Below are 229,971 nucleotides of genomic sequence, written 5' to 3' on the forward strand. Positions count from 1 at the left end.
CGCAGGCGGCTTTGCCCTAGCGTAACAGGTTTTATCCCTGCTTCATAGGCTGCCGCGATCTCCCCTGTTGAAAAGTCCCCTTCCGGACCGATCATGATCACGTGTGGCTGGCCGAAGGCATAGTAATCCTTGATGCTCTTCGTGGCATCCTCTTCCAGGTGGGCGATATACGTATGCTCCGGGATTGTCTTCTGTACAAAGCGGTGGAAAGGAGTCATTTCGTTCAGCAGGGGCAGGTACCCTTTCTGAGACTGCTTCATGGCGCTAACGGCAATCTTCTCCAGCCTGTCGAGCCTGAGTTGGCGGCGTTCGGAGTGCTCGCAGAGCAGAAACGTAATTTCACTCACGCCGATCTCGATGGCTTTCTCCACAAACCACTCCATACGGTCCATGTTCTTCGTCGGCGCCACCGCAATGTGCGAGGTGTGCGGCACCTTTCCAAACTCAATTTGTTTGTCAATGATCTGTAGCTGGCACTTTTTAGGGGTGGCTGACTGAATCACCGCCGTGTACCGGCCTCCCACACCATCTACAAGATATACGGTGTCTCCCTGCTGCAGGCGCAGTACGCGTGTACAGTGTTTTGACTCGTCTTCGCTTAATGTATAAAATTCGCCTTTTACGTCTGGAGTATAGAATAAATGCACTGCTTTTCCTTTTGTTCGTCTATCATTACCGGAGGTGGCACAAATACAGTCTTTGAGAAGCCACCCGCGAGAGCAGCAACATGCCCGCCGGTTTATTATACGAAAGTATGAAATTTGAGACAGGTGTGGAAGAAGGGAAAACAAAAGCCTCCCTGCACAAGGCAGAGAGGCTTGCGAGAGGTACCAGGAAGGCTTCTTAGGCTGTTTCTTCCACCAAAGGTGCCCCTGCCATTATTTCTTCGCTGGCATCATCGGCAAACTTCTGAAAGTTCTTCACGAATTTCGCGGCCAGGTCTGTGGCTTTGTTGTCGTAGTCTTCTTTGTTTTCCCAGGTATCGCGCGGATTCAGGATCTCGGAAGGCACGTTCGGGCAGGAGGCAGGAACCTCTACGCCAAACACCGGGTGCTTGGTATAGCGAACTTTATCCAAATCGCCCTTTAAGGCAGCTGTAATGGTAGCGCGCGTATAAGGCAGTTTCATGCGGGAGCCCACACCGTAAGGGCCACCTGTCCAGCCCGTGTTCACCAGCCACACATTTACCTGGTTTTCCTCCATCTTTCTGCCCAGCATTTCGGCGTACTTCGTGGGATGCAGGGGGAGAAAAGCCGCCCCAAAACAGGCAGAGAAAGTAGTCTGTGGCTCTGTTATCCCTACTTCGGTGCCGGCTACTTTGGCCGTATAGCCAGAGATGAAGTGGTACATGGCCTGGCTGGTGTTTAACCTGGAGATAGGAGGGAGCACCCCAAAGGCATCGGCTGTCAGGAAGAAGATGTTTTTCGGCACGCCCCCTCTGGAAGGGATAACGGCATTATCTATATGATAGATCGGGTAAGCAGTGCGCGTGTTTTGCGTAACCGAGCTGTTGGTGTAATCTACCGTACGTGTACCAGGGTAGAAGCGCGTGTTCTCCACAATAGACTCAAAGCGGATGGCATCCCAGATCTGCGGCTCTTTCTCACGCGTCAGGTCAATTACTTTGGCATAGCAGCCCCCCTCAAAGTTAAAGACACTGTCCTTTGTCCAGCCGTGCTCGTCGTCCCCGATCAACCCGCGGTCCGGATCAGCAGAGAGCGTTGTTTTACCGGTGCCCGACAGCCCGAAGAAAATCGCGGTGTCTCCATCTTGCCCGATGTTGGCCGAGCAATGCATCGACAGCGTATCCCGCTCCTGTGGCAACAGGTAGTTGAGAACGGAGAAAATTCCTTTCTTCATCTCCCCGGCGTACCCCGTGCCGCCGATGAGGATGATGCCCTTGCTTAAGTTAATGATAGCAAAGTTCTTCTGGCGGGTGCCGTCTTCCTCAGGGTTCGCCTCAAATTCCGGGGCGCAGAGGATGGTAAACTGGGGTTGATGCTGCTCAAGCTCTTCTTTTGTTAAACGCAGGAACATGTTATGGCAAAACAGATTATGCCAGGCCTGGGTATTTACGATGCGCAGGTCCAGGCGATAATCCGGATGAGCCCCCGCATAGGCATCGCGCACATACAACTTGCGGTCCTGCAGGAAGTGGACCATCTTATCATAGAGCCGGTCGAACTTTTCGGGGCTAAACGGAATGTTGATGTCGCCCCACCACACGGTGTCTGCTGTTTTAGCGTCCTTTACAATATACCGGTCCTTGGGTGAGCGACCAGTAAAGCTGCCTGTATCGCACATGAGCGCCCCGGTGTCTGCCAGGTAACCTTCCCCGTTCTTTACAGCCTCCTCCACCAGCTCGGCAGGGCTAAGGTTCCAAAGCACCTCTTGGGCAGGCCTTATGCCCAGGCCATGTAAATCTTGTGCACTTCGTTTAACTCCAGATTCTTTCATTAGGTTTATAGGTTTGTTTTTGGTCTACTGTTTGCTACGCTAAATAGCTTGACAAAGATAAGTACAATACACATTAAATGTGCTTGCTCACTCACTTTTATTCTAGAAGTCGTATAGGCAGGAAACAAATTGATTAAATTTGTCCGTATGGCTCTAAAAAGCTATATTTACCTACTTAAGTGTGCTCATTTAAAATTAAACAACCAATCTTCTAACATTTATGTCTTTAAAAGAACATACCATTGCCGACATGAACACGGAGCGAGACGTTCCGCTGGATGTGGACCCCACGGGTCCGGAAATGTTTGGGCATCCGAAGGGACTTTTCTACCTGTTCTTCGCAGAGCTTTGGGAGCGTTTCAGCTTTTATGGAATGCGTGCCCTGTTGGTTCTGTACATGGTGAATGACCTTTTATTTAGTGATTCTGTCGCTTTCGGTATTTACGCAGCATACGGTGCCCTAGTTTATGCCACGCCTGTGATTGGCGGGATGCTGGCTGACCGCCTGCTGGGCTATCGGAAGTCCATTATGCTGGGCGCTGTGCTGATGTCCATCGGTCACTTTGCACTGGCAGTAGAGGAACCTATTTTCTTCTACGGTGCCCTGGCCCTGCTGATCGTCGGAAACGGGTTCTTTAAGCCTAACATCTCTACCCTGGTAGGCACGCTGTACAAGCAGGGGGATGCCCGAAGGGATGCCGGTTTCACCATCTTTTACATGGGTATCAACATCGGAGCTATGCTTGCTCCATTGGTGTGTGGTTACCTGGGTGCTGAGTATGGCTGGCACTATGGCTTTGGAGCTGCCGGTGTCGGTATGCTGTTGGGCCTTTTGATGTTCTGGAACGGTACCAGAACGGGCGTTTTCGGTGAGAATGGTTATCCGCCAAACCCGGTTCGGCTAAGAGAAAAAGTAGCCGGTATTTCAAGAGGGGCCTGGGTCGTGGTCTGCTCTGTCCTTTCGCTTCCGGTGTTTGGCATCCTGCTTTACCACGGTATTCTGGAAGTGCCAGGCATTGGAGACACCGAACTGGACGGCCACCTGATCGACTATGCGATGTATTATGTGTTGCTTCCGGCCATCGCCATCGTGCTTTTCATCAACTTAGTTAAAGAAAGCAAGGTAGAGCGCCAGCGTTTGATCGTGGTGATCCTGCTCACATTCTTTATCACAGTGTTCTGGTCTTTCTTTGAGCAGGCAGGCTCTTCGCTGACGCTGTTTGCGGAGCGCAATGTAGACCTTGACCTGAACCTGGGCTTATTTGTGTGGGAGATGAATGCGGCCCAGACAAACGCCATTAACCCATTCTTTATCGTCCTGTTTGCCCTTCCGTTCTCTGCCCTTTGGCTGTCTTTGTCCAAGATGCACATGAACCCCTTTACGCCGGTTAAGTTTGCCCTGGGTATTGCCCAGCTAGGCTTAGGCTTCCTGATCTTTTCCTGGAGCGCCAACTTTGCTGACGCGAATGGCCAGGTATCGGTTTGGTTCCTGATTGCGGGTTACATGTTCATTACGACAGGTGAGTTATTTATCTCTCCTGTGGGGCTTTCAAAGGTAACAGAGCTTTCTCCGGCTAAAATCGTGTCCTTTATCATGGGTATCTGGTTCCTTTCCTCGTCATTCGCCCACCATATTGCCGGTATTATCGCGAAGTTCACTTCCGTGAGCGGTAGCGGAGATCAGGAAGTATCGGGGGCCGAGTCGCTGTTGGTGTATACCACGGTGTTTGAGCAAATAGCCTATGTAGCCTTTGGCTTCGCGGTGCTGGCTTTAATTCTGACGCCGCTAATGCGCAAGTGGATGCACGGTATTCACTAAATCGCTATTAATTGTATATTTTAAAGGCCTTTGCAAAAAAATGCAAAGGCCTTTTTGTTTGTATTTATAAATTTAGATATTGCTATATAGCTTTAGCAGATGCTTCTGTGAGGTTTAGGCAGCGCTACCGATAACTAGATTCTAAATACATACAAACTTATACAATTACCCAAATGGTACTTTTTTATCGCCGCCTCTGGCTGGCTCTGGCAGCAGGTGTTTGTTGCACGCTTAACTCGTGCCTTTTAGTAACAGAGGTTGTCCCCAACATTGCGGATGAGTTGAATCCCGCTCCGGCTCTGGTTACCTACACCCTTAAAAAAGGAGGGCACTATGCCGACTACAAGCCCATCCGCATCCTAAGTACTGCGCGCATGAAATTCCAGGTCACCTTCGACAGTACGGCCATCTATACGACCACGCTAAAAAAGAACCAGGGCGATATTAACAAGCTGTACGGCATGTCAGACTGCCGAACAGACCATCACACCAACAGCGCCCGTTTTGGCTGGAGATGGTACAAGGAGCAGCTAGAACTGCTTGCCTATACGTACAAGGACAAAGAGTTGTCTTATGAACTTATTGGGGCAGTACCGATCGGCGAACCGATTACCTGCGAACTGCGCATGGAGAAGCAACAGTATGTTTTCGAGGCCAATGGAAAAAGGATAACCATGCCAAGGGGGTGTTCCGGAGAGGCAGATGGGTTACAGCTCTACCCGTACTTCGGGGGGAATGAAGCAGCCCCGCATGACATCACCATAAAGATCCGGGAACTACTCTAAGCGAAACTGCCGAGTGGCGCTACTATAACGAACCAAGTTTGGTGTACAAGCGGTTTGGCTAAACGTAAAAAGCCTCTGAGCGTTAACTCAGAGGCTTTTTTTATTTATCAGACGTATGATCTTACATCATGCCGCCCATGCCACCCATGCCACCTGGCATAGCTGGAGCTGCTTTCTCTTCTTCTGGGTCCTCAGAAACAACGCACTCTGTCGTTAACAGCAGACCAGCGATAGAAGCGGCGTTCTCCAGGGCAAGGCGCGTTACCTTCGTTGGGTCGATGATACCGGCCGCGAAGAGGTTCTCATACTTGTCCTCACGGGCATTGTAACCAAAGTCACCTTTGCCTTCGCGAACAGCCTGTACCACGACAGAACCTTCACCACCAGCGTTGGCAATGATCGTTCTCAGTGGAGACTCTAGCGCAGACTTGATGATCTGTACGCCTGTTTTCTGATCAGCATTCGCTACCTCCAGGTTCTCAAGAGCCTCGATCGCACGAATCAGGGCAACACCACCACCGGCAACAATACCTTCTTCCACAGCAGCGCGTGTCGCGTGCAGGGCATCATCTACGCGGTCTTTCTTCTCTTTCATCTCTACTTCCGTAGAAGCACCGATGTATAGGATAGCCACACCACCGGAAAGCTTGGCCAAACGCTCCTGCAGTTTCTCTCTGTCGTAGTCAGAGGTGGTTGTTTCCATCTGCGCTTTGATCTGGTTCACGCGCGCTACGATGTCATCTTTCGTGCCAGCACCATTTACGATCGTGGTGTTGTCTTTGTCGATGATCACCTTCTCGGCCTGTCCTAAGTAGTCTAGTGTAGCGTTCTCCAGTTTGTAACCTCTTTCTTCAGAGATCACAGTACCGCCTGTCAGGATAGCGATATCCTCCAGCATGGCTTTTCTTCTGTCGCCGAAGCCTGGGGCTTTCACAGCAGCGATCTTCAGGGAGCCGCGCAGTTTGTTTACCACCAGGGTCGCCAGCGCCTCGCCATCTACATCTTCCGCCACAATGATTAGGCCTTTACCTGTCTGAACCACTTGCTCCAGTACTGGAAGCAGTTCTTTCATGGTAGAAACCTTCTTGTCGTAGATCAGGATATAAGGGTTGTCGAAGTCGGCTTCCATTTTCTCCGCGTTTGTCACGAAGTATGGAGACAGGTAACCGCGGTCGAACTGCATACCTTCCACAGTCTTCACCTCCGTTTCAGTACCTTTTGCCTCTTCTACGGTGATCACACCGTCTTTGCCAACCTTATCCATGGCATCGGCAATCATTTTACCGATCTCCGGGTCGTTGTTGGCAGAGATAGTACCTACCTGGGAGATCTCAGAAGAGTTCTCAATTTTCTTAGACTGGGTCTTCAGGTTAGCCACAACAGCGCCAACTGCCTTGTCGATACCGCGCTTCAGGTCCATTGGATTAGCACCGGCAGCTACGTTCTTGATACCGGCCGTGTAAATAGCCTGCGCCAGTACCGTAGCGGTAGTAGTACCGTCACCCGCCTGGTCAGCTGTTTTAGAGGCAACCTCTTTTACCAGCTGGGCACCCATGTTCTCGATTGGGTCTGTCAGGTCGATTTCTTTCGCTACTGATACACCGTCCTTCGTAATGGTAGGGGCACCGAATTTTTTATCAATGATTACGTTACGACCTTTCGGGCCGAGGGTAACTTTAACAGCATTTGCAAGTTTGTCAACACCTGTCTTGATCTTGTGACGTGCGTCGGCATCAAATGTGATGTTCTTAGCCATAGTTCTTATTCTTTTGGATTAAGTTTTACTTCTTGGGATTAAAGGATTGCCAGGATATCAGACTCGCGCATGATCAGGTAATCGTTACCTTCCACAGAGATCTCAGTACCGGCATACTTGCCATACAACACCTGGTCGCCCACTTGTACCTGTGGCTTCATCAGAGCGCCCTGCTCAGATAACTTGCCTTCGCCAATGGCTACTACCTCTCCGCGTTGAGGCTTTTCTTTAGCAGTGTCAGGGATGATGATACCAGACTTGGTTTTTTCTTCTGCTGCAGCAGGAGCTACAATTACTCTGTCTGCTAATGGTTTAATGCTGATTGACATAGTTTTTGTTATTAGGTTATATTGTTTTTAATGCGTTAATAACACCTCTGCACTATCATTTCCTGTGCCAAGTGCATTTTCCTGCCATTTTAAGCCAAAATTTCAGTCTTTAACGCCTTTTCACCTGTCAGGTTCGGGAAAATGTGGCAGATGAGGGAACTTTTTTCGCATCATCTGTCATGCCTGTCACTGACAAAAAACAAAAAAGCCGGTCACAGGGACCGGCTTTGCTATTGTAGCAGGAGGGAAGCTCCTTTTTATTCTGCGTCGTTTGCAGTATCGACCATCTCAGGGATGTCACCAGCATCCGGAATCGTCGCGTTCTCTTCCACAGCGCCTGGCAAAGCACCTGGTGCCGCAGGTAACTGCGACTGACGCGCACGCTCTTCGTTAATGCTTCTGATCTGACCTTCGCCAGCCGTATCCAGCATCATGTGTGTGCCAAGGGTCAGCACGACTAAGGTGATGGCAAAACCCCAGGTTAATTTCTCAAGAAGATCTCCTGTCCGCTTTACGCCCATTAACTGGCTGGTGCTACCGCCAAACTGGCTGGACAGGCCACCTCCCTTGGGATTCTGTGCAAGTACAACCAACACAAGCAGCACGCAAACAAAGATAATGATACTGATAAGGGCGATATACATGTTAATTCAGGTTTTGTAATTTTTCGATCTGTTCGGCAAAGTAACTCTTTTTTTCGGGATATTTCAAAATGAGTTGCTCATATATTTTAATGGCTTTCTTCTCCTTGCCTTGCTTTATAAAGATGTTGGCCAGGCTCTCGGAAGCGACCCCTTTCTTGATCTTTGTACTCTTCAGCGACAAATCCTCCTGCGGCTCCGGCTTCAACTTAATGTTGTTCATGGTCTTAAGCCGCGGGTTTAAGCGCAGAAACTGGTCGATGATGTTCAGCTGGTTATGCAGCGAAAGGGGAGCCTGCTCTACAGGCTTTTCCAGTTCATGGGTTTTACTGTACTCCAGGATCAACTCCGGATGGAAGCCCTGCGGTCGCTGCCGGGTTACTTCATCCTTTAACTGCAGGGATTCCCCCATGCGGCTGGAGGCCATCCAGTAGCCCAGCGAGTCCTCGGCATACATCCGGTCAATTTCGCCAAAGGCGTAATTGATTTCTGCCTCCTCGGGCGCCGTTACCTTTCCCTCACCTAAGTCAGCTGAACGCTCCGTTAGCCTTTCCTCCTCCAGGTCGTCCTGTTCCGCTGCAGGGGCAGAAGGGGAGTACTCCTCTATATAGGCGTAAGAAGCTTGTACGAATGCCCGGCTTTCCTCTTCTATCAACTGCGCCAGCGTATCTTCTGAACCCTCTTGCCTTGCCCTTAGTTCATCTGCTGCCAGCTGTAACGTTTCATCCGCCAAGTCCGCTGCGGCAGGCCTTGTTTCTTCTGTTTCTTCCTCATCCGCACGCTGCGCCAACAGGTCGGTAAAGGAGGGGCTGAGGCTGTTAATTGTCAGGAGCAAGGCCAGTTCTGAATTCAGCTTTTCCATGGGCTGCTCCAGAATATCCTCTGTGGCGGCAAACTCTTCTAAGCTCTCATCCACAAAAAGTGCTTCATCTTCTTCCGCCTCTTCCGCTGTTTCTTGCTCGTAGCGCAAGGCTGTTTCAGGGATAGCTGTGGGCGCTTCCTCTTCCAGGACCTCCTCTTCATCAGGAACCACTTCAGCTGCTTCCGCATGAAAAGTTACGTTTTCTTCCTGCTCTTCCTCCTCTACAAAGACAAGCGTGTCTTCCTGTACTGGTATGACTGCTTCTTCCGCAGGCTGAACTTCCTCAATGGCCTGCTCGTCAAAAACAGGCTCCGGTGCTGGGGCGGTATAAATAATGCGCTTGAGCAGCTGACGATTGGTGGCATAGGCAGAGGCCCGCCGTAAGCGTTGCGTGGAGAGCATACTCCCTTTGTCGTAGGCCGACTTCGCTAAAAGCAGGTGTGCTGTCTGACAATAGGGGAAAGTAGCGGCCACCTTCTCCAGTTCTTCTGTTTGCTGGTCCGAGATGTTCGATACTTGCTGTATCAGTTTCAGGAAAGCTGATTTATTCATGCTAGCTTGGCTAATTGTTACAGCTGTTGGCTACCAGTCTGCCACGGTTTTATTGAACACGTCCGCAACAAGGCGTTCTGTCAGCTGCTCTATCTGTGCCGTGGACAACTGCGTGATGTCCAGGTCCTGCGGAAAATCCTGGGAGATAGAGAAGAGCCTGTCGAAGTCCTTTTCCGGCTGCTTGGCATTAGCAAAACGGATCTGCACGCCCAGTGTCAGGCGGTTCAGGCCGGCAATGTCTTGCTGCCCCTCGCGCTGTATTGCGGCAGGGGTATAGGTAAAGCTAACAATCTGCCCCTCTAATTGCAAGTCTCCTTCTCCCTGCGCCAGGATCAGGTTCGTGTTGCGGCGGTAGTACTCCTTAAAGTTATTTGTCACGATCAGCGACAGGTTAGAGGGGCCCTCACCGGTGCTGTTCTCGAACGTCTGGATGGTGATGCTCTTGATATCCGGGGATATGGTAGTACCTGTAAAAGAATAAATGCCACAGCTATTGCAGACTAGCAGCAGTAGCACCAAGGCAACGTTTAATAAGAGGGTTCTAGTCTTCAATGTCATACTGCTTTAACTTGCGGTACAGGGTACGCTCAGAGATGCCCAGGTCCTGCGCCGCGTACTTCCGTTTGTTATGATGCTTTTTCAGTGCCTTCAGGATAAGTTCCCGCTCTTTGTCTTCGAGCGAAAGGCTTTCTTCCTCTGTCTCGTGCGAGATGTCCTCTACCTTATGCTCCTCGTAGTCTCTTGCCGGAGTCTGTTTGATCGGTAAGTAATAAGGCTCCTTGTGTACCGGCTCCTGCTGATAGCTGCGCCCGTTAAACTGCTCGATATTTTCAAACAGGTGGCCGTGCTCTTTCAGCAGCTCTTCGTCGTTTGGTTGATGTGCCAGCATATCAAAGACAAGCTTCTTAAGCTCGGAGACATCCCGGCGCATGTCGAACAGTACCTTATACAGCAAATCCCGCTCCGAAAAAGACTGGTCGCCTCCCTGCTCCCTTGCCAGTACGGCAGGAAGGCTGCTAACCTGATCATGCGGCAGGTAAGCGCGCAATTTAGGGGCATCTACCTCCCGGTCATACTCCAGCACCGATATCTGTTCTACAATGTTCTTTAGCTGGCGTATGTTCCCCGGAAAGCGGAAATTAAGCAATTCCTGCACGGCATCTGGGGTTAAAGTGATAGGGGCTACCTTATACTTTTCAGAGAAATCAGAGGCAAACTTTCTGAACAGCAGGTGAATATCTTCCCCACGTTCACGTAGTGGTGGAACCGTGATGGGCACGGTGTTGAGGCGGTAGTACAGGTCCTCGCGGAACAGGCCTTTTTCCACAGCACTGATCAGGTTCACATTCGTGGCGGCAACCACACGCACGTCGGTCTTCTGTACCTTAGAGGAGCCCACTTTGATGAACTCTCCGTTCTCCAACACGCGCAACAGGCGTGCCTGCGTACCCAGTGGCATTTCCCCGATCTCATCCAGGAAAATAGTGCCCCCGTCTGTTACCTCAAAATAACCTTTGCGTGCTTCCTGCGCACCCGTAAAGGAGCCTTTTTCGTGGCCGAACAATTCGGAGTCTATGGTGCCTTCCGGTATAGCGCCACAGTTAATGGCGATAAACTGCCCATGCTTGCGCGGGCTAAGCTGGTGAATGATCTTTGAGAAGGATTCTTTTCCGCTACCACTCTCACCGGTGATCAGCACCGTCATGTCTGTAGGAGCCACCTGCACGGCTACCTGTATGGCATGGTTTAGCAAAGGAGAGTTTCCAATAATACCAAACCGTTGTTTTATGCTTTGTATATCGATGTTGCGCATTTCTTGATTTGTAAATTTGAAGATGTGCAGATTTGAAAATGAATTTGAAAACGTTCTGTTGAGTACAATTTTCAAATCTTCAAATTTTCTAATCTCCAAATCTAGCCTACCGCTTCCCCGAAGAGGGTCCCCACGCTGCAATCGTGCACAAACACGTTTACATAGTCCCCTTTCTTATAATGCTTTTTGTCGAAGATGACCACTTTGTTCTGGTCGTTGCGGCCACTCAATTGCTCATCAGACTTTTTAGAGAAGCCCTCCACCAACACGCGGTGCACTTTCCCGACATCGCGCTTGTTGCGGTTCAGGGATGTTTCCCGCTGCTTCTCGATGATCTCTGCCAAACGGCGCTTCTTTACTTCCAGCGGAATGTCATCCTCCAGCTTACGGGCCGCCAAAGTGCCAGGGCGCTCAGAGTAAAAGAACATGTAGGAATAGTCGTACTGCACGTAGTCCATCAACGAAAGCGTGTCCTGGTGTTCTTCCTCGGTTTCAGTGCAGAAACCGGCGATCATATCCGAAGAGATACCGCAGTCTTCGCCCAGGATAGCGCGGATCGCGTCTACCCGGTTCAGGTACCACTCACGGTCGTAGGTACGGTTCATGAGTTCCAGCACGCGTGAGTTGCCACTCTGCGCTGGCAGGTGAATGTATTTACAGATGTTGTCGTACTTCTTCATGGTGTGCAACACTTCGTCTGTAATGTCTTTCGGGTGAGAAGTAGAGAAGCGCACACGCAGATCCGGACTTACCAGGGCTACTTTCTCCAGTAGCTGGGCAAAGTTGACGCTCTCTGTTCCATCTTCGGACGCCCACTTATAAGAGTCCACGTTCTGACCAAGCAGCGTAACCTCTTTGTAGCCGTTCTCTACGAGTTGCTGTGCCTCGCGCACGATGGAATAGGCATCCCGGCTGCGCTCCCGGCCCCGGGTAAACGGCACCACGCAGAAAGAACACATGTTATCACAGCCACGCATGATGGAGATAAAGGCGCTGACGCCATTGCTGTTCAGGCGGATGGGGTTGATGTCTGCATAGGTTTCCTCGCGCGAAAGCAACACATTCACGGCTTTCTGGCCGCCGTCTACCTCATTGATCAAATTCGGCAGGTCGCGGTAGGCATCCGGGCCTACGACCAGGTCCACAATCTTTTCTTCTTCCAGCAGTGACTTTTTCAGGCGCTCCGCCATACACCCCAGGATGCCTATCATCATCTCGGGCTTCTTTTTCTTGTAATAGTTGATCTGGCCCAGGCGGTTACGCACCGTCTGCTCGGCTTTCTCCCGAATGGAGCAGGTATTGAGAAACACCAGGTCTGCCTGCTCGATGTTGGAAGTGGTATCGAAGCCCTGCTCAAACATGATGGACGACACAATCTCACTGTCAGAGAAGTTCATCTGGCAGCCGTAGCTTTCTATATATAATTTCCGCGCCTTTCCTGTGTTGGTTTCTTCACTAACCTTCGTTTCGCAGGCAGCGGCCTGCTCAGGTGTGCGGTTGTCGATAAAATCTAAATCTACTATTGGATCCATATTTTTACTGTTACAGCTACAAATATACTATAATGTTCTCAAAGGTGTGACAGAATGGCAGACGCAATTAAAGAATTATGGTCGATGAGTAAAAACCGCCAAAACAGGCAAACGACAAGAGGCTTATCCCTAAGCTTTTAAAAAAGGTGCTTCAGCCAACCTACCCCTGAAAGACACCGCTACCAAGCCTGGTTCAGTACTTTCAGCATGGCCTGCGCCTTCAGCAAACACTCTTCGTACTCCTTTTCGGGATCCGCATCATAGGTAATGGCGCTGCCTACCATAAATGACAGGTAGCCCTCACTGGCATTGTACTGAATGCTCCGTATCACCACATTAAAGTCGCAGTCGCCATTAGGCTTTATGTAGCCGATGGTGCCGGAGTAGAGGCCTCGTTTCGTAGACTCCAGTTCTTCAATAAGCTGCATCGCGCTGATCTTGGGTGCCCCCGTCATGCTGCCCATGGGGAAAGCCCCCTGCAAGGCGTCCACCAGGTCCATCTCCGGCCGTAGCTTACCGCTTATGGTAGAGATCATTTGCCACACTTGCCTAAAGCCATAGATTCCGAACATTTCCTCGACCTGCACGGTTCCGATGGCACAGGAACGACTGAGATCGTTGCGCACCAGGTCCACGATCATCATGTTCTCGGCCAGTTCCTTTTCATCATGCCGCAGCTGTTGGCGTAGCCGTTCATCTTCTTCCGGCGTTACCCCCCGTCGGATGGTTCCCTTGATAGGCTGTGAGATTAGCTTGTTCCCTTCCTTTTTCAGGAAACGCTCTGGCGATGCGCACAGCAAGTATTTGTCGTGCAGCTTAAAGTAACCGGAAAAAGGAGTAGGGGAAGCTTGGTGCAGGGCCAGGTAGAGCGGGAGAGGCGCCACTTGTACATTGTCCGCATAAAACTCAATACAGTAGTTTAACTCATACACGTCTCCTTCCCGGATCCGCTTCCGCATCTGCGCTACGTCATGCAGGTACTTTTCTTTGGAAACGCGTTGCCTGATCTGTACTTTTTTAGGACTAGCTGGCTGTGGCGTCGGAACAGCTAGTATGGCCGCCAAAGCGTCTTTCGCGTGAGCAGCAGGCGTACAGATGCTTATGCTATTCTCTTTAAAGTAAAAGAAGACTTCTGGCGAAAAGAAATGAACAGAAGGGAAGCCCAACTTATCCGGGTGCTGACTACTTAACCGCTCAACTTGGTTCTTCAGATCATAGGTTAAAAACCCACACAGCAAGCCCTGCCTCTGCTGTAGCAGGTGCCGTAGACTATCAAAAGCATGGGCTTCATCTAAGGGAATGCTGCCGGAAGAAACGGCGAGCAAATGCGCAAAGCCACCGTGCGGGTAAGTTGCGTGCCCCGGGCTATAGTAGGCTACATGAGGGTACTGGTTTGCCCAGGCCAGCGCCTTTAACCGGAACTCATCCAATGGGATGGGCAGCTCTTTAGCCGTGATGGTATGCGTAAACATGTTATGCAAAAGATATGGTGCAGCGCACCTGTGTCTCTTCTCTACGTTTTGTTAAAGGAGGAACCTGTTGCGCAGGCCTGCCTTGGGGCAATAAAAAAAGGATGGGCGAAGCCATCCTTTTTTCTGTATCCATAAAGATTCTTTAGCTACTCTGCGAGCTTAGTAAACGCGCTGCTCTACACCAGCCAAAATACGACCGCAGTGCTCGCACACGATCACCTTTTTCTGGGCGGCAATGTCTGCTTGGCGCTGCGGAGGAACTGTGTTGAAGCAGCCACCACAGGCATCGCGCTTCACGGTTACAACAGCCAGGCCATTGCGTACGTTTCTGCGGATACGGGTATAGGCACTTAACAGACGCTCCTCAATATCCTGTGCTGCGCTTTCTCTTTCCTGCTCCAGACCCTTTTCTTCGCCTTCGCTTTCAGAAACGATCTGCTCTAGTTCTTTCTTCTTATTGTCAAGGTCCTTGCGGCGCTCTTCCAGGCGGTTCTTGGTGCCTTCGATCTCGTTGATCTTCTGCTCAATCTGGTAGTGTGCCTCCTTGATCTTCTTCTCGCTGATCTGGATCTCCAGTTTCTGCAGTTCTATTTCTTTGGTGATGGCATCGTATTCGCGGTTGTTGCGAACATTCTGCTGCTGCTCTTCATATTTGCGAATCAGGCCTTCAGCGTCTTTGATGGCCTGCTTGCGCTGTGCAATGCTCTCATTCAGTCCGGCAACCTCATCATCAAACTTACGAACCCTTACCTCATAGCCTTCAATCTCATCCTCAAGGTCACGAACCTCTTCAGGGAGGTCTCCTCTAACTCTTCTAATTTCATCAAGTTGTGAATCGATGCTCTGAAGCCTCATAAGAGCTTCCAGTTTGCTGGCTACAGTACTTTCCATGTATTAAAAAGTGTATCTGACAGGGTTTGTGTTTACTTCTGATATTAAGACTGCAAAATTAGTAAAGTTTTTCGAAATTGTGGCATAAAAAATTTCCTTTGTAAACACCTCACTCTCATAGTGCCCGATGTCCGCGATCATCAGTTGCCCCTCTGCGTCGAAAAACTCATGGTACTTCACATCGCCGGTAACCAACGCATCGGCCCCTTGCCGGATGGCATCCTTGATGAGGAAGCTTCCGGCTCCCCCGCACACGGCCACCCGTTTTACGGTTTTGTTTCCTATGGTCGTGTAGCGTAGCCCTTTGAGCTGCATTTTCTCTTTCAGGTAAGCCAGAAAAGCCTCCTCAGCGAGCGGTTCCTCCAGTTCGCCCAGCATCCCAATGCCTACTTCCTGGTTCTTGTTTTCCAGGTTATACAAATAGTGCGCGACCTCCTCGTAGGGGTGTGCTTCTTGTAGAGCCGCCATCACTTTGCCTTGCAGGTAAGCCGGAAAGAGGACCTCGACGCGGTTTTCCCGCACTTGCTCTGGCTTCCCGGCTTCCCCAATCGTCGGCTTCGCCTGAGCAGAGGGCTTGAATTTGCCGGTCCCCTCTACGGCAAAGCTACAGTTGCTGTACTCCCCGATGTTACCCGCTCCAGCCTTGTGCAGGGCCTGCAGGACTTCCTCCGTATTTTCCACGGGCACAAAGAAGACGAGCTGCATCAGGGTCTGGGGTTTGTTTACCAGAATCCGCTGGTTCTGTAAAGCAAGTTTGTCTGCGATCTTAGTATTTACACCATGCAGCACATTGTCTAAATTGGTGTGGCTGGCGTAGATAGCAATATGATGCTGTATCGCCTTTATGATCGTGCGCTCTACATAGTTACGTCCTGTCAGCTGTTTTAAGCCTTTAAATATGACGGGATGGTGGGCTACGACCAGGTTACAACCTTTCGCTACTGCTTCGTCGATTACATCTTCCGTACAGTCCAGCGTTACGAGCACCCCTGTTACCGCTGCTTCGGCGTCACCGGTCTGTAGGCCGGCATTGTCGTAGCTTTCCTGGTAGCGGAGCGGCGCCAGGCGTTCCAGCGCCTGGACGATGTCCTTTATTTTTGTCATTTGTCTCTTTCGTTTCGGTTTTAGCGGCTGCCTTTAAAATTACTCTTAAATTTGCCAGAGCAACAAGCCCATGGTTAAATATCTGCAAAAGCTGCTTTGGCCCTTCTCCCTGCTATACGGAGGAGTAACTACTGCCCGTAATTTTCTTTACGATAAAGGAATTGCCTCCTCTCAGCAGTTTGAGCTTCCCGTTCTTGCTGTAGGGAACCTCACGGTAGGGGGCACTGGCAAAACACCGCACGTCGAGTACCTGTTGCGGCTGCTTCGCTCTTACAGGCTTGCTACGCTGAGCAGAGGCTATAAGCGTAAGAGTAAAGGTTTTATACTGGCTGATGAGCGGAGCACCGCAAGCTTGCTCGGCGACGAGCCCTTTCAGTACCACCGCGATTTTCCGGGGGTAGCGGTGGCCGTAGCCGAAAGCCGGGTAGAGGGAATTCAACAGATACGGCAACGGGTACCGGGCGTAGAGGTGGTCGTGCTGGATGACGCCATGCAGCACCGCCCGGTTAAGCCTTCGCTACTCCTGATGCTAACCGACTTTAACAGACCTTTTTACGAAGACCTCGTGTTGCCTGCCGGCCTATTACGCGAAACAAGGCAGGGGGCCTCGCGGGCCGACCTGGTCATCGTCACAAAGTGCCCGCCTGCTTTAGGGCAAGACCAGCAGGAAAAAATAAGCAAGCGCGTCAAGACCTATTCCAAGCCTGGCACGCCTGTTTTCTTTTCTGCCTTCGCCTATGGTGCTCCTGTAAGCTTTGGTGCTGAAGCACAGCTAAGCAAGCGCATTGTACTGGTTACCGGCATTGCGAATGCCAGTTCTTTGTTCCAGTACCTGCATTCTCAAGGGTATGACATCCTGCAGCACCTTGCTTTTCCGGATCATCACGACTATAGCCAGGAAGACTTGCTGCAGTTAATGCAACTGTTAACTACTTCCCGCTTTTCGGGGGCCGCCCTGATGACGACACGAAAGGACGCGGTGAAACTGGCCGGCGAGGCGCTAAAGGACCTGACGCAGGAACTCCCTTTTTTCTACGTTCCAATTGAAGTGCAACTTCTGTCCGGGCAGCATGCCTTTGACGAGCTGATCCTCCAACATGTCCGGTCTTTTTATAAGAAAGGACCCTCCGCTACCGTTTAAAAGTAGTCCTATCCGAAATAATATATTATTCACTAATTTTGGCGTGTGAAAAGAAAGACATACACCTATATACTTCTAGTATTTGGTTTGCTGTTAGTAGGGCAACACTCCTTTGCTCAGATCATTGACGACTCCACCAAGCTGTTTTATAACCCGAAAACAACCCTTCAACTGTTCGAGATGGACGTATTGGAGGGGCGCTACAAGGAAATCCCCATTGATACCACACTGAACAACTACCATAACGAGCGTTTCTGGTACAACGACACTTCTTTTTACCAGCACCTGGGGAACATCGGCACAGCTGCACAGCCCCTGCTGTTTGAGATGCCTTATAAAATAGGGGTGAGGCTGGGCAAGAACGTGTTCGACCGTTATGCCTATGATCCTTACCGGGTGAATTATTTTAATACGCGCTCGCCCTACACCCACTTGTATTACATACAGGGAGGAAGGGGTGAGCAAGTGTTTGAGGCACTCCATACCCGGAACATTACCCCCCGCCTGAACGTGGGCGTGGCCTATCAGATTATATCTGCCGAGCAACAAATTGGGGCCGGCGCCACCACCCGCAGGCAAAACGGATTGCTCAATAACAAGGCTGTAAAGCTCTTTTCGCATTACCGCTCAAAGAACGACAAATACGACCTGTTCGCCAACTACAGCTACATGAAAGTGGAGCAGATAGAAACAGGGGGGATACGTCCGGGTGTAAACGACACCCTTCCCGAACTGCTGTTCCGCTATGAGGGGGAAGACGTCTGGTTATCACAGGCAGTTAACCGCGAGGCCCGCCATAGTTTTCACGCCTTGCAGATCTATAAGTTGGCCAAAGAAGACCTGAAAGTGTATCATGCCCTGGATTGGCGCAGACAAAACAACGAGTACGTGGATGACGCCCTGCCTTGGGCAACTCCGGGCACTGACGCCACTTACCAAAGGCTGTTGTTTTACCCCCAGGCACTCTTTAGCAGGACCAGGACAAGTGACGTTACAACCTACAACGAAATAGAGAACACCTGGGGCATGACAGGCAATAACAAGTTGTCGTCTTACAGGGCCTATGTGAGGCTCCGCAATGCCAGCATGGACTATGGCGTGCTACAGCAGGTAAGGCAGGACTCAGCCGTGTTCCAGAACTTACGCGTGGATGAGGCATACAACCAGGTATTTGTGGGAGGCAAGATCCGCCTGTTTTACAAGAACCTGGCAGAACTCATAGGGGAAGGGGAATACCAACTGGCAGGCGACTACAGGGTAGTTGGTACTGCCCGCATCGGTGGTGCTTATGCGAACCTGGCACGGGTGCTCCGCTCTCCCTCCCTGGTCGAGCGCTTTATGCTGAGCAACCACTTTATCTGGGACAATGACTTTGATAACTCCGTAACAGACCGTATCGGCGCGGGTTATGTGGGTAAGATAGGCGAGCGACAGTTTCTCCGGCTGAATGGCTACTACACCAACATCAAGCGGTACATTTATTTTGGAGAGGAGTTTCAGCCCTACCAGCTAAGTGGCAACCAACGGTTTTGGGGGGCGAACCTGCAGCACCACATTCGTTTTGGCGCCCTGCACTTCGAGAACTTTGCCGCCTATACCAACACCGAGGAAGCCGATAAGGTACGGATACCGGAGTGGTTGCTGGAGTCCAAGCTCTACGTAGAGACAAGTATCTTTAAAGACGCGCTTTTCAGCCAGCTGGGGATGCAGCTAACAATGGCAAGCCGCTACTATGCCGATGGGTACATGCCGGTTACGCAGCAATTCTTCGTACAGGACGCGTTCCCGGTACAGGGTTACCCGGTGTTTGATGTGTTCCTGAATGGCGATATCAAGTCTGTGAACTTCTTTTTAAAAATGAGCCACGTTAACTACGACCTGCAAGAGCCGGTGTACTTTGTAACACCGTACTACCCGGGCATGCGCCGAAGCTTTACCTTTGGCCTGAAGTGGTTCTTCTTTGACTAACGGAGCTTTGTAAGCTTTTGTAGAGCTACATCTTTAACTGTAACCAAACCACCATGTCTACGACGCAACCTACCAAAACCATTCTGCGCCTGGAGCTGCCCACCGATCCACGCTGGGTGAACATTGCCGAGAAGAACATAGAAGATATTCTCGTTGACCATGCCTACTGCGAACAAAAAGCGGCAACCTCAGGAATTTCCTTAATTGTGAAGTATCCGGACAAAACCCGGCTGGTAGAGGAGATGACAGACCTGGTAGCCGAGGAGTGGAGTCACTTTGAGCGGGTATTGGCAGAATTAAAGAAGCGGGGCTACAGCCTGGGCCGTAACAGACCGGATGAGTATGTGGTACAGCTAACCAAGCACATCCGCAAAGGAGACAAGCGGGAACGTCAACTCATGGACCACCTCTTGGTAAACGCCCTGATTGAGGCCCGCAGCTGCGAGCGCTTTAAATTACTCTGGAAAAACATACAGGACGAAGGACTCCAGAAGTTTTACTACGAGCTCATGGTTTCTGAGGCGGGGCATTACGTGAGTTTCGTAAAGCTGGCCAAAGAGTACATGCCCGTAGAAGAAGTGGATGCCCGCTTAAAAGAGCTGCTCGCCATAGAAGCAGAAATTATCCGGAACCTGGAGCCACGCCCGGACAGAATGCATTAAGTAGATCTGGAAACTTGAAGATGGTGTAGTTGGAAAGCTATAAAGCTAAAAGAAAGCTCCTCGGTGCTAGTCACCGAGGAGCTTTCTTTTTTTATTTAGTGTCTTGGTCATCTTAAAATTTCCAGATCCCCACATCTACAGGACTTATCAGGTTTTCTGCTTTTTCTTTTTGGCTGCCGGGAACAAGATGTTGTTTAAGATCAACCGGTAGCCCGGCGAGTTGGGGTGCATTGCCAGATCCGTAGGGTCTTCGCCAACCAGGTGCTGGTAGTCCTCCGGGTCATGGCCGCTGTAAAAGGTCCAGGTGCCCCGGGCATAGGTGCCGTGCATGTAGCGTATTTCGCCCAGCTCCTTGTTTTCCCCCATCACGATCACCTCCGGCTTCACCAGTTGCTTCCGAAAGGCTGTTGTCTGGCCCATGAACCCTTTGATGGTTTTTGCATGGTTCTGTGTGAGCATAGTAGGGATCGGGTCCCACTTGGCAGAGAAGGTAAACAACTGGAAATAGTCGTTGGCTTCGGTGACAGGGCGCTCCTGCGGCTGTACGTCAATGTTGGAGTACTCATACTCCAGGGGGTTGCGGGAGATCTTAAAATCCTGAAAGGCAAAAGTCTTGCCGTAGTCCAGTTTCTCCTGTGCTGTAGGGTCGGCCGCATCGCCATCAAACATGGCCTCTATCATATCCACCCCTTCACCGGCCAGGGCAATGTCATAGGTATCGGTGGCGGAGCACATGGCAAAAAGGAAGCCACCACCTGCGGTAAACTCCTTGATCTTGTTTACCACCGCCAGCTTTAGCTGCGACACCTTGTCAAAGCCATACTTTGCGGCAGACTCCTCGGCTTCTGCTTGTTGCTCCTGGTACCAGGGATAGTGTCGGTAACTGGCATAGAACTTACCGTACTGGCCGGTAAAGTCCTCGTGGTGCAGGTGCAGCCAGTCATACTTCGGCAGCTCACCGTTCATGATCTCCTCGTCATAGATCACATCATAGGGGATCTCGGCATAGGTCAGCACGAGAGTAACCGCATCATCCCAGGGCATTTTGGACTTTGGGGAGTAAACGGCCACTTTCGGCACCTTCTCCAGCTTCATCACATCCATGTTTGCCTCAGGTTGGCTGATCTCGCTCAGGATACTGTTGTACTGGGCGTCCGAGATAACCTTGTAGCTGATGCCCCGCACGATCAGTTCATTCTCCAGTTGCGGGGCGTGCTGAAAGGCAAAGCTCCCCCCACGGTAATTCAGGAGCCAGTCTACCGGCACGTTCTTCCCCAGTACCCAATAGGCGGCACCGTAAGACTTCAGGTGGTTTTTCTGCGCCTCATCCATCGGAACCAGAACCGTACTGGCCATAACCCTTAGTTGTATCAGCAGGAAGCAAAGAAAGAGAGCAGTCGTACGAAAAAACATGGGGTTCGTCTTTAGAATAGGTTGAATAGTATAAAGTTGGTTCTTTTCTCGGAAAATGCGGCTAACTTAGGAGCAAAGCTGCATTTTTATTCTAACGTAAAAAAAATCAAAAGCGCACATTTTTTAACGGATGAACCTGATAGAAAATATACTCGAAGGGCTGCGGGCCATCCAGGGGAACCTGCTTCGCACGGTGTTAACAGGGCTGATCATCTCCATTGGCATCATGTCGTTGGTCGGCATACTGACAGCGGTGGACAGCATGAAGTACTCCTTAACGCAGACCTTTTCGAACCTGGGCGCGAACTCTTTCGACATTCGCCGCAAAGGCAATGATAACAGGGGCAGCCGTGGCGGAAGGGTTGAGAAGGTGTATCCGCAGATTGACTACCGGCAGGCAACGCAGTACAAGGAAAGGATGTCGGAAAAGGCCTTGGTAAGCCTCTCCGCCTATATCTCCGGGGCCACCGTGGTGAAAAGTGAGACGGAGAAGACAAACCCGAACATCAACATCGTGGCCGGGGATGCGAATTACCTGGCGAACAACAACCTGAACCTGGCAAAGGGGAGAGACTTCTCTAACTTTGAGCAGGAAATGGGGGTAAACGTAGCCATCATAGGCGACGAGCTGGCCACGAACCTCTTCAAGAACAGAGATCCGCTGGGGCAGTACATTACTTTTTTGGGGCGGCGCTTTAAAATCGTAGGGCAACTGGAAAAGGAAGGGAGCAGCATGGGGGGCAGTGGCGACCGCCGCATTATCATTCCGCTGGAGACAGGGCGCCAGATCCCGCAGACAAACAACGCTGTGTTAAACTACGACATCAAGACAGCTATCCCCCGGCCGGAAGAACTGAATTATGTGATGGGGGAGGCAACCGGTATCATGCGCAGTGTACGGCAGGACCCACTGGGGCAGGAAGCCTCTTTTGAGATAAGACGCAGCGATTCCATGGTCCAACGGCTGGATGAAATCTCCGGCTACCTCAAAGTGGGGGGCTTTGTGATCGGCTTTATCACCCTGCTGGGCGCCTCGGTAGGTTTGATGAACATCATGATGGTATCAGTTAACGAGCGAACACGTGAGATCGGGGTGCGGAAGGCCCTGGGAGCTACTTCCCATCAGATCCGGCAACAGTTCCTGATCGAAGCAGTGGTGATCTGCCTGTTAGGCGGCCTGGTCGGCATCATCCTGGGTATCCTGATGGGGAATGGCATCGCCTCCCTGATAGGAGAGGGTGGCTTTATAGTGCCCTGGCTGTGGGTGGTGGTGGGCCTGAGCATTTGCGTGCTGGTGGGCGTTGTGTCGGGTTACTACCCGGCTTTCAGGGCTTCCAAGCTAGACCCCATTGAATCCCTCCGGTACGAATAAGAAAACGAGCCGCAAGTAAAACAGAAAGCCCTCCGCTTTATCCGCGGAGGGCTTTCTGTTTATGTAAGGGCTGAATGTTTCCTTATTTCTTCTCTGCAGCAGCTTTTTCAGCTTCCCCTTTCTCCGTGGCATAAGCCTCGTTCAGGGCATTCACCACCGTTTCCGTGATATCACGGGAAGGGTCGCTGTAAAGGATGGCACTGTTGCCGCGCGAGTATGTCAGCACCATTTTGTAGCCTTTTTCCTCGCTCAGTTGCTTCAGGTACTCTTCTACGCGGTCGTAGATCTTCTTCATTTCCTCTGACTCCTCGCCAGCCAGCTCATTGCCCGCATTCTGGCTCAGGGCCTGCAGTTGCTGCTGCTTTTGGGCAAGGCGCTCCTCTGTCGCGGCCCGCTCAGACTGGCTCATGCTAGCGCCTGTCTGCTGATATTTTGCCACTTCTTTCTGGAAAGCTTCGGCTTTTGCACGAAGGTCCTGCTCTGATCTTGTTGCTTTTCCCTGCAGACGGTCACGAACATCTGTAAAGTATTCGTAATTAGCCAGAAGCGAATCAGAGTTTACATAAACAATCTCAGGAGCACCTAGCTCGCCGGCTGTTTCTGTACCAGTAACTACGGTGTCTGGTTTTGAGTTATTGCAGGCAGCCAAGAATGATGTAGCAACTGCTAACCCAAGTGTAATCTTTAAAGCTTTCACTATTTCTTTATTTTGTTTGGTTGGTAGATATCACCTTAAATATAGCACCTTAATTTGCCAATTACCTAATGCTTGAGCACTTCGTGGTAAGTTTCTTCGGCTTCCATGAGCCCGTTGGCATTGACATGCGTCAAGCGCACGTGTTTCGTCTCGTTCACCAGCACGGGGTCGTACTTGGCCGCCACCCGCACATAGTTTTCGGTCCAGCCTTCCATCACGCCGTCTTTCACGTCATCCTCAAAAAGCACGGTGAACTCGCGCCCTATGTTTTGCTCATAGAAATGACGCTTTTTCTTCTCAGATAAAATGCGGAGCATGTCTGCCCGGCGGTTACGGTCTTTGATGCTCACCTTGCCCGGCATCGTAGGGGCCAGCGTATTTTCCCGCTCCGAATAGGGGAAAACGTGGAGGTAGCTCACATCCAGTTCGTTCAGGAAGTTATACGTTTCCAGAAAGTCCTCTTCCGTCTCACCGGGGAAGCCTACAATTACATCCACACCAATGCAGCAATGGGGCATGAGGCTCTTTATCTTGTCCACGCGGTCAGCATAAAGTTCCCGCAGGTAGCGGCGACGCATCAGTTTAAGCAGCTTGTTGGAGCCAGACTGTAGGGGAACATGGAAGTGGGGCATAAAGCGGTTGCTCTGCGCTACAAACGCAATGATCTCGTCTTTCAGCAAGTTGGGCTCGATCGAAGAGATGCGGAAACGGTCGATGCCTTCCACCTGATCCAGGGCCTGTACCAATTCATAGAAAGACGTGACGCGCTGCCCGTCCTGTATCCCGAAGTCACCCGTGTTCACGCCTGTGAGCACAATCTCTTTTACGCCGGAGGCAGCAATTTCTCCGGCAGCCCGGACCACGTTTTCAACCGTATCAGAACGGCTGTTGCCCCGGGCCAGGGGAATTGTACAGAAGGTACAGGAGTAATCGCAGCCGTCCTGCACTTTCAGGAACGTGCGGGTACGGTCACCAAAAGAGTAGGAGTTATGGAAGGTATTGGCTTCTTCAATAGGGCTGGCATATACCTGCGCCTTGTCTTTTTTCTCGAAGGTTTCCAGTATATCCACTAACTGAAACTTCTCCGCGGCCCCCAGCACTGCGTCTACGCCTGGTATTTCGGAAATTTCCTTTGGCTTTAACTGGGCATAGCACCCAACAATCGTGACGAAGGCATTGGGAGAATGCTTCAGTGCTTCCTTCACGATCTTACGGCACTTCTTGTCAGCATTATCCGTCACCGAACAGGTATTGATCACGTAAATGTCCGGGGTATCTGTAAACTCCACTTTCTCAAACCCGCGCTCCTGGAAAATACGCCCAATGGTGCTGGTTTCTGAGTAGTTCAGCTTACATCCTAAGGTATAAAAAGCTACTTTTTTCATAATCAGACTGCAAAGATACGAAAACAAATTTTGAATGGGAGCATGAGGGCTTTACGTTTAAAAATTTAACTATCAGCGGGTTCTATCGCTACACGGATTGATGAAGTGCCCTTTCCTAACCCAATCGTATTGAAGCAGATGGAAAGCTCCACAGCTTATTTCTGCACAAAATCCTCGAACGAGTATTGCATGTAGGCTTTCCCAATCTCTACCTGCTCGTCTGTCACACCAGGGGCTCTTGTGATCGGCTTCTGGGCGACATTGTCGTAAGTCAAAACACCGGCTGGACTTACAAAACCAAAGCCATCGTTAAAAACATAGAACGCAAAAGGATAAGGCGTTGCAGCAAGCAGGTCACGGCTCCATTTAAAGTCATCGTGTGGCAAGTTCAGTTGTGCCAGCAGGGTGGCTGCAATGTCCGTTTGTGCCCCAACGGTGTTTACCTGCCTGCCTTTCCCTGTCAGAGCGCCTCCTGATAAAATAAAGGGTATCCTGAATTTAGAGGGCACGTGATTCGCGTCATGGCCCGGCAGGGGGTGCCCGTGGTCTGCCGCGATCACCACCAAGGTATTGTCCCACCAGGCTTGCTTTTTCGCCGCTGCGATAAACCTGCCCAAAGCCCAATCGGTATAATACACGCTGTTCCGGAACTTGGCCTCCTCATCGGTGCCCGGGAATTTGGCCGGAATCGGGATCTCAAAGGGCTCATGGCTGCTGAGGGTATACACCGTCGTAAAAAACGGCTCTTGTTCCTGCTCTAGGTCTTGCAGCACCCGCTCGAACAGCACATGGTCGTGTGCGCCCCACTTCGAGTTATAGGTAGAAGGGTCAAAATCATATTTGTCTATCAGCCGCTCATAACCTCCGCTGCGCAGGTAGGATTTGATGTTGGCGAATTCCAGTTCGCCGCCATAATAATAGCCCGTACGGTAGCCCTGCTGCTCAAATACTTTGCTTAACTGCGGCAGTTTCTCTGTTTTGCGTGGCGTTTTAATGATGGAGGTGGTTGTTTGCACGGGATAACCGCTGAGTAAAGCCACCATCCCTTTCTCACTGCGATCTCCTCCCGAGTAAATATTGGTAAAAGAAACGCCTGCAGCGGCCAGGCTGTCCAGATTCGGGGTTACGCCCCGTTCTCCACCCAGGCTGCCCATGAACTTAGCCGTGTAGCTTTCGAGGATGATAAATAACACGTTCGGCTTGCCCTCCTGCACCAGGCGCACTGTTGAGTCAGACACAGCATCATAAAGTCCCTCCACGCGAGCCTGTGCTTCCTCGGCTGGCATATACTGGTAAGGGTTTTGGCTGGTCTTGTTATACTTCAGCAGGGCGTGCATCACATTCCAGGGCATGTTCAGGCCAGCATGATTGGCATAAGGCTTATCCGAAAAATACACCACACTCTGGTTTATCGGGATCTGCTGCCATCCGCCCCGCATGGGCAATACCAGCAAGGCCAGCATTGCCAAAATATAACTGCTAGCTACCCAGCGATTTGAATAAATATAAAAGAACTTCAGATCAAAGTATCGCTTGTAAAGCAGGATAAAACAAAGGCTGAGAACAAGTGTTAGAAAGCCCAGGAAAAAGACAGGTGCCGTAGCAGCAGAGGCCGCCATTTCGCCGGGGGTTTGGAGGTACTGCAGGGGAGTGGCATCGAGCCGGAAACCCCAGTGGGTATACAATTCCAGGTCTGCAGCGAGCAAAACCGTTAGTAGTACAAGCAGGAAGTATGTGTAGACACGTACGGCCCGGGCTACCTGGAGACGGGGCCATGCGGTAGCAAGCAGCACAAGAAAAAAGGGGATGGCGGACACATAAGCGGCAAAGGAGGAATCCAGGCGCAGGCCATACAGAAACGTATTGCCCACCTCCTCCAAACTAAGCTGCTCTGTCTGATCCAGGTGGTAGATTAAAAAAGCAGCCCTTGCTATAAAAAAGTAAAAGACCCAGAACAGAAAATAAAGGATCGGAAAGTACATGCGTTTTTTCACGGCGCAAATATAAAACAAAGCCAGGCCTTCCTTAACAAGAGCCTGACAAAGATAATTCCTGCGCCCAAAAAGGCACCTGTGCTCTAAAGGGGGGATATTTTTTAAAACAGGTTATGTTATGGCAAAACCCCTTTACCAGAGCAGGGTTTTACGGCGTATTCTACCCTTTTATTTATCATTACCCCTAAAATATCCCCCCTTTTTGCTTGCAGATTAGGTTTTATGCCTATATTTGGTTTATCAAGTTAACCCAAACCCACATTAAACTACATGGCAGTAATTCGTTTCAAAGCGCTGGAAATCGTTAGCCAGCGGAAACCAAGTGAAAAAGTATTCCCTTCCAGTAAGATTTCCGAGTATTTCGGAGAGAACGTGTTTAACATGGAGGCTATGCGCTCCTCTATCTCTTCTGACAGCTTTAAGCGCCTGCGTAAAGCCATTAACCAGGGAGATAAGGTAGACCGGGAACTTGCCGATGCAGTAGCAGCCGGTATGCGTTCCTGGGCTATGAGCAAAGGAGCAACACACTATACGCACTGGTTCCAGCCCCTGACAGGTGCCACTGCTGAAAAGCACGACTCTTTCTTTGACCTGACCGGCGACGGAGAAGCGATAGAAAACTTTAAAGGCAGTGCCCTCGTGCAGCAGGAGCCGGACGCCTCTTCGTTCCCGAACGGTGGTATTCGCAATACTTTCGAAGCCCGTGGTTATAGTGCCTGGGACCCCTCTTCGCCTGCTTTTATCATTGAAGGCACTAACTCCAAGACTCTTTGTATCCCCACCATATTTGTGGCCTATACCGGAGAAGCGCTGGACTATAAGACCCCGCTGTTAAAGTCACTGAAACTGTTAAACGACGCTGCGGTGCCCGTTTGCCAGTATTTTGACAAAGACGTAACCAAAGTAAGCACGACCCTGGGCATCGAGCAGGAGTACTTCCTGGTGGATAAGGCCCTTTACGAGGCGCGCCCGGACCTGGTGATGAGCGGCCGTACGGTGTTTGGCCATTCGCCTGCCAAAGGACAGCAGCTGGAAGACCACTACTTCGGTAGCATCCCTAGCCGCGTGCATGCCTACATGGTTGACTTTGAGCGTGCTGCCTTACGCTTGGGTATTCCGTTGAGAACCCGACACAATGAGGTGGCACCGAATCAGTTTGAGTGCGCGCCGACCTTTGAAGACGCTAACCTTGCAATAGACCACAACCAGCTGTTGATGGATGTGATGAGCAACGTAGCAGAACGCCATGGTTTTAAAGTATTGCTGCATGAAAAACCATTTGCCGGTGTAAACGGCAGCGGCAAGCACAACAACTGGGCCATGAGCACGAACACAGGCGTGAACCTGTTGGGCCCGGGCAAAAAGCCAAAAGAGAACCTGCAGTTCCTGACCTTCTTCATTAACACGATCACAGCGGTAAACAAGCACGCGGACCTGCTGCGCGCCAGTATTGCCTCTGCCAGCAACGATCACCGCCTGGGAGCCAATGAAGCACCTCCGGCCATTATGTCTGTGTTCATCGGACAGCAGCTAACGGCCGTGCTGGATGAGTTTGAGCGTACCTCGAAGGTGCCGATGGAGAAAGGGGACAACATGTACCTGAAACTGGGCATCGACAGAATACCAGAATTGCTACTGGACAACACCGACCGTAACAGAACCTCACCTTTCGCCTTTACAGGAAATAAGTTTGAGTTCCGTGCCGTAGGCTCTTCTGCTAATGCATCTGCCCCTATGACGGTGTTGAACACCATCGTGGCAGACCAACTCGTGCAGTTCCGCCAGACAGTAGACCAGTTGATCGAAGAGAGCGGCATGAAGAAAGAACATGCTATCCTGCAGGTACTGCGGGAGTATGTAGTAGAATCCAAGGCCGTTCGGTTCGAAGGAAATGGTTACTCGCAGGAGTGGGAAGAGGAAGCGGCTCAGCGCGGCTTGTCTAACATTAAGAACACCCCGCTTGCCCTGGACGTGTATGGCCGCGAAGAGGTGAAAGAACTTTTCACAAGATTAGGCATCTTCACGGAGGTGGAGCTGGAAGCGCGCCATGAGATCCTTTTGGAGGAGTACATCAAGAAAATCCAGATCGAGTCGCGTGTGATGGGTGACCTGGCGGTGAACCACGTAATTCCTACGGCGATCGCCTACCAGAACAAGCTGATTCAAAACATCCGAGGCCTGAAAGAGCTGGGATTGGAGGACGAGTACACAGAGAGCACGTTAGAGGCGATCAAGAAAATGTCGCGTCACATCACAACGATCCAGAAGAACGTAAATGAGATGATCGAGGCCCGCAAGGTTGCCAACAAGATAGAGGATGCGCGTGAGCGGGCAATCAGCTATAACGAGAAGGTGCTGAGCTACTTTGAGCCTATCCGCTACAGCGTAGACAAGCTGGAGCTGATGGTGGACGACGAGGATTGGCCACTGGTTAAGTACCGCGAACTGTTGTTCCGTCACTAAGCCCCTATAACTTGATTCATCAGCAAAGGCACCCTTCCGGGTGCCTTTGCTGATTTAAAACCAACAGTGCCTGCAGCAATAAGATAGGCGCTATTGGTTTCTTTGCTCTTGTCTTGGTTAAGCCTCTGCCTCCCGCTTGCGCAACTTAAACAGTAGTTCGCCGCTAAGCCTGGCCAGGAGCAAGGGTAGGAGCACCAGGGCGATGCCGACGGCAATAAACTTACGAAGGCCTAGTCGTAGGATGAGCTTACTCACAACAGAGTCCCGCAGTTCCTCTACAAGAAAGCTTCCCGCTTCCGTCATCGGCTTCCCTTTCAGTATCTCCTGCACTTCCTGCCAGTTCCCTTGCTCTACCTGCCGCTTCAGAAAACTGATAATGGAGTCTTTTGTAATGAAAATGGCTTTGCTTAGTTGCTCCTGCTTAAGCTTTGTCTTCAAAAGCAAGGGTTGTAACTTTTGGTATGCTTCCTGCTGTATGTTTGTGCTGCTGTTTTTCATGTGCTGTAAAGAGGGTTTTTCTTGGTTCTGCTAAAATAAACGCGTGCCTGCCCTACAGGTGTCAATTTTCAAAGGCAATGCAAAGTAAGCTGCTCCATTTTCAAGCGTCTGCTTTTAATAAGTGCAGGACTTGATAGCCTCTTGCCAAGCCTACTATCGGATAAAAAGCCATTTTTTACGTACTTTGCCTCTTGAACAAAGCAGGCCACAGTTTAGTTAAAGAAACGAGCTGACGGATCAATTATATATGAACAAGAACTATTGCCCGAGCCTTACAGCATATAAACGGAGAAAAACCCGTGTGGTAAACATTGGAGGTGTTCCGATGGGCGGTGACTACCCGATCCGGGTGCAGTCCATGACAACCGTTGACACCATGGATACCGAGGGGTCTGTGGAGCAGTGTATCCGTATGATCGAGGCGGGCTGTGAATACATCCGAATAACGGCACCTAGCATTAAGGAGGCCGAGAACCTGAAGCATATACGCGCAGAACTACACGAGCGCGGCTACCAGGTACCCCTCATCGCCGACATACACTTTACGCCCAATGCCGCAGAAGTGGCGGCCCGCCTGGTAGAGAAGGTACGCGTGAACCCGGGCAACTATGCTGATAAAAAAAAGTTTCAGGTAATTGCGTACGACGATGCTTCTTACCAGGCCGAGCTGGATCGTATACGGGAACGCTTTGTGCCCCTGGTGCGCATCTGCAAGGAGCATGGCACGGCCATGCGTATCGGCACAAACCATGGCTCTTTATCTGATCGTATTCTGAGTCGCTACGGCGATACGCCGCTGGGTATGGTGGAGAGTGCCCTGGAGTTTCTGCGAATCTGCGAGGATGAGGGATACTACGACATTGTGATCTCCATGAAGGCCTCTAACACGCAGGTAATGGTGCAGGCCTACCGCCTGCTCGTGCAAAAGCTAGAAGAGGAAGGATTACAGCCCTACCCGCTACACCTAGGCGTGACAGAAGCCGGGGAGGCCGAAGATGGTCGTATCAAGTCAGCTGTTGGTATCGGCACCTTGTTGGAGGATGGCCTGGGAGATACCGTGCGCGTGTCTCTCACGGAAGCGCCCGAGGCTGAGGCGCCCGTTGCCAAAGCCTTGATAGACCGTTATACCGACCGGGCAGAGAAGGCAACGCCCTTGAAGCCCATCTGCAAGGTACCCATCAACCCTTTCCAATACCACCGCCGCGAAACGCAGGAGGTGGAGAACCTGGGCGGGCAGAACCTTCCCCGTGTGGTAGCTGACCTGAGTCGCCTGGAAGACATAAAGTATGCGGACCTGAAAGCCATTGGACATTTGTATTCTATGCTGCTGGACAAGTTCAACATGAACGATCTGGGGGCAGACTACATCTACACAGGCGATACCCCGATCAGCTTCATGCTCCCGAACGGCCTGAAGGAGATTGTAAACTATGACGCCTGGCTCCTGGCACCGCAACGGGAAGACCGCCATCCTTTGCTAAGCGAGGCGCAGTACAAAGCCGCAACAGAACGCCACCCAAAGCTCAACTTTGTGTTGCTCACCCTCAATGACCTGAACGATGAACTGCTGGAGCGCCTGAAGCAGGATAAGACAGCCGTGCTCATTTTGCAAACGCAAAATGCCCACGCCATGCCTGAACTACGCAAATGTTTCTTCCGGTTGATGAACCAGGGTGTCGCGACCCCTTGTATCATAAAACGCGAATACGGAGAGCTAAGCCAGGATGAGACGCAGCTGTATGCCGCCACAGATGTAGGAGGGCTTCTGATCGATGGACTGGGAGATGGCGTGTTGTTAAGCACGGAGCTGCTGCCGGAGCAAGCCAGGCCGGAGCTGCTGCAGACGGTCGAAAGGCTGAATAACCTGAGCTTTGGCATACTGCAGGCAGCCCGTACGCGTATGAGCAAGACAGAGTATATCAGTTGCCCAAGCTGTGGCCGCACCCTGTTCGACTTACAGGAAACCACTGCCATGATTCGCAAGCGCACCGATCATTTAAAAGGGGTTAAGATCGGTATCATGGGCTGTATCGTGAACGGCCCAGGCGAGATGGCTGATGCGGATTATGGTTACGTAGGGGTAGGCAAAGATAAGATTGCGCTTTACCGCGGGCAAAACGTCATCAAGAAGTCTGTGCCTGCAGACCGGGCCGTAGACGAGCTGATAGAGCTGATACGGGAAGACAATAAGTGGATCGAGCCTGTGAGGTTGGAGGAGTAGCGCATTTCTCATACACAGCTAAATCTGGGCTTTGTTCACGCGCTTACCGGCAGGTAGGTACCCTGCAAAGGTAAAAGCCCCGTCAAACTATTTGAAGCAATTTAAATTATTTCTGCGCGGTGGTTGTTTTAATTACAAGTAGGGCAGAAGCTACTCATAGCCTTTTCCTGATCACTTTAACGGGTAAAAAATTTAGAAATACATGAAAGGATTGTTTGATTTCTCTGAGGTAGCTACCTACTTCTTCCGTAAAAAAGATCCGAACCGCAAGACTAACTTCAACTTGCGGACAATGCACACGATCAATAAGATTTCTATCCTGATGTTCCTGGCGGGTATTATTTACTTTGTCATCAAGCATTGGTAAGGATGAATATCGAGGAGTTCAGGGAGTACTGCCTGGCTAAACCAGCAACAACCGAGGAGCTTCCTTTTGATGACGATACCCTGGTGTTTAAGGTCTGCGGCAAAATGTTCGCTTTGTGTAGCCTCGCTGCCTATGCAAACGGGATAGCCTTAAAATGCGACCCCGACCAGGCGGTGTACCTTCGCGAGGCATACCCTCAGGTAAAGCCAGGCTATCACATGAACAAGAAGCATTGGAACACCGTGCTTCCGGAAGCGGGAGTACCGGAGAATTTACTCCGCCAATGGATAGAAGACTCCTATCAGCTAGTAGTTGCCAAGCTTCCGAAAGCACAGCAACGCGAGCTAAAAGTTACTTTATAAGACGTACAAGAGCCACTTAAGAAGTGGCTCTTTTGCTTTAGGTGCTTGCTCCAACCTAAACATTGTGCTATTTTATTTTACCCGCTTCTGTAAATATAATAGCCTCTCCAGGCAGCGGGTTTCCTAATTGCAATGCCTTTCCGTACAGGGCATTAGCTCCTCCGACAGATGCCCTGCCCTATAACATAGAACGTAGCAACCCTAGTTGTTTAAACTTTTGCAGCGCCTGATATTAAAAAATATGGGTGAAATCTTCTGATTTATGGATTTAATTAATTATTATTGAGTACTCACCTTAAAAACAAACTATGATTATCGAAAATGAAGTAGGTATTGCCTCATTTAGAAATGAATGGCAGAAAGCCAGTATTAGCATCGTCTACACGTATGGTTTCTTGAGCAACGGATACGAGAGTTTCTTTAAGAAACACGGCTTAACCACCCAACAGTACAATGCACTGCGTGTACTGCGGGATCAGTTTCCTAAGCCTGTGTCCACCTCTTTTTTAAGAGAGAAGATGCTGGATAAAATGTCGGATGCGTCCCGTTTAGTAAGCCGCCTGAGTGCGAAAGGGCTTGTGTCGGTTACCCAGAACCCGTCAGACAAACGCTTGGTTAACATCCTCATTACCGAGGAAGGGTCGCAGATCATCAGTAACATAGACCAGGACTTGCCGCATCTGGATGCCATGCTGCAAGGCCTTACGGAAAAAGAGGCACAAACCCTTGTGGAATTGCTTTACAAAGTAAGAGAGTCTATTAAAACGGTAGACGAGCGTATTGCCGCGAATGAGGAGGTAAGAGCCTAGGGAAAAACTTTACGCTAAGAAAACAGAAAGGGTGTTCAGAATAGCGGAAGCTTTCGAACACCCTTTCTGTTTTTAGATGTTTAGAGACCCTTTCCGTTTTGTATCAGGGTGGCCATAAAACACAAAGCCGCTTCATTTGGGGTGAGCGGCTCTGTGAAGTGTAGTTGGTAAATCGTGCTCTTTATACCACCACGTTTATAATTTTGTTAGGCACAATAATTATTTTCTTTGGTGCTTTCCCGTCAAAGAACTTGGTTACCTGTTCGTTGCTTAACACGGCCTTCTCAATTTCCTCACGCGGAGTATCCAGGGCAAAGCTGGTTTTGGTGCGTACCTTGCCATTTACAGAAACTGGGTACTCGAAGGTATTCTCTACCAGGTATTCCTCTTTCCATTCCGGGAAGGCAGCATAACTAATGCTCTCTTTGTGTCCCAGTTTCTCCCAGATCTCTTCTGCAATATGCGGGGCATAAGGCGCCAGGATAATGGTTAAGGGCTCCAGTACGGCCCGCTTGTTACTCTTTTGCTGTGTCAGTTCGTTCACGCAGATCATAAAGGTAGAAACAGAGGTATTGAACGAGAAACGCTCTACGTCTTCCTCCACTTTCTTGATCGTCTTGTGCAGCGTTTTCAGTTCTGCCGCAGTAGGGGCCTCATCTGATACGGCAAAGTTACCCTCGTTGTCATAAAAGAGCTTCCAGTACTTGCGCAGGAACTTGTTTACCCCGTCCATGCCGTTGGTATTCCAGGGCTTGAACTGCTCGAGTGGGCCCAGGAACATCTCGTACATGCGTAGTGTATCCGCCCCGTAGCGCTCCACAATGTCATCCGGGTTCACCACATTGTACTTCGACTTCGACATCTTCTCGATCTCCACGCCGCAGATGTACTTACCGTCCTCCAGGATGAATTCTGCGTTAGCGTTCTCTGGTCTCCACCTTTTAAAAGCCTCCAGGTCCAGCACGTCATTGTCCACGATGTTCACGTCCACGTGCAGGGGAGTGGCGTCATACTGGTCTTTCAAACCAAAGGAAACATAGGTATTGCTGTCCTTGATGCGGTACACGAAGTTAGAGCGGCCCTGGATCATGCCCTGGTTAATGAGCTTCTTGAAAGGCTCTGCTGCCACTACCAAATCCATGTCGTACAGGAACTTGTTCCAGAAGCGGGAGTACAACAAGTGGCCGGTTGCGTGCTCCGACCCGCCGATGTACAGGTCTACATTCTGCCAGTAAGCAATTACGTCTTTGTCAGCAAAGGCCTTGTCGTTCTGAGGGTCCATGTAGCGGTACCAGTACCAGCTCGAACCAGCCCAGCCCGGCATGGTGCTCAGTTCGTAGGAGTACTCGCCCTTATACTTCCATTCCTGGGCACGGCCAAGCGGCGGCTCACCTGTTTCTGTTGGCAGGTAGGCATCGATCTTTGGCAGCTCCAAAGGCAGGTCGCTCTCTTCCAGCAGGTGTGGGATTCCGTCTTTAAAGTACACAGGTACCGGCTCGCCCCAATAGCGCTGGCGACTGAACACGGCATCACGCATACGGTAATTGATCTTAGCTTTACCGATCCCGTTTTCTTCCAGGAACTTTACCAGTATAGGCAGTGCTTCCTGGTAGGTCAGGCCGTTTACCAACTCCGAGTTAATGTACCGCCCCTCTTTCGTCGGGTCAGCCTGCTTGTCCATGTCTTTCTGCGCATCGGAGATCGGTACGATCGGCAAGTCAAAGTGACGGGCAAAGTTCCAGTCGCGCTGGTCACCGGAAGGCACGGCCATGACAGCACCTGTACCATAACCAGCGAGCACGTAATCGGCAATGTAGATTGGTAACTTCTCGTTATTAAAAGGGTTGATGGCATACGAACCGGTAAAAGCACCTGATACGGTCTTCACATCGGCCATGCGCTCCCGCTCAGAGCGGTTCTTCGCGACCCGCGCATATTCTTCTACCGTGGCGCGCTGTTCATCTGTCGTGATTTGCTCCACCAGGTCGTGCTCGGGTGCCAGTACCAGGAAAGTAACACCGTAAACCGTATCCAGGCGAGTCGTAAACACCTTGATCCTCTCCTCTGTATTTTCAACTGCGAAGGACATCTCGGCCCCTATGGATTTCCCGATCCAGTTGCGTTGCATTTCTTTCACCGGCTCCGGCCAGTCTATGTCTTCCAAACCTTGCAGCAAGCGCTCCGCATAAGCCGTGATGCGCATCATCCACTGGCGCATGCGCTTCCGCTCCACCGGGTAGCCACCGCGCTCAGATACGCCGCCAACTACTTCGTCATTTGCCAGCACCGTGCCTAGGGCCGGGCACCAGTTTACCACGGCTTCGGCTAAATAGGTCAGCCTGTACTTGAGCAGCATTTCGGACTGTTCCTGCTCGTTCATTCCCTTCCACTCATCTGCGGTAAAGGCAGGAGTATCCTCATCGCAGGCAGCATTTACCCGGCTGTTGCCATGCTGTTCGAATTCTTTTACCAGGTTTTCGATCGGGGCTGCTTTGTCCTGGCTGTAGTCATAGTAGCTCTTAAACAGCTGCATAAAGATCCACTGCGTCCACTTATAGTAGCTCGGGTCGGAGGTGCGGATCTCGTGCTCCCAGTCATAGGAAAAACCGAGGTTCTTTAACTGCTCCACATAACGCTGTATGTTCTGCTCGGTGGTGATGGCCGGGTGCTGCCCGGTTTGGATAGCATATTGCTCGGCTGGCAGGCCAAAGGAGTCGAAGCCCATGGGGTGCAGCACGTTAAAGCCTTTCTGGCGCTTGTAGCGGCTCACAATGTCAGAGGCAATATAACCGAGCGGGTGCCCCACGTGCAGCCCCGCCCCGGAGGGGTAAGGGAACATGTCCATGGCATAGTACTTCGGTTTATCACTCGTGGCAGTGGCTTTGAAGGTATGATGCTCTTCCCAATAGCGCTGCCATTTTTTCTCAATCTGGTTGAAATTATACTCTGACATTGGTTGTATCTGTATTCGCTTATGCTTAGTTGAACTGCTAAGATAATTGTTTAATTGCTTATTTGTTGAATGGCTGTAGGGTTAAATGTTCAACAGCATGTTCTCCAGCAGTATATACAGTTCCCTTTTAACGCAACTAGCCCTGCAGCGCCTTTGCTATCTGTTCGACCATTTAAACGTTTAACAATTAAGCATACCTTTGCAAAAACCTGAAGAGATGACGAAAAAACACGATTTACTGGATATCATACATCTGATTTACGTGATGGACCCGATGTGCTCGTGGTGCTATGGCTTTGCCCCGGTTATAAAACAGCTGGTAGCGGAGCAGGAGGGTCAGATGCAGTTTAAACTGGTGATGGGAGGCCTGCGCCCCGGCACGGAAAGACCTCTGGAAGAACAGATGAAGGACAGCATAAAACACCACTGGCAGGACGTGGAGAAAATAACAGAGCAGCCGTTTGACTATACTTTTTTTGACCGGGGGGATTTTGTGTATGACACCGAGCCAGGTTGCCGGGCGGTTGTGACGATGCGCTATCTGAAACCGGAGCAGGAACTGGAAATGGCGGAGGCCGTGCAGAGCGCCTTCTATGCCCGCAACAACGATGTCACCAAGCCGGCAGTGCTGGCCAGCATTGCAAGGACCTTTGGCGTGGAAGAGGACACCTTCCTGGAGAAGTTCCACTCCCAGGAAATGCAGGAGAAAACGCAGCAGGACTTTACCATTGCCCGTCACCTACAGGCAACCGCTTTCCCGAGCCTCTACTTGTTAAATGGAACCAACATCCACCTGGTCAGCCGCGGCTACCGACCCTATGATGGCCTGAAAGCGCACCTGCAGCGGGTACTACAGCAGGTCGCTCCGGATCAAAACCCTCTGAAAGAGTAGGCAGGCACCCAAATGAAACCCGCTAGCGCAGTTGCTGGGCCAGCACTTGTTGCAAGGGATCACGGCCGCCCCAGGTGCCCTGGCTATTGAGGGGCTTAAAGCGGGCAAAGAGCTCTTCCTTGTACCAGTTCTCTGCCCGGGTGCGGCGCATTACTTCCTGGTGGTGTTCGTTTTGGTAAGCATAGGCTTTCATGGCGTCCTCCGTCTCCCACACGCTGAACGTAGCCTGCCGCACCAAAGGAAGCTCTCCCACGCCTATGGAGCACAGCAAGCCTTTTGCCTGCTCCAAGGAACGGCTGGTTTGGGGCACGAAACGCCAGAAGCTCGGCAATGCCCGCCAGTTGATGCTGGCCCGGGTTAACACGGCTACCGGTCCTGGCAAGTGTTTCTCTGCCAGGGCCGGGCTAAAGGGCTCCTTGCCGTCCCATTGCCCGTGGGATTGATAGGGGTGGAGTTTAACTGTCCATATCTCGTGCGTGTGCTGCCGGTACTCCTCCAGCAGGTCCCCGTGACGGAAGAAGTTGTCTGCCGCTTCTTCCGTTTCCCAGGTACACAAAAGACCATAGCGGCGGAAGTTGGGTTTTAGGCTAAAGCCTTTCCCATGTCCGCTACCCAGTAATTTAAAGAACTGCAGGCCGGGTAGCTGGCTTAGCTTAGGTACGGAGGTTCCCATCTGGGCTAAGCCCCAGCGTAAATGGCCGCTGCGAATGCCAAAGAGAGTGAAGGTGGTCAGGCGGGCTGTAAGGGGGCTGGCAGGAACTTGCAATGGGTTGTTCTTTATGTTTTATGCTGAGACAGGGGTTCTGTTAAGATACGCAACAAAGGCTTTTACATGCAAAACCACCTGCCAGGCGAAGTGTTTGGCAGGTGGTTTAAAATATCTTTAGGCAAAGGCCTACTTCAGGTTAATTTTCTGGTTATCGCCTGTTTTTGCGCTCTCGCCGGTTAACGTTGCCTTGGCCATGCCATACAACTGTATCATCGTACTGTTAGGGGCGTCCCAGTACTCCGCTTTCTCGACCTCTACCCGGATGAGCCCAATGTTAGGATCGTCTTTCCCTTGCGGGAACCAGGCCTTTTGAGTGGGCGACCATAATTCGTCGATCTTGGCTTTGTCTTTTGACAGATATGCCCTTCCGGAAATAGAAACATACACCTCGTCGCTAGGTTTGGCGTAGCTCAGGTTAACGTGGGAATCGTGCTGTATCTCGTGCGACTTGCCCGACTCATATCCCGTGAAGAACCAGATCTCCCCGTTGGGGTTTGTCTGCACGGCACGCATCGGGCGGCTGCGCATGCACCCGTCATCTTCGATGGTCGTCATCATGGCCACTTCTACATCCTTAATTATATCTACCAGTTTCTGGAGTTTCTCCGTTTTGTTTGGTTTGTTTTGCATAGTTTTATAGGTTGTGTTCCTTGTTTGATTACGGGGCACAAGCCATTTGGTTAGTGAGCTGCAGTAGCCCCACAAGTAGCGGAGAGGCAGGTTAAACCAGGAGGGCACACCAGCTGTTTATACTTTTTACCTTTTATACCCATCTTTTGAATTACCTGGCTCACATATATTTATCAGGAGACGACGAGCAACTGTTGTTGGGCAATTTCATGGCTGACGCTGTGAAAGGCAAGCAGCTGGCGCTATATGCGCCGGAGGTGGCTAAGGGCATTAGACTACACCGCCTCATCGACCATTATACCGATACACACCCTGTGGTAGCGGAAACGAAGGCAAGGCTGCGCCCCAAGTACCGTAAGTTCGCCCCGGTGGTATCAGACATGTACTTCGACCACTTTCTGGCTGCTAATTTTGAGGTTTACGCCAAGGTACCGCTAGCGGATTTTGCACAGGAGGTGTATCACCTGATACAGAAACACTACCACGTATTACCCGCGCGCTTACAGCACATGTTTCCCTACATGCGCGAACAGAACTGGCTGGCCTCCTATGCCAGGCTGGAAGGGGTGGAACAAGCGCTGATCGGGATGAGCCGCCGTGCAAAGTTCGAGTCAGGCATGGAAACAGCGGCGGCAGAACTGGCAGAGAATTATGCTTTCTACCAAGCAGACTTTCAGGCCTTTTTTCCTGAACTGATAACCTACGTGGAAGAAGCAAAGCTCTTGCTGTAAAAATAAAGCGGCTTCTAGGGGCTACACGCCCACAGAAGCCGCTTTGGGTTTGGCTTTAGCCTACGAACTTTCTGGCTACACAGCCACCGGAGCTTTTATGCCCGCATGAGGCGTATAGTTCTCCAGTGTAAAGTCTTCGAAAGTAAAACTGAAAATATCCTTCACTCCCGGGTTTAAGCGCATGGTGGGCAACGCGTGCGGTTCCCGTGTAAGCTGTAACTGGGCCTGCTCCAAATGGTTCAGGTAAAGGTGCGTATCACCGCCTGTCCAGATAAACTCTCCCGGTTCCAGCCCCGTTACCTGCGCCATCATCAGCACCAGCAGGGCATAAGAGGCGATGTTAAAAGGAACGCCCAGGAACACATCGGCAGAGCGCTGGTACAACTGGCAGGAGAGTTTCCCTTCCGCTACATAAAACTGATAAAAGGCATGGCAAGGTGGCAGCTTCATGTTTTCGATTTCGGCCACGTTCCAGGCGCTTACAATGATACGGCGCGAATCCGGGTTATTTTTCAGCTGATTCACCACCTGGCTGATCTGGTCAATGTGACGACCATCCGGGGTAGGCCAGTTGCGCCACTGCGAACCGTATACCGGACCAAGGTTCCCGTTCTCATCGGCCCACTCGTCCCAGATCGAGACCCCGTTTTCTTTCAGGTAAGCAATGTTCGTGTCTCCTTTCAGGAACCACAGCAGCTCGTGGATAATAGAGCGCAGATGCACTTTTTTCGTCGTCACGAGCGGGAAGCCCTCGGCCAGGTTAAAGCGCATCTGGTAGCCAAACACGCTTAAGGTGCCTGTACCGGTTCTGTCCTCCTTTTTCACCCCCTTATCGAGGATGTGCTGCATCAGGTCTAGGTACTGCTTCATTCGGGTCTTGTCAGTTTTGTGCGGTAGTCAAACGCTAAAGATAAAGATTATCTTTGAAAAGCAAGAAACCCCTGCGGTACGCCCTGCGCCTCTTTGACTTCATCCACTTGCAGGAGAAAGGAACGAGCTTGACAATCAGTCCCAAGCAAAAAGGTCTCCTGCTGTGACAGGAGACCTTTTTGAAAGTTGAGAAGACCTTAGCGTTGTGCTTTCTTCTCTTTGCTTTCTTTCGAAGCTTCGGCTTTGGGAGCTTCGCCCTTCTTAGCACAGCAGGCCATGCCGGAGCCAGCCATTTCTTTGTGGCAGTTCTCAGTGGCAGCCTTCTTTGCTTTCTTATTTTTGTTTTTATCGGTTTGCTCCGTTTGTTGCTTACCTTTTGCAGCAACAGGAGCAGGACTTGCTGAAGCGGCACTAACCAAGCCAGCCATAGCGAGTACTAGAGCGAATTTTTTCATGAGGTGAGGCGTTTGATATTTAGCTTGAACAATAAAACTTAAAAGCAGTTATTTCTATCGTGAAATAACAAATAGCGGGCCACTTGCCCAATGACCTTCATCACTTCCGAATAAATCTTTTGAGCTTTAAGAAATTAAGTCTTCTGGTACTGCTGCTCGTGGCACTGCTCTCGGCCCTGAGCATTTACTATGCCGCACGGCTGCGCTTCGACTATAACTTCGATAACTTTTTCCCGAAGGGCGATCCTGACCTGGCTTACTATTTCAGCTACCGGGATAAGTTCGGCAATGACAATGACTACCTCCTGATCGGGCTGGACAACAAGGGCGCGAGTATTTTTGAGCGGCAGTTCCTGATTAAAGTTGACAGCTTAAGCAACGTATTGCAAAGGCTGCCAAACATAGAAGCCGTGCTTTCGCCTACCACCGTGAAGAGCCCGGTAATAGAGAGTTTCGGCTATTTTGAGATCCCTTACCTGCACCCTCATGAGCCAGAACGCTATGAGTTGGATTCCGTTAACATCTACAGCTCTCAGGAACTGGTTGGAACGCTTTTTTCGGAAGATGCCACGGCTGTGTCTCTGTTTGTGCAGACAAAGGATGACCTGAGCAAGGAAGAGGCCGACAGCCTGATAGCAGCTGTTAATGGGGCTATAGAAGCCCTTGAGTTACCGGAGTACCACATAGCAGGCAAGGCACTGGCGCAGGCCGTTTTTATTGATAAGATGAAGGTAGAGCTGGCTATTTTTATGTCAGCTTCGATTCTGCTGGTCATCCTTTTCCTGTGGATTACCTTCCGCACAGTCTGGGGTGTGCTGGTCCCGCTGGTGGTGGTGCTCCTGTCGGTGCTGTGGGCCATGGGGGTGATGGGCCTTTTTAATACGCCCATTGATATCATGACGGTGTTATTGCCCACCATCCTGTTTGTGGTGGGCATGTCGGATGTGATTCACATTCTGGCGCGCTACATGACGGAGATCAGCCACGGACAGGAAAAACTGCCAGCCTTAAAAGTGACGGTACGCGAAGTGGGGATGGCTACCTTCCTGACCTCTTTGACCACAGCCATCGGTTTCCTGACCCTACTGACCACGGCCATTGTTCCCATACGTAACTTTGGCCTCTATACGGCCATAGCCATTGGGCTGGCCTATGTGCTCGCCTTTACGGTGCTTCCGTCCATCCTGCTGCTACTCCCCAAGCCGGACACCACCAGGGCCAGGCGCGCAGATGTCTCCTGGCCTTTACTGCTGCGGCAACTACTGTCTTTCGTCTGGAAGCACCCGAAGGGTATCCTGACAGCAAGCGCGTTCATCGTGCTGCTTAGCCTTGTCGGTATATGGCAGATAAAGGTGGACACAACCATGCTGGAAGACCTGGGCGATGAGGACCCTATTGTGCAGGACTTCCGGTACTTTGAGCAAAACTTCTCGGGTGTGCGCCCCTTTGAGCTGCACCTCTTAGCCGGGGAAGGACACACCCTGTACGACCAGGAAGTGCTGCAGGAAGTTGCGGAACTGGAGGCATACCTCTACAGCGAATACGGCCTGCACTTTATCTCATCTCCTGCCACCATTGTGAAGACTTTAAACAAAGCGCAGAACGGAGGAATGCAGGAGTACTACAGGATACCCGAGCGCAAGCAGGAGTTGCTAAAAGTTAAACAGCGCTTGCAGGCTTTCCGGAACCGGAGCGAACTCCGGGGCGTGGTTACACCGGATGCCCGGGAAGGCCGCCTGACAGGCAAGATGAAAGACATTGGCAGTGCCCAGGCCAGTGTCTTAAACGACTCTCTCCGCCACTTTATCAGCCAGAACATCAATCCGGCATACCTGAAAACGCGCCTGACGGGAAGTGCACTGCTGCTGGATAAAAACAACGAGTACGTAACCACTAACATGATGCAGGGCCTGTTGATCGCATTTGGGGTAATTGCCCTGATTGTCGGGCTTATTTTCAGGTCCCTCCGGATGGTGCTCATCTCCCTTATCCCGAACATCATTCCGCTGCTAATGATTGGTGGGCTGATGGGCTTTATGGGGGTAAACCTGACAGTATCCATCTCCATTATTTTCACTATTGCCTTTGGAATCGCTGTGGACGATACCATACATTTCCTGAGCAAGCTGAAGCTGGAGCTGGTGAAGGGGAAGTCATTGCCTCATGCCCTTAAGGGGACTTTCCTGTCTGCCGGAAAAGCCATTATCATCACGACTTGTATCCTGGTAGCGGGATTCCTGACACTGGTGCTCTCTACCTTTGATGCCACCTTCTACGTAGGCTTGTACGTGAGCCTGACCCTGCTCTTCGCGGTAGTGGCCGACCTGGTCCTGCTGCCGGTACTTATCCTGCTTTTTTATAAACCGAAGTAAAATTAATTAGGCCTATTTGGATAAGGTTGACCATATTTGTGGGTATTTGGGACATTAAGATCAGGAGAGATGATGAAAAGACTATTGGCCATGGCCATGCTTTGCCTGTGGATAGGAGGAGCGCAGGCCCAGAACGACAAGTTAGCCGAACTCATGAGCGAACGCGAGCAGCTCGTGCTGGAGTATCAGTTTTACAACCAGCAGAACAGTAATTTCTGGGGTAAAAAGTCGAAGAATGACCTGCTCAACATCATCGAAACCCTCAAGAAGATCATCAATACCGATTCGGAGTTGATCGGGGCCATCAAAGAAGCCAGTATCAAGAAGATCGCCCAAAGCACAGTCGAGAATCAGCGGGAAGGCAAAATTACAGTAGAGGACCAGCGCATCATCAATGCCCGGATTGCCGACCTGCAAAGCCAGATCAAGACGCTGCAGGTGGAGGTTAAGAAGCGGGAGCGAAGCATCAAGGACCTGGAGGCCCAGTTAGTGGCAGGAGAGGAGCTGCGCTATGGCAAAGACAAAGTGATCGCCATTCTGGCAGTGGCCGCCTTTGTGCTCTTGCTTTATGCCATCTTCCTGCAGGTACGGCTAAATAACAAAGCAACCCCTAAACCACGTAAGAAGAAAGTGCAGTAAGCTGTTTTTTGCCAGGTGATATCAGGTTGTAAATCACTGATTATTTGCAGTATAAGGAATCTAGCAGCAGTCATTATTGTTATATCCTGAATGCGAAAAGCAAGGATCTGGCATCTTTATTTTAAAGAAAAATCATAAAAGGCTGGAGCTATCAAACCCCAGCCTTTCTTTTTTTGACGTACATGAGCGAAATACTATATGAACTGAAGCAGGTAGAAGAACTGCTTAAAATTGAACAGGAAGAAGACCGGCAGCAATACAAAATCAAGAGCTTGAAAAGCACCATTGCCGAACGCAAGGAAATGGGCTTTTGCTGGTATCCTGTCACCATCACAAAAGAGGAACTGGGCTTTGGCAACAAGGTGGTGGTAGAACTGGAGCGGACGAAAGACCGAGACCAGCTGCACCTGTTCCAGGTTGGCAAAACGGCGGCACTCTTCAGCAATAATGGGGAGCGTCAGAGCCTGAATGGCGTGATCGTGGGCCTGAAGCGCAACAAAGTGCAGCTGGCTACAAACAAGGAGGACCTGCCGGACTGGATAGACGACGGGCGCCTGGGCATAGACCTCACTTTCGATGAAATGAGCTATCGCGAAATGGAGATAGCCATGAAAAAGGTAACCGAGGCCTATAAGTCGAGGTTGGCGGAATTGCGGGACATTATCCTGGGCGACATGAAGCCCCGCTTTACGGATGCCCAGCTGGAGGACATCCCCTCGCTGAACCCTTCTCAGAATGAGGCGGTGCGCAAAATTGTGCAGGCAAAGGATGTAGCGATCATACACGGCCCTCCGGGTACAGGTAAAACAACCACCCTGGTACAGGCGATCCTCAGGACACTGGAAACACAGCGGCGCCTTTTGGTAACAGCCCCGTCAAATACGGCAGTAGACCTGCTGACAGAGAAACTGGCAAATGTGGGGGTGAATGTTATTCGTATCGGGAATCCATCCCGCGTGTCGGATGTACTTTTGGAGCATACGCTGGATGCGCAGATCATGGAGCATCGCTCGTACAAGAACCTGAAAGACTACCGCAAAACAGCCGAGGAGTATAAGCGTCTGGCCTTTCAGTACAAGCGAAAGTTCGGGCCGGAAGAGCGGGCCCAACGGCAACTGTTTAAGGCAGAGAGCAAGCGCTTGCTCGACGAAGCGGACCGCATCGAGGAGTACATCACCGAGGACCTGCTGAACAATGTGCAGGTAATTACCTGTACCCTGGTGGGGGCCGCTAACAAAGCGATCCGCCATCTGGAGTACGACACGGCGTTTATCGACGAGGCTGCTCAGGCCCTGGAGCCTGCCTGCTGGATTCCGATTACCCGTGCCAAGCGTGTCGTTTTAGCGGGAGACCACTGCCAGTTGCCCCCGACCGTGAAGTCTTTCGAGGCGGAGAAAGGCGGCCTGAGCAGGACCTTGTTCGAAAAGTGCATTGAGCGACAGCCAGAGGTAGCGGTGATGCTGAAAACGCAGTACCGTATGCACCACGAGATCATGGAGTTCTCGAACCAGCAGTTTTACAAGGGCGAGCTGCATGCGCATGAAAGCGTGCACAGCAGCGACCTGTACAGCTATAAGGACATTTTTGCCCCCGGCCTGGCTGTAGAGTTTGTGGATACGGCAGGATGTGGCTATAACGAGGTAGAAACCCCCGAGAGCCAAAGCTCCGCGAACCCGGACGAGGCAAACCTGCTGCTCAACCACCTGACGCAGCTGCTGAAGGACTATAGCCACGAAGAGGAGGGAACAGAGCCGTTGCGGATTGGTGTGATTGCGCCCTACCGGGCGCAGATCAATTACCTGCAGGATCGCGTTGAGCACCTGCCCTTGTTGCACGAGCTAAAGCAGAAGCGCCATTTGTCGGTGGGTACCGTAGACAGCTTTCAGGGGCAGGAGCGGGACATTATCTACATCAGCATGACCCGTAGCAACGAAAGTGGTGAGATTGGCTTTTTGGCTGACATACGCCGTATGAACGTGGCAATGACGCGGGCAAAGAAAAAGCTGGTGATTGTGGGGGATAGCGCCACCTTAAGTCAAAACCCATTCTATGCTGCTTTTCTTACGTACGTAGAAAGTATAGGTGCTTACCGCAGTGCCTGGGAGCTGACCGAATGCATGCCCTAGCTTGAGAGAATTGGCCTGGTAGAATCAGTAAGGAGGGAACTTCGTCCTGCTTCGGTTTAGAATTGGCAATTGAATTTCTTAACTTACTGATTCTTCATAAAAAGATAAAATTATGAAAATCGAAAAAAACAGAGTGGTCACACTCACCTACGAGCTTCGAATCCTGGACGAAAACGGGGAACCAAGCCTTGTTGAAACAGCTAACGAGGAGCAGCCCATGGTGTTCATTCATGGCATGAGCGGCTTGCCAGAGCAGTTTGAAGACAAGCTGGAAGGCCTGAACACCGGCGACGACTTCGACTTTAAGCTGGATACGGAAGACGGCTATGGCGACGTAAACGAGGAGGCCGTGGTAGACCTGCCCAAGAACGTCTTCGAGGTGGAAGGCAGCATCCCGGACAACATGCTGGAGAAAGGCAACTACATCCCGATGACCGACAGCGAGGGAAACCAGTTACAGGGCCGTGTGGTAGAGGTGAAAGACGACGCTGTGACGATGGACTTTAACCACCCGCTTGCCGGGAAAGAGCTTTTCTTTAAAGGCAAGGTAAAGGAAGTGCGCGAAGCAACACCGGAAGAACTGGACCACGGACACGTGCACGGCGAAGGAGGCCATCACCATTAAGAAGTTAATTGCTGGACATAAGAAAAGGAGCAGCCTGTTCAGGCTGCTCCTTTTCGCTTTAAAAGAGGTGTGACTTTACACTAGGCTTGCTTTACCAGCTGCACTTCGCCCTGAATCTTTAATTCTTCTCCTAACATCACGCCGCCGGTTTCAAGGGCAGCGTTGTAGTTAATGCCCCAGTCTTTGCGGTTGATCTTGCCGCTGATAGAAAAACCGGCCTTCACGTTTCCCCAAGGGTCTGTCGCAACACCGTTGTCTTCTACTGTAAGCTTTACAGGTTTTGTCGTGTCTTTAATCGTTAAGTCTCCGTAGAGGGTAAAGGTATCTTCGTCTACTCTTTCTACTTTAGTAGATACAAACGTCATGTTCGGGTGTGCCTCTGTACCGAAGAAGTCTGCATTACGCAAGTGCTCGTCCCGCTGCTCGTTATTTGTGTTGATGGAAGTTACGTCGATGTTTGCTACCACTTTCGCATTTGAAAAGTCATCACCCTCTGTCTCCGCTTGTACATCAAACTGTGTGAACTTACCAGTTACATTGGAAATCATCATGTGCTTGATCTTAAAGCCAAGTTCACTGTGCGAGAGGTCTAATGACCATTTTGTTGTTGCCATAATTGCTTAAAAGAAAATTATTGAATTGTAAGAATTGAAATAACTATTAAATAGTGTTATTAAACCTAACAGTGTTAGGTGATAAGACAAAAAAATTATGCTTTTATTCCCGTAACAAAGCCACGGATAAAATCCTGTAATACCATTTGGTTTAGCTCTTCTTTGCCTTCTCCACTCCCCATCATGTTAATGGATATCAAACCGTGCAGCATAGACCAGAAAGTGTGCAACTTCAGGAAAGGGTCCGTTTCCGGATTGCTACCCGCAGCTATCAAGTCTTTGATGGGCGCTAAGATCAAGCCACTGAAAGTGCTCAGTTCGCTTATCTGGTTTACTGTCTCGCAGGAAGGAATCCCCAGGCCGTACATGACCTGATAATAGGCTTTGTTCTCAAAGGCGAACTTCCAGTAAGCATAGGCCATGGCCGCTATCTTTTCCTCTGTACTGCCTGCTCCTTCCTGCGCTTTTATTAGCTGCGCGTTTAGTTTCTGAAATCCCTGCTTTGTCAGTTCCAGCAGAATAGCCTCTTTATTGGCAAAATGGTCGTAAATCACAGGAACACTATACTCAATAGCCTCCGCGATTTTACGAATAGAAAGGGCCTGCCATCCCTCCTGTAGCACTAGCTGCCAGGCAGCTTCCAGGATGGAGGTACGCACTTCCGCTTTATGCCTTTTCTTTCTTTCCGCTATTCCCATAGTAGGTGTGTTATTTTACCTAACACCGTTAGCAAAATTAAAAGTTCCAACGCTAAGTTCAAAATCGGGCTAAATCTTCTTTAAAACTTTGGCAAGTCTTGCTGGCTTGCCCACCTTGTTGCGCCGTACTTTTACTAGATCAACACGCGTTTACCGGTACGGGCAGCTTCATAAATAGCCATCAGGATACGGACATCCCGCATTCCCATCTCGCCGGGCACCCGGGACTCCCTGTTTTCGAGCACACATTCCGCAAAGGCATCCATCTGCCGGGCCTGCTGATTTACCTGCGGATAGTTCATCGGTCCTTTACTGGTGCGCCCCTCTATGCCCGAATAGCTGTAAGCAGGCTGTAAACGCCACCAGCCCTCTTCAGCCTCCCCGTACAAGAAGTTCTTGTTTTCGTTGTAACTAGAGCTTCCGTTGGCGACCGCCCCGCCAGGGAATTCCAGTTGCCAGCTAACAGACTGCTCTACCTCGTCAAAATACACAGGGCGGGTTACCTCTCCGAATTTGGCAGTTACGGCAACAGGTGTTTCACCTGTCGTATAGCATGCCGCTTGTACGCAGTAAATCCCGACATCCATCAAAGGGCCTCCGCCGGAAAGCTTTTTGTTCAGGCGCCACCTGTCCGGGTCGTTGCTGACCACAAAGCTGTGTGCCCCGTCAATTTTCTTCACCTTACCAAATACCTGCTGCTGCCCCAGTTCCATCACCCGCTGGTTGTGTGGCTCAAAGTGCAGGCGATACCCAACAGAAAGTTTCCTGTTGTTGCGCTTACAAGCCTCGATCATGCGTGCGCAGTCTTCCTCAGAGGTAGCCATGGGCTTTTCACAGATCACATGCTTTCCCGCCTCGGCAGCCCGGATGGTGTACTCTGCGTGCATGGCATTGGGCAACACCACGTAGATGATGTCTATGTCCGGGTTGTCCTTTATCTGATCGTAAGTGTCGTAGCTGTAGATGTTCCTCCCGGGGATACTGTATTTCTTTTTCCACTCTTCGGCTTTTGGGGGCGAGCCGGTTACAACACCAGCCAGGTAGCACTTTTCTGTTTCCTGCAGGGCAGGGGCAAGCTGGTTGGTGCTGTAGTTACCAAGCCCGACCAGGGCTATGCCCAGCTTTTTGTTTTGTGGTTTTCTGGTGCCTGCCAATGATTCACCGTACGACAGGAGGGGAGCGCCCAGGGCGGCAGTGCCTAAGGCACAGGTAATGCCCTTTATAAATCGGCGGCGGTTTCTCGATTGCGGTAATTCTTTTTCTTTCATGGGGCTGCCTCCTCTGTTTATACTTTTACTTTATATTGCTTATAAGTATGCTGCTATAAAAGGTTGGCTGCCTCTTGTTAAGGAAGGATACAGAGCACTTGCCTTTTCATACTTCCATAAAATTTTTAGCTTTAGTAGAATTTGAGAGAGAACAAGCCACGCAGGAGGGCTGCTTGCTGCTAAGAGCGGAAGCAACTTTTGAACTGAATGCCCAACGGGGCAGAGCGCTATTCTGCCCCAATACAGTTAGAATTTTACGAGTACCTTGCTATAACCTATCTAAACTCAGACCGAACCTTATGATTAAAAAGCCCTTTTTAGCAACGGTTTACTGTTTGCTTTTCCTTTACAGCGTCGCCTGCGCTCAGCTTGGCGCTAACCGCATAGCTCCCCAGAACTTAGACCTGACCTGGAAGGTGTTAGCGGAGAACTATCAGAATAAATCACAAACCCTGTCAGCTCTTACCCTGCAGAATACGGGCGAGGCACCTTTACCCGCCACCGGTTGGACCCTGTACTTTAACGCATCCCCCTCCTTCAGGGCACAGGGGGATAATGCCCCGGTTAAAGTAGAGCATGTGAACGGAGACCTGCTGCGCATGGTGCCTACCGATAAGTTTAAACCAGTACCGCCAGGGGGCTCCCAGCGCATCGAACTGGTCTCGGCGGGCCAAATGATCAACCAGTCCAGAGCACCACAGGGCTTTTACCTTGTTTGGGACGACAACAGTGCCAAAGGCTACAACATTGGCAGCCAAACAAACAAAAGGCCCGAGAAGAACTGGGTAGGATGGATACAGCCAGAGGACGTTTATCGCCAGAACGAGGTGATAAAAGACATCCCCATGGAAAAGCTGACAAAGGTGTTTCCAACGCCGGCACAGTACGCCGAAACAGCTCAGCCCTTCACCTTAACCTCCTCCGTTCCTGTGATAGCCGATAAGGCCTTCACGAAGGAGGCCACGTTACTGGCAGACCATTTAGCAACCGTTTTCGGACAAAAGCCAGCCGTGAAAACGTCGGGCACCGGAAAAGCTATCCGCCTGCAACAAAAGCAAGGACTAGGTGAGGAAGGATATGAGCTGGAGGTAAGCCCGCAGGGCGCGGTCATCAGCGCATCCACACCGGCCGGTGCCTTCTATGGCACCCAGTCCCTTAAGACCCTGATTCCTCCAACTGCACTTGCAAAACCGCAAAATGCAGTTATCCTTACAGGCGTGAAGGTAAAGGATGCCCCTCGTTTTGGGCACCGGGCCTACATGATGGATGTTGCCCGCAATTTCCAGCAGAAAGAAGAAGTGTTGAAGGTGCTGGACCTGATGGCCTTGTATAAGCTGAACGTGCTGCATTTCCATTTTAACGATGACGAGGGCTGGCGTCTGGAAATACCCGGCTTACCGGAGCTGACTGCGGTAGGAAGCCAACGCGGACACACGGTTGATAACAAGAAACACCTGCAGCCTACTCTTGGCTCTGGCCCGGAGCCAGGGAAGACCAGCGGCAGTGGCTACTTCAGCAGAGAGGATTTCATAGACATCCTGAAGTATGCCCGGGACCGCCATATCACAGTCATTCCAGAGATTGAAACGCCAGGCCATGCCCGTGCCGCCATCAAATCGATGGATGCGCGCTATGAGCGGCTGATGCGGGAAGGCAAGCCGGAAGAGGCAAAGCGCTACCTGCTACGCGATCTGAACGATAAGTCGGTGTACCGCTCTGTGCAGAACTGGGACGACAACGTCATAGACGTGGCCCTGCCTTCCACCTATGCCTTTCTGGAAAAGGTGACAGATGAGCTACTCACTATGTACAAAGAGGCGGGAGCACCGATCCAAACGATACACTTTGGCGGAGACGAAGTACCGCGCGGCGTGTGGGAGCAGTCGCCTGCTGTACAGTCGCTTATTGCTAAAAACCCAGCGGTTAAAAACACAGACGACCTGTGGTTTTACTTTTTCGGCAACATAAACGACATGCTGAAGGAAAGGAACCTGTACCTCTCTGGTTGGGAAGAGATCGGCCTGAAAAAAGTGAAACAGAACGGGCGTACCGTCTATGTGCCGAACCCCGAGTTTGCCGACGATAATTTTCACGTAGACGTTTGGAATAACCTGGCAGGGGCAGAAGACCTGGCTTACAAAATGGCGAATGCCGGCTATAAGGTTGTGCTGACCAACGTAACAAACCTGTACATGGACCTGGCCTACCAGAAAGCGTACGAGGAGGAAGGCCTGTACTGGGGCGGCTTTCTGGACGTGGACAAGCCTTTCTACTTCATCCCTTACGATTACATGAAAAATCAGAAAGTGGACATGTACAACAACCCGGTAGACAAAGCCACCTTTGCCGGCAAGGAGCAACTGACTGAGAAGGGGAAAGCAAACATTGTAGGCATACAGGCTCCGCTGTGGAGCGAGACGATTAAAACGCCTGAGCGCCTGGAGTACATGTTGCTCCCGAAGGTATTAGGGGTAGCCGAAAGAGCCTGGGCACCAGACCCGGCTTGGGCTACGGAAACGGATGAAAGAAAGAGTGAAGCGGCTTACAACCAGGCATGGTCCGAGTTTGTGAATATACTTGGCAAACGGGAACTACCGCGTCTGAACTACTATGCCGGCGGCTACAACTACCGTATCCCGACGGCTGGGGCCATGATAAAAGACGGGGCTGTTTTGGCCAACACCCAATTGCCTGGCTTGGTTATCCGCTACACTACCAACGGAGCAGAGCCTACGGCTAACAGTAAGGTTTATACCGGGCCCATTAAAGAAAAAGGAACGGTAAAGCTAAAGGTTTTCGACCCATCCGGCCGCAGCGGTCGTGTTGTTAGCGTAGAAAACAGATAAGCTCTACCAAACTACTATTGAATGACACCACGCGTAGAAATAAACTACTGTACCCAATGCCGCTGGCTCTTGCGGGCCGCCTGGATGGCCCAGGAGCTCCTCACAACCTTCGAAACAGAGCTAGGGGAGGTTGCCCTTGTGCCGGGGACAGGAGGGGTGTTTGACGTGCGGCTGGACGGGGAGTTGATCTATTCGCGCAAGGAGGCAGGTCGCTTCCCGGAGTCAAAAGAGTTGAAGCAGTTGGTCCGCGACCGGATTGCCCCGGAGAGGGACTTAGGCCATAGCGACCGCAAGCCATAACAATCCGTCAGCTTATAAAAGAACAGGTCCGGAAGTTTTTTCCGGACCTGTTTTAGTTAAGGGTTCGTAGACCAAATGCCAGCTTCTTTCACAAATACCCGGCGGTTCAGTTTCAGTTGGGCAATGATCAACTCGGCGAAGTCCTCGGGGTGCATCACACGCTCCGGGTCTCCCGTGATCAGGTTCTGTCCATAGGCCATGTCGGTGACAATGGTGCTGGGGGTAAGGGCCGTTACGCGGATGTTATGCTTGCGCACTTCCTGCATCAGCGATTCCGTTAAGCCTAATACAGCAAATTTAGAGGCGCTGTAGGCACTGGTTACCGCAGCGCCTCTCTGTCCGGCTGTAGAGGAGATGTTGATGATGTCCCCGCTTTGGCGCTTGATCATACCCGGTAAAACAGCACGGGTCGCGTAGTAAACACCCAGCAAGTTAATCCGCACAATTTCTTCCCACTTCTCTGGCTCCAGCTCCAGGAACTTCCCGAAAGCAGCAACACCAGCACTGTTTATTAAGATGTTGATGCTTCCTAACGCGTTCTTCGCTTTTTCTACGGCTGCGTTTACAGCGTTCAGATCAGCCACGTCTGCCGCCACTACAACAGCTTTAACTCCGTGGCCCTCTACCTCAGCGGCTACTTCCTTTAACTGGGCCTCGGTGCGTGATAAAAGGGCCACATTCGCCCCCTCTTTAGCGAGAGCAAGGGCTACGGCACGTCCTACGCCTTTGCCTGCTCCGGTAATCAGTGCATTCTTTCCTGCTAATGATTCCATGTGTCTTTGTGTTTCGTTTGATGTTTGTACCTACAAATGTAAGCTAAGGTTGTCGCTATTTCCAAAAACACAGACAGGAAGGGGAAAGGCGAGGGTTATCCCAGAATGCGACGGATCTCGTTTGCCTTGGCCATCAGTTCTTTTGCCTCTTGCTGCTGATCCTTGTCGATGGTGGCTTTGAACTCCTGTAACTGCCTGATATAGCTTTCGAGGGCCTCCGATACATTCTTTTTATTCTGGGCAAAGATGGGGCCCCACATAGCAGGAGAGCTTTTAGCCAGACGCACGGTAGAGGAGAAACCGCTGCCTGCCATATCAAAAATATTCTTTTCGTCTTGCTCTTTGTCCAGCACGGTTAAGCCAAGCGCAAAAGAGCTGATGTGGCTCAGGTGGGAGACGTAAGCCAGGTGCAGGTCATGCTCCTTAGCCCCCATGTAGCGCAATGGCATCTGTAAGTCGCGGCAAAGCTCCTCCACAAGAGCGAGCGAGGCAGGGCCAGACTTCTCTCTTTCGCAGATGATCATGGTTTTGTGCTCCAGCAGGCTCGCAAAGGCCGCGTCTGGTCCGGAATACTCTGTACCGGCAATGGGGTGTGCCGCCACAAACTGCCCACGCTTCGGGTGCTGTGCAACCACCTGGCACAAGAGGTCTTTGGTGGAGCCTAAATCCACAACGGTGGCCTGATCGGGTATAAGGTCGAGCACTTCGGGTAAAAGGGTATAGATCACATCCACCGGCGTGGCAAGTACGACCAGGTCGCTTTGCTTTAAGGCTTCTGGTAAAGGTAATACCTCATCAGCTATACCCCGCTCCAGGGCACGCTGACCGTGGGCAGGATTAGCGTCCACGCCGAGCACAAAGGTATTTTTATGGATTGCCTTTACAGCAAGCGCGAAAGATCCCCCTAAAAGGCCGAGGCCAATAACGCACAGTTTCATGCTTAAGAAAATTGCAGGTCTTAAAGACCGGTAAGAAAGGTAAAATTACTTCAGTTGCCTGGCTTAAATTCGTTAGAAGGGTAGCGTTCTTTGCTCTTCACTGCTTTGCATCGCCAGCTCGATCACCCGGATCACCTCCCGCACCTGCTCTGGTTTTACATTCAGCTCCGCCTGACCCAGGATAGCTTTGCGCACGTTCTCATAAAGGCCCCGATAATCGCCGGCCTCGCTTTTGATCTTTCCTTTCAGGTGTAAGCCCTGATAAGTTGTGTTCAGGGTTCCCCACAGCTCCTCCGGCTCCACACCCCAGTCCGTTTGGTTTTGGGGTAATTCGCCGGCTTTTAGGGCCGCTTCCTGCACGTCCATGCCATATTTCACAAAGGCACCTTCGTTGCCCAAAAGAATGAAGTGAGGCCCCGGCTCTTTTACCAGCATCCCGGCCTTTAGCGTTACCTTCAGGTGCTCGTAGTGCAGCACTACTTCAAAATTGTCTGCGATGCCGGAATTTTGTCGCTGCGCCCGTATATCGCCGTAAACGGCCCTGGGCTTCCCGAAAAGGTACAGGGCCTGGTCAATGAGGTGGGAGCCCAGGTCATATAAAATACCGGAACCGGGCAGGCTCTCCTCTTTCCAGGTATTGGGCTTGATCTCGTTGCGGAAACGGTCGAAATGCGCCTCATACTCTGCCAGCTCTCCGAGCAAATTGCTCGCAATAATTTTCTTTACCGTTTTAAAGTCACTGTCCCAGCGCCTGTTATGGTATACCGTTAAGACTTTGTTTTTTTCCTTTGCCAGCGCGATCAACGCATCTGCCTCAGCAGCGGTAACGGTAAAGGGCTTTTCCACCAATACATGCTTTCCTGCCTGCAGCGCCTCCTTTGCCAATGCGTAATGGCTCGCATTAGCCGTGGCCACAACCACCAGGTCTATTTTCTCATCCGATAAAATTGCCTGCACTTCCGCTACCACTTCTGCCTGCGGATAATGCGCCTGTGCAAAGGAAATACTTTCTTGCCGGGTGGCTTTTATCTTTGCCAGATGCAGGCCTTCCACACTGCAGATAAACGGCGCATGAAAAATACGGCCGGCCATACCGAAACCGATCAGGCCAACATGTAAGATGGTGTTTGGTGCTGTCATGGTAATTATCGCATAAGGTGGCTAAGGTAAAAACAATGGGCCATCCATGCTAGTCTTTCCTTCAACTTATGGTGTCGGCTGCGTACATTAGCGCGCTTGATCACCTGAACGAGACTTTATACCTTCATCATGCATAACCCTTCCACTGCCTTGGCCACACCTGTCCTTACCCGTTTGCACCTATGGGTGATGGCCATCTCTACGGGTATGGTGGTGGCCAACCTTTATTACAACCAGCCCTTACTGGGTAAGATCGCCGCAGACTTCGGGATTACCGAGGCAAAAGCAGGCTCTATTTCCATGCTCACGCAGGTAGGCTATGCGGTCGGGATGTTCTTTATTATTCCGCTGGGTGACATGTTCCGGCGCAAAAGGCTCATCATGGCCGACTTTATACTCATCGTGATTGCCTTGGTGCTGGCTGCTTTTGCCGGCAACATAGAGGCATTGATGCTCGCCAGCTTTTTTATCGGGGCCACCTCCGTGGTGCCCCAGTTGCTGATACCCATGGCGGCGCACCTGTCCAAACCCGAGGAAAGGGGACGCACGGTGGGTTTTGTCATGAGCGGCCTGCTGATCGGTATCCTGCTCTCCAGAACACTGAGTGGCTTTGTGGGAGAGCACCTGGGCTGGCGGGCCATGTTCCTGATTGGCGCCGGTTTGATGGTGGCCCTCTGGCTTGCCCTTTACTTCCTGCTTCCGGAGGTGCACCCTTCCTACAAGGGCACTTACAAAGAGTTGATGGGCTCGCTGGCGCACCTGGCGAAAGAAGAACCTTTGCTGCGCTTGGCCGCTATCCGTGGCGCTTTGTGCTATGCCTGCTTTAGTGCCTTCTGGACCACGCTGGTTTTCCTGCTCGAGGAGCCGCCTTTTAATGCCGGTAGCGACGTAGCCGGATCCTTCGGCCTGATCGGCGCCTTCGGGGCCCTCGCCGCCTCCGGCATGGGGCGGCTCACAGACAAAGGAAACGCCTTCCGTATCACCACCCTTACCATCCTGCTGATCGTTGTCTCTTTTGTTATCTTCGGTGTGTTCAGCGGTAGCATCATAGGCTTGGTCGTAGGGGTGATTCTAATGGACCTGGGGGTACAGGCGACCCATATTGCGAATCAGACGCTTATCTTTTCACTGCGCCCGGAAGCGCGAAACCGGTTGAACACGGTGTACATGGTTACCTATTTTACCGGTGGTGCCCTCGGGACTTACCTGGCCAGCCAGGCCTGGCATTTCTGGCAATGGAACGGGGTGGTGGCGACCGGGCTGTTATGTTCTGCCCTTGCGCTGTCCGTACACGTCTCGTTCCTGCGGCGCAACCGGGTTAAAAGTTAAATCCTATAAAACCAGCATACCGCTTCTTGTCGTACGCAGGAGCATGAGCGCAGCAGAAAACAACAAGAGTAAGTTCCTGGACTTTTTGAAAACCAACCCGCGCAGCGTTAAGCCTAGAACCGGGGAACTTACCGAGATCCGGGGTCCCTATTATACGGTGATGGGGAAGCGCTACTTACAGGACGTACTGGAAACAATGGGTCCCTACATCGACTCTCTTAAATTTGCAGGGGGCGCTTTTACCCTTTTGCCGCCCCAGGCCCTGCAAGAGATCATCGACCTGGCCCACCAGCATAAGGTGCTGGTATCGACTGGCGGCTTCATGGAATATGTGCTGACGCAGGGGAAGGAAGCCGTGACGCAATACATTGCCGAGTGTAAGCGCCTGGGCTTCGATATCATCGAGCTCTCCGCGGGTTTCATCACCCTGCCTACCGATGACTGGTTGCGCTTGATCGAGATGGTGCAGCAGGCAGGGTTAAAGGCAAAACCGGAAATAGGAATACAGTTTGGCGCCGGTGGGGATACGGCAGCAGCAGAACTGAAAGCCGCGGGTACACGCGATACCGGACAAGCCATTAAGCAGGCGAAACGCTTTTTGGAGGCTGGTGCTTACCTGATCATGATCGAGTCCGAGGGTATCACAGAGAATGCCGATCCCTGGCGCACAGACGTGGTCGCACAGTTTATAGAAGAACTGGGGGCCGACAAGCTGATGTTTGAGGCCGCAGACCCTCAGGTGTTTGAATGGTATATCCGGAACTATGGTTACAAAATGAATCTCTTTATAGACCATAGCCAGATCGTACAACTGGAATGCCTGCGGCGCGGAATCTGGGGCACCCAAAGCACCTGGGGCCGTATCCAGGGGGTTCATTAACCCAACAAGTCGGCTTTCATGTCGTCTAGCAAGGTGTTATGCAGGTTCACTTCTGTACCCTCAATAGAGGCGATGCTGCGGAGCCCTGTCACGTTGGCCGCGAAAACTGCATCGGCTCTCAGCAAACGCTCCACGCCGAAATACGCTTGCCGCACCTTTACCCCCTTAAACCCGCACCACTGCAGGATGTTTCGCCGCATCACGCCATTGATGCAGCCTGTATCCAGGGCAGGCGTGTAAAGCACTCCCTGGTCGACCCAACAAAGGTTCGCAACAGACAACTCAGCAGCCACTTGCTGGGGGTTTAACAGGATCAGGTCATCCAATTTACGTTCCTGTTTCTCGATAGAAGCCAACACGTATAGGGGGGCGTTGGGTCCTTTAAAGAAGGAGAGGGGAGAGTAAGAAGTGCGAACGCTGTGGCAGACCCCTGCCTGTATGGGAGTAAGCGGGGCAGCGGACACAGGCTGCACCGTCGCCAGCCAGTCTGCGGCGTTGCTTTGTGGCGTATAAAGCCCTGCCCCAGCCCGCCAGACTTTTAGCTTCAGCCTTCCCCTTTCCAATGCATGCTGCTTTTCTGCCAGCTGTAAAAGTCCATCTTCAAAGTCAGGAGTGTAAAAGTATTGGGGTAGTGCTAAGCGCAAGGCGGCCGCTGCCTCCTGTATTCTTTCCAGGTGCGAAGCCCAAAAACGCAAACGGCCCTCCTGCACGATAACAGTTTCAAAAAAGCCATCATTGTACTGAAAGGCCCTGTTGGAGAGCCCTACACTCAGTTCTTCTTCGCTTATTTTCTGGTTGTTGTATAGCAGCATGGGAATAAGGTTAAGGTCGTGCACTCAAAGATATAGGGAAGATAACAGATGATTCTCAAAAGCTGCCGTCTTTTGTTTGGCGTGAGCGGCTACTTGTTCAGGCTGGGCATCAGAACCGATAGGGTACAAGAAGTGCCTTTTGCAAACCTGCCGGCTAGCTAATGACGTAGAATAAAGTTAAGGCACAACACATCGACAAATTCGAAGCTATGATACTAAACAAACTATATTTTATATTACCGTTAATTTTACTTGTCAATTCCTGTACCGAGGGCAACACCAGTAGCGCCGTGGTAGATGGCGATGTGGAGACGCTGGCGGCAGTAGATACAACCGGGCTGGCACAGGCCACTTTCGCAAGCGGGTGTTTCTGGTGCACAGAGGCTTATTTTGAGCGCGTGGAGGGGGTTAAGGCGGTTATTTCCGGCTATGCAGGAGGGGAAAAGCCAAACCCTACTTACGAGGAGGTGAGCGCGGGTGCCACGGATTATGCCGAAGTGGTGCAGGTTTATTACGACCCGGAAGAGGTGAGTTACCAGGAACTGGTGGAAGTGTTCTTTGCCACCCATGACCCGACCACCCTGAACCGACAGGGACCTGACATCGGGGCACAGTACCGCAGTATTGCTTTCTACCGAAACCCAGAGCAGGAAGCTATTATCAGAACTTATATCCAGCAACTCGAGGAGTCCGGCGCCTACAAGAACGACATTGTGACAGAGGTGCAACCCTTTGAAAGGTTCTGGGAGGCCGAAGCGTACCACCAGGATTATTACCGCCGTAACCCCAACGATCCTTATGTAGTGTCGGTGGCAAGGCCAAAGGTGCAGAAGTTCGAGGCAAACTATCAGGACAAGCTAAAGCCGGAATACGTGCAGTAAAAAGACATTTTCAATCAATTTTAGCGCAGCCAACGTAGTACAGGCTGTGAAATTAAACGAACTAGGAAATGGACTTTATTGTAAATTTACTCGTAAGTGCCGGTGTTATTCTACTCCTGGCCAATGCGATGTCGAGCGTGCATGTGAAAAGCTTCTGGACAGCTCTCTGGGTAGCTTTCCTGATCGGTATTTTTAATGCCACCATTGGCTGGCTGCTAAGTGGTGTCTTAAACCTTGTCTCTTTCTTCCTTCTAGAAGCCATTGTCAGCCTGATTGTTACGGCTTTGATGATAAAGCTGGTGGATGTACTGGTTGGTAACTTTAAAGTGGACGGCTTCTGGCCCGCCCTTGTAATTGCTATCGCCACAGCCATTGCGGTTGCTATTGCTGGCTGGATAGGCGGCGATGACGAGGAAAGCTTTGCGCAACTGCAAGAAACAAGACAACCTAAAACGGAAGTAGTGCTTGCTGGCAGATAAGGAGGACGGGCCTGTCTTAAGCTTGCAAGTACCTGCTAAACATACTAATATAAAATAAGGGCCTACACGTGATTTGTGCAGGCCCTTATTTTAGCAAGTTACACTGCTCAAAGGAAGGCTCGTGTTGTAGCTGAAGCCCGGTACTTTTAGAATAGCCCCGTGCTTCCTATCTTTACGCATTTAAGTATTTTTATGCATCAATTAGTATACGTCAGTTCAGCCGTAGAACTCGTGAACGAAGACGTCCTGAAAGCGCTGTTGGTCAAATCCAGGGCGAATAATGAGGCAATTCATTTAACCGGCATGCTCTTGTACCACGATGGTAATTTTATACAGGTGCTGGAAGGGGAGAAAGAGCAGGTACTGAAGCTCTTCCATAAAATTGAGAAAGACGCCCGCCATAGGGGAATCATCAAATTGATTAGCGTATCCATCCAAAGCCGCGACTTCCCCGATTGGTCTATGGGCTTCAAAAGCCTGTCGGCCCAAGATTACAAGCAGGTAATGGGCTACTTTGACCCTACCGTTAACAAGCAACTAAAAGTACCGGGTGCCAGTGACGATCGTGTTGCCCTCTCGCTGCTGAAAACCTTTACCGCAAACAACATCTACTGAAAGTTAAAGCTGCGGAAGCTGCGCCATTTCCTGCTCCGTGAATACCCTGGACCGGATGTGGAAGCGTAGCCCAAGGGGGATTTCTAGGGAGAAACTGGCTCCACGGCCTGGCGTTACATCGAGGGTTAGCTGAGTATGTTTCCAGTACTCGTACTGATCGCGAGCCATGTAGAACTTGCAGCCATACACCTCACCCAGCAGTACATCACTCTCACCTACTCTAAACTCCCCCTCTTCAAAACACATGGGCTGGGAGCCATCGCAGCAGCCTCCGCTTTGATGGAACATCAGGGGGCCATGCTTTTCCCGCAACTGGTCTATCACTTCCTTTGCTTTGTCTGTTACCAGTACGCGTTTAACGTTTTCTTCCATAATCTTTAAGTAAGATGCCTGCCCCGAAGTAAGGTGGCAGGCATCTGTTAAAAAAGATAGTCTCTGTTAAAAGAAGCCCAGCTTGTTCTTATCGTACGAGATCAGCATGTTCTTCGTCTGGCGATAGTGGTTTAGCATCATCTTGTGCGTCTCACGTCCGAAGCCAGACTTTTTGTATCCACCGAAAGGAGCATGGGCCGGGTAGGCATGGTAGCAATTAACCCATACACGCCCAGCCTGTATGGCGCGTGGAATCTGGTAGATTTCATGTGCGTCTCGTGTCCATAGGCCGGCACCTAAGCCATACAAAGTATCGTTGGCCATATCAATCGCTTCTTCTGCCGTTTTGAAAGTAGCCACAGAAACAACCGGACCAAAGATCTCTTCCTGAAACACCCGCATCTTGTTGTTGCCTTTAAAGATGGTCGGCTTTATGTAGTAGCCATTTTCCAGGCCACTGTTCAACTTAGCGGCACCGCCGCCAGCCAATACCTCGGCGCCTTCCTGCTTGCCAACGTCCATATAGGAGAGGATCTTCTCAAATTGGTCGTTTGAGGCTTGTGCGCCCATCATGGTGTCTTCGGAGAGGGGATGACCTACTTTGATAGCTTCTGTGCGCGCTATAACGCGCTCCATAAAGCGATCGTAAACACTTTCATGTACCAGAATACGGGACGGGCAGGTACAAACTTCCCCCTGGTTCAGGGCAAACATCACAGCTCCTTCCACACACTTATCAAAGAAAGCATCATCGGCATCGGCAATGCTCGGCATAAAGATGTTTGGAGACTTTCCACCAAGCTCCATCGTTACGGGTACCAGGTTCTCAGAAGCGTATTGCATAATCAGGCGGCCAGTGGTGGTCTCGCCGGTGAAAGCAACTTTAGCCACGCGAGGGGAGGAGGCAAGCGGCTTACCGGCTTCGGGTCCGAAACCAGTGACAACGTTGAGCACACCTGCCGGCAGTACATCCTGTATCAGTTCCATAAGCAGCATGATGCTGGTAGGGGTCTGCTCAGCTGGCTTCATTACCACGCAACAGCCGGCCGCGAGGGCAGGGGCCATTTTCCAGGTGGCCATTAACAAGGGGAAGTTCCATGGAATGATCTGGCCCACTACGCCGATTGGCTCCTGCAGGTTAATGCTAATGGTAAACGTATCATGCTCCGACATCGTGCTTTCGTCGGCACGGATCACACCTGCAAAGTAGCGGAAATGATCGATGCATAGGGGGATGTCCGCAGCACGGGTTTCGCGGATAGCTTTGCCGTTGTCTACTGTTTCGGCGCGCGCCAGCAGCTCGGCGTTCTGCTCCATAATGTTGGCAATATCCAGCAGTACCTTGCTACGGGCGGCCGCAGAGGTCTTAGACCAGGACTTAAAAGCCTTGTGCGCGGCGTCCAGCGCCTTGTCTATGTCTTCTTTGTTGCCCCGTGCGGCTTTGGTAAAAGGCTTGCCGTCAATAGGCGAGATGTTGTCGAAGTACTCGCCGCTTGCCGGGGCAACCCACTCGCCCCCGATAAAGTGGTCATACTTTTCTTTAAACTTAGGCCGCTCCAGAACCGCGGACTTTTCCTGAGGCATTGCTACTGCATCCATAGTATAATCGTTTAGGTGATTAGTTCGATAGAAGCAAGGTCCGCATAAGGTCTGTCTTAAACTTTTCCTATTATATCAAAAACTATTCTTATCGTATCAAGTTGATATTGATACGGTAGGTTTTTATATTGAGCAATCACTCATAGTACATATGGCACCCAGACATATCCTGCAAGCAATACCTGTGCGCGATGAGCGGTCCTTATTCACGCTAGTGGAGAACAGGTCGGCCTACACATTGGATGCCTGTGAGCTGAACGTGTTTGAAACGCACCAGGAGGCCAGGGGAGTAAACCTTTCGTTTGGCGATTGGGTGCTGACCAGCATGCTCCGGGGCAAAAAAGTGATGCACCTTTACGACAAGCCCGGCTTCGACTACCTCCCGGGTGAGTCGGTGATCGTACCACCAAACGAGTTAATGAAGATTGACTTCCCGGAAGCAGAAAAGCATAATCCCACGCAATGCATAGCCCTGGCTATTTCGGCAGAGCAAATCAACAGCACCCTACAGTTGCTAAACGAGCAGTACCCTAAGGTTGAGCAGGATGCACAGTGGCGTATTAACCAGGAGTACTTTCACCTGGCTAACAACGCAGAACTGGCCGATATCATTAACCGCCTGATTCGCATCAGCTTGAGTGAACATACCAGGGAAAAAGATATTCTGGCGGGGCTCGCCCTAAAAGAACTTTTGATCCGGCTGATGCAGACACAGGCCCGTCACCTGTTCGAGGCTAACTGCACGCAGCTTTCGGCTACACACCGCTTTGCCCATGTCCTCCAGTATATCAAAGAGAACATTACTTCCCGCATCGATGTTAACAGGCTAAGCGACAAGGCCTGTATGAGCCGGGCAAGCTTTTTCAGAAAGTTTAAAGAAGAGTTCGGACACACACCTGCTGACTTTATCCTGCGCGAGCGCCTGCGGCTTGCTAAGAAGTACCTCCAGAATCCAGCTAACTCTGTTACCCAAGCCTGTTACATGGCCGGCTTCCAAAACCTCAGTTATTTTATCAGAGCCTTTAAAAACGAGGTAGGTGCCACGCCTAAAGTTTTTCAGCAACAAGCCGATAAAACGCTAGCGGTCCGTTAAGCCGCTGTGGTCTTTTATATTCTCCGGTAAGAAGTACGACTGTGACTGTAGTAGCATCTAAAACCGCTATATAGAACTCAGCTAACGACCGTTAGCAGTTTGACACAAAGCACCGTTTTTAGTTGCAACTTAGATAATTATTTTTCCTTTTTGTTTACATTATTAAAAACATCTCCTTAACTTAAGCACTCAATCACCAGCCTAAAGAGCAACACTTAGCTCCAGGAACAGTAATTTATCACCTTAAAACATGTGTAATGAGTGTAACAGAGTTTGCAGCTAACGCAACAGAAGAGCAGGTAAAGGCAATTTTTGTAGAAGAGGATCAGATTCCGGAAGAATTTAAGTTGAAACAGGAGATTCATCAGCGTGAATACCTGTCTAACGGGGAAATGAAACAGTGGGAGGGAGACATGCATACCGTGTACTCTCCAGTGGCTGTTAAAACTGCCGAGGGTTATAAACGCAAAGTTATTGGCACTTACCCTGTTTGTACTGAGATAGAGGCAATGGAGTCCTTAGCTGCTGCCGTGGCAGCCTATGATAATGGACGCGGGCAGTGGCCTACCATGAGCGTACAAGACAGAATTCGTTGTGTAGAGCAGTTTACCCATAAAATGATAGAGCAGAAGGACCTGGTCGTGAAGCTCATCATGTGGGAGATAGGCAAGTCTGTAGCTGACTCTGTAAAGGAGTTTGACAGAACCGTAGAGTATATTTATGCGACAATTGACGCACTGAAAGATATTGACCGTGATTCGTCCCGCTTTGTGATAGAGCAGGGGATAGTGGCCCAGATCCGTCGTTCCCCGTTGGGTGTTGTATTGTGCATGGGGCCATTCAACTACCCCCTGAACGAAACCTTTACCACGCTGATCCCGGCACTGATCATGGGGAACACCTTGTTGTTTAAACCGCCGAAGCACGGAACACTACTGCACTATCCCTTATTAGAGGCGTTTAAAGAGTGCTTCCCGAAAGGGGTGGTGAATACGATTTATGGCCGTGGACATGCCATTGTGCCAGCCCTGATGCAATCCGGCAAAATAAACGTGCTGACCCTGATCGGATCCAGTAAAGTGGCCGACGAGCTGAAGAAACTGCACCCGAAGGTAAACCGCCTGCGGGCCATCCTTGGCTTAGACGCGAAGAATGCCGCTATCGTAACCGAGAATGCCGACATAGATTTAGCGGTATCCGAGACGGTACTGGGCGCACTCTCTTTTAACGGACAGCGCTGCACAGCCCTGAAGATCATATTCGTGCATCGTTCCAAGGTAGACCAGTTCCTGCAGCAGTTAAGTGAGGCTGTGGGCAAACTGAAAATAGGCATGCCATGGGAAAAAGGAGTAGCCCTGACGCCGCTGCCAGAGCCTCAAAAACCAGCTTACCTGAAAGACCTGATCGATGATGCCGTGGCTAATGGAGCGAGGGTGGTGAATGAAGGCGGTGGAACGGCTTTCGAATCATTTGTATACCCGGCAGTGCTTTACCCGGTAAACAAGGACATGAAAGTGTATCGGGAAGAGCAGTTCGGGCCAATTATTCCAGTGATCGCTTTTGATGACCTGGAAGAGCCGATCGAGTACCTGATCGAATCCACGCATGGCCAGCAGGTAAGCATTTTCAGCAGCGATCCAACCGAAACCGCTTCGTTAATAGATCCACTGGTGAACCAGGTAAGCCGCGTGAACATCAACTGCCAGTGCCAGCGGGGCCCGGACGTATTTCCGTTCACAGGTCGTAAAGACAGCGCCGAAGGCACATTGTCTGTGGTAGATGCTTTGCGTTCGTTTTCCATCCGTTCTTTGGTAGCTACCAAGTTGAATGAGAACAACAAACACCTGATAAATGAAATCGTGAAGGAAGAGAACTCCAACTTCCTGAGCACGAAGTATATTTTTTAGTAAGAAGAGTTTAAGAGTGAGTGATAGTTTAGTTTAGTGAAAAAAGTCGCTGTCCTGTACGGCGACTTTTTTTCATTTAAAAGCACACCTATTCGTACTTAACATAAAGTACATTATAAGTGACACTTAAAATAGAGGACTTACCTCGTACATTATAAGTCTTATAATTTATATTATGTTAAGTAACATATGAAATATGGAGTAAAGCGCTGTTGTTTCTCTTTATCTCATGCTGTTTTCAACTTGAATTAGTAACTCTCCTTGTAAAGAATTGCCTGTCTCACCTACTACAATGTTTCGCTGGTTTCTTATTCTCTGTCCTTTTACGGACTTCACGTCTTCCCTTTAGCAAGCTCATGCGTCTATTCTCCTTGGCATTCCTCAGCTTTCTGCGTTTGAATTAGAGCCATGCGTATAATTTATAATCAGGGCAACTTATACCACTTCATATCACTCTGCTTAAGATCTATACTGCTCCAGATCCTTTTTCGGGTATTGCCCCCAACTTACCTGCGCACGTCCTCTTACACAAGCCATTTCCTGCTTCTTATGATGCTAATCCTCCATGTGGCGGCTACTACCTATTAAGCCTTATTCTCAAGATGCCGTAGCCTACCCTATTTAACATAAAAAAGGGGAAGCATTTGCTTCCCCTTTTAGTATTTATTGTAACGCTAATAGCTACTACTCGTTGCTGCTCAGCATTTTGTTGATTCTGTCAGCGTCCGCTTTACGGTTCAGGCGCGTATAAACTTTAAGCAAGTTCTGCATAGTAGCCTGATCTTTTGGCTGGATTTCCAGGGCCTTCTCGAAGTAAGGAAGAGACTCCTCGTAATATTTCTTCGCCTCAGCTTCCAGGGCTTTACCTTTCTTCTGATAGGTAGCGTAGTCCATCTTGGCCGCCTTGTTGTTTACTTCCGTGCCTTCGTTGTACTTCATTACGCCCAGGTTATAGTACGCATCAAAGTTGTTCGGATCTGCTTCGATAGCCTTCTTATAAGCCTCTGTAGCACCTTTCAGGTCATTCTTACGCTCTAACAGGTTACCTTTTACAGCATAAAGGCTGGCATTCTTTGGATCAGCGGCAATCGCATTGTCCAGCTTTGCCATGGCCTCATCGGCACGGTCGTTTTTCAGGTAGTACTTCAGTTCTTCCTGCATCAGGTACACACTGTTCGGATGCTCCTTCAGGCCAGCAGAAAGCGTCTTCATCACTTCTTCGTCAGTAGCTTCAGAAGCTTGCATCAGCTGAACTTTCGCCTTGTATACATCCTCTGTTTTGTGGCCCATGTCCAGCAGTGTATCGTAGAATTTGATAGCCTGCGGATAGTTCTGGTCGGCTGTAGACGCATAAGCAGCGTACAGCACGGCAGTTGTATCAGTTGGGCTTACTTTGTGCGCCAGCTCATACTTCTCGATCGCATTGTCCCAGTCCTGCTGGTTGTGGAACTCTACTGCCTGGTTCAGTACCTGGCCATAAAGCATTTGCTTACGCTCTGGCACCTGCTTGCCAAACTCTCCGTCTTTGCCGTCCAGTTCGACAGCTTTGTCAAAAGACTCCAGCACAACAAGTGGCGTCTGATCATTTGTCAGCTTACCATAGATCGGGTTGCCGATCATATCCTGGTAAATAACGCCGCGGTAAAACCACGTCTTTGCTTTTTCTTTTGTCTTTTTATGTTCGATCGCCTGATCGATATCAGCCTGTGCTTTGTCCAGTGTTCCATTCTTGTGGTTCAGGATGGCACTGTTCACGGCTGAGTTCTGTGCACTCGCAACCGTGATACTGGCGGCTGCCAAAGCTGTCAAAAGTACTTTCTTCATATTGATAATGAATGGTTTGTGATTGTTTGCTTAACGTTTATACTGTGATAATAAGTTCGATGCCTTTGATTTTTAAACTTCTTCCTCTTTCTCAGGGTCCACCATCACGTCTGGTTGAAGGGTGTCTTCCGGCCTTGGCTCAGACTGCTCCAGCACGGCCTCTACCACTTCATCCTCGTTTTCCATTTCCACTTTCGCAACAGAGGAGATCTGATCGCCCTCATTCAGTTTGATCAAACGCACCCCTTGTGTGGCTCGTCCGATTACCCGCAGGTCATTTACCCGCAGCCTGATGGTGATGCCCGAGCGGTTGATAATCATCAGATCGTCGGTGTCGATCACGCCTTTTATTGCGATCAGCTTACCGGTTTTATCTGTTATGTTCATGGCTTTCACACCTTTACCACCACGGTTCGTGATGCGGTACTCCTCTAAAAGGGAGCGTTTCCCGAAGCCATTTTCAGATACCACCAAAAGGTCCGTGCTATCATCTTCAACACAAACCATACCAATCACCTTGTCTTCCGGTCCGGCTAAGGTTACGGCACGCACACCGGCTGCGTTACGTCCCATCGAGCGTACTTGCTCTTCGTTGAAACGAATGGCTCTGCCAGACTCCAGGGCAATAACAATCTCACTGCTACCATTGGTTAACTGCACATCCAGCAAGCGGTCGCCATCATTAATGGAGATCGCATTGATACCATTTGTTCTCGGACGGGAGTAAGCCTCCAGCACCGTCTTCTTGATGGTACCCTGCTCTGTGATAAACACCAGGTTGTGGTTCAGTACGTAATCCTGGTTCTTTAGGTCATGCACGTTCAACACGGCTCGCACCTTGTCTTCCTTCTCAATCTGGATCAGGTTCTGAATGGCGCGTCCTTTGGCGGTCTTCCCTCCTTCCGGCAACTCATACACCTTCAGCCAAAACACACGACCAAACTCTGTGAAGAACAGCATGTGGTGGTGCGTGTTGGCAATGAACAGGTGCTCCGTAAAGTCATTTTCCTTTGAAGCAGCTACCCCACGGGAACCAACCCCACCACGGCTCTGGCTACGGTACTCGGTAAGCGGTGTACGTTTGATATAGCCTTCGTGCGAGATGGTAATCACCATGTTCTCTTCCGGGATCATGTCTTCGTAAGAGATGTCGCCGCTGCTGGCCTCTATGCTCGTACGGCGTACATCGCCGTAACGGTCTTTGATTTCGGTCAGCTCATCTTTAATAATCTGCATGCGCAGCCCCTCGTCGTTCAGGATAGAAGTCAGATGATCGATCAGCTGCATGATCTCCTGGTACTCCTGCTGGATTTTATCACGCTCCAGGCCGGTAAGGCGCTGCAGACGCATGTCCAGAATGGCGCGGGCCTGAATTTCTGACAAACCAAAGCGCTCCATTAAGCCATTGCGGGCAATTTCCGGGTCGCGGGATGAACGGATCAGGTTGATTACCTCGTCCAGGTTATCCAGCGCGATCAGCAAGCCTTCCAGGATATGCGCGCGTTTCTTCGCCTCATCCAGTTCGTACTGCGTTCTGCGCACGACCACTTCGTGGCGATGCTCCACAAAGTACTGGATCAGCTCCTTCAGGTTCAGCGTCATCGGGCGTCCCTTCACCAGGGCCACGTTGTTCACACCAAACGAAGACTGCAGCTGCGTGTACTTGTAGAGGTTGTTCAGCACCACGTTCGGGATGGCGTCACGCTTCAGGTCATACACAATGCGCAGGCCATCACGGTCCGACTCGTCGCGCAGGTCAGCGATACCTTCGATTTTCTTCTCGTTTATCAGGGCAGCCGTTTTCTCGATCAGGGAGGCCTTGTTCACCATGTAAGGGATCTCCGTCACGATGATCTGCTCTTTGCCGGTTGGGCTAGTCTCGAAATCAGCGCGGGCACGCATCAGCACGCGACCACGACCTGTCTCGAAAGCCGAGCGCACGCCATCGTACCCGTGAATGATACCGCCTGTCGGAAAGTCCGGAGCTGTAATGTGCTCCATCAGTTCCGCAATGGTGATGTCCCTGTTGTCGATATAAGCGACAATGCCATTCACCACTTCCGTCAGGTTATGCGGTGCCATATTGGTAGCCATACCTACCGCAATGCCGGAAGTACCGTTTACCAGCAGGTTAGGCAGCTTGGCGGGCATTACGCTTGGCTCCTTCAACGAGTCGTCGAAGTTGGGCACAAAGTCCACCGTGTTCTTGTCCAGGTCTGCCAGCAGTTCGTCGGCAATACGCTTCAGGCGCGCCTCGGTATAACGCATGGCCGCCGGCGAGTCGCCGTCGATGGAGCCGTAATTTCCTTGTCCGTCTACCAAAGGGTAACGTAAAGACCACTCCTGGGCCATACGCACCATGGTTTCGTATACAGAAGAGTCACCGTGCGGGTGATACTTACCCAGCACCTCTCCTACAATTCTAGCCGATTTTTTATAGGCTTTGTTATAAGATACCCCCAGTTCGGACATACCGTACAGTACACGGCGGTGTACTGGCTTCAGGCCGTCTCGCACATCGGGTAAGGCTCTTGAAATGATAACAGACATTGAGTAGTCGATATACGCACCGCGCATCTCGTCTTCAATGTTGATCGGTATTATTCGTTCGCCTTCTATCATGATTAAGGTCTAAATAAAATAAAAAAGGGTCTTTATGTAATTAAAAGGCAAGTTACTCAAAATTGCCTTAAGGCTATATAGCTTAATTCTTATTTTTACTCTTATCGTTGGTCTTCGGAGAGGTCTCTTTCGACACCTTCGGAAGCTTCTCTCCCATCTTCGGGTTTTGCTTCTTCCAGAACGGTTGTCCCCGGAACTCCTGCCCACCGCCGTGCGGATGCACCATGCGCACCTGGCAGGAAGCAATCGGGCAAGCGGGTTTACAGGAAATAATGGAAACAGAAAGAAGTGCGAAAACGAGTAAAAAAAGCAGTCGGTTTGTAGCCATGTTCAAAGGTTTAAGAAAGCGCGATTTTGTTCTCGGCTCTCAAATCCATATCATACAAAAGTAAGCATTTTTTGCAAAAAAAACCAGTATTCCCCCCTGTTCTTACTAATCAATTTAGTTCAGAAAAGCAAATTAAAGGGGATGAAAACCATTGATGGTAAAACCACCGTCCACGGCCAGGGTTTGCCCGGTAACATACGCGGCGGCGGGCATGCACAAAAAGGCTACTGCGCCTGCCACGTCCTCCGGCTTTCCTACCTGCCGCATGGGGGTTCTGCTAACCACATTGTCATAAAACTCCTGACTCTGCAGGACTGTCTGAGCCAGCGGGGTGCTGATGTACCAGGGAGCTACTGCGTTTACCCGAATCCCGTCCTGCGCCCACTCTGCGGCCAGGTTGCGGGTAAGCTGCGTTAGGGCAGCCTTGGTCATGCCGTAGATACTACCGGTACGCACATGCGTCAGGCCGGCCACCGAGGTCACGTGCACCACGTTTCCTTGCGCTGACTGCTGCAGCAGGGGGTAAAGGGCCTTGTTTAAGTCGAAAGCGGAGCGAAGGTTAGTGCTCATGATAAAGTCGTACTCCTCGTCGCTGTACTGAGCCGTAGGCTTGCGTATGTTGGTACCCGCGTTATTCACCAAGATATCCAGCGCTCCCCAGGTATCGCTTACCCTGGCTGCGATGGCCTCCCTCCCGGCAACCGTGCTCACATCTGCTGACAGGGTGTGCAAGCCGTCCGGATACTGCTCTGCCAGGCGCTGCAAATCTTCCTCTTTCCGTGCCACTGCCAGCACCTCGGCCCCCAGCCCGATAAATTCTTGTACAATAGCTTCTCCTATTCCTTTGGACCCTCCTGTCACCACGGCTTTTTTACCCGCCAGCGACCATCTTTTTTGTGACATATAGCTCTATGTTTATGTTTGGCACATGAAGAAAAACAAAAACAACCAATAATCCTGCCCCAGTAGCCTGCTATTAGAAATTTGCTTCTTTACCTGTGGATTTATAGCTGATATTTTTAAATTGCACTAAGAGGGCTTTCTGGACAAGCTCTTTCATTTCCTTTTAAACCCTCACTAGCCATGAAAAAGCTGTTGCTGCTATTCCCCCTTGCTTTAACCACCCAAATCATCCTGGCCCAAAGTGTGCCGATTCCGACCGGTGCAGACGCTGAACAAAACCTGCGTGACCTGGGTAGCGGCAACAAGGCCTCTCCGGTGCGCGTGTTCGACACCAGGTATGCCGGCGTAAAGGGTAGCCCCTACTTTAAGAAAGAATGGGGTAAAGCGTCCGTCACCATGAATAACATGGTATACAAAGACGTGGAGGTGAAGTACAATGTCTATGACAACATGGTGCTCTACAAGAACCAGAAGGGAGAGCCTTACGAACTCAGTGCGGCGCTGATCGAGCGCCTGGAGTTACAAGACAGCCTGACGCACCAGAACTACCTTTTTAAGCGCTACCACGCCCTGGGCACCGAGGACAGGAACCTGGGCCTGAAGCTGGTGCTGGCCCTTTACGATGGACCCAAAGTGCAGTTGGTGAAGGTGCCGGAAAAGAGGTTTGTGAAGGCCGACTTTAAAGGAGGCTATTCCTCTAACCGCCGGTTCGACGAGTTCCAGGACAGGGAGGAGATTTACCTTTTAGGGCCGGGGACTGGTATCGAAAAAGTACGGCTAAATAAAAAGAACCTGCTAAAAGCACTGCCGGATAAGAAAAAGCAATTGGAAGCCTTTATGGATAGCGAAAACATAGATGCTGGCACGGCAGAAGGGTGGGCAAAGGTGCTGGCCTATTACGAAAGCTTATAAGCCCCCAAACTGTAAAGGCGCCGTCTGGCGCCTTTTTTACTTTAGGCCTCTTATTCGGTCCCAATAATCCAGCAGGTAAGCCTGGTCTACCTTAGGCCGGTTATTTATTTCTTCTACCTCCAACTCTCCCTGCTCGTTCTGCCACACGTGGTACACAAATACGTACTGCCCCCCCTCCTCGCGCCACCCATCGTACATGCCAAAGCGCAGGTCGTTGACCAGCACGCCTCCTTCCGCTGCCTCACGCACCGCATAGTACCCCTTGCTGATCTCCAGCAGGCGCTCCAGCTTTTCACTGCCCCGGTACGGGGCTAACAAGTACGCCTGCTGTGGCTCAAAGGTATAGCTTATCTGCTCGTCAGCGTCCAGCAAAGAATAAAAGCCATGGTAAAAGCCTTCTTCGCTTTTCACGGTAATCGCCCAGAAAAGGGTGTTAAGCGGCGTAGGCTTGCTGATATAGGAGCTGTAGCTAATGTCCTGTTCCTGTAGTGCTTTCTCAAAGACCTCATTAGCGGAAGCCTTCGCAATAAAAGAGAAAAGCAGGTAAGCAGAGCTGATGCCCAGGCCCGCATAGTTCAGGTACCGCCGGATGGGCTTGTGCCGTGGGTAAAAAGCGGCGGCTGTCACGAAAACCAGGAAAGGGACCGTGTACAGTGGGTCTACTACAAAAATATTGTAGAAAGCAATGCCGTAATCGGTGAAGGGCCAGAGCAACTGTGTTCCCCAGGTTGTGCAGCTATCGAGGAGGGCATGCGTAGTAAAGCCCAGGAAAAAGAGCAAGGTCCAGTCCCGGAAAGTAGCTTGTTCTCTTTTGTAAAAGCGACGCAGCAGCCAGGCCAGTAAGGGAGACACTAGCAGGGCAAACAAAAACGAGTGGGTAACAGACCGATGAAAGGAAAGCTCCTGCACCGTGTCCAGCCAGGGACTCAGCAGCACATCCAGGTCCGGAACAGTACCCGCGATGGCTCCCCATAGCAAAGCTTTATTTCCTAATTTCTTTCCTGCAACAGCCTCCCCAACAGAGGCGCCCAGCACTATTTGAGTCAACGAATCCATGTAAGCAAATGTAAACCTGCTATAGGCCGGCAACCCCTAGCAGAAAGCATAAGTATAAAATTACAGCGTTCAAATCCAGCCTAATAAAGCACCCAATCATAAATGGATGAGTTATTATACCTGATTGGAGGAATCCTGCTAGTGCTTGTTTCCTCCTTTGATCTTATTTACACCACTTTTGCCCCCCGTGGCGCTGGTCCAATAAGCGGCACTGTAACTGCAACGGTGTGGAATATCCTGTTTAGCATCTGCAAGCTCGTAAACAACCGGAGAGTATTAGGCGCTTCGGGTATCCTGATTGTTTTAAGCATCCTGGTCACCTGGGTAATGTTACTATGGGCCGGGAACACCCTTATTTTTTTATCGGATAAAGAGGCCGTGGTAAGTTCAGAAACAGGTTTACCGGCCAATGTGTATGAACGCATTTACTTTGCCGGTTATAACCTCTCTACCATGGGTAACGGGGACTTTAAAGCGGGCACTAATGCCTTTTTAATTTATACCGCTTTTATTTCCTTCTCCGGCCTGATCGCCATTACCATAGCTATCTCGTACATGGTACCGGTTCTTTCGGCTGTAACACAGCGCAGAGCCCTTAGCATACGTATTGCCTCTATTGGCCACAGCCCGCAGGCCATGCTGCTGAATAACTGGAACGGCGAGGACTTTAAAATGCTGGAGACACAGTTCAGTAATCTGGCAGAAACAATTGCCCTGCAGGGGCAAATGCATTACGCTTACCCGGTGCTGCACTACTTTCACAACAACGACAAGGAAACGGCCTTACTCCCCAACCTGGCCATACTGGACGAGGCAGTCAGCCTCCTGCTATTGTACATCCCCGAGGAACAAAGACCGGGGGCACAGTATCTGTTTCCACTGCGCATGGCGCTAACCTCTTTCCTGAGCTCCCTTACGTCTACGTTTATCGATCCGGATGACATAGACTCAGTACCACCTATGAAGGTGGACGAACTGCAGGAAAAGCAAGGCCTCTATTTGCTCGACCCGGACATGAACCAGATAAAGCAGCTCAATTACCGGCGGAAGACCCTAAAGGCCATGATTGAAAACAACGGGTGGTATTGGGATGAAATATCGGCTCCTGTTCTGGAAAAGAACTTTTACCTTCCGAATGCCTTTGCTAACGAATGATCGGCATGCGCTTAAACTCCTTGGTCCTGTCGAACAGGTAACGGTAAGTGGCATGCGTCTTATAAATGCGGGAGCCGATCTGCTCTGCCACCTTCATCATCTTTGGGTTAAAGTCCCCGATCCAGTTCATCTGTATGTCATAGTAAGGGATTTTCGGGTTTCCGATGATAAAATCCCCTGCTGCTGAGATCATGGCGGCCTCTACTCCTTTGGCCTGATGTTCTGGCGTGATGCCAAACACGATCCCGTACATAGAAGAGCCCGCACCGCGCCAGCGATGGTACACAAACTTCAGCTTGCCCCACACGTCCATCTTTCCGTTCACATACTTGAAGAGTTTATTTAGCTCCGGAATGGCAATGAAAAAGCCTACAGGTTCCTCCTCAAAATACGCGAACCACATGATGCGCTCGTCCAGTATCGGTTTCAGGGTTTTCATGATGCCGGCAGCCTGTGCCTCGCTCATTTCCTTTACCCCTTCATGCTTCGCCCATCCTTTGTTGTACACCTGCCGGAAGTCTTCGGTATACTTGCCCAGGTTGCTTTTATCCAGGTGCCTGAAACTGTAGCGGGGGTCACCCAGCACGCGTTGTGCCTTTTCCTGTATCGAAGGAGGCAGCGAATCGTGTACAGTACGGTAATAGGTATACTGATAAAAGTAAACCTGAAAGCCGTAGTTCTCCAGAAGTTCGCTGTAATAAGGGTAATTATAGTTCATGCAGTAGGTGGGTTGGTGAAACCCGTCCACTAACAGCCCCCACCACCGGTCCCGCTCTCCCAGGTTAACCGGGCCGTCCATGGCCTCCATGCCCCGCTCCTTCAACCAGTCGCGGCAGGCATCTAACAGCAGGTTCGCCGCCTGCTGATCGTTGACACAGTCAAAAAAGCCCATGCCGCCGGTAGGCTGCTCGTAAGTGTTCGCTGTCTTTTTATTGATAAAGGCCGCCACACGTCCGATCAGATTACCCTTGTCATCTTTTACAATCCAGCGGATCGCCTCGCCATTGCGCAGCAGCTTGTTCTTCTTCGGGTCAAATACATTATCGATGTCTTTGTCTAAAGGGCGGATATAATTCGGGTCTTTTTTATACAGCCTGACTTGCACCATTAAAAAGTCCTGGGCCAGTTCGGGTGTGTTTACCTCTATCAGTTGCATAGTTGTGGGTTAGCTAATCGTGCCGCAATTACGCGATTATCTTAAAAATATGGAAAAATAACACGGCTCTTGCTTATCTGCACTGTCTTTCTAAAGCCATTTAAGACCAAAAGCATATATGGTGTATAGGAGATCGCTTCTGCCTGTTAAGCTAAGCGGAGCCTTGTTGTAAAGGATCTAAAAGCAAAAAACCACTTACGCCTTTTATCGGTGTAAGTGGTTTTCCAGGAAGAGCCCCCTGCCGGGATCGAACCAGCGACCTACTGATTACAAGTCAGTTGCTCTACCAGCTGAGCTAAGGAGGCTTGTACTTTATGTTTAAGAAAGAAGCAGTTGAAGTACAAACAGCTGCTTCTTTTGTGTTGAGCCCCCTGCCGGGATCGAACCAGCGACCTACTGATTACAAGTCAGTTGCTCTACCAGCTGAGCTAAGGAGGCTTAACCTTTCTTTTTGTGCTGCTTTATTGTTCTAAAGCGTTGCAAAAGTAGGCCCAAGAACTCTTCCATGCAAATGCTGCCAAAACTTTTTTCTGCACTTTTTGATAAGCATTTGACGATCAGCGGGAAAAATTTACGCTCTGAATGCTTGGAGTTGGTGGTTTAGCTGGTCGATACGCTTTTGTGCCTCTGCAATGCGTCCCTCGTACTCCTCGCGCAGCTTGTCTGCGTTCTTGGATCGGCCAAAAAACTCGATGTTTGTGCGCAGGGTCTGAATGTCGTTCTGCAACTGGGCAATTTCACGGCGGATGCCCTGCTCGCGCTGGTGCAACTTGTGTCCGGCATCAGGGCTGTGCTTGATACGGTCTACCTGCAGTTTCACAAGCATTTCGCTGCGTTCCTCAGGACCTAGCTCCGGTATGCGTTCCAGGTACCGCTCCATCAGGGCAATGAACTTGTCTTCTGCTTTAGGGCTGGTACGTTTCCCTTTGTCCGTGGCTCCCCACTGGGTGACAAACGTATGGTATTCATCCACTGTGGTAAGTGCCTTTGGGTCCGAGAGCTTATCTGCTATCTTATCGCACAAAGCCAGTTTCTCTGCCGAAAGCCTTTCGAGCTCTGCGCTGCGGTTCTGCTCATTTTCCTGTTTACGGTCAAAGAAAGCATTACAGGCTGCCCGGAAGCGCTGCCAGATCTTGTCGGAATGCTTGTCGGGCACGCGGCCAATGGTCTTCCACTTTTTCTGGAGCTGTATCAGCTTCTCCTTCGTTGCGTTCCAGTCGGTGCTGTCTTTCAGGCTTTCGGCTTCTTCACACAACTCCGTCTTCAGGCGCAGGTTCTGCATTTTCTGCTCGTCCAGTGCTTTAAAGAACTGGTTTTTATGCTGGAAAAAGGCCTTGTAGTTGCTCCAGAAGGTCTTGTTCACTTCTTCAGCAAACTCCTTCGGCACTAAGCCGGCAGCATCCCACTCTTCCTTCAGTTTCTGGATCTCGTCGGTCTTGTCGCGCCACTCGTTAATCCGGTCGGTATTAAAAGTGGCATAGGGCTGTAGTTGTTCCAGCAAAGCCCGCTTTTTAGTCAGGTTCTCTGTTTCACGGGTATTGCGCTCCTGGTGGTACGCACGGCGGCGCTCATGCACTTTCTCGGAGGCCTGGATAAACCGCTCCCAAATCGGGTCGCGCTGCTCGTTGGGTACCGGGCCAATGTTCTTCCACTCTTCGTGAAGGTGGCGCAGCTCCTGCAATGCCTTGTTAATGCTTTCTTCCTGCTGCAGGGCCTCCGCACGGTCTATCAGTTGCAACTTGGCATCCAGGTTCCGCTTGCGGTCTAGTTCCTTCATTTCGAAGAACATGCTGCGGTTGTTGTAGAAGATGTCCAGCAGGGCATGGTAAGAGTCCCACAGTTCCTGCGCTTCTCCTGCCGGCACCGGCCCAATGGCCTTCCACTCTGCCTGCAGTTTCTTCACTTCATCGCCACTGTTTTTTGTTTCGGCAGACTCTACCAGTTGGCGCAGCTGGTCCAGCAACTGTTGCTTGCGCTCCAGGTTGCGCTGGCGCTGCTCCTCTACGTTCTGGCGCTGTTGGTGGCGTGCATCGCGGTAGGCAGTCAGTAACTTCTCCAGGTCCTGGTGCTCCTGACTGGTATGGTAGTCGAAGTCTTCCTCCGTGCCTCCCTCCTGCTTAAACCTGTCTAAGGCCTCTGAGCGCTCCGCCTGGAACTTGACATCATACTGGCGGTACAGTTCGTTGATGGTGCGGTGCTTCTTAATAGCATCAGCCCCTTTCAGCGTGCTGCTCAGGTGCTGACGCAGTTCTGCCATCGACAACTGGCTGTAATCAGTGGTGTCCTCGTCCTCTTCTTCGTCCTCATGCTCCTGGCTAGCTGTGGGGCTTCCAGCGCTTTGCGTGGCTGGGGGCACAGGAGTATCCTGTCTCTGGTCAGAAGGGGCAGCTGTCTCTAGTCCTTCCCCCGGATCTGTTACATTCGTATTTGCTTCTACAAAAGCCTCTGTGATGCCCTCTGTCCTGGCACTCTCTTCCTCTGTGGTCAGATTCGGCTGTACTTCTGGTTGTTCTTCTTTGGGAACCCCTGCCTGTTCTTCTTCAGGTGTACGTGTTCCTGTTTCAGCCGCATTGGGTTCATTCATACTCTGCGGCGCGGCTGCCTGCTCCTTTTCCTGATCAGCAGCCTTGTTCTCTGGTTTGTTAGCCTCAGCTCCGGTAGTGTCCATACGTTCGTTGTCGTTTGTTATATCCACGATTTATTGCTTCGCGTGTTCTTTACGCTAGTTCAGGCGCGGATCTACGGGGTAGTTCGATAGCACCTTGAACTTTCCACCCATTTCGCGCAAAACGCTGCGCCAGAGGGTATCTGCGTCTAAATTAAATAATTTATTTGCAGCTTCATTATTAACTATCCAAACATTTTTATCAATTTCCTCCTGTAGCTGGCCGGCAGTCCAACCAGAGTAGCCCAGGAAGAACTTAATGTCCCCTGCTTCCACCAGCCCTGCCCCTATCATGGTGCGGAGTAACTCAAAGTCGCCGCCCCAGTAAAGCCCTTCTCCCAACTGCACCGCCTCTGGCAAATCCGCCAGGCGGTGTACATAATGCAGGGTATTATACTGCACAGGGCCTCCTACCCCCAACTCCACGTCAAAAGACTCGTTGTACACGTCTACCACGTCGGAGAGCTTTAAGTTAGAGGGCTTATTCAGTACCAGCCCAAAGGAACCCTCCTCCTCATTATGACTGCAAAGCAGCACGACGCTGCGTTCAAAGTTTGCATCTCCCATAAACGGCTCGGATATCAGCAGGCTTCCGTTCTGCGGTTTAATCACCTTGTTTTCTTCCATCAATCTTCCTTCACTTAAAATGTAAGGCAAACAGCTTGTGGACGCAATTACCCCTGTTTCCCTTAATTTAATTGTTTTATACTTCTTACGCAAAGCAAAGCCACTTGTAGCACAGAGTGGCTCTTCTAAATCTATAGAGGCTATCGCTTCAGGTTGTTTTGCCCTCTGTCTACTGTGTTCGTCCAAAGAGGTTGGGTCGTAAATAAATTTATCTGCAGCTGATAATTTTATAATTTTGACCAAACCCTCAGAATATGGCGCTGACACATAATATTGCGGATATACGCAAATCGTACTCAAAACAAGAGCTAACAGAAGACTCTGTGGCCAATGCACCTGTGGAGCAGTTTAAAGTGTGGCTACAGGAAGCCATTACAGCAGAAGTAGAGGAACCCACTGCCTTGGTGCTATCTACTGTTAACGCGGCAGGGAGGCCTTCGGCCCGCGTGGTGCTACTAAAAGACGTGTCCAAGGACGGCTTTACCTTTTTTACGAACTACCAAAGCCGTAAAGGCCGGGAGCTTTCTCAAAACCCTTTCGCCTCGATCACGTTTTTTTGGCCAGCCCTGGAGCGGCAGGTGCGGATAGAGGGAACAGTGGTGAAAGTAGCCCCGGAAGTATCGGACAGCTACTTCCACAGCCGGCCTAAAGGCAACCAGATCGGGGCCTGGGCTTCCCCTCAAAGCCAGGTGATCCCTGGCCGACAGGTGCTGGAAGAGGCAGACAGGGCCTTCACTCAGAAGTTTGCCGAAATGCCCGAAGTGCCGCGCCCGGACCACTGGGGAGGTTTCCAGCTACAGCCTGAACGGGTGGAGTTCTGGCAGGGCCGCCCTAACCGGCTGCACGACCGGATTGTCTATGAGTTGGAAGGCAGCAACTGGGAAATCAAGCGGCTGGCACCCTAAGTACAGCAAAAAGGCGAGCAACGGAACCACGTTCTATACAAACACACACGAATGGCAGAGATACTACCCTTACGGGCCTGGCGTTACAACCACACCCTCGACCAGAACATCGAAAACCTTACGAGTCCCCTTTTTGATGTGGTCACCACCAAACAGCGGGAAGCTTTATACCGCAACCCGGTAAACAGCATTCACCTCTCCGTGCCCCTGGGGGAATATCCGGCAGAGACGGCGGCCCGCTTGCTGGAGACCTGGAAAGAGGAAGGAGTTATTGCGCAGGACCCGTTGCCTGGTATCTATGTTTATTATCAGTACTTCCGCCTTTCCGGCAGCGATAAGGAGTATTGCCGGAAAGGGTTTATCTGCAATATCAAGGCCTACGACTGGAAGGAAGGAGTGCTGTTGCGCCACGAGAACACCATCCCCAGTGCCGTGAATGATCGCATTGAGTTGTTGGAGCAGACCCAACTAAACGCCAGTCCGACACACGGCCTGTATACCGATACCGCCTTTCGGCTGGAGCCCTACATGGATGAGAGCATCAAAACGCCTATCTACGAGACGGAGGACTACCAGGGCGTGCGCGATGTGCTGGCCGTGATACACGACCACGAGGTGATCAAACTCTTCCTGGACACCCTGCAGGATAAGCAGGTACTGCTGGCTGACGGTCACCACCGCTACGAGGGCTCCCTGGCTTACCGAAAAAAAATGAGGGCCCGGAACCCGGAGCACACCGGTTACGAGCCCTACAATTACCACCTCATGTACCTCACCAACACCGAGCACGACGACCTGCGCATTCTGCCGACGCACCGCCTCCTGGCTGACATCCCGATGACGGATGAGGAGTTTCTGGACAGGCTGCGGGAGTATTTTGTGGTAACGCCAAAGGAAGACCCATACGAGCTGAATGAGGTGATTGTCGGGAAACAGTGGGCCTTTGGCCTCTACCTGGACGGAAACGCCTACAAACTGCGGTTAAAGCCTGAGGTGCACCAGCAGATCGACTGGAACTTCCCGAAGGAGGTAAAAGAGCTCGACCTGACGGTGATGCACTATTTTATCTTTGAGAAGATACTCGGTATTTACCGGCAGGCACAGCGCTCTCACCCGGGCCTGACGTATGAAAGGAATTTCACGGCCTGCATCAGTAAAGTAGACGCCGGCAAAGCACGGCTGGCGCTCATTACGAATGATGTATCGATGGAACAGGTGAAGAAAGTATGTTACAGTGGAGCCATTATGCCTCAGAAGTCAACTTTCTTTTACCCGAAAGTAATTTGTGGTTTTCTATTTAGCTCTATTAAAGAAGATGAATTTATCACGGCCGCTGCTGCTTGCCTCTAACTCCCCGCGCCGCAAAGAACTGCTGGCCGGACTCGGGCTCTCCTTCGACATAAAAGTGAAAGAGGTGCACGAGGAGTTTCCGCCGCACCTGCGAAAAGCCGAAGTGGCGGAATTCTTGGCGTCCCATAAAGCAGACGCTTACCAAGAGGACCTGCAGGAAGAAGCGCTGATAACTGCCGACACAATTGTGTGCCTGGATGACTTTGTGCTCAACAAGCCGGCCGATTACACGGAAGCTAGCCACATGCTGCAGTCTCTCTCTGGCAGGGCGCATGAAGTCATTACCGGGGTCTGCGTGCTAACGAAAGAGCAAAAAACTGTTTTTCACGATGTCACTAAAGTCTATTTCAGGAAGCTGGCTCCCGCCGAAACAGACTACTACATCACCCACTACCAACCTTTCGATAAAGCCGGGGCCTATGGGATACAGGAGTGGATCGGCATGGTGGGGATCGAGCGCATAGAGGGCTCCTACTTTAACGTTGTGGGGCTGCCGGTACAAAAGCTTTATGCTAAATTGGTGGACTTAGGCATCGTACAGGTATAAAGCCGCGCTGTTAAAAGTTTTCCCTGTGTTCCTATACGCTCCTAAATACGTACCTTTGTTGTTGCACAGGGTCTTGTTTGACTCTGACAACAAACAAGCGAACATCTAGTAACAGCAATGTCTTACATCAAATTATACTTAGCCCCTGGCAAAGAGCACTCTCTACAACGCCAGCACCCTTGGGTTTTCTCTGGTGCAATCCGTAAAGCAGACGGAGAGCCGGAAGAGGGAGAGATCGTAGAAGTGTATTCGAGCAAGCGCGAGTTTCTGGGCATGGGGCATTTCGCACCCGGCTCTATCGCGGTTCGTATTTTCTCGTTCGAGCAGGTGGAGCCGGATTACGCTTTCTGGAAAAGCAAAGTGGAAAAAGCTTACGCTTACCGTCAGCGCCTGGGCTTGATTGAGAACCCGCATACGGATGTCTACCGCCTGGTTTATGCGGAAGGTGATGGTGTGCCGGGCCTCATAGTGGATGTATACAAAGACACTGCTGTTGTACAAACACACTCCGTCGGCATGTATCTCATTCGGGAGCACATCGCCCGCGCCCTGCAAGAAATATACGGCAAAAGGCTGAAGGCTGTCTACGACAAGAGCGCAGAGTCGCTCCCGCTCAAGCGCCCTATCGAGGTGGAGAATGGCTATCTCTACGGCGCTTCGTCTGGGGGTGTGGTGGTGACTGAAAATGAGAACCAGTTCTTTGTGGACTGGGAGAGCGGCCAGAAAACGGGCTTCTTCATCGATCAGCGCGAAAACCGGGAACTCCTGGCTCGCTACGTAAAAGGCAAATCTGTTCTGAATACCTTCTGTTATACAGGGGGCTTCTCCGTGTATGCCCTAAATGCAGGGGCAAAAGAAGTGCACTCTGTGGATGTGTCGAAAAAGGCAATCGAGCTAACCGTCAAGAACGGGGAACTGAGCCAGGCGCCGGAGCGGCATGAAGCTTTTGCCGTGGATACCTTTGATTTCCTGAAAGGCAAAGAGGATATCTATGACGTGATTATCCTGGACCCTCCTGCTTTTGCGAAGAGCCAGAAGGTGCGCCATAACGCGTTGATGGGCTACAAGCGCCTGAATGCAGAGGCCATGAAAAAGATCAAGCCCGGAGGCATCCTGTTTACCTTCTCCTGCTCGCAGGTAGTGGACCGTTACCTGTTCAACAGCACTGTGATGGCCGCAGCCATAGATGCGGGTCGTAACATCAAGATCATGCATCAACTCTCCCAACCGGCCGATCACCCCGTCTCTATCTTCCATCCGGAAGGAGAGTACTTAAAAGGGCTGGTACTGTTCGTAGAGTAGTCGCCCGGGCGATAAGCAATAGAAAAAGGTCAGGGCCGATGCTGTTTTTATCACTGCATTGGTCCTGACCTTCTTATTTGCTCTTTCATACGGCGAACGCTACAAAAGTAGCGGCTCAGGTAAGTCCTGCGGAAGTTCCATCCGGATACGCCACTCTTTCGGGTAATAGTTATTCAGGCGGTTGCCGACTTGCTTGGCCCAGCCAAGCGCTAAGTCCTGGTAAGTTAGCAACAGCCAGTTACTGCCCTGCCCCCCTACGCTGATGTCCTCCTTCCGGAGGTAACGCAAGGCCTGCTCCAAAGACAGCTCTTCTTTCGCAAAGGCCTCCCGATGGAGGTGCTGCGATAAAGCCAGTCCTTGCAAAGGCTTGAGCTTTTTCCCCTTTACTTCGGCTACTTCTATACCGGCATATACCACGTACAGCTGTTGGTAAACTTCGTCGGCCGCTTCGAAAAGATGAGCGGGTAAAGCGGAGATCACGTCCCCATGCTGCACCCATTCGAACCGGTCCGGTTCCAACAGCCAGTCCTGGACCAGCGCCTGCTCCTTTTTCCCTGCTCTGTTCAGTTTGTATTTCTTTTTTCTGGACTTTCCTGTGAGGGTATCCCCTGACGCACCTGCCTTTCGCACAACTGCCATAAAGAAACCTTCGCCCTGTACCCGATGCGGGTAAAAGCGGTAGCCTTCTACCCCGTTCAACTCCGTTGGCACAGCTCCCCACGCAGGTTCCAGGTTCAGCCGGATGCTTTCTGCCTGTTCCTGATCCGCCAACCAGGCGATGTTCTGCTCGTTCTCCTGCTCGTTCCAGGTACAGGTGCTGTACACCAGCACGCCGCCCGGCTTCAGGGCCTCCCACACGTCCATCAGGATACGCTGCTGGCGCTGGGCACACAGGTTCACGTTTTCGTCTGACCACTCGCTTATCGCCTGAACGTCTTTCCGGAACATCCCCTCGCCACTACAGGGCGCATCCACCACCATCACGTCAAAGAAGTTGGGAAGCTTTCCGAAATCCCGCGGATCGTTGCTGGTCACCAGCACATTCCCTGCCCCCCACTTCATGATGTTCTCAGCCAGGATGCTAGCACGGCTACGGATCACCTCATTCGAGACCAGGAGGGATTCTTTAGAAATAAGGCTGGCAATATGCGTGGACTTCCCTCCAGGGGCGCCGCACAGATCGAGTACCTGTAAAGGCTGCCCGAGGTCTACCGCCTGCCGCAGGGCTTGTTCCAGAAACATAGAGCTGGCCTCCTGCACGTAATAGGCACCGGCGTGTAAAAGGGGATCCAGGGTAAAAGAAGGGCGCTCGGGCAGGTAATAGCCATGGCTAGCCCAGGGAACTCGAACAAGGGCAGGCTGCCCCGCGAACTTTGCCTTGTTTAGGCGAATACTCACCGGTGAGGGCTGCTGCAGGGCCGCCAGAAAGTCCTTGTATTCGGGGCCCAGCAACCGCTGCATGCGGTCTGTAAAGGAGATAGGAAGTTCCATACCTGGCAAAGGTACGGCAAATTAAGAAGAGGTAAAAGGATCAACCAGGCGCTGGCCTTACTCCAACTGCTTTAAGTTCAGGTACTCTTCCACAATGGGGACATCCGGGGCACACCAATCGTAGCCACGCAACTCCCGAAGCTCTGCCCACTGATAGGCCCGATGCTCTGTAAGTGCCACAATTCCGCCTTCGTACTTGCAAATAAAAGGGATTAGCTCAATCGACTGATGCGAAGCGTGGTGCACGACAGGGGTCAGACGCGTGACCGGCAGTATCTTCAGCCCCAGCTCTTCTTCGACTTCCCGTTGGAGGCACTCCTGCTCACTTTCGCCGGGTTCTAGCTTACCACCAGGAAACTCCCAGAGCAGGGGTTCCCGCATGGCCTCACTCCGCTGTGTAATGAGCACCCGGCCATGTTGCTCTAAAATAGCACATGTTACTCTGATCATGGATGATAGCAAGTGGTTTGGGGGATGATTTTTTACAGCCGTTAGATGGCTGCATGCTTGTGTGAATTTATATTTTTTTTCGGTTCTTCAAAAAGAAAAGCTGTCAGAGTTGAACAGCGGAACGCGCCTCACTTCTGTTTTAGTCTTAAAAACAGGCAGCCTCTTAGCAGGCACTCGGCAAGGCATTGTACTGCTTTAATGCGCTTTGGCACTAAGAAGACATAACATGACTGAGTCGGTAACCCTGCGCCCTCTAACGGGAGTACATGTACATAGTGACACTACAAAGATTCTCATGCCTGTTAGCCTTAACTATAAGTTTCTGATGAGCATTGGTGCTGCCCTGGCCTTAGTTACAGGAGTACTGGGCGCCTCGTTGGTCTCGCTGTTGTGGGGTGAGGCAGAGCTTGTTCCGCTGTGGGGGCAGCAAAGCATTGCCTCACACCTGGTCTCTTTTAGTGTAATTGTGGGTTTTGTGTTGGGATGGATCGCAACCAAAGCAACACGCAAAGCGCTCCTTTCCAAAAAGGTATTACCGCTGCACTGGCACCTTAAAAGCCAGACAGTCATCGACCAACTTCCCGCCCGCACCTGGCACCGCTCCCTGATGTTAGGTTTATCAGGTGCCCTACTGGCAAGCCTAACCCTGATCCTGTTTGAGGCAAAGCGCCTGAGCCACTTGCCCTACGATAAATTTGTCCTTCTTTTTTCGGTTTATGCCGTTACCCTGTCTGTCGCCATCACCGTAATGGCCGTTTACCGAGCCATGGGAGATAAAACAGTACAACAGGTAAAGCCCTAAAAGCAAAGAGCACCTCTTGTCGGTGCTCTTTGCTTTTAGGGGGCAAGTGTTATATAAACTTTTCCTGCAATATAGAGAACTCTACCGCTGGCGAAATGCGCTCATACAGGATCATGTAAACCGCCTGGGTGATCGGCATGTCTACTTTTAGTTCTTTGTTCAGCTCATAAATGCTTTGCACGGCGTAGTAGCCCTCTGCCACCATGTTCATCTCTACCTGCGCCGACTTTACCGTATAGCCCCGACCAATCATGTTGCCAAAGGTGCGATTGCGGCTAAACTGCGAGTAAGCGGTAACCAGCAAGTCGCCCAGGTAGGCCGAGCCGCTCAGGTCGCGGTGTATCGGCATAATGGCATCCAGGAACCGTTCTATCTCGAACATGGCATTCGAGACGAGCACAGCCTGAAAGTTATCTCCGTAGTTCAGGCCCCGGGCAATACCGCATGCCAGGGCGATCACGTTCTTCATCACGGCACAGTACTCGATTCCGTCCAGGTCATCCAGCGGGTTGGCTTTCACATAGCGGTTCCGTAGCAGGGCACAAAAGACCTCGGCCGTCTGCATGTTATGCGAACCAATGGTCAGGTACGACTGCTTCTCCAAAGCCACCTCCTCTGCATGGCAGGGACCTGCCACCACCAGTTGGTGGGAGGCCGGCACATGATAATGCCGCTCCATGTAATCCGTGATCAGGATGTTTTCCTTCGGGATCATGCCTTTGATGGCAGATACCATTACCTTGCCTTTAAAAGCATCTGGGGGTAAATCAGCAAGTGCCAGCTGCACGAATGCGGCTGGCACTACCAGGATTACCCAATCAGAAGCAGCAACTACGGCCTTGATGTCCGTAGAAGGCTTCACGTATTCTAAATCAAAGGAAACCTGGCTAAGGTAGCGCGGGTTATGCCTGTATTCGATCAGGTGCTGCACATCACTTTGGTTGCGCATCCACCAATGTACTTCCGACTTATTCTCTGAGAGAATCTTGACAAGGGCTGTGGCCCAGCTGCCTCCTCCCAGTACAGCTACTTTTTCCAAAAGGGCTTGCTTCGTTAATCTTCACTTGTTTCTGCGGCAATGGCCTGCTTGTTCAGCGACGCTTCGTCCTTCACGGCTACTTTCGCGCCGCTTTTCAGCGTCTTAGAAACAGCACTGAAAGGCCCTGCCACCACTTTCTGTCCGGGCTCTAACCCGCTGATGATTTCGATATGCTCAAAATCGCTGATGCCTGTTTTCACCTTTACCGACTCCACCGTGTTTGTCGTGTTGTTGTACAGGAAAACCACCTCTTCTACCTGATCCGGAAGCACTACAGCAGCTTCAGCCTGAGGTGCCTCTTCCTCTTCTTCCTCCTCCTCATTCGGATCGGGTATTACGGTAGAGCGGGTGGTAACGGCAGACAAAGGTACAGATAAAACATCAGACTTCCTGTCTGTAATAATGTCGACAGAGGCTGTCATGCCTGGGCGAAAAGGGCGCGCGTTCTCTGCCGCCAGGTGCTTGTAGGAATCGTTCAGCAAGCGGATACGCACCTCAAACTCTGTCACGGCCTCCAGGGTAGCCGCGTCTTTGGCCGTGTTGGCGATCGCCGTTACCACACCCATGAACTTCTCATCGCGGCTGGCATAAGAATCCACCTCCACGATCACAGAGTCACCAAGGGCCACCCGGATGATATCGTTCTCGTTCACGTTTACCCGCACTTCCATGTTGTTCAGGTTGGCAATGCGCATGATCTCAGTACCGGCCATCTGTGAGGTACCCACCACGCGCTCTCCGCGCTCCACGTTCAGCTTGGAAACCGTACCGCTCACAGGGGCATAAATGGTCGTTTTGTTCAGGTTCTCGCGGGCGTCTTTCAAAGAGGCAAGTGCATTCTGCACATTAAACTGAGCTGCTCTCACACTCTGCCGGAGCGATTCCACCTCCTGTGCGCTAGACTCGTAATTGGCTTTGATCTGCTGCCACTCCGACTCCGAGATCACTTTCTGCTCGTACAGCGGCTTGTTGCGCTCATAGTTCTGTTTTACCTGTGTAAAGTTAGCCTCGGCCTGTGCCAGTCTTGCCCGGGACTGGGCCAGGTTGGCCCGCTGCGTGTTCACAGCGGCCTGCTGCGCGTCTACCATCGACTGATAGTTATCGGGGCGGATGCGAAGCAGCAACTGTCCTTTCACCACTGAGTCGCCTTCTTCCACATGCAGCTCGATTATCTCACCGGATACGTCCGGGCTTATCTTCACCTCTGTTTCGGGCTGTACTTTGCCGGAGGCACTCACCTTTTCGACAATCTCAGTTCTGTCTACTGTCGCCAATATCACCTCCGTCCCTTCTTCCTTACCGATCCAACCCGCTTTTTTGGCTACCACAATACCGACCACCACGAACAGGAGCCCAGCGATGATTAAAGGGATAAGCTTTGATTTTCTCTTAGCCATGTTGTCTAGAATGTAATTTTATTGCCCTGGTAATAGTCCAGAACCTTTAGTTTGAAGAAATAATCGTACTTTGCCTGGATCAGATCCGTTTGCGCGCGGCGATAATCGTTCGCGATTACATTAAAGTCTGTAGAATTAATGACCCCGGCATTTAACCGTAGCTCTGCATTCCGGAAGCTGCGCTCCAGGGCCTCTACCTGTCTTTTAGAGGCCACATAAGCACGCAGTGCCGCACGGGCATCTGCCGCGGCCTGCTCTATGTTTTGCCGGAGCTGGTTACGCTCGAAATCCGCGTTAAGCTGGGCTGCCTGCTGGTTTAGCTTGGCGCGTGCTACCGCACTTCTGGCCTGCAGGCCGTTGAAGATGGGCACTGTGAGCGAAAACTGGATCTGCTTACCCAGGTTATCCTCTATCTGGTCAGAAAACAGGTACTCTTCTCTTACACTGGCGGGTGTGTACAGGTAAAAGGGCTGGGTGCCATCCGCATCCTGAAAGCCAACCAACTGCCTGTTAAAAACCCCTTCTATCGTCTCCGGAAAAGGGAACACACGCCCGCTGGAGTAGCCTGTAAAAATGGCCGCACTAAAGCTCAGGCGGGGATAATAAGCAGCCCGGGCAATTCCCACGCCTACCTCAGCGCTTTGCACCCGCAGGTCGGCCGCCTCGATTTCAGGCAGAACCTGTACGGCAACATCATATACCTGATCGGGCGCCACTATGGTCGCATCAAGGGCCGGCTCAGGGATCTCGGGTATCACTACGTCAAAATCTTCCGGGTTACCCAGGTTCAATAACTGTACCAGTGTCAGGCGCGCCACGTCGATCTGGTTCTGGGCGTTGATCAGGTTCAGCTCGTCGGAGGCTAACTGCGATTCCAGTTCCAGCACGTTGGTTTCCGCCACGCTGCCCGCTTTAAAAAGGATGCGGGTACGTTCCAGTTGCTGTTGGGTAGTGGCCTGCTGCAGTTCTGCTGCTTTGGCGACCTCATCTGCAAAAAGAATGTTCAGGTAAGCCGTCACAATCTGCAGCATGATGTCATTCTGGGTTGCCGCTACATCTTTGGTATTGGCCGCCAGGTCTAAGCGGTTTTGCTGTATCTGCTTCCGCAGCTGAAAACCCTGAAAAAGCGGTACTACCGACGAGGCTGAGATGTTGTTGGAGCGGATCTGCTCTGTCCGGAATTCACTGGTGAGGGGGTCTACAGAGGATCCATAATTGTAAGTATGTGAAGCGTTGGCAACGGCAGTAGGCAACAAGGCGTATTTAGACTGCCTCAGGTCTACCTCTGCCACTTCCTTCTGTACGAGCGACTGCCTTACCTGCAGGTTGTGCAAACGGGCATACTCCAGCGCCTCCTCCAGCGTCCAGGCCTCGTTTGCCGGCCTTTCCTGGGCATAGCCTCCCACTGTGCCTGCAACCGAAAGACCTAAGGCCAGCAACAAGCATTTAGGTAAATTTTTCATAGTTTCCTTTTTTTACAGATCGATGTTCGGTATGTAAATCACATTTTTCACCCAGCTTAACTGCTTCAGGTACTCCAGGGTAATGGGCTTAATGCCAGAATCCATCTCAATGAACTGGCGCGCCCGCTCGTTTCGTCCTTTCCTCGACACGCTCATGGTGGCAATGTTACACTCGTCATGCGCCAGCACAGAAGCGATAAAGGCAATACTTCCCTTCTGGTCGGCTGCATCAATGATCAGAGTGTGTTGGGTGGCAGAAAAGTTGGCAGAGAAACCGTCTACCTCTGAGATATTGATAACGCCCCCCCCACGGCTCTGCCCCACTACCTCCACTTCCCGGTCGCCCGCTTTCAAGTTTAGCTTGATGGTGTTGGGGTGCATGGTAGAAGCGTTGCCCACTGACTTAAAGGTATACTTCAGCCCATGCTCCTTGGCGTGCGCAAAAGCCTCCTTTATCCGCCGGTCGTCGGTTTTGAAGTCTAGCAAACCAGCTACAATAGCCCGGTCGCTGCCGTGCCCCTCATAAGTGCGGGCAAAAGAATTATAAAAAGTAACCACTGCCTCCTCGGGGGCAGCACCAAGCACGCGGATGGCGGCACGGGCGATACGCACCACACCTGCCGTATGGGAACTGGAAGGTCCAATCATCACAGGCCCTATCATGTCAAAAACACTGCTCTTCTCAGCCATATATAGTAAATAAGGCGCTTTAATATCGTAAAAACCAAATTTAGCAAAATGAGGGCAGTTTTTCTTTTCTTTACTGTTTATTTGGGCTTATTTCTACCAAAGCCGGCTTTCCCTCTACTAACCCAAAGGCCGCATCCACAAAGTAAAATCCTCTGTCCCATGCTTTTTCCCAAAACGCACCGAAACGATGCTGCTTTTACCCGGAGATTACCCTGTCACGGGTAAAAGCACAGCAACAGGCATTTTATTTGCCCTAACATGCCTCGGCAAGGACAGATTTAGTTATTTTGCAAACACACCACACCATAAGAATGGCTGCTATGGAGCATCACTTTAAACCTGAAGTACTGGAGCAACTGAAACGGCTGGAGGAAAAGTATGTGCCCCTGGGGCAGGATTTGGCTGCGTACCTGGAGGGCTTGTACCACACGGATTTCCTTAACTACTGGGATTATATCCACCTCGACACCTTGCTGAGCCTGCAAAACCCACGCACCAACATTCCGGATGAGAAGATCTTTATCATGTACCACCAGATCACAGAGCTTTACTTTAAGCTTTGCCTGGAGGAGTACAGGCAAATTGGTGAAGAAAAGGATATTAAACTTGATCAGCTCCTGTTAAGATTGAAGCGCATAAACCGCTATTTCGATAATCTGATCAACTCCTTCGATGTGATGGTGGAAGGCATGGACCCGCAGCAGTTCCTGCACTTCCGAATGGCCCTGATGCCCGCCAGTGGCTTTCAGTCGGTACAGTACCGGATGATAGAAATTGCCTCAACGGACCTCCGCAACCTAGTAGACAAAGCCAAGCGGGCAGCCCTGGGGCTACAGAGTACGCAGGAGGAAATGATCGGCTGCATCTATTGGAAAGAAGGTGCCAAGGAAGTTGCCTCTGGGGCTAAGACCCTTACCCTGCTGCGCTTCGAGGAAAAGTACACGGCGCAACTGATACAGTTTGCCAAAGCGTACGCACACAAGAACCTGTGGGCTGTTTACAAAAGTTTACCCGAAGAGGAGCAGCAAAACCCGAAGCTGCTAAAGGCCATGCGTGCGCTGGACAGCAACGTGAACGTAAACTGGCCCCTGATGCACTACAAATCGGCCGTGCGGTACCTGCAGCGGGACCCGGAGGTAATCAAAGCCACGGGTGGCACCAACTGGCAGAAGTACCTGCCCCCGCGCTTTCAGAAGCGTGTTTTTTATCCCGAGCTATGGACCGAGCAGGAGCTTAATGAATGGGGCAAAGGCTGGGTGGATAAAGTACTGAAGGATGAGCTTTAACGAGAAATGAAGCTCCTGTGACACCCGAACTTACGGCCACTACATCGTGTTCTATCCCTAACAGAAGAAATTTGTATTCCCATACCTTAAAGGTTTAAGGCTAACTCCCTTACCCAACACACATGAAGAAGAAAGAACTGGAGCTTTTGCTCCCACCCGAAGTTGCCTTCGATGGAGAGCAACTGGAAAGAGAAATCCTGAAAAGCGCTAAGGTAAAGCCAGAGGACGTAAAACACGTGCACCGGGTAAAGCGCTCGATCGATGCCCGTGGTCGCCAGGTACAGGTACGCGTGCGGGCCGATGTTTACCTGGAAAACCCTCCTGAGGACATCATTTCACCTACCTACACTTACCCGGATGTAACACAGGCAAAGCAGGTGGTGATTGTGGGGGCCGGACCTGCCGGGCTGTTTGCCGCTTTGCGTTGTATCGAGTTGGGCCTGAAGCCCCTTGTATTAGAGCGAGGCAAAGATGTGCGCAGCCGCAGGCGCGACCTGGCAGCCATCAATAAGGATCATACCGTAAATCCCGACTCGAATTACTGTTTCGGCGAAGGAGGTGCGGGCACTTACTCCGATGGCAAGCTGTATACCCGCTCCAAGAAAAGAGGGGATCTGCAGCGCATCCTTCAGATACTGGTACAGCATGGCGCTACCCAGGACATCCTGTTTGATGCCCACCCGCATATTGGCACGAATAAACTGCCCAAAATAATTGAGGCTATCCGGGAGACCATCCGGGAGGCCGGCGGTGAAGTGCTCTTCGAGCAGCGGGTCACGGACTTTCTCGTGGAGCAGGGTGAGATGCATGGTGTGGTAACGGCAGACGGACAGAAACGCCTTGGAGAAGCAGTGATACTAGCCACCGGTCACAGTGCCCGTGATATTTTTGAGCTGCTCCATGCAAAGGGCATCACCATTGAGGCAAAGCCTTTTGCCATGGGGGTGCGCGTAGAGCACCAGCAAAGCCTGATCGACCGCATACAGTATAAGTGTGAATCCAGGGGCGCCTGGCTACCTGCTTCCTCCTACTCTCTGGTGCACCAGACTTACTATAACAACAAACAGCGCGGTATCTTTTCGTTCTGTATGTGCCCGGGGGGCTTTATCGTGCCTTCAGCCACAGCCCCAGGTGAGGTGGTCGTGAATGGCATGTCGCCAAGCCGACGCGACTCTCGCTTCTCCAACTCGGGCATCGTGGTCGCCATTGAGCTGGAAGACATGGATCTGGATACGTACGGCCCGCTGGCGGGCCTGCGCATGCAACAGGCGCTGGAGCAAAAAGCCTGCGCCATGGCAGGAGGCACCCAGGCGGCGCCGGCCCAGCTGTTACAGGATTTTATCCAGCGCAAGAAAAGCAAGCAGCTCCTGGATACTTCATACCAGCCCGGCTTGGTATCTGTTGACATGAACGAACTGTTTTCGGAGGAAATGGCTTACCGCCTGCGCGAAGGCTTTCAAGCCTTTGGCCAAAAAATGCGCGGTTACCTGACCAACGACGCGCAGATCGTCGGCGTGGAGAGCCGCACGTCCTCCCCTGTTCGTGTTCCCCGCGACCGGGAAAGCCTGGAGCACGTGCAGGTGAAGCGCCTGTTCCCCTGTGGCGAAGGAGCCGGCTATGCGGGAGGCATTGTATCGGCAGCCATGGATGGTGAGCGCTGCGCCGAAATGGCAGCATTGAAAGCGGGCGTAGCGGTAAACAGGTAAACAGGTAAACCCCTGTACGCTTCTTTTTTACCCTTTGTTTCCAGGCATAGGGAATCCAACTTTTTAAGCAGGGATAGGGTAAAAATAAGTATATTGTTTGTTGAACTCGTAAGCATAAAGATAGATGAAAAAGACAGTTGTATTGGGTGCCACTGATAACCCGACCCGCTACGCCTACAAGGCGGTGCATCGCTTACAGCAACACGGACATGAGGTGGTACCTGTTGGGATAAAAAAGGGAGAAGTAGGTGGCAAGCCGATCATCTATGATAAGACAGAGCCGGTAGAAGACGTGGATACCGTGACGCTTTACGTGGGGCCGCAGAACCAGCCCTCCTGGTATGACTATATTTTAAACCTAAAGCCGAAGCGCATCATTTTTAACCCGGGAACCGAGAACCGCGAACTAGAGCAGTTAGCAGAAAACGCGAACATCGAAACGCTGCACCACTGCACGCTGGTCATGCTGGCGACAGACAGTTATTAAGGGAAAAAGACTAAAAATATTTTATGGTGAGAGGCTAACTTCCGAAAAAGCCAACCGTATATAAAACCAAGAAGCAGATGGCATTTGTTGTCTATGCGAATAAGAGGAGATCTTACGGATAGAGGTCTCCTCTTTGTTTTTAATAGTCTAATACCGAAACCTCGGAATAGAATTTAAATAAGTTATAACAGAAAGCCCGTGATCGGAACATCACGGGCTTTCTGTTATACAAGCGGCAAGTTCATGATCCCAAGCAAGCGAGCCCTTCCTCAGGCTGCTTCCCTGCGTAGCACTTCCAACGGCGGTCTGCTCAACACTCCTCTGCTGTTCAGCATGCCGATCAGCACCGTTAGGGCGGTGATTCCCAGGAAAACGGGTAACAAGGGGGCTAAGTCCGGCACAAACTCTACTTCAAAGCTATAAACAGCCAGGGCCCAGCTAGCGCCTATTGAAATAAGCACACCCGTGCCGGCGGCTAGCATACCCAGCAAAAGGTATTCAAAGGCATTGATCGACAGGATCTGCTTTTTATTCGCCCCAAGCGTCCGCAGCAGTACGCTTTCCTGTACCCGCTGAAACTTGCTGATGTTAATAGAACCAATCAGTACGAGTAAGCCGGTTGTGATACTGAAAAGAGCCATAAAGCGGATCACAAAGGAGATTTTACCCAGGATGTCGTCCAGGGTCTGCAGGATCAGGCCAAGGTCGATGGCCGAGACGTTGGGAAACAACTGCACCAACTCCCGCTGAAACTGAGCCGACTGTGCATCCGTCTGGGTGCGTGTCATGAGCACATGAAACTGCGGTGCTTCCTCCAGCACGCCTTTAGGGAACAGAACCCGGAAATTGCTCTGTACCCTGTTCCACTCTACTTCCCGAAGGTGGGCTACCACTGTTGGCACCAAGGCGCCCTGCACGTTAAAGATCAAGGTGTCTCCTAGCTCCGCCTTTAGTCGTTCGGCATAGCGGTCTTCCACCGAAATCGGAATAGGGCTATCCGCCGGACCAGCCATACCTCCCCAGGTACCACCGACGCCCGTTTCAGAGGCTATCAAGGTATCCCGGTAGGTCACGCGGTATTCCCGGGTAAAAGCCCAATCCGGTATGCCAAGGGTGGTATCGCTGCGCACATCGGCTGCGGTTAGCCCATTAATTTCCTCCAGGCGCATTGTCACGACAGGCACGTATTGTAATACAGGCAAGCCCTGTGCCTCTGCGAAGGCCGCCACTTCTTCTTTCTGCGCGTTCTGGATGTCGAACAGCACCAGGTTCGGCTGGTTCTCGCTTCCGGCAAAAGCGACCTCGCTCAGGAGAAGGCGCTGCATCAGGAACAACGTCGCGATCAGAGCGGTCCCAAGCCCTATCGACACGGTCAGCAGCAGGGTCTGGTTATTGGGGCGGTACAGGTTTGCCAGGCTTTGGCGCCACACATAGCCCCAATTAACCGGGAAGAAGCGCTTTACCAGCCACATCATCAGGCGGGCCAGCAGGGCCAGCACCAGGAAGGAGGCTAGCACACCGCCCGTAAAGGAAAGCGCCCGCAGCCAGGTGCCCAGCTGCAGGTAAGCAAACAGAAAGATAAAGCCAAGGATCAGCGCATATACCCCCCAACGAAGTGTATCCCGCTGTGAAGTCAGGTGCTCGATGCCCGCCCGTAAGGTGATTAGCGGCGACACGTTGCGGATAGTGAGCAAAGGCAGCAGGGCGAAGAGCACCGCAACAACAACCCCAATGCCAATGCCTACTGCGATAGCAGACCAGGACACAGAGAGCGTTACCTCTACAGGTAAGAACGCCTGGAAGAGCTGCGGCAGGTACAACTGAATAAGGCTCCCCAAAACAGCGCCAACAACAGAGCCGATAAAGCCCATGGCCATGATCTGGAAAAGGTAGATCAGGAAAGCCTGCTTCCCACTAACACCCAGGCAGCGCAGCACACCTATGGTGGCCAGTTTTTCCCGGATGTATACGTGCACCGCACTGGCAACCCCCACACAACCGAGCAACAGGGCCACAAAGCCGACTAAGGCCAGGAAGCGCGCCAGGTTATCATAGGCTTCCCCCGTGCTTTCCTTACGGCTCTTCACGGTATCGTAGCCGAAGCCTGCTTCCTCCAACCGCGGCTCCAGTTTCTTGACTAAGGCATCCGCATCGGTAGTGACAGGCAAGTTGTAATAGAAATAATAACTAATGCGGCTCCCCTTCTGCAGCAAGCCTGTTTCCTCGGCGTAGCGCTTCGGGATGTAGACAGCTGGCGCAATGGTCGCTGTTACAGCCGTCTGTCCAGGTATTTTCTTCAGGGCCCCGGCAATCTCAAAGGTCAGGTTGCCGACCTTGATAGAATCTCCTGGTTTGGTATTGAATTGCAGGAGGAGCGTTTCGTCAACCAGCGCTTTGCGCCCCCCGTGGCGGAAAGCGCGGCTGGCCTCCACGGGTTCGGTTTCAATAGTCCCGTAGTAGGGAAACCCGGCGTCCTCCAAAGCACGCACCTGTACGAGCCTGGTACCCTGCGAGGCCTGGAAAAAAACCATCGAGACAAAGCGTATCTCATCGGAGCGCTCCCCTCCTATGGCAATGGAATCCACCAGGTGTTGCATGTCCGGCTCGAGTACCCGGTTGCTGGCAATGACCAGGTCGGCCCCGATCAGGGACTTCGCCTGCCGGTCTATGTCGGTCCTCAGGTTATCTGCAAATGAGTTGATGGCCACCAGGGCTGCGATGCCCAGCACAATGGAAGAGATGAACAGCGCCAGACGGCCCCTGTTTCTCCGGCTATCGCGCCAGGCCATTTTTAGCAGCCAGGGTAAGTTCAGGCTGTTTTTAGAATTCGTATCAGGCACAGGTAGTAGGGTTCAAAATGGTTGTTGATAAGAAGTAACAGGTACTCCTTTAATTCCAGCAAGGGGGCAGTAACTTTTACAAATTGGCAGTCACTTCATCCGAAACAACAGTTCCGCCCTTGATCCGGATGATGCGGTCTGTTTTCTCTGCCAGCTCCAGGTCATGCGTTACCAGCACAAGGGTAGTGCCGGCCTCCTGGTTCAGGTCAAACAAAAGCTTCTCTACGCGCGCGCCCGTTTCCTCGTCCAGGTTTCCGGTAGGTTCATCGGCAAACAGGATGGTGGGCCTGTTCGAAAAAGCCCTGGCCAGGGACACCCGCTGCTGCTCTCCCCCGGAAAGCTGCGTGGGGTAATGGTCGTGGCGTTCGGCCAGGCCCACGCGGCCCAGCAGTTCCATGGCCTGTTTCTGCACATTGCGTTCTCCCCTTAACTCGAGGGGTACCATCACGTTCTCCAGCGCTGTAAGGGTTGGTATCAGCTGAAAGTTCTGGAAGATGAAACCCACGTACTGGTTACGGACCTGCGCCCGCTCATCCTCCGACAGGTTGTCCAGCTTAATGCCATTTAAAATAACGGAACCGGAGCTGGCACGGTCGAGGCCGGCGCAAAGGCCCAGCAGGGTGGTCTTGCCGCTACCGGAGGGGCCCACGATGGAGCAGGTGTCGCCTGCCTGAATCGAAAAATTTATACCTTGCAGCACCGTTAGGTGCCGATCACCGCTGTCGTAGGTTTTCTTGAGATCTTGTATGTCGAGTATCGTTGACACGCTTATTTTTCTTTTTTTGATGAATGCTTCAGAACATAGTATAACTGTATGGCAGCAGATTTGCTGTTTACAGTGGAGTCCTAAAACAAAATAACTGCTGCAGCACGTTATATGTTTTACGCAGGACAAGTATAAATTTAGGAAACAAAGTCCATTTACCGTGATAAAGAGAAAACTTTTGCCCCTGGGCTTCGCTGCCCTGACAGCCCTGTACAGTTGCAACGAGGTAGAGCAGGCCGAACAGGCAGAAGCCGCGCAAGAGGTCCGTACCGAAGCCTCGGCTGAAAAGGCAAGGGCCCAGAAGGAAGAAACAAAAACCATACTGTTTTTCGGAAACAGCCTGACTGCCGGGTATGGCCTGGAGCCGGATCAGGCTTTTCCGGCCCTGATACAGGAGCGTGTTGATTCGCTCGGCCTGCCCTACAAGGTGATTAACGCCGGGGTAAGCGGCGAAACGACAGCAGGCGGCAAAAGCCGGATCGACTGGCTTTTAAAGCAACCAATCGATGTTTTTGTGCTGGAACTGGGAGCAAACGATGGCTTAAGAGGGATAAACCTGGAGGAGAGCTACAGCAACCTGCAGACCATCATAGAAAAGGTCAGGTCGAAGTACCCGGATGTAGAGATTGTGCTGGCAGGTATGCAGATACCGCCTAACATGGGCCAGGACTACGCCAACGAATTCCGGGAGATGTATACCCGGCTGGCAGAAGAAGAAAACGTAGCCCTGATTCCCTTCCTGCTAGAGGATGTGGCTGGTATCCCCAAGTTGAATCAGGACGACGGGATACACCCGACAGAGGAAGGACAAAAAATAGTGGCCGAAAATGTGTGGGAAGTACTGGGCCCTCTACTGACAGAACAGCAGGTCTAAAAAAAATTTGTATAAATTTTCATAAAACAATAACATCTTCTTTAGCTTCTTCGTATAATAGAACGGCTAAAAGTTGAAAACTAGGTTTTCAGAATAATTGCGGAGGCTCCTCATTTAGCAGGGGTCTCCGCTTTTTTTGTGCTTGCCTCGCCCTCCTGTCCCAAATTTCAGTACAATTTATCCTCCCATAGGAATTGTACTGTTGTACACGCCTTACATTTGTTGCTCCCTGTAACTGAACAGAGGATACCCACCATTAAGCCAAGTTATTTCAGCGTTTTACATACTCCCCTTCTATCATTACAGTCTTTTCCCTTAGTTATTTCCGACATAACTAGGCTTGTTGCTCGTGTAATTTTATAGTTGATAGCCAAATATTTATAGTAACAGAGTAGGTGCTTACGAAAATATATAAGATTTTTATACATCCTCAGGCAACCTCCTTATGCAGCCTTGCATCTAAGGGGTAAAGAGCAACAAGCAGCTCCTGAAAAGCCTAAACAGATAATTTGATAAACCTTTACGCAGCGTGACAGAAGCGGAACTGATAGCAGGATGCCAAAAGGCAGATAGTAAGGCGCAGAAGCACCTGTACGAGCGTTTCGCCTCGCAGATGTACGGCGTGTGCCTCCGCTATCTTAAAAACGAGATGGACGCGGAAGAAGCGCTGTTGAATGGGTTTATGAAGATCTACCAGTATATTGACCGGTTTGAGGCAAAGGGCAGTTTCGAAGGTTGGGTCCGTCGCATTATGGTGAACGAGGCCCTGGCCTTCCTGCGAAAGAAAGAACCTTTGCACCTGGCCATCGAAGACAGCAGCGTACAAATAGCTGGCTTAGGCGGTGCAGACCAGGACCTGGCTGAAGAAGAATTGCTGGAGCTGCTCAGAACTTTACCCGCCGGATACAGGGCGGTTTTTAACCTGTATGCCATAGAAGGATATTCACATAAGGAGATAGCCGACATGCTCGGAATTACCGAAGGAACCTCTAAATCGCAGTTGAGCAAGGCCCGCGCCATGCTGCAACGCCGATTAACGGGCCTGGAGGCTATCGCCAGCTAACAAGGAGGACACGATGAGACCAGAAGACATAGACAAACTGTTTAAGGAGCGCCTGGGTAACTCCACGCCCCCCCCTCCCGGGGACCTTTGGAACCGCCTGCAGCAACGCATGGAGGAAGAAAAGGAAGCTAAACCGCTCCTGCTCTTCCCGACCCAGGAGCAAGAGAAGAAAAGGAGCTTTATGTGGGTTTACTCCTCTGTGGCGGCGACGCTCTCCCTGCTGCTGACTGTTGGCGTTGTGTTTTATAACGTTAAAACAGGCACCCCGGAGATAAGCGAGACCCTCACAAAAGAAGAGCGTCTCCAGCTACAGGAAGCACCGGCTTTTAAAATTCCTGTGCCAGAAGAAACTGTGGCAGGTATTGAGGAGGCCAAAGAAAGCGCCCCGCCTGAAAAAAACTTTAACACCGAGGCAACCGCGGCAAAGTCTGTTGCATCTAAACAGGTAGCAGCGCTTGATAAGCCAAAAGCCGAAGCAGAGACTGGCACAAAAGTCTTACAAAATTCCAGACCAACAAAACAGGTTAAGCACTCTAGGACTAAGGCAATAACGCAGCCTGCCCTGGCGGTGAACAAACCTGAAGTGGCAAACAAAGCCACGGAGGCAGTACAGGAACCTGCTGCACAGCCAACTGCGACTGTCAGCCTTGCGGAAGCCAAAACAGCTAACGCCGACCTGAATGCCGCGCCGGTGGAGATCACCATCAAGCGCTCCGTTGCCTCTCCGGCCAGCGTGGCAGAAGCAGAGCAGCCATCCGGAATTGACAAGAAGGCGAAGCTGGCCAAGAATATCTTTAAACAGGTTCGCAACCTGGCAAACGGCGAAGGAGTGGAACTGTCAGAACTGGGCATCCGTGCCGACCGGATAGCCCTTGAAACACAGATCGGAAAGCAAAAGATCTCAAAAGTAATACAACTCTAATCCCTTAAAACCATGAAACGATTACTACTTTTAATGGCCATTTTCATGGCCACAGTGACCGGTGTGTCTGCCAAAGGCGGTCTTACCGTAGGGCATCCCCACGAAGGTGAGCAGGACACGATCATCGTAAAGATGGCCAACGGAGCCAAAATGATCCTTCACCTGGAAAACATACAGCAACTACAGGCTTTCGAGCACTACAGCCTCGACTCGCTCATGCGGGAGCTAAACAAGTACGTGGACCGTGTGAATGAAATGGAAAATACAACTGCGGGTTCAAAGGACATGACGGTGACGTTTAACACGGCTAAATCGCCAGACGGCAAATCCGACCAGGTAACCGTTACCGTGCAGGAGCAGGACGAACAGACAGGCGAAGTAAAGACCGAGCACCATGAGATCCGCATCAACAAGACCTTTAAGATAGACGTGGAGGTAGAAGAGGATGGCGATAACACCAAAGTAAATGTGAACGTGCCGACAAAGGCAGAGCGCGACAGCATCCGGATAGCAAAAGAAGAGGAGAACTATAAGCCCGTAAACTTCGGCTTTGACATGGACCTGGGCTTTAACGCCTTCGTGGACGGGGAGAACCTGCCGGACCTGAAGCCCTGGGGATCCCGTTACGTAAGCTTAAACTGGCGGTTCGATGCGCAGGTAGGTGGCAGAAGAAGCCCTTTCCACATACTGTCTGGCCTCCAGTTCGCCTTTAACAACTACATGTTTGAAGACGACATCATCGTGGAGGAAGTTGACGGCATCACGCACTTCGTGGAGCTGGAGGAAGTTGACTTTGAGAAGACCAAGCTAACCCACTCCTCTATTAATGTTCCCCTGTTGGCTTTGCTGGAGTTCGAGCGCAAAAACGGGAAGGATGGCTTTACCATTGGTGCCGGACCGTTTGTAGGCTACCGCCTGGGAAGCCACGCCAAGTACAAGTTCAACGACGACAAGGAAAAAGACCGGGACAACTTTAACCTATCGGACTTTCATTATGGTGTGGAGGGAGTGATAGGGTACGGATGCCTGAACCTCTTTGCGAAGTATAACATGAACGAACTGTTCGAAGAAGGCAAAGGCCCGCAAACAAACGTTGTTAGCTTTGGCTTCCGTCTGTTTCTTTAAGAATAAAGTATCGGTGAGAAAAAAGGAGCTTCAGGGCTCCTTTTTTGTTTTAACTGTTACGTCTGAAATTATCCATGATGATGGCGGTGGCTGTCGCCACGTTTAAAGACTCTGCCTGGCCAAAAGCAGGAATCTTGATCAGCTGATTTACCTGCGCCGCTACCTCCGGTCGGATACCGTTTGCCTCATTGCCTAACACCACAATGCCCTCCGGCTTCAGTTGCATTTGGTGCAGGTTCTCGCCTGCCAGAGAGGCCCCATAGATCTTGGTGTCCTTTGTATGCTGCTGCAACCAGGCAGACAGGTCGAGGTAATGTACCTGCACCCGGGTAAAGGAGCCCATGGTAGCGGAAATCACTTTGGCGTTATAGAAGTCGGCACACGTTTCTGAGCAAACAACCGTTTGTATGCCATACCAGTCTGCAATGCGGATAATGGTGCCCAGGTTGCCGGGGTCACGCACATCGTCGAGGGCAATGACCAGATCCGAAGGTTTTACTTCTAAGGTCGGTAATTGCCGCATTTTGGCCACGGCCAGTGCTGCGTTGTTACTGGAGAAAGTGCCGGCTTTCACCAGTTCCTCTTCCGTCACCACGTCAAAAGCTAACCCTTTGGGGAAAGAACTGGTATGCTCGCGGTAAAAGGGCTCCGTTATAAAAAGGTGCTCCAACCCAAAATCAGAGCGAAGCAGCTCCAGCACGCTCTTGCCTCCTTCCACCACAAAGGCCTGGTGTTGGTAACGGTATTTTTTTATTTGGAGCGATTTGATATACTTTACGACAGCTTTCGACAACATAAGTTAAGATTGAGATTACGATTATACATAACTGCCCTCGCTTTTACAATGCTGTGCCTGCAGGCCTGCGTACCCACCCGAAACCTGGGGGAGGACGAAAGGCTGTTGGTAAGCATAGCCCCTACTGGCCTTGAAACAGTAGACCCCACTGCCATTCAGGCACTTTACCAGCAAAAGCCAAACCGCATGGTGCTGGGCTCTACCCCTTACCTGTCCCTTTACAACTTCGGTAAAAAGTTTTACGACCCAGAGAAAATACAGGCCCGCATCGAGAAGCAGCAGGCCCGGTTGCGGCGCCGGATCGAGGAAGCGGGAACGGACTCCGCCAAAGTGCAGAAGGTCCGCGCCCGGATCGGGAACCGCATCGACAGACTGAAGGAAAAGAAGAAAGAGGGAAACTTTGTGATGCAGTTGGGGGAACCACCTGCCATTTACGACTCCACCCTGATGGAGGAAACGCTGGAACAGATTCAGATATACCTCAACTCTAGGGGTTACTTTAACAACGAAGTCAGCTACACGGTAGACGATAAGGACGACAAGCTCGTGCATGTGACGCTCAACATCGATGAAAACATTCCCTATCGCTATACCGAGTTTACCTACGGCATACAGGATTCTGCTGTCCGCCACCTGGTGCAGTCTACTGCTAGCCAGTCTTTACTGCAATTAGGGGAGAAGTACAATGAAGAGGAGCTCACCAAGGAGCGTGACCGCCTGTACAACCTGCTGCGCAATAGCGGGTACTACGACTTCGCCCGGGCTTACATTGAATTTGAGGTAGACACAAGCTTTGCTGACAGAGCGGCTCAGATCAAAACCATTATCCAGAACCCGGAACAGGGAAACGGCCACAGGGCCTATCGCCTGAATAACGTTTACTTTAAAACTGACCAGGACAGATTCGGCATCCCCAGGGACACCATTAGGTTCAACGGCATTAATTACCTGGCCTATGACCACAAAATAACGCCCCTGATCCTGGACCAGAAGGTGGACCTTTATCCCGGGCAGCCCTACAGCCAACTGCGTACGGCTACCACACAGCGCAAACTCGCTGACCTGGACGTGTTCCAGTTTAACAACGTGGTGTACTCCCGGGTAGACGGCAATGATTCGACCTACTTGCTTAATGCCTACATCAATGCCGTGCCGGCAAAGAAGTTCCAGGAAACGGCAGAGGTGGGTCTGAACTTTACGGAGCGTACCCCTGGCCCCTTCTCCAGTGTCCGGTTGCGGATTCGCAACGTATTTGGAGGAGCCGAAAACCTGGATATTGGCCTTAGAGGCGGTATAGAGGGGCAGGTAAGCATCGCCGACCCGGATGAAACGGTTATTATTAGGGAGTATGGTGGCGAGGTGGCCTTATCCTTCCCGGTGATTCTGCTACCTTTCACCGAGAAAAGGCTCTTATCGGATTTTGGACCCCGTACCCGTATCTTTACCGGCTACCTGAACACTGACCGGCAGGAATATACCCGCGAGACCTACGAACTGGGCCTGGAGTATATCTGGCAGCGCTACAGGGCTCCCCTGCAGCCCCCTATCATGCAGTTCATCCTGTCGCCCATCAATTTTAACGTAGTGCAGGGCGAGATAAAGGACCCTGTGTTTGAGGAAAGCCTGCAGAACACCATAGGAGGCCGGTCTTTGCTGGAAAGCTTCCGGGATGGTATCATCTCTTTTGTCGGCTTCAACTTTATTTACAACACCAACGACTTCACGCAGACCAAAGACGCAACCTTTTTCCGTACCCTGGCCGAAGTGGGTGGGCTTACAAAAGAACTCGGACTGGACCTGAACATAGGAAACCTGACCACCTTCCAATATGCCCGGCTTAACCCGGACTACAGAAGGTATATTCCGCTAGGGGGACGACGTTACTTTGCCTATCGTTTTAATGCTGGCGTCGCTTCTTCTTTGTTTAATTCTGGTATTATCCCGTACGACAAACACTTTTTTGCCGGAGGCGCCTCCAGTGTGCGGGCGTGGCAGTACCGGCGTCTGGGCCTTGGCTCCTATACACCTACTGTCATGCTGGAGAATGGAGAGGTGATCGCGGATACTGTTTCTTATGTAGAGCAGCCCGGGAACGTACTCTTTGAAACAAGCGCCGAGTACCGCTTTAACATGTTCAGCTTTATCAACGGAGCCGTATTTGTTGATGCCGGCAACGTATGGCTGCTAGAGGAGGATCCTGCACGCCCAGGAGCTGAGTTCGATATAAGCAGGTTCTACAAAGAATTGGCCGTCGGCACCGGCTTCGGTATCCGCTTCGACCTATCAGTGCTCATCCTTCGCTTTGACTTTGCCACTAAGGTGTACGACCCTACGGCGCTGGAAGGAGAGAAATTCAGGCTGGGACAGTTTAAGTTTTCTGACTTCTTTACCCGCAACAATCAAAGCACCTTACAGATCGGCATCGGCTATCCCTTCTAAGTAGCACCAGCGGAACACCACGTTATCTTATTTCACATGTCGCTCCGCTGATGCTTTAAATCTATAAGCAGGTTGCCTTTGGGACCTGAGGTGCCTTTTAATTGCGGCGCCTCAAGCCGTACGTAAAAGAGCAGCGACTAGTAGTTTAACAGCTCCTCTATTTGTGCGGCTACTTTTTCGGGGTTCGGCAACATCATTTTCTCCAGTTCCACATTTAGCGGAATGGCTGGCAAATTGGCAGCGCCTAAGGTAAAGACAGGGGCATCCAACTTTTGAAAGCAGTCTTTGGATATGCGGCCAGCCAGCGACTCGGCAAAGGAATTCAGCAAAGGCTCTTCCGTCAGTACCAAAGCTTTGCCATGACGTTCTACAGAGGCTTTTACCGTCTCATAGTCCAGCGGGTTTAAGGTGCGGAGGTCGACAACTTCAACGCTTCCCGGAAATTGTTTCGAAGCGGTTTTAGCCCAATGTACACCCATTCCATAGGTAATCACCGTCATGCTGTTCCCCCTCTGCAACTCCTTCTCGTCGGCCTGCTGCACGATGTTCGCTTTTCCCAATGGCAGGACATAGTGCTCATCGGGCTCTACCATTTTGGCATCCTCGGTACCCGGCACCTTGGACCAGTAAATTCCTTTGTGTTCGAGCATCACGACGGGATTCGGGTCCAGGAAAGCCGCTTTCATCAAGCCTTTCATGTCTGCGGCATTGCTGGGGAACACCACTTTAATCCCTCGGATGTTAAGCAAGGTCGACTCAATGCTACCGGAATGGTAAGGGCCACCGCCACCGTAAGCACCAATCGGCACACGAATTACTGACTGCACGGGAAACTTGCCCATAGACAGATAACAGCTCTTCGAGAGTTCTTCTACCAGTTGGTTAATGCCCGGCCAGATATAATCGGCAAACTGTATCTCGACGATAGCCTTGGCGCCCACCGCCGACATACCGGCCGTAGAACCAATGATATACGCCTCCTGGATGGGGGTATTGAATACCCGGGCATCTCCGTACTTCTTGGCAAGCAGGGCCGCCTCGCGGAAAACGCCCCCCAACTCGCCTCCTACATCCTGCCCATAAAACAAAGCTTCGGGAGTGGTCTTTAAAATATCGTCCACAGCATGCAGCGCGGCATCCACCATGGTCACCTTTTCGGCTCCGGCCGGGTGGCGGTCGCCTTTTTCCTCGGTAACAGGGGTAGGCGCAAATTCATGGGTGTTAAAGGTCTTAGGGTCGGGATAAGGAGCGTCCAGTGCCCGCTGGTAATCCTGCGCCACCGTGTTCATGGCTTCCTGCTCCAGCAACTTTACTTCGTCCACCCCTAGTCCGGCATCCAGCAGTACCTCGCGCAGCTTCGGTATTGGATCGTCCAGACTGTGCTTTTGCAGGTTGTCCCCACGGTACCATTCGCGGCGAACGCCAGAGGTGTGGTGGCCCAAGAGCGGTACTTTTGCGTGCACCAGAATAGGCCGACGCACCTTGCGGGCATATTCAACGGCAACCCGCATGCCTTCATACGACTCCTCAAAATCAGATCCATTCACCCGCAGGCGCTCCATGCCCTTGAAGCCGGCGGCAAACTCAAAGGCATCCATGGCACGCATCTCTCTCCCGGTGGCAGAAATGCCCCAGTCATTGTCCTGCACCAGGTACACGATGGGCAAGCCTTTCAACACGGCCATCTGAAAAGCCTCGGAAACCTCTCCTTCCGTCACAGAGCCATCTCCCAGGGAACACAGCACGACAGGTTTCTCCTCGCCTTGCAACAAACCCTGCCCTTCCAGGTAAGCCAGTCCGTGTGCCATGCCTGTGGCCGGAATGGCCTGCATACCCGTGGCAGAGCTTTGGTGTGGTATGGTCGGAAAGCCCTCGCGCTTAAGAGAAGGGTGACTGTAATAAGTACGGCCACCACTGAAAGGGTCATCTGCCTTTGCCATGAGCTGCAGCATGAGCTCGTATGGCTCCAGACCTAAACCCAGCAGGATAGAGTCGTCGCGGTAGTAAAGTGAGGCATAGTCATAAGGCTGTAGCTGCAGGGCGGCTGCCAGCTGAATGGCTTCGTGCCCACGCGAAGTACTGTGCACATATTTGCTGCAAACAGCTTTGTTTTCTTCGTAGGTGTCTGCCATGGTTTTGGCAGTGAGCATCAGGCGGTAAGCCTTCTTCAGCAGGTCCAGATCCAGCTTTACGGCTTCCAGAGAGTCTTTCGGCATAGTTTTTTTGTTTGCCCGAATTTACGAATTTCGGCTTGCTAAGTAAAATACATGTCGTGGCAAGGTTCTCCGCCCATTATTCGGTAATTTTGCGCCATGTCAGGTTTATGTTACACCCGGATATAGGCATGGCAGCGGATTTTCTACGTCTCCTAATTCAGGGGAGTCGAAACAACAGAGAACCTTGGTGAATGTCCAATCCCATACGTGAATAAAATGTTCAGAGATAAAGTTGAGGCGTTTATGCGCCAGTTCCAGTCCGATCTTTGCCATGCCCTGGAAACCTGCGACGGTGGTGCCACCTTTAGCACCGACACCTGGCAGCATGAAGGAGGCGGTGGCGGCATTTCCCGGGTAATTGAAGGAGGAGACGTTCTGGAGAAAGGCGGAGTAAACTTCTCTGCGGTGCAGGGTGAGTTGTCGCCCCAGTTTCTGAAGATGCTACAAATGCCTGACCCGAATTATTTTGCCACAGGCGTTTCGGTGGTGTTGCACCCACACAGCCCTATGGTGCCCATCACCCACATGAACGTGCGCTACTTTGAGGCGGGCAATGGGCAGGCTTGGTTTGGCGGAGGGATTGACCTTACACCCATTTACGTAGACCTGAAGCAGGCCCGTGAATTTCATGCGCAAATGAAGGCTGTATGTGACAAGCACCATCCAAGCTACTACCCTGAATTCAAGAAGTGGGCCGACGATTACTTTTACAACGAGCACCGGGAGGAAACACGCGGCGTGGGCGGGATTTTCTTCGACAGGCTGATGGCGACAGCGGAGATAAGCCTGGAGGAGCGTTTTGCTTTTGTGCGCGATGTGGCTTATGCCTTTGCTCCTTTTTACACGGCCATCATGAACCAGAACCGCAACTTACCTTACGGAGAACAGGAGAAGCAGTGGCAGCTTATGCGCCGCGGCCGTTACGTGGAATTTAACCTGGTATATGACCGGGGCACTAAATTCGGTTTGCTCACCAAGGGCCGTATCGAGTCCATCCTGATGAGTTTGCCTACCCACGCCTCCTGGATCTATAACTTTACACCGGAGCCGGGCAGTGCTGAAGCAATGACGCAAGATTACCTCAAAAAAGACGTCGACTGGCTAAACGTGCAGTAGAGAGGAAATGGAGACGCTGGAACAACTGGACAAAGAGGTCTTCCTGTACCTGAACGATTTGCAGAGCCCTTTTTGGGATGCTGTGATGATCTTTCTTTCGGAGAAGTTGGTCTGGATCCCTTTTTACCTGGCCCTGATCGGCTACCTGGTATACCGCTACCGCAAACAAAGCATACTGATGATCCTGATGGTTGTGGTGGCCATAGGGCTCTCTGATTTTGTTGCCTCCGGCCTTTTTAAACCCTACTTTGCCCGCCTTCGCCCTTGCCACGACCCGACGTTGGCGGAGGCGATCAACATTGTGCAGGGCTGCGGGGGGAGGTTTGGCTTTATGTCCTCGCATGCAGCCAATACCTTTGCCCTGGCCGTCTTCTTTAACCTGGTCTTGTCTGACCGTTATCTTATCTTTAAGATTGTACTGGTAACCTGGGCCGTGCTTGTCACTTATAGCCGGGTGTACCTGGGTGTTCATTTCCCGGGAGATGTTATCGCAGGCGCCCTGTTAGGCTCCTTCTGGGCTTATGTCTGTTCCCTGGGTTACACCATCTTATTGAACAAATATCCCTCCTTTCAACGTTAAACCTTTGCCATAAACGGCTGTTCTTACACAGACCCTAAACAGCAAGAGGTTTGCGATACTTTCTTTTTATTTTCCTGCTCCTTCAGGTGCTGGCCCTGGTTTGCCCGTCTGTCTACGCACAATCCCTTTATACTTTAAGCGGCCAGGTCCGGGATGCCTTGACGGGGGATGCCCTGGTAGGGGCATCGCTCTATTTGAAAGAGAAGCCAGGCATTGGGGCCATAACAGGGCCCCAGGGAGCATTCAACTTATCCGCCCCGGCCGGGTCCTACACTTTGGTTAGCCAGTACATCGGCTATGATGCCCTGGAGCAGCCCTTGGAACTCAGCAGCAACAAAACGCTTACCATACAGTTAAGTCCAACGGCCTATGGCGTGCAGGAAGTGGAAGTGACTGCCAAGCGAACGCCCCTCCTTACAGAAACAGCCGCCCTGGGGCAACTGGAACTTCCCCTGGAAACGATCAAGTCACTTCCTGTCCTTTTTGGCGAGGTAGATATCTTAAAAACAGTACAGCTTCTGCCTGGGGTACAGTCTGGCGGAGAGGGTAACACCGGTTTCTATGTTCGGGGAGGTGGTGCAGACCAAAACCTGGTGTTGCTGGACCGCGCAACCATTTATAACCCCGGCCACTTGTTCAACTTTTTCTCGGTGTTTAACAGCGATGCCCTTGAGCATACCACGCTTTTAAAAGGGAGTGTACCTGCCCGTTATGGGGGCCGCCTGTCCTCTGTGCTTGATATAGGCATGAAAGAAGGAAGTCTGGAAGATTTTCGTGCAGAAGGAGGCATAGGCTTAATCTCTTCCAGGCTAACCGTACAGGGGCCCATAGTGCCTGAAAAAGCTTCTTTTCTTCTCTCCGGGCGTAGGACGTACATCGATGTGCTCGCCAATCCCTTTCTAAAGAATACAGAACAGGGAGGGGTTCCCTACCACTTCTATGACCTGAATGGTAAAGTAGCCTACACCCTGTCTGGCAACGACCGCTTGTATCTCAGCGGTTATTATGGGAAGGATGTGGGTAACTTAAAACTATCGGATGGCCGTTTTTCATCAGATTTCTTCTGGGGAAATGCCAGTGCCACAGCCCGCTGGAACCATCGCTTTACCGACAAGCTGTTTATGGATGTGTCAGGTATACTCAGCCAATATAATTTCCAGTTTTCGTGGGATTACGGGGGGTACGAGGCCATTTTGCAAACAGGCATCCGTGACTATAGCCTGTATGCCGACTTTGATTATACTCCCAATGTTCGGCACCACCTGCAGTACGGCGTGCAGCACACCTACCACATCCTTCGCCCCAGAACAGGAGAGGCCGAAGGCCAGGAGGGAGAAAGCTTTGCCACCGACAGGGTACGCACAAAGTATGCCCATGAAACAGCCCTCTACCTCTCCGATGACTGGCATGTGACGGATAAATTATTGGTGAATGTGGGTTTGCGAAGCAGTCATTTCCGGCAAGTAGGACCCTTCAGCCTTTACCGCTTTAACGAGAGCCAAACAGTGGTTGATTCTACCCTTTACAGCAGTGGCGAGAACGTTAAGTCTTACCATGTACTGGAGCCCAGGGCCTCGCTGCGGTATGAGCTTAGCAAGCAGGCCTCGATAAAAGCCGGCTTTACCAGGTCTGCCCAATACCTGCATCTGGTATCAAATGCCTATACCACGCTGCCGCTCGACGTGTGGGTGCCGAGCTCTGCCCTGGTAGAGCCACAGAAAGCCACACAGTTCGCACTGGGCTACTTTAAAAGCATTAAGAAGAACCAGTACGAGGGCTCAATGGAAATTTATTATAAGGACCTGGAAAATCAACTGGAGTACCGGGAGGGTTTTGCTCCAGGCCCTTCGAACCGGGACCTGGAGTACGAGTTTGTGAAAGGGCATGGCGAGTCGTACGGGGCAGAGCTGTTCCTGCGCAAAAACTACGGTGCCCTGCAGGGTTGGATCGGCTACACCCTCTCTTACACTACCCGGCAGTTCCCTGATCTGAACCAGGGAAGGGTATTCCCGGCGCGCTTCGACCGACGTCACGACCTCTCCTTGGTAGCTAGTTATAAATGGAATGACCGCTGGACCTTTGGCGGCACCTTTGTCTACGGCACCGGACAGGCCACGACCATGCCCGAAAGGCGCTATTACATAGAGGGAACAGTAAACTACCAGTACGGGGACCGCAATAGTTTTCGGATGGAGCCGACACACCGCCTGGACCTTTCTGCCACCCTGAAGGGGAAGGCCTGGAAAGACGTTACCTCGAGTTGGACCTTCTCGGTGTACAACGTGTACGGCCGCAGCAACCCCCTGCTGTACTACATCGACAATGAGGGGGATGCTTTCAGCAGGGGGATAAGTTTACAGGCTAAAAAGGTCTCCCTTATCCCCTTCCCTTTACCCTCCGTTACCTGGAACTTTACTTGGAAATAGCATGAAGCTTAACTATATAATTCCTCTTTTCCTGTTGCTACTCTTTCTTGCTGCCTGTGAAAAGGACCTCTCCATAGACCTGCCGACAGGGAAAGAACAGTTGGTGGTGGAGGGGCATATTGAACAAGGGGCTCCGCCCATTGTCGTACTGACACGCTCAGTACCTGTTTTCTCAGAGATCTCACAGGAAGCCTTGCAGGAGGCTTTTGTACATGGGGCACAGGTAAGGGTTTCTATCGCAGGGGAAAGCTACACCTTAGAAGAAAGACCTGTTAGCTCGTTGCCAGCCGAACAAAGACAGTTGGCAGCGCTGCAGTTTGGTATACCCTTGGAAATATTGAACGGCTGTTGTGGCTTTACTTTCTATGTATACACCACGGATAAACTCCTGGGAGAAACGGGTGGCAGCTACCAACTCTATATCAATCACGAAGAGCACCAGTTGAGCGCCACTACCACTATTCCGCAACTCAATCCCATTGATTCGCTCTGGACTATGCCGCACCCTGATCCTGCGCAAGATAGCCTTGTATCGCTTTGGTATCGCTATACTGACCCGGACACCCTGGGCAACAGCATCCGTTACTTTACAAAACGAAACAGTGAGCCCTTTTACCCAGGTCTCTTTTCCTCTGTTTTTAATGATGAGCTGGTCAACGGAGGGACAGTCCGGTTTCCCTTAGACAGAGGGGAACCGAAAGGCCAGGAGGAAATAGACGAGGAGCTGTACAGTTATTTTGGCAAAAGCGACACCGTAACCGTACGCTGGGCTGCCATCGACCTTCCCCACTTCCGCTTCTGGAGTAGCATTGAGAATGAGCAGAACAGCAATGGCAGCCCTATCAGCTCCCCCAATATCACACAGTCCAATATCAAGGGGGGCTTAGGCATCTGGGGGGGCTATGGTGTGACGTACCACCAAATTGTCATTGAATGACCGATTGGATGAACCCATAGCCCCTTATCCATTGCGTAGGTTGTACCCGACTCTCTTATGCAACCGGATGCTACTTCCCCAGTAGCCGGGCTACATACTTCCCGATGATATCGAACTCCAGGTTTACGGAATCACCAGGCTTCACCTGCTGCAGGTTTGTGTGCTCGTAGGTGTAAGGGATAATGGCCACAGAGAAACTGTCTTCTTTGGAGTTAAAAACGGTTAAGCTGATGCCGTTGACACAAATAGACCCTTTCTCTACCGTTACGTTGCCCTTGCTGGCATCGTAGCGGAAAGAGAAAACCCAACTTCCGTGTTCGTCCACGACGGACGTACATACGGCTGTCTGATCTACGTGCCCCTGCACGACGTGCCCATCAAACCGGCCGTTGGCCAGCATGCAACGCTCCAGGTTCACCAGGTCCCCTTCCTTCAGCTCATTCAGGTTCGTTTTCTTTAAGGTTTCATCAATGGCTGTTACCGTGTACTCGGCCCCTTTAGTCCCCACGACCGTCAGGCACACGCCATTATGCGCCACGCTCTGGTCTATCTTGAGTTCATTTGTAAAGGGCGAGGTAAGGGTAAAATGCTTGTTGGTGTTCTCCTCATGTATGGCTGTTACCCGGCCAAGGCCCTCTATAATTCCTGTAAACATCTGTCTTTAGCTTTGTTTAGGCGATCTTATTAACCCTATTAACCTTTCTTTGTTCAAAGAAAGTCTCTAAACCAAAGGTAACAGGATTAGCTGGTTAAAGCGCCGTAACTAAAATTCAGGATTTAAAATAAATAGAAGCAGGGTATTTATAAGTTGGGTTGCTTATTTTCGCAAACAAGCGAAACGCCGTATAGATAAGGAAAGAAGTAAAACCTTTATAGAAGCATAAATGCAGACAGACTCGTACAGACACAAAGGCATGCGCCGGGCTTTAGTAAACACTCTCCGTGAAAAGGGTATTCGGGATGAACGGGTACTTGCTGCCATAGAAACTGTACCACGCCATTATTTCTTTGAGAAGGCTTTTCTAGAGCAGGCCTACCAGGACAAAGCTTTCCCCATCGGTGAAGGGCAGACCATCTCGCAGCCCTATACAGTAGCTTACCAAACGGAACTACTTCGTTTAAAACCAACGGATAAAGTACTGGAGATAGGAACCGGATCGGGTTACCAGTGTACCGTACTGCTACAGATCACCCCGCACGTGTATACCATCGAGTATAACCGAGCTCTCTACGAGAAGGCTCTCTTGTTCTTCCATAAGTATGGCTTAAAGCCCCATACTTTCCATGGAGACGGCTCAGAAGGACTGCCTGCCTACGCGCCCTACGATAAAATTATTGTGACCGCTGGTGCTCCGGGCGTTCCCAAAAGCTTGGTGCGGCAGTTAAGCATTGGTGGTTGCCTGGTAATTCCGGTTGGTAACGAGAAGAGCCAGAAGATGATGCGCATTACCCGCGTGGAGGAAAACGAATTTACGAAAGAGGAGTTTTCTAATTTCAAGTTCGTGCCCCTGTTGGGGAAATCGGGCTGGGACGCGGAAATGTAGGCCGCCGGCTGCTTTTCTTGTGCTTTAAGCGTATCTTTGCGCCATCATCATTGCTAACACAATGCGTAAACAAAAAAAGGTACAAGACTCTTACGTCATCATGACGGAACTGGTGTTACCAAACGACACCAACACCCTGCACAATTTAATGGGCGGCCGCATGATGCACTGGATGGATATTGTCTCTGCCATCGCGGCGCAAAAGCACTCGAACCGGATCGTGGTAACGGCTTCTGTTGATAATGTCTCCTTCTCTGAAAGTATAAAACTTGGGAACGTGGTAACCCTGGAAGCAAAGGTTACCCGTGCGTTCAACTCCTCCATGGAGGTCCATATCGTGGTATACTCCGAGGACATCCCAAGCGGCAAGAAAGTAAAATCAAACCAGGCCTTCTTCACTTTTGTGGCGGTAGACCAACTGGGTAACCCCATCGACGTACCGGAAGCGGTACCGGAAACAGAGGAAGAAATAAAGCTTTACGAGGGAGCATTGCGCCGTCGGCAACTACGCCTGGTATTAGCGGGCCGCATGAAGCCAAGCGAGGCGAACGAGTTACGATCTATTTTTGACATAAAGGAAGGCGCTCAGGGAGCAGAGTAAGCACATCATGGCAGGACTACAGGCAGAGGAAATGAACAACGAGTTCCTGAAGAACTTTATGCCGGAAACACTTTATTGGGTGGATGGCGACCTGCCTGTGCCGCAACAAGAACCTGCGCCCGCTCCTCTATTAAAGTCGGAAGCGGAGCCAGCTGCCGCTCTCCTCCCACCTGCAACGGTTACACCGGCTGAAAGGCAGCAAACAGAGCCGGAAGCAAAGAAAGCAACGCCGGCGATACCGAAGGTTCCTAAAGCGCCTGTTCCGGTCGCTTCCCCTGCCAAGTACAAGGTGCAAGGCGAAAACGGGAAAGGCGTAATTGTACTCGTTACTGTTTCAGAAGAAGAGTTCCTGAAGTTGCCGCAGCTGGGCTTCCTGCAGAAGATTCTTTTTGCTATCGGACTTCAGACGACAGATGTCGCTTACGTGAACAACATATCCGGAGCAATAGCCCAATTCGAAGAGTTACAACAGGTGGCCACTACAAATTACATTATCAGTTTTGCCAGCCGCCTGCACACCGACTTACCGCATGAGAAATTCACGCTCTATCAACCTGTAGAGGTGGGCAACGTTCCGGTAGTGTTTTCACAGGCTTTGTCTATGTTAGAGCATGACGTGGAGCATAAAAAAATGCTGTGGGGCGCTTTGCAAAAAGTGTTTCTATAGGTAACAGAAAAAAATAGCATCTTAAAAAAAAGGTAGAAGCGTTTTCCTCTTCTACCTTTTTTGCTTTATAGACAACCTGTTGTCTCTCTTCTGTGCTTTGGCTTATTTATTTCAGTAGCGTTGCCAGCTTTTCTTCCAAATCATCTCCCCGCAGTCCCTTCGCAATTATCTTACCTTCCGGATCGATCAATACTGTTTGAGGGATTGCTGTCACATTATACAGTTGCGCAGCACTGCTCTCCCAACCTTTCAGGTCAGACACATGTGGCCAGGATAACTGGTCTTTCTCAATAGCAGCCAGCCATTTGTCTTTCGACTGGTCCAGCGACACACCGAAGATCTCGAAGCCTTTGTCTTTGTATTGGTTGTACATGGCTACCACGTTCGGGTTCTCCTTACGGCATGGCCCGCACCAGCTGGCCCAAAAGTCAACCAACACGTACTTCCCGCGCAAAGATGACAGTGACTTGGAGCCCCCATCCGGGGTAGGCAGGGTGATATCCGGCGCTACCTGCCCGACAGCTGTGCTGCGGTAAGGCTTTAGCCGCTCCACCAACATCGCCGTGTACTTCGAGTTTGGGATGTTCTTGCTGAAAAGCGTGGCCATGCTGTCTGCAAAGGCAAAGTCATTCAGCGGGTCTATCAAGGTGGCCGTACCAAAGGCCGATACTACAGAACTAGGGTGCTTCGCCAGCAAATCCCTCACCCCTCTCTGCAACACCAGGTACTCCTGCCGTATAGCCTCCGCCTCCTCTGTGTTACCCTTGGATACAGCTTCCTGAAAGCGCTGTTCCAACGCCATCTGCTTCTGGCGCGACTCATTCACGAGTTTGTTCAGGTCCAGGAACAACTGTGTCTCCGCAGAGCCCTCTACTTTGGCCGTTCCGTTGATGTCACTGGCATCAGCTTCCACCATGATTTTTCCGGTGTCCAGTACGAGCATCAGCCCGTTCTGCTGGTCCATGGTAAGCCGGTACAGCGAAGGCTCTTCCACGACTCCCTCAAATCTAAAGGTGCCGTCCTTGCCAATTTCTGCCGTATCGCGCGGAACAAACTGCTGCTCTCCTAACTCGTACAGATAGACCTGCCCGGTCGTGGCGTTGTTTAGCTTACCCTGTACCACATACTGATCGTCCTCATTGGAGGCTGTTTGGTTTCCCTGGCAGCTACTAAAAGCAATACCAGCAGAGGCTATAATAAAGAAGTTCCTTAGTTTCATATTGATCCTTGATTAAGCATTCAAACTTTCGCGGAGCAGCTTATTGGCTACTTTCGGGTCTGCCTTGCCTTTGGTCTTTTTCATGATCTCTCCCATAAACATGCCAATCAGCGCCTGCTTGCCTGCTTTATACTCCGCCACCTTCGCAGGGTTATCGGAAAGCACACCCTGAATGATGTCGGTTAACTCATCGGCATTCGATTCCTGCAACAGATTTTGCTCCTCAGCTACCTGTTGTGCCGTTGTCTTCGGGTGCTCCAGCATGTACGGGAAAATTTTCTTGGATGCGACCGAGTGGCTCACCTTGTTCTCGTCTACCAACGCAATGATCTGTGCAATTTGCACTGGTGCCAACGGGAAATCGTGCATGTGCAATTGCAGTTCATTCAAGTACGACTTCACAGCGCCCATCATCCAGTTAGATGCAGCCTTGTAGTTGGTCGTGTGCTTACAGAGCTCCTCAAAGTAAAGGGCAATCTCTTTTGCATCGGTCAATACGGCTGCATCATACTCTGGCAGGCCATACTCTTCTACAAAGCGCTTGTACAGTTCCTGTGGCAGGCTTGGCATATTCGCTTTAATTCCTTCCAGCCACTCGTGCTCGATGATCAATGGTGGCAGGTCCGGCTCCGGGAAGTAGCGGTAATCGTTCAACGTCTCTTTCGAGCGCTGTGAGGTTGTAGTACCGGTGTTGGCATCAAAGCCCCGTGTTTCGCCCTCTACTTTTCCGCCATTCTCCAGTACCATGATCTGACGCTCGATCTCGTGCTCAATGGCCCGCTGCACGTTACGGAAGGAGTTCATGTTCTTCACCTCTACTTTGGTTCCGTAGAGGGGAGCGCCTTTCAACATCACCGACACGTTGGCATCGCAACGCAGGGAGCCTTCCTCCATGTTGCCGTCACAGATCTCCAGGTAACGCACCAAGCGGCGAATTTCCGTCAGGTAATTATAAGCCTCTACCGAGTCTCGAATGTCGGGCTCCGACACGATCTCGATCAAAGGCACCCCTGCCCGGTTCAGGTCCACCAAGGTCTCTACCTCACCGGGTAAGTGCATGGACTTACCGGCGTCTTCCTCCATGTGAATACGGGTTATGCCAATACGCTTGTCATTCCCCTCCGTATCCTTTACCATCAAGTGGCCATTGGTGCACACAGGGGTTTTATCCTGTGTGATCTGGTAGCCCTTCGGAAGGTCGGGGTAAAAGTAATTCTTACGGGCATACACGTTATAGCGTGTGATATCGGAATGCGTCGCAATGCCCATCTTAACAGCCATTTCTACCACTTTCTTGTTGACGCGTGGTAGTGTGCCGGGGTGCGCCAGGGTAATGACGCTCAGGTTTGTGTTTGGCAGCATGCCATATTCTGTTGAGTCCGAAGAATAGGCCTTGCTTTCTGTCAGAAGCTGCGCATGAACTTCTAAGCCAATGACAGCTTGATATTTATCTCTAATCGCTTTGTCCATCTGTTTAACTACAGATTATCGGTTTAATGAGTTCTTTACTAATTCAATTGCTTTACCAGGTACTGCATGCAAGCCGGCAGCATCTTTACCACCCGCCGTAGCATAGAACGGCTGGCCACCGCCACCTCCTTTGATCTCCTTGGCAAGCTCACGCACCATCTGGCTGGCGTTCAGGTTCTTCTCAGCCACGAGGTTGTCCGACAGCATGACCGCAATTTGTGGCTTCCCGTCAATTTCAGCGGCTAGGACCAGCACCAGGTTGTCTACTACCTGCCGCATATCAAATGCCAACTTTTTGAGGTGATCAGCATTGCTCACTTCCACTTGCTCGGCAACCAGGTTAAGGCCATCCACTGCCTGTGCTTTTTGCGCCAGGCTTTCTTTCAGGCTACCCAGTTGCTTTAATTCATGCTGCTCCAGTTGCTTCTGCAAGGCTCTGTACTCCTCCTGTAGCTTCTGCACAGCTCCGGACAGGTTGCTTTGCGTACCCACTACCTCACGCACAGCGTTCAGCTCGTTTAGTTGTTGCTGCACATAGTCTTCGGCCACCTCAGCCGTCACAGCCTCTATTCTTCTAACACCTGCCGCTACAGAGCTTTCGGACACAATCTTGAAATAGCCTATGTTACCGGTGTTCCAGACGTGCGTTCCCCCGCATAATTCCACAGAGTGCTGCCGGTCAAAGGCGATGACACGAACAAACTCGCCATACTTCTCACCAAAAAGGGCCATGGCCCCCATGTTTCTTGCTTCATCGATTGGTACGTTACGCTGCTCTTCCAGCGGAATTGCTTCACGGATCCGCGCATTTACAATATGCTCTACCTCGCGCAACTGGGCATCTTCTACTTTGGCGAAGTGGGAGAAGTCAAAGCGCAACAACTTCTCGCTTACCAGGGATCCGCGTTGCTGTACGTGTTCGCCTAAAACTTTGCGTAGTGCAGCATGCAGCAAGTGGGTCGCAGAGTGGTTCTTTCGAATGAAGTTGCGGCGCTCCGCGTTTATCTCTGCTTTAAAGCCAGCCGCTGCATTTTGTGGCAGCTTGGATGTGATGTGCAGGATCAGGTCATTCTCCTTTTTGGTGTCCAGCACCTCTACCTGTTCGGTATCCGATATCAAGTACCCCGTGTCTCCAACCTGTCCGCCACTCTCGGCATAAAAAGGTGTTTTGTCCAGCACAATATGGTACTCGTTCTTATTCTTGGCTTTCACCTGCCGGTAACGCACAATATGCGCATCTGTTATATCGCAGTCGTAGCCAATAAACTCTGTCGTTACATCCGGTTGCAATACCACCCAGTCGCTTTGTTCTGTAGCGGAAGCATTACGGGAACGGCTCTTCTGCTGCTCCATTTCCACGCCAAAGCCTGCCTCGTCCACTTTTAGTCCCTTCTCACGGGCAATCAACGCCGTCAGGTCCAGTGGGAAGCCAAAGGTGTCATACAGTTCGAAGGCTGTCTTGCCATCGATGGTATTGTTGTTTTCCTTAAACTTATCCTCCAGAGCATCCAGACGCTTCAGTCCGTTCTCCAGCGTACGAAGGAAAGCATGCTCCTCTTCCTCAATTACCCGCTGTACAAAGCTCAGTTGTTGCTTTAACTCCGGGAACACATGGGCCAACTGGTCTGCCAGCACAGCAGCCAATTTATACAGGAAAGGCTTCTTGAAGTCGAGGAAAGTAAAGCCGTAGCGCACGGCCCGGCGCAGGATACGACGGATCACATAGCCTGCCTTGTTGTTAGAGGGTAGTTGTCCGTCGGCAATAGTAAAGGCAATAGCGCGGATATGGTCTGCCATTACGCGTATGGCCACATCTGTTTTCTCATCAGCGCCGTAAGTTACTCCCGCCTCATTCGCGATGAACTGAATCAGGGGTTGGAACACATCTGTGTCGTAGTTAGAGCGCTTGCCTTGTATGGCCATACACAAACGCTCAAAGCCCATGCCTGTATCTACGTGCTGGGCAGGAAGTTTTACCAGCGAGCCGTCAGCCAAACGGTTAAACTCCATGAACACGTTGTTCCAGATCTCCACTACCTGCGGGTGGTCGTTATTCACTAAGTCCTTTCCTGGCACCTGGGCAATTTCCTCCGCTGTGCGCAGGTCAATATGAATTTCTGAGCAGGGTCCACATGGGCCGGTGTCCCCCATCTCCCAGAAGTTATCCTTTTTGGAACCGAACAGAATGCGATCTTCTGAGATCATGGTTTTCCAGAGATCAAAAGCTTCCTGGTCCATTGGCAGGTTCTCTGAATCGTCGCCCTGGAAAACGGAAACATACAGTCTGTCTTTCGGCAATTTGTATACTTCTGTCAGCAACTCCCATGACCAAGCTAAGGCCTCTTTCTTGAAATAATCACCAAAAGACCAGTTGCCCAGCATTTCGAACATGGTGTGGTGGTAGGTATCATACCCCACTTCCTCCAGGTCGTTATGCTTGCCGCTCACACGAAGACACTTTTGTGTGTCGGCTATACGCTTGGAGGGCGCCGGTTTATTGCCCAAAAAGTAGTCTTTGAATGGAGCCATGCCCGAGTTGATAAACATCAACGTTGGGTCGTCTTTCACCACAATAGGCGCAGAGGGTACCACCTGGTGCTGTTTGGAAGCAAAGAAGTCCAGAAACTTTTGTCTAATCTCAGCTGAGTTCATGTATGAGTATTAAGCCATTAGATACTAAATGCTATACTTGTTGTTTAAGAACAAAAAATATAGAATTTTTGCCTTACAGAGACACGGATTATCGCGCAACCTGGTAAGTTCATTAAAGACAAAAGTAGCATATTTTAGCTGCAAACAGTAGCATCTGCGCGATTTTTAGTCCTGACAGCCATATTATATAGAATAATAACTATGCCTTATAAAGAAAAAGAAATCGAGAAGCAGTACTATACCATTGGCGAAGTAGCCGCTATGTTTGAAGTGGCCCCTTCCCTGATCCGTTTCTGGGAAACAGAATTTGACCAGCTAAAGCCCCGGAAAAATAAAAAAGGCAACCGGCAGTACACCCCGAAAGACATAGAATCGCTGCGCACGGTTTATCATTTGGTAAAGGAGCGAGGCTACACCATACAGGGTGCCAAAGAGGTACTGAAGAACAAACCGGTACAGACAAAAGACAAAATCGAGATCATCGAGTCACTGGAAAAAGTAAAGGCCTTTTTACTCGGCATAAAAGAGCAACTGAACACTAAGGTATAGTGTTTCCGTATCTGAGGTAATGGTAGAAGAGCAGAACCTTTACGAAGTAGCCCTCACCAAATTACCGGGCGTGGGCCCACAGCTCACGCGCCTGCTCGTTAGCTACTGCGGCGCTCCCAAGGCTGTTTTTGACGCTCCCCCTGGAAAGCTGTTAAAGATACCCGGGGTCGGAAACGGGCTTGTCCGTAACATCCGGGATGGCGCCAGAGGGGCTCTGCTACAGGCAGAGGAAATCCTGAAACAGGCGGCAGCGCAGGAAGTCCAGATCCTCTTCTATACCTCGCCCAAGTATCCGGATCGACTAAAGCAACAAGTAGATGCGCCTACCCTGCTGTACTTCAGGGGCAACGGCAACCTGAACCAAAAGCGGATCATCAGTATTGTGGGGACCCGCCAGGTAACAAACTACGGCCAAACGGTTACCGAACGGATAGTAGAGGACCTGAAACCCTATCATGTAGTGGTAGTTAGTGGACTGGCTTATGGCGTGGACATTGTTGCGCACCGCGCCGCCTTGCAAGCGGGCCTGCCTACGATTGGCGTGATGGCCAGCGGCCCCGAAACGATTTACCCTGCCGTGCACCGCAAGTACGCGGAACGCATGCTGACACAAGGAGGGCTTCTGACAGAGAACTCCTTCGGCACCAAGCCCGATGCTCCCCGTTTCCCGGCGCGAAACCGTATTATTGCCGGCATGTCTGATTGCACCATCGTGGTAGAAGCAGCACTGAAGAGTGGAACTTTGATTACGGCTGACATAGCCCATAGCTATGATAAGGAGGTAATGGCCGTTCCGGGTAACATTACGTCCCCTGTGTCGGAAGGCACCAACTACCTGATCAGGTCGTTAAAAGCGGCAGCCTATACCTCGGGTAAGGACCTGGTCGAACTCTTGAACTGGGACCTGGAGGACGAGGCGGCAGCCAAAGCCAAGGCAAAGACCTCCGCTTATGATCCGGCAAACTTTGACCCGGACGAGCAGAAGGTCATGCAGGTATTACTCAAGTCGCGGGAGGAGCACATGGACAACCTCAGCTGGAAAGCCCAGGTTCCGGTAAGCCTCTTAGCCTCCGTGCTTTTAGGCCTGGAGTTTAAAGGGGTAGTCAAAGCCCTGCCCGGCAAACGCTTCGTATTAGTTTAGGATAGTCTTATACCTGACTTTCTCCTTAGTAACAGCACCAGCAGCGGCTATTCGTCCAGCCTATGCTTGCGGTCGGCAATCACTTTCTCAAACTCCCACTCCACGCGCGCCTTGTAAGGGTGCTGCCTGTGATTGCAATTCTCCTTGGTACAAATCGCACAGGAAGGTTCGATGCAGGGGTCGGTGTGAATGAAAAGCTCAATGCTGGGGTCAATCTTCTCCCGTACCACCTTACCAACCGCCTCTACCTCGTCGTGTGCCTCCAGCACGTTCAGATACCAGGGCACCGTTAGATGGCAGTCGATGTGCAAGGTAGAGCCGTACTTGATCACCCGCAGATTATGAATGTCGATCCAGTTAGGGCGGCGGTTCTCGTTGAGCACTTTCACGATGTCCTTCAACAGCTCATAGTCTGCCTCATCCATGATACCCGCCACTGAGCCCCGAAGAATACGAAATCCTGTAAAGCAAATAATGAGACCGAAGAGTATGGCAACAGCGCTATCCAGCCACACCTGCCCTGTCAAATAAATCAACAAGAGACCAACCAGAATACCAGCCGTTGAATAGGCATCCGACATAAGGTGCCTTCCGCCTGCTGTCAGGACCATGGACTTAGACTGCTTCCCCCTGACTACAGTCAGATAGCCTACGCCATAGTTAACAGCACCTGACACAGCAATCAGGATAATACCAAAATCGAGTTGGTTCAGTTCAACCGGCTCAATCAGGTTGTAGACAGACTTAAAGATGATGATGCCGCCGGCTATCAAGATAAGAGAACCTTCTAAGGTAGCCGCAATAAACTCTATTTTGCCATGCCCATAGGGATGGTTCTCGTCACGGGGCCGGGCAGAAAGAATCAGGCTGTACAAAGAAAAGGCACCAGCGACCACGTTAATGATCGACTCCAGGGCATCAGTGAGGATGGCGTTAGAGTTAGTGAGGAAAAAGGCCACAAACTTGCTCAGCAGCAGCAGTACCCCTACCGCTACCACCATAATCTGCAGCCTTACGTTTTCGTTTTGTCTTTTTATAAATCCAAACAGCATGCGATACCAATCAGAAAGAGAAGCCAGCACAAGCAGGTGCTCAGCTAAAATAAATGAGGGCTGCAAAGTTAACAGAACAGAAAGAGAATGCCTAAGCTCCACTTGGAACAAAGGCCGCTCGTGCCTCTGTTCTACGCTGTATGGGAGTTAAGGTGTTCAAAACCAACAGGACAAGCAGCAGGCATGGTTTTGAAAGAAAACAGGTCAGGAAACCCAAAAGGATAAACAGGAGTAGCATAAGCAGAAAACCTCAACACTCCTACAAGAAAAGCTATCCAGCAAGAGACCGGTAGATGTTGGCTATAAAGTATCGCTTAGGTCTAGCCAGTTCGGGTTCATGGAATCTATTAAGCGGTAAGCGGAGTCCTGCCCCCCCTCCTTTATCTGCCGTTCACGGTTGCGGGCTACTTCCTCCCTGTCATAATGCTCGTAGTAGACCAGCTTCTGATCCCGAGGGCCTACACCTGCATGAACAGCCCCGCTGCCGTCCACCAGAGCAGCGTGTTTTTCTTGTGTTAACTGCACCAGGTTTCCGGCCACTCCAACCTGAACGTCCCCGCTAGGCTTGTTTCCATAAATATATACGAAGTAATGGGCTTTGTTTCGTTCCATAACGCAGCGTTCTTTCGGGCTTATATACGTGTACCTGCTGACTCTGTTGGGTCATACAGCTGTAACTGTTTTGATATAAACGAGGGGTAAGCACCCTTATTGTCAGCCAGTACAGGCAGCCTTCAAGAGGCACGCCAGGGGAAACAGGGAGGGATTATGGGCAAAGGGGCTTGATGAACTGGCCTTTTCTAGTCGGTTTCACCAAGCACCATTTCGCTCTGTGCCTTTAGCCTCCGCCAGCGTTGTTCCGTAAACCCGGGTAAAGGGTCAGCGCTGTGGTAGCCCAGACAAGGTGTTTCGCAATTCTTGCGTACATGAGCCACAGCAGCGATGTAGCAAAAGAAACCACGAGCATTATGCCACTAAACGAAAAAATAGAGAAAGTTCTGAATAAAGTATACCAGCCGAAGGAGCGTTATGACACAACCCTTCTAAAAAAGGATGTCACCTATATTACAAACGAACTGGGCGAGCCAGTCACCCTCTTTATAGGAAAAAGAAACGAGGATGGCAGCATTGCGGGCGAGCGTTATGTGCGCACCATCGTGCGGGAGCCAAACAGCAACGTGATCAGGAAAAGTCACTGGGATTTGAAAGGAAAGGTTAGCCGGGGCTAAAGCGCTTATAGCTCCTCGAGGTCAAAGTCTTTCCCTTTGCCGTACCGAATGAGGTCGTGCAGGTGATAGACCTCCAGCGTGTTCAGGTCTTTTACCCTGTAAACGCCCTCCTCCGGCATTTCCATCACCTGAAACTCAAACTCTTCCCCGTAATTCTGTAAGCGGTACTTTTTGCCTTTTCGGAGGTTATCCATTGAAATTGCCATCGCTGCCTTCGTTCTAACGCCTGATCATGATTCTACTCCTGCAAATATACGAGAAGCTGTGGGTTTGTTGCCTTGCGGCGGATATACAGAAGCGGTAGGCGTTTAGGGATGAAGCTGTATCTTTGCAAAAAAGAATATAGCAGTGCTGGAGATAATTTACGAAGATGCGCATTACGTGGCCATTAATAAGCCGAACGGGTTGCTGGTGCACCGGACCCGGATAGCAGAAGAGAAAAAGGAATTTGCCCTGCAAATGCTGCGCGATCAACTGGGCTACCACTTGTTTACCGTACACCGCCTGGACCGGGGTACCTCCGGCGTGCTGCTCTTTGCCAAGTCGCCGGAAGCTGCCTCTCCTATTGTGAAAGCCTTTGAAGAACGGCAGCCTGATAAAACGTACGTTGCCATCGTGCGGGGGTATACGCCAGAGGCCGAAACAATAGATAACCCCATCCGGCCAGACAAGGATCACCAGCACAAAGCCGCGCAGGAAGCGGTAACGCACTATTGCCGCTTAGGGACAGTAGAACTGCCAATACCGGTAGGCCGTTATACTACCGCTCGCTATAGCCTGGTAAAGGTAGAGCCCGAAACAGGGCGCATGCACCAGATCCGGAAACACTTTGCCCATATCCGCCATTACATAGTGGGAGATAAACGGCACGGGGACTGGCGCCATAACAAGATGTTTCTAGAGGAGCTGCATAGCCCTTATCTCTTGCTGCACGCTGCGGAACTCGCGTTTGCGCATCCGTTTACAGGGAAAACGGTACGCATCAAAGCACAGCTACCAGACAACATGCGGCGCCTTTGCTGGCAGTTTGGATGGGAAGACGTGCTGGCGCAACAGGAAAGCCTGCCGCAGCCGGTACCCGCCCCTACTGCTGAAGTACCCGCTTCACCATCTCGACCTGCATGCGAGCCACCACGTCATTCTGAGAGTCGGAGTTAAGCACCATCAGCAGGTAAGCCATAGGTGATAAACGCCAGTCCTGCACTACTTCTCCGTTCTGAGAGCGGTACACCACTTTAAAGTTCTCCCGTAGCGGCAGGTGCATGCTATTACAGACTTCTGTGGCCCGCTTCACGGCTCTTCCCAGGTCCTCGATGCTGGCACAGCCCCGCTGCTGTAATAAATCTGTAGCATAGCAGGTTAAGTTCCGGTCAGCAAGGCTATCCAGGAAATCCTCTAAGGAGGTGTATGTTCTGGTCTCTTCTATAGTCATCAACATAGTTGGCTACAAGGGCTATGGGTTGAAGTATCGTTTCTCATACTGCCTTTGCCTGGTGCAAGGAACGGAGCTTTTCCAAGAGTTCCCGTTCCTCGTGACTTAGATGCGTAGGCAAGCTTACCTCTATTTTTACGTAAAGATCGCCGTGCTGATCACCCTTCCCGTAAACGGGCATGCCTTTTCCTTTCAGCCGGAGCGTTTTGCCGTTCTGCGTGCCTTCCGGAATCTTTAGCTTTAAAGCGCCGCTCATGGTGCTCACCTGGCTGCTTCCTCCTAAAATAGCGGTAAACATATCCAAGGGCAGGGTGGTATACAAATCATCGCCACGGCGTTCAAACTGCGGCTCGGGCTTCACCAGCACTTTGATGTATAGGTCTCCAGGTGTTCCTCCTCCCATGGCCGGAGCTCCTTTGCCTTTTATGCGCAGCACCTGCCCATCGGCCACGCCTGGCTTCGTGCTGATGCGTAACTGTTGGTTGTTAACGTTGAGCAAGCGGCTGGTGCCCTGGTAGGCTTCCTGCAAGGTGATTTCCATCTCCGCCTCGTAGTCCTGCCCTTTGACTGCCCGGCTACGACCGCCTGCTCTTTGGCCACCAAAACCTCCGCCTCCTCCGAAAAACTGCTGAAAGAAGTCCGAAAAGCCGGCGCCCCCCCCACCGAACATGTCGTTCAGGTCTCCCTCATAAAACCCGCCCTGGAAACCACCTCCCGGTTGTCCATAATACTGGCCTCCACCGGCTCCTGCGTTTTGAAACTGGCGCCAGTTAGCCCCTAGCTGGTCATACTGCTTGCGTTTTTCCTTGTCGCCCAGCACCTCGTAGGCTTCGCTGATGTCCTTAAACTTGTCTTCTGCGGCGGTGTCGCCTTTGTTTTTGTCAGGGTGATGTTTCTTGGCCAGTGCTCGGTAGGCCTTTTTTATGTCCGCCTGCGAGGCAGACTTTTCTACCCCCAGGATCTTGTAGTAGTCCTTGTAGTCCATTTTGATTTACCTTCGTGTTATCTAAACAAAGTAAAACAACGAAATTAGCCTGCATAGGTACAGGCTGGTTACACGCACATGAGCAACCTGGTAAATGTGTACGCTTTACGCTGCGTATTAAGTTGTCCTTGGCAAAAGCCCGTGAAAGGAAAACGAGCAAAGGGGCTATCCCTCGCTACCCGTTTTTTTAACCCGATTGCTACGTTTTCTGCTGGTTTTTATATCTTCATGCAGCAAGGCACAATCTTTGAGCAGCCTTGCCTGCATCACAAGTTAAAATATTTAATTTTTAGCATATACACTAACAGAATCGTGAACAAAAATAAGCTTATTGCAGCCCTACTGGCCTTTGGCCTGCTGACGGCCTGCAGTAACGAAAAACAGAATGAGGTTGCGGTGGCGCATGCTACAGAAAGTGCTCCTGCCACCATCAACTACGGTGTGGTGAACACCTACCCGCATGATATCACTGCTTTTACAGAAGGCTTTCTGTTTCGCAACGGGCAGCTTTATGAAAGTACCGGCTCTCCTTCTGATCTCCCCCAAACGAGATCTTTGGTGGGCGTGGTGGACCTGAGCACCGGTGAGCTGGAGGAGAAAGTAGAACTGGACCGTAACAAGTACTTCGGCGAGGGAATCGTTTTCCTGAACGATAAGCTGTATCAGCTCACGTACGTGAGCAAAAAAGGCTTTGTGTACGATGCGAATACGTTTGAAAAACTGGAGGAGTTCACCTTCCCTAGCAAAGAGGGCTGGGGCATGACAACAGACAGCACCTACCTGATCATGAGCGATGGGACCAACCAACTCACCTACCTCGACCCGAGTACTTTTGAAGCAGTAAGAACGGTGAGCGTAAAGGATCACAAAGGCGCTGTCAGAAACCTGAACGAGCTGGAGTACATTAACGGCTACATCTACGCTAACATATACACGACAAGCGATATCGTGAAGATAGACCCCGAGACCGGCAAGGTAGTAGGCCGTTTGGATCTTTCCTCCCTGGAGCATGATGCCCTTAGCAAGAACCCGAATGCCTTAGAGCTGAACGGAATCGCTTACAATCCGGAAAACAAGAATGTGTATGTAACCGGCAAGCTGTGGCCGAACATTTACGAGATAAAGTTCAATTATTGATTTCCTGTACACAGTAAAAACAAAAGCAGCACTGGCTTCCCGGTGCTGCTTTTGTTTTTATTAACGGGTTTCTTTAAATGGTGTCTGTTACAACAAGCAGGGCATAAATAATACCTGGTATGTAGAACAGCAGGGTCAGGATCACGCTGATCCAGAAAGAACTGCCGATACCCTCATGCAAGAAAACAGCGAGCGGCGGTAACAGGACCGCTAAAATGATCTCAACAATGGAAGTTCTGGAACCGCCCTGCCGCATGACTTCTTTCAGATCGCGCTTCAGCTCCTTTTTCTCGGCTTTTGTCATGTTTTTCAGCCTTTCCTTGGCCATGGCTAAGGCCTCTGCCTCCGCTACAGACATTTCTCTTTTCTCTACAGAAAGGTTTTCTTCCAGCACCGGCTCCTTTACAATCGCTGTCGTTTTGCGGGGTACTAGCGCCGGGGCAGCGCTTGCTTCCATAACTGGTTCAGCATGCTGCGTAGTGGCTTTGTTTTCTTCCGCTTCTACTATCGCCTTTGCCACCATGGGGGCAGGTTTTATTTCCGCTGTGGCAGGGGCAGCCTTCTTCTTGACTGTGTTATAGGCTTCCGGTTTATTAGGGGCAAACTCATAGTATTTAGCTGAGCTACAGGCAAACATCATCTGTCCCAACACCAGCACGGCAACTAAATGAAGTAAATTTTTAAGTTTCATAGTTTATAAGGTTAATTGATAGGAAAAACATCGTCGCTCTACCAAAGGCCTTTCCTTCCCACTTCACTCTGTCCTGCCTGAAGGTCTTTCGTAAACTTTTGTAAGAATACTTTATATGTTAGGTTTTTGTTATTTAAAGAGCATCCTTTTCGAGGTTAAAGGTATTAATTTTCTACTGTTCCCCGCTTTTAAAAGAAGCAAGGGTTTTGCTTAAGCTTTCTCTGATCGCCCCTCGCACCCTTGCCCATGCGCCCCTATCCCCTAAGGGGTACTTTTGGTTTACCTCCAACTCCACGCCCGCATACTGCCCTTCCGTAAACTTACGGCGCAGATAAGTCGGAAAACCATCGGCAATGCCTAAGTAAGGGTAGTTAAACCGTACCTGCAGGCTTGCCTCTTCTTGCTGTAGCTGTTTTTTCCATGCGCGGCAAAAAGACTGTTCGAGCGTTCGTTTAGGATCATACAACAAACCTATGTCGGTCTGCCGCTCCGCTCCCTCCAGCACCGGCGTGAAAGTATGAACCGAAAGATGCAGTACCTGCCTACCAGCCATCACAAAGTCATGGATCAGATGCTCAACCTGGTCCCGGTACGGAAAATAATAGGTCTGTACTATATGCTTTTGCTCGTTCTGAGGGAGCTCCCTGGTAACTGCAGAAAAAAGGTGCCTGTGGTGCGGCGAACGGTTTAATTCTACCAGCAGGCGGGTCGTCTCCGCGTAAAAGCTTTTGTTGCCCAAGGTTTTGAGGTCCTGAAAGAGCTCCAGTGCACCGATGTCATAGCCTCTATGCGAGCCAAGAAGGTCCTGACGGTCCTGGAACAAGCCGGCATAGGCGTCCGGCACCTGGTTCCCACCATGCTCGCACGTAATAATGACTCTCAGCATGGTCTCAATGAGATTTATTGGGGAGGAAAACATCACCGTTTTGCAGGCAAGTGGCCAGTTGCTGGTATACCTGCCTTATTTGCTCTGCAGAAGGTTGATCGCCCGTGGCCTGCCGTATGCGCCGTGATAAGTTGCCCCGGGAAAGGATGACGTTCAAGGCATAGGACACCTCATCCTCGTCCACTACTACTACCTCCTGCGTTAAGTGCTTCCATAGTTCCCCCACGGTGCAGCTCCCGGAAATATGGTAGCCAAAACATTGCAGATATTCCTTGTCTCTTATCATAGCCTCTTCCCCATTTCGTATCACCTCCAGTAACATATCAGCCAGCCGGTTTTCGTCCCATGCTTTGAGCTTGTCTAAGTTTACCCACCGCTCCCCTACCAGCGCCTCTATAGCCCCTAGCACGGCCTGCAATACAGCTATGTCTGCCACCGGGCTTTCCTGAATATCGATGAGCCGAATTTCTATGGTGTGGCGGCTAAAGCGCGCGATGGCCCCACGGGAATTTACAAACTCTTCCTGCAGCTCACCTTCCTTATCGTAGGGTGCCAGATCCGCGTATATTTTCTGCAGAATCATTTGTTCATAGTCCTGCTGCGTGAATACTGCCTCCGGAATTACCTTACCTGCTATAGAGGGTATTTTGTCTTGATTATGGCGGTATACCTCCAGCCGGGTATCATTCAGGCCGCTGACTTTCCCATCCAAAATAGGCGACGAGGCACTGAGTGCGGGGATAATCGGCAAGACCATGCGCACTGCGGCATGCAGCTTTCCAAACTCCTCGTCGTTTGCGAAAGGCAGGTTCAGGTGGTTGCTCTGCAGGTTCGCCCAGCCATGGCCACGGCAATCGAAAATACGGTTATAGGCTTCGTAAACGGTGTTGTACTCGTGCGGCCAAAGCCTGGTGTCGGTATAGGGGTTCATGAGCGGGTGCGCCCCGGAGGGCAGTAGCATGGCGTCATACTTCTTCAGCATCGCGTTTATCTTTTGCACGTGCTGCTGAAACTTCTGATGCAGCCCATCCAGGCGCTTTGCGGGTCCTTGTGTTTTCAGTTCGACCACATGCAGTACCAGTTCGTTGCTCCACGCGATGTCCCCGAATTCCACGTCCGATATGTACTTGCCTACCGCATCATAAATCAGCTTGTCGGTAATCGGCATCACCTGCAGGGTATCCCGCTGCACAATCATATACTCCAGCTCCACACCGAAGCCCTCAAAGAGATGCAGCACTTGTTTTTCGCTACTCATTTACTCTACCGTTCTTATGATTGTCTATACGCTGTTTGATTGATTTTATCACGGTGGCGTACAACTCCCTCTTGAGCACTTTGTCCTCACAGCCCGCCTCTATGCTGGGGTTGTCGTTTACCTCAATCACGTAGGCCTTCCCGTCTATCTCTTTCAGGTCCACTCCATACAGGCCATTCCCGATTAAGTTAGCTGCTTTCAGGGCGGTATGCAATACCGTAAACGGGACTTGCTCAAAAGGCACTGTTTCCACGTCCCCGGCCGTGTCCTGTTTCTTGCCCTCCCAGTTGTAGATCTGCCAGTGCCCCTTGGCCATGTAATATTTACAGGCATAGAGCGGCTGCTTGTCGAGCACCCCGATGCGCCAGTCAAAGTCTGTCGGGGAGAACTCCTGCCCAATGATAAGCTCTGAGTCCGCCAGCATCTTATCCAGTTCCTCTTTCAGGCTCTCGCGGCACTTCGCCTTCACCACCCCCTGCGAGAAAGAGCTATCTGGCTTCTTCAGCACGCATGGGAGCCCCAGCACTTCCTCCACTTCCTTCCGGTTGTCTTTATGGATGATCATCGTTTTCGGAATGGGTACTTTCGCTTTCGTCAGCAACTCGGCCAGGTATACTTTGTTTGTGCAGCGCAGGATAGAAACGGGGTCGTCGATCACGGCAAGCCCGTCTGCATGGGCTTTACGGGCAAAGCGATAAGTGTGGTGGTTGACCGAAGTCGTTTCGCGGATAAAAAGGGCGTCAAACTCCGGCAGGCGCCTGTAGTCCTCCTTGGTGATGAGCTCCGCATAAAAGCCCTGTGCCTCTGCCGCCTCCAGAAAGTACTGTATGGCCTTTCTGTCGGACGGTGGTTCTTTTTCGGCCGGGTCTACTAAGATCGCCAGGTCATAAATCTTCCGGTTTATGCGCGCGCCGGAAAAGCGGTGACGGGCAAAGTAGGCCTTGGCGAAGTCCACCATATACTTCCAATGGCTTTGGGGCACCTCATTTACCGGAATAGGAGAAATGCTCTGTAACACCCACTCCTCCTTCTGCACGAACTGCGCCCGCAGCAACGGAGCCTGAAACAGGTCATGCAGTTGCTTGCACAGCTTCTCATACTTCTGCGCCACATTTTGTCCAAAGTAGATGCTGAGCGTAAAGTTACTGGACCGAATATTGGCAAGGCTTTTCTGAATGAGGTCGTTGATCTCTACCGTAATCGCCCGCACGATGGTCGGGCTTTTCAGGTCCTGCATGGTGGTTACGCTTGGAATCGGCTTGTGCCCCCTCGCCTCCGCCAGCAAAGAGACATAGTAACCCGCACTTTGGTATTTATAAGAGCGACAAAGGTTAAAGATCCGGGCATTTCGGATATCAGTGTAAGCTGCATCCGTCAAGTAAGCCTGTGCCTCTACTACTTCTATGTCTTCTATGGCTAACCCCCAGTCTTTAGGGTAATCAACTACAACTATCTTGCGCATGGTTAAGCTTGTACAGGTTCCTGCATGGGTGGCCGAATGGCCAAAAGGTTGGCGTCATAAGTAGCCATGCCCAGCATGATTGAGTTAATCAGGTGGGAGGCTTTTACCTCGTAGTAGTTATTCTTAAAGTAAGGGTTCTCCGGGTAGGGGTCTGCCACCACGATGCATTTCGGGTCTTCCCCAAAACCACACAGCACGACAAAGTGCCCCATGGGGTATCCCTTTACGTCGTCATAGATAGAGTTATCTTTTTCATCAACCATCTCCCTGGCACTTTGGTAGAGGTAGGTGGCACTTAGCCCCGTTAGCAGCGGTATCCCTTTCTCGAAATACTCACTCAGCAAGCCCTTTGTCAGGTCCTTACATCGCAACTCCCCTCCCAGCGTCAGAAACTCGATGTAGGCCTGGGTAGCCCTGATGAACTTGCTTCCCTTCTTAAAGGTTAGTTGCTGCTCCAACTTACGCACAATGGCTTCGTTACTCAGCTTAAACCAGGTAGGATCGAAAATATGAAGGTTATACGTGTAAATGCGGGCCCTGTAGCCCCGTTGCAGGGCATGACAAGCCAACAGCACCTCCAGCGTTCCACCCTCGTCCAGGTAAGGCACTTCTTTGATGACCTCGTTTAAAGATATAGGGTCTTTGAAGTAACGGTAAACGGCATGCAAACTAGTAGGTCCACAGGTAGAGTCATCGGGTTGCGTATGTATTTTAATTGGGATCACGAATGGTGCACTTATTGATAGCTAAAACAACAACGTGCATTTATACGAGAAGATAATAATAAGTAATAGAAAGATTAAGGGATAGTACTTACACTTTGGCGATGCCAGATAATTGACAACCTGATATATAGCAAGAGTGAAGCAAAATGCTTATCTTCAGTAATAGCTAGCAACAAAACGATGAGCTGGAATTTCGCAATCGGACAACGCAACAAAGTAGCCCTGGCGCTGGGAGTAGTCTTTCTGATTATTGTGCTAGCTAACTGGTTTGTAAGCTACAGCATGCAACAGATAGGTACGCAGTTCCAGTCCGTGTATGAGGATCGCTTGGTACCTGCCCTGGACATATCTGCCATGCTGGAGCGCTATTACCAGAACCGCATGTTCTTAGAAGAGCATTTGCTCTCCGGTTCAGAAGAACAGACAAAGCTGGAGGAGCGAATAGCGAACAATCACCAGGAAGTAGACTCCCTGCTGGCCAAGTTCGAAACTACCTACCTGACGAATCAAGAAAGCATCGACCTCCGGGAGTTTAAAAAGGCCAGCAGCAACCTGGAAGAGGTACAACTGGAGATCATCTCCCTCAGCAAAAACGGCGACAAGGCAGCTGCCACCGGCCTGTTTAAGACAAAAGGATTGAAGGCATTTCAGGACTTACTGGATCCACTACACGACCTAAGTCTGCTACAGGAGCAAGTGGGCCACGAATTATACGCCTCTGCAGAAAGGAGGCTGAACAGCTTAAAAGTACTCTCCTACCTGGTGATCGGTCTTGCCATCGTGCTGGCCTTACTCGTAGGTACACTACTACAAACTTCCCGCAAGTTGAAAGGTACAGAGACGCAGCGCTTCCACCTGAACTAAGGCTATTCTTTCAGGAGAACCTTTGGCCCTCCGTCATTCCTACAGGACCGTTCCATGAAGGCCAAAGTTGTGCTGTGCACACACAAGTCCCTCGGGCATGACAAAAGGCTCGTCAATAGCTCTACTTCTGACTCTACTGTTCCTTCAACAAGTTTTTAAAAGCGGCCTCTGCACGCTCAAAGTTAAAGCCTTTTAAGGCTTGCTCCATCAGTAAAGCAATTTGTTCGTTACAAAGGTTGCCGATGCTGCCCTCATGCGTATGGGTAACGGCGGCAGGAGGTGCAAAGGTACCGGCTTCTATACTCTCTCCCACGACTTTATAGGCATCCCGGAAAGGCATTCCTTCCAATACCAGCGCATTCACGGCATCCACACTGAAGAGGTACTGGTACTTCTCGTCCTGCAGAATGTTCTCCCTTACCTGCAACTGCTCCATCATAAAGGCCATCATCTGCAGACAGTTTTGCAGTTCTTCAAAGGCAGGGAAAAGATTCTCTTTCAGCAGCTGCAGATCGCGGTGGTAACCGGAGGGCAAGTTGATGAGCAGCATGGAAATCTCTGTAGACAAGGCCTGTAATTTGTTGCACTTGCCCCGCAGCAGTTCAAACACGTCTGGGTTCTTTTTGTGCGGCATGATGCTGGAACCTGTCGTGAGGCTATCAGGCAGGGTTACAAAAGCAAAGTTCTGGTTCATGTACAGGCACAGGTCCATGGCCATTTTGGCCAGAGTCGCCGCTACGGAAGCCAGCGCCGTGGCCACTACGCGTTCTGTTTTGCCCCGCCCCATCTGCGCATACACTACATTATAACTCATCGCCTCAAAGCCCAGCAAATCGGTTGTCATCTGGCGGTTAAGCGGGAAAGAGGAACCATAACCGGCAGCGGAACCAAGGGGGTTCTTATCTGCAATTTTATACGCAGCCTGCAGCAGGTGCATGTCATCCACCAGGCTCTCGGCATAGGCACCAAACCAGAGCCCGAAAGAGGAAGGCATAGCCACCTGCAGGTGCGTATAACCTGGTAGCAGCACGTGCTTGTACTTCTCACTTTGTTGCTGCAGTACATCAAACAGCGCCTTTACCTCCTCTACCGTTTCTTGTAGCTGATGACGGAAAAAAAGCTTCAGGTCTACCAGCACCTGATCATTACGGGATCGGCCGCTGTGTATCTTTTTCCCCGCCTCCCCTACTTTACGGGTCAGCTCCAACTCCACCTGCGAATGAATGTCCTCTACCCCTGGCTCAATGGCAAAGTCACCTGCCGCTATGCGGTGGTAAATAACTTTTAGTTCTGCCTCCAGCACCTCCAGCTCTTCTTTGGTCAGCAGATCAATACTTTGTAGCATGCGGATATGGGCAAGGGAGCCCAGCACATCGAAGCGGGCCAGTTGCATGTCCAATTCAGGATCTTTCCCTACCGTAAATTTCTCTATCTCGGCGGCTACGCCAGTATTTTTCTGCCAGAGTTTCATTTGGTGTTCTCTAAGTGTTAAGGTAATCCCAACAGGGCTTTTTGCCCTCTACATTAAGCATCGTACCTGTTACAGTACCTGCTCTAACAATTCAATATAAAGCTTAATACCCTCCTCTATTTCATGCAGGTAAATGTACTCGTCTGCCATGTGCGAGCGACCGGAATAGCCGGGGCCCATTTTAAGGGAAGGGATAGGCAACAAGGCCTGATCTGATGTGGTGGGCGAACCATAGGTTTTGCGCCCCATCTTCAGGCCTGCCTGCACCAGGGGGTGCGCCATAGGGATAGAGGAAGGTTTCAGGCGGGTAGAACGGGGCGTTACCTCCGCTTTTACCTGCTGCTGGATGGTATCCAAGACCTCTCCCATCGTGTACGCATCCGTCAGGCGCACATCTACGGTGAACTGGCACCTGTCCGGCACCACGTTGTGTTGCGTGCCCGCCTGTACCATGGTCACACTCATTTTAACAGGCCCCAGGTGTTCCGACTCTTTGGGGAAGCGGTAGTTCTGAAACCATTGGATATCCGATAGCGCTTCGTAGATAGCGTTGACGCCCTCTTCCCGGGCCGCGTGCCCTGCTTTCCCCTTCGCCACACAGTCCAGCACGAGCAGTCCTTTTTCGGCTACGGCCAGGTGCATTTCGGTGGGTTCTCCTACAATGGCTGCCTCCAGTTGCCCTAGTTCTGGCAGTATCAATTCAATACCGTTTCTACCAGAGATCTCTTCTTCCGCCGTTGCTGCCAGTACCAGGTTATATTGGAGGTTTTTGCGCTCATAAAACCAAAGAAACGTACTGATGAGCGAGACAAGGCAGCCCCCGGCATCATTACTGCCCAAGCCAAACAGCTTCCCATCCTCAATTTTTGGTTCAAAAGGATCCCGGGTATAACTGGCATTTGGTTTTACCGTATCGTGGTGTGAGTTGAGTAACAGCGTCGGTAAAGCCGGGTTATAATGCTTGTTAAAGGCCCAGACGTTATTTTGCTGCTGCTGCACTTCCACCCCCTGCTCTTTTAGAAAGGCTGCGATGATCGCCGCTGTTTTATCTTCCTCTTTACTAAAAGAAGGCGTCGCGATCAGGTTCTTCAGCAGCGTAACAGCTTTTTGGTAAAGTTCCTGTGTGAGCATTATCGATAAAGGGTCCTGTTTACTTTTCGTTGTGGTATAGCTGCTCTGCTTTGATAGAGGAAGTCTTTATGCCTTTGATTAAAGCAGAACTGAAGCCATTGTGCTCCATCTCGTTCAGGCCGGCAATGGTACAGCCTTTGGGAGAGGTAACCTTGTCAATTTCATTTTCCGGGTGGCTCTGGAAGTGCAATAGTAAAGAAGCAGCTCCTTTGGCTGTCTGAGCCGCCATGCGCAAGGCATCTGCCGCATGAAAGCCGATCTCAGTCCCCCCTTGCGTGGCAGCACGGATAGATCGCAGGAAAAAGGCAATCCCGCAGGCGCAAAGGGCAGTCGCCGAGGTCATCAGTTCCTCTTCGATTTCCACTGTTTCTCCTACTGCTTCAAAAATCTCTTTCACCAGGGCCTGGTTGGCGGCAGATGCTTTGCTGCTACTTATACAGGTCATGGACTCCCGGATGGCAATGGCGGTGTTTGGCATCGCCCGGACAACCTCCAGGTCTTTTCCCACCCGCTTTTGGATGTCCACGACGGTCACCCCCGTTACAATAGAGATAAGCAAGTGTCGCTGTGGATTAATGCTTTCAGCTATGGTATCCAGCACGCTATTCAATTGCTGCGGCAAAATGCTCAGGATCAGGATATCGGCATTTTCCACCGCTTGCACGTTATCACTGGTAATAGTATAGCCTTCCCTGGCCATCCCTTCCAGCAGGCGTAGGTTACGCCTTGTAAGGGTAATGTCCGCTGCTTCGTGTTTCCCGGAAGCGACCATGCCCTTCGCCAAAGCAACACCCATGTTACCACCACCTAAAATGGCTACTTTCTTATTTTCTGAACCCATGTTTACCTGTTTTAAATCTTGTGAACAAGTGTTTGTACTAGGTTAAGTACTTAACCCACCCTTACAAGGTAATTAATGTTCCCGCTTTTCCCTCGGAAAGAATGGCACTAATTTCGGCTGCATCTCCAATCACAACGGCACTAACCCCTTGTTCCAGGGCAGCAAAGGCGTTGTCCAGTTTAGGGATCATGCCGGCTGAAACGACCTTTTCTTCCTTCAACTGCCTGTACTTCTCTTTATCTATAGCCGGAATAACAGAGTTATTGTCATTCGCGTCCTGTAGGACTCCCCGCTTCTCGAAACTGTACACCAGCTTTACCTGGTACTTTGTAGCGAGGGCGGTAGCTAAAACAGAAGCAATCGTATCGGCATTGGTATTGAGCATCGTTCCTTGCTGATCATGTGTCAGCGGGGCAAACACAGGCGTTAATCCTTGCTGCAACAGTGCCTCCAACACGTTTACATTGATGCTTTCTGGCCCTGCTACATCTCCGGCAAATCCGTAATCCACCGCGCGTACAGGTCGCTTCGTGGCAGGAATGCTGTTGGCATCTGCCCCTGTCAGGCCAATGGCATTACAGCCCTGTGCCTGCAACTGGGCTACTACCTGCTTGTTTACCAAACCGCCATAGACCATGGTAACTAATTCCAGCGTTTCCGCATCCGTTACCCGGCGCCCTTCTACCATCACCGGCGTAATACCAAGCTTTTGCCCGATGGCAGAGGCAATCTTTCCGCCCCCATGCACCAGTAGTTTGAGCCCTGGCAGGGCAGCAAAGTCCAATAAAAAGCTTTTCAGCCGCAGGGGATTGTCCAAGATATTTCCGCCGATCTTGACGATGTTCAGCTCTTGCATGTATATTGTAAAAGGGGATAAAGGATTACAGACAAAGGACAAAGGTAGAGAGCTGGCAAAGGAAGATAAAGCTCCCTTTCCCCTCTTCTCTCCTTAGCTTTTTACAGGCTTTCCAGCATTTGTTTCAGCACGGCCTGGGCAGCATAGGTACGGTTGTTTGCCTGCTCTAACACGAGCGAACAGGCACCGTCCAGGATCTCATCGCTTAGCTCCACATTGCGCCGTACCGGCAGGCAGTGCATGACCTTCGCGTTATGGGTTGCCTCTAGCTTCTCGTCGGTCAGCATCCAGCCTTTCCCGTCTGTCAACACTTTGCCGTAGTCCTGGTAGCTCGACCAGTTCTTTACATACACGAAATCTGCTCTTTCCAAGGCTTCCTGCTGGTCTGTCGTAACTGTCGCGCCGGCGGTAAACTCCTCAGATAATTCGTACCCTTCCGGATGGGTGATCACCAGGTCTACATCGGCCTGCCCCATCCATTCCGCAAAAGAGTTGGCCACGCACTGTGGAATAGCCTTTACATGCGGTGCCCAGGTTAGCACCACTTTAGGGCGCTTGCCCGCCGGACTGTTTTCATTGATGGTGAGCAGGTCAGCCAGGCTCTGTAGCGGGTGGCGCGTAGCGGACTCCAGGCTTACAATTGGTGCTTTGCTGTAGCTGATAAATTGCTGTAGCAAATCCTCACTGTAGTCTTCTTCGCGGTTCTGCAGCTTCGGGAAAGAACGGATGCCCAGGATATCACAGTACTGGCCCATCACTGCCGCAGCCTCTTTTATGTGCTCAACGGTCGTCCCGTTCATCACGGCGCCGTCCTGCGTTTCCAGCGCCCAGCCTTCCTTGTCCAAATTCATCACCATCACGTTCATGCCCAGGTTCAGGGCTGCTTTTTGCGTGCTGAGGCGGGTGCGCAGGCTGGGGTTTAAGAAAATGAGACCCAAAGTCTTGTTCTCGCCCAGTTTCTTGTACTGGTAGGGATTCTCTTTCAGGTGCAGTGCTTCCTTCACCAGACCATTCAGGTCGGCTACATCCTGCACCGAGGTAAACTTCTTCATTAAATGGACTGTAATTCTGATTTGTAAAGAACTGATTCGAACGCTTCGAGAAACTTCTGTACCTCCCGGGCACTAATGCAAAGTGGTGGCAACAGGCGTAGCGTATTTTTATTTGAGGAGGCCCCGGTAAAGATGCCATGCTCTTTCAAGAGCTCCTTGCGGATGCCGGCGCAGGCCTGTGTTAACTCTACTCCGATCATCAAGCCCTCCCCTCGTACTTCCTTCACGCCCGGCAAGGCACTGATCACCTCCATTAGTCGTTTGCCAATACGTGCCGCATTGTCAATCAGATTCTCCTGCTCCATCACTTCCAAAACAGCCAGAGCGGCTACACAGGCCAGATAGTTTCCTCCAAAGGTGGTACCCAACATACCATGCTTTGCCTCAATATCCGGATGGATCAGCACACCGGCCACTGGAAAACCGTTGCCCATGCCTTTGGCCATCGTGATCAGGTGCGGCTGTACCTCCGCGTGCTGGTGGGCAAAGAACTTCCCTGTGCGGCCGTAGCCCGACTGTACCTCATCCAGGATTAACAAAGCTCCCACGCGCTCACAACCTGCCTGCAGGGCCTGCAAAAAGGACTTGTCTGGTATCTGTACACCTCCCACACCCTGTATACCTTCTACAATCACAGCAGCCAGTTCCGGACCGTGCTCCTGCAAAGCAGCTTCAAAAGCGTTGGTGTCATTTAATGAAAGAAAGATGATGTTATCCGTCTCGTTGATGGGTGCCTGTATTTTAGGGTCATCTGTGGCAGCTACGGCGGCAGAGGTGCGGCCATGAAATGCTCCTTTAAACGCGATGACTTTTTTGCGGCCGGTGTGGAAAGACGCCAGCTTCAGGGCGTTCTCGTTTGCCTCGGCCCCGGAGTTGCACAGAAACAGGCTGTATGTATCATAACCACTCAGCACGCCCAGCTTATCGGCTAACTCCTGCTGCAAGGGCATTTGAACGGAGTTGGAATAGAAACCGATATCATATAGCTGGCGGGCAATACGCTTGACATAGTGCGGGTGGCTGTGCCCGATGGAAATTACGGCATGACCGCCGTACAGGTCCAGGTAACGCTTGCCTTTGTCGTCCCATACATAGGCGCCCTGCGCGCGCACTGGCGTGATATCAAAGAGAGGGTATACATCAAAAAGATTCATTGGATTGAAAATTTAGAGGTAAGAGGTTAAACAGTAAATGAAGTACTTGGTGTACATAATCTATCTGGTTGTTTGTAATTCCTTACAGGTTGTTCGATTGTACTAAAAGCCCGAAGCTTTCAGGCATAGTCCTGCCTTTTCGTCCAGACCAAACATGAGGTTCATATTTTGCACGGCCTGTCCGGAAGCTCCTTTCAGCAGGTTGTCGATCATACTGGTAATCACCAGGTAATCGCCCTGCTTCTCCAGGTGCACTAAACATTTGTTTGTGTTCACTACCTGCTTCAGGTCCGGGGTAGTCGTGCTCAGCCTTACAAACGGGGCTGTCTGGTAAAAGCCCTTGTAAAGCTGCTGCGCTGCCTCCTGGTTTAAGCTGCAATGCAGGTAGCTTGTGCAAAGGATACCGCGCGTAAACGGACCCCGGTAAGGCACAAAGTTGATATCGGGCACCGCCTGTTCCTGTATTCCCTGCAGGGTGCGGCGTATCTCGTGCAGGTGCTGGTGACTGAGCACTTTATAATTAGAGATATTCCCGCTGCGCCAGCTATAATGCGAGGTCGGGCTGAGGCTCTGCCCTGCTCCCGTGCTGCCGGTGATGCCGCTTACATGCACTTCAGAAATAAGGAGGCCCTGTGCTGCCAGTGGCAACAGGGCCAATTGAATGGCCGTGGCAAAGCATCCCGGATTGGCTATGTTTTTAGCTTCCGCTATCGCATTCTTTTGCAGTTCCGGGAGTCCGTACACAAAATCCCGCCCCTCCGCGCTAACTACCCTCGCGGTTGTGCTTTCATTCCAGCGGAAGTCCTGGCTCAGGTCAATCAGGCGGATGTGCTCCGCCAACGCTTGCCCTTCTACAAATTTCTTAGCCTCGCCATGCCCGGCACACAGAAACAGTACGTCCACCTCCGGATCGATTGCCTCACTAAAGTGCAGGTCGGTATCGCCCAATAGGTCCTGATGCACGGCATAAACAGGCTTGCCGGCCTGGCTCTTGCTTTGCACAAAAGTTACCTGCACCTGCGGGTGATTCAGCAGCAGGCGCAGTAATTCGCCTCCTGTATAACCTGCTCCGCCTACAATGCCTGCTTTTATGCTTACTCCGCTGCCCATGCCGATTCAGGGTTATTAATGCTGTGGTACATTTTCGTCTGATTGCCGAAGATCTTGGCAAAGCCTTTCACGTCATCAGATGTCCAGGCGCGGTTCATCTCACCATAGCTACCAAACTTATCACTCATCAGGTCATGAGCGCTCTCAATGCCCTCTATCTGGAAGCGATACGGAGCCAGCAGCACGTGCACTTTACCGGTCACGTTTTGCTGGGTGTTTTCCAGGAAAGCCTCGATGTCGCGCATGGTAGGGTCCAGCAGTTGGCCTTCGTGCAGCCAGTTGCCATACCAGGCCGAAAGCTGGTCTTTCCAATAGAGCTGCCATTTGGTGAGCACGTGTTTCTCCAGGGTGTGGTGTGCCTTGATGATCACCATGGGGGCTGCTGCCTCAAAGCCCACGCGTCCTTTAATACCAATGATCGTATCCCCCACATGTATGTCGCGGCCAATGGCAAAAGGAGCCGCCAGTTCCTGCAAGTGCTGTATCGCCTGCACCGGGTGCTCATACGTCTGCCCGTTCAGGCCCACCAGCTCGCCCTTTTCAAAGTGCAGGGTAACGCGCTCTGGCTGCTGCTTCGATAGTTGCGTAGGGTAAGCCTCTTCCGGCAGGGGCAGGTGTGAAGTCAGCGTTTCCTTGCCGCCTACAGAGGTACCCCAGATACCTTTGTTGATAGAATACTGGGCTTTCTGGAAGTCCATTTCCACGCCATGTTCCTTCAGATAGGCGATCTCCTGCTCACGCGACAGTTTTTTATCCCGGATCGGGGTCAGAATCTCTACCTCCGGGATGATCGCCTGGAAGACCATATCGAAACGCACCTGGTCGTTGCCAGCCCCTGTGCTGCCATGCGCTACATAGTCGGCCCCTACCTCCTTCGTGTGCTTGGCAATGGCAATGGCCTGCGTAATGCGCTCCGCGCTCACCGAAAGCGGATAAGTGTTATTCTTCAGTACGTTCCCGAAAACCAGGTAGCGGATACAGCTGTTGTAGAAGTTCTCTGTCTCATCCAGGTGCGTATGCTGCTTCACGCCCATGGCATAAGCACGGCGCTCTATCTCCTGCAACTCTTCTGCTGAGAAGCCGCCTGTATCGACAATAGCGGTGTGTACTTCCAGGCCCAGGTCCTGGGCAAGGTAAATGGCACAATAAGAGGTGTCCAGTCCGCCGCTAAAGGCCAAAACTACTTTCTTCATTTCTGTTGCTATTTTTCGGGTAATGGTTTGAATTAAATTTGAACGGCATTGAAGTCAGCCCCGCCAACGCTTGAAGACTGCCCCGGCCGTTGCCGGTGACGCAACCAGCGCTCATGCACGCTGTTAGTTTTCGGAGTCGTTTGCTTGTTTACTACGGGCAGCGCGATAAAGCTTTCCTCTTTAGCCGGATCATACAGCATGGCCGTACACAGGCAGTTGCTGCGGTTCTTGCTCTGCAGGATCTCAAAGTTGACACAGCTGCGGCAGCCTTTCCAGAACTCCTCGTCGTCCGACAGCTCAGAATAGGTAACCGGCTTATAGCCCAGGCTGGAGTTAATGCGCATCACCGCCAGTGCCGTTGTTAAACCAAAGATTTTGGCATCCGGGTACTTGGTGCGGGATAACTCAAATATCCTTTGCTTAATTTGGCGGGCAAGGCCGCTTTTACGCAGCTCCGGTGCCACGATTAGCCCTGAGTTGGCTACATACTTGCCATGGCTCCAGGTCTCGATGTAGCAGAAGCCAGCCCAGCTCCCGTCTGGGTGCAGCGCAATCACCGCTTTCCCTTCCAGCATCTTCTGTGTGATGTAATCGGGTGAGCGCTTGGCGATTCCCGTTCCTCTGGCCTTGGCAGAGGACTCCATCTCATTGCAAATTTGCAGCGCGTGGATAATATGTTGCTCGTTGGCAACTTGTACAATGAATGCAGGTTGATTCATGTTAAAGAGAAAAAATATATCCCCTGCTGTGTTTTTGCACAGCTAAAAACAATAATGCTAAATGAAAAAATGCATGCAGACGGAATAGCCAGCGCTACGCCTTATCTTGTGCAATTCAGGAAATGGTGGTGGATAGAGGACTACCGCATAGGCAGTCGAAAAGCATATCGGCCTAGGGCCTGTAGCGGACTGTAGACAAAAGGGTCCTAAAAACTACCCTCGGAGCAAAGGCAGAAAAAGTCGCACTCTCTGTTATGGGAGAGTGTTTTATCATGTCAGATGATAAAAACGCCTTTTTTTTCATTTTTACTGTTAAACTAAAATAAATGGGCACTTGCTTTTATACCCATTGTGTCGTGCAAAGTTTTCAGAATAGTTCTGATATTTCAAAGCCAACGCTCAAATTTATTTAAAAGTTTATATAAGCCAAATAAAAACAGCAATATTCTCCTCTGCCTGGCTTCTACCCTACCACCTTAAGCCGCTAATGGTACGGCCGCTGTCATTTCTGTTTTTAAACCTATAACTTGCATTCCAATGCCCGTCGCAAGTGGGCTGTGTTGCTTTTAGCGTCTTTTACATGAAAAACATTTCTGTTCGAATCCTGATCGGGATTATTTTTTCAGCCATAGGCCTCGTTTCTCTATTTGTAGCCCGCGAGCCACTTACAGCCGCTATTTGGCTCAGCTTCGGGAATGGCCTTATCCTTTCTGATTTAAGACTGACAGGAAAAGACGGGCACGGGAACGCCTACGTGAAGCCCGTGCCGAAAAGCAGGATGTATACCGCCCTTTTTCTGATCGTGCTGGCCGTACTCCTGCTGTTTCTCCAGATGTACCTCGACCTACAGCAAGGATAGGTGTGGCATTGCGCCGCTAAAGCAGGTTCATATTCTGCTTTCCAGCACCAGGTCCACGTCCAGTATCTCCGTTTCCCGTTTCAGGCGCAGGCGCAGCTTTTTACCCGCATCCCGGTCCATTAAGTTCAGGAGCTGCGGCAATTTCAGCTCACTACAGTCCTGTCCGTTGATAAACAGCAGTTCGTCACCTGGCTGCAAGCCCACCATTTTAGCCGGGGACCCCTCCACGACGTTCGTCACCACATAGTAATTGGTACCCGGAAAAGGCGTGCTTATCTCAAAGCCCGTCATGTTATAGTGGAAAGGCTCCCGTAGCTTTCGGTTAGGTTGTAGCAACATGCGCTGGTGCGGGTAGTCCAGCACAACCGTGAAACGCCGCAGGATGTCAGAACCAATGTTGCCATTCCGGTCCGACACATTCAGGGCAAGTTGGATGGCTTCTTCGTTGGGGTAAGAAGCAGGAATACTCTCCAGCTCATACTTCCCCAGCTGAAAAGCCTGCAGCCGACCTATTTTGCCATGAATGTCTCCGCCCAGGCCCCGGCCCAGGTAAGCTTCCACCACCTTGGGGGGCAAGCTTAGTCGATTATCCGAAGGGAGGTACAGCGACAAACTGTTGCTGGCTCCGGTGTCGATCACGAGCTTTACGTCCAGGGTATCCCCGGTGTGCTGCCGTATTTTTGCAAAAATGTAAGGTTTGCTGTCCTCGATATGAAGCGGGTACTCCTCTGCCTTTCGCTTCTTTTTCAGATAGATGTCCGGCCTGTATAGGGTAATAAGCTCCTTGCTGTAGTTTATTTTTACTACAAAGTTCTTAAAGATGTCATAGCCAATGATCCCATGCAGTGGCATGCCCATCCGAACGGACAGGTTGAAGACATCTTCCAGTAACACGAGCACCTCCTGCTGCTCTCCTTTTACGCCCGGCATAAGGATCTTATTGCCGACAGAGTACAAAGCCTCAATGGTGTGCCCCTTTCCTAAGCCCCTGATGGTGACTTTGTTTGTCTCAACTAAACTAAGAGAATCAGAATAGTAAAGCCGTGTAATAAGGGGCGTCTTTACCCCTGTATCCAAAATGAAGTTGAGGGGGTTGGAGTCATTCACACGGACCGGAATAACGATAAGGTTGTGCACCAGCTTAAACGGAAGGTGTACTTTCTTCCTGTTGGATGTAAAGAAGAGGGTGTCTTTTTCGAAGCTTAGCTGCTCTTGGGCCTGTACGACCACTGGCAGGGAAAACAGGAAAAGACAAAGCAGCTTTAGGAAACCCGTCTTTGTCATAACCTTCGCTTTAGGGTTTGGGTATAGTGTTACTTCATACAGTGCTATACGCAAAATCCCTCCTAAGCTTTACATTATCCTGCTCAAAAGCAAAAAATCACCAACTTTCCCTGTGCTTTCCCCTTGAAGGCTACAGCAGAAGTGCTCCTGCTTGTCGGAAACTCATCCAGGTCACTTTCTTTTTCTTTCTTCGGAGACAGTTGACAGGTACTTACCCTTATAGCGCCCATAGAACAAGTGCTTGGGTGATCCGATGATCTGAGAACCGTAAATACCGGAATGGCCGGAGAAGAGGTAAGCAACAACACAGGCCAGCGCCATGTATACGCTGCTTTCAACACCGAATAGCTCGATGGCCATAAGAGAACAGGTAAGAGGCGTATTGGTAGCCCCGGAGAAAACAGCTACAAAGCCCATGCCTGCCAGCAGTGCCAGAGGCAACAAGGGTACCAGTTGCCACAGGGCGTTACCCAGGGTGGCGCCGACAAAAAACAGCGGCGTTACCTCTCCCCCCTTAAAGCCAGCCCCAAGCGTAAAAGCCGTTAACAGGATCTTTACAAAAGCAGCGTACCAGGGCAGCGCCACCTCAAAGGAGGCAAGAATAGTTGGGATGCCTAGCCCTATATACCGGGTAGCCCCTGTCAGCCAGATCGCCAAAGCCAGAATCGCGCCTCCTATTAGAGGCCGGTAGGGTGCGTATGCCACCTGCTGTTTAAATTGCTGAATGAAGAAATGGGTGGACTTGGCAAAGAGCATCCCGGTTAAACCGAAAACGGCACCGGCAACCAGGGTGAAGGCCAAGCCCGAAAGGGTAAGATCAGGCACAAAAGGAATGGCGTATCCCGTATGCCCTACACCCCAGGTCAGGCAGGTATAGTCGGCTATCACGGCGGCCAGAAAGCTGGGCAACAAGGCCTCGTAGCGGAGACGGCCCACTACAAATACCTCCAGGCCAAAAATAGCCCCTGCCAGCGGGGTACCAAATAAAGAAGCAAAGCCGGCGCTAATACCAGTGATCAGTAAGATCTTACGATCGCGTGGGCGCAAGCGAAACAAACGGGTGAATTGGTCAGCAATTGCTCCGCCCATTTGTACAGCCGTTCCCTCCCGTCCGGCAGAACCACCAAGCAAATGGGTGACCAGGGTGCCAATCAAAACGAGCGGGGCCATCCGGAAGGGGATAATCTCACGAGGCCGGTGGATCTCCTCCAACAAGAGGTTGTTTCCTAAAGCGGAACGCTGCCCATAGTAATGGTAAAGCAGCCCAACTGAAAAGCCCCCTAAAGGCAGCAACCAGATTATCCAGGCATGCATTTCCCGGAAACCCGTTACCCAGTCCAGGGCCACCAGAAAAAAAGCAGAAGCACTCCCCACCAGCACCCCCACCAGGGTACAGATGACGAGCCATTTAAGCGTGAAAAGGAAGGCGGCAGCCTGCTCTCCGGCGGAAAGCACTTGGCTCAGAATCTTCTGGAAGAATGATCTTTGGGGCGGGGTGTTGTTTTTCATGTTCACTGATAACAAATATACAGCTTGGGCAATATTATCTTGCCTTCATGTAGGAGTCATCAGCCTTTGCTTTAGGCGGTTTCTGGTGGTACCCCATCACCATGTAATACAAAATTAGTGATACGCCTCTCAATACCAAAGCGCTGTTTCTTCTTATGTAAGTAAAAAATGAGATTTGCAAAAGGGTGCTGACACAGGTGCAAGGTAAACTTGCGAAAGCAGATGTGGGCGGACAAAATTGTACCATTTAGGGATAAACAGGAACAAAGGAAGGGATATTGCAAAAAACTGGATCTTTTTAAATCTTCTGGAGCAGCTTTAAGTATAAACATCGAACGCCCCTAAAATCAGTTTAAATTCGAAACATTATAAGATGAAGCGTGAAACCAAAGAACAGATAAAAGAGGAAGTAACAGCTATTCAACAGAAACTCGAAAACCTGCTCACCCTGTTAGACCAGGAGACGGATGAAGCGGCGCAGCCCGAGGATACAGAGGAGGAAATCAAAAACGAGGACATCCCTACCGTAACCATTACACCTCCAGAAGTGCCCGCACAAAATGTAAGCGGGGCGGGTGAAAAAAGGTAAAAAAAGGAGAAGAGGAGAGCCTGGTTTCTCCTCTTCTCCTTTTATCAAGTAACACAACAAGGTGCCTTCGCAGGATATCGTCTCCTGCTTAGAAGGCGAAGGTTTCCTACTGCCCAGTATCAGGGGCTTTTCCTAACGAAAGAAACCCCAAGCCGGTACACCTTCCTTTAAATCACGTTAAGCTTACTATACCCAGACAAAAAAGAAAAAACATGGCAGCAAACAACAATATCAGCTACGACAGCTATACCCCCTACCAGCAAGAGGGGCTGAATAAGGAAGAAGTGATTGACTTCCTGTACAACAGCCTCGATGAGTACGGGGATGCTCGGGAAGATATTGCCAAATGCATAGACTATGCCCTATCAAAGGCAGAGGGCAAAGGAGGCTCTGTGCTGGTGGCCCGGGAGCAAAACAGGGTGGTAGGTGCGCTTATTCTGAATAATACGGGTATGAGCGGCTATATCCCCGAAAACATTCTGGTTTACGTAGCCGTGCACAACAGCCAACGTGGAAAGGGCGTAGGAAAGAAGCTTGTGCAGCTGGCAGCCGGCCAAACGAGCGGCAGCATCGCCCTGCACGTGGAGCCCCATAATCCAGCCCGGCACCTGTACGAAAAACTCGGTTTCACAAACAAATACTTAGAGTACAGACTACAACGATAACATATGGCAGTTTTAAAGCTGTACCGCGATAAGCTAAAACATAATTACGAGCACCTGGACCGCACGCTGAAAGAGCATGGCATAGACTGGGGTGTTGTTACGAAGCTGCTTTGTGGAAATGAGCTGTTCTTGCAGGAGGTACTGGCACTTGGAGTGAAGGAGATCCACGACTCACGGGTAACGAACTTAAAGGCGATCAAAAAGGTAGCCCCTGCGGTGCAGACCGTTTACATCAAGCCGGCCCCCAAGGGCAGTATTCCGGAGATAGTCAGCTTTGCCGACGTGAGCTTCCAGACAGAATTAGACATCATCAGGCTGTTATCGGATGAAGCGGTGCGCCAGAAGAAAGTGCACAAGATCATCATTATGATCGAGATGGGCGACCTGCGCGAAGGCGTGATGGGGGATGAGTTGGTCGACTTTTATGAGAAGGTGTTCCAACTGCCGGGCATCTCTGTGATCGGCCTTGGCGCTAACTTTAATTGCCTGCATGGGGTAATGCCCACACAGGACAAGCTCATTCAGCTCTGCCTGTACAAGCAAGTGATCGAGGCGACGTTCAACAAGAAAATACCCTGGGTATCCGGGGGCACTTCCGTCACCATTCCGTTGCTGTTCAACCACCTGCTACCCAAAGGGGTGAATCACTTCCGGATAGGCGAGGCGCTTTTCTTTGGCCTGAACCTTTTCACAGGCGAGACTTTTGAAGGCATGCACAACGATGTGCTGGAGCTTTGCACGGAAATCATTGAGCTAACAGAAAAACCCAAGGTGCCCAGCGGGCAGTTGGCCGAAAACCCCAGCGGCGAGAGCTACGAAATAGATGAAAGCCTTTACGGCAAGACCTCCTACCGCGCCATTCTGGACCTCGGCCTGCTGGACGTCAACCCCAAGTTTCTGCTACCCAAAGACGAGGATTTGCAGGTGATCGGGGCAAGCTCCGACATGCTGGTGGTGGAACTGGGCCAGAACGGCCATAACTATAAAGTAGGCGATATGCTGCAGTTTAACCTGCGGTACATGGGCGCCCTGGGCATCATGAACTCCCGGTACATCGGGAAAGAGGTTAAATAAGCTTTTGCCCCTCCCATTTGTTTCTCGCCGCAGGCCTTCCACTGGTCTGCGGCTTTTTGCTCAAGAGTGCTAGGGGAGCAGCGTCAATAACTTTTATCTCCTGTCAGCGTCTTATTAGGCAACTTTAAAAAGCTGCTTATGACCAGACTTACCTTGGTGCGCCGCATTTTACACCCCCTGCAGGAATTTGTACAGGCAGAAGCTTTTAGCGGCGTACTGCTTATGCTGGTAACGCTGACGGCGCTTGCCTGGGCTAACTCCCCCTGGGCTGCCACCTACGAGGAATTCTGGAACAGCCCTTTAACGATCTCGGTAGGTGGCTTTGGCTTATCGAAAGCTGCCATCCTTTGGATCAACGATGGCCTTATGGCTGTTTTCTTTTTTGTGGTAGGCCTGGAAATAAAGCGGGAAATGCTAACTGGAGAGCTTTCCTCGTTCAGCAACGCCGCCTTCCCTGTGGTGGCTGCTGTGGGCGGGATGCTCGTACCCGCCGGGGTCTATGTCTGGTTCAACTATAACCAAGCGGGTATAGACGGCTGGGGCATTCCCATGGCAACCGATATTGCTTTTGCTTTGGGCGTGCTGACGCTGCTGGGAAACAGAGCACCCCTTACTCTCAAGCTCTTCCTGGTTGCCTTCGCAATAGTGGATGACATCGGGGCTGTACTCGTGATCGCCCTCTTTTATACCGCAGAGGTAAACTTCCTGAGCCTATGGGTTGGTTTCCTCATCTTTGGGATTTTGATCATCCTGATGGCGGTGCGGGTGCGGGCCATCTGGTTCTATGTGCTGCTCGGGCTTATCATGTGGGTGGCCTTTCTTAAGTCCGGCGTACATGCGACCATTGCGGGCATCCTGCTGGCCATTACCATTCCGGCGCGATCTAAGGTAACAGAGCAGGAGTTCATTTCGTCAACAGACACTTTGCTTGGCGAGTTGCATGCCCTTCATTTCGCGCAGCACAGCAAACAGGAGGAGGTGCTGCCGGAAGAAGAGAGTTTTCAGGCAGCCGTGCATACCATAGAGCAGAACTGTGAGGAGGTGCTATCGCCCCTGCAGCGCCTGGAACACGCCCTGCACCCCTGGGTTGCCTATGCCATCATGCCGGTTTTTGCCCTGGCCAACGCGGGCATCTTTATAGACGCCTCCCTGACCGATGGCTTCCTGAACCCGATCTCCTGGGGTATTATCCTCGGCTTAGTAGTTGGCAAACCGTTAGGCATCTTGCTTTTAACCTGGCTTGCCGCTGTCACCGGCCTGGTCCGGAAGCCCGACACTTTTAGCTGGGCGCAGCTTTTGGGGGCTGGCTTGTTAGGAGGCATCGGCTTTACTATGTCCATTTTCATTGCCAACCTGGCATTTGCGGGCTCCCCCTTTCTGGCGCAGGCCAAGCTGGCCATCCTCTGCGCCTCGCTGGTAGCAGGCCTGGGCGCTTACCTGCTCCTCCGCGTCAGTTCCCCTGCTAAAGCCTGACAGAAAGACCTAGGCTGATCAGGTGGTGCCGAGCAGGGCGTCTAGAAAGCCCACGTCTTCTTTTTTATTCTTAAAGACGAGTAAAGGAATATCCATGTCATAGCGCAGCACCTTTTCGGTTACGCTGCCCAGCACGAAGTGTGCCATGGCCGTCATCCCTTTAGCGCCAACGACCAGCATATCGGCCCTGGCACGTTTTGCCTCCATCACAATCAGCTCACCAATGTCGTCATTTCCCTCCTGGCGCACCAGTACGAGTTCTGCCCTATCGCGCAGCTCCGGGAAGTGGCTTGTCAGCTTCTTGTACTTATCCTCGGCAAACATCCGCATGCGGGTATCATACTCTTCGTAGCTCATGCCCATGGTGTGGTAACTGGATGGAACCTGGTACACGTTCAGGCAAATGACATGTACCTCAGGTCGGGCAAGGGCGGAGTGCAGCACCCGGTCCAGGGCCATCTCGCTGTACTCTGAAAAATCAACGCTCACCACGATGCGGCGCAACCTCGGCTCATACGACTCCGGCACAAAGAGGACGCCCAGATGGCCGGAACGAAGCAGTTTTTGCCCTAGCACACCGCTGCCCCGCAAGCGCAGCTTCCGCCCCACCAGCATCAGGTCTACTTCCTTGTCTTTTGACCAGCGCAGCAGTTCCTTTAATGGCGTTCCTTCTTCTACCAAAATCTCCACCTCTGTGCGTGGCACGTTTGCAAAGGCGGGTTGTACCTCAGAGTTGATCATCTGCCGTATTCCCTCGCCTGCCGACACTTCCTTTCGCCCTCCCTCCTGCGGAAAACCAGCAGGCAACTCCAGGCTTTTCTCTACATGGATAAAGTACACCTTCTCCACTTCTAAAGCAGCACTTAGAAAGGCAGCGTAGTCTATCAGGACTAAGTCTATTTGCGTTAAGTCCAGAGCCACCATCAATCGGTTTAGCGTGTTCATAATTTCGGGTCTCTTTTAAAGGTCAGACATGGAGTAAATTGCCGGCCTGGCTATCGGGCAAGCTTTGTAACTAAATGGGCGCAGGCAGGTAAACTTGGTAAATACATACGGTATAAATCCCAGAATATGTTTACTAAACAACGTAATTAGATGCTCTTTGCCCTCCTCGCCGGATTTATGTTGTCGTTTCTAGCACCAGTGTTGCACCGCCTGTTGGGGAAACTCCTGGTGGTGCCGATGGTGCTTTTCCCGCTGGCTCTTTTTGCCTACTTCTGCACCCAATTACCTGGTGTGTTGGCAGGGAATGTCCTGTTGCAAGGGTATGCCTGGGCCCCCTCCCTGGGCATTAACCTGCAGTTCCGGCTGGATGGCCTGGGCCTGCTCTTTGCCCTTCTGGTCTCCGGCTTCGGTGCGCTCGTGATGCTCTACACGAAAGGCTACCTGGGAGAAAGCCCTTTGCTGGGGCGCTTCTACCTGTACCTGACTCTTTTTATGACCGCGATGCTCGGTGTCGTCCTTTCTGACAACCTCTTCTGCCTGTTTATTTTCTGGGAGCTTACGAGCATCACTTCTTTTCTGCTCATTGGTTTTGATAGCGACAAAGAGGAGGCCCGCACTTCTGCCTGGCAGGCACTGCTGGTAACAGGCGCTGGCGGCTTAGCCTTGATGGGAGGACTGATCCTTCTGAACTTGGCGACAGGAAGCTACACGTTCAGCGCGCTTTTAAACGGCGAAAAGTTTATGGCAACGCACCCCCTCTACTTACCGGCCACCTTACTGCTGCTCTTAGCCTGCTTTACCAAATCGGCCCAGTTCCCCTTTCATTTCTGGCTGCCCAACGCCATGGCTGCCCCAACCCCTGTGAGTGCCTACCTGCACTCCGCTACCATGGTCAAAGCAGGCATCTACCTGTTAGCACGGCTTGGTCCGGTATTGGGGGGCACAGAAGTATGGCAAATGGTCTTGCTAATGGTAGGCACGGCTACGACTTTACTCGGTGCCCTGCTGGCCCTGCAGTACACAGACCTGAAAGCGGTGCTGGCTTATACCACCATCAGCGCTTTGGGGTTAATGGTTAGCCTGACCGGCATCGACACCCCTTTGGCCTTAAAAGCCCTCCTGGTCTTTCTGTTGGCGCATGCGCTCTACAAAGGAACCTTGTTTATGGTGGTAGGCGCCATCGACCACAGTACGGGCACCCGGGATGCTCAAATGCTACGGGGCCTGGGACCACACCTGAAGCTTTTGGCTGCCGCCGCCACCCTGGCTGGTCTGTCTATGGCGGGTATACTCCCATTTTTCGGTTTTGTAGGGAAAGAACTCTTGTACGAAGCAACGCTGCACAGCCCCCGTCTTACCTGGTGGGCCTTTGGCGGGGCCTTTGTATCGGGCCTTGCTTTTGTTGCTGTTGCCTCACTTCTAAGCTACGGTATTTTCTGGCATAAAGCTTCTGTGTCTACTCCTGTAAAACATGCCCCCTCTTTTAGTCTGTACCTGCCGCCCCTCTTGCTTGGCTTGCTTGGCCTGCTGTTGGGCTTATCCCCGTCCTCCCTGGCTGCTCCACTCTTAGAGCAGGCTTTCCAAGTTATTGCCAGCACTACTACTGAGCTGCACCTGGCCTTGTGGCACGGCTTTACGACCATTTTTGTCCTAAGCCTGGTGACGGTTTCGTTGGGGGTGCTGCTTTACTTCCTCTTGCCCCGCTTGCAGCAACTTCCTATCACGTACCAAAGGCTATACCAGAACGGACCCAACAAGCTGTACCATCTTACTTTTAAGGGGTTTTTGAAAGGAGCCAAGGCTTTTACCAGGCGGGTACAGGGAGGCTACCTCCGGAATTATATGGTGACCATTGTGCTCTTTTTCTGTTGCCTGCTGGTCTTCGTGCTCTGGCGCGATGCTCCTGCCATAGACCTAAGCCAACGGGTACATTTGCTGCAGGAAGTGCGGCTCTATGAGCTGGTACTCTGGGTACTGGTGATGGCGGCCCTGCTCTACCTGTTAAACACCCGCTCCCGGCTGACCTCCATTGTCGTGATGGGGCTGGTAGGGTATTCTGCGGCCCTCTTTTATATTCTGTTCGGCGCACCGGATGTCGCCGCTACCCAGCTGCTCATCGAGACGCTGACAGTCGTGATCTTTGTGCTGCTCCTACACAAGCTCCCCGCCTTCACTTATCTGTCGCACCAGTACAGGAAGTACAAGTTTGTCTTCGTATCCGTGCTGTTCGGCAGCCTCATGACCTATGTGCTCCTGCTGGTTCAGGAACACGCCGTTACCTCGGAGCTACAGCAGTTTTATGGCAAGGCCAGCTACCTGCAAGCACATGGGCGCAACATCGTAAACGTTATTTTGGTCGATTTCAGGGGCTTTGATACGCTGGGTGAAATCACGGTATTAGCTGTGGCTGCTTTGGGAATCTTTGCCCTCTTGCGGCTTAACCCGGAGAAAGGAGGTAAAAGATGAGAACGGTTATTTTTGCCACTGCCATTCGTATCCTCACCCCCCTGTTCCTCCTGTTCTCCCTGTACATTTTGTTTCGGGGGCACAACAACCCGGGGGGTGGCTTTATCGGGGGCTTAATCGGGTCCATCGCTTTTATTTTCCATACCCTAGCCCGCGGTCCCAAGGACACCGTTGATACTTTCTTAAGCCTTACCCTCCGTATAGCTGACCGCATGCCCGGCCAAAGCAGGCCTGCTTACCTTTCTCAAATGCTGAAGGCAAACCTGGTGGGCCGGAAAAAAGAACTTCCCGATCAGTGGCGCCAGCACAGCCTGCGCTTGCGTCCTCTTTTTCTGATCGCCCTGGGCCTGCTCATAGCCGTTAGCAGCGGCACATTTAGCTTTTTTAGGGGAGAACCGTATATGACGGCGTGGTGGCCAGACACCCATCTCCCTGTACTTGCCAGCCTCGGAACACCCCTGTTGTTTGATACGGGTATATACCTTCTGGTACTGGGAATGGTCCTTAAAATGGTTTTTACGATGTCCAGAGACTAAGAGATGGAAATACTGTTACCTTTCATGATCGGGATTCTGTTTGCCGTAGGGCTGTACTTTATGCTGCACCGGCACCTGTTCAAGCTGATCCTCGGCCTCATCCTCTTCGGGCTGGCCACCAATCTCTTTTTATTTGTCGTGGGAGGCATTACGCGCAGCAGCATTGCCATTATCCCGGAAACGGAGGAAGTGGCCACAGAGCCCTATGCCGATCCGGTGCCGCAGGCCCTGCTGCTCACTGCCATCGTGATCGGCTTCGGCATACAGGCATTCGCGATCGTGCTCGTCCGTAGGGTATACCAAACCCTTAAGTCCAACAACCTGGATGAACTGAACAGTACGGACAAGACCTAAACTTACTCTTTCCGCTCTCTTCTCCAGTCTTCCTCACCGTCAAACACGCCGTACATGCACCCGAACCTCTTGCTCCTGCTTCCCCTGCTGATTCCCCTTTATGGGGCCATAGCCTGTCTGCTATGCTGGCGGTGGATAAAGCTGCAAACCGCCGTCACCGCAGCCAGCCAGCTTGCCTGGACAGCAGCGGCAGGCATGCTGCTGTACCACGTACTTGGGCAAGGGGTTCTGGCCACACAAATCGGCAACTGGCCTGCCCCCTTTGGCATCACGCTGGTAGCCGATATCTTCGGCGCCCTGATGGTACTCACCGGGACTGTTACCGGTTTAGCCGTTTTCCTTTTCTCTCTTCCTGGCCTTGACAGGGCCCGTAAGCGCTACGGCTACTATCCCCTGCTGTTGTTTTTACAAATGGGCGTGAGCGGAGTCTGCCTGACGGGCGATATCTTCAACTTGTACGTGTGGTTTGAAGTGCTGCTGATCTGTTGCTTCGCCCTACTCTCGTTGGGTAGCACCCGAGGGCAACTGGAGGGAGCCATCAAATATGTCACGATCAACTTTCTGGCTTCCGGGCTTTTACTAACAGGCGTCGGGGTGCTGTACAGCTTGTTTGGCGCCTTAAACCTGGCTGCCCTGGCACAAATGGTGCAGGAAGCGAACCATCCCAACTTATCCCTGCTCCCTATTGCGGGGGTGTTTTTTATCGTGGGCTTCGGTATCAAAGCGGCTGTTTTCCCGATGTTCTTCTGGCTGCCTGCCTCCTACCACACCCCGCCTATTGCCGTCTCCGCCTTTATTGGCGGCCTGATTACTAAGGTGGGGATCTACACCCTGGTGCGCCTCTTTACCACCGTCTTTGTTGTGAGCTTGAGTTTTGCCCTGCCCCTGTTCCTGGTACTCGCTGGCCTTACGATGGTGATTGGGGTAATTGGGGCTGCCGCACAGATCGATTTCCGGAAAATTCTCTCCTTCCACATCATCAGTCAGATCGGGTATATGCTCATGGGGCTGGCCCTCTACACCCCCCTGGCGCTGGCAGGCACTATTTTCTTTACCCTGCATAACGTGCTTGTTAAAACGAACCTCTTCCTTATCAGCGGCGTGGTGGCACAGGCCGAGGGTACCTTTGCCCTAAAGAAGTTGGGTGGGCTTTACCTCCGGAGGCCTTTTCTGGCTCTGCTGTTTTTTCTGTCTGCCCTGTCGCTGGCTGGCATCCCACCACTTTCTGGCTTCTGGGGCAAGTTAATGCTGGCTAAAGCTGGTTTTGCGTCCGGGAACTACCTGATTGCCGGCACCTCGCTGGCGGTTAGCCTCGTCACGCTTTTCTCTATGACGAAGATCTGGAACGAGGTATTCTGGAAAAAGAAGAAGAAACCTGCGCCCCCTGTCAAAAAAACCAGCACCGACGTCCTCCGCCAGCGCCTGCTTTACCTGCCTGTTATTTTTCTGATGCTGTTTATTCTGTTAATGGGGCTTTATGCTGCGCCGGTCCTTATGTTGGCAGAAACCGCAGCAGCGCAACTGCTCCACAGCGAAACGTATATAAAAGCCGTATTAAAGTGAGAAGACCTTGCATCGCCAGTAAGTAAGCAAAACAGAAGACCACAAGTACATGAAAACTTTTCTCACACACTGTTTTATTGCCGCGCTCAGCACCCACGTACTCTATTACCTGGAGCTCTCCCCCTTGCCTTATAACGCGTTAGGCACTGTCGCCCTGTTCCTGCTCATCATGGCAGTTTTGTGGCTAAGCGCTTTCCTCTACAGCCGTTCTTATTTCCGAAAACTGCCGAAGGCACTCAATTTTGCCGGTTTCTTTTTGAAAGAGTTGCTGGTTGCAAACCTGAAGATTGCTTTTGATATCCTGACCCCCCACTACTACATGCGCCCTACCGTGCTGGCCCTGCCATTGGCTGTGAAGACTAATTTTGAGATTACTTTCCTGGCTAACATGATATCGCTTACGCCAGGCACCCTGAGCATAGACCTGAGTGAAGACAGAAAGCATTTGTACGTGCATGCGCTGTATGTGAAGCAGAACGATATAGAACGCCTGAAGCGGAACATCAAGCATGGTTTTGAACGAAGGCTGCTAGAACTGACAAAATGAGCCCTTTTTACCTGACTTTGACGACCGCCATGGTGGTCCTGAGCATTTGCCTGGTACTTACGGCAGTACGGTTTGCCGTGGGGCCCACCTTACCAGACCGGGTAGCTGCTTTCGACCTGATCGTGGCAAACGTGATCGGGATCATTGCCATCTATACAGAGTTTACCAATAACGAGGACTTCATAGATGTTGCCATTATCCTGTCTTTATTTGGTTTCCTGGGCTCTATCTCTTTTGCCTATTACCTGATGAAAATAAACAAGAGTTGATGTTAGAGAATATTGATTTTGTCCTGCTTCGCGAACTGATCAGCTGTGTGCTGATACTGGCAGGGGTGCTGTTTATGCTTATTGCCAACATCGGCCTACTCCGCTTCCCGGACTTTTATATCCGCATGTCGGCCATTACGAAGGGGGCTACCCTGGGCCTGGGCCTGATCCTGCTGGGGATAGGCGTTTACTTTAACCAGTCGGATATCCTGCTGAAGGTGTTTTTGGTGATCGGTTTCTCTTTTGTGACGGCCCCGGTGGCGGCCCATGTCATTGGTAGAACCGCTGTGCAGAACAAGATCCCTTTCTGGCAGAAAACCAACCTGAAAGAGTTTAAGGACTACCTGGCCAAAGAGCACCTGGAACAGGTCCAGAGCCAGGATAAATACCGGGAGCAGGCCCTTAAGAAGAAGAGTGATGATGCTGGTACGTGACAAAGGGCCGGAGGGGCTCAGCATAGGTCTCGAAAGAATCTACATAAGTTAGCGTTTGCTCCGGATAGCTTAAGGCGGTAAGGCTCCCCCCAAAAACACAACCGGTGTCGATGTTAATGGTGTTGTTACGCCACCTAGGCTCATGTACCGGTGTATGGCCATATACCACAATGGCCTTGCCACAGTAGGATGCTGCCCAATCCAGTCGCACAGGCAAGCCTCTCTCATCCAGGTCCCCTGTCGTGGGGCCATAGAGGCAAAGCTCACGGGTACCTCTTGTTTTGCGTCCGTGATAGCGTTCCTCCAGCCCCGCATGCGCGATGACTAACCTGCCGTCATCTAAAATAATGTGGTGTGGCAAGTCCTGCAGAAATTTCCACACCCGCCTATGGAAAGCTCGGTCATAGCGCTCCAACTGCGCCATGGTGATTTCCAGCCCATGGCGCACCTGTACGTTCCGCCCCTGCAGTTTACGATAGAGTTTATCGTCGTGATTGCCCATCACACAATAGGCTATCCCCTGCTCTACCATGTCCATTACCAGGCGCAGCACCTCCGGAGAGTTAGGCCCACGGTCCACCAGGTCTCCCACAAAAATCAGCTTGTAATCTTCCGGAGGTATGACCTCATAGCGCTGCTCCTGCTCTAGAAAGCTAACGGTGTAGCCTAGCCGCTGCAATAAAGTCTCCAGTTCCTGTAAGCACCCGTGTACGTCTCCTATGATATGAAAAGGACCGTGCTGGTCCAGAAGAATCAAATTATTATACTCTTGCGCATCCTGTCTCATCTTGCTCTTCTATATCGGTTAAGAAATAAACCAAAGCGCCATGCCGATAAACTGAGGGTAAGGGAGGATGTTTTTTAACTGAACTTAGGTTTGGCGTGTTATAAAATCTTACTACCCGGAAGAACAACAGCTCTTTTAGCCCAGATGGACTTGCTTCAGCTGCGCGGTTCACCTGTTCTTTCCTCTACTCCCGCTGTAGTTTTATGCGTAGATTTATAAACTATACTTGTTCAGTTTCCCTCAAACACATGTTCAGCCCCTTGGCTGCTCTCCATCGTAGTGGCGGTTCTCGTTTCCGACCTGTGGAAACACAATAAAAGCCCCTCCTCTCTTACAGGCCCACAACAAACCGCCTGCCATCTTACCCCCTGTCTCCGCTAACAATTTCCCCAGCAGTGGCTTTAGCCTTTAATGTAACAGGAAAAACAATGTTTTAGTTAGGGGAAGTGCACAATTTTAGTGTAAATAAAAATAAGAAGTATGTTCAGGAATGGTTGAGGTTAGCAAACGATCTTCCTAATTTTGTAAATCTCACTTAAAGCTCTTGATCCGGCTGACGCTAAGAATGCCATATTATAAAAAAACGAAGATACCCCTTCTCTGGCTGCGCCGCCACACCTCAGACCGAGAGTTTATGCTTATCTCGAGTGTGTTGGTAGGGCTCACAGCAGGCATGGCAGCAGTAGTGCTAAAAACCCTTGTACACTATATCCATGAACTGCTGGCATACGGCAACAGACTTTTAGACCAGCCCTATTGGCTCGTCATATTCCCCCTCATCGGTATCCTGCTCACCGTGTTTGTGGCCCGCACCCTGTTCCAGGGCAAGCCAAGCCGGGGTACGGCCTCTGTCCTGTTCAATATATCGCAGAAGTCGAGCATGGTGGAGCGCTACAACATGTACTTCCACGTCATCACCAGTGCCCTGACGGTAGGCTTTGGTGGCTCCGCCGGTCTGGAGTCCCCGATCGTGGTAACGGGCTCGGCCATTGGCTCTAATTATGGCAGGGAGTATCACCTGAATTACCGCGACCGTACCCTGTTGCTGGCTTCCGGTGCTGCTGCGGGTATTGCGGCCGTCTTCAACGCGCCTATTGCCGGGGTGCTGTTCGCGATAGAAGTGCTGCTCACCGACATCAGCATCTCCGCTTTTATTCCGCTCATTATTGCGGCGGTAGTAGGTACTCTCTGCTCTAAGATCATCCTGCAGGAAGAGATTCTGTTTTACATCGGGCAGCGCGAGTTTTTCGCTGCCGCGCATGTTCCCTTTTATGTGCTGTTGGGTATTCTCTGCGGCATGATGTCGGTCTACTATACGCGCATGGCCTTGCGGGTAGAGGAACTGTTTGAAGGCTACCATAACAAAGTGTATACCCGCGCTATGGTGGGGGGCGTCCTGCTGGGTTTGTTGATCATGCTCTTCCCGCCCCTGTTTGGGGAGGGCTACACCAGCGTGAGCCTCCTGGAAAGTAATAATGCCCAGATGCTGCTACAGGATAGCTGGCTGGCCTTTTTTGGCACGAATGAGTGGCTGGTGCTGGGTTTTGTAGGGGCACTGGCGCTGGTAAAAGTGTTTGCCACCACCATTACGATTGCCTCCGGCGGGAATGGCGGCAACTTTGCCCCTTCCATGTTTGTAGGGGCCACCACGGGCTTTTTCTTTTCACGCCTGGTAAATCTGCTCGAGATCAGCAGACTTCCCGTTAGCAGTTTTTCGATGGTCGGGATGGCTGGTATCTTAAGCGGTGTGATGCACGCTCCCCTCACTGCCGTCTTCCTGATTGCTGAAATTACTGGCGGCTATACCCTCATGATCCCGCTGATGATTGTCTCGGCCACCTCTTATGCACTGGTCAAGTACTTTGAGCCTTACTCGCTGGATACAAAGAAACTGGCACAGAAAGGGCAGCTGCTAACCCATAACAAAGACCGCACTATCCTGCGCATCATGAAGATCCGGCACCTGATCGAAACCGAGTTCCAGCCTGTGTCACCTGACGCCACCCTGGGGGAACTCGTGCAGGTTATCGCGCACTCCCGACGGAACCTGTTCCCGGTCGTAAATGCCGAGCAGAAATTAGAGGGGGTTATCCTACTCGAAAACGTGCGCGAGATCATGTTTAAGGCAGAGAAGTACGATACGGTAAAAGTAAAAGAGCTGATGGTAAGGCCGCCGGCCATGGTGCAGTATGACGACAGCATGGCCGATGTGATGAAGAAGTTTGACGAGTCAAACGCCTGGAACCTGCCCGTACTCCGTCAAGACCAGTATTTAGGTTTTGTCTCCAAATCTAGCATCTTCACCAAATACCGGAAGCTGCTTATAAAGACGACCAATGTCTAGGCCTTCCGAAAGAGTACAAATAGAGGGCACCTATGAATCTTTGACCTCAGGTGCCCTCTTTGTCTTAACAGCCTTTCAGCTTGTGCCCTTGCGTTTCATTAATGTTAAAGTGCTTTTGCCTGCTGTTTGAGCCCCATCGAGCTTAAAAACCCGTCAGCCAGGCAGTCTTTCCAGTAGCTTAGGGCAGAACTCTTGCGGTCTCTGCTTACCCTTACCTGCGCTACCCGTGGCTTTTCTCCCGGCTCATCCGGGTTCTCTTCTTTTATGGCGACCCAGTTAATGACTTCTGAGAGAATCTCTTTTCCAAGCGGTTGCCGTACACCTGCTCTTTTAGAAAGCAGTTCTATCTCCAGGTTGTCGTACAGCACGGTCATCGAACCTTCAGCGTCTTCTTCATCCAGTTTAAACTGAAAGTGCCCTTCCTGCACATGTCCGCTTTCTACGGTCACGAACATGGACGGCTCTAAGATCGGGTTGAGAATTGCCGGGTCAAAGGCTCCGATGTTCCCCTCTAGGTCATGGTAAAAATTCTCGCTTAAGAAGGGCAGGCGCATTGTACAGTTTAGAGGAGTTGAACCCATGACCCGCGTGCTCGCGCGTAGGACGGCTGGGGTTTTCCTGGACATCACCTCCGGTACATTGGTAAGATTTGTCATGGTTATGTTCGTGTTCTCAAAGGTAATGTAGCCCTTTTTGTCTGACTCCAGCTGCAGTTCCTCGTAGCGCACATTCAAGTTCTTGATTTCGACGGTGTCTACATCCAGCCTATGTTCTAAACGCTGTACCCACTGATGCGGTAGCTCTTTATCACTTTTCTTGGTAAAATGCTTCAGGTCCGTATAGGTATACAGGCGAGGGTTCTGTACCGTAACAGAGCGTGCCATAAAGCCGGACTTTTTGACATACGCACCAAAGTCTATATCCTGTAACTGAACGAGCGGTGCGGTCCCTTCCATCCAGCTCACCACTTCCCCCACACTTTTAGCCATTCCGGTGGGGCTAAAAAGCGGCACTAGCTGTACCTGCTTTGCCTCCAGGCTTCTCGTTTGAGTGTCCACAGCAATGGGTCCCGTTCTCAGCCGGTATAAGCCTTTTGGGAGCAGAAAATCAGTTGTATCAACATTTACTCTGATCCTTCTGGCATACAGCACTCTCTCCTCCGCGACAAAAGCGACACTATCCAAGGATAGGTCCTGCATGCGCAGGTTCAGCCCCTGCAAAGCCACATCGTTATAAGTGTTCTTGTAATCTGATCTAAAGAAAAAGCTCCCTGCATTGATCCTGAGAGAATCCAGTGTCAGGCGCTTTAGCCTTCCGGAAAGCTGCTCATACAAAGGCTTGTTTTTGTCGTCATCATTGCCTTTCATGCGGTAGGCTTGTACCGTCGGGGTCTCCATGAACAGCATGCGCACTCTGATGGGACTACTTATGATCAGGTCCCAAATGCTCAAACCTTCTATAGAGATTCTGTCAGCCTGTGCGCGATACAACATGGGCATTTGGGAACTATCGGGTAAGGCCTGCCAGCGCTGAAAATCGGGTTCCAACCGAACACCGGCTAAAGTTATTTCGCCCCCTCGTAAACCAACCCGCACGTCCTGTAGGCGAAGGGCATATACCCCCTTAGACTTTTGCCGGACCACGCTTCGCAGTGTATCCTCCAGCCAGTCATCGGCATAGAGCGCCACGGCAAAAATCAGCAGCACAAAGCACACCAGGGTATAGCCCATCCACGACCATCCTTTCAACTTTCCCCCTACACCTTTGTCCTTTACCATAAATACCGCCTGCGCACTTGCTTTATGATGCTTTACGTGCATCCTGAGTAAAACTTCCCCTAGGAAACAGCTATTGTCGTTTGTTAACGTAAAAAGCAAACCCCGGTGCAGTATGTGCCGCGAAGGATTTGGCACATGACAGGCAGAAGAGCTATCTTGCTCCAGACAAGCAGGCGCACAAGAAAAAGAGAAAATATAAATGAACACACCCAAATGGCTTGACCGCATCCTCTACCCTTTTGCTCCCCATTCACTCACGCTGGAGCAAGGCAACATGCACTATGTGGATGAGGGCGAGGGGGAGCCTCTTGTGTTTGTGCACGGAACCCCTACGTGGTCTTTTGTGTGGCGGCAACAGATTAAGTCGCTCAGCCGCCAATACCGCTGCATAGCGCCTGATCACCTTGGTTTTGGCCTTTCAGATAAGCCGGCTGATTTTAGCTATACCCCGGCAGCCCACGCTGATAACCTGGAAAAGTTGATTGAGCATCTCCAGTTAAAACAAGTTACCTTGGTCGTGCATGATTTTGGGGGACCCATCGGGCTGTCTTACGCCTTGCGGCACCCTGCCAACGTAAAAGCGCTGGTGATTCTGAACACCTGGATGTGGAGCCTGGCAGAGGAAAAGACAATCCGCAAGGCGAGTAAGTTTATGAGCGGTAGTATTGGTCGGTTTTTATACCTGCAGCTGGGCTTCTCCCCCCGGATACTGCTCCCTCAAGGATATGCACAGCGACGACACCTGACAAAAGACATCCACAGCCATTATCTCAAGCCCCTTCATACGTCGACTAAGCGACTTGGCACCTGGCATTTCGCCCGTGCCTTGCATGAGGCCAACCCCTATTTTGCCAATCTTTGGGAGCAGCGAGCGAAACTGAAGGGCATCCCCAAGCTGATCCTGTGGGGAGAGAAAGATAAGTTGCTTCCCCGCCATTTTTTAGATAAATGGCAGCAGGCTTTTCCGGAGGCACAGGTAGAGACATTTAAGACAGGGCACTTTCTGCAGGAAGAAAAAGGAGGCGAGGTAAGCGATGCGATCAAGCGGTTTCTGTAAGCTACTAATGCTTTATGGCAGATAAACGGAGAGGCCGCTGAAATTTTACCCTCAGCGGCCTCTTCGGTTACTTCTTATGCCGTTCCTGTAGTACTTCGACAACATCTTTCAACTCCAGGCCTGTGGCAGACAATAGTACCAAGAGGTGATACAACAGGTCAGCAGCCTCGCCTTTCATGGTGTCCAGCTTGCCGGCAACGGCGTCAATAACCGTCTCCACCGCCTCTTCTCCTACCTTCTGGGCGATTTTGTTTACCCCTTTCTCATAGAGGAAATTCGTATAAGAGCCTTCTACCGGGTTTACCTTCCGCTCCTGTACAACTTCCTCTAAAGCGGCAAGAAAACGAATTGCCGCGGTGCGGTTGCTTCCTTCCTCCTCCCCAAAACAGCTGGTAGTGCCTGTATGACAGGTAGGGCCAGCTGGTTTTACTTTAATCAGCAGGGAGTCGGCATCGCAATCGCGGGTAATGCTAATAACCAGTAGGGTGTTGCCGGAGGTTTCCCCTTTCGTCCAGAGACGGTTTTTAGAGCGGGAGAAGAAAGTCACCAGCCCCTCCTGCCTCGTTTTGTCCAGTGCCTCCTGGTTCATATAGCCCAGCATGAGCACCTGGCCCGTTACCTCATCTTGTATGATAGCCGGCACCAAACCGCCCGTTTTTTCAAAATCCAGTTCCACTCTTTCTTGCATTATAAGTTAAACTTAAGCGTATGTCGACCTTTAACAGTCTTTTGCTCTATCCTGCGTGTAAATTTAAATGCGCACGTCCACGCCCTCCTGCTTCAGAAAGGCTTTCAGCTCCGGCACTTCCAGTTCACGGAAGTGAAACAGGCTGGCAGCCAGGGCAGCATCAGCCTTGGCTTGATGGAAGACATCGGCAAAGTGCTGCATCGTACCTGCCCCTCCCGAAGCGACAACGGGTACCGAAACAGCTTCAGAAACGGCTCCGGTGATATCCAATGCAAAACCAGCCTTCGTCCCATCGTTGTTCATGCTCGTCAAGAGTATTTCCCCTGCTCCCAGGTCGGCTACCTGACGGCACCAGTCTACTGTGGCATGTGGGGTTTCTACTGTCCCGGCACGGGCAAACACTTTCCAGCCGGTCGCTTCGGTATGTTTGGTATCCACAGCCACGGTTACACACTGGCTGCCAAACCGCTTTGCCAGCTCTGCCACGAGATGGGGGTTACGAATGGCAGCCGAGTTGATCGAAACTTTATCGGCTCCTGCCATCAAAAGGACTTCTACATCCGCCACGGCTCCAATGCCTCCCCCAACGGTAAAAGGAATATCAATATGGCGGGCAATGTCGCGTACGAGCTCTGCGAACGTTTTGCGTTCTTCGTTGGTGGCGGTTATGTCCAGAAACACGAGTTCATCCGCCCCTTGTTGGGCATACCATTTAGCCAGTTCTACCGGGTCGCCTGCATCCCGTATGTTCTCGAACTGCACGCCTTTGACGCAGCGTCCGTTCTTAATATCCAGGCAGGGAATGATGCGTTTGGTTAGCATACAAATTCTTTTAAATCCTTCAGTTGAATGGTGCCCTCGTAAATAGCTTTTCCGATAATGGCCCCTTTTACCCCTATCTCCTGCAATACCTTCAGGTCCTCCACCGTCGTCACGCCACCACTGGCGATCAAACCAGCCTGCGGCAAGGCCTGCTGCAGTTGGCGGTAGGTTTCGGAGGACGGGCCTTGCAGCTTGCCATCTTTGCTCACATCGGTACAAATAAACAGCTGGGCACCCGCTTTCAGGTAATCGGCTATAAAATCCTGCAGGGCATAGTTGCTTTCTTCTGTCCAGGCGCTGATGGCAATATGTTTCCCCTTAAAGTCAGCTCCCACAATTATCTTGTCAGGCCCGTACTGCTGGAGCCAGTCCTTCACCGTCTCGGGCTCCCGCACCGCTATGCTTCCGGCCGTGATCTGGCTTGCCCCCGCCTCAAAAGCCTGTCGCACGGCCTCCTCCGACTGTAGCCCCCCTCCAAAATCGATTGTTAGTGCTGTGTTGGCAGCAATGTTTTCGAGTACTGCCAGGTTTACCGGCTTCTTTGCCCGCGCCCCGTCCAGGTCTACTAAGTGCAAGCGCTTGATACCATTGGCTTCAAAACGCTTGGCTACCTCCAAAGGGTTGCTGTCGTAGGTGGTCTGCTGGGCAAAGTCGCCTTCCGTAAGGCGCACGCACTGCCCGCCGATAATGTCTATGGCTGGGATAATCTCCATCATAAGGCTAAAAAGTTCTTTAAGATCTGGCTGCCGGCAGGTCCGCTTTTCTCAGGGTGGAACTGGACAGCATAAAAGTTTTTGTAGTGCAAGGCCGCCGAAAAAGGCTCGGGATAGGATGTTTGCGCGATGGTATAGTCGCTGAGCGGCACATAATAACTGTGTACGTAGTAAGCGTACTCTTTCTCCTGCAAGCCGGCAAAAAGCGGCGAAGCCAGGTGCTCCAGTTGGTTCCAGCCCATGTGGGGCACTTTCAAATCCGTTTGAAAGCGCTTTACCTCCAACGGAATAATGCCCAGCAAGGGCGTTTCTCCCTCCTCCGAGTGCTGGCACAGCAGCTGCATGCCCAGGCACACGCCAAAAAAAGGCTGCTCCAGCGTGGGCAGGAGTTTATCCAGGTTGCGGGCCTTGAGTTGCTCCATGGCCGAGGAGGCTTCCCCCACACCCGGAAAAATCACTTTGTCTGCGGCTTTGATGGTCTCAAAGTCACAGCTGAGGGTCGCCTGTATGTTGAGCCGCTCCAGCGCAAACATCACCGACTGCACGTTTCCCGCTTTGTAATCAACTATTACGAGGTTCATTTCTTCTTTTAAAACATAAGGTAAAAGGCAACAGACACGGAACGTTCATCAAAGCTATTCCCCTGCTCCTAGAGATACTTGTCTGGCAGCAGGAACAAAAAAGCCCGACTCTGCGGAGTCAGGCTTTTGGATATGTGTTTTAAACGTTTAGCAAATCCATAGGCAGGCAGCTCCGAAACGACGGTTTCGTGCGTGATGATGATGCCAATGAGCTTTTGTGCCTGTCATGATTACAAATATAGGACTTCCGACGATAAAAGTAGCTTTTGAAATAAAATCTTTGCCTCTGTTTTTATAAGAGGGTCCCGCTCAGCATACTGGCGGCGATGGTAAAGTAAATGATCAGCCCGGTAACATCCACCAGGGTGGCGACAAAAGGTGCTGAAGAGGTGGCTGGGTCTAAACCCAGCTTTTGAAGCAGAAAGGGAATCATGGAGCCAGAGAGGGTTCCCCACAGCACAATGCCGATTAAGGAAAATCCTACCGTTAGCCCTATCAGAAAGGCGTATTCGCCATAGTCATAAAACCCTGCCTGCTGCCATACAATTATGCGCAGGAATCCTACGGCACCCAATATTAGCCCCAGCATCACCCCGGACAACACCTCCTTGCGCATGACATACCACCAGTCCCGCAGTCCCAGTTCTTTAATAGCCATGGCACGCACGATCAGGGTGGCCGCCTGCGAGCCAGAGTTACCGCCACTGGAAATGATAAGCGGGATGAACAGGGCAAGCACCACTGCCGTTGCAATCTCTTCTTCAAAGTAACCCATGGCCGAGGCTGTGAGCATCTCGCCCAGGAAAAGGATCAGCAACACGCTGGCCCTTTTTCTAACGAGTGTGAGCAGGGGCGTTTCGGTATAGGACAGCTCAAGGGCTTCCAGACCACCGAACTTCTGGATATCTTCCGTGTCCCGACGCTCTATTTCATCGAAGATGTCATCAAAGGTCACAATCCCTACCAGCACCCCCTTTTCTGACACGACGGGCATAACGGCCCGATCGTACTTGTTAAACTGCTCGATGGCCTCGTCGCGGCTCATGGTCGTGGTCAGGCTAAGAAACTGGTAGTCCATCAAGGACTCGATGGTTTCATCCTCGTTGGCCATGAGCAGCTTCCCGATACGGATGTCGTCGATGAGCTTGTTCTCTTTGTCCACCACGTACACATGATTGAGCGTCTCCGCTTTTTTTCCATACCTTTTGATGTTTTCCAGCGCCTGCTTGATGGTCCAGCCCTTTTTGCACTGGATGTAGTAAGGAGTCATCAGACGGGCAATGCTTTTCTCGGGATAACCCAGCAGGTTCAGTGCCACGCTCTTCTCTTCTGGCGAGAGCAGGTTAATGGATTCTTTGATGAGCAGATCCGGGAAGTTTTCGAAGATCTCCGTTCTGTCGTCCGGTGCCATGTTCTCCAGCATTTCCGCCGTATCGGTAGATCCAAGCTTTTTCAGGAGCTCCTCCTGCGTGGAGTAGTTAAAGTAGGTGAACACCTCTGACTTCAGCTCGCCAGGCAGCAGCAGGAAAGCCAGTACCCGCTCTTTCTCGTTCAACTCGCTCAGCACCTCGGCAATGTCGCTGGGGTGGTTGTTTTTCAGGTCTTTTAAATCGAGATTCTCTAGTATTGGGCTCATGCGAATATTTAAAATCAAATCATGTCATTAATTCAGGTTAAGGCCAAAGGCTAGCCCCACCCACGGCTCATGCTGGTAGATCCAGTGCTCCCTGTTCTGGTCAAAGAGGTGGTCTATGCCTATGGCCAGGCCCAGCGTAAAGTTGTTCAGGCCTACAATGCCTGCTACCCCGTTTAGTAGCACCATCCCCTCATACTCGTAAGGCACCGCACCCCTTGTCACAAACTCATTCATGGTCGTGGCTCCTATACCCGTGAACCAACCCACGCTGTACCCAAAGTGGTTAAAGCTTTTATGGTAGTCGGGTACAGGAGTAGGCTTGTACTTAAGCAGGAAAATATCCTTGCGCCCGCCTACATACACTGCGCCCTGAAACGTAGTGGTCAACTGCTGCGGAAAGCCTTCTTCCCCGGGCCGAAACTTAAAAGGTATCGTCAGCACATCTATGTCAAAAGACCACTTGGAGAAGGTGTAGGCATACCGCTCTCCTTTTACCTGCTCCACTTCTTCCGTTGTGTGTAAGACCACACGATGGGCTGTATCCAACCTTTCGGTTAGGGCGTCGCGCTGCTTGTTGAAGGGATACACTACAACGCTGTCCTCTTTTACGTCAACATACGCCTGCACAGCAGTGGCACCGGGCGTGTTCACTCTATAATCCCCGGTGGCAAACTGATACTTCGGTGACTCACGAATGGATGCGCAACCAGCGCAAAGCCCTGCCAGGAACAGGATTAGACTATGCCTTCCCAAAGCCCAGCCATTTGGTCGCTTTTTGGTGCAATTTGTTTTGTATCGCTGCAGCATTTACTGTTTTTACTCCTTTGCTACGATAAAAACCGGTTAAGCTTTAAAAAATAAAAACGCCTGATTCCTATAGGGGAGTCAGGCGTTGTGGGTTTCAACTAAGAAAAGCAGGTACAAAGGCGCCGGCCCCGAGCGTTAACCCGGGCTACTACTACTTAAACCAGGAGAGGTAGCTGCCTTCATGCACGCGCAAGTTAGGAAATAAATACCAGGAACCTTTCCCTTAAAAGCTTTCGCGCAGCTCATAGGCTTGCCGCATGCGGCGGATCAAACGCTCCGACTCTTTAAAGTTAAGGGTTTGCTGCCCATCCGAGAAGGCTTCCTCCGGCTTTTGGTGCGTTTCGTAGATCACCCCATCGGCGCCGGCCATGACTGCAGCCAGGGCCATATCCGCTACATAGTCCCGCAAGCCAATGCCATGGGATGGGTCCACGATCACCGGCAGGTGCGTTTTCTCCTTCAGTACCGGCACTGCGTTCAGGTCCAGTATGTTACGGTAGGCTTTCTCGTAGCCACGGATGCCGCGCTCACACAGCATGATCTTTTCGTTGCCATTCGAGAAAATGTACTCCGAGGCCTGCAGCAACTCTTCCAGCGTACCGGAAATACCGCGCTTCAACAACACGGGCTTTTGCGCTTCACCCAGCGAATCGAGCAGGTTAAAGTTCTGGCTGTTACGGGCCCCTACCTGGAACACGTCCACATAGTCTATCATCTCCTCGATCTGCGATACCTGCATTACCTCCGTAATGATCTTGATGCCATTCTCGCGGCAAATACGGTAAAACATCTGCAGGCCCTCTATGCCCAGGCCACGGAAAGCGTAAGGGGAGCTACGCGGTTTAAACACGCCACCGCGCATGATCTTCACGTTGTTCTCTTTCAGGTGCTCGACCACCAGCTCTATCTGGCGCTCGTTTTCGATAGAGCACGGCCCCGCCATGATGCTGAACTGCCCCTCGCCTACGACTACGCCATCCCCTAGGTCGATCCGCGTTGGCTCTACCCTCCACTTGCGGGAGATTAGCTTGTACTCATCCGATACGCGGTAAATATCAGCCACGCCTTTCAGTTGGCCGATGGTGCGGATGTCGAACTCCTTCTTTCCGATAGCCACCAGGTAGTGCCCTTCCTGGGTCTTTACCTCTGTGGCCTTATACCCAACACCTTTTACCTTGCTCAGTATATTCTCCTTTGCGTCGTCAGGTATTCCCTGCTGTAATTGTATGATCATGCTGTTGTTCTAATGCTTTGAATAAATGAATGGATATTTTCCTGCAGGCTTCCTTCCTGTGCGACTGCTTTGATAAAGGCGCTACCGATAATGGCTCCTTTTGCATGCTGGCACGCCTGGCTGAACGTATCGTTGTTATGAATGCCGAAACCGATCATGGCAGGGTTCCGCAGTTCCATTTTCCCAACCCGCTGGAAGTAGTCCGTGTTTGCCACGGCTTTGCCATTGGTGCTGCCTGTTGTGGAGGCAGAAGATACCATGTACACGAAACCATTGGTATGTGTATCAATTTCGCGTATGCGCTGCTCGGGTGTCTGCGGCGTTATCAGGAACACTTTGCTCAGGTTATGCTCCTCGAATATGTGTTTGTACTCCCGCACGTAATCGGCTAAAGGCAAATCCGGCAGGATAATACCGTCTATGCCCACCTCCCGGCACTTCTGGCAGAAACGCTCTACCCCATACTGCATCACGGGGTTCAGATAGCCCATGAGCACGAGCGGAATTTGTGTATGTTGGCGAATGTCCTGGAGTTGCTCGAATAGCATGGGAATCGTCATTCCGTTCCGGATGGCAATCTCGCTGCTTTGCTGTATGGTAGGTCCATCCGCCAAGGGGTCAGAGAAAGGCATGCCTACCTCAATCAGGTCCACCCCGTTCTTCTCCAGCTCCAGGATAATGGGCACGGTATCATTCAGGTTCGGGTAACCCGCAGTAAAGTACACCGACAGCAGGCCTCCCTGCTTTTCTGCAAAAAGTCGCTTGATTCTATTCTCCATCGAAGTGAAATCTGTTTAAGTAAGTTGTCAGGTCTTTGTCTCCACGCCCGGAAAGGTTCACCACCACGACATCCTCAGGCTTCGCCCCGATTCTACCGAGAGCAGCCAGGGCATGTGCACTCTCCAGCGCGGGGATAATGCCCTCCAGCCTGGTTAGCTCCAGCACGGCCTGCAGGGCCTCCTCGTCTGTGATGCTTTCAAAAACCGCACGTTTGGATTGGTGCAGGTGCGCATGCAAGGGACCGACACCCGGATAGTCCAGGCCAGCTGAGATAGAATAGGGCTCTGTTACCTGCCCGTCTTCGGTCTGCATCAGCAAGGTGCGGCTTCCGTGAATGATCCCTTCCTTGCCCAGCACGGAGGTAGCGGCTGATTCGCCCGAATCTACGCCCAATCCAGCCGCCTCTACGGCCACCAGCTTTACTTCTGATCTATCCAGGTAATGGTAGAAAGCACCGGCGGCATTACTGCCACCCCCTACACAGGCCACCACATAATCCGGGTAATCACGCCCTTCCTTTTCCTGCAGTTGAGTCATCATTTCCTCCGATATCACAGCCTGGAAGCGGGCTACCATGTCCGGGTAAGGATGCGGTCCTACCACAGACCCGATGATGTAATAAGTATCCTCCGGGTTATTGATCCAGTCACGGATAGCCTCGTTCGTAGCGTCTTTCAGCGTGCGGCTGCCACTCGTAGCAGGCACCACGGTTGCTCCCAGCATTTTCATGCGAGCCACGTTCGGCGCCTGTCGTTCGATATCTACCTCACCCATGTACACAATGCACTCGAGGCCCATCAGGGCACATACGGTGGCAGTCGCCACACCATGTTGTCCTGCTCCTGTTTCCGCAATAATGCGCTTCTTGCCGAGGCGCTTCGCCAGCAGGATCTGGCCCATGGTGTTGTTGATCTTATGAGCACCTGTATGGTTCAGGTCTTCGCGCTTCAGGTAGATTTTGGTGTGGTACTTTTCTGAAAGACGCTTGGCATAGTAAAGCGGGGTTGGGCGCCCCACGTAATCCTTTAATAAGCCCTGCAGCTCTTCCTGAAAGTCGGGCTCCTGCATGATCTTCAGGTAATTCTGGCGCAGTTCCTCCACATTCGGATAAAGCATCTCGGGTACGTAGGCACCGCCAAACTTCCCGTAAAAGCCATTTTCGTCAACTGAGTATTTCATTCTTCTAGACTTAAATCTATGACAGCAGGTATTTATTACCTGTTGGTCTTTTTGTTATTTTTAGTTGCAGGCCGGAAACTTATGGCGCGCTGCTTAATTAAAGCTTAGCGCTTTCCTTTTATCCCTTCAATCAGTCGCTCTAGTTCCTCCACCTTCTTCAGACCTGGCTCCTGCTCAAAACCGCTGTTAACGTCCAGGGCAAAGGGTTTCGGCCTTAGAGCTTCAAACTCCTCTCCTGCCAGGTTCCCCAGGTTCAATCCGCCACTCAGAAAAAAAGGCTTGTCCGACAAGTTTCCTTTCAGCAGCTCCCAGTCGAAGACGACACCGTTTCCGCCGTAGCTTTTGCCTTTGGTATCGAAGAGGAAGTACTCGCAGGAACGCTCATACAGTAAGGTGCTTTGGAAAGAAAAGCTATCGCCTACCGAAAAGGCCTTGATCACTTTTATCCCGGCATCCTTTAGTTCCTGACACTGCCGGGGCGATTCGGTTCCGTGCAGTTGCACCAGGTCCAGCCCAAAGGCCCTCACCTTTTGCCCAATAAACTCACTCGTCTCATTCACAAACACCCCTACTTTCTGGACAGAAGGGGACAGCGAAGCCAGCAACTCGGGTGTAATGCTGTTGCCAGCAAAGCGTTTCGACTTCTCATAAAAGATGAAACCCATAAAATCAGGCCCCAAGGCTGCTACCTTCCGGATATTTTCCGGCTCCCGCATGCCGCACACCTTTACTTTCATGCGGTAACTGGTTTCTTGGCCAACAGTGCTTTGTACTCCCGGATAAACTCGGTGGCAGCACGCTCCGGACGGCCTTCGTACATGAAGCGTTCCCCGATCAGGAAGCCATGAAAGCCTGCCTCTTTCAGCTCTACCATCACCTGGGCATTCGAAATGCCACTCTCAGAGATCTTGGTGATACCTTTCGGGATGTAGTTAGCCAATTCAAAAGACAGGTCTACGCTCGTTTTAAAGTCTTTCAGGTTACGGTTATTTACCCCCACTACCGTCACGTACTCGTTCAGCGAAGCGTCCAGCTCCTCTTTGCTGTGCACTTCCAGCAGCACTTCCAGGCCGAGGGAGCGGGCAAAGGAAGCCAGCTCTTTCAACCTGGCAGGTTCCAGGGCAGCAGCAATCAACAGGATGGCATCTGCTCCGATAGACTTCGCTTCCACGATCTGGTACTCGTCCACCATAAAGTCTTTGCGCAGGATGGGGCAGTAATTATACTTTCTGGCCGTCATCAAATCCTCGTTCTTTCCACCAAAATACCTGGTGTCCGTCAGGATAGAAAGGGCCGAAGCACCTGCCTGCATGTAGCCAATCGAGGTGCGCTCTACAGAAACGTAGGGGTTGATATCGCCACGGGAAGGAGACTTGCGCTTGATCTCGGCAATGATGCCACTTTTGTCCGGGCGCAACAGGTAGCGCTCTAGCGACATGCAGGTGTTCTCGAAGTACAGGCTTTTCTCGAGCAGCTTCACCGGGTACAGTTCTTTGCGCTCAGCCACTTCTTGGTATTTATAGGCGATTATTTCGTCGAGTATGTTCATCTTTGATATGCTAGTTTATGGATGTGCTAATAAGCTACTTAAATTCATTCTGCTTTAAACCGATGCTAATTTCTGGTCGGTCACCAGGTCCTGGAAAAGACGGTAAGCTTTGCCCGACTCCAGGGTTTCTGTTGCCAGGGCAACGGCCTCTTGTATTTCCAGCTCAGGCTTGGCGCATTGCAGGGCCATGCCCGCATTCGCCGAAACGACGGACTTTTGAGCAGCAGTACCTTCCCCTTTCAGCACGCGTACAAATATCTCGGCCGATTCCTCCACCCCTGCGCCGCCTTTTATCTGCTCGTGCTGTAAACGCGGCAGGTTCAGGGCCTCCGCATCCAGTAACATCTCCTTACGGTCAGAGATCACCTTAAAAGGACTTGTGAGCGATACCTCATCATAGCCGTCCAGGGTGTGAATGATGCTGAAATGGGTATCTGTTTGCTGATAAAGATAACCATACATGCGGGCTAGCTCCAAACTAAACACGCCCACCATCTGCCGTTTCGGGAAAGCCGGGTTCACCATCGGGCCCAGCATGTTAAAGAAGGTCTTGACACCCAGATCCCGGCGGATAGGTCCTACATTCTTCATGGCCGGGTGGAAAAGGGGCGCGTGCAGGAAACAGATGTTATACTTATCGATGCTACGCTCCAGCTTATCGGTGTCTGTCGTGAAGTTGACACCCAGTGCCTCCAGAACGTTAGAGGAGCCGCAGGAAGAAGAAACACCGTAGTTACCGTGCTTGGCCACCGGAACGCCTGCCGCTGCCACAACAAAAGAAGAGAGGGTAGAAATGTTAAACGTGTCTTTCCCATCGCCTCCTGTACCACAGAGGTCTATGGGGTTGTAAGCATCCAGGTCTACCCGATGGCACAGGTCCAGCAGGGCATTGCGGAAGCCCTCCAACTCTTCCACGGTAATGCTGCGCATCATATACACCGTCAGGAAGCTGGAGATCTGGCTTTGGTTGTACTTGCCGGCCGTAACGTTTACCAGCACCTCCCGCGCCTGCTCTTTGGTCAGGGTCTTGTGCTCAAATAAGTGATTTAGTATCTCTTTCATGTTTGATAGACAAATGACTTTTGGATAAAAGACAAAGGAACTTTTGCTAGATTTTTCTCTTCAGGAGAAGTCTTTTGTCCTTTGTCTACATATCTTTCTTCCGGCCTAGCTTTCCAGCCAGTTCTTTATGATTTCCTTGCCATGGTCGGTTAGTACAGACTCCGGGTGGAACTGCACGCCTCGCACATCGTGCTCTTTGTGGCGCAGGGCCATGATGTGGCCATGGGAGTCTATCGCAGTTGGTATCAGGCACTCCGGCAGCTCCTTCTCCACCAGCCAGGAATGGTAACGACCGGTGCCGAAAGAAGCTGGCAGGTCTTTGAACAGAGGCTCATCCTCACTCACCACATTTACTGGCGTCGCCACACCATGCCACACCTCGTTACTGTTAAACAGCTTCCCGCCGTACACCTCCCCTATCGCCTGATGCCCCAGGCACACGCCAAAAAGGCTTTTGCTGGAACCGTATGTGCGGATGATGTCTTTGAGTAAGCCTGCCTCGTCGGGAATACCCGGACCAGGGGAAAGCATGATCTTTTTAAACTTGCCGACTTCCTCTAAGGTGATCTTGTCGTTGCGGCGCACGGTTACCTCTGCCCCCAGCTCCTGTAGCAGGTGCACAAGGTTGTAGGTAAACGAATCGTAGTTATCTATTACTAAAACTTCCATGTTAGTTGATCTCCTGTGCTAGTGATAATGCTTTTCGCAGGGCCATTAGTTTATTATCCACCTCCTGCAGCTCATTTTCCGGCTTCGATGCTGCCACAATGCCCGCACCTGCCTGGTAGAAGAGCTTGTAATCCTTGCTCAGGAAAGAGCGGATCATGATGGCGCTGTTGAAGTTGCCGTTGAAGTCGAGGAAGCCGATGCAGCCCCCGTAAAAGGCACGGTTGCTGTTTTCGTAGCGGTCTATCAGCTGCATGGCCATGTGCTTCGGCGCTCCGGATAAAGTACCTGCCGGGAAAGTGCTGGCTACCATCTGCAGGGAATCTTCCTGCTTGTGTAAAGTGCCGGACACTTTCGATACCAGGTGAATGACGTGTGAGTAGAACTGTATCTCCCGGAAGGTCTCCACCTGTACGCTGTGTCCGTTGCGGCTCAGATCGTTGCGGGCCAGGTCCACCAGCATCACGTGCTCCGCGTTTTCCTTCGGGTCGGCCAACAGCTTCTCAGCGAGTGCTGCATCTGCTGCGTCATCCCCTGTCCGGCGGAAAGTGCCCGCGATCGGGAAGATACTGGCCTTTTTGTCTTTGATCACCAGCTGGGCCTCCGGCGAAGAACCGAAAATCTTGAAGCTGCCGTAGTCGAAATAAAAGAGATAAGGGGAAGGGTTGATAGAGCGCAAAGCCCGGTACACATTAAACTCATCTCCCTGGAAGGCCTGTTCAAATCTTCTGGAAAGCACAAGCTGGAACACATCCCCCCGGAAGCAGTGCTGCATGGCCTTCTCGATGTTCTTCAAAAAGTCCTCGCTGCTGATGTTGTAAGCTTCCTCTCCTACTGTATTAAAGGTATAGCTGGGGATATTGCGGCTGTTCAGCAGGGCCTCCAGCTGGGCAATTCCTTCGTTATCTGCCGGACCATAGCTGTGGGAGAAAATGTAGGCTTCGTTGGTGAAGTGGTTGATGGCGATGATGTAGCGGTACACCGCATAGTACAGATCCGGAATTTGCTGGCGGTCAGGACGCAGGTTAAGGTCTATGTCTTCGTAGTAGCGCACCGCATCGTAGTTCATGTAGCCAAACAAGCCATTGTTGATGAAGCTAAAACCGTTCTCCTCCACCTCAAAGCTCTGGGAAAAAGCAGCCAGGCGGGAGGGTACGTTTACCTCTTCCGTTATGGGGGTCTGCTGTACTGTACCATCCGGGAAGGACTCCGTCAAGAGTTCGTTTTCGGCCTTGATGCTGGCCATCGGGCTGCAGCAAATGTAGGAGAAGCTGTTCTCGGCCCCGTGATAGTCGGAGCTTTCCAGCAGTATGCTGTTCGGGTACTGGTCCCGGAGTTTGAGGTACACGCTCACGGGGGTCAGGGTGTCGGCCAGGAGGCGCTTATACGTGGTACTGATCTGATACTTTTTCATCACCTTGCTGTGGGTTAAAAATAAAAAGCCCGCTGTTCGTCGTGAGCAGCGGGCTTTTATACCTTTATCGTTCTTGCTGATTCTACTTCTGTTTGTATATAGCAATGCTGTTCACGTTATGTTCTGTAACGTGCCACCACCATGCTGTATGAAGATTTTGAACCATCTGATCTTGTCTTTTCAATAATGGGGAGTTTTTCCCTCTCTCTGTTGCAAATGTAAAGGCTAAATCTGCAAGAGCAAATATATTTGTAAAATATTTTTACTCTCCTGTTACGCCTAAGCCACCTTCCTCCTCTTCCTGCTGCACCAGGGCGTCTGTTTCTACCAGGCCACAGGTATTGCGTATCAGGCTGTCGTAAAAGGTGATGGCCTGGTGGAAACCCTCTACCGACATCCGCTCATTTGCATTATGCACCAACTTGGCGTTCTCCCGGTTTACCACCTGGGGTGCAAAGCGGAATATGTTATCCGTTAGATTGGTATAATGCTTGGCATCGCTGGAGCCTGGGAACAAAGCAGGCACCACCATCACGCCCGGGTATGTCTCGTGTATGGAGGCTTTTAAGGCTTTGTAGACTGCTGTGTTCGTTTCTGTGATCTGCGACGGTGGGGTGTACACGCCATGCACTTCTACATTTACCCGCTCGTCGCGTACCACTTTACGCACATGCGCTATCACCGATTCCCTGTCTTCCCCATTCAGGATCCTGATATTGACGATAGCACTTGCCTCCCTTGGCAACACGTTGTACTTTTCGCCAGCCTCCATTACCGTGGGCGACATGATGGTACGGATCAGGGCATTGGTCGCCTGGTCTTTGGCCAGCATCTTCAGCACCTTGCCCTTAAACAGCCCGTAGTGCCGCATCGCAAACTTATACTTCCCTCCTAACTCCCCGGCCAGGGTATTCAGGGTTTCCTTGGTTGTCGGGATCATGCGGGGCTTGAACGGCTTGTTGTGTAACCTAGTCAGCGCCCGGCTTAGTACGTAGATAGGTGTTTCTTTAGGTGGTGCAGAAGAGTGTCCGCCAACGCCCTGCACGGTCAACTTTAGGTTGATATTCCCTTTGGCAGCCGTGCCAATCAATGCCACCGGATCTTTTAACCCCGGCACCACATCCTCTGCTACAGCAAGGCCCTCATCAAAGATAGCCTCCAGTTGTACGCCCTGCTCTTCTAAGTATTCGTTGATCTTGCCGGCTCCGGCATAGCCCCCTACTTCCTCGTCGTGTCCAAATGCCAGGTATATGGTGCGGTCCGGTGCGTAGCCCTGCTCCAGTTGTTGCTCTACGGCCTCCATCATGGCGATCACCCGGTACTTGTCGTCCATGGTGCCACGCCCCCACACGTAGCCCTCCTTTATAATGCCTTTATACGGGTGCTCTTTCCAATCGTCCTCGGAGGCTTTCTCCACGGGCACGACATCCAGGTGGGCGCTTAGCAGAATGGGTTTCAGGTCCGGATTATTCCCTTGCCAGGTAAAAAGCAGGCTGTACTCGTTGATGACTGTTTTCTGAAGGCGGTCATGTAACAGAGGGAAGGCCTGCTCCAGGTAGTCGTGCAACTTCAGGAACTCCTCGTACCTGAAATCGTCCTTATTCACGGTAGAGACGGTTTCGAAAGTGACCGCCCTGGATAACTTTTGTACTGCTGGTGTTAAAGAGGTGGTATCAGGAACCTCTCCTGCTGATGCATTAGTAAAATTTAACATGGTACTGAAACAAAGAATGGGCAGGAAAGGGTTCTTCATATTTTGTTATTAATCTTGGAATTAAAAGAAAGCAGATTTCCAGTTATGGGAACGCAGCTCAAGTACTATACCAAAGGTCCGCTACAATTAAGAACGTAAAGAACTGCAAACCTGATGCTTTCAGCAGAAAGAAAGCTAAAACAAAGGGGAAGGCTTGATTTTTGCTCCTTTCATTCCAACAGGACCAGAAGGCGTATTTTGCACTGCCTTGTGTACCGTACTAACAGGAAGGAAGCCGGTAAAGTTTGATTTTTACCGATATCAATCCTTATTTTTGTAGTCCTCTTGCTAACAAAAGTATAGGCTTTAATGGAATTTGCTAGAAAGGAATTACTTTTCAGGGACAGTTACATTGTAATAGAATATAACCCGGCTGATGATTGGATCTATGCCAATTGGCGCGGCTATAACAACTATGACACCGTAACAGCAGGATGTGAGCGGATACTGGAGTGCCTGGAACATTACCGGGTTACGAAGGTATTGAACGATAATTCGAACCTCGAAGGAATCTGGTCTGGTGCCTCTAAGTGGGTAGGACAGGACTGGCTCCCCCGCATGCGGCAGGCAGGGCTCCTCCACTTTGCCTGGGTCTACTCCCCTAGTACCCTCGGCCGTCTTTCTACCGATAAGTCTATTAAACACACCACAGAGACAGACATCGTTAAAACCTTTGAAACGATTGAGGCTGCAGAGGATTGGCTGAGGCTAAGCTAAGCACAAGGCATAAGTCATTGCAAGTCTTCCTGTTACCGTTCGCCTGATCTTACGTAGCGAAGGCTTTTCCATAGAGGTTACTTTGCGCTTCATTTCTGGGGTAGGACACCTGCTTTAGAGAGGACGCGTTTTCTCCCTTAGCGCTGCTGGAGGCAGGGCCCTCGATTTCGTTTCCTGACAGGGATGGGTCCTGGTGCATCACAGAAAAACTGGGTAGGCTTTTTTTATGGATCAGCAAGCGGCTCTACTCTGTCATCACTCTCTACCCTGTCCTCTCTATTTTCTTGTCACTTTGCGCTTTGCTAGAAAGCAATCGGAGATTCACAAAATGGTGTCTCCCCAAGGATCAAGGTGAAAGGATAGCATAAGAGTCGGCGAGCCAAAAGCTAAATAAGTGCTTTACCTTTTTCAAATTACAGCTATAGGCGATACAGGAAAAACAAAAGGCCCGGCTTTTCACCGGGCCTTTTAGGCGTGCATGCGTTATCTTTTATAAAACACCTTTGGTACTCGGTATGGAAGTATCCTGCAAATCTCGTTCTACTGCCATGCGAATGGCACGGGCAAAGGCCTTAAAAATTGCTTCGATCTTATGATGTTCATTCTGCCCCTCTACCTTCACGTTTAGGTTCGATTTGGAGGTGTCGCTGAAAGATTTGAAGAAGTGGAAAAACATTTCTGTAGGCATATCCCCTACTTTTTCGCGCTTAAACTCTCCTTCCCAAACAGCCCAGGGTCTGCCACTGAAGTCAATGGCAACCTGGGCCAGCGTTTCGTCCATGGGCAGCAGGAAAAAGCCGTAACGGCTGATGCCCCGCTTATCGCCCAGTGCCTGCAGGAAAGCTTCGCCTAAAGCCAGGCCTGTGTCTTCGATGGTATGGTGCTCGTCAATATGCAGGTCCCCTTTTACCTGTATCTTCAGGTCCAGCTTGCCGTGCTTGGCCACTTGTTCCAGCATGTGGTCAAAAAAGCCAAGGCCTGTTTTGATGTCCATTTTGCCAGTTCCATCGAGGTTCAACTCTACCAGGATGTCTGTTTCGGAAGTACTGCGTCTTACCGTAGCACTGCGGGTAGAAGGGCTTTTCAAAAAGCGATAGATCTCATCCCAGTCGTTCGTGCTTAGCGCGGCACCTTCGGCTTTTGTATCGCCGATAAAAATTGCTTTCGCACCCAAATTCTGCGCCAGCTTTACATCCGTCTGCCTGTCCCCGATCACATAGCTGTTCGCCAGGTCATACTCACCTGCGAGGTAACGCTTCATCATGCCGACGCCAGGCTTGCGTGTCGCCAGTCCCTCGTGCTCAAAGCTACGGTCAATGAGGATGTCGTCGAATTTAATCCCCTCACTCTCGAGCACTTCCAGCATCTTGTTCTGGTAAGGCCAGAAAGTATCTTCCGGGTAAGAGTCGGTGCCAAGGCCATCCTGGTTCGTAACCATCACGAACTCGTAGTCCAGCTCCTTAAAAATGCGGGCCATGTTACTGATGGACTTGGGAATGAAGGCAAACTTCTCAAAGGAGTCCACCTGAAAATCCGTCTTCGGCTCCACTAAGATGGTCCCGTCACGGTCTATGAATAATGCTTTTTTCATCTTGAGACAATGGATATAGGACAAAAGACAAGGGTCTATTGAGGCCTTTGTCTGATAGTCTTTCTTCTGTTTAAAACGCTGCTATGGCTTTGAGTAACTCCTGGTTCTCTTCCAAAGTGCCTACTGTAACACGCAGGCAACCAGAACATCCCGGAACACTGGACCTATTACGAACCACAATCCCTTTGTTTAAAAGGGATTTATAAAGGCCATCCGCATCTTTTACTTTAACCAGTATAAAGTTCGCATCAGACGGGTAAACTTTTTCTACGGTAGCCAACGTTGGCAGGGCCTGCATCAGGAGTTCGCGCTCCTGCACGATCTCTTCCACCATATCCTGCAAGGCCTCCTGACGTTCCAAAGCCTGTAAAGCAAGCTCCTGTGTGGCTTCGTTTATGTTGTAGGGCGGCTTTATTTTGTCCAATACCGCAATAATCTCCGGAGAAGCAAAGGCAAGCCCTAAACGCAGGCCCGCCATGCCCCAGGCCTTGGAAAATGTCTGCAGCACGACCAGGTTGGGAAACTCCTGCAGGCGGGTAGTCCAGCTAGGCGCCTGGGCAAAATCGATGTAGGCTTCGTCTACGACTACTAAGCCGTTGAAGCTACGCAACAGGTCCTCAATGCTGTCCGGCTCGATCAGGTTTCCGGTCGGGTTATTCGGCGAGCAAACAAAAATGATCTTGGTCGTGGGCTTTACCTGCAGCAACACCTCCTCTACCGGCATCTGGTAATCCGGTGTTAATTGCACCGCCTCCAGGGTTACATCATTCAGGTGTGCCGATACTTCATACATGCCATAAGTAGGCGGCAGGTGCAGCATGCTGTCCTGGCCCGGGCGACACACCATCCGGAAAAGCAGGTCAATGGCCTCGTCGCTGCCGTTTCCTAAAAAGATCTGCTCCGGCTGCACCCCTTTGATTTCGGCAATGCGCTCCTTCAGTTTTCTTTGGTGCGGGTCGGGGTAACGGTTATAGTTCTCGCCAGCCAGGCTGCCGAGGTTGTTCTCGTTGGCATCCAGAAATACGCTGGCGGCTCCTTTAAATTCATCACGGGCCGAAGAATAAGGCTTCATCTTCAGCACGTTCGGGCGAATGATATCGTTTAGCTTAAACACGGTTAACTTCCTTGAGTCTGATACTTACTGCGTTTTTGTGGGCTTCCAGGCCTTCGGCGGCAGCCATGGTTTCGATGGTCTTACCAATGTGCTGCAAGCCCTCTGGCGTGATGTGCTGGAAGGTGATTTTCTTCACGAAGCTGTCCAGCGATACCCCACTATAGGCCCGGGCATAGCCATTGGTCGGCAAGGTGTGGTTGGTACCAGAGGCATAGTCACCGGCTGACTCCGGGCTGTAGTTGCCCAGGAAAACAGAGCCTGCGTTTGTGATCTGGTCCAGCACCTCTTCAAAGTTCTGGATAGACAAGATGAGGTGCTCCGGCGCATATTGGTTGGAGAAGGCCAGCATCTCGTCTACGCTTCCCAACACCACACCCAAACTGTTGCTTAGCGCCTTTGCCGCAAACTCTTTACGAGGTAATACTTCGAGTTGGGCTTGCAGCTCCTGCTCTACCTTCTCCAGCACCTCGGCAGACGAGGTGAGCAGCACTACCTGCGAGTCAGCCCCATGTTCTGCCTGTGATAAAAGGTCGGCTGCTACGAAAGCAGGATTGGCAGACGCATCGGCAATCACCAGTACTTCTGAGGGACCGGCGGGTAAATCAATTGCAACCCCGGCTTTGCTCACCAGTTGTTTTGCCACCGTCACATACTGGTTGCCAGGCCCAAAGATCTTGTGCACGGCAGGCACGCTCTCCGTCCCGAATGCCAGGGCAGCTACGGCCTGTGCCCCGCCCGCTTTTACAACGCGTGTTACCCCTAGCAAGGAGGCCGTATACAGAATCGCCGGGTGAATGTTCCCATCTTTGGAAGGAGGCGTGCAAAGCACCAATTCCTTACAACCGGCAATGCGGGCGGGCACCCCCAGCATGAGCAAGGTCGAGAACAAAGGCGCTGTTCCTCCCGGGATGTACAAGCCTACTTTCTCGATGGCGACACTTTTGCGCCAGCAGGTAACCCCTGCCATCGTCTCTACCTTCTTGACAGGCTCGGCTTGCTGGGTATGAAATAACTGAATGTTACTGTACGCCTGCAGGATAGCTTCCTTTAGCTCAACCGGCACCTGAGCCTCTGCCTGTGAGATTTCAACAGTCGTGGCCACCAGGTTATCTAATGTAACGCTATCATGCTTCTGGGCCAGCTGGCGTAAGGCCTCGTCTCCCTGCTCCTGCACCAGGCGGAAGGTCTCCAGTATTCCTGGCTCCAGCTCTTCCAGGTTCTTGGTAGGACGCTTCACCAGGTCCTGCCAAGTCTCTTGCGGTGGGTTTATCAGTTTGCGCATACCTTAAATGATCATCTTTTCGATAGGAATCACCAATATCCCCTGGGCACCGGCTGCTTTTATCTTCTCGATAATTTCCCAGAAGTCGTCCTCGTTCACGACCGAGTGCAGCGAGCTCCAGCCATCCTCTGCCAACGGAAGGATCGTGGGCGATTTAATGCTTGGCAACAAGGAACGGATTTCATCCAGTTTCTCGTTAGGCGCATTTAGCAGGATATACTTCTTTTTGCTGGCCCGCTGTACGGCATGTATGCGGAACAACAGTCTATCCAGGATCTCCCGCTTTTCTTCGCTTAGGCCTTCGCTAGCGATCAGCACCGCCTCCGATTTAAATACCCGCTCCACCTCTTTCAGGCCGTTGCTGATCAAGGTACTGCCAGAGCTCACAATATCGCAGATGGCTTCTGCCAGGCCAATACTCGGGGCAATCTCTACGGACCCGCTGATGGTATGGATATGCGCCTGCACGCCCTGTTCCTCCAGGTAAGATGCTAAGATATTGGGATAGGAAGTGGCGATGTTCTTCCCGTTCAGGTCCTGCACCGATTCATATTCCATGGTTTTAGGCACAGCAAGGGCCAGCCGACACTTGGAAAAGCCGAGCTTCTCCACCGCCAGGGCCTGCTTGCCCTCTTCCACCAACACGTTCTCCCCTACAATGCCGATATCGGCAACCCCGTCGGCTACATAACCGGGGATATCATCGTCGCGGAGGTACAGGATCTCGAGCGGGAAGTTCGTTGATTCTGTCTTCAACTTCAGAGAGCTGGTGATAAAGGAGATTCCACATTCGCGGATCAGTTTAAGCGAATCCTCGCTCAGTCTGCCGGACTTTTGGATAGCTAAACGTAGCATTATTGTATGTCTTTGTGTTTAAGGTATGCAAAAAATTTCCTGCCTTGCTGCTGGCAAAGTATGGAACGGGCACAAGCCCTGGGGGCAATATAGTGATATTCTTCCTCTTACGAGGAATGATGGATGTGATGAACATGTACATGCGCAGCCGGGGCAACAGAAGTCGCCGGTGTAGAAAGGATGCTATTTGAATTGCGCTTGCTCATGTACGGTAGCACAAATGTAACAGGTTTTGCCTAAAAACTAAATTTCAGGTAAAGTTTTTAGAAAGGCCCTGGCGTAAGCCTTTTTTAAACAGCAAGTGCCGGCCCCCTTTCGGAAACCGGCACTTGCTGTTTAAAAAAGGCTTAAGACCCTATTCTAGCGCTTCAGCACCATTTTAATTGTCTGTACACCGGAGTTGGTGATCAGGCGGGCAAAGTACATGCCCTCCGGATGATTACGGCCATCAAACTCAAACTCGTAAAGCTTGCCAACCTCAGTCACACCGGTTTCGATCTTCTTCACCAAAGCCCCCTTCACATCATACACTTCCAGGGCAAAGCTTTCCTCTTTTAGGGATGTGAAAGCAATGGTTGTTTTGTCGGTGTACGGGTTCGGGTAGTTGTAGAAGCGGTTAAGTTGTTTCTCAAGTTGTAGTTTAGGGTCTGACACTAGCGCTTTAGACGATGAACCTCCATTGAGCTTGCCATCATGAATCACAATAGAACCACCACCAATATAATCAGTAGGCTCATTGTATTCTTCACTGCTGTTAGAACCAACTAGGTTATCATAAACAAGAGCATTAGAAGCATCCCATATTCTGATACGGAACTTGTCATTATTCAACCTCCCTTTCACATCACCGTCAATGGCTATTACTGTAAACTTGAATCCAGCATATCCATTCAAAGTACCAACACCCTTATAGGTAGCTTTTTCAGAAGTAACAACAAGACTCATAGCTTCATGCGACGTGCTCTTAAAGTTAAGCTTTCCAGCGTTAAACTGGAACTCCGTGTTTCCATCCACTTCAGCTAAGGTACTCTTTCCATTTTTGTACTTCGCCACAAATCCGAAATTAGCTTTACCAGTAGCATCTACTCCTGCTAGACCATAGGCTGATGTTCTGATAGCTTTCTCAGGAGAGATAATCCACCCGCCGCCAGTTACAAAGCCACCGTTCGGGTCATACACTGGTAAGTAAGCTATAGACTCACTACAGCCAGTCCCTGCTTCGATCACAATTTTATAAACACCGGTTGCCAAAACACCCACATTGATATTTACTGTACCGCTAGCATCTGACACACCAAGCATTGGAGTCGTTGAACCGTTAAAGTATAGCTTAACTGGAACATTAGCAGCAACGCCTGTGCCATTAATAAGCTTGGCAGTAACGAAAGTAGCAGTGCTTTTTATAGCCTGTGGAGTAGCATTAGCCGAAGCATCAACTGTTACCTGTTCAATAGTCAAGGTGCCTTTGTTAAGAATAATATTGTAGTTTTTCAAGACAGCTTCTGTACCATTAACAGCAGGGACAATGTCATAAACCCCAGCTCCACTCATTGAAGTCGCCACAGATGTATAAGATGCTGTAATGGCTTCATTGTTTTTGATTCCTACTATCTGTCCTGTGAAGGTAGCATTGGTTTGACCACATAAACGACTGGCGTTTGCAGCTGTAACAGTAAGAGTAGCTTTGCCTACACTCAGCTTTCCGAAGGTTTCGGTCACGTTGTAGTTGGCCAGGCGATCATTGGCAGTCAGTGTGGCTGTGATCTGATAAGGACCACCGGCTACAGTTGCGTCAGCGGCGGCACCGGCAGAAGCATAGCTGGCGATGGAGAACTCATCTCCGGCTACCTCGCCTGTCACATCACCTGTGAAGGCAGTAAAGGTCTCTCCGTACACCTTGCTCTTATCAGCAGTGGTTACTGTCAGCGCGGCTTTGCCTACACTCAGCTTTCCGAAGGTTTCGGTCACGTTGTAGTTGGCCAGGCGATCATTGGCAGTCAGTGTGGCTGTGATCTGATAAGGACCACCGGCTACAGTTGCGTCAGCGGCGGCACCGGCAGAAGCATAGCTGGCGATGGAGAACTCATCTCCGGCTACCTCGCCTGTCACATCACCTGTGAAGGCAGTAAAGGTCTCTCCGTACACCTTGCTCTTATCAGCAGTGGTTACTGTCAGCGCGGCTTTGCCTACTGTGATGCTTACTGTTTTGGTAGCGGTCTTGTAGTTGGCAGCGTCTGTTGGCGTGAAGTCAACTCTCAGGTCATGCTGACCAGCGGCCAGCTTAGTGCCGGCTGCAGGAGAATACACAAACGTACCTGCCACATCAGCTGTAGCGTTCAGTTGCGTAGCAGAAAGCTCTGTGCCGTAAACAATCTTGGATGGCGCAGTCCAGGATATATTAGGATTTGTCTTAAGAGCTAAATTATAATTAGCAACAATTGATTGTTTTCCTTGTCCATTGTTATCACCCCTCGTCGCACCACCTGGAGCAGAATATGTTTTACCATCCGATAAAGTAACATTATCAAAAGTATAAGTAATGGTTTCATCAATCCGTACTGGTATAGCCGTGGCAATTTGGCCATATGCAAAAGTTGTAGAGGTAGGTTTAATAACTTCAACCCCATCTGAATTACGAGTAACCTTATAATTTACTTTTATTGTGGGTGTTGGTGTTAAAGGCGATGGAAGTCCTGTCGCAGAAAATTCAACATTAGCATCTGTAAAATATGTAGTAGCACTTGAGCCAGAAGAACCTGTTGCAATGAGTTCAAACGCAACACCTATGTGGTTTGATTTAACAAGAAATTGATTGTTATAAATTTTACCCTCACTATCTGCCACTGAATAAATATCATGAGAGTTGTAACAAGTTGAAGGCTTTGGAGTCTCTTCAAAATGGAAGTCTACTCTTTCACCAGGTTCCCATCCAGAACCGGTAATAATGACGTACTCACCTGGAGCATAGTCATCCTTATCAGTAGTAACAGTTTGCGCCTGTGCCCCGAAGGCGGAGAGCAGCAGGAGTCCCATCACCAGCAGCAGGCGCTGGAAGAACAGGTACTCTCTGACATGTTGCTTGAGTAAAGGTTTAACATTCATGTGTAAGTTGAGGATAAAAGGTTGAAAAAAGACATAGTTGTAGCACTACCAAAGCGAGCATGCGATGGTCTTATGCCATTGTTGGGAATTGTTCTAAAAAGAGTAGGAATTTCCTAAGGGCTTCCTGGAAACCGGACGGTTTAGATCAGAATGTCTTTACAAGTTGACCAATTTTTAAAAGGAATTTTACTATTACTGACCAAATATAGTTTTGCATTATACAAACTTGCAAATAATTTGTTTCAAAATTTTGTAAGTATTGTTAAATTTTAAGTAAATGAGTTTTAGAACTAGTTTAAAGGCTAAATTTGACCTCCGCCTTACTCAAAACCAGGCCTTTACAGCAGGACAAAAGCCAGACACTTGGGGCCTGTTAGAAGTGTGCTTACCCCTGCTGTGCACCCTTAAATATTTATTTTACTACCTTTGCCTATGCCGGTACTACCTGTAAAGAAACTGGCATCATTTTTTCTCATATTCAGGTATAGCTATTTTCGTCTTTACCCTTTTGTGTTATGAAGAAGTATCTGTTTGGTCTGCTTTTCTTCTTTTTGATTTGCGCTCTTTCGGCCTCCGCACAGGTTGTGTTGCCACAGGCAAGTCCGGCCGCTTTTGTGAAGCAAACCATTGGTTTAACAGAAATCTCCGTTGCTTACCATGCGCCCAGTGTGAAAGGCCGTAAGGTTTTTGGCAACCTGGTACCCTATGGCTCCCTCTGGCGGGCTGGTGCCAACGAAGCAACCCTTATTACCTTTGAAGATGAGTTGTTCCTAAACCACGAGCGGGTTCCTGCGGGCACCTACTCTTTCTTTTTGCTGCCACAAAATGACTCCTTATGGTACGTGGTACTGAACAGTGACACGACCTTGTGGGGTAAGGAAGGCTATAGCGAACTGAACGACGTGGCCTACCTGGAGGTAAAACCACAGAAAAATGAATTCCAGGAGACCATGCAGTTCACGTTTTCCGATCTCAGCGCGAATAAAGGAAAACTGAACCTGACCTGGGAGAACAGGAAGGTGGTCCTGGAAATTGAAACGGAAGTAGAGAAGAAAGCCCTGGCAAACATCAACGCGGCCCTGGCGAAAGCTGCCCCAGACGACTGGTATACCTGGGCCCAATGTGCCGAGTACATGTTACCTCGCCGGGAGCACCATCAAAAAGCGCTGGAGTGGATCAATAAGTCCATCTCCATTAAGGAGAACTTTTACAACAACTGGATAAAGGCCAAGTTGTACGCTTATAACAACGAGTACCAAATGGCTTCTTCGCTCTCCGCTAAGGCTATGCAGTTAGGAACCGCAGAACCAGAAAGCTATAAGGAGTACGCCAAGCAGATTGAAGCGGCCTATAATGAGTGGAAGAAGAGGAAATAGAGATAGTAGTTTCTTGAGTAGCAGCGGGAGCCTAAACAGGGCTCCCGCTGCTGTTTCAAGCTAGTTTTGATTGTTCTCTCCTGTCCCGTTCTTGTTTTAGCTAGCGTAGGGGCTGCTGATCCTGTAGAATTACAAGTGGCCTTTTTCATTGTTTCTTATGTGCGCTCCACGTCTGGGGTAGGGGCCCTTCTTGAGCGAGGGCGCGTTTTCCCGTTCAGCGCTGTGCCGTCTTCCTTTGCTCGCTTGCGCATCGCAATGCTCAGCAAGCTGAGCACCGGAACCCGCCAAGGCGCTTCCCGGAAAAACTGAGAATGTTTTTCTTCGATTAAATAAAGGGATGCGCTATCCGCATTTTGTTGTCGGTGAAAACACCAACAACGGCGGGAAAACTAATGATGCTTTAACTGTCCTTACTTCTGCAATAGGGCCGATCAGCTTACCAGGTGCACCAATGACGACTTTTTGTTTGAGTGTTCAGCGAGTGGGGGAAGGGGCCCTCGATTCTCATCAAGGAGAAAAGTAAGACCCAGCCGGCGAGGCGGAAAGCCAGCTAAGAATCTTATGCTTCAAAGTGAGAAAAAAAGCGACTAAGTTAATTCACCGAAACTCAAAAAGAGTAAAAGTTTAAAACTTAGCAACAAAGCGAAGGTTTAGCCGGCGACCGGTAAGAAAATTCGGAATCGCATACGTTACCCCGCTTACGTCCGTCACATAAGTATACGACACGCGGTTGTTCGCATCGATGAGGTTCAGCACCTCCAGCCCCAGCCAAAGGCTCTCCAATGATAAGTTCTTGCGCGCTACCAGGTCGCTTCCCAATAAGATCAGCTTCGAAAGGCCAATGTCTACGCGCTTGTAGGACTTGCCATCAAAAGCGTTCCGGTACTCGGGGCGAAACGGAGGGCCGAAGGGCAGGCCGCTGCCATACACCAGGTTCAGGTACATACGAACGGTAGGGTTGTCCGGCAAATGGTCCTGGAAAAAGACCCCTACATTCACCAACTGATCCGTAGGTCTGCGGAGATAGTCCTGCTCCTGCCAGCCGGTCAGCTCCCCTTCCGCGTTATACACCGCGATAGAGTCTCCCTGCACGTCTTCTTTGGTCGTGAGCAGGCCAAGGCTTAACCAGGACTCTGCACCCGGAATAAACTCGCCATTCACACGCAAATCCAATCCGGCTGCATAGGCCCTGGCATTGTTACGGGCATAATAGCGGAGGCGCACGTTGTCCACGTCATAAGGGACAACATTCGTCATTTGCTTATAATAGGCCTCGGCGGTAAACTTAAAGTCCCGCTCCCAGGATTTGAACAGGTAGTCTGCGCCAGCCACAAAATGAACGGCTCGCTGTGCCTGCAGCGCTGGGTTTAGCTGTCCCTCAAAATTGCGCAGCTCCCGATAAAAGGGCGGCTGGTAATACAGCCCTACAGCTGCTTTAAAAGACAGGTTCGGATTGTGCCGGGTAATGAAGGAGTACTGTACCCGGGGCGAGATGTTCAGTTCCTGGTTATAGTCCCAGTAAGTTGCCCGCAGCCCGTAGGTAATCGTCTTTAAAGAGTCTAATTCAAATGTGTGCTGTATAAAGCCGCTGTAGCGCAGGGTGTTTAGATCGAGCGCCGTGTTCAGGAAATTCGTCTGGCTTACATAATCCGCTGAATCTGTAAAACCGTACTCTGAGAGCTCGTCGCTTATGTTCTCCGATCCCATTTTTGCGCCGAAGCGCAGGCTGCTGCGCTGGCTCAGTTGCCAACTGTTCCGTAGCTCGGCAGAGGCAACACGGGCCAGCAGTACGTTACGGGCATGGTTGTACTGGCTGCCCAAGCCCCGCTCCTGCTGGCACTCCCCCATGTTGTTGCCGCTCGTTCCCACATCGCAAAGCCGGTAATAAGCCTCCACATCCCGGAACTCCCGCTCCCTTGAAAGCACTCCGGCCAGGATAAGTTCCGACGTGTAATTGCGTGAAAAACGGTGGGTTAAATTAAGGCCTGTCTGATAGGTCGTGTACTCCATGAGCTCCTGCCCTTCGAAGGCCACTGAAAGGCGTAAAGGGGTCTGGCGCGTACCGAAGGTCGTGACCTGCGACTCAGGAGCTACTGTAAAATTATTGCGGGCATAGCTGGCCAAAATACCAAGCGTAGTCTTCCCAACAGGTTCTGTGCCTTTCGAAAGATCTATGTTAACATATGCTTGTGCATCGGAAAAGACAGGATTATACTCCCCGTCTACCTGCAGGCCCTGCAACAGGTACTGCCCATTCTTGTGCCTGGCACCGAAGAGGTACGAGACGCGCTTGTTTTTTGACGCCGCCTCCAGATGCAAGGTGCCACCGGTTAAGCCTCCGCTAACAGAGCCGGCAAAGCGTTTGGGCTGCTTGTACTGTATGTTCAGCACCGATGACAGCTTGTCCCCGTACCTGGGCTGCCAACCGCCGGAGGAGAAGGTAATGTCCGCTACCAGATCAGGGTTCACAAAGCTGAGTCCCTCCTGCTGTGCGGCAGAGATCAGAAAGGGACGGTATATTTCGATGTTGTTGACGTAAACCAGATTTTCGTCGTAGTTACCGCCCCGCACAGAATAAGTGCTCGATAGCTCGTTATTGCTGGAAACACCGGGAAGCGTTACCAGTACTTTGTTGAAGTCGCCAAAGGCAGAAGGAAGGTGTTTGATGTCGCGCGGGTTCAGCTTCGTGGTACTTACCTGTTCCCGGCTATCGGCATCATTCTTCCCGCGCACGTTCACGGTGTTCAGTTGCTTTTGATCGGCTTCCAGCACCAGTTGCAGCTCCCGCACCTCTTTCGCCTCTAACCGCAAGGGCTGTGCTAACTCCTTGTAGCCCAGGTAACGCACCAACAACACGATCTCCTTTTGAGCCGGCACCTGCAGTTCAAAACGGCCTTCGGTATTTGTCTGGGTACCCACCGTAGTTCCCTTCACCGCCACAGTTGCCAGTTCCAACGGTTCCCGCTCCCCGTTCAGCACTCTGCCGATTACTTTCGCCTGTTGTGCTGAAACACCAAAGGGCAACAGCAAGAGGATATAAACCGACAGGTACTTCAGCATCTTAATTGCTTTTACTTAGCAGATGATTTTAACGCGGCAATGGTTTGCAGCGGGTCAGCAGCAGAAAAGACAAAGCTTCCTGCTACCAGGGCATCTGCTCCTTTCTCTAAGAGCAAGCGGGCATTATCCTGGTTCACGCCGCCGTCAATCTCGATCAGGGCCTGGGAGTTGCGTTGGATGATCAGGTCCTTCAGGGCTTCTACCTTGCGGTAGGTGTTTTCGATAAACTTCTGCCCGCCGAAGCCGGGGTTCACAGACATGATCAGCACCAGGTCAAGCTCCGCAATGATGTCTTCCAGTAAGTGCACCGGCGTATGCGGATTCAGGGCAACACCGGCCTTCGCTCCACTTGCCTGTATCTGTTGTACGGTTCGGTGGAGGTGCGTGCATGCCTCGCTGTGCACGGTGATGGTATCGGCCCCGGCAGTTCGAAAGCGCTCAATGTATTGCTCCGGTTCCACGATCATCAGGTGCACGTCCAGGGGCTTTTGGGCATAGCGCTTTATGGCTTCCATCACCGGGAAACCGAAAGAGATGTTAGGTACAAAGCGACCATCCATGACGTCTACGTGCAGCCAGTCGGCCTGACTCTTGTTTAGCATCTCTACTTCTGATTGCAGGTTGGCAAAGTCAGAGGCGAGTACAGAAGGAGCGATGATGGGTTTCATGCGGGCAAAGTTATCTTTTTAGGGGTAATATGAAAAGGAGATAGCGTACTGATTACTACAACTTTATAAAGCGAAGCGTCGTCATACGGCTCCCCGCGCGCAAGCGGCACAGGTATAAGCCGCTGGAAAGCTGCTGGGCCTGTACATCCAGGACTTGCTCCTGGCCTGCGGCTGGAAAAGATTGCCTGTGCACGAGTTTGCCGGTCGCGTCCAGCACCTGCACTTCCAGCGCTTGCTGCCACCACTCCTGCCCTAGCGTTAGGACAATAGGCTGATCTCTAACCGGATTGGAAATGTAAGCTGTTTTACCGGTCGGCAGCTGCGGCAATGCCGTTAAGATGCGGCTATAGTCTGGGATACCGTAGCCCGTGTTATTATCCGGCGCCCCGGCATTGCTACTGATCTGCCTCACCAGACCGATCATCTCCATATTGGTCTTCTCTTTGTTCGCCTGCCATAGGCAAGCCATGAAACCGGCCATGATGGGGCCGGAAAAAGAAGTACCGTTGCTCTGCACCACCTGGCCAGTTGTGCTCAGCACATAGGCCTTTTGGCCGAGGGCTACTACGTCCGGTTTGATTTGCCCGTCTGCAGTGGGCCCGAAAGCGCTAAAGCTGGCCTTTACCCCTGCCGAGTCTACCGCCCCCACCGTGAGCACAGAATCTGCATCTGCCGGGGCCGAGATGTATTTCCAGGATTTACTGCCATCGTTTCCGGCACTAACGACCACCAGCATTCCGGTGGAAGCGGCAAAGTCCGCCGCCTGCGAGACAAGCGCCCTGTCGCCGTTCATGTCGCTGTACGTATAGCTAGTGGAAGGGGTATCAAAGGTCGTATAACCGAGGGAAGAATTGATAACATCAGCACCCGCACTATCGGCGTATTCTGCGGCTAGCAGCCAGTTAATTTCCTCGATGTTATGCTCGGTAGCGGCGTCCTCGGTACGCAAAAGCAGGTAGTTTGCTTCATAGGCTGTGCCGATCATTTTACCTGGCTCATAAGCCGCCATGGTGGATAAAACGGAGGTGCCATGCGAACTAGCGCCATACACGTCTTCCTGCTTCTGCACAAAATCATAGGTGCCCTTCAGTTTCCCGTTCTGGTACAGGTGAGCAAGGGCAGGGATGGTATTAACTGCAGGAAAACCGGCATCCAGTACAGCAATGGTTAGCCCCGCTCCACGGTACCCTGCCGCATGTAGCTTGTCTGCTCCCAGCATGTTTGCCTGGTGGTAAGCAGCGCCATATTCCTCTTCGCCAGGCAAGGGGGCGGCACCTATAGAAGAACTTACGGCTCCCAGCTGCTCTTTAGAGGATGGCAGGGCAAACTTGTTAAGCGTTCGGGAAGATTTAACAAATGGAAAGGATTCCATTTCTGAGAGCTTCTCTGCCGTTCCTTGTACCACGGCCGCATTAAACCAGCGGGAAGTATACCAAACGGCTATTCCTGCCTCTTGTAGCGCCGCTACATAAGCCGGATTAACCGGAAGATCTCTGTTGGTTAAGGAAATGTGCTGCCGCTCTCTGCGCGCAAGGGATGCCGGAGACAGGAACTCCAGGGGGCGCGCTAAGGAAAAAGGAGAGCTTTCTTTATCTGTAAAATACACCAGGCGCTTTTGCTCCTCTTCACTACTGCCAACCTGCCCCAGCACAGAAAACACAGGAAGCAGAACCAGAAGATACAAGAAGAGGAGCAAATGACGCATATTTATTCTTTTCCGTAGGAGACCAGCCTTTCGTGCCGCTCTCGTCCATCGAGTTTGAAATTCTCACCGAACTCACATTGGTCTGGCGTACAGGGTGAAAACGCAACACGGTTAAGCAATCGATATACCAAACCAACTCCTTTCGCATAAACTTCCTGGCGGTCATCCAGCCTGTTCATATCATCTGTAGGCTGGCCTTGTACGACGGTAACTGTCGTGTCGTATGTTACCCCGTTTACAAAGAAGCTTTCACCAACACTGCTGTAGCTGTACCGTTCTTTTACGTTACCAACGGTGCGATTATTGTAAGCATCGCCCTCCCAGGCTTTACCTTCCTTTACCGGGAACACCAGCTTTACATAGGTGGTATTGTCCTGTGTGAGCAGTACCATTAGGTCCGTCTTGGATACAACCAGCACGGAATCGTCTTTCCAGCGGCTATTCGCATCCGGACGTACAGAACGTCTGATCTTATAATTTAGCGTGTTGGTCTGGTCGTAGAACGTCATGTCGACCCGCTCCTTTAGCTGGTAGCGGGTCGTGTCGCCTACATTGTGCTGGAACTTTATGTCCGTTACATCATAGATGCGGTAATCCCCGACCGCTAGAGGATAGTAGTCATACCCCATGGATTGCGGAACGTACTCCTCTTCCTTTGAGTCGCAGCCAGCGGCAATGCCTGCCCATACAACCAGAAGCAACAGCGCTTTTCTCATTTCTGCAGCACGTCCAGCTTGATAAACTCCGGTTCCAGGTTATAGTTAGTTTCGATCCAACCACCTCCTACTACGTCTTCGCCTTCGTAAAAAACGGCGGCCTGCCCTGGGGCAATCGCATGCACACCGCTCAGGAAGTGTACCTTTATTTTATCGCCTTCCTGCTCTATAATAGCCTCAGTGCCCGGGTCATTGTAGCGCACCTTGGTAACCGTATGCAGCGGCCTGTCGATCAGGTTCTCGTACTTCGACATGCTCAGCTTACCTACCGTCATGGCGTTTTTAGCCAACTCGTCGTAGTTACCGAGTACTACCTGGTTTGTATCTTTCTCAATGCGCGTAACATACGCCGGGAAACCTAACGCAACGCCTAAGCCCTTCCGTTGGCCTATGGTATAAAAAGGATATCCTTCGTGTTTGCCAACCACGGTGCCGTCTTCCAGTACAAAATCGCCTCCGGCTACCCTTTCCTCCAGGCCTTCTACACGGCGCTTCAGAAAGCCCCGGTAGTCGTTATCCGGGATAAAGCAGATCTCATATGATTCCGGCTTATTCACCAGTTCTGTAAAGCCACGGTCCAGGGCCATCTGCCGGATCTCAGACTTGTGCAGTTTGCCCAAGGGGAAGATCGTACGGCTCAGGCTTTTTTGAGAGATGCCCCACAAGGCATAAGACTGGTCCTTGTTTTCATCAAGCCCTTTAGAGATAACATAGCGGCCGTTTTCCTCCCGTATGTTGGCGTAATGGCCTGTAGCGATAAAATCACAGCCAAGCTGATCCGCGCGGCGTAGCAAAGCATCCCATTTAATGTGTGTGTTACACAGCACACAAGGGTTTGGCGTACGGCCGGCCAGGTACTCGTCCGTGAAATGGTTGATCACATAGTCACCGAACTCGTCGCGGATATCAATAATGTAATGCGGAAAACCTAATTGTACGGCTATATTGCGGGCATCATTAATAGAGTCGAGGCTGCAGCATCCTGTTTCCTTCTTGTTTCCTCCGCTGGAGGCGTAGTCCCAGGTCTTCATCGTCATCCCCACTACCTCGTAGCCTTCCTCGTGTAACAGCACGGCAGCTACGGAGCTGTCGATGCCGCCACTCATGGCTACCAGTACCCTTCTTTTGTTACTCATCTATGTAAAAAATATATTTCTGTAGAAAAATTTAGAATTGATACAAATATAGCAACAACAAGAGAGTTATAAAGATTCAGGATCGTAAAAAAGGGGTGGCAGGGAACCAGCGACTGTGCCAAACCCGCCGAAAGCCAGAAAAAAAGGATAAAAAGTTGGCATGGTACGCGAAATGGCTTTTACTTTGAACGACCATAACGGTGACCGAAATTTAAAATAACTTAAAGGAACATTACCATGGGCTTACGTACCTCTGTGATAGTGAATGGCATAAACAACCTGAGCGATGCGCGTTACTGTGCGGGTATGGGTGTAGATATAATCGGTTTTAACCTGAAACTGGACGACCAGGAGCGGGTGCAGCCGGAAACGCTGAAAGAGATCACTGGCTGGGTATCAGGTGTTAAACTGGCAGGTGAGTTTACGCGGGCCAGACCTGAACTAATCAATGAACTGGCCGAAGAGTTTGGCCTGGACTACATACAACTGGACACGCCCTACCTGATCGACGAGATCGAGGAGATTAAATGCCCGGTGATCCAGAAAATCTTTGTGAACAAGGATACCGTGGAGAGCGAACTGCTGGAGATGATGGAGTTGTATAGCCCGGTCGTGCACGCCTTTATCGTTTACTCTGATGATTTTCAGCGGGTAGATGAGACAAACATTAAGTTCCTACAGGATATTGCCCGCCAGTTCACGTTGTACATCGGCTTTGGCCTGGATAAAGAAAACGTTTCGGCTACTTTAAAAACAATTAAGCCAGCCGGCATCGGCCTGCAGGGAGGGCATGAGATAAAGCCTGGCCTGAAGGACTTTGATGAGTTACAGGAAATTTTTGAAGAAATAGAAGAAGCTTAGCATTTAGTTAAAAACAAAATAGCTTCAGAAACAGTAAAAGCGCAGGGCTTCAATACCTTGCGCTTTTTTTTGCCCCTGGCCATGCAGGTCCTCCTGTTGCAAAGAGATTTAAATTTATAGCTAACTGGTATGAAAACGTTTTCCCTGCTTTGTGCTTGCCTTGCCCTTACGATCATGCCCTTTTCAAAGGCTTCTGCACAGGACCGTATTTTTGAGCTCCCATTGTACACCGGTAAGATTCCGCACGAGATTCCCGGTCCGGATGAAGAGCAAGCAGAGCGACAAGGGGACATAGTAAGAATTAAAAACATCCGGAAGCCTACCCTAACCGCTTATCTTCCTCCAAAAGAAAAAGCCACCGGAACAGCCGTCGTCATTTGCCCGGGAGGCGGCTATGCTATAGTGGCCGCCGAGCATGAAGGACATGCCGTGGCCAGGAAATTTACGGAACAGGGAATAGCAGCCTTTGTGTTGAAGTACCGCCTCCCTGATCCGAAGACCTCTACCTTGCCGGAGGTAGCTCCGTTAGAGGATGCCCAACAGGCCCTGCGGCTCGTGCGGGAAAATGCACAGGACTGGAATATTACCCCTGGGAAAGTAGGTATCATGGGCTTTTCGGCTGGTGGCCACGTAGCCTCCACGGCAGGTACGCATTTTCAGAAAGCGTATATCGAGAAGCCCAAAGCTGTGAGCCTGCGCCCGGACTTTATGCTGCTGATCTACCCGGTGATCAGCGCAGACAAAGCCATCGCCCACCAGGGCTCTTTTACTAACTTGCTCGGTAAAGGGGCCTCTTCAGAAAAGTTGGAAGAGTTCTCAAACGAAAAGCAGGTCTCGCCTCAGACCCCTCCTACTTTCCTGGTGCATGCCGCTGATGACAAGGGAGTACCTGTACAGAACAGTATTGCCTTTTACGAGGCCCTGTTAGCGCATCAGGTGCCAGCGGAACTACATGTTTACCAAAACGGAGGCCATGGTTTTGGACTGCAGAACCCTACGACCCCAGATGTTTGGTTCGAGCGCTGTCTGAATTGGCTAAAGGCAAACAGTTTATAGGAACTACCAATATAAAAGGGCCAGTTACAGATCCTGTACTGGGCCTTTTAATTTAATTAAGAACAAGCTATCCTTTTTACTTGAACTGGAACTGGAACTGCAGGTACTTAATCGACACTCCTTCTGCCAAATACCTTTTCTCATAGGTCGTGTAAATCCCCATCGTATGCTCCTGCAAGTCAGAGTTATACAGGTCGGCTGTGTACTTCAGGTTTTTGATCTGGTCTTTTAGTTCTGCCAGTACTTCCAGGGTATATTGGTACAGACCCGTGTTGTCCGTCTTCAGGTGCACTACCCCGTCCGCTTTCAGAATCTGTTTGTAGAGTTCCAGGAAGCGCGGGGAAGTAAGGCGCCGTTTGATATCCCTGTCGCGGGGCCGGGGATCAGGAAAAGTAATCCAAATTTCATCTACCTCCTCCTCCGCAAAGTTTTCATCCAGTTTCTCTATAAAGGAGCGTAGAAAGGCAACATTCTGCAATTCCTCCTCCTCTGCCATGGTGCTTCCCTTCCACAGGCGTGCCCCTTTGATGTCGGAGCCGATGAAGTTCTTCTCCGGGAACAGGCGCGCCATCCCTACCGTGTATTCTCCACGACCGCAGCCTACCTCTAGTACAAGCGGGTGCTGGTTCCCAAAATAAGACGTGCGCCACTGTCCTTTCATCAGGCCATAGCGCTCGTCGCCTGGCTCTATGACATTTTCACTCTCGCCGATTGCGGCAAACTTAGCTAGTTTAGATCTTCCCATTAATTAAAGTTCATCAATCTCTGCGACCACAAAGGTACTACCTCCGATAAAAATTACCTCATCCGGTTTTGCATTTGCTTTCGCCGCATGGATTGCTTCGCCTACCGTTACAAAGGCCCCGCCTATTATACCTGCTTCCCGCGCTTTGGCCTGTAGTTCCTGAACCGGCAGTGCCCGGGGTATCGCAGCTTGGCAAAAATAGTAGCGGTATTTTTTAGGTAGTAGCTGCAGGATAACGCTTACATCTTTATCGTTTACCGCACCAAACACCACGTGTACCTGCTTGGGCTCCAATGCCTCCAGCTGATCCACGATCTGCCGGACGCCATCTACATTATGCCCGGTATCACAAATCGTCAGAGGCTCCTCGTTTAGTACCTGCCACCTTCCTTTTAGCCCTGTCAAACTTTTCGTGTTGGCAAGTCCCGACCGCAGGGCAGGCTCCGGAATAAGATAGCCCTGCTCCTGTAACAGAGCGAGCGCTTGTAACACGCCCGGAAGGTTGTATTGCTGATAATTGCCCGTCAGGTCAAGCTCGAGCCCCTCCAGGTAGCGTTTCTCTTCTTTGTAGACCTGGAACACCTGATGCTTCTGGTCTCCCACCGTACGCTCGACTCTAACATGATCGGGTGCAAAGTAAATGGGAGCATTCATTTGAGCAGCCTTGGCCACAAAAACATCTTCCGCCTCCTGTTGCCTGGTGCTGATCACAACAGGAACCCCTGCTTTTATGATACCCGCCTTCTCTGTCGCGATCTCTCCTATGGTGTTTCCGAGCAAGGCCTGGTGATCAAACCCGATGTTGGTGATAAGGGAGAGCTCCGGCGTAATGATGTTTGTGGAATCCAGCCGGCCTCCAAGCCCCACTTCAATAACGGCTACATCTACTTGCTCGTCGGCAAAGTAGCGGAAGGCAAGAGCGACCGTCATTTCGAAAAAGGAAGGCTTTATCTTCTCAAACAGGCCCTTGTTCTGCTCCACAAAACGGATAAGGTAATCCTGCGGCAACTCCTGCCCGTTTACCCGTACACGCTCCGTAAAAGACTTCAGGTGGGGCGAGGTATACAGGCCGGTTTTGTAGCCACTCTCCTGTAGCACAGCGGCCAGCATATGGGAGCTACTCCCCTTCCCGTTCGTTCCCGCCACGTGAATGCTTTTAAACTGATGGTGTGGTTGTCCGAGGGCATCGCAAAGCGCAACGATGTTATCCAGGCTCTTCTTAAAAGCAGCATTGCCGATGCGTTGGTACATCGGCAATTGCTGGTATAGGTAATCAAGGCACTCCTGATAAGTCATGAAATCTACTCTTAACGCGATCGGATAACGAAGGTAACTACGCCCGAAGCACCAGTGCTGCTAGTGCCACTGCCTGTGCGGCTGAAGGTCGTTTTGTAGAGCTGGTCCTTGTACCAGGCCACTACCTGTGGTGAAACAGTGCTCTCCAGCACATCCACGCTCACCAGGTTACCATCCCCATCTATCCTGATTCGGAATTTAACAAGCCCCGTTTCATTTTCATACGGGTCCTTTTTCGGTTCAATGTCGTAGCGCCAGCCGGGCATATTCAGAGATCCGCCTCCGCCACCTCCGGCTTTGCCGTACAGGGCTTTCGCATCTACCTTGCCCTCCGGGTTTCCCTTGTCGCCTACTTTGCCGGCATCATCGCCATTGTTATTTCCCGTAGCCTCGTCCGACGTCCCGTTCTTCCCGGTACCAGCGCTGTTGGTGGGCTTGCCCGGGTAAAGCGACTTGGGCTTCTCCGGTTCCTTCTTCACTACTTCCTCTTTCGGCTCGGGCTTAGGCTGCGGTTCTTTCACTACTTCCTTCACAGGTTGCGGCTTGGGCTGTGGCTTCACTTCTTCCTTTACAGAAACCGGGGCCTCAGCGGTCGTAGTTACGACCTTGGGAGTCTCCACTGGCTTGGCCGGCGGCGTTGGCTGCACTACCGGCTCGGGCTCAGGCAAAGGGTCTGGTTGCGTAGGCGCAGGCTTGCTGTCGAGCACGTTCTCCGACTTGTTCGGCGTGGCCTTGGTTTGCAGATCGCCGCTTCCCACTGCATCCATACCGAAGTTCAGCTCAATGCCTAATTCCTGTGCAGGTGGGTCAGGCGCTTGCCAGGCCAGCATATAGATCAGGAACAGCAAAACAAGCACGTGTAGACCGACGCTCACGCCGGCGGCAATACGCTTGTTCTTTTCTTCCTGTTGTGATTGGGCAATTGCCATAGATCGTAATTATTCAGCTGGCACGGTGGCCAGTGTAACACTTGCATTCAGGTTTTTGGCGATACCGGCTACTTTAACCAGGTGCTCTACCGGTACTGTCTTGTCTACATGTAACACCACGGCGCCCTCCTCTGTTCCTTGCAGGAGCTGCGTTAACTGCGGCTCAATTTCTTCCAGGGCAACTGGCTGATCGTTCAGGTAATACTGCAGGTCTTCTGTGATCGTCACGCTTATCTTCTGCATCACGATGTCGGAGGTCTTGCTGCTAGGCAAACTAACCGGCAAGCCAGACGGTGTTACGAAGTTGGAAGTAAGCATGAAAAAGATAAGCAACAGGAAAATGATGTCCGTCATGGACGACATACTGAACTCTGGATTGATCCTGTTTTTAGAGCGAAGGTTCATTCTTAAAGTTGTGGTTCTTGTAACAGATCAAGGAACTCGATAGAAGAGTATTCCATGGCATGCACAATGTTATCGATCTTAGACACCAGGTAATTGTAGCCAACATAAGCCGGCAGACCGATGATCAGACCGGTGGCTGTGGTAACCATGGCTTCGTAAATACCGCTTGAGAGCAGTTTGGGGCTGACAGAGCCTTCTGCCTGCGCAATCGCGATAAAGGCACCGATCATACCGGTTACGGTACCCAGGAAGCCAAGCATAGGCGCCGCACCAGCAATAGTGGCCAGGGCCGATAGGTTCTTCTCCAAGCGGCTGATCTCGATCTTACCCACGTTCTCGATAGATGTCTCGATGTTCTTTAGCGGGTTACCGATACGGTTCAGGCCTTTCTCCAGCATGCGGGAAACAGGCGTGTTTGTTTGCGAGCACAATAGCTTGGCTCCGTTAATGTCACCTGCCAGCACCATGCTCTTGATGCGGTCGTTAAAGCCTTCAGGGTTTTTAGCAGCCTTTTTAAGCGTCAGGTATCGCTCCACAAAAATGTAAACAGCAGCCAGCGACAGGAGTAACAATGGGATCATGGCCCATCCCCCTGCCATGGCCAGGTCGATAAGCGAAACAGATTCTGATGCTGCTTCCGCGCCCTCTACCAGTGCTGCAGCAGTATCGGCAGGTGCCGAAGTGGTAATTTGTAATAAGAGTGATGTCATGTTAGTAATTAAGTACCCAAAGTGTTTCTCCGTATTTCTTTCTGTAAGTCGTTAGCGCTGCCTGCGCTTCGGTCGCATTATCAAAATCAGCCACCGATACCCGGTACAGTTTGCTGCCTGGGTAAGGCACCAGTACTTTTGCCTCGTTGCCTTTTTTGCTGAGTGCCTCACGGCCAATCTCTGCCAGATCCTGGCGAGAGTACCCGCCTGCTATGATATAATAACGACCTGTCTTCGTGTTAATTGTTGGCTTTTCTGGTTTAGTTACTTCTGGTTGTGCAACTGCAACTTCCTCTTTAACCGCAGCTATAGATGCCTGCTCTTCAACCTCATACACTTCGTTGATAGAAGCACTAGTTGCAAAGCCCGGAATAATCAGTTCCTCACCCATCGCTCGCCACTCCTCTTCCTCCTCTACAGGGACAGCAGACACAGGAAGGATTCCTTTGTAAGAACTCATGCGCTCCGCTTCGGTTACTGGCACATAGCCCGCCGCATAATGGTTAAATGATACAGGCCCCGCAGTGCTGTAGGTGCCGCTAAACAATACCATCGGGTTCAGGCTGCCCAGGTTATAATCTGTCTGGATAGACAAGAGGTAAAGGGCTGAGGCTGTAAAACCAGCCAGCGCCAGACCTGCCGCCACATTATATACCCGCTTCAGGCGCTTGCGCACTGGCATCGGTTCCTTCTCCTGCTGCCGCTCTTTGATCAGCGTACGCAGTACGGCAGGTTCCTCTACCCGGATTGGTCTGACTGTTAACTCCGGTAACCCAAAGCTTGCCTCCAGCATGTTGTCGCTCTCCACGTGCTCAAACTCCAAGCGGCTTTCCTCGTTGTAGCGGAACACGCCGATGTCTGATAACTCGAATCGTTTCTCGGCATGCAGGTGAGCTTTTGCCTGGTGCACAAACGCTGCCACCAGTTGCTGTGCCTCTGCCTTCGTGATCCCGTTCTGATGCGCGATCGTGCTAATGAGCAGACCATCGTTCAGCACCAGTTTCTCGTTGAAGGCTATCTTCTTCGAGGGCGGGGCAAAGGTGTGCTTCACGGGGTTGATCCGGGCCGACACGTAACGTGTGATCAGTCCGCCAAACTCAGGGATGATGACACAGTCGTGATCGTAGAGCAGTGTCTTGATATGTGTTGCAACCATAGGCACTTAGAATGAGTAGGTAACGCCTCCTATCAGATTTATACTTTTGTTCGGGTAATTTACAAACCTTTCGTATTTCCGGCCCAACAGGTTATTTGCCATCAGGAACACCGTAAAGTTATTCGTGAAGCGGTAATCTGCCTTTAGGTTCAGGTCCACGATCGCATCGGTCTCGCGAAGCACTGATGTTCCGTCCGGGCGGTAAATACGGCCGTATGAGCTCCCAATATAGTAAAGTTCCGAATTAAAGAGAATCTTATCGTAGAAGTTGTAGGTGCCGTAAATGCTTGCCATCAGCTCCGGACGGTGGAAGGGTTTCTCCAACTCAGCTATGTTATACTGGTTATAGTCAGCCTTTACGCCCAACCGTACTTCGTCGGAATAATTAAAAGAAGCTTCCGCATAAATATTCAGCACGTTGGTGACCCCATCATCATATATTAACTCAAACTTGGTGGAGTCGGCGCGGGAATTATTATAGAAGTACAGGTTACGGAAATTCTGATAAGCGACCCGGCCGTTCAGTTGCACATAGTTCGCCACGTTCGCCTGGAAACCACCGTATACTTCCAGCCCTTTGTTGATATCGGCTACCTGCAGGTTAGGTGCCAGGAAAGGGTTTTCCTGTGTCAGCTGATATAAAGTAACCCTTTCTAAGTCGCCTCCTAAGCCCGCATATACCAGCAAGTTGCCTTTTACAGGTTCTGCCGCAATCCGTACGATCGGGTATATATTAAACTGACGGGCATCATGGATGGTATCGCCGGTATAGGCCACTTTAGCTCCTAAGGTAAGCCGGAACGCATTCAGCTGACGCTGGTAAGCGGCATCCAGCTCCACAAAATTACGGCTGGTGGTGGCAGAGTCCTGGTAAGAGAGAAAGGACAGGTCCAGGTCTGCCTTAAACGCCGACTCTTCGTCTATCGCATACTGCGTCGCCAGGGTCAGCCCCAGGTTGCGCTCACTCAGGTCAAAGCGGTCGTTCAGGTACCGGAACGCCGCCGCTCCCCGGTACTGTAAGGGAGCGTCGGACGTCTGGTTGTGCAGAAACGCCTCTGCTTCCACCCGGTTATATACCTGACGAATAGAATCTCTGTCTATCGTTGTTTCGAGCGAAGGTGTATAGCCATAGAAGTGATACTTATCCCGGGCGTACTTTGCACTACCCCCAACGGTCAGGTCGCCCAGATAGCGTTCGCCATGCGCGCTGATCCTGCTGTTAGCTACCGCAGAGTTTCCTTTGTCTACCGGACCTCTCGCCGATGAGATGTGACTAACCGCTGCTCCGTAGGCTCCCTCTTCGCTGCGTTTGTTATGAAAGTAGCCCTGCAGATATAAGGTACCGTAGTTCCCGATGCCTCCCTTCACATAGTTGCCATACAGCTTCATCAGCTCGTCCTGCTTTATTGTCAGGACCCGCATCTGTAGTTCTATGTCCTGAGACGGCAGGCGGTAGTCCACAAAGCGGTAATGCACGTTGCGGTCTCCGGTTTCCGGAGGAGCCACCTGAAATTTAGAGAAGTTGCGCGCTGCCTGTGGCAATTCAATCACGCGGTTCTTCTCCACTACCACTTCGGCGTCTTCCAGTTTGGCACCCTCTCCCCAGCCTTGTGTCTGTGCCTGTGCGTTGTTAAGATAGCTGTACCCTACACTCAGTACGATGGCAAGCGAGGCTAATCTTAGTTTATTTTTCATGATAATGATCCTGTTCTAAAATAATCTGGTATTCTGATCCTCCGCTTACTCTTGTTGGGTAGAGTCGTTGGCCGGGGCCGAGTTAATGTTTAAGGTATCGCTGTTGGGTGCCAGGTTTTGCTGGGGCACGCTCTCTACCTGCTGCTGGTCGGCATTCGTCTTTTTCCCCTCCAGCTTGGCCAGCTTCTGCTTCGCCTCAGCTACAATCTCTTGGTTCGGAGCGTTTTCGATGATAGAGTTCAGTGTTGCCTTGGCCTGGAACATCTCATTTTGAGCGGCATAGTTGTCAGCTATGATCAGGAAGGTCTTACCCAGCCAAAAGTCATAGTTCGCGTACTTGTTGTTATACTCAAAGGCCACGTCCAGCGACTCCTGGTACTTCTTCTGCTTGTGTAGGATCTCGGCGATCAGATACTGCGCCTCAGCGCCGTTAATGTCAGAGGCGGACTTCACGGTCTCCCGCAGCTCTGTCAGGGCCTGTTCCAGGTTGCCCTGGGCATAAGAGGCTTTGCCTCTGTATAGCAGCGCTGAGTTATACGCATTAAGGGACGCATTCCCCTGGCTGATCAGTTCGTTGGCCATGCGCTTGGTGGCGGCATAGTCATTGGTGCGGAAGTAGCTCAGCATTAAACCCGTCAACGCGGTCTGCTGCTCTTTGCGGTTTGTGGCCAGGTCACGCAGGCGGCTATAATACTGTATGGCCTCCTTGTAGTTCTTCGCTTCAAAATACAGGTCTGCCACACGCTGTATGGCACGGTTCACGTATTCCGACTTATTCTCTGCGATCACATCTTTCATGTGCTGCACGCCCAGCTGCGTTTTGTTCTGACGCAGGTAAGAGTCTGCCAGGAAGTAGCGGGCATCCGGCAAGAACTTGCTCTTAGGGTAAGCTTTGATGTATGCCTCGAGCTTTGTTGCCGCCTGGTCGTACTTCTGGTTGAAGTACAGGGTTCTTGCCGCTTCGTACTCAATGCTTTCCAGCGCGCTGCTTTCCGGGTTTGCTGCCTTATACTTATCCAGGTACTGGTCAAATTCGTTGCTCCTGTTCTCAGTGCCAAGCACCTCCTGTAAGCTATACAGGGCACCGCTTGCTACTTTAGAGCCCGGGAACTCATCCAGCACGCGTTTCTGGTCGGCAATGGCCAAGTCATACTGCTTTAAGTTCGAGTAAGCCGTACCCCGTTTCTGCAAAGCATTTGGCACTAATTTGCTGTCAGGCTGCTTTGAGATCAGGTTCGTAAAGCCACTCACCGCCGCCTGGTAGTTACCGGATTCATAATCGATCAAGGCCCGCTGATACAGGGCATCATCTACATAGCGTGAGGTAGGGAACTTGGAAACTAGCCCTTCGAGCGTACTTTTAGCAATGTCATTACGCCCAAGGATGCTTAGCACCACCCCTTTCTGAAACTGGGCATAGTCCCGGTCAGGAGAACTGGAGGCAATCACCCGCTCGTACAGGTTCAGGGCCTCGAGGTAGTTCTTGTTCACATAGTAGGTGTCCGCCAGGCGAACCGTCGCATCGTTGTAGTTCGGGTTACTTGGCTGAATCGCGTCCAGATAGGCCTTAAAGTGTGTCAGGGCCTTGTCGTACTGCTTGGTGTTGAAGTAAGCATAGCCAATGCCATAGCGCGACTTTGTGTAGTAATCTGTTTTGGCTGTTGGTGCCGTACGGAACACGGCAGCGTAGCTGTTGATGGCGTCATCGTAGCGGTTACCGATAGAATAAGCCTCGCCTTTCACAAAGTGGCTGGCAGCCGTTACCTCTTTATCGTAAGGGTACTGCAGCGACTTGTCCAGCATCTGCACCGCCTGCGGAAACTTCGCATCGTTGAACAGGTTAACCGCGTGGTGGTACGTTACCCGCTGGTAGGTTTGCAGGATACGCCAGCTTTTCTTCTCCAAGCCCTCAATATGGCGAATCGCATCGGCATAGTTGTTTGAACTGAAGTAAGCTTCGCTCAGCAATTTGTCTGCCTCTTCGCCTTGTTCAGAATCCGGGTAGTTTTTGTTGAACTCAGCCAGCGCGTTGATCACTTCCCGGAAGTTACCCAGGTCGTAGCTTACCTGCGCATACTTTAGGGTGGCCGCCTCGGTCACGTCCTTGTCCTGGTCATTTTTGCGGGCCTGGTCAAAAGCCGTTAAAGCAAACTGTTTGTTGTTCTCCTTTAAGTAGCTAAGGCCAAGGTAATAAGCCGCGTTCTGCCCCAGGGAGTCCTTCTTCAGCGCGATCTCTTTAAAGTTGGCTATCGCGTTCTTGTAGTTGTTGTTCTTGTAGTCGGTCAGCGCAATTTTGTACTGCACGACTGGCTCCAGGGAGCGCTTGCCCGAAGCAAACTTGCTGAAGTACTTCTCCGCCTCTTTGTAATCCGCTTTCTGGTAATACGCATCCCCCACCAGCAAGGCAATCTCATCTGCCTGCTGTACGGCTGGTTTTCTTGCCAGGGCCGCTTCGCCATAGCGTATCACTTCATAAATGTCGTTTTCCTTGTACAGGATCTCGGTGATCATATACGGCACGATACTGGCATAGGCCTCGTTCTTCTCCGCTATCTTCAGGTCGGCTTTAGCCGCTGCATAATCCCCTTTACGGTAAGAGATATAGCCGGCATAGTAGTTAGAAGCATAGGCAAAGCGGTGCTCGTCTTTCCGGAAGCCGGTCGTTTTGTTCTTATCAAACCAGATCTTGGCGTTGTCAAAATCCTTTGTCGCAAAGTAGGAGTAGCCCAGCTTGAACTCCAGCTCGTTGTTCTGCTTGATGCTCAGAAGATGCGTCGGGGCGTCCTTCAACAGCTCCACTGCTTTCTTGTAGTCCTTCTGGTCAAAGTAGTACAGGCCCAGCTCGTAATTGGCCAGCGCTGTTTTGGGGTGCGTCGGGTAATCGCGCACGAAATTGAGGACGAGCTGCTCTGCGTCCGGATGCAAGAGGTACAAGCCGCTTAGGGCATAGTAATACTGCGCGTCCGCCGTTCTGGCATTGTCTCCCATCAGCTCGATGTACTTACGGAAAGCTTCCTGCGCCGGGCCATACTTTGCCCGGTCAAAGAGCTCCAGGCCCTCGTGGAAGTACCTCTCCTCTGAGTTAAACACCTGCGTGTGTTGTGCCGCCACCACGTGCGAGCCACCCGCTAATACAGAAGCAAGTGCTACTTTGTAAGCTATCTTCATATTTTTATTTGCCCCGGAAGGCCACTCAAATTGTTCTGGACTGAAAGTTATTAATAAGCTTTACAAAGGGCGAACCACTACGTTTAAGCCTAACAACTAGTTTCAAAGTTAGTAAAATTTAGAAAGCGATTGTTCCGATCGCCGTATTTCTACTAGCAAAGATATTACCAAATATGGCGCAGCAACTATATAATGAGGGCGCCTCCGGTAATATTGTATCTGTGGATAAAAATAGCGGCAGCTTAGGAAGCCATCGCCCGGGGCACCGGGTGTAAGATTTTGAAAACCAGCTCACGGAGAATGTCTGCTTCTGACATGTCCCCCCCTGTTATACCTTTTACCTGCATATCGGCCACTCTTATAAAATGAATGACATCGGCGCAGCGCTGCAGCGGGAATACCCGGAGTGCCTGCATGTACTCCTTAACCAAAAAGGCCCGGTTGCCCAGGCTTTTCCGTAAACCCGCCTCCGACTTGTCGGCAGCAACGTGGAGGCTCAGAAGCTTTGTAAAAAAAGAAAACAGCAGCGACAGGTTCGGGATCAGGGGGTTGTTCTTGGGGTTGGCCTCGAAGTAATGAATGATGCGGTTGGCCTTTAACGCGTCCCGGGCAATCAGGGCAGATTGCAGCTCAAAGATGTTGTACTCCTTGCTGATACCCACGTTCTCCTGCACTAACCCTTCATCTATCGTCGCGCCCGGCTTCAGGTTAATCAGCAGCTTGTCGATCTCGTTGGAAAGCCTGGACAGATCCGACCCGATAAACTCACTCAAGAGCAGCACTGCCTGCTGGGTAGCTTTCATACCCTTGCTTTTAAGGTAGTTGTTTACCCACGCCGGCACCTGGTTGTCGTAAAGTTTCTTGGTCGTGAGCAGTACGGCATGTTTGCTCACCGCCTTGGCCAGCGCCTTGCGTCCGTCCAGTGTTTTGTGCTTGTAACAGAACACCAGTATGGTGGAGGCAAGCGGGTGCTGCAGGTATGCTTCCAACTGCCGCATCCCCTCCTCCTTCTCGATGTCCTGGATGCTCTGCGCTTCTTTCACGATCACGACCGACTTATCCGACATCATCGGGAAGCGCTTCGCCTGCAGCAAAACCGTTGAAAGGTCTACATCCTTGCCATACAACACCACCTGGTTAAAGCCTTTCTCATGCTCCTGCAGGGCATGCTCTTCGATGTAGTCGGCAATCAGATCAATGTAATAGGATTCCTCGCCCTGCAGAAAATATACGGGGGCAAACTGCCGTTTCTGTAGTTGTTCGAGGATGCCTTCGGGTGTATGGGCCATAGCGGTTGGTTTGTGGTAGTCTGCTGCTTCCGGAAAGCAGCCATAAGCTAATTAGCTGTTACCTGTTTGTGGACAGATGGCTTCTACTGCCTTCCTCCTACAAATTTATAGTATCAAAGCCAATTTAGCGTATAAATAAAACAGGAATAGCTTTAACTGTTTAAAACCGAACCGATCGGGAAACATTGCTGTTCCTACAGAAGAAAGCCACCGCAGGATTGCGCTGTTGCTACCCTGTTTCGTCATACATGCAATACAAGCACATGATTTCGTCCTATCATACCGGCACCCTCTGGCAACAGCGGAAGCAGGCCAGGCGCTTTGTGCACCAGCTGGCCTTTTGGGCACTTGCCCTCTTGTTGCTGACAACGCTTTTATCAGCGAATCAGTCAGCCAATGATATTGCACCAATCATTTTACAGGAAACACCTTTCCCCTTTACAGCCAAGGAGTTTTACATTGAAAGCATAGTAGATGAGCGGGAGGACCGTAAGGCGGTCGCTTACCTCCTGCCTCCTACTGCAAGTGGGGGTAATTCCCCTGTAGCTGCCCAGCCAGTCGACTTACGGGGAGGAGGCCTGCAAGGAGTGCGCCAGTTTATTCAGAAAGGCATACCCCGGAATACCAGGCTGCGCCCTGTCGTGCTGCGCTTACAAGAGTACAAGGTAACCGAAAAAGCCGGTGAAAAAGGCCGTGTGAAAGGTGAGGCTGTTGTTTCCATCACTTTTGAGCTACAAGGCAACGGAGAAACGATTCCCCTCACAAGCTACAAAGGCGGCGTACGCTACGACCGGCCTGCCAGTCAGCTGAACGCCGTAGAACCAGCCTTGCGCCAGTCTTTGCTAGGTTCCCTCTCCTACTTTAACACCTGGATGGAACAGAAAGCCGGGTCAGACCCAAGGCTAGCCAGGGGTATCAAGGTGATCTTTTCAGATTATGCGCCCAACTCTGCCGGTGATACCGTTTTCTACGTGCCTGACCGCCCCCTGACGTGGGATGACTTTACGGGCAGCCCCTCCAAGCCCAGCAAGTTTGCGGCGGCAGTGTTCCCCAGCTTTTCTTATGCGGGCAGAACCGAGGTGGTGGACGGCATCCTGCACCTGTACCTGGACATGAAGGTGTACGTGTTGCAAAGCTCTTCCTGGGTTAAAGGAAGTAAAGACGCCTACGGCCTGGCGCACGAACAAAGGCACTTCGACATTGTAAAACTGGTGGCCGAGCGTTTCAAGCAGAAAATAAAGCCGGAAATTCTATCTGTGACAGACTATAACAGCATCATCCAGTACCACTTCATCGAATCATTCCGGGAAATGAACAAGCTGCAGGAGCAGTACGATGCCGAAACACAGCATGGCCTGAATAAGCAAGCGCAGGAAGAGTGGAACAGGCGGATTACAGCCGAGCTAGGGAAGCAATAGACAACTAAGGGAATAGAGAGCCCTTCTTCCTGTACTGATATACGGTTAATTAGAAGCATCATAGATCAGACAGATTCTTCTATTAGTTGAAGCACCTAGGCCTCCTGTAGTAGTAAATTAGTACGATGACTTGTAGGGCGCATCCTTTGCTACACCGATTGCACGTACTGCCGTTCCATAGGTGTATGCTTACCTGGCAGCCACAAACAAAATATAAGACAGCAGATATTTGCACAAGCCCTGGGGCAATCCCCGCCTTCCCAACGTCAATCTGGCAACTCTTTTTTATATTTGCCTAGAACAGACGATTTAGGACTAGATGAACCTTATTGAAGAATTACGCTGGAGAGGCATGCTCCATGATTTCATGCCGGGCACGGAAGAGCAATTAGCCGCAGAAATGACAACGGGTTATATCGGTTTCGACCCAACGGCAAAGTCACTGCATATTGGCAACCTTGCAACCATCATGCTACTAGTGCACCTGCAGCGTGCGGGGCACAAGCCTGTTGCCCTGGTAGGAGGCGCCACCGGTATGATCGGTGACCCTTCCGGCAAGTCAGCAGAACGTAACCTGTTGTCGGAGGATGTGCTGCGTGAGAACCAGTTAGGCATTAAGCAGCAGCTGGAGAAGTTCCTGGATTTTAACAGCGGGGTCAACTCGGCCGAAATGGTCAACAACTACGATTGGTTTAAGGAGTTCAGCTTCCTTGGCTTTTTGCGTGAGGTGGGCAAGCATATCACCGTGAACTACATGATGAGCAAAGACTCCGTGAAGAAGCGCATTAATGCGGATGAAGAAGGCGACCGTGCCGAAGGACTTTCTTACACGGAGTTCGCGTACCAACTCATACAGGGCTATGACTTCTACCACCTTTACAAAAACAAAGGGGTAAAACTGCAGATGGGCGCCTCTGACCAGTGGGGTAACATCACGACCGGCACGGAGCTCATCCGCCGCATGGATGGCGGCAAAGCCTATGCTTTGGTGGGTAAGCTTGTAACCAAATCGGATGGTACTAAATTTGGCAAGTCTGAGGGCGGCAATGTATGGCTCGACCCTAACCTGACCTCCCCGTACAAGTTCTACCAGTTCTGGCTGAACCTCTCTGACGAGGAGGCCGAGAAGCTAATAAAGGTCTATACCCTGCTACCACAGGACGAGATCCAGAAAATAACAGAAGAGCACAACCAGGCGCCACATTTACGGGTGTTACAAAAAGCCTTAGCTAAGGATGTTACAATTCGCGTGCATTCCGAAGAGGAGTATAATTCTGCTGTAGAAGCCTCAGAAATTTTATTTGGAAAAGGCGATCTGGAGACCCTGAAGGGCCTTCGGGAGGACGTTTTGCTATCTGTGTTCGAGGGAGTGCCCCAAATCGAGGTAAGCCAGGAAAGTTACGCCGGTGCTGCTACGGTTACGGATCTGTTGTCGGAGCTTACAGGCGGCCAGATCTTCGAGTCGAAAGGCGAGGCGAAGCGCATGATCAAGAATGGCGGCGTTAGCGTGAACCGGCAGAAGGTGCAGGGTGCCGACGACGCCGTTGATTTTGAATTGCTGCAAGGCAAGCACCTGGTGGTACAGAAAGGCAAGAAGAACTACTTCCTTGTTTCAGTCAAATAACAGCATATCAAACACTTACAATAAAAAAGGTGATCATTTCTGATCACCTTTTTTATTTATTGTCTGCCTTAGTAAGACTATTTTGTCTCAGCCTGGCTGTTCTTGATGTCCTGAACTTCCTTGCGGATGTCCTGAGCCATGTTCTTCAGGTCCTGCATGCCTTTACGTACGCGAGTACCGGCAGCGGCATTACCTTTGTCGTAGAACTTTTCGAAGTCGCTTTCCAGAGACATCACAAGATCCTTGAGTTTGCTAAAGTTGTTGTTCATTAGAGCTACTATTAATAGTGAAACATATGATTTTATTGCTCTAATATACACATTTCATGAAAACAAGCAAAAATTAAGGATTTTTAATATATGGCTTTACAGCCCGCTAGGCGGTAACTGCGGGGCTTGCGTACAAGCCTTTATCCAATTTTTGTGCAATTTTTTCGAAAGCCGCAATTGTCTCCTTCACGTCGTCCAAGGTATGGGCTGCCGTCGGGATGAGGCGCAGCATAATCACATCTTTTGGCACCACCGGGTACACCACGATAGAGCAGAAGATGTTGTAGTTCTCCCGCAAATCCAGCGTCAGCTGTGTTGCATCCGGAATCTGGCCGTTCAAAAACACCGGCGTTACAGGCGACTCAGTTGTACCTATATTGAAGCCTTTTTCACGCAGGCCGCTCTGCAGGGCATTCACTACCTCCCACAGTTTGTCTTTCAGCTCCGGCTTCGCGCGCAGTAGCTCCAGGCGCTTCAGGGCACCCACTACCAGTGGCATTGGCAGCGACTTGGCGAAGATCTGCGAACGCATGTTGTAGCGCAGGTACTCTACCACCTGCTCGTTAGAAGCCACAAAGGCTCCGATGCTGGCCATAGACTTGGCAAAGGTAGAGAAGTACACGTCGATCCCGTCCTGCACCCCCAGGTGCTCTCCAGTACCGGCGCCGGTCTTCCCCATCGTGCCGAAGCCGTGGGCATCGTCTACCAACAGGCGGAAGTTGAATTTCTCTTTCAAAGCCACCACCTCGCGCAGCTTGCCAAGGTTGCCAGACATACCGAATACACCTTCTGTGATCACCAGGATGGCACCACCGGTGTTCTCCGCCCAGCGAGTAGCACGCTCCAGCTGTTTCTCCAGGCTCTCCATGTCGTTGTGCCCGTAAACGAAACGCTTGCCCTGGTGCAGGCGCACGCCGTCTATGATACAAGCGTGAGACTCGGCATCGTAAACAATCACATCGTGGCGGTCGACCAAGGCATCAATAATAGACACCACTCCCTGGTAACCGAAGTTCAGCAGCAAGGCATCCGGCTTCTGCACGAACTCTGCCAGCTCTGCCTCCAATTGCTCATGCAAGTTAGAGTTACCGGACATAATACGCGCTCCCATCGGATAAGCCATCCCCCACTCTGCTGCAGCTTCCGCGTCTGCTTTCCGCACTTCCGGGTGGTTAGCAAGTCCCAGGTAGTTGTTCAGGCTCCAGGTAAGCACTTCCTTTCCTCTAAACCGCATGCGAGGGGCAATTTCACCCTCCAGTTTAGGGAATGTAAAGTAACCGTGCGCATAGTGCGAGTGGCTGCCTAGCGGGCCTCTGTTGGTCAACAACTTTTCAAATAAATCCACTTGTGTAATAATTAAGTTATCTGGATAATTTCTAACACATCAAAATGCCGTTCAAACATTATAAGGCATAATGCGAAGCAAAGTTAAAATTTATTCGACTCATATACAATCAATGTCCTATACTCATAGCGGTTTTTAGGAACCTTGTTTTTATTTTCGGTGCAAAATGTTTTCTTTGACGAGAACTAAAACAGAGCGTCTGCATGAGAAAAATAAATAAGATACTGGTAGCCAACCGGGGAGAAATCGCGCTGCGGGTTATGCGCACAGCTAAAGAAATGGGTATTAGAACGGTAGCTATTTACAGCGAGGCAGACCGAAACGCCCTGCACGTGCGCTTTGCCGACGAGGCTGTCTGTGTGGGTGGTCCAAAGTCCAGCGAATCCTACTTGCGCGGAGACGTTATTCTGGACGTATGCAGGCAACTCCAGGTGGACGCAATTCACCCTGGCTATGGTTTCTTATCAGAGAACGCAACTTTCGCCGCGAAGGTTAAAGAAGCAGGCTTTATTTTTATCGGCCCCTCGCCGGAGGCCATTGAACTGATGGGCAGCAAACTGGCCGCAAAGGCTGCGGTGGCGCGCTACCATATCCCCATGGTGCCCGGCACCGAGCATGCCATCACAGATGTTGAGGAAGCGAAGCAGATTGCCCAGCAGGTGGGCTTCCCGATCCTTATTAAGGCCAGCGCCGGTGGTGGTGGCAAGGGCATGCGGGTGGTTGAAGACGTTGCCTCCTTTGAAGAGCAGATGCGCCTGGCGGTAAGTGAGGCTATCTCGGCCTTCGGAGACGGCGCTGTCTTTATCGAAAAATACATCGGCTCACCCCGCCATATCGAGATACAGGTGCTGGGCGACACCCAGGGGAACATTGTTCACCTGTTCGAGCGGGAGTGCTCGATACAGCGCCGCCACCAGAAGGTGATTGAGGAGGCTCCTTCCTCTGTCCTTACGCCCGTCCTGCGCGAAGAAATGGGCCGCTGTGCTGTAAACGTAGCCAAGGCATGTGACTATGTAGGGGCCGGTACCGTGGAGTTCCTGCTGGATGAGCAAAAGAACTTCTACTTTCTGGAAATGAACACCCGCCTGCAGGTAGAGCACCCGGTAACAGAGCAAATTACTGGTCTGGACATGGTAAAAGAGCAAATCCTGATCGCAGAAGGCCTCCCTCTTAGTTTTACGCAGGAGGACCTCCAGATACAGGGGCACGCGCTGGAACTACGCGTTTACGCCGAAGACCCTGCCAATAACTTCCTTCCCGATATTGGCAAGCTGGAGACCTACAAGCGGCCGCAGGGCCTGGGTGTGCGGGTTGACGACGGCTTTGAACAGGGTATGGATATCCCGATCTACTACGACCCAATGATCGCCAAACTCGTAACCTTTGGAAAAGACCGCCAGGAGGCGATCGACAAAATGCTGCGCGCGATTGACGAGTACCAGATCACCGGCATTGAGACAACGCTCCCCTTTGGGAAATTTGTGCTGCAACACGAGGCTTTTGTAAGCGGCGACTTCGACACGAAGTTCATAGAGCGCTACTTCAACCCAGAGGTGCTTTCCTTAGAGGCCGGTGAAACAGCACAGGAAATAGCGGCCGTGTTAGCTGCCACCTTGTTAGAAGAAAAGAAGGCTCCAAAGGCAGCCTCCGCCCCTGCCCCGACCTCCACTAGTAGCGGTTCCAGTTGGTTTAGAAACCGGACAAAATAGTTTTAAAAGAAGAACAGGTAAAAAGCCAGGGCATATAATAATACCCTGGCTTTTTACTTGTTAATTAAATACAGGCCTTGAAGGTAAGCGCCTGTTTTATCTTTACGCAGTTTCCTTTTAAATAAGGTCAAAGAGGTTTTTCACGCCAATATACCGTTCTTTGGTAAAGCCTTCGCCATAAGTTACCCCAATGGCATGGCCCAGCTCCTTCGCCCGCGCTTCTATAAAGTCCAGAAACTCCGGGGAGGAAATATAGGTATTCGGCGAATCATCCTTTGGATTATAGAACTGCGATTTAAAAGCTCTGATCGCCTGCATCTTCTCTGCCCAGTAAGGCGTGACATCCACCACGAGATCCGGCACAAGGAGCCGGTCCTGTATAAAATGGTACACTACCTTCGGTCGCCAGGCTTCCTGCTGTTTGCCATTTTCATCGGTGGTAGGGATCATCTTCAGCCCTGCCTTAAAGCAGGATTCCGAAACAAGATCCGAGCCCCTGCCATGGTCCGGGTGACGGTCGTACACAGCATTCATGATCACGATCTCCGGCCGGTACTGGCGTATCTTTTGAATGACCTGCAGCTGATGCTCCCGGTCGTTCCGGAAAAAGCCATCTGCCATGCCCAGGTTGTCACGAATCCCGATGCCCATTACGGCAGCAGCATCCTTCGCTTCCTGCAGGCGGCCTTCCGGTGTTCCTCTGGTGCCCAGCTCCCCCTCCGTCAGGTCCACAATGCCGACCTTCTTCCCGGCTTTCACATGAGCTATCAGCGTTCCGGCGCAGCCCAGTTCAATATCATCCGGGTGAGAGGCAAAAGCCAGTATGTCTAATTTCATGTTCTCTTCTCTTAAGATTACTTGATGCGCAGCGATTTGCCGATACGCAGGGTAGTACGGCTACTGATTCCGTTTAGCCTTGTGATCTGCCCCACCGAAACCCCGTACTTCTTCGCGATGCCAGATAAGGTGTCTCCACTCTTTACGCGGTGGTAAACCGTGCGCCTGCCTCCGCTTACGCTGCCGCTGGATGCCCGGTTATTATAATTGAACAGGGCCGAGGTGATCTGGAAGTTATCGCCCTTCAGCAAGTAATCCGGGAAATCGTACAGGTGCTCGGGGTCAAGCGGGTTCCCCTGGTAGCGCACCTCGTAGTGCAGGTGCGGACCAGAACTACGCCCTGTGCTACCGCCCAGGCCGATCAGCTCGCCTGCCTTCACATATTGCCCTGGCTGCGCAATGGCTTTGCTCATGTGCCCGTACAGGGTCTCCAGGCCGTTGTAATGACGTACCACGATGTAATTGCCATAGCCCCCGCCATCCCACTTGTTAATACGTATAACGCCGTCAAAGGCGGCAAAAATGGTGTCCCCTGTGTTAAGGTCTATGTCCGTGCCATAATGCCAGCGGCCGCCCCGCGCGCCGAAGTGGCTTGTGATAGGCGTGCTTTCCAGGGGCATGTTGTAGTCTCTGTTCTGGGTAGGATCGTACAGCTTGATGTCCACCGTATCCTTCAGTTTGCGGCTGTCCATCTTGTAAGGGTTCAGGTTGTGCGTATCCCAGATCGCATAATACCCGGCTATCTTGATCCAGCTGGAGTCTAGCAGTACCTCCTCAGACATCTCCACAATGTGCTGCTCGCCCAGGTCCAGCTCAGACGTGTCTTCGCTTACGATGGAAAGCTCCTTCTTAGGGTTGAACAAGATAGACTTCTCGGCGTCAGAGTCCTCGTCCGGAAAGTCTTCGTACTTGATCAGGACGGTGGTGTCTGGCCTTACGTACTGGATTTTGGGTGTTTTTACCTTAAACAGGTCTTTCACTTTACTTTGCGCCCATACGTCTCCGGATGATCCTAGTAAAAAGAGCGTAAACAGTGCAAAAAATAAGGGTGCTTTTATCTTTGACATTTGCATCAAATTTGGCTGTGCTACTCTCTCCGCAACACAATTCGCTTCTTTAAACTGCAGCACAGCCATTTTATTGTGATACATCCAACACCACTTTTTCCGTGAAAGTGCGCGTAGAATGTGCGAAACCGCTTTTTGTTAGTGCAAATTTAACGCGGCCAGGTAACGCTCTGCATCCAAGGCAGCCATACACCCGGAGCCAGCCGCTGTAACTGCCTGGCGGTAGGTAAAGTCCTGTACATCGCCGCAGGCAAACACCCCATCCACGTTTGTTTTAGAGGTGCCCGGAATGGTACGGATATAGCCGTTCTCATCCAGCTTCAGGTAGTCTTTGAAGATAGCGGAGTTTGGCTCGTGCCCAATGGCTACAAAAAATCCTTTCGCCGGAATCTCCCGCGTCTCATTTGTCACCAGGTTCTTCACGCGCACAGCTTCTACTGCGTGCTCGCCAAGGATCTCATCCGTCACGGTATTCCACAGGATCTCGATGTTCTTCGTGTTCTTCACACGCTCCTGCATGATGGTGGAGGCACGCATTTCATCGCGGCGTACCAGCATGTACACCTTGCTGCACAGGTTAGCCAGGTAAGTGGCTTCCTCAGCAGCCGTGTCACCAGCCCCTACAATTACGACATCCTGCCCACGGTAGAAAAAGCCGTCGCATACCGCGCATGCCGATACACCGCTGCCGTTCAACCGGGCTTCCGATTCCAGGCCCAGCCATTTAGCAGAGGCACCGGTAGAGATGATGACCGTATGGGCTTCAATCACCTTGGAATCATCTATTGTTACTTTGTGCGGTTTGGACGAGAAATCCACGGAAGTGGCAATGCCATAGCGCACATCCGTGCCAAAACGCTCGGCCTGCTTCTTAAAGTCTTCCATCATCTCAGGCCCCATAACTCCCTCTGGGTAACCGGGATAGTTCTCCACATCGTTTGTAATGGTTAACTGCCCGCCTGGCTGCAGCCCCTGGTACAGGACAGGACTAAGGCCGGCACGGGATGCATAGATGGCAGCTGTATACCCGGCAGGTCCCGATCCGATGATCAGGCATTTTACTCTTTCTATTTCCATTCTGATCTATTCTTTTGAAATTCGGTTGCAAGTATACAAAAAATCTATGCCTCTGCCTGCATCTAAGTTCGCAAAAAGGCGTATACAACCGCTCTTAAAAAGAAAGCCCTGGCTTTTGGCCAGGGCTTGTAAGTTCTTTTCTGTCCTGTTAGCCTAAGTACGGCTTCAAGGCTTTGCTTCTGGATGTATGGCGAAGTCTGCGGATCGCTTTCTCCTTGATCTGACGTACGCGCTCGCGTGTCAGGTTAAACTTCTCGCCGATCTCCTCCAAAGTAAGAGAATGCTCACCGTTTAGTCCAAAGTACAGGGTAATGACATCAGCCTCGCGCTTGGTTAGGGTAGAAAGCGCACGCTGCACCTCTTTGCGCAGTGAGTCGTTCATCAAGCCCATGTCCGGCGACTCTTCGTCTTCGTTCTCGAGTACGTCCAAGAGGCGGTTCTCCTCTCCTTGCACGAAAGGAGCATCTACCGACACGTGACGACCAGAAATCTTCAGTGTGTCCACTACCTCAGCGGTAGTAAGTTCAAGCACTTCGGCGATCTCTTCAGGAGACGGCTCACGCTCAAACTTTTGCTCAAGCTCTGAGAAAGATTTAGAAATCTTGTTCAGGGACCCCACACGGTTCAGCGGCAGACGCACAATGCGTGACTGCTCTGCCAAAGCCTGCAGAATCGACTGGCGGATCCACCAAACAGCGTATGAGATAAACTTAAAGCCTCGTGTCTCATCGAATCGCTTTGCAGCCTTGATGAGACCCAGGTTACCCTCGTTGATAAGGTCGCCCAAAGAAAGGCCCTGGTTCTGGTACTGCTTTGCAACTGATACCACAAATCGAAGGTTGGCTTTTGTTAGCTTCTCAAGAGCAAACTGATCTCCCTCTCTAATTCTCTGCGCCAGCGACACCTCTTCGTCTGGAGTAAGCAAATCTACTTTACCAATCTCTTGTAAATATTTGTCAAGCGATTGGCTCTCACGGTTTGTAATCTGTTTGCTTATCTTGAGTTGTCTCATCAGAGTATAATGTTATAGCAAAAAATGTGAAAATTAAAAATTTGGCTTGGTGTCTGAACAACAGAAAATCGTGCAAAGTTCTGACATCCTTTAAATATAATCAAGATGTGCAGGTGCAGCGACTAAAGAAACTCTTGGCACCATGTCTTTAACCAAAGCCAGGCACCAAGAGTTCTAAAAATGTTAGAATATGCTACTATTTCTGCTCAGATTCGCCAGGTTTAGGTAAGGCAGCTTTGCGAGACAACTTAAACTTACCTGTTTTCTTATCGATATCGATGAGTTTTACCTTCACTTCTTCTCCGATCTCCAGCACGCCGTCCATCGTTTCGAGGCGCTCGTGCTTGATCTCAGAAATATGCAGCAAGCCATCTTTGCCCGGCATAAACTCTACGAAGGCACCGTATGGCTGTACTGACTTCACCTTGCCGATGTACACTTCGCCTACTTCCGGCTGCGCCACAATGCCTTTGATCTTAGACACCGCACTGTTCATGGCATCCTGGTTGCTGGCGAAGATGTTTACGTGGCCTTTCTCATTCTTCTCTTCGATAATGATGGTCGCGCCCGTATCCTTCTGTATCTGCTGGATCACTTTACCGCCTGGTCCGATCACCGCACCGATAAACTCCTTATCGATTACCATGTTGAAGGAACGTGGGGTATGTGGTTTGTAGTCCGGGTTAGGAACTTCAATGGTTTTAGCCATCTCATTCAGGATGTGCAGGCGTCCTGCATTTGCCTGCTGCAGCGCCTGGCTCAGGATCTCATACGATAAGCCACGCACCTTGATGTCCATCTGGCAGGCGGTAATCCCGTCTTTTGTACCGGCTACTTTAAAGTCCATGTCGCCCAGGTGATCTTCGTCGCCTAGGATGTCAGACAATACCGCCCATTTTCCGGTCTCCGCGTCTGTGATCAGACCCATCGCAATACCGGAAACAGCGCCTTTTACCGGCACACCAGCGTCCATCAGCGCCAGGCTACCCGCACATACGGTCGCCATAGAAGATGAGCCGTTTGACTCCAGAATGTCAGAAACGATACGGATGGTGTATGGATTCTCCTCTTCCGGCGGAAGCACTTTCTTCAGGGCACGCAGGGCCAGGTTACCATGGCCTACTTCACGACGGCCTGGTCCGCGGTTTGGTCTTACCTCGCCGGTAGAGAAAGCCGGGAAGTTATAGTGCAATAAGAATTTATTCGTACCGGATACCATGGCGCTGTCGATCATCTGCTCGTCCAGCTTGGTACCCAGGGTTACTGTAGTCAGGGACTGCGTTTCGCCACGGGTAAAGATGGCGGAACCGTGCGTGGCTGGCAGGTAGTTCACCTCTGTCCAGATCGGACGGATCTCGTCCAGCTTGCGGCCATCCAGGCGAACACGGTCATTCAGCACCATGTTGCGCACCGCCTCTTTCTCCACGTCGTGGAAGTAAGTCTTGATCAGGCCCGTATCATAGGTGTGATCCTCTGGCAGCGAAGAAACGAACGCTTCTAAAACAGAGGCAAAGCCCTCTTTACGCTCTGCTTTGTTGGCGCTACCTCTTCTGGCTACTTCCAGTGCCTTTTCGTAGGTAGCGTCGTATACTTTCTGACGAAGTTCTTCGTCGTGCGTCTCGTGCGAGTAGGTACGCTTCACTGTTTTCCCTACCATTTCGGCAAGGTCTAACTGTGCCTGGCACTGTACTTTGATGGCTTCGTGCGCAAACTGGATTGCCTCCAGCATTTCCGCCTCAGACACCTCGTTCATTTCACCTTCCACCATTACCACGCTGTCGATAGAAGCACCGATCATCAGGTCAATGTCTGCCCGCTGCAGGTCTGTTACGTTCGGGTTGATCACGAGCTGGCCGTCAATACGCGCCACACGCACCTCAGAGATAGGGCCATTGAAAGGAATGTCGGACACGGCCAGGGCGGCAGAGGCAGCGAGCGCTGCCAAGGCATCCGGCATGATCTCTGTATCGGCAGAGATCAGGTTGATGGTCATTTGTGTTTCGGCATGGTAGTCATCCGGGAACAGCGGGCGCAGTACGCGGTCTACCAGGCGCGACACCAATACTTCATAGTCAGATAGTCTAGCTTCTCTTCTCAGGAAACCACCGGGGATTTTACCGGATGAGGCAAATTTCTCCTGGTAGTCAACCGAAAGTGGCAAGAAGTCCACCCCTTCACGGGCATCTTTGTTAGAAACAACGGCTGCAAGCAGCATGGTATTTCCCATTTTCACTACCACAGAGCCGTCTGCCTGCTTGGCAAGCTTCCCAGTTTCAATTGTGATCTCCCGACCGTCCGGGAGCAGTATCGTTTTGTTAATCGCGTTGTATGGCATCTTCAGTTTTCTTTAACATCAAAAAGACAGGGCTACCCATTGTGGCCGCTGTCGGTATTGGCAATAGAGGAAGGGAAGGGGGTGCTATAAAAAAGATTAGGGAATTCCTGACTAAAGAATTCCCTAACAAAGTATAAGCAGCTTACTTACGGATACCTAGCTCGGCAATAATCGCTCTGTATCGCTCAATATTGTTTTTCTGCAGGTAGTTCAGCAATCTTCTTCTCTTACCTACAAGCTTCAGAAGGCCAAGACGCGTGCTGAAGTCCTTTTTGTGAACTTTCAGGTGCTCTGTCAGGTCAGCGATGCGCGTCGTGAAAAGCGCAATCTGTGATTCTGCTGATCCTGTATCAGCCTTTGTCTTCGCGAAGCCGTGCTTTTCGAAAATTTCTTGTTTCGCTTCAGTGGTTAATTTCATTGCGTAAAAATATCAATCTAGGTTTTATCTTGCCACTCTTATTATACAAGCCACAAAGGTATATAAATTACTTTTACAAAAAAATATTTACTTCATCTTTGTAGGGCAACTGCTACAGTTTGTTGCGGCGCAGGCGCGTCACCAGCTTACGCCAGAAGTCTACTTCCAGTAAGCTGGAATCGCTGCGGGCCTGGTACAGGAAGAAAAGGCCGATCGGCAACAGGACCATGTTGGCGGCCCAGAGCCCCGCTCCCACCGGCACGATGCCTTCCCGGGCCCACTTCTCCCCTAGTATCGACATCACATACATAAAGATGAAGAACATAATGGAGATGAGCACCGGCACGCCGAGCCCTCCCTTTTTAATGATTGCTCCCAGGGGTGCCCCGATCAGGAACATAATGATAATAGCGGCTGACTGCGTGTACTTTTTCCAGATCTCAATTTCGTAGTTATTGGCATCGCGCAGGGTGTTGTTCAGGCGCTCCACATAACTCGCCGTAAAGCTTTTGATGTTACGGGCCTTGTTCGTGGCCATGGCCAGTACCTCAGGGGTGGGCTTGGGCAGTTCCCGCTCCAGTGCCTTGCCCGTTAAACGTAAGCCGTTCTTCACGCTGCCGGTGTCGGCCTTAAAGTACATGTAAAACGGATCCACGTTCGGGGCATAGCGTGTTTCCTCACGGTCGGTATAGCGGCGCAGGGAGTCCGTCACCACCTTCAACTGTGAGATGTTCTTCATCATCTTATTGTCGGAGAAGAGCTCTTCGCGGGTACGGTCCAAGTTAAAGGAGGCCATGGACAGAACAATCTTGCTTTCGTCAAAGCGCTGGCGGGCAAACTGGTCGTTCGTGTTTCGGAAAGAGGCGTCGTTCTGGTCGATGTACGTATTGCCCCGGAATAACTCCAGGATGAGGTAATTGTCGTCGTAGGCCATGTACATCTCACCGGAGTCTGCCAGGATAACCGTGGTATTGGCCCCGCCCTTGGAGTGGTCGTAGATCATCACGTCGCGCAGCGTCTGCCCGTCGTTCAGCTTTTCGTTCACCTTAATGCTGTACCCCGGAATACCGTTGTAAAAGGCCCCCTCCTTAAAGTTCATGGCGGGTTTCTTCTGCCGGATGTCCCACAGCAGGCTATAGGCCTTTAGGTTGGCCTTCGGAACAATGTTGTTGTTGAAGAAAAAGGCGCCGATGGTGAGCAGCGACACAGCGATAAACACAGGGCGCAGGATGCGGGTAAGGGGGATGCCGGCTGTTTTGATTGCCGTGAGTTCGTGGTGCTCGCCCAGTGTACCAAAGGTCATAAGCGCTGACAGCAGCACGGCCAAGGGCAAGGCCACAGGCGCCATGTTCATACTGAAGTAAAACAGAAGCTCAGCAAACACCTCGGCTCCCAGGTCCTTCCCTACGAGCTCATCAAGGTACTTGAGCATGTACTGGGTGAGCAGTATGAACTCCACCACAGCGAATGTAAGTAAGAAGGGTCCTAAAAAGGCCCGAAGGATTAGCTTATCTAGTTTCTTCATGAGCAAAAAGCGGCGGTATACCAAAGTGATAACCCGCCTAAGCCTTGCTTAAGTTTCTCAAAAATCATGCAAAGATAAGCTTTCGGTACAGAAGCCTACTATCCTCCCACTATTTCACGCAAATTTTGCATCAGGTTGTCCCAGAGTTCCTCCAGTTCCTCCACGTCCTCCTCTTCGGTATAGTCCACCACCTTCAGGAATTGCTCCTGGGTTAGTTCGCTTGCCTCGATAGAGAAGTCGATATAAGAGGCGTCCGGCGTCGTGTTCTTATTCTGGTCCAGGAACAGGAAGCGCACCGAGCGGTTGGTGCGGTGGCTGGTCATCTCGGCAAAATGGTTGCGGCCGTCCCAGAAAAAATTGTATACTTTGTCCTCGTCCACGTTCACTTCGTCGCAAAACCATTGGGCCAGGCCGCTTGCTGTAGAGAGATAAGGGTAAAGAAGTTTTGCGGAAGCATTGATCGGGTACTCCCGAACAAATTTTGTCTTCGTAGCTCTCGTCATAATCAGGCTGTCTAAGTGTCTGAGTAAGTATAGTGTTTATTCTCCAAAGAATGTATATCTGAAAAATAAAATATTTTTTTTAGGAAAAGACGCTTGCATATTTCGAAATCTATCCGCTATATTTGCACCACAATTCGGCGGGGTAGCTCAGATGGTTAGAGCGCAGGATTCATAACCCTGAGGTCGGCAGTTCGATTCTGCTCCCCGCTACTAGAAGAAAAAGGCTTGCTGGTAACCCGGCAAGCCTTTTCTGCTTTACAGCCCTTCCCTGCTCTCCTTTTGTGGGTACTCCGCGCCTTCTTTAAGATGAGGAGCATTCTGCTACCTCTAACAGGCTTAGTACAGGCCGTCGCAACACAGGCTAAAGCACAAGGGGCATAAGTCAGCATAGCCTTTTCTTTGAAACCAAACGACAGCCTACACTTAGAAGCAGCAAGGAGGATGCGTGGCAAGCAGGTTATCAATAGAAAAAGTTGCGGTATGGAATTACTTTCTTAATTTTTCGCTTCTTTATGGAGTTAAGACAAGACACCATCTCATGATTATTCCCAATCCAATTATCAAACTAGATTATAATCCAGCCCAGGATGTTCTGGTTGTGGAGTGGCCTGACGTACACGAATATACAACAAGCCAGGCAGCCTATACCCTGGACATTATTGTTGAAACAGTAAAGCTGTACGATGTAAAGTACCTTCTCACAGACACGAGAAACGGTATTATTGATATCCCGGAAGCAAAGTACAAGGCGCTAATTCTAAGCTTTGCAAAGAGCCTGGCAACCACCCGCTTAAAGAAACTGGCACGGGTAGTAACAGCAAGCACACTACGCGAGAAACCTATTAACGAGGTCCGCCGAGAAGCACAGCTTGCAGTCCCGATTAAAAGCTTCGACAATGCGGAGGAGGCCCTGGCTTGGCTGGTGTCCGAAAAGTATGAACTCTCCTAACTTAGCAGCCCGGAACATCTACACTGTTAAATAACGCTGAAAAGCGAACCAGCCAGGTAGTGCAATAGCACCTCCTGGCTTTTATATTTTGTAGGTATTCATGAGAGGAATACGGAACGCAGGGAACTCGCAAAAAACAAAAAGGATGCACCACCCTTAAGTGCACCCTTTTAGCATTCCTATGTCTGGTATAACGTAGGCAATCATAAATGGTTATCTCAGCTTATTCCAGCACCCCTGCTGCTTCTGTTACTTTCCGTTAACAGAAATTTATTCCTTGCAACGACTCCCCCATTACGTAGAGCCAGCGATGAAAAGTATTTGTAGCCCACCCAGTTGAAAAGACCGCTGCCTCTAAGCAAACTTAAAATTCTTAGCGCTGAACAAATACGGATTATAAATATAAATACGTAGTTTTATGCCCCTGTATTTATACTTACCATATTACCGTTCCTATGAGCGAATTAAAGGAATTTTTAGACAAGCTGAGCGCTTGTGATTGCAATCTGGTTGTGCTAACGCTAATTAGTGCGAATCGGGTGTACTGCCGCCTTTTTAAAGACGGACAGTACATAGACAGAGTGTTTGTAAACGACCCGCTGATAGTAACAGAGCTTTATAAGCTCTGCGGTAGAGGAGAAGAAATAGATGCCGATGGGATCGCCAAGCTTCGACAGAAGTTTATAGCAGTTTAAGAAGCCAGGACCCGGCTGTTGCTGTAGCCGCTAAACACATCATAAAAGGCTTGCTGGTTATTCCAGCAAGCCTTTGTGCTTCTAACTGCCCCCAGAGAGACCCAGTAACAAGAAAGCCAGACAGCACCCTACTGCAAAGAGGAAAGTGACAAAAAATAAGTTTAAATTTCAACCCATTAGCTTATTGACCTTCCGTGTGTTACGTATAATACTTGTTGCTTTGCCATAGCGCGCCACCGCTAGTACACGGTGCTCAGGAGCTAAACCGCCTGTACAACCCGGCATGCACAGGACACTAAACCAAGCCGCCCTAACGACGGGAGGCTTCCAGGCATACACGTGAAGAGCCGGCTAGCTAGTTGCAGCTCACCTGTGGCAACTTACTTTGAAAGCTGCTGCAGATATATTATTTACAGTTTGCTTACCTAAACCTGAAATTTCCGTAAGCCGCTTTACATTGCCTTTCACAACTGAGGCGCTTCGTGTCGTATTGTTTTAATGCCGTAGAAGGGATTTCTTCACGCTACAATTTACCAGATGCTGATTTATAACGGAATCATTACCCTCGACTACGACCCAACAACAGACATCCTGGCAACCAGCATGCCTGACGTACGGGAGTTCGCGTTCCCGGAAGTAAGCTTTTGCCTGGGCCTGATCGTGGATAACGTGCGGGTGTACGACATCAAAAAGCTCTTGCTCGACTCCAGTAAATCAGTAATAGAAGTGGAAGACGAAGCTTATAAAGCTATCACCACCAAGTTTGCGATGGACTTAATGGGAACACGCCTGCAGAAACTGGCCCGGGTAGGAACTGTAGACCTAAAGCGGGAGGAAAAGTCCACTAAACTGTCTGCGGAGCTTAGGCAGGAACTGAACCTGCCGATGGAGTTTAAAAACTTCACGAGCAGGGCTGAAGCCATGGACTGGCTTTTGTCCCTGGAGCGGGTATAAGCATAGGCATCGTTTGATCCTTACCGGTGCTTCCCGCTGCCCTGAAAAACCATACTGCAACATCTTACGCCCTATAGCCCCCTCTCCTAAGCTTAGGCCTATACCCTAGTACTTTAACAGTAGGCTAGCACAAACACGTAGCTAAAAAGCAGTATTTATCCATGAATTATTTACCTGATCGCGAGGTTACCTTTGTTCTTGAAGAGAAGGATACAGAAAAGGTATGACCGATAAGAGCTGGAAAACATTTGAAGATTATGAGCAGCTGTTACAGCAGGGCCTGATCACGTGCTTCGCGGTGTATTTTAAGAACAAAGGCTTGCTGCTGACAGCAATAGATGGCCCGGAGGAGGAAGTACCTTTACCTGAAGACATGCTCCAGTCTGTAACCATCTATTTCTACGGCTTAGGCTCGGTTTCTTATGGCACTAGTGATTATGATAGCCTGAAAAGTCTGCTAAATACCCGTACCATACTGAAGAAGTTACTGTAAAAGGAGCAGCAATAAAGAAGAACAGACACAAACAACTCGCTTGTATAAGGAAATTTGCCAAAGAGCTGCTACACAGCAAACCGGCATTTTACGCCAGGGCACTATCCTTCTTTCCGTTTGTCGGCCAGGGTTGACTGCGCCAGTAATTCCCTGAGCCGCTCAATGTCTACCTTCATCTCCTCTCCCAACAAAGGCACTGTCTTCAAGATCACCTGCAAAGCTTAGGGACTTTTCTGCTGGTAGCAATGTTTCAGCAGTTCATAGCCAACCCCCCCCTGCCCCTCCTTGTTTAAGGCGGGGAGCTTGTTCTTTCTGCCATAACTGCAGCGGCGCCGTTGCTTCCGTTCCTCTCATGAAAGAGGTCAAAGCAAGCTTCTAGCCCTTGCTTTAACACGGGCAGCTTTAGGAGAAATCTTCTTATGAATATCTCCACAGGCGATCACCCCCACCCCAAGCGGGCCCTCTGCTGCTCCTCTTAGGGCACGTCCCTATTCATCGTGCTTTTCGGCATGAACTCAAACTATAGAAATTTACCTTTATTAAAGTAGTAACAGAACTCCCCTCCTTAGGCAAGGAGAGCAGGGGTGGTTGGATAACAACTACACAAACCGTTCGTCAAGCCCCTTAAAACAAGCATCTTCCACCTCCTTGCCCGTCTTTAAAAATCCTGATTCAACTGTCTCCGTACATACAAAACTGAATTAACAGGACGTAAAAATTAGAGCACATGAAGGACCAACAATACTTATGGTGGCAAAAAGGACTCGTGTATCAGGTATACCCCCGATCTTTCCAGGACAGTGACGGAGATGGGGTTGGTGATTTAAAGGGCATCATTCAAAGGTTAGACTACCTGAAATGGCTGGGTATCACTGCTGTGTGGGTTTCGCCTATTTACCCCTCCCCAATGGCGGACTACGGCTACGACATCTCTGACTACCAGGGCATTCACCCGCTGTTTGGCACGATGGAGGATTTTGACCAGCTGCTGGAGGAGGTACATAAGCGCGATATGAAGCTTATCCTAGACCTGGTGCCCAACCACACCTCCAACGAGCACCCCTGGTTCCTGGAGTCCCGCTCCTCCCGCAACAACCCGAAACGGGACTGGTATATCTGGGAAGATCCCAAGGAAGACGGGAGCGAGCCCAATAACTGGCTGGCTGTGTTTGGCGGCAGCGCCTGGGAATGGGACGAGAAAACAGAACAGTACTACTATCATGCCTTTCTGAAAGAGCAACCCGACCTGAACTGGCGTAACCCGGAAGTGCAACAAGCCATGTTCGAGGTGATGCGTTTCTGGCTGGATAAGGGGGTAGACGGTTTCCGGGTAGACGTGATGTGGCACATGATCAAAGACAAGCAACTGCGGGACAATCCGCCTAACCCAAACTATCAGCCGCAACAGTCCACCTACGAGCAGGTAATACCCGCTTACTCTACGGATCAACCAGAAGTACACGATATCGTAGCCATGATGCGCGAGGTGATGAATAAATATGACGAGCGGGTGCTGATTGGAGAAATTTACCTGCCTATCCACCGCCTGGTAACCTATTATGGACAGGATAACCAGGGCGCACACCTACCCTTCAACTTCATGCTCATTACCCTCGACTGGAATGCCAGAACCCTTACCTCCCACATAGATGAGTACGAGGCGGCCATACCGGAAGGCGGTTGGCCTAACTGGGTAATTGGTAACCACGACAAACCGCGTATCACCAGCAGGGTAGGACAGGCACAGGCCAAAGTAGCGGGCATGCTGCTCTTAACCCTGCGCGGGACCCCTACCCTGTACTATGGCGACGAACTGGGTATGCGCGATGTGCCGATTCCGCCCGACGAGGTACAGGACCCACAGGGTCTGAACATGCCCGACAAGAACCTGAGCCGCGACCCTGCCCGTACCCCGATGCAATGGGACACGAGTGAAAACGCTGGCTTTACGTCCGGAAAGCCCTGGTTACGCCTGCCAGCCAACTATAAGCGCGTAAACGTGGAAGTGCAGAAAGAAGACCCCTACTCCTTCCTGTCCTTTTACCACAGACTGATCAAATTACGCCAGGAAGAACCGGCGCTGCATGTAGGAGACTATGTACCGGTTGTAACGGACGGACCGCTACTGGCCTTTATCCGCGAACATGAAGAGAAGAGGTTCCTTATTGTCCTGAACTTGAGTCATAAACCTTCGATCTTTAGTCCTAAAAACATCTCTTATAAAGGGAAAGTAATACTAGCTACCGAGTCGGACCTGGAAAACAACAGGATAGAAGGTGTCATTACGATGGGTGGCGACGAAGGGCTGTTGATACAGTTGGATTAACGTTCATTTTCTTAAATTTTAAAAGCCCGATAGTATAAGAACTGCTTCGGGGTCAGCATATGAAAATAGTAGGCGCTGAATACACCGGTAACGGCCATTGCCGCTTTACCGTGTGGGCACCAGAGAAAGAGCGCATGGTTTTGCACCTGGTGCAGCCGGAAGACCGATTAGTAGAAATGGATCGCGCCACGTGGGGCTACTTTACAGTAGAGCTGGACAACCTATACCCTGGTGCCCGCTATTTTTACAGGCCTGAGGGTGAAAAGGACTACCCCGATCCTGCCTCTTATTATCAGCCGGAGGGGGTGCACGGCCCTTCGGAGGTGATAGACCATGCCAGCCACCTTTGGCGCGACACGAGTTGGCAGAACCTGCCCCTGCAGGACCTGGTGTTATACGAGCTCCATGTAGGCACTTTTACCCCGGAGGGTACCTTCGAAGCCATTATTCCCCGGCTGGAGGAACTGAAGGAAACAGGGATCAACGCCCTCGAGCTCATGCCCGTAGCGCAGTTCCCCGGAGACCGGAACTGGGGCTACGATGGCACTTACCCCTATGCCGTACAACAGTCCTATGGCGGACCGGAAGGATTGAAGAAACTGGTAGATGCCTGCCACGCGCAGGGGATAGCCGTTTTCCTGGACGTTGTGTACAACCACCTGGGGCCGGAAGGGAACTACCTGGAGCAGTATGGCCCCTACTTTACCGACAAGTACAAAACGCCCTGGGGCAAGGCCATCAACTTTGACGGTCCTTACTCAGACGGTGTGCGGGAGTACTTCTCCAACAATCCCCTTTACTGGCTGGAACACTACCACCTGGATGGGCTGCGGCTGGATGCTATCCACATGATCTTCGACCAGAGCGCCACTTCTATCTGGGAGCTGATGCGCAGCAAGGTGCAGGACATCACACAGCAGATGCACCGCCCCTTTTACCTTATTGCCGAGAGCAACCTGAATGCCCCACGCGTGGTGCAGAAAACAGAACTGGGTGGCTATGGCTTCGACGCCCAATGGCTCGACGACTTTCACCACGCCC

Annotated in this window: 203 protein-coding genes, 3 tRNA genes and 1 riboswitch (2 of these 207 running past the window's edge); of the genes, 83 read left to right on the plus strand and 123 right to left on the minus strand. The window is 51.1% G+C overall.

Annotation, left to right across the window (positions count from 1 at the left end):
* Together CHB92_RS02265 and pckA are read right to left on the minus strand one after the other, a co-directional pair.
* On the minus strand, positions 1-647 hold the 5' portion of the coding sequence (locus CHB92_RS02265; RefSeq protein ID WP_089317552.1) for a 16S rRNA (uracil(1498)-N(3))-methyltransferase. The gene continues 70 nt to the left of window position 1, outside the view; only the first 647 of its 717 coding nucleotides appear in the window; its start codon is at positions 645-647; the stop codon falls past the left edge of the window.
* A 196-nt stretch (positions 648-843) separates the two neighbouring features.
* Positions 844-2,457, minus strand: coding sequence for a phosphoenolpyruvate carboxykinase (ATP) (pckA, locus tag CHB92_RS02270; protein WP_089317553.1), 1,614 nt, complete (start codon positions 2,455-2,457; stop codon positions 844-846).
* A gap of 220 nt (positions 2,458-2,677) precedes the next feature.
* On the opposite strand from pckA, the gene CHB92_RS02275 reads away from it, so the two are divergent.
* Both CHB92_RS02275 and CHB92_RS02280 read left to right on the plus strand, forming a co-directional pair.
* Complete coding sequence (locus tag CHB92_RS02275; protein WP_089317554.1) at positions 2,678-4,276, plus strand: peptide MFS transporter; 1,599 nt, start codon at positions 2,678-2,680, stop codon at positions 4,274-4,276.
* A 173-nt stretch (positions 4,277-4,449) separates the two neighbouring features.
* The gene (locus CHB92_RS02280) at positions 4,450-5,061 is read left to right on the plus strand and encodes a hypothetical protein (RefSeq protein WP_089317555.1); all 612 of its coding nucleotides are present in this window, start codon (positions 4,450-4,452) and stop codon (positions 5,059-5,061) included.
* Positions 5,062-5,182: 121 nt separating this feature from the next.
* Here the strand turns inward: CHB92_RS02280 and groL are convergent, their stop codons facing one another.
* The 10 genes from groL to CHB92_RS02330 all read right to left on the minus strand — a co-directional run bounded on the left by groL (position 5,183) and on the right by CHB92_RS02330 (position 16,013).
* Positions 5,183-6,817: a chaperonin GroEL gene (groL, locus tag CHB92_RS02285; protein ID WP_089317556.1), complete on the minus strand. Its 1,635-nt coding sequence runs from the start codon at positions 6,815-6,817 to the stop codon at positions 5,183-5,185.
* Between the two features lie 38 nt (positions 6,818-6,855).
* Positions 6,856-7,146, minus strand: a complete 291-nt coding sequence (gene groES, locus CHB92_RS02290; protein WP_218824223.1) for a co-chaperone GroES — start codon at positions 7,144-7,146, stop codon at positions 6,856-6,858.
* Between the two features lie 257 nt (positions 7,147-7,403).
* Positions 7,404-7,790: a preprotein translocase subunit SecG gene (gene secG, locus CHB92_RS02295; protein ID WP_089317557.1), complete on the minus strand. Its 387-nt coding sequence runs from the start codon at positions 7,788-7,790 to the stop codon at positions 7,404-7,406.
* A gap of 1 nt (position 7,791) precedes the next feature.
* Entirely contained in the window at positions 7,792-9,201 is a 1,410-nt protein-coding gene (locus tag CHB92_RS02300) for a hypothetical protein (protein ID WP_089317558.1), read from the minus strand.
* A 30-nt stretch (positions 9,202-9,231) separates the two neighbouring features.
* A complete protein-coding gene (lptE, locus tag CHB92_RS02305) occupies positions 9,232-9,759 on the minus strand; it encodes an LPS assembly lipoprotein LptE (RefSeq protein WP_089317559.1) in 528 nt (175 codons plus the stop codon).
* Complete coding sequence (locus CHB92_RS02310; RefSeq protein WP_089317560.1) at positions 9,743-11,014, minus strand: sigma-54 interaction domain-containing protein; 1,272 nt, start codon at positions 11,012-11,014, stop codon at positions 9,743-9,745. Before CHB92_RS02310 ends, lptE begins: the two co-directional genes overlap by 17 nt.
* A gap of 101 nt (positions 11,015-11,115) precedes the next feature.
* Positions 11,116-12,546, minus strand: coding sequence for a tRNA (N6-isopentenyl adenosine(37)-C2)-methylthiotransferase MiaB (miaB, locus tag CHB92_RS02315; RefSeq protein ID WP_089317561.1), 1,431 nt, complete (start codon positions 12,544-12,546; stop codon positions 11,116-11,118).
* A gap of 179 nt (positions 12,547-12,725) precedes the next feature.
* On the minus strand, positions 12,726-14,018 hold the full coding sequence (locus CHB92_RS02320) for an anthranilate synthase component I family protein (RefSeq protein ID WP_089317562.1): 1,293 nt from the start codon (positions 14,016-14,018) through the stop codon (positions 12,726-12,728).
* A 159-nt stretch (positions 14,019-14,177) separates the two neighbouring features.
* The gene (locus CHB92_RS02325) at positions 14,178-14,909 is read right to left on the minus strand and encodes a zinc ribbon domain-containing protein (protein ID WP_089317563.1); all 732 of its coding nucleotides are present in this window, start codon (positions 14,907-14,909) and stop codon (positions 14,178-14,180) included.
* A gap of 3 nt (positions 14,910-14,912) precedes the next feature.
* Complete coding sequence (locus tag CHB92_RS02330) at positions 14,913-16,013, minus strand: Nif3-like dinuclear metal center hexameric protein (RefSeq protein ID WP_089317564.1); 1,101 nt, start codon at positions 16,011-16,013, stop codon at positions 14,913-14,915.
* A gap of 70 nt (positions 16,014-16,083) precedes the next feature.
* Between CHB92_RS02330 and lpxK the strand changes: the two genes are divergently transcribed.
* From lpxK to miaE, 3 genes are read left to right on the plus strand one after another with little or no spacing between them, the layout of a single operon-like run.
* Positions 16,084-17,154, plus strand: a complete 1,071-nt coding sequence (gene lpxK, locus CHB92_RS02335) for a tetraacyldisaccharide 4'-kinase (RefSeq protein ID WP_089317565.1) — start codon at positions 16,084-16,086, stop codon at positions 17,152-17,154.
* Positions 17,155-17,199: 45 nt separating this feature from the next.
* Entirely contained in the window at positions 17,200-19,122 is a 1,923-nt protein-coding gene (locus CHB92_RS02340) for a putative porin (RefSeq protein WP_144266259.1), read from the plus strand.
* Positions 19,123-19,175: 53 nt separating this feature from the next.
* A complete protein-coding gene (gene miaE, locus CHB92_RS02345; RefSeq protein WP_089317567.1) occupies positions 19,176-19,784 on the plus strand; it encodes a tRNA-(ms[2]io[6]A)-hydroxylase in 609 nt (202 codons plus the stop codon).
* 147 nt (positions 19,785-19,931) lie between these two features.
* Here miaE and CHB92_RS02350 read toward each other — a convergent pair whose 3' ends face one another.
* Complete coding sequence (locus CHB92_RS02350; protein ID WP_218824224.1) at positions 19,932-21,140, minus strand: asparagine synthetase B; 1,209 nt, start codon at positions 21,138-21,140, stop codon at positions 19,932-19,934.
* Positions 21,141-21,327: 187 nt separating this feature from the next.
* Between CHB92_RS02350 and CHB92_RS02355 the strand changes: the two genes are divergently transcribed.
* On the plus strand, positions 21,328-22,569 hold the full coding sequence (locus CHB92_RS02355) for an ABC transporter permease (protein ID WP_089317569.1): 1,242 nt from the start codon (positions 21,328-21,330) through the stop codon (positions 22,567-22,569).
* Positions 22,570-22,651: 82 nt separating this feature from the next.
* Here CHB92_RS02355 and CHB92_RS02360 read toward each other — a convergent pair whose 3' ends face one another.
* The 3 genes from CHB92_RS02360 to CHB92_RS02370 form a co-directional block, all read right to left on the minus strand.
* Positions 22,652-23,266: an OmpH family outer membrane protein gene (locus CHB92_RS02360; RefSeq protein ID WP_245842251.1), complete on the minus strand. Its 615-nt coding sequence runs from the start codon at positions 23,264-23,266 to the stop codon at positions 22,652-22,654.
* A gap of 65 nt (positions 23,267-23,331) precedes the next feature.
* Positions 23,332-24,651: a tRNA (N(6)-L-threonylcarbamoyladenosine(37)-C(2))-methylthiotransferase MtaB gene (mtaB, locus tag CHB92_RS02365; RefSeq protein ID WP_089317570.1), complete on the minus strand. Its 1,320-nt coding sequence runs from the start codon at positions 24,649-24,651 to the stop codon at positions 23,332-23,334.
* Positions 24,652-24,806: 155 nt separating this feature from the next.
* Positions 24,807-26,633, minus strand: a complete 1,827-nt coding sequence (locus CHB92_RS02370; RefSeq protein WP_089317571.1) for an LTA synthase family protein — start codon at positions 26,631-26,633, stop codon at positions 24,807-24,809.
* A 282-nt stretch (positions 26,634-26,915) separates the two neighbouring features.
* On the opposite strand from CHB92_RS02370, the gene CHB92_RS02375 reads away from it, so the two are divergent.
* A complete protein-coding gene (locus CHB92_RS02375; protein ID WP_089317572.1) occupies positions 26,916-29,108 on the plus strand; it encodes a glutamine synthetase III family protein in 2,193 nt (730 codons plus the stop codon).
* A gap of 117 nt (positions 29,109-29,225) precedes the next feature.
* Here the strand turns inward: CHB92_RS02375 and CHB92_RS02380 are convergent, their stop codons facing one another.
* Positions 29,226-29,606, minus strand: a complete 381-nt coding sequence (locus CHB92_RS02380) for a hypothetical protein (protein WP_089317573.1) — start codon at positions 29,604-29,606, stop codon at positions 29,226-29,228.
* Between the two features lie 247 nt (positions 29,607-29,853).
* Between CHB92_RS02380 and ispG the strand changes: the two genes are divergently transcribed.
* The 4 genes from ispG to CHB92_RS02395 all read left to right on the plus strand — a co-directional run bounded on the left by ispG (position 29,854) and on the right by CHB92_RS02395 (position 33,365).
* Positions 29,854-31,827, plus strand: a complete 1,974-nt coding sequence (gene ispG, locus CHB92_RS02385; RefSeq protein WP_089317574.1) for a (E)-4-hydroxy-3-methylbut-2-enyl-diphosphate synthase — start codon at positions 29,854-29,856, stop codon at positions 31,825-31,827.
* A 202-nt stretch (positions 31,828-32,029) separates the two neighbouring features.
* On the plus strand, positions 32,030-32,194 hold the full coding sequence (locus tag CHB92_RS25710; protein WP_179222940.1) for a DUF6728 family protein: 165 nt from the start codon (positions 32,030-32,032) through the stop codon (positions 32,192-32,194).
* 2 nt (positions 32,195-32,196) lie between these two features.
* Positions 32,197-32,556 carry an MmcQ/YjbR family DNA-binding protein gene (locus CHB92_RS02390; protein ID WP_089317575.1) on the plus strand — a complete coding sequence of 120 codons (360 nt, stop codon included), beginning with the start codon at positions 32,197-32,199 and terminating at the stop codon, positions 32,554-32,556.
* A gap of 308 nt (positions 32,557-32,864) precedes the next feature.
* Positions 32,865-33,365: a MarR family winged helix-turn-helix transcriptional regulator gene (locus tag CHB92_RS02395; RefSeq protein ID WP_089317576.1), complete on the plus strand. Its 501-nt coding sequence runs from the start codon at positions 32,865-32,867 to the stop codon at positions 33,363-33,365.
* 181 nt (positions 33,366-33,546) lie between these two features.
* Here the strand turns inward: CHB92_RS02395 and leuS are convergent, their stop codons facing one another.
* Entirely contained in the window at positions 33,547-36,318 is a 2,772-nt protein-coding gene (gene leuS, locus CHB92_RS02400; protein WP_089317577.1) for a leucine--tRNA ligase, read from the minus strand.
* A gap of 217 nt (positions 36,319-36,535) precedes the next feature.
* Here leuS and CHB92_RS02405 point away from each other — a divergent pair, with 217 nt between their 5' ends.
* On the plus strand, positions 36,536-37,210 hold the full coding sequence (locus CHB92_RS02405; protein ID WP_089317578.1) for a DsbA family protein: 675 nt from the start codon (positions 36,536-36,538) through the stop codon (positions 37,208-37,210).
* 22 nt (positions 37,211-37,232) lie between these two features.
* On the opposite strand, the gene CHB92_RS02410 is transcribed toward CHB92_RS02405, so the two are convergent.
* Both CHB92_RS02410 and CHB92_RS02415 read right to left on the minus strand, forming a co-directional pair.
* Positions 37,233-37,976, minus strand: a complete 744-nt coding sequence (locus CHB92_RS02410; protein ID WP_089317579.1) for a DUF3291 domain-containing protein — start codon at positions 37,974-37,976, stop codon at positions 37,233-37,235.
* Between the two features lie 129 nt (positions 37,977-38,105).
* Positions 38,106-38,609, minus strand: a complete 504-nt coding sequence (locus CHB92_RS02415) for a pyridoxamine 5'-phosphate oxidase family protein (protein WP_089317580.1) — start codon at positions 38,607-38,609, stop codon at positions 38,106-38,108.
* Positions 38,610-38,755: 146 nt separating this feature from the next.
* Here CHB92_RS02415 and CHB92_RS02420 point away from each other — a divergent pair, with 146 nt between their 5' ends.
* Positions 38,756-39,340 carry an acyl carrier protein phosphodiesterase gene (locus CHB92_RS02420; protein ID WP_089317581.1) on the plus strand — a complete coding sequence of 195 codons (585 nt, stop codon included), beginning with the start codon at positions 38,756-38,758 and terminating at the stop codon, positions 39,338-39,340.
* A gap of 75 nt (positions 39,341-39,415) precedes the next feature.
* On the opposite strand, the gene CHB92_RS02425 is transcribed toward CHB92_RS02420, so the two are convergent.
* Positions 39,416-40,210 (minus strand): thymidylate synthase, encoded by a 795-nt coding sequence (locus CHB92_RS02425; protein ID WP_089317582.1) that lies wholly within the window; start codon positions 40,208-40,210, stop codon positions 39,416-39,418.
* A gap of 197 nt (positions 40,211-40,407) precedes the next feature.
* Complete coding sequence (locus CHB92_RS02430) at positions 40,408-40,665, minus strand: hypothetical protein (RefSeq protein WP_089317583.1); 258 nt, start codon at positions 40,663-40,665, stop codon at positions 40,408-40,410.
* 119 nt (positions 40,666-40,784) lie between these two features.
* Between CHB92_RS02430 and CHB92_RS02435 the strand changes: the two genes are divergently transcribed.
* The 4 genes from CHB92_RS02435 (at position 40,785) to CHB92_RS02450 (ending at position 46,427) form a co-directional block, all read left to right on the plus strand.
* Complete coding sequence (locus CHB92_RS02435) at positions 40,785-43,037, plus strand: efflux RND transporter permease subunit (RefSeq protein WP_089317584.1); 2,253 nt, start codon at positions 40,785-40,787, stop codon at positions 43,035-43,037.
* A gap of 69 nt (positions 43,038-43,106) precedes the next feature.
* Positions 43,107-43,676, plus strand: a complete 570-nt coding sequence (locus CHB92_RS02440; RefSeq protein ID WP_089317585.1) for a hypothetical protein — start codon at positions 43,107-43,109, stop codon at positions 43,674-43,676.
* 182 nt (positions 43,677-43,858) lie between these two features.
* Entirely contained in the window at positions 43,859-45,802 is a 1,944-nt protein-coding gene (locus CHB92_RS02445) for an AAA domain-containing protein (protein WP_089317586.1), read from the plus strand.
* A 112-nt stretch (positions 45,803-45,914) separates the two neighbouring features.
* Entirely contained in the window at positions 45,915-46,427 is a 513-nt protein-coding gene (locus CHB92_RS02450) for an FKBP-type peptidyl-prolyl cis-trans isomerase (protein WP_089317587.1), read from the plus strand.
* Between the two features lie 80 nt (positions 46,428-46,507).
* Here the strand turns inward: CHB92_RS02450 and CHB92_RS02455 are convergent, their stop codons facing one another.
* From CHB92_RS02455 to CHB92_RS02465, 3 genes are all read right to left on the minus strand, one after another.
* Entirely contained in the window at positions 46,508-47,041 is a 534-nt protein-coding gene (locus CHB92_RS02455) for a YceI family protein (RefSeq protein ID WP_089317588.1), read from the minus strand.
* A 95-nt stretch (positions 47,042-47,136) separates the two neighbouring features.
* Positions 47,137-47,739, minus strand: coding sequence for a TetR/AcrR family transcriptional regulator (locus tag CHB92_RS02460; RefSeq protein ID WP_089317589.1), 603 nt, complete (start codon positions 47,737-47,739; stop codon positions 47,137-47,139).
* Positions 47,740-47,873: 134 nt separating this feature from the next.
* Positions 47,874-49,007: a Gfo/Idh/MocA family protein gene (locus CHB92_RS02465; protein ID WP_089317590.1), complete on the minus strand. Its 1,134-nt coding sequence runs from the start codon at positions 49,005-49,007 to the stop codon at positions 47,874-47,876.
* 299 nt (positions 49,008-49,306) lie between these two features.
* On the opposite strand from CHB92_RS02465, the gene CHB92_RS02470 reads away from it, so the two are divergent.
* Together CHB92_RS02470 and CHB92_RS02475 are read left to right on the plus strand one after the other, a co-directional pair.
* Positions 49,307-51,853 (plus strand): family 20 glycosylhydrolase, encoded by a 2,547-nt coding sequence (locus tag CHB92_RS02470; RefSeq protein ID WP_089317591.1) that lies wholly within the window; start codon positions 49,307-49,309, stop codon positions 51,851-51,853.
* A gap of 21 nt (positions 51,854-51,874) precedes the next feature.
* Positions 51,875-52,153 (plus strand): SelT/SelW/SelH family protein, encoded by a 279-nt coding sequence (locus CHB92_RS02475; protein ID WP_089317592.1) that lies wholly within the window; start codon positions 51,875-51,877, stop codon positions 52,151-52,153.
* Between the two features lie 56 nt (positions 52,154-52,209).
* Here CHB92_RS02475 and CHB92_RS02480 read toward each other — a convergent pair whose 3' ends face one another.
* From CHB92_RS02480 to CHB92_RS02490, 3 genes are all read right to left on the minus strand, one after another.
* Complete coding sequence (locus CHB92_RS02480; RefSeq protein WP_089317593.1) at positions 52,210-52,926, minus strand: 3-ketoacyl-ACP reductase; 717 nt, start codon at positions 52,924-52,926, stop codon at positions 52,210-52,212.
* A 95-nt stretch (positions 52,927-53,021) separates the two neighbouring features.
* Positions 53,022-53,864, minus strand: coding sequence for a prephenate dehydrogenase (locus CHB92_RS02485; protein ID WP_089317594.1), 843 nt, complete (start codon positions 53,862-53,864; stop codon positions 53,022-53,024).
* A gap of 72 nt (positions 53,865-53,936) precedes the next feature.
* Positions 53,937-55,004, minus strand: coding sequence for an oxidoreductase (locus tag CHB92_RS02490; RefSeq protein ID WP_089317595.1), 1,068 nt, complete (start codon positions 55,002-55,004; stop codon positions 53,937-53,939).
* A 129-nt stretch (positions 55,005-55,133) separates the two neighbouring features.
* Between CHB92_RS02490 and CHB92_RS02495 the strand changes: the two genes are divergently transcribed.
* Together CHB92_RS02495 and CHB92_RS02500 are read left to right on the plus strand one after the other, a co-directional pair.
* On the plus strand, positions 55,134-56,333 hold the full coding sequence (locus tag CHB92_RS02495; protein ID WP_218824225.1) for an MFS transporter: 1,200 nt from the start codon (positions 55,134-55,136) through the stop codon (positions 56,331-56,333).
* 43 nt (positions 56,334-56,376) lie between these two features.
* Positions 56,377-57,213 carry a phosphosulfolactate synthase gene (locus CHB92_RS02500; protein WP_089317596.1) on the plus strand — a complete coding sequence of 279 codons (837 nt, stop codon included), beginning with the start codon at positions 56,377-56,379 and terminating at the stop codon, positions 57,211-57,213.
* Here CHB92_RS02500 and CHB92_RS02505 read toward each other — a convergent pair.
* Positions 57,210-58,025 carry an aminotransferase class IV gene (locus CHB92_RS02505; protein WP_089317597.1) on the minus strand — a complete coding sequence of 272 codons (816 nt, stop codon included), beginning with the start codon at positions 58,023-58,025 and terminating at the stop codon, positions 57,210-57,212. The genes CHB92_RS02500 and CHB92_RS02505 overlap by 4 nt on opposite strands.
* Before the next feature lie 209 nt (positions 58,026-58,234).
* Between CHB92_RS02505 and msrA the strand changes: the two genes are divergently transcribed.
* The 3 genes from msrA to CHB92_RS02520 all read left to right on the plus strand — a co-directional run bounded on the left by msrA (position 58,235) and on the right by CHB92_RS02520 (position 60,000).
* Positions 58,235-58,906 carry a peptide-methionine (S)-S-oxide reductase MsrA gene (gene msrA, locus CHB92_RS02510; RefSeq protein WP_089317598.1) on the plus strand — a complete coding sequence of 224 codons (672 nt, stop codon included), beginning with the start codon at positions 58,235-58,237 and terminating at the stop codon, positions 58,904-58,906.
* Positions 58,907-58,974: 68 nt separating this feature from the next.
* Positions 58,975-59,385 (plus strand): phage holin family protein, encoded by a 411-nt coding sequence (locus CHB92_RS02515; protein ID WP_089317599.1) that lies wholly within the window; start codon positions 58,975-58,977, stop codon positions 59,383-59,385.
* A 192-nt stretch (positions 59,386-59,577) separates the two neighbouring features.
* Positions 59,578-60,000, plus strand: a complete 423-nt coding sequence (locus tag CHB92_RS02520; RefSeq protein WP_144266260.1) for a BLUF domain-containing protein — start codon at positions 59,578-59,580, stop codon at positions 59,998-60,000.
* A gap of 3 nt (positions 60,001-60,003) precedes the next feature.
* Here the strand turns inward: CHB92_RS02520 and CHB92_RS02525 are convergent, their stop codons facing one another.
* Both CHB92_RS02525 and CHB92_RS02530 read right to left on the minus strand, forming a co-directional pair.
* On the minus strand, positions 60,004-60,372 hold the full coding sequence (locus CHB92_RS02525; RefSeq protein ID WP_089317601.1) for a DUF779 domain-containing protein: 369 nt from the start codon (positions 60,370-60,372) through the stop codon (positions 60,004-60,006).
* Between the two features lie 66 nt (positions 60,373-60,438).
* On the minus strand, positions 60,439-61,971 hold the full coding sequence (locus CHB92_RS02530; RefSeq protein ID WP_179222941.1) for an aldehyde dehydrogenase family protein: 1,533 nt from the start codon (positions 61,969-61,971) through the stop codon (positions 60,439-60,441).
* Positions 61,972-62,122: 151 nt separating this feature from the next.
* Here CHB92_RS02530 and CHB92_RS02535 point away from each other — a divergent pair, with 151 nt between their 5' ends.
* Together CHB92_RS02535 and CHB92_RS02540 are read left to right on the plus strand one after the other, a co-directional pair.
* A complete protein-coding gene (locus CHB92_RS02535; RefSeq protein WP_089317602.1) occupies positions 62,123-63,064 on the plus strand; it encodes an AraC family transcriptional regulator in 942 nt (313 codons plus the stop codon).
* A gap of 257 nt (positions 63,065-63,321) precedes the next feature.
* Positions 63,322-64,971, plus strand: a complete 1,650-nt coding sequence (locus CHB92_RS02540; protein WP_089317603.1) for an NADP-dependent glyceraldehyde-3-phosphate dehydrogenase — start codon at positions 63,322-63,324, stop codon at positions 64,969-64,971.
* A 684-nt stretch (positions 64,972-65,655) separates the two neighbouring features.
* On the opposite strand, the gene CHB92_RS02545 is transcribed toward CHB92_RS02540, so the two are convergent.
* From CHB92_RS02545 to CHB92_RS02555, 4 genes are all read right to left on the minus strand, one after another.
* Positions 65,656-66,795 (minus strand): tetratricopeptide repeat protein, encoded by a 1,140-nt coding sequence (locus CHB92_RS02545; RefSeq protein ID WP_089317604.1) that lies wholly within the window; start codon positions 66,793-66,795, stop codon positions 65,656-65,658.
* Between the two features lie 72 nt (positions 66,796-66,867).
* Positions 66,868-69,417, minus strand: a complete 2,550-nt coding sequence (gene gyrA, locus CHB92_RS02550) for a DNA gyrase subunit A (RefSeq protein ID WP_089317605.1) — start codon at positions 69,415-69,417, stop codon at positions 66,868-66,870.
* An 82-nt stretch (positions 69,418-69,499) separates the two neighbouring features.
* Positions 69,500-69,745, minus strand: coding sequence for a hypothetical protein (locus CHB92_RS25450; RefSeq protein WP_144266261.1), 246 nt, complete (start codon positions 69,743-69,745; stop codon positions 69,500-69,502).
* A 132-nt stretch (positions 69,746-69,877) separates the two neighbouring features.
* Positions 69,878-70,648, minus strand: a complete 771-nt coding sequence (locus tag CHB92_RS02555) for an SDR family oxidoreductase (RefSeq protein ID WP_089317606.1) — start codon at positions 70,646-70,648, stop codon at positions 69,878-69,880.
* Positions 70,649-70,828: 180 nt separating this feature from the next.
* Between CHB92_RS02555 and CHB92_RS02560 the strand changes: the two genes are divergently transcribed.
* On the plus strand, positions 70,829-71,560 hold the full coding sequence (locus CHB92_RS02560) for a hypothetical protein (RefSeq protein ID WP_089317607.1): 732 nt from the start codon (positions 70,829-70,831) through the stop codon (positions 71,558-71,560).
* A gap of 36 nt (positions 71,561-71,596) precedes the next feature.
* Here CHB92_RS02560 and CHB92_RS02565 read toward each other — a convergent pair whose 3' ends face one another.
* The gene (locus CHB92_RS02565) at positions 71,597-72,616 is read right to left on the minus strand and encodes a metal-dependent hydrolase (RefSeq protein ID WP_089317608.1); all 1,020 of its coding nucleotides are present in this window, start codon (positions 72,614-72,616) and stop codon (positions 71,597-71,599) included.
* Positions 72,617-72,718: 102 nt separating this feature from the next.
* Between CHB92_RS02565 and CHB92_RS02570 the strand changes: the two genes are divergently transcribed.
* Positions 72,719-73,771: a two pore domain potassium channel family protein gene (locus CHB92_RS02570; RefSeq protein WP_089317609.1), complete on the plus strand. Its 1,053-nt coding sequence runs from the start codon at positions 72,719-72,721 to the stop codon at positions 73,769-73,771.
* Here the strand turns inward: CHB92_RS02570 and CHB92_RS02575 are convergent.
* The 5 genes from CHB92_RS02575 to CHB92_RS02595 form a co-directional block, all read right to left on the minus strand.
* Positions 73,761-74,927: a hypothetical protein gene (locus CHB92_RS02575; protein WP_089317610.1), complete on the minus strand. Its 1,167-nt coding sequence runs from the start codon at positions 74,925-74,927 to the stop codon at positions 73,761-73,763. The two genes, CHB92_RS02570 and CHB92_RS02575, sit on opposite strands and share 11 nt — an antisense overlap.
* A 232-nt stretch (positions 74,928-75,159) precedes the next feature.
* Positions 75,160-75,232, minus strand: a tRNA-Thr gene (locus CHB92_RS02580).
* 60 nt (positions 75,233-75,292) lie between these two features.
* A tRNA-Thr gene (locus CHB92_RS02585) sits at positions 75,293-75,365 on the minus strand.
* A 133-nt stretch (positions 75,366-75,498) separates the two neighbouring features.
* Positions 75,499-77,622, minus strand: a complete 2,124-nt coding sequence (locus tag CHB92_RS02590) for a DUF349 domain-containing protein (RefSeq protein ID WP_245842254.1) — start codon at positions 77,620-77,622, stop codon at positions 75,499-75,501.
* A gap of 27 nt (positions 77,623-77,649) precedes the next feature.
* Positions 77,650-78,219 (minus strand): YqgE/AlgH family protein, encoded by a 570-nt coding sequence (locus CHB92_RS02595; RefSeq protein WP_089317612.1) that lies wholly within the window; start codon positions 78,217-78,219, stop codon positions 77,650-77,652.
* Positions 78,220-78,473: 254 nt separating this feature from the next.
* Between CHB92_RS02595 and pdxH the strand changes: the two genes are divergently transcribed.
* The 4 genes from pdxH to CHB92_RS02615 all read left to right on the plus strand — a co-directional run bounded on the left by pdxH (position 78,474) and on the right by CHB92_RS02615 (position 82,323).
* Positions 78,474-79,124: a pyridoxamine 5'-phosphate oxidase gene (gene pdxH, locus CHB92_RS02600; RefSeq protein ID WP_089317613.1), complete on the plus strand. Its 651-nt coding sequence runs from the start codon at positions 78,474-78,476 to the stop codon at positions 79,122-79,124.
* A gap of 51 nt (positions 79,125-79,175) precedes the next feature.
* Positions 79,176-80,474 carry a DUF1015 domain-containing protein gene (locus CHB92_RS02605; RefSeq protein WP_089317614.1) on the plus strand — a complete coding sequence of 433 codons (1,299 nt, stop codon included), beginning with the start codon at positions 79,176-79,178 and terminating at the stop codon, positions 80,472-80,474.
* Positions 80,440-81,021, plus strand: coding sequence for a Maf family nucleotide pyrophosphatase (locus CHB92_RS02610; protein WP_089317615.1), 582 nt, complete (start codon positions 80,440-80,442; stop codon positions 81,019-81,021). The genes CHB92_RS02605 and CHB92_RS02610 overlap by 35 nt, the downstream gene beginning before the upstream one ends.
* A 117-nt stretch (positions 81,022-81,138) precedes the next feature.
* On the plus strand, positions 81,139-82,323 hold the full coding sequence (locus tag CHB92_RS02615) for a class I SAM-dependent rRNA methyltransferase (protein WP_089317616.1): 1,185 nt from the start codon (positions 81,139-81,141) through the stop codon (positions 82,321-82,323).
* Positions 82,324-82,422: 99 nt separating this feature from the next.
* Here CHB92_RS02615 and CHB92_RS02620 read toward each other — a convergent pair whose 3' ends face one another.
* Positions 82,423-83,814: a methyltransferase RsmF C-terminal domain-like protein gene (locus CHB92_RS02620; protein WP_089317617.1), complete on the minus strand. Its 1,392-nt coding sequence runs from the start codon at positions 83,812-83,814 to the stop codon at positions 82,423-82,425.
* Between the two features lie 57 nt (positions 83,815-83,871).
* The gene (locus tag CHB92_RS02625; protein ID WP_089317618.1) at positions 83,872-84,264 is read right to left on the minus strand and encodes a (deoxy)nucleoside triphosphate pyrophosphohydrolase; all 393 of its coding nucleotides are present in this window, start codon (positions 84,262-84,264) and stop codon (positions 83,872-83,874) included.
* A gap of 295 nt (positions 84,265-84,559) precedes the next feature.
* On the opposite strand from CHB92_RS02625, the gene CHB92_RS02630 reads away from it, so the two are divergent.
* Entirely contained in the window at positions 84,560-85,066 is a 507-nt protein-coding gene (locus CHB92_RS02630) for a hypothetical protein (RefSeq protein WP_144266262.1), read from the plus strand.
* Positions 85,067-85,115: 49 nt separating this feature from the next.
* On the opposite strand, the gene CHB92_RS02635 is transcribed toward CHB92_RS02630, so the two are convergent.
* Genes CHB92_RS02635 through sdaAB form a run of 4 tightly spaced genes read right to left on the minus strand, consistent with a single transcriptional unit; the run spans position 85,116 to position 89,655 of the window.
* Entirely contained in the window at positions 85,116-86,105 is a 990-nt protein-coding gene (locus CHB92_RS02635) for an NAD(P)H-dependent glycerol-3-phosphate dehydrogenase (RefSeq protein ID WP_089317620.1), read from the minus strand.
* Between the two features lie 14 nt (positions 86,106-86,119).
* A complete protein-coding gene (locus CHB92_RS02640) occupies positions 86,120-87,502 on the minus strand; it encodes an efflux RND transporter periplasmic adaptor subunit (protein WP_089317621.1) in 1,383 nt (460 codons plus the stop codon).
* 5 nt (positions 87,503-87,507) lie between these two features.
* Positions 87,508-88,965, minus strand: coding sequence for a TolC family protein (locus CHB92_RS02645; protein ID WP_089317622.1), 1,458 nt, complete (start codon positions 88,963-88,965; stop codon positions 87,508-87,510).
* A gap of 12 nt (positions 88,966-88,977) precedes the next feature.
* A complete protein-coding gene (sdaAB, locus tag CHB92_RS02650) occupies positions 88,978-89,655 on the minus strand; it encodes an L-serine ammonia-lyase, iron-sulfur-dependent subunit beta (RefSeq protein WP_089317623.1) in 678 nt (225 codons plus the stop codon).
* 320 nt (positions 89,656-89,975) lie between these two features.
* Here sdaAB and CHB92_RS02655 point away from each other — a divergent pair, with 320 nt between their 5' ends.
* The 3 genes from CHB92_RS02655 (at position 89,976) to CHB92_RS02665 (ending at position 93,134) form a co-directional block, all read left to right on the plus strand.
* Positions 89,976-90,941: a tryptophan 2,3-dioxygenase family protein gene (locus CHB92_RS02655; protein WP_089317874.1), complete on the plus strand. Its 966-nt coding sequence runs from the start codon at positions 89,976-89,978 to the stop codon at positions 90,939-90,941.
* 122 nt (positions 90,942-91,063) lie between these two features.
* Complete coding sequence (locus CHB92_RS02660; protein WP_089317624.1) at positions 91,064-92,647, plus strand: NAD(P)/FAD-dependent oxidoreductase; 1,584 nt, start codon at positions 91,064-91,066, stop codon at positions 92,645-92,647.
* A gap of 124 nt (positions 92,648-92,771) precedes the next feature.
* On the plus strand, positions 92,772-93,134 hold the full coding sequence (locus CHB92_RS02665; protein ID WP_089317625.1) for a CoA-binding protein: 363 nt from the start codon (positions 92,772-92,774) through the stop codon (positions 93,132-93,134).
* A 269-nt stretch (positions 93,135-93,403) separates the two neighbouring features.
* On the opposite strand, the gene CHB92_RS02670 is transcribed toward CHB92_RS02665, so the two are convergent.
* Both CHB92_RS02670 and CHB92_RS02675 read right to left on the minus strand, forming a co-directional pair.
* The gene (locus tag CHB92_RS02670) at positions 93,404-95,923 is read right to left on the minus strand and encodes an ABC transporter permease (RefSeq protein ID WP_089317875.1); all 2,520 of its coding nucleotides are present in this window, start codon (positions 95,921-95,923) and stop codon (positions 93,404-93,406) included.
* 127 nt (positions 95,924-96,050) lie between these two features.
* Positions 96,051-96,740 carry an ABC transporter ATP-binding protein gene (locus CHB92_RS02675; RefSeq protein WP_089317626.1) on the minus strand — a complete coding sequence of 230 codons (690 nt, stop codon included), beginning with the start codon at positions 96,738-96,740 and terminating at the stop codon, positions 96,051-96,053.
* Positions 96,741-96,900: 160 nt separating this feature from the next.
* Between CHB92_RS02675 and CHB92_RS02680 the strand changes: the two genes are divergently transcribed.
* From CHB92_RS02680 to CHB92_RS02695, 4 genes are all read left to right on the plus strand, one after another.
* Complete coding sequence (locus CHB92_RS02680) at positions 96,901-97,614, plus strand: arylesterase (protein WP_245842257.1); 714 nt, start codon at positions 96,901-96,903, stop codon at positions 97,612-97,614.
* A 529-nt stretch (positions 97,615-98,143) separates the two neighbouring features.
* Positions 98,144-98,677, plus strand: coding sequence for an RNA polymerase sigma factor (locus CHB92_RS02685; protein ID WP_089317628.1), 534 nt, complete (start codon positions 98,144-98,146; stop codon positions 98,675-98,677).
* A gap of 13 nt (positions 98,678-98,690) precedes the next feature.
* Positions 98,691-99,599 (plus strand): hypothetical protein, encoded by a 909-nt coding sequence (locus tag CHB92_RS02690; RefSeq protein ID WP_089317629.1) that lies wholly within the window; start codon positions 98,691-98,693, stop codon positions 99,597-99,599.
* A gap of 12 nt (positions 99,600-99,611) precedes the next feature.
* Complete coding sequence (locus CHB92_RS02695) at positions 99,612-100,724, plus strand: outer membrane beta-barrel protein (protein WP_089317630.1); 1,113 nt, start codon at positions 99,612-99,614, stop codon at positions 100,722-100,724.
* A gap of 49 nt (positions 100,725-100,773) precedes the next feature.
* On the opposite strand, the gene CHB92_RS02700 is transcribed toward CHB92_RS02695, so the two are convergent.
* Positions 100,774-101,520 (minus strand): TrmH family RNA methyltransferase, encoded by a 747-nt coding sequence (locus CHB92_RS02700; protein WP_089317631.1) that lies wholly within the window; start codon positions 101,518-101,520, stop codon positions 100,774-100,776.
* 9 nt (positions 101,521-101,529) lie between these two features.
* Here CHB92_RS02700 and tamL point away from each other — a divergent pair, with 9 nt between their 5' ends.
* Positions 101,530-103,959, plus strand: coding sequence for a translocation and assembly module lipoprotein TamL (gene tamL / locus CHB92_RS02705; protein ID WP_089317632.1), 2,430 nt, complete (start codon positions 101,530-101,532; stop codon positions 103,957-103,959).
* Positions 103,960-104,096: 137 nt separating this feature from the next.
* Here tamL and CHB92_RS02710 read toward each other — a convergent pair whose 3' ends face one another.
* The gene (locus CHB92_RS02710) at positions 104,097-106,175 is read right to left on the minus strand and encodes an alpha-ketoacid dehydrogenase subunit alpha/beta (RefSeq protein WP_089317633.1); all 2,079 of its coding nucleotides are present in this window, start codon (positions 106,173-106,175) and stop codon (positions 104,097-104,099) included.
* A gap of 216 nt (positions 106,176-106,391) precedes the next feature.
* On the opposite strand from CHB92_RS02710, the gene hemF reads away from it, so the two are divergent.
* Genes hemF through CHB92_RS02730 form a run of 4 tightly spaced genes read left to right on the plus strand, consistent with a single transcriptional unit; the run spans position 106,392 to position 111,234 of the window.
* Positions 106,392-107,291, plus strand: coding sequence for an oxygen-dependent coproporphyrinogen oxidase (gene hemF / locus CHB92_RS02715; RefSeq protein ID WP_089317634.1), 900 nt, complete (start codon positions 106,392-106,394; stop codon positions 107,289-107,291).
* 7 nt (positions 107,292-107,298) lie between these two features.
* Entirely contained in the window at positions 107,299-107,871 is a 573-nt protein-coding gene (locus CHB92_RS02720) for a phosphatase PAP2 family protein (RefSeq protein ID WP_089317635.1), read from the plus strand.
* A gap of 50 nt (positions 107,872-107,921) precedes the next feature.
* Positions 107,922-110,297, plus strand: coding sequence for a TonB-dependent receptor (locus CHB92_RS02725; RefSeq protein WP_089317636.1), 2,376 nt, complete (start codon positions 107,922-107,924; stop codon positions 110,295-110,297).
* A 1-nt stretch (position 110,298) separates the two neighbouring features.
* Positions 110,299-111,234, plus strand: a complete 936-nt coding sequence (locus CHB92_RS02730; protein ID WP_089317637.1) for a DUF4249 family protein — start codon at positions 110,299-110,301, stop codon at positions 111,232-111,234.
* A gap of 70 nt (positions 111,235-111,304) precedes the next feature.
* Here the strand turns inward: CHB92_RS02730 and CHB92_RS02735 are convergent, their stop codons facing one another.
* A complete protein-coding gene (locus CHB92_RS02735) occupies positions 111,305-111,889 on the minus strand; it encodes a riboflavin synthase (RefSeq protein ID WP_089317638.1) in 585 nt (194 codons plus the stop codon).
* A 229-nt stretch (positions 111,890-112,118) separates the two neighbouring features.
* Here CHB92_RS02735 and CHB92_RS02740 point away from each other — a divergent pair, with 229 nt between their 5' ends.
* The 3 genes from CHB92_RS02740 to CHB92_RS02750 all read left to right on the plus strand — a co-directional run bounded on the left by CHB92_RS02740 (position 112,119) and on the right by CHB92_RS02750 (position 114,046).
* A complete protein-coding gene (locus CHB92_RS02740; protein ID WP_089317639.1) occupies positions 112,119-112,778 on the plus strand; it encodes a protein-L-isoaspartate(D-aspartate) O-methyltransferase in 660 nt (219 codons plus the stop codon).
* Positions 112,779-112,839: 61 nt separating this feature from the next.
* Positions 112,840-113,379: an acyl-CoA thioesterase gene (locus CHB92_RS02745; RefSeq protein WP_089317640.1), complete on the plus strand. Its 540-nt coding sequence runs from the start codon at positions 112,840-112,842 to the stop codon at positions 113,377-113,379.
* Between the two features lie 7 nt (positions 113,380-113,386).
* Positions 113,387-114,046: a hypothetical protein gene (locus tag CHB92_RS02750; protein ID WP_089317641.1), complete on the plus strand. Its 660-nt coding sequence runs from the start codon at positions 113,387-113,389 to the stop codon at positions 114,044-114,046.
* Between the two features lie 106 nt (positions 114,047-114,152).
* Here CHB92_RS02750 and CHB92_RS02755 read toward each other — a convergent pair whose 3' ends face one another.
* Genes CHB92_RS02755 through alaS form a run of 3 tightly spaced genes read right to left on the minus strand, consistent with a single transcriptional unit; the run spans position 114,153 to position 119,387 of the window.
* The gene (locus tag CHB92_RS02755) at positions 114,153-115,265 is read right to left on the minus strand and encodes a TlpA disulfide reductase family protein (RefSeq protein ID WP_089317642.1); all 1,113 of its coding nucleotides are present in this window, start codon (positions 115,263-115,265) and stop codon (positions 114,153-114,155) included.
* Positions 115,266-115,277: 12 nt separating this feature from the next.
* Entirely contained in the window at positions 115,278-116,735 is a 1,458-nt protein-coding gene (gatB, locus tag CHB92_RS02760; protein ID WP_089317643.1) for an Asp-tRNA(Asn)/Glu-tRNA(Gln) amidotransferase subunit GatB, read from the minus strand.
* 15 nt (positions 116,736-116,750) lie between these two features.
* Positions 116,751-119,387 (minus strand): alanine--tRNA ligase, encoded by a 2,637-nt coding sequence (alaS, locus tag CHB92_RS02765; RefSeq protein WP_089317644.1) that lies wholly within the window; start codon positions 119,385-119,387, stop codon positions 116,751-116,753.
* A gap of 201 nt (positions 119,388-119,588) precedes the next feature.
* On the opposite strand from alaS, the gene CHB92_RS02770 reads away from it, so the two are divergent.
* On the plus strand, positions 119,589-119,936 hold the full coding sequence (locus tag CHB92_RS02770; protein WP_089317645.1) for a MerR family transcriptional regulator: 348 nt from the start codon (positions 119,589-119,591) through the stop codon (positions 119,934-119,936).
* 19 nt (positions 119,937-119,955) lie between these two features.
* Positions 119,956-121,077: a DNA-processing protein DprA gene (gene dprA / locus CHB92_RS02775; protein ID WP_089317646.1), complete on the plus strand. Its 1,122-nt coding sequence runs from the start codon at positions 119,956-119,958 to the stop codon at positions 121,075-121,077.
* Positions 121,078-121,124: 47 nt separating this feature from the next.
* On the opposite strand, the gene CHB92_RS02780 is transcribed toward dprA, so the two are convergent.
* Together CHB92_RS02780 and CHB92_RS02785 are read right to left on the minus strand one after the other, a co-directional pair.
* A complete protein-coding gene (locus CHB92_RS02780) occupies positions 121,125-122,129 on the minus strand; it encodes a cation diffusion facilitator family transporter (RefSeq protein ID WP_089317876.1) in 1,005 nt (334 codons plus the stop codon).
* A gap of 300 nt (positions 122,130-122,429) precedes the next feature.
* A complete protein-coding gene (locus CHB92_RS02785) occupies positions 122,430-122,741 on the minus strand; it encodes a GIY-YIG nuclease family protein (RefSeq protein WP_089317647.1) in 312 nt (103 codons plus the stop codon).
* Between the two features lie 356 nt (positions 122,742-123,097).
* Between CHB92_RS02785 and CHB92_RS02790 the strand changes: the two genes are divergently transcribed.
* Complete coding sequence (locus tag CHB92_RS02790; RefSeq protein ID WP_089317877.1) at positions 123,098-123,358, plus strand: hypothetical protein; 261 nt, start codon at positions 123,098-123,100, stop codon at positions 123,356-123,358.
* 5 nt (positions 123,359-123,363) lie between these two features.
* Here the strand turns inward: CHB92_RS02790 and CHB92_RS02795 are convergent, their stop codons facing one another.
* Positions 123,364-123,564: a hypothetical protein gene (locus tag CHB92_RS02795; RefSeq protein WP_089317648.1), complete on the minus strand. Its 201-nt coding sequence runs from the start codon at positions 123,562-123,564 to the stop codon at positions 123,364-123,366.
* Positions 123,565-123,706: 142 nt separating this feature from the next.
* On the opposite strand from CHB92_RS02795, the gene CHB92_RS02800 reads away from it, so the two are divergent.
* Positions 123,707-124,516, plus strand: a complete 810-nt coding sequence (locus CHB92_RS02800) for a pseudouridine synthase (protein WP_089317649.1) — start codon at positions 123,707-123,709, stop codon at positions 124,514-124,516.
* On the opposite strand, the gene CHB92_RS02805 is transcribed toward CHB92_RS02800, so the two are convergent.
* Complete coding sequence (locus CHB92_RS02805; RefSeq protein ID WP_245842258.1) at positions 124,443-124,796, minus strand: hypothetical protein; 354 nt, start codon at positions 124,794-124,796, stop codon at positions 124,443-124,445. The genes CHB92_RS02800 and CHB92_RS02805 overlap by 74 nt on opposite strands.
* A 37-nt stretch (positions 124,797-124,833) precedes the next feature.
* Positions 124,834-125,775 (minus strand): DnaJ C-terminal domain-containing protein, encoded by a 942-nt coding sequence (locus tag CHB92_RS02810; protein ID WP_089317651.1) that lies wholly within the window; start codon positions 125,773-125,775, stop codon positions 124,834-124,836.
* 312 nt (positions 125,776-126,087) lie between these two features.
* Between CHB92_RS02810 and CHB92_RS02815 the strand changes: the two genes are divergently transcribed.
* A complete protein-coding gene (locus tag CHB92_RS02815; protein ID WP_179222942.1) occupies positions 126,088-126,912 on the plus strand; it encodes a glutaminyl-peptide cyclotransferase in 825 nt (274 codons plus the stop codon).
* Positions 126,913-126,985: 73 nt separating this feature from the next.
* Here the strand turns inward: CHB92_RS02815 and CHB92_RS26070 are convergent, their stop codons facing one another.
* The 5 genes from CHB92_RS26070 to CHB92_RS02840 form a co-directional block, all read right to left on the minus strand.
* A complete protein-coding gene (locus tag CHB92_RS26070) occupies positions 126,986-127,603 on the minus strand; it encodes a YqaE/Pmp3 family membrane protein (protein ID WP_245842260.1) in 618 nt (205 codons plus the stop codon).
* Positions 127,604-127,775: 172 nt separating this feature from the next.
* Positions 127,776-128,489, minus strand: a complete 714-nt coding sequence (locus CHB92_RS02825) for an N-formylglutamate amidohydrolase (RefSeq protein ID WP_089317653.1) — start codon at positions 128,487-128,489, stop codon at positions 127,776-127,778.
* 4 nt (positions 128,490-128,493) lie between these two features.
* On the minus strand, positions 128,494-129,747 hold the full coding sequence (locus tag CHB92_RS02830) for a carboxylate-amine ligase (protein ID WP_089317654.1): 1,254 nt from the start codon (positions 129,745-129,747) through the stop codon (positions 128,494-128,496).
* Positions 129,740-131,209, minus strand: coding sequence for a RimK family protein (locus CHB92_RS02835; protein WP_089317655.1), 1,470 nt, complete (start codon positions 131,207-131,209; stop codon positions 129,740-129,742). The genes CHB92_RS02830 and CHB92_RS02835 overlap by 8 nt, the downstream gene beginning before the upstream one ends.
* A gap of 2 nt (positions 131,210-131,211) precedes the next feature.
* Positions 131,212-131,934 carry a peptidase-C39 like family protein gene (locus tag CHB92_RS02840; protein WP_089317656.1) on the minus strand — a complete coding sequence of 241 codons (723 nt, stop codon included), beginning with the start codon at positions 131,932-131,934 and terminating at the stop codon, positions 131,212-131,214.
* Positions 131,935-132,114: 180 nt separating this feature from the next.
* Between CHB92_RS02840 and CHB92_RS02845 the strand changes: the two genes are divergently transcribed.
* Positions 132,115-132,798 (plus strand): MCP four helix bundle domain-containing protein, encoded by a 684-nt coding sequence (locus CHB92_RS02845; protein WP_089317657.1) that lies wholly within the window; start codon positions 132,115-132,117, stop codon positions 132,796-132,798.
* A gap of 133 nt (positions 132,799-132,931) precedes the next feature.
* On the opposite strand, the gene argH is transcribed toward CHB92_RS02845, so the two are convergent.
* The 9 genes from argH to CHB92_RS02890 form a co-directional block, all read right to left on the minus strand.
* Complete coding sequence (argH, locus tag CHB92_RS02850; protein WP_089317658.1) at positions 132,932-134,269, minus strand: argininosuccinate lyase; 1,338 nt, start codon at positions 134,267-134,269, stop codon at positions 132,932-132,934.
* Positions 134,270-134,338: 69 nt separating this feature from the next.
* On the minus strand, positions 134,339-135,400 hold the full coding sequence (locus tag CHB92_RS02855) for a M20 family metallo-hydrolase (RefSeq protein WP_089317659.1): 1,062 nt from the start codon (positions 135,398-135,400) through the stop codon (positions 134,339-134,341).
* A gap of 19 nt (positions 135,401-135,419) precedes the next feature.
* Complete coding sequence (proC, locus tag CHB92_RS02860) at positions 135,420-136,241, minus strand: pyrroline-5-carboxylate reductase (protein WP_089317660.1); 822 nt, start codon at positions 136,239-136,241, stop codon at positions 135,420-135,422.
* A 61-nt stretch (positions 136,242-136,302) separates the two neighbouring features.
* Positions 136,303-137,097, minus strand: a complete 795-nt coding sequence (argB, locus tag CHB92_RS02865) for an acetylglutamate kinase (protein WP_089317661.1) — start codon at positions 137,095-137,097, stop codon at positions 136,303-136,305.
* Between the two features lie 101 nt (positions 137,098-137,198).
* Positions 137,199-138,149: a Rossmann-fold NAD(P)-binding domain-containing protein gene (locus CHB92_RS02870; protein ID WP_089317662.1), complete on the minus strand. Its 951-nt coding sequence runs from the start codon at positions 138,147-138,149 to the stop codon at positions 137,199-137,201.
* Positions 138,149-139,303, minus strand: a complete 1,155-nt coding sequence (locus CHB92_RS02875; protein WP_089317663.1) for an aspartate aminotransferase family protein — start codon at positions 139,301-139,303, stop codon at positions 138,149-138,151. Before CHB92_RS02875 ends, CHB92_RS02870 begins: the two co-directional genes overlap by 1 nt.
* 102 nt (positions 139,304-139,405) lie before the next feature.
* Entirely contained in the window at positions 139,406-140,413 is a 1,008-nt protein-coding gene (gene argC, locus CHB92_RS02880) for an N-acetyl-gamma-glutamyl-phosphate reductase (RefSeq protein ID WP_089317664.1), read from the minus strand.
* Positions 140,398-141,606: an argininosuccinate synthase gene (locus CHB92_RS02885; RefSeq protein WP_089317665.1), complete on the minus strand. Its 1,209-nt coding sequence runs from the start codon at positions 141,604-141,606 to the stop codon at positions 140,398-140,400. The genes argC and CHB92_RS02885 overlap by 16 nt, the downstream gene beginning before the upstream one ends.
* A gap of 32 nt (positions 141,607-141,638) precedes the next feature.
* Positions 141,639-142,325 (minus strand): GNAT family N-acetyltransferase, encoded by a 687-nt coding sequence (locus tag CHB92_RS02890; RefSeq protein WP_218824226.1) that lies wholly within the window; start codon positions 142,323-142,325, stop codon positions 141,639-141,641.
* A gap of 580 nt (positions 142,326-142,905) precedes the next feature.
* On the opposite strand from CHB92_RS02890, the gene CHB92_RS02895 reads away from it, so the two are divergent.
* Positions 142,906-143,184 carry a hypothetical protein gene (locus CHB92_RS02895; RefSeq protein WP_089317879.1) on the plus strand — a complete coding sequence of 93 codons (279 nt, stop codon included), beginning with the start codon at positions 142,906-142,908 and terminating at the stop codon, positions 143,182-143,184.
* Between the two features lie 27 nt (positions 143,185-143,211).
* On the opposite strand, the gene CHB92_RS02900 is transcribed toward CHB92_RS02895, so the two are convergent.
* Positions 143,212-144,468 (minus strand): aspartyl protease family protein, encoded by a 1,257-nt coding sequence (locus CHB92_RS02900; RefSeq protein ID WP_089317666.1) that lies wholly within the window; start codon positions 144,466-144,468, stop codon positions 143,212-143,214.
* 171 nt (positions 144,469-144,639) lie between these two features.
* Entirely contained in the window at positions 144,640-145,977 is a 1,338-nt protein-coding gene (locus CHB92_RS02905; RefSeq protein WP_089317880.1) for a voltage-gated chloride channel family protein, read from the minus strand.
* Between the two features lie 43 nt (positions 145,978-146,020).
* A riboswitch (Fluoride riboswitch) is annotated at positions 146,021-146,087 on the minus strand.
* A gap of 263 nt (positions 146,088-146,350) precedes the next feature.
* Here CHB92_RS02905 and CHB92_RS02910 point away from each other — a divergent pair.
* From CHB92_RS02910 to nhaA, 4 genes are all read left to right on the plus strand, one after another.
* Entirely contained in the window at positions 146,351-146,566 is a 216-nt protein-coding gene (locus CHB92_RS02910; RefSeq protein ID WP_089317667.1) for a hypothetical protein, read from the plus strand.
* Positions 146,567-146,778: 212 nt separating this feature from the next.
* Positions 146,779-147,231 (plus strand): GNAT family N-acetyltransferase, encoded by a 453-nt coding sequence (locus CHB92_RS02915; RefSeq protein WP_089317668.1) that lies wholly within the window; start codon positions 146,779-146,781, stop codon positions 147,229-147,231.
* Between the two features lie 3 nt (positions 147,232-147,234).
* The gene (locus CHB92_RS02920; protein WP_089317669.1) at positions 147,235-148,305 is read left to right on the plus strand and encodes an alanine racemase; all 1,071 of its coding nucleotides are present in this window, start codon (positions 147,235-147,237) and stop codon (positions 148,303-148,305) included.
* 138 nt (positions 148,306-148,443) lie between these two features.
* Complete coding sequence (gene nhaA, locus CHB92_RS02925; RefSeq protein WP_089317670.1) at positions 148,444-149,778, plus strand: Na+/H+ antiporter NhaA; 1,335 nt, start codon at positions 148,444-148,446, stop codon at positions 149,776-149,778.
* Between the two features lie 18 nt (positions 149,779-149,796).
* Here the strand turns inward: nhaA and CHB92_RS02930 are convergent, their stop codons facing one another.
* Positions 149,797-150,723, minus strand: a complete 927-nt coding sequence (locus tag CHB92_RS02930) for a universal stress protein (RefSeq protein WP_089317671.1) — start codon at positions 150,721-150,723, stop codon at positions 149,797-149,799.
* 150 nt (positions 150,724-150,873) lie between these two features.
* On the opposite strand from CHB92_RS02930, the gene mbhE reads away from it, so the two are divergent.
* The 7 genes from mbhE to mnhG are packed head-to-tail and all read left to right on the plus strand — an operon-like array spanning position 150,874 to position 156,892.
* A complete protein-coding gene (mbhE, locus tag CHB92_RS02935) occupies positions 150,874-153,189 on the plus strand; it encodes a hydrogen gas-evolving membrane-bound hydrogenase subunit E (protein ID WP_089317672.1) in 2,316 nt (771 codons plus the stop codon).
* The gene (locus CHB92_RS02940; protein WP_089317673.1) at positions 153,186-153,725 is read left to right on the plus strand and encodes an MnhB domain-containing protein; all 540 of its coding nucleotides are present in this window, start codon (positions 153,186-153,188) and stop codon (positions 153,723-153,725) included. Before mbhE ends, CHB92_RS02940 begins: the two co-directional genes overlap by 4 nt.
* 3 nt (positions 153,726-153,728) lie before the next feature.
* On the plus strand, positions 153,729-154,079 hold the full coding sequence (locus tag CHB92_RS02945) for an NADH-quinone oxidoreductase subunit K (RefSeq protein ID WP_089317674.1): 351 nt from the start codon (positions 153,729-153,731) through the stop codon (positions 154,077-154,079).
* Positions 154,080-154,133: 54 nt separating this feature from the next.
* Positions 154,134-155,642 carry a proton-conducting transporter transmembrane domain-containing protein gene (locus tag CHB92_RS02950; RefSeq protein ID WP_089317675.1) on the plus strand — a complete coding sequence of 503 codons (1,509 nt, stop codon included), beginning with the start codon at positions 154,134-154,136 and terminating at the stop codon, positions 155,640-155,642.
* 49 nt (positions 155,643-155,691) lie between these two features.
* Positions 155,692-156,189, plus strand: coding sequence for a Na+/H+ antiporter subunit E (locus CHB92_RS02955; protein WP_089317676.1), 498 nt, complete (start codon positions 155,692-155,694; stop codon positions 156,187-156,189).
* On the plus strand, positions 156,186-156,458 hold the full coding sequence (locus CHB92_RS02960; protein WP_089317677.1) for a monovalent cation/H+ antiporter complex subunit F: 273 nt from the start codon (positions 156,186-156,188) through the stop codon (positions 156,456-156,458). The genes CHB92_RS02955 and CHB92_RS02960 overlap by 4 nt, the downstream gene beginning before the upstream one ends.
* Entirely contained in the window at positions 156,458-156,892 is a 435-nt protein-coding gene (gene mnhG, locus CHB92_RS02965) for a monovalent cation/H(+) antiporter subunit G (protein ID WP_089317678.1), read from the plus strand. Before CHB92_RS02960 ends, mnhG begins: the two co-directional genes overlap by 1 nt.
* Here mnhG and CHB92_RS02970 read toward each other — a convergent pair.
* Positions 156,861-157,679 (minus strand): metallophosphoesterase, encoded by an 819-nt coding sequence (locus tag CHB92_RS02970; RefSeq protein WP_089317679.1) that lies wholly within the window; start codon positions 157,677-157,679, stop codon positions 156,861-156,863. The genes mnhG and CHB92_RS02970 overlap by 32 nt on opposite strands.
* Positions 157,680-158,244: 565 nt before the next feature.
* On the opposite strand from CHB92_RS02970, the gene CHB92_RS02975 reads away from it, so the two are divergent.
* On the plus strand, positions 158,245-160,023 hold the full coding sequence (locus CHB92_RS02975; protein WP_089317680.1) for a chloride channel protein: 1,779 nt from the start codon (positions 158,245-158,247) through the stop codon (positions 160,021-160,023).
* Positions 160,024-160,127: 104 nt separating this feature from the next.
* Here CHB92_RS02975 and CHB92_RS02980 read toward each other — a convergent pair whose 3' ends face one another.
* Positions 160,128-161,801 carry a hypothetical protein gene (locus tag CHB92_RS02980; RefSeq protein WP_089317681.1) on the minus strand — a complete coding sequence of 558 codons (1,674 nt, stop codon included), beginning with the start codon at positions 161,799-161,801 and terminating at the stop codon, positions 160,128-160,130.
* A gap of 199 nt (positions 161,802-162,000) precedes the next feature.
* Here CHB92_RS02980 and CHB92_RS02985 point away from each other — a divergent pair, with 199 nt between their 5' ends.
* Positions 162,001-162,858 (plus strand): alpha/beta fold hydrolase, encoded by an 858-nt coding sequence (locus CHB92_RS02985; protein ID WP_089317682.1) that lies wholly within the window; start codon positions 162,001-162,003, stop codon positions 162,856-162,858.
* A gap of 67 nt (positions 162,859-162,925) precedes the next feature.
* On the opposite strand, the gene hisIE is transcribed toward CHB92_RS02985, so the two are convergent.
* From hisIE to CHB92_RS03060, 15 genes are all read right to left on the minus strand, one after another.
* Positions 162,926-163,546, minus strand: a complete 621-nt coding sequence (gene hisIE / locus CHB92_RS02990; RefSeq protein ID WP_218824227.1) for a bifunctional phosphoribosyl-AMP cyclohydrolase/phosphoribosyl-ATP diphosphatase HisIE — start codon at positions 163,544-163,546, stop codon at positions 162,926-162,928.
* 63 nt (positions 163,547-163,609) lie between these two features.
* The gene (gene hisF, locus CHB92_RS02995) at positions 163,610-164,368 is read right to left on the minus strand and encodes an imidazole glycerol phosphate synthase subunit HisF (RefSeq protein WP_089317683.1); all 759 of its coding nucleotides are present in this window, start codon (positions 164,366-164,368) and stop codon (positions 163,610-163,612) included.
* Positions 164,362-165,081, minus strand: coding sequence for a 1-(5-phosphoribosyl)-5-[(5-phosphoribosylamino)methylideneamino]imidazole-4-carboxamide isomerase (gene hisA / locus CHB92_RS03000; protein WP_179222949.1), 720 nt, complete (start codon positions 165,079-165,081; stop codon positions 164,362-164,364). Before hisA ends, hisF begins: the two co-directional genes overlap by 7 nt.
* Positions 165,081-165,662, minus strand: a complete 582-nt coding sequence (hisH, locus tag CHB92_RS03005) for an imidazole glycerol phosphate synthase subunit HisH (RefSeq protein WP_089317685.1) — start codon at positions 165,660-165,662, stop codon at positions 165,081-165,083. The genes hisA and hisH overlap by 1 nt, the downstream gene beginning before the upstream one ends.
* 292 nt (positions 165,663-165,954) lie before the next feature.
* Positions 165,955-167,298 (minus strand): magnesium transporter, encoded by a 1,344-nt coding sequence (mgtE, locus tag CHB92_RS03010; protein WP_089317686.1) that lies wholly within the window; start codon positions 167,296-167,298, stop codon positions 165,955-165,957.
* Positions 167,299-167,325: 27 nt separating this feature from the next.
* Entirely contained in the window at positions 167,326-168,105 is a 780-nt protein-coding gene (locus tag CHB92_RS03015) for a hypothetical protein (protein WP_089317687.1), read from the minus strand.
* A gap of 223 nt (positions 168,106-168,328) precedes the next feature.
* Complete coding sequence (locus CHB92_RS03020) at positions 168,329-169,339, minus strand: bifunctional 3-deoxy-7-phosphoheptulonate synthase/chorismate mutase (protein WP_089317688.1); 1,011 nt, start codon at positions 169,337-169,339, stop codon at positions 168,329-168,331.
* Entirely contained in the window at positions 169,336-170,118 is a 783-nt protein-coding gene (trpA, locus tag CHB92_RS03025) for a tryptophan synthase subunit alpha (protein WP_089317689.1), read from the minus strand. Before trpA ends, CHB92_RS03020 begins: the two co-directional genes overlap by 4 nt.
* On the minus strand, positions 170,108-171,298 hold the full coding sequence (gene trpB / locus CHB92_RS03030) for a tryptophan synthase subunit beta (protein ID WP_089317690.1): 1,191 nt from the start codon (positions 171,296-171,298) through the stop codon (positions 170,108-170,110). The genes trpA and trpB overlap by 11 nt, the downstream gene beginning before the upstream one ends.
* 104 nt (positions 171,299-171,402) lie before the next feature.
* On the minus strand, positions 171,403-172,035 hold the full coding sequence (locus CHB92_RS03035; protein ID WP_089317691.1) for a phosphoribosylanthranilate isomerase: 633 nt from the start codon (positions 172,033-172,035) through the stop codon (positions 171,403-171,405).
* Entirely contained in the window at positions 172,032-172,847 is an 816-nt protein-coding gene (trpC, locus tag CHB92_RS03040; RefSeq protein WP_089317692.1) for an indole-3-glycerol phosphate synthase TrpC, read from the minus strand. The genes CHB92_RS03035 and trpC overlap by 4 nt, the downstream gene beginning before the upstream one ends.
* 54 nt (positions 172,848-172,901) lie before the next feature.
* Entirely contained in the window at positions 172,902-173,909 is a 1,008-nt protein-coding gene (gene trpD, locus CHB92_RS03045; RefSeq protein WP_089317693.1) for an anthranilate phosphoribosyltransferase, read from the minus strand.
* 105 nt (positions 173,910-174,014) lie between these two features.
* Positions 174,015-174,578 (minus strand): anthranilate synthase component II, encoded by a 564-nt coding sequence (locus CHB92_RS03050; protein WP_089317694.1) that lies wholly within the window; start codon positions 174,576-174,578, stop codon positions 174,015-174,017.
* A gap of 1 nt (position 174,579) precedes the next feature.
* Positions 174,580-175,989, minus strand: a complete 1,410-nt coding sequence (locus tag CHB92_RS03055; protein ID WP_089317695.1) for an anthranilate synthase component I family protein — start codon at positions 175,987-175,989, stop codon at positions 174,580-174,582.
* A gap of 262 nt (positions 175,990-176,251) precedes the next feature.
* On the minus strand, positions 176,252-177,703 hold the full coding sequence (locus tag CHB92_RS03060; protein WP_179222943.1) for a M20/M25/M40 family metallo-hydrolase: 1,452 nt from the start codon (positions 177,701-177,703) through the stop codon (positions 176,252-176,254).
* A 348-nt stretch (positions 177,704-178,051) separates the two neighbouring features.
* Between CHB92_RS03060 and CHB92_RS03065 the strand changes: the two genes are divergently transcribed.
* Entirely contained in the window at positions 178,052-178,459 is a 408-nt protein-coding gene (locus tag CHB92_RS03065) for a hypothetical protein (protein ID WP_089317697.1), read from the plus strand.
* A 490-nt stretch (positions 178,460-178,949) separates the two neighbouring features.
* On the opposite strand, the gene hisB is transcribed toward CHB92_RS03065, so the two are convergent.
* From hisB to CHB92_RS03095, 5 genes are all read right to left on the minus strand, one after another.
* Positions 178,950-180,050, minus strand: a complete 1,101-nt coding sequence (gene hisB / locus CHB92_RS03070; RefSeq protein ID WP_089317698.1) for a bifunctional histidinol-phosphatase/imidazoleglycerol-phosphate dehydratase HisB — start codon at positions 180,048-180,050, stop codon at positions 178,950-178,952.
* A gap of 70 nt (positions 180,051-180,120) precedes the next feature.
* Positions 180,121-181,164 carry a histidinol-phosphate transaminase gene (gene hisC, locus CHB92_RS03075; RefSeq protein ID WP_089317699.1) on the minus strand — a complete coding sequence of 348 codons (1,044 nt, stop codon included), beginning with the start codon at positions 181,162-181,164 and terminating at the stop codon, positions 180,121-180,123.
* On the minus strand, positions 181,157-182,446 hold the full coding sequence (gene hisD, locus CHB92_RS03080) for a histidinol dehydrogenase (protein WP_089317700.1): 1,290 nt from the start codon (positions 182,444-182,446) through the stop codon (positions 181,157-181,159). Before hisD ends, hisC begins: the two co-directional genes overlap by 8 nt.
* A 3-nt stretch (positions 182,447-182,449) precedes the next feature.
* Positions 182,450-183,301, minus strand: coding sequence for an ATP phosphoribosyltransferase (gene hisG, locus CHB92_RS03085; RefSeq protein WP_089317701.1), 852 nt, complete (start codon positions 183,299-183,301; stop codon positions 182,450-182,452).
* Positions 183,302-183,661: 360 nt separating this feature from the next.
* Positions 183,662-186,403 carry an MBG domain-containing protein gene (locus CHB92_RS03095; protein WP_089317703.1) on the minus strand — a complete coding sequence of 914 codons (2,742 nt, stop codon included), beginning with the start codon at positions 186,401-186,403 and terminating at the stop codon, positions 183,662-183,664.
* 515 nt (positions 186,404-186,918) lie between these two features.
* Here CHB92_RS03095 and CHB92_RS03100 point away from each other — a divergent pair.
* Both CHB92_RS03100 and CHB92_RS25455 read left to right on the plus strand, forming a co-directional pair.
* Positions 186,919-187,779, plus strand: coding sequence for a DUF2911 domain-containing protein (locus tag CHB92_RS03100; protein ID WP_089317704.1), 861 nt, complete (start codon positions 186,919-186,921; stop codon positions 187,777-187,779).
* Positions 187,780-188,116: 337 nt separating this feature from the next.
* On the plus strand, positions 188,117-188,302 hold the full coding sequence (locus CHB92_RS25455) for a hypothetical protein (protein ID WP_144266263.1): 186 nt from the start codon (positions 188,117-188,119) through the stop codon (positions 188,300-188,302).
* Between the two features lie 101 nt (positions 188,303-188,403).
* On the opposite strand, the gene CHB92_RS03105 is transcribed toward CHB92_RS25455, so the two are convergent.
* From CHB92_RS03105 to mnmA, 5 genes are read right to left on the minus strand one after another with little or no spacing between them, the layout of a single operon-like run.
* Entirely contained in the window at positions 188,404-190,839 is a 2,436-nt protein-coding gene (locus CHB92_RS03105) for a TonB-dependent receptor (RefSeq protein ID WP_089317705.1), read from the minus strand.
* A gap of 11 nt (positions 190,840-190,850) precedes the next feature.
* Positions 190,851-191,507: a ribulose-phosphate 3-epimerase gene (rpe, locus tag CHB92_RS03110; RefSeq protein WP_089317706.1), complete on the minus strand. Its 657-nt coding sequence runs from the start codon at positions 191,505-191,507 to the stop codon at positions 190,851-190,853.
* Between the two features lie 55 nt (positions 191,508-191,562).
* On the minus strand, positions 191,563-193,212 hold the full coding sequence (locus tag CHB92_RS03115) for a S8 family serine peptidase (RefSeq protein WP_089317707.1): 1,650 nt from the start codon (positions 193,210-193,212) through the stop codon (positions 191,563-191,565).
* A 2-nt stretch (positions 193,213-193,214) separates the two neighbouring features.
* A complete protein-coding gene (locus CHB92_RS03120) occupies positions 193,215-193,928 on the minus strand; it encodes a hypothetical protein (protein WP_089317708.1) in 714 nt (237 codons plus the stop codon).
* Positions 193,925-195,064, minus strand: a complete 1,140-nt coding sequence (gene mnmA / locus CHB92_RS03125) for a tRNA 2-thiouridine(34) synthase MnmA (protein ID WP_089317709.1) — start codon at positions 195,062-195,064, stop codon at positions 193,925-193,927. The genes CHB92_RS03120 and mnmA overlap by 4 nt, the downstream gene beginning before the upstream one ends.
* Before the next feature lie 237 nt (positions 195,065-195,301).
* Between mnmA and trpF the strand changes: the two genes are divergently transcribed.
* Positions 195,302-195,925: a phosphoribosylanthranilate isomerase gene (gene trpF, locus CHB92_RS03130; RefSeq protein ID WP_089317710.1), complete on the plus strand. Its 624-nt coding sequence runs from the start codon at positions 195,302-195,304 to the stop codon at positions 195,923-195,925.
* A 129-nt stretch (positions 195,926-196,054) separates the two neighbouring features.
* Positions 196,055-196,981, plus strand: coding sequence for an alpha/beta hydrolase (locus CHB92_RS03135; RefSeq protein WP_089317711.1), 927 nt, complete (start codon positions 196,055-196,057; stop codon positions 196,979-196,981).
* Positions 196,982-197,057: 76 nt separating this feature from the next.
* On the opposite strand, the gene trmB is transcribed toward CHB92_RS03135, so the two are convergent.
* The 9 genes from trmB to holA all read right to left on the minus strand — a co-directional run bounded on the left by trmB (position 197,058) and on the right by holA (position 208,374).
* Positions 197,058-197,726, minus strand: coding sequence for a tRNA (guanosine(46)-N7)-methyltransferase TrmB (trmB, locus tag CHB92_RS03140; RefSeq protein ID WP_089317712.1), 669 nt, complete (start codon positions 197,724-197,726; stop codon positions 197,058-197,060).
* Positions 197,727-197,729: 3 nt separating this feature from the next.
* The gene (locus CHB92_RS03145; RefSeq protein ID WP_089317713.1) at positions 197,730-199,022 is read right to left on the minus strand and encodes a bifunctional folylpolyglutamate synthase/dihydrofolate synthase; all 1,293 of its coding nucleotides are present in this window, start codon (positions 199,020-199,022) and stop codon (positions 197,730-197,732) included.
* A gap of 11 nt (positions 199,023-199,033) precedes the next feature.
* Complete coding sequence (locus CHB92_RS03150; RefSeq protein WP_089317714.1) at positions 199,034-199,951, minus strand: hypothetical protein; 918 nt, start codon at positions 199,949-199,951, stop codon at positions 199,034-199,036.
* 9 nt (positions 199,952-199,960) lie between these two features.
* Positions 199,961-200,356, minus strand: a complete 396-nt coding sequence (locus CHB92_RS03155) for an ExbD/TolR family protein (protein ID WP_089317715.1) — start codon at positions 200,354-200,356, stop codon at positions 199,961-199,963.
* A gap of 2 nt (positions 200,357-200,358) precedes the next feature.
* Positions 200,359-201,066: a MotA/TolQ/ExbB proton channel family protein gene (locus CHB92_RS03160; RefSeq protein WP_245842262.1), complete on the minus strand. Its 708-nt coding sequence runs from the start codon at positions 201,064-201,066 to the stop codon at positions 200,359-200,361.
* Between the two features lies 1 nt (position 201,067).
* Positions 201,068-202,222 (minus strand): HU domain-containing protein, encoded by a 1,155-nt coding sequence (locus CHB92_RS03165; RefSeq protein WP_089317716.1) that lies wholly within the window; start codon positions 202,220-202,222, stop codon positions 201,068-201,070.
* Positions 202,223-202,228: 6 nt separating this feature from the next.
* Positions 202,229-203,917: a TonB-dependent receptor gene (locus CHB92_RS03170; protein ID WP_089317717.1), complete on the minus strand. Its 1,689-nt coding sequence runs from the start codon at positions 203,915-203,917 to the stop codon at positions 202,229-202,231.
* A gap of 45 nt (positions 203,918-203,962) precedes the next feature.
* Positions 203,963-207,085, minus strand: coding sequence for a tetratricopeptide repeat protein (locus CHB92_RS03175; RefSeq protein ID WP_089317718.1), 3,123 nt, complete (start codon positions 207,083-207,085; stop codon positions 203,963-203,965).
* 242 nt (positions 207,086-207,327) lie between these two features.
* Complete coding sequence (gene holA / locus CHB92_RS03180) at positions 207,328-208,374, minus strand: DNA polymerase III subunit delta (RefSeq protein WP_089317719.1); 1,047 nt, start codon at positions 208,372-208,374, stop codon at positions 207,328-207,330.
* A 263-nt stretch (positions 208,375-208,637) separates the two neighbouring features.
* On the opposite strand from holA, the gene CHB92_RS03185 reads away from it, so the two are divergent.
* Both CHB92_RS03185 and tyrS read left to right on the plus strand, forming a co-directional pair.
* Complete coding sequence (locus CHB92_RS03185; protein ID WP_245842264.1) at positions 208,638-209,792, plus strand: hypothetical protein; 1,155 nt, start codon at positions 208,638-208,640, stop codon at positions 209,790-209,792.
* A 319-nt stretch (positions 209,793-210,111) separates the two neighbouring features.
* Positions 210,112-211,416 (plus strand): tyrosine--tRNA ligase, encoded by a 1,305-nt coding sequence (tyrS, locus tag CHB92_RS03190; protein WP_089317720.1) that lies wholly within the window; start codon positions 210,112-210,114, stop codon positions 211,414-211,416.
* Positions 211,417-211,493: 77 nt separating this feature from the next.
* Here the strand turns inward: tyrS and CHB92_RS03195 are convergent, their stop codons facing one another.
* Both CHB92_RS03195 and CHB92_RS03200 read right to left on the minus strand, forming a co-directional pair.
* Positions 211,494-211,685 (minus strand): histone H1, encoded by a 192-nt coding sequence (locus CHB92_RS03195; protein WP_089317721.1) that lies wholly within the window; start codon positions 211,683-211,685, stop codon positions 211,494-211,496.
* A 106-nt stretch (positions 211,686-211,791) separates the two neighbouring features.
* Positions 211,792-213,030, minus strand: coding sequence for an aminotransferase class I/II-fold pyridoxal phosphate-dependent enzyme (locus tag CHB92_RS03200; RefSeq protein WP_089317722.1), 1,239 nt, complete (start codon positions 213,028-213,030; stop codon positions 211,792-211,794).
* 203 nt (positions 213,031-213,233) lie between these two features.
* Here CHB92_RS03200 and accC point away from each other — a divergent pair, with 203 nt between their 5' ends.
* Entirely contained in the window at positions 213,234-214,739 is a 1,506-nt protein-coding gene (gene accC, locus CHB92_RS03205) for an acetyl-CoA carboxylase biotin carboxylase subunit (protein ID WP_089317723.1), read from the plus strand.
* A 117-nt stretch (positions 214,740-214,856) separates the two neighbouring features.
* Here accC and bshB1 read toward each other — a convergent pair whose 3' ends face one another.
* From bshB1 to CHB92_RS03245, 8 genes are all read right to left on the minus strand, one after another.
* A complete protein-coding gene (bshB1, locus tag CHB92_RS03210; protein WP_089317724.1) occupies positions 214,857-215,576 on the minus strand; it encodes a bacillithiol biosynthesis deacetylase BshB1 in 720 nt (239 codons plus the stop codon).
* A 17-nt stretch (positions 215,577-215,593) separates the two neighbouring features.
* A complete protein-coding gene (locus tag CHB92_RS03215) occupies positions 215,594-216,643 on the minus strand; it encodes a M23 family metallopeptidase (protein WP_179222944.1) in 1,050 nt (349 codons plus the stop codon).
* Between the two features lie 138 nt (positions 216,644-216,781).
* A complete protein-coding gene (gene trxB, locus CHB92_RS03220; protein ID WP_089317725.1) occupies positions 216,782-217,720 on the minus strand; it encodes a thioredoxin-disulfide reductase in 939 nt (312 codons plus the stop codon).
* Between the two features lie 148 nt (positions 217,721-217,868).
* Entirely contained in the window at positions 217,869-218,732 is an 864-nt protein-coding gene (locus CHB92_RS03225) for a sigma-70 family RNA polymerase sigma factor (RefSeq protein WP_089317726.1), read from the minus strand.
* Positions 218,733-218,928: 196 nt separating this feature from the next.
* Positions 218,929-221,067, minus strand: a complete 2,139-nt coding sequence (pnp, locus tag CHB92_RS03230; RefSeq protein ID WP_089317727.1) for a polyribonucleotide nucleotidyltransferase — start codon at positions 221,065-221,067, stop codon at positions 218,929-218,931.
* Between the two features lie 142 nt (positions 221,068-221,209).
* Positions 221,210-221,485 (minus strand): 30S ribosomal protein S15, encoded by a 276-nt coding sequence (rpsO, locus tag CHB92_RS03235; RefSeq protein WP_089317728.1) that lies wholly within the window; start codon positions 221,483-221,485, stop codon positions 221,210-221,212.
* Positions 221,486-221,597: 112 nt separating this feature from the next.
* On the minus strand, positions 221,598-223,010 hold the full coding sequence (locus CHB92_RS03240; RefSeq protein ID WP_089317885.1) for an LptF/LptG family permease: 1,413 nt from the start codon (positions 223,008-223,010) through the stop codon (positions 221,598-221,600).
* Positions 223,011-223,108: 98 nt separating this feature from the next.
* Positions 223,109-223,513, minus strand: coding sequence for an START-like domain-containing protein (locus CHB92_RS03245; RefSeq protein ID WP_089317729.1), 405 nt, complete (start codon positions 223,511-223,513; stop codon positions 223,109-223,111).
* A gap of 136 nt (positions 223,514-223,649) precedes the next feature.
* On the opposite strand from CHB92_RS03245, the gene CHB92_RS03250 reads away from it, so the two are divergent.
* The 7 genes from CHB92_RS03250 to treZ all read left to right on the plus strand — a co-directional run.
* Positions 223,650-223,723 (plus strand) — tRNA-Met (locus tag CHB92_RS03250).
* Between the two features lie 328 nt (positions 223,724-224,051).
* Entirely contained in the window at positions 224,052-224,462 is a 411-nt protein-coding gene (locus tag CHB92_RS03255) for a hypothetical protein (protein ID WP_089317730.1), read from the plus strand.
* A 455-nt stretch (positions 224,463-224,917) separates the two neighbouring features.
* Positions 224,918-225,157 carry a hypothetical protein gene (locus tag CHB92_RS03260; protein ID WP_089317731.1) on the plus strand — a complete coding sequence of 80 codons (240 nt, stop codon included), beginning with the start codon at positions 224,918-224,920 and terminating at the stop codon, positions 225,155-225,157.
* A gap of 537 nt (positions 225,158-225,694) precedes the next feature.
* Positions 225,695-226,111, plus strand: a complete 417-nt coding sequence (locus CHB92_RS03265) for a hypothetical protein (RefSeq protein WP_089317732.1) — start codon at positions 225,695-225,697, stop codon at positions 226,109-226,111.
* Positions 226,112-226,334: 223 nt separating this feature from the next.
* On the plus strand, positions 226,335-226,604 hold the full coding sequence (locus CHB92_RS03270; RefSeq protein ID WP_089317733.1) for a hypothetical protein: 270 nt from the start codon (positions 226,335-226,337) through the stop codon (positions 226,602-226,604).
* Between the two features lie 727 nt (positions 226,605-227,331).
* Positions 227,332-228,930 (plus strand): alpha-amylase family glycosyl hydrolase, encoded by a 1,599-nt coding sequence (locus CHB92_RS03275; protein ID WP_089317734.1) that lies wholly within the window; start codon positions 227,332-227,334, stop codon positions 228,928-228,930.
* 59 nt (positions 228,931-228,989) lie between these two features.
* Positions 228,990-229,971, plus strand: partial view of a malto-oligosyltrehalose trehalohydrolase gene (gene treZ / locus CHB92_RS03280; protein WP_089317735.1) — the 5' portion only. Its footprint extends 869 nt past the window's final position; 982 of the gene's 1,851 nt are visible here — the first part of the coding sequence; its start codon is at positions 228,990-228,992; the stop codon falls past the right edge of the window.

The organism is Pontibacter ummariensis, assembly GCF_900188175.1.
Lineage (GTDB): Bacteria > Bacteroidota > Bacteroidia > Cytophagales > Hymenobacteraceae > Pontibacter > Pontibacter ummariensis.

What these genes read in the sequence shown, in the direction of transcription:
- CHB92_RS25710 (WP_179222940.1), top strand. Translation starts at nt 32,030, where the DNA reads ATGAAAGGATTGTTTGATTTCTCTGAGGTAGCTACCTACTTCTTCCGT.
- CHB92_RS02445 (WP_089317586.1), top strand. Translation starts at nt 43,859, where the DNA reads ATGAGCGAAATACTATATGAACTGAAGCAGGTAGAAGAACTGCTTAAA.
- CHB92_RS02655 (WP_089317874.1), top strand. Translation starts at nt 89,976, where the DNA reads ATGGAGCATCACTTTAAACCTGAAGTACTGGAGCAACTGAAACGGCTG.
- CHB92_RS02835 (WP_089317655.1), bottom strand. Translation starts at nt 131,209, where the DNA reads ATGCGCAAGATAGTTGTAGTTGATTACCCTAAAGACTGGGGGTTAGCC.
- CHB92_RS02670 (WP_089317875.1), bottom strand. Translation starts at nt 95,923, where the DNA reads ATGGCCTGGCGCGATAGCCGGAGAAACAGGGGCCGTCTGGCGCTGTTC.
- CHB92_RS02845 (WP_089317657.1), top strand. Translation starts at nt 132,115, where the DNA reads ATGAGCTGGAATTTCGCAATCGGACAACGCAACAAAGTAGCCCTGGCG.
- gyrA (WP_089317605.1), bottom strand. Translation starts at nt 69,417, where the DNA reads ATGATAGAAGGCGAACGAATAATACCGATCAACATTGAAGACGAGATG.
- CHB92_RS02415 (WP_089317580.1), bottom strand. Translation starts at nt 38,609, where the DNA reads ATGCAAAACAAACCAAACAAAACGGAGAAACTCCAGAAACTGGTAGAT.
- CHB92_RS02430 (WP_089317583.1), bottom strand. Translation starts at nt 40,665, where the DNA reads ATGAAAAAATTCGCTCTAGTACTCGCTATGGCTGGCTTGGTTAGTGCC.
- CHB92_RS02795 (WP_089317648.1), bottom strand. Translation starts at nt 123,564, where the DNA reads ATGGCAATTTCAATGGATAACCTCCGAAAAGGCAAAAAGTACCGCTTA.
- CHB92_RS03055 (WP_089317695.1), bottom strand. Translation starts at nt 175,989, where the DNA reads ATGAAAAAGTATCAGATCAGTACCACGTATAAGCGCCTCCTGGCCGAC.
- CHB92_RS03160 (WP_245842262.1), bottom strand. Translation starts at nt 201,066, where the DNA reads ATGACATCACTCTTATTACAAATTACCACTTCGGCACCTGCCGATACT.
- CHB92_RS02395 (WP_089317576.1), top strand. Translation starts at nt 32,865, where the DNA reads ATGATTATCGAAAATGAAGTAGGTATTGCCTCATTTAGAAATGAATGG.
- CHB92_RS02700 (WP_089317631.1), bottom strand. Translation starts at nt 101,520, where the DNA reads ATGTTGTCGAAAGCTGTCGTAAAGTATATCAAATCGCTCCAAATAAAA.
- CHB92_RS02770 (WP_089317645.1), top strand. Translation starts at nt 119,589, where the DNA reads ATGCCTTATAAAGAAAAAGAAATCGAGAAGCAGTACTATACCATTGGC.
- miaB (WP_089317561.1), bottom strand. Translation starts at nt 12,546, where the DNA reads ATGGATCCAATAGTAGATTTAGATTTTATCGACAACCGCACACCTGAG.
- mbhE (WP_089317672.1), top strand. Translation starts at nt 150,874, where the DNA reads ATGCTCTTTGCCCTCCTCGCCGGATTTATGTTGTCGTTTCTAGCACCA.
- CHB92_RS02375 (WP_089317572.1), top strand. Translation starts at nt 26,916, where the DNA reads ATGGCAGTAATTCGTTTCAAAGCGCTGGAAATCGTTAGCCAGCGGAAA.
- CHB92_RS02955 (WP_089317676.1), top strand. Translation starts at nt 155,692, where the DNA reads ATGAAAACTTTTCTCACACACTGTTTTATTGCCGCGCTCAGCACCCAC.
- holA (WP_089317719.1), bottom strand. Translation starts at nt 208,374, where the DNA reads ATGGCCCATACACCCGAAGGCATCCTCGAACAACTACAGAAACGGCAG.
- CHB92_RS02960 (WP_089317677.1), top strand. Translation starts at nt 156,186, where the DNA reads ATGAGCCCTTTTTACCTGACTTTGACGACCGCCATGGTGGTCCTGAGC.
- argB (WP_089317661.1), bottom strand. Translation starts at nt 137,097, where the DNA reads ATGCAAGAGCTGAACATCGTCAAGATCGGCGGAAATATCTTGGACAAT.
- CHB92_RS03015 (WP_089317687.1), bottom strand. Translation starts at nt 168,105, where the DNA reads ATGCTGCAGCGATACAAAACAAATTGCACCAAAAAGCGACCAAATGGC.
- CHB92_RS02620 (WP_089317617.1), bottom strand. Translation starts at nt 83,814, where the DNA reads ATGGAACTTCCTATCTCCTTTACAGACCGCATGCAGCGGTTGCTGGGC.
- mnhG (WP_089317678.1), top strand. Translation starts at nt 156,458, where the DNA reads ATGTTAGAGAATATTGATTTTGTCCTGCTTCGCGAACTGATCAGCTGT.
- CHB92_RS02450 (WP_089317587.1), top strand. Translation starts at nt 45,915, where the DNA reads ATGAAAATCGAAAAAAACAGAGTGGTCACACTCACCTACGAGCTTCGA.
- CHB92_RS02710 (WP_089317633.1), bottom strand. Translation starts at nt 106,175, where the DNA reads ATGCCGAAAGACTCTCTGGAAGCCGTAAAGCTGGATCTGGACCTGCTG.
- bshB1 (WP_089317724.1), bottom strand. Translation starts at nt 215,576, where the DNA reads ATGAAATTAGACATACTGGCTTTTGCCTCTCACCCGGATGATATTGAA.
- CHB92_RS02465 (WP_089317590.1), bottom strand. Translation starts at nt 49,007, where the DNA reads ATGAAAGAAAAAGAATTACCGCAATCGAGAAACCGCCGCCGATTTATA.
- CHB92_RS02870 (WP_089317662.1), bottom strand. Translation starts at nt 138,149, where the DNA reads ATGAAGAAGTTTACCTCGGTGCAGGATGTAGCCGACCTGAATGGTCTG.
- CHB92_RS03225 (WP_089317726.1), bottom strand. Translation starts at nt 218,732, where the DNA reads ATGAGACAACTCAAGATAAGCAAACAGATTACAAACCGTGAGAGCCAA.
- hisG (WP_089317701.1), bottom strand. Translation starts at nt 183,301, where the DNA reads ATGCTACGTTTAGCTATCCAAAAGTCCGGCAGACTGAGCGAGGATTCG.
- secG (WP_089317557.1), bottom strand. Translation starts at nt 7,790, where the DNA reads ATGTATATCGCCCTTATCAGTATCATTATCTTTGTTTGCGTGCTGCTT.
- CHB92_RS02695 (WP_089317630.1), top strand. Translation starts at nt 99,612, where the DNA reads ATGAAACGATTACTACTTTTAATGGCCATTTTCATGGCCACAGTGACC.
- CHB92_RS03165 (WP_089317716.1), bottom strand. Translation starts at nt 202,222, where the DNA reads ATGGTTGCAACACATATCAAGACACTGCTCTACGATCACGACTGTGTC.
- argC (WP_089317664.1), bottom strand. Translation starts at nt 140,413, where the DNA reads ATGGGCAGCGGAGTAAGCATAAAAGCAGGCATTGTAGGCGGAGCAGGT.
- CHB92_RS25450 (WP_144266261.1), bottom strand. Translation starts at nt 69,745, where the DNA reads ATGGCTACAAACCGACTGCTTTTTTTACTCGTTTTCGCACTTCTTTCT.
- CHB92_RS02595 (WP_089317612.1), bottom strand. Translation starts at nt 78,219, where the DNA reads ATGGAAGAAAACAAGGTGATTAAACCGCAGAACGGAAGCCTGCTGATA.
- CHB92_RS02785 (WP_089317647.1), bottom strand. Translation starts at nt 122,741, where the DNA reads ATGGAACGAAACAAAGCCCATTACTTCGTATATATTTATGGAAACAAG.
- hisH (WP_089317685.1), bottom strand. Translation starts at nt 165,662, where the DNA reads ATGAACCTCGTAATAGTTGATTACAAAGCGGGAAACGTGCAGTCGGTG.
- CHB92_RS02545 (WP_089317604.1), bottom strand. Translation starts at nt 66,795, where the DNA reads ATGAAGAAAGTACTTTTGACAGCTTTGGCAGCCGCCAGTATCACGGTT.
- CHB92_RS03115 (WP_089317707.1), bottom strand. Translation starts at nt 193,212, where the DNA reads ATGCGTCATTTGCTCCTCTTCTTGTATCTTCTGGTTCTGCTTCCTGTG.
- CHB92_RS02900 (WP_089317666.1), bottom strand. Translation starts at nt 144,468, where the DNA reads ATGACAAAGACGGGTTTCCTAAAGCTGCTTTGTCTTTTCCTGTTTTCC.
- CHB92_RS02455 (WP_089317588.1), bottom strand. Translation starts at nt 47,041, where the DNA reads ATGGCAACAACAAAATGGTCATTAGACCTCTCGCACAGTGAACTTGGC.
- tyrS (WP_089317720.1), top strand. Translation starts at nt 210,112, where the DNA reads ATGAACCTTATTGAAGAATTACGCTGGAGAGGCATGCTCCATGATTTC.
- CHB92_RS02970 (WP_089317679.1), bottom strand. Translation starts at nt 157,679, where the DNA reads ATGAGACAGGATGCGCAAGAGTATAATAATTTGATTCTTCTGGACCAG.
- CHB92_RS02425 (WP_089317582.1), bottom strand. Translation starts at nt 40,210, where the DNA reads ATGAAGCAGTACCTAGACCTGATGCAGCACATCCTCGATAAGGGGGTG.
- CHB92_RS02330 (WP_089317564.1), bottom strand. Translation starts at nt 16,013, where the DNA reads ATGACAAAAATAAAGGACATCGTCCAGGCGCTGGAACGCCTGGCGCCG.
- CHB92_RS02940 (WP_089317673.1), top strand. Translation starts at nt 153,186, where the DNA reads ATGAGAACGGTTATTTTTGCCACTGCCATTCGTATCCTCACCCCCCTG.
- CHB92_RS03060 (WP_179222943.1), bottom strand. Translation starts at nt 177,703, where the DNA reads ATGTTAAATTTTACTAATGCATCAGCAGGAGAGGTTCCTGATACCACC.
- CHB92_RS02930 (WP_089317671.1), bottom strand. Translation starts at nt 150,723, where the DNA reads ATGAACACGCTAAACCGATTGATGGTGGCTCTGGACTTAACGCAAATA.
- CHB92_RS02280 (WP_089317555.1), top strand. Translation starts at nt 4,450, where the DNA reads ATGGTACTTTTTTATCGCCGCCTCTGGCTGGCTCTGGCAGCAGGTGTT.
- CHB92_RS02885 (WP_089317665.1), bottom strand. Translation starts at nt 141,606, where the DNA reads ATGAAGAAAGTAGTTTTGGCCTTTAGCGGCGGACTGGACACCTCTTAT.
- CHB92_RS02875 (WP_089317663.1), bottom strand. Translation starts at nt 139,303, where the DNA reads ATGAATCTTTTTGATGTATACCCTCTCTTTGATATCACGCCAGTGCGC.
- CHB92_RS02520 (WP_144266260.1), top strand. Translation starts at nt 59,578, where the DNA reads ATGCATCAATTAGTATACGTCAGTTCAGCCGTAGAACTCGTGAACGAA.
- CHB92_RS02830 (WP_089317654.1), bottom strand. Translation starts at nt 129,747, where the DNA reads ATGAGTAGCGAAAAACAAGTGCTGCATCTCTTTGAGGGCTTCGGTGTG.
- CHB92_RS02810 (WP_089317651.1), bottom strand. Translation starts at nt 125,775, where the DNA reads ATGGACTACAAGGACTACTACAAGATCCTGGGGGTAGAAAAGTCTGCC.
- groES (WP_218824223.1), bottom strand. Translation starts at nt 7,146, where the DNA reads ATGTCAATCAGCATTAAACCATTAGCAGACAGAGTAATTGTAGCTCCT.
- CHB92_RS02690 (WP_089317629.1), top strand. Translation starts at nt 98,691, where the DNA reads ATGAGACCAGAAGACATAGACAAACTGTTTAAGGAGCGCCTGGGTAAC.
- CHB92_RS03150 (WP_089317714.1), bottom strand. Translation starts at nt 199,951, where the DNA reads ATGGCAATTGCCCAATCACAACAGGAAGAAAAGAACAAGCGTATTGCC.
- proC (WP_089317660.1), bottom strand. Translation starts at nt 136,241, where the DNA reads ATGGGTTCAGAAAATAAGAAAGTAGCCATTTTAGGTGGTGGTAACATG.
- CHB92_RS02890 (WP_218824226.1), bottom strand. Translation starts at nt 142,325, where the DNA reads ATGAATCAACCTGCATTCATTGTACAAGTTGCCAACGAGCAACATATT.
- CHB92_RS02910 (WP_089317667.1), top strand. Translation starts at nt 146,351, where the DNA reads ATGAAGCGTGAAACCAAAGAACAGATAAAAGAGGAAGTAACAGCTATT.
- CHB92_RS03275 (WP_089317734.1), top strand. Translation starts at nt 227,332, where the DNA reads ATGAAGGACCAACAATACTTATGGTGGCAAAAAGGACTCGTGTATCAG.
- ispG (WP_089317574.1), top strand. Translation starts at nt 29,854, where the DNA reads ATGAACAAGAACTATTGCCCGAGCCTTACAGCATATAAACGGAGAAAA.
- nhaA (WP_089317670.1), top strand. Translation starts at nt 148,444, where the DNA reads ATGACCAGACTTACCTTGGTGCGCCGCATTTTACACCCCCTGCAGGAA.
- mtaB (WP_089317570.1), bottom strand. Translation starts at nt 24,651, where the DNA reads ATGAAAAAAGTAGCTTTTTATACCTTAGGATGTAAGCTGAACTACTCA.
- mgtE (WP_089317686.1), bottom strand. Translation starts at nt 167,298, where the DNA reads ATGAGCCCAATACTAGAGAATCTCGATTTAAAAGACCTGAAAAACAAC.
- CHB92_RS02825 (WP_089317653.1), bottom strand. Translation starts at nt 128,489, where the DNA reads ATGCTGAGAGTCATTATTACGTGCGAGCATGGTGGGAACCAGGTGCCG.
- CHB92_RS03095 (WP_089317703.1), bottom strand. Translation starts at nt 186,403, where the DNA reads ATGAATGTTAAACCTTTACTCAAGCAACATGTCAGAGAGTACCTGTTC.
- CHB92_RS03170 (WP_089317717.1), bottom strand. Translation starts at nt 203,917, where the DNA reads ATGAAAAATAAACTAAGATTAGCCTCGCTTGCCATCGTACTGAGTGTA.
- CHB92_RS02755 (WP_089317642.1), bottom strand. Translation starts at nt 115,265, where the DNA reads ATGAAACTAAGGAACTTCTTTATTATAGCCTCTGCTGGTATTGCTTTT.
- CHB92_RS03050 (WP_089317694.1), bottom strand. Translation starts at nt 174,578, where the DNA reads ATGGAAGTTTTAGTAATAGATAACTACGATTCGTTTACCTACAACCTT.
- CHB92_RS03035 (WP_089317691.1), bottom strand. Translation starts at nt 172,035, where the DNA reads ATGAAAGTAAAGGTGTGCGGCATGCGGGAGCCGGAAAATATCCGGAAG.
- CHB92_RS02470 (WP_089317591.1), top strand. Translation starts at nt 49,307, where the DNA reads ATGATTAAAAAGCCCTTTTTAGCAACGGTTTACTGTTTGCTTTTCCTT.
- trmB (WP_089317712.1), bottom strand. Translation starts at nt 197,726, where the DNA reads ATGGGAAGATCTAAACTAGCTAAGTTTGCCGCAATCGGCGAGAGTGAA.
- leuS (WP_089317577.1), bottom strand. Translation starts at nt 36,318, where the DNA reads ATGTCAGAGTATAATTTCAACCAGATTGAGAAAAAATGGCAGCGCTAT.
- CHB92_RS02605 (WP_089317614.1), top strand. Translation starts at nt 79,176, where the DNA reads ATGGCAGAGATACTACCCTTACGGGCCTGGCGTTACAACCACACCCTC.
- CHB92_RS02720 (WP_089317635.1), top strand. Translation starts at nt 107,299, where the DNA reads ATGGAGACGCTGGAACAACTGGACAAAGAGGTCTTCCTGTACCTGAAC.
- CHB92_RS02645 (WP_089317622.1), bottom strand. Translation starts at nt 88,965, where the DNA reads ATGAAAAATTTACCTAAATGCTTGTTGCTGGCCTTAGGTCTTTCGGTT.
- CHB92_RS03195 (WP_089317721.1), bottom strand. Translation starts at nt 211,685, where the DNA reads ATGAACAACAACTTTAGCAAACTCAAGGATCTTGTGATGTCTCTGGAA.
- CHB92_RS02495 (WP_218824225.1), top strand. Translation starts at nt 55,134, where the DNA reads ATGCATAACCCTTCCACTGCCTTGGCCACACCTGTCCTTACCCGTTTG.
- accC (WP_089317723.1), top strand. Translation starts at nt 213,234, where the DNA reads ATGAGAAAAATAAATAAGATACTGGTAGCCAACCGGGGAGAAATCGCG.
- CHB92_RS02895 (WP_089317879.1), top strand. Translation starts at nt 142,906, where the DNA reads ATGAAAAACATTTCTGTTCGAATCCTGATCGGGATTATTTTTTCAGCC.
- trxB (WP_089317725.1), bottom strand. Translation starts at nt 217,720, where the DNA reads ATGGAAATAGAAAGAGTAAAATGCCTGATCATCGGATCGGGACCTGCC.
- CHB92_RS02615 (WP_089317616.1), top strand. Translation starts at nt 81,139, where the DNA reads ATGTCTTACATCAAATTATACTTAGCCCCTGGCAAAGAGCACTCTCTA.
- miaE (WP_089317567.1), top strand. Translation starts at nt 19,176, where the DNA reads ATGTCTACGACGCAACCTACCAAAACCATTCTGCGCCTGGAGCTGCCC.
- hisD (WP_089317700.1), bottom strand. Translation starts at nt 182,446, where the DNA reads ATGCGCAAACTGATAAACCCACCGCAAGAGACTTGGCAGGACCTGGTG.
- dprA (WP_089317646.1), top strand. Translation starts at nt 119,956, where the DNA reads ATGGTAGAAGAGCAGAACCTTTACGAAGTAGCCCTCACCAAATTACCG.
- CHB92_RS02355 (WP_089317569.1), top strand. Translation starts at nt 21,328, where the DNA reads ATGAACCTGATAGAAAATATACTCGAAGGGCTGCGGGCCATCCAGGGG.
- rpe (WP_089317706.1), bottom strand. Translation starts at nt 191,507, where the DNA reads ATGAAACCCATCATCGCTCCTTCTGTACTCGCCTCTGACTTTGCCAAC.
- CHB92_RS03120 (WP_089317708.1), bottom strand. Translation starts at nt 193,928, where the DNA reads ATGAGAAAAGCGCTGTTGCTTCTGGTTGTATGGGCAGGCATTGCCGCT.
- CHB92_RS02525 (WP_089317601.1), bottom strand. Translation starts at nt 60,372, where the DNA reads ATGGAAGAAAACGTTAAACGCGTACTGGTAACAGACAAAGCAAAGGAA.
- CHB92_RS03145 (WP_089317713.1), bottom strand. Translation starts at nt 199,022, where the DNA reads ATGACTTATCAGGAGTGCCTTGATTACCTATACCAGCAATTGCCGATG.
- CHB92_RS02555 (WP_089317606.1), bottom strand. Translation starts at nt 70,648, where the DNA reads ATGTCACAAAAAAGATGGTCGCTGGCGGGTAAAAAAGCCGTGGTGACA.
- CHB92_RS02975 (WP_089317680.1), top strand. Translation starts at nt 158,245, where the DNA reads ATGCCATATTATAAAAAAACGAAGATACCCCTTCTCTGGCTGCGCCGC.
- pnp (WP_089317727.1), bottom strand. Translation starts at nt 221,067, where the DNA reads ATGCCATACAACGCGATTAACAAAACGATACTGCTCCCGGACGGTCGG.
- pdxH (WP_089317613.1), top strand. Translation starts at nt 78,474, where the DNA reads ATGGCGCTGACACATAATATTGCGGATATACGCAAATCGTACTCAAAA.
- CHB92_RS02780 (WP_089317876.1), bottom strand. Translation starts at nt 122,129, where the DNA reads ATGCTGTTTGGATTTATAAAAAGACAAAACGAAAACGTAAGGCTGCAG.
- CHB92_RS03135 (WP_089317711.1), top strand. Translation starts at nt 196,055, where the DNA reads ATGAAAACGTTTTCCCTGCTTTGTGCTTGCCTTGCCCTTACGATCATG.
- CHB92_RS02945 (WP_089317674.1), top strand. Translation starts at nt 153,729, where the DNA reads ATGGAAATACTGTTACCTTTCATGATCGGGATTCTGTTTGCCGTAGGG.
- CHB92_RS02300 (WP_089317558.1), bottom strand. Translation starts at nt 9,201, where the DNA reads ATGAATAAATCAGCTTTCCTGAAACTGATACAGCAAGTATCGAACATC.
- argH (WP_089317658.1), bottom strand. Translation starts at nt 134,269, where the DNA reads ATGAAACTCTGGCAGAAAAATACTGGCGTAGCCGCCGAGATAGAGAAA.
- CHB92_RS02915 (WP_089317668.1), top strand. Translation starts at nt 146,779, where the DNA reads ATGGCAGCAAACAACAATATCAGCTACGACAGCTATACCCCCTACCAG.
- CHB92_RS02475 (WP_089317592.1), top strand. Translation starts at nt 51,875, where the DNA reads ATGACACCACGCGTAGAAATAAACTACTGTACCCAATGCCGCTGGCTC.
- trpA (WP_089317689.1), bottom strand. Translation starts at nt 170,118, where the DNA reads ATGGAGAATAGAATCAAGCGACTTTTTGCAGAAAAGCAGGGAGGCCTG.
- CHB92_RS02640 (WP_089317621.1), bottom strand. Translation starts at nt 87,502, where the DNA reads ATGGCTAAGAGAAAATCAAAGCTTATCCCTTTAATCATCGCTGGGCTC.
- CHB92_RS02515 (WP_089317599.1), top strand. Translation starts at nt 58,975, where the DNA reads ATGGACTTTATTGTAAATTTACTCGTAAGTGCCGGTGTTATTCTACTC.
- pckA (WP_089317553.1), bottom strand. Translation starts at nt 2,457, where the DNA reads ATGAAAGAATCTGGAGTTAAACGAAGTGCACAAGATTTACATGGCCTG.
- CHB92_RS02460 (WP_089317589.1), bottom strand. Translation starts at nt 47,739, where the DNA reads ATGGGAATAGCGGAAAGAAAGAAAAGGCATAAAGCGGAAGTGCGTACC.
- CHB92_RS02500 (WP_089317596.1), top strand. Translation starts at nt 56,377, where the DNA reads ATGAGCGCAGCAGAAAACAACAAGAGTAAGTTCCTGGACTTTTTGAAA.
- hemF (WP_089317634.1), top strand. Translation starts at nt 106,392, where the DNA reads ATGTTCAGAGATAAAGTTGAGGCGTTTATGCGCCAGTTCCAGTCCGAT.
- CHB92_RS02950 (WP_089317675.1), top strand. Translation starts at nt 154,134, where the DNA reads ATGCACCCGAACCTCTTGCTCCTGCTTCCCCTGCTGATTCCCCTTTAT.
- CHB92_RS02745 (WP_089317640.1), top strand. Translation starts at nt 112,840, where the DNA reads ATGCGTAAACAAAAAAAGGTACAAGACTCTTACGTCATCATGACGGAA.
- CHB92_RS02370 (WP_089317571.1), bottom strand. Translation starts at nt 26,633, where the DNA reads ATGTACTTTCCGATCCTTTATTTTCTGTTCTGGGTCTTTTACTTTTTT.
- rpsO (WP_089317728.1), bottom strand. Translation starts at nt 221,485, where the DNA reads ATGAAATTAACCACTGAAGCGAAACAAGAAATTTTCGAAAAGCACGGC.
- CHB92_RS03245 (WP_089317729.1), bottom strand. Translation starts at nt 223,513, where the DNA reads ATGACGAGAGCTACGAAGACAAAATTTGTTCGGGAGTACCCGATCAAT.
- CHB92_RS02610 (WP_089317615.1), top strand. Translation starts at nt 80,440, where the DNA reads ATGAATTTATCACGGCCGCTGCTGCTTGCCTCTAACTCCCCGCGCCGC.
- CHB92_RS03175 (WP_089317718.1), bottom strand. Translation starts at nt 207,085, where the DNA reads ATGAAGATAGCTTACAAAGTAGCACTTGCTTCTGTATTAGCGGGTGGC.
- CHB92_RS02920 (WP_089317669.1), top strand. Translation starts at nt 147,235, where the DNA reads ATGGCAGTTTTAAAGCTGTACCGCGATAAGCTAAAACATAATTACGAG.
- CHB92_RS02905 (WP_089317880.1), bottom strand. Translation starts at nt 145,977, where the DNA reads ATGAAAAACAACACCCCGCCCCAAAGATCATTCTTCCAGAAGATTCTG.
- CHB92_RS03260 (WP_089317731.1), top strand. Translation starts at nt 224,918, where the DNA reads ATGAGCGAATTAAAGGAATTTTTAGACAAGCTGAGCGCTTGTGATTGC.
- CHB92_RS02565 (WP_089317608.1), bottom strand. Translation starts at nt 72,616, where the DNA reads ATGGATTCGTTGACTCAAATAGTGCTGGGCGCCTCTGTTGGGGAGGCT.
- CHB92_RS02735 (WP_089317638.1), bottom strand. Translation starts at nt 111,889, where the DNA reads ATGTTTACAGGAATTATAGAGGGCCTTGGCCGGGTAACAGCCATACAT.
- hisF (WP_089317683.1), bottom strand. Translation starts at nt 164,368, where the DNA reads ATGCTAACCAAACGCATCATTCCCTGCCTGGATATTAAGAACGGACGC.
- CHB92_RS02740 (WP_089317639.1), top strand. Translation starts at nt 112,119, where the DNA reads ATGCAGACAGACTCGTACAGACACAAAGGCATGCGCCGGGCTTTAGTA.
- gatB (WP_089317643.1), bottom strand. Translation starts at nt 116,735, where the DNA reads ATGGACAAAGCGATTAGAGATAAATATCAAGCTGTCATTGGCTTAGAA.
- CHB92_RS02485 (WP_089317594.1), bottom strand. Translation starts at nt 53,864, where the DNA reads ATGAAACTGTGCGTTATTGGCCTCGGCCTTTTAGGGGGATCTTTCGCG.
- hisIE (WP_218824227.1), bottom strand. Translation starts at nt 163,546, where the DNA reads ATGCAAGAAAGAGTGGAACTGGATTTTGAAAAAACGGGCGGTTTGGTG.
- groL (WP_089317556.1), bottom strand. Translation starts at nt 6,817, where the DNA reads ATGGCTAAGAACATCACATTTGATGCCGACGCACGTCACAAGATCAAG.
- CHB92_RS02665 (WP_089317625.1), top strand. Translation starts at nt 92,772, where the DNA reads ATGAAAAAGACAGTTGTATTGGGTGCCACTGATAACCCGACCCGCTAC.
- CHB92_RS02350 (WP_218824224.1), bottom strand. Translation starts at nt 21,140, where the DNA reads ATGGCCAGTACGGTTCTGGTTCCGATGGATGAGGCGCAGAAAAACCAC.
- hisB (WP_089317698.1), bottom strand. Translation starts at nt 180,050, where the DNA reads ATGAAAAAAGCATTATTCATAGACCGTGACGGGACCATCTTAGTGGAG.
- CHB92_RS02790 (WP_089317877.1), top strand. Translation starts at nt 123,098, where the DNA reads ATGCCACTAAACGAAAAAATAGAGAAAGTTCTGAATAAAGTATACCAG.
- CHB92_RS25455 (WP_144266263.1), top strand. Translation starts at nt 188,117, where the DNA reads ATGCGCTATCCGCATTTTGTTGTCGGTGAAAACACCAACAACGGCGGG.
- trpD (WP_089317693.1), bottom strand. Translation starts at nt 173,909, where the DNA reads ATGAAAGAGATACTAAATCACTTATTTGAGCACAAGACCCTGACCAAA.
- CHB92_RS02575 (WP_089317610.1), bottom strand. Translation starts at nt 74,927, where the DNA reads ATGCAACTGATAGAGGTAAACACACCCGAACTGGCCCAGGACTTTTTA.
- CHB92_RS03065 (WP_089317697.1), top strand. Translation starts at nt 178,052, where the DNA reads ATGGAATTTGCTAGAAAGGAATTACTTTTCAGGGACAGTTACATTGTA.
- CHB92_RS26070 (WP_245842260.1), bottom strand. Translation starts at nt 127,603, where the DNA reads ATGAAACTTAAAAATTTACTTCATTTAGTTGCCGTGCTGGTGTTGGGA.
- trpF (WP_089317710.1), top strand. Translation starts at nt 195,302, where the DNA reads ATGGGCTTACGTACCTCTGTGATAGTGAATGGCATAAACAACCTGAGC.
- CHB92_RS02630 (WP_144266262.1), top strand. Translation starts at nt 84,560, where the DNA reads ATGCCTGTTAGCCTTAACTATAAGTTTCTGATGAGCATTGGTGCTGCC.
- CHB92_RS02320 (WP_089317562.1), bottom strand. Translation starts at nt 14,018, where the DNA reads ATGTTTACGCATACCATCACGGCTAAAGAGCTGCCCATCCCATTGGAT.
- trpC (WP_089317692.1), bottom strand. Translation starts at nt 172,847, where the DNA reads ATGAACATACTCGACGAAATAATCGCCTATAAATACCAAGAAGTGGCT.
- CHB92_RS03215 (WP_179222944.1), bottom strand. Translation starts at nt 216,643, where the DNA reads ATGTCAAAGATAAAAGCACCCTTATTTTTTGCACTGTTTACGCTCTTT.
- CHB92_RS02540 (WP_089317603.1), top strand. Translation starts at nt 63,322, where the DNA reads ATGAGTGTAACAGAGTTTGCAGCTAACGCAACAGAAGAGCAGGTAAAG.
- CHB92_RS03105 (WP_089317705.1), bottom strand. Translation starts at nt 190,839, where the DNA reads ATGCTGAAGTACCTGTCGGTTTATATCCTCTTGCTGTTGCCCTTTGGT.
- CHB92_RS02390 (WP_089317575.1), top strand. Translation starts at nt 32,197, where the DNA reads ATGAATATCGAGGAGTTCAGGGAGTACTGCCTGGCTAAACCAGCAACA.
- CHB92_RS03155 (WP_089317715.1), bottom strand. Translation starts at nt 200,356, where the DNA reads ATGAACCTTCGCTCTAAAAACAGGATCAATCCAGAGTTCAGTATGTCG.
- CHB92_RS02405 (WP_089317578.1), top strand. Translation starts at nt 36,536, where the DNA reads ATGACGAAAAAACACGATTTACTGGATATCATACATCTGATTTACGTG.
- CHB92_RS03270 (WP_089317733.1), top strand. Translation starts at nt 226,335, where the DNA reads ATGACCGATAAGAGCTGGAAAACATTTGAAGATTATGAGCAGCTGTTA.
- CHB92_RS02750 (WP_089317641.1), top strand. Translation starts at nt 113,387, where the DNA reads ATGGCAGGACTACAGGCAGAGGAAATGAACAACGAGTTCCTGAAGAAC.
- CHB92_RS02730 (WP_089317637.1), top strand. Translation starts at nt 110,299, where the DNA reads ATGAAGCTTAACTATATAATTCCTCTTTTCCTGTTGCTACTCTTTCTT.
- CHB92_RS02660 (WP_089317624.1), top strand. Translation starts at nt 91,064, where the DNA reads ATGAAGAAGAAAGAACTGGAGCTTTTGCTCCCACCCGAAGTTGCCTTC.
- CHB92_RS02985 (WP_089317682.1), top strand. Translation starts at nt 162,001, where the DNA reads ATGAACACACCCAAATGGCTTGACCGCATCCTCTACCCTTTTGCTCCC.
- CHB92_RS02310 (WP_089317560.1), bottom strand. Translation starts at nt 11,014, where the DNA reads ATGCGCAACATCGATATACAAAGCATAAAACAACGGTTTGGTATTATT.
- alaS (WP_089317644.1), bottom strand. Translation starts at nt 119,387, where the DNA reads ATGAACTCAGCTGAGATTAGACAAAAGTTTCTGGACTTCTTTGCTTCC.
- CHB92_RS02440 (WP_089317585.1), top strand. Translation starts at nt 43,107, where the DNA reads ATGATGAAAAGACTATTGGCCATGGCCATGCTTTGCCTGTGGATAGGA.
- CHB92_RS03185 (WP_245842264.1), top strand. Translation starts at nt 208,638, where the DNA reads ATGATTTCGTCCTATCATACCGGCACCCTCTGGCAACAGCGGAAGCAG.
- CHB92_RS02625 (WP_089317618.1), bottom strand. Translation starts at nt 84,264, where the DNA reads ATGATCAGAGTAACATGTGCTATTTTAGAGCAACATGGCCGGGTGCTC.
- CHB92_RS03255 (WP_089317730.1), top strand. Translation starts at nt 224,052, where the DNA reads ATGATTATTCCCAATCCAATTATCAAACTAGATTATAATCCAGCCCAG.
- CHB92_RS02380 (WP_089317573.1), bottom strand. Translation starts at nt 29,606, where the DNA reads ATGAAAAACAGCAGCACAAACATACAGCAGGAAGCATACCAAAAGTTA.
- CHB92_RS02505 (WP_089317597.1), bottom strand. Translation starts at nt 58,025, where the DNA reads ATGCTGCTATACAACAACCAGAAAATAAGCGAAGAAGAACTGAGTGTA.
- CHB92_RS02530 (WP_179222941.1), bottom strand. Translation starts at nt 61,971, where the DNA reads ATGGATGCAGTAGCAATGCCTCAGGAAAAGTCCGCGGTTCTGGAGCGG.
- CHB92_RS02980 (WP_089317681.1), bottom strand. Translation starts at nt 161,801, where the DNA reads ATGGTAAAGGACAAAGGTGTAGGGGGAAAGTTGAAAGGATGGTCGTGG.
- hisA (WP_179222949.1), bottom strand. Translation starts at nt 165,081, where the DNA reads ATGGAGATTATCCCAGCCATAGACATTATCGGCGGGCAGTGCGTGCGC.
- trpB (WP_089317690.1), bottom strand. Translation starts at nt 171,298, where the DNA reads ATGAAATACTCAGTTGACGAAAATGGCTTTTACGGGAAGTTTGGCGGT.
- CHB92_RS02560 (WP_089317607.1), top strand. Translation starts at nt 70,829, where the DNA reads ATGAAAAAGCTGTTGCTGCTATTCCCCCTTGCTTTAACCACCCAAATC.
- CHB92_RS02490 (WP_089317595.1), bottom strand. Translation starts at nt 55,004, where the DNA reads ATGACAGCACCAAACACCATCTTACATGTTGGCCTGATCGGTTTCGGT.
- CHB92_RS03265 (WP_089317732.1), top strand. Translation starts at nt 225,695, where the DNA reads ATGCTGATTTATAACGGAATCATTACCCTCGACTACGACCCAACAACA.
- CHB92_RS02325 (WP_089317563.1), bottom strand. Translation starts at nt 14,909, where the DNA reads ATGGAAAGTACTGTAGCCAGCAAACTGGAAGCTCTTATGAGGCTTCAG.
- sdaAB (WP_089317623.1), bottom strand. Translation starts at nt 89,655, where the DNA reads ATGGCTGAGAAGAGCAGTGTTTTTGACATGATAGGGCCTGTGATGATT.
- CHB92_RS02855 (WP_089317659.1), bottom strand. Translation starts at nt 135,400, where the DNA reads ATGCTCACACAGGAACTTTACCAAAAAGCTGTTACGCTGCTGAAGAAC.
- CHB92_RS02805 (WP_245842258.1), bottom strand. Translation starts at nt 124,796, where the DNA reads ATGTTGATGACTATAGAAGAGACCAGAACATACACCTCCTTAGAGGAT.
- CHB92_RS02275 (WP_089317554.1), top strand. Translation starts at nt 2,678, where the DNA reads ATGTCTTTAAAAGAACATACCATTGCCGACATGAACACGGAGCGAGAC.
- lptE (WP_089317559.1), bottom strand. Translation starts at nt 9,759, where the DNA reads ATGACATTGAAGACTAGAACCCTCTTATTAAACGTTGCCTTGGTGCTA.
- CHB92_RS02570 (WP_089317609.1), top strand. Translation starts at nt 72,719, where the DNA reads ATGGATGAGTTATTATACCTGATTGGAGGAATCCTGCTAGTGCTTGTT.
- CHB92_RS03020 (WP_089317688.1), bottom strand. Translation starts at nt 169,339, where the DNA reads ATGATCATACAATTACAGCAGGGAATACCTGACGACGCAAAGGAGAAT.
- CHB92_RS03240 (WP_089317885.1), bottom strand. Translation starts at nt 223,010, where the DNA reads ATGAAGAAACTAGATAAGCTAATCCTTCGGGCCTTTTTAGGACCCTTC.
- msrA (WP_089317598.1), top strand. Translation starts at nt 58,235, where the DNA reads ATGATACTAAACAAACTATATTTTATATTACCGTTAATTTTACTTGTC.
- CHB92_RS02535 (WP_089317602.1), top strand. Translation starts at nt 62,123, where the DNA reads ATGGCACCCAGACATATCCTGCAAGCAATACCTGTGCGCGATGAGCGG.
- mnmA (WP_089317709.1), bottom strand. Translation starts at nt 195,064, where the DNA reads ATGAGTAACAAAAGAAGGGTACTGGTAGCCATGAGTGGCGGCATCGAC.
- CHB92_RS02480 (WP_089317593.1), bottom strand. Translation starts at nt 52,926, where the DNA reads ATGGAATCATTAGCAGGAAAGAATGCACTGATTACCGGAGCAGGCAAA.
- lpxK (WP_089317565.1), top strand. Translation starts at nt 16,084, where the DNA reads ATGGTTAAATATCTGCAAAAGCTGCTTTGGCCCTTCTCCCTGCTATAC.
- CHB92_RS03100 (WP_089317704.1), top strand. Translation starts at nt 186,919, where the DNA reads ATGAAGAAGTATCTGTTTGGTCTGCTTTTCTTCTTTTTGATTTGCGCT.